General features: G+C 70.2%; 156 protein-coding genes. 89 read left to right on the top strand and 67 right to left on the bottom strand.

The genetic code is table 11. The annotated features are described in order from the left end of the window. Nucleotides 1–475: 475 nt before the first annotated feature. From glmS to BpN12_RS32265, 5 genes are all read right to left on the bottom strand, one after another. Complete coding sequence (gene glmS / locus BpN12_RS32285) at nucleotides 476–2293, bottom strand: glutamine--fructose-6-phosphate transaminase (isomerizing) (protein ID WP_246796147.1); 1818 nt, start codon at nucleotides 2291–2293, stop codon at nucleotides 476–478. Between the two features lie 76 nt (nucleotides 2294–2369). Further along, entirely contained in the window at nucleotides 2370–3731 is a 1362-nt protein-coding gene (glmU, locus tag BpN12_RS32280) for a bifunctional UDP-N-acetylglucosamine diphosphorylase/glucosamine-1-phosphate N-acetyltransferase GlmU (RefSeq protein WP_246796146.1), read from the bottom strand. A gap of 131 nt (nucleotides 3732–3862) precedes the next feature. Next, nucleotides 3863–4867, bottom strand: coding sequence for a tRNA 2-thiocytidine(32) synthetase TtcA (gene ttcA, locus BpN12_RS32275; protein ID WP_246796145.1), 1005 nt, complete (start codon nucleotides 4865–4867; stop codon nucleotides 3863–3865). After that, nucleotides 4864–5268 carry a dihydroneopterin aldolase gene (locus BpN12_RS32270; protein WP_042626779.1) on the bottom strand — a complete coding sequence of 135 codons (405 nt, stop codon included), beginning with the start codon at nucleotides 5266–5268 and terminating at the stop codon, nucleotides 4864–4866. The genes ttcA and BpN12_RS32270 overlap by 4 nt, the downstream gene beginning before the upstream one ends. A 43-nt stretch (nucleotides 5269–5311) precedes the next feature. Beyond that, nucleotides 5312–6106 (bottom strand): SDR family oxidoreductase, encoded by a 795-nt coding sequence (locus tag BpN12_RS32265; protein ID WP_246796144.1) that lies wholly within the window; start codon nucleotides 6104–6106, stop codon nucleotides 5312–5314. 13 nt (nucleotides 6107–6119) lie between these two features. Between BpN12_RS32265 and BpN12_RS32260 the strand changes: the two genes are divergently transcribed. Beyond that, entirely contained in the window at nucleotides 6120–7352 is a 1233-nt protein-coding gene (locus BpN12_RS32260; protein WP_246796143.1) for a class I SAM-dependent methyltransferase, read from the top strand. A 16-nt stretch (nucleotides 7353–7368) separates the two neighbouring features. Then, the gene (locus BpN12_RS32255) at nucleotides 7369–7563 is read left to right on the top strand and encodes a DUF2905 domain-containing protein (RefSeq protein WP_042626179.1); all 195 of its coding nucleotides are present in this window, start codon (nucleotides 7369–7371) and stop codon (nucleotides 7561–7563) included. 72 nt (nucleotides 7564–7635) lie between these two features. Here BpN12_RS32255 and BpN12_RS32250 read toward each other — a convergent pair whose 3' ends face one another. From BpN12_RS32250 to BpN12_RS32225, 6 genes are all read right to left on the bottom strand, one after another. Next, nucleotides 7636–7857 (bottom strand): hypothetical protein, encoded by a 222-nt coding sequence (locus tag BpN12_RS32250; protein ID WP_246796142.1) that lies wholly within the window; start codon nucleotides 7855–7857, stop codon nucleotides 7636–7638. A gap of 298 nt (nucleotides 7858–8155) precedes the next feature. Continuing rightward, the gene (locus tag BpN12_RS32245) at nucleotides 8156–9064 is read right to left on the bottom strand and encodes a carbohydrate kinase family protein (protein WP_246796141.1); all 909 of its coding nucleotides are present in this window, start codon (nucleotides 9062–9064) and stop codon (nucleotides 8156–8158) included. Further along, nucleotides 9064–10341, bottom strand: a complete 1278-nt coding sequence (locus tag BpN12_RS32240; RefSeq protein WP_246796140.1) for an AGE family epimerase/isomerase — start codon at nucleotides 10339–10341, stop codon at nucleotides 9064–9066. The genes BpN12_RS32245 and BpN12_RS32240 overlap by 1 nt, the downstream gene beginning before the upstream one ends. Beyond that, nucleotides 10338–11357 (bottom strand): LacI family DNA-binding transcriptional regulator, encoded by a 1020-nt coding sequence (locus BpN12_RS32235; RefSeq protein WP_246796139.1) that lies wholly within the window; start codon nucleotides 11355–11357, stop codon nucleotides 10338–10340. The genes BpN12_RS32240 and BpN12_RS32235 overlap by 4 nt, the downstream gene beginning before the upstream one ends. 335 nt (nucleotides 11358–11692) lie before the next feature. Continuing rightward, complete coding sequence (locus BpN12_RS32230; protein ID WP_246796138.1) at nucleotides 11693–13552, bottom strand: EAL domain-containing protein; 1860 nt, start codon at nucleotides 13550–13552, stop codon at nucleotides 11693–11695. A 234-nt stretch (nucleotides 13553–13786) separates the two neighbouring features. Then, nucleotides 13787–14812: a bile acid:sodium symporter family protein gene (locus BpN12_RS32225; protein WP_246796137.1), complete on the bottom strand. Its 1026-nt coding sequence runs from the start codon at nucleotides 14810–14812 to the stop codon at nucleotides 13787–13789. Nucleotides 14813–15204: 392 nt separating this feature from the next. Between BpN12_RS32225 and BpN12_RS32220 the strand changes: the two genes are divergently transcribed. From BpN12_RS32220 to BpN12_RS32210, 3 genes are all read left to right on the top strand, one after another. After that, on the top strand, nucleotides 15205–15738 hold the full coding sequence (locus tag BpN12_RS32220; protein ID WP_246796136.1) for a hypothetical protein: 534 nt from the start codon (nucleotides 15205–15207) through the stop codon (nucleotides 15736–15738). 416 nt (nucleotides 15739–16154) lie between these two features. Then, complete coding sequence (locus BpN12_RS32215; RefSeq protein WP_246796135.1) at nucleotides 16155–17225, top strand: porin; 1071 nt, start codon at nucleotides 16155–16157, stop codon at nucleotides 17223–17225. 173 nt (nucleotides 17226–17398) lie between these two features. After that, nucleotides 17399–18367, top strand: a complete 969-nt coding sequence (locus tag BpN12_RS32210) for a LysR family transcriptional regulator (protein WP_042626170.1) — start codon at nucleotides 17399–17401, stop codon at nucleotides 18365–18367. 162 nt (nucleotides 18368–18529) lie between these two features. Here BpN12_RS32210 and BpN12_RS32205 read toward each other — a convergent pair whose 3' ends face one another. Then, entirely contained in the window at nucleotides 18530–19489 is a 960-nt protein-coding gene (locus BpN12_RS32205) for an NAD(P)H-dependent flavin oxidoreductase (RefSeq protein WP_055139333.1), read from the bottom strand. A 290-nt stretch (nucleotides 19490–19779) separates the two neighbouring features. Here BpN12_RS32205 and BpN12_RS32200 point away from each other — a divergent pair, with 290 nt between their 5' ends. Then, on the top strand, nucleotides 19780–20676 hold the full coding sequence (locus BpN12_RS32200; protein ID WP_246796134.1) for an alpha/beta fold hydrolase: 897 nt from the start codon (nucleotides 19780–19782) through the stop codon (nucleotides 20674–20676). Between the two features lie 359 nt (nucleotides 20677–21035). On the opposite strand, the gene BpN12_RS32195 is transcribed toward BpN12_RS32200, so the two are convergent. The 4 genes from BpN12_RS32195 to BpN12_RS32180 all read right to left on the bottom strand — a co-directional run bounded on the left by BpN12_RS32195 (nucleotide 21036) and on the right by BpN12_RS32180 (nucleotide 23892). Continuing rightward, nucleotides 21036–21311, bottom strand: coding sequence for a DUF1289 domain-containing protein (locus tag BpN12_RS32195; RefSeq protein WP_246796133.1), 276 nt, complete (start codon nucleotides 21309–21311; stop codon nucleotides 21036–21038). Then, nucleotides 21308–21817, bottom strand: coding sequence for a YbaK/EbsC family protein (locus tag BpN12_RS32190; RefSeq protein ID WP_246796132.1), 510 nt, complete (start codon nucleotides 21815–21817; stop codon nucleotides 21308–21310). Before BpN12_RS32190 ends, BpN12_RS32195 begins: the two co-directional genes overlap by 4 nt. A gap of 45 nt (nucleotides 21818–21862) precedes the next feature. Beyond that, nucleotides 21863–22789 (bottom strand): hydroxymethylglutaryl-CoA lyase, encoded by a 927-nt coding sequence (locus BpN12_RS32185; RefSeq protein WP_246796131.1) that lies wholly within the window; start codon nucleotides 22787–22789, stop codon nucleotides 21863–21865. Between the two features lie 146 nt (nucleotides 22790–22935). Beyond that, nucleotides 22936–23892 carry a 2-hydroxyacid dehydrogenase gene (locus BpN12_RS32180; protein ID WP_246796130.1) on the bottom strand — a complete coding sequence of 319 codons (957 nt, stop codon included), beginning with the start codon at nucleotides 23890–23892 and terminating at the stop codon, nucleotides 22936–22938. Between the two features lie 197 nt (nucleotides 23893–24089). Here BpN12_RS32180 and BpN12_RS32175 point away from each other — a divergent pair, with 197 nt between their 5' ends. Then, nucleotides 24090–24722, top strand: coding sequence for an RBBP9/YdeN family alpha/beta hydrolase (locus BpN12_RS32175; protein WP_246796129.1), 633 nt, complete (start codon nucleotides 24090–24092; stop codon nucleotides 24720–24722). A 123-nt stretch (nucleotides 24723–24845) separates the two neighbouring features. Here BpN12_RS32175 and BpN12_RS32170 read toward each other — a convergent pair whose 3' ends face one another. Continuing rightward, nucleotides 24846–25265 (bottom strand): hypothetical protein, encoded by a 420-nt coding sequence (locus tag BpN12_RS32170; RefSeq protein ID WP_246796128.1) that lies wholly within the window; start codon nucleotides 25263–25265, stop codon nucleotides 24846–24848. Between the two features lie 347 nt (nucleotides 25266–25612). Next, a complete protein-coding gene (locus tag BpN12_RS32165) occupies nucleotides 25613–26938 on the bottom strand; it encodes an MFS transporter (protein ID WP_246796127.1) in 1326 nt (441 codons plus the stop codon). 97 nt (nucleotides 26939–27035) lie between these two features. Here BpN12_RS32165 and BpN12_RS32160 point away from each other — a divergent pair, with 97 nt between their 5' ends. Then, the gene (locus tag BpN12_RS32160; RefSeq protein WP_246796126.1) at nucleotides 27036–27986 is read left to right on the top strand and encodes a LysR substrate-binding domain-containing protein; all 951 of its coding nucleotides are present in this window, start codon (nucleotides 27036–27038) and stop codon (nucleotides 27984–27986) included. A 280-nt stretch (nucleotides 27987–28266) separates the two neighbouring features. Here BpN12_RS32160 and dapA read toward each other — a convergent pair whose 3' ends face one another. The 3 genes from dapA to BpN12_RS32145 form a co-directional block, all read right to left on the bottom strand. Further along, nucleotides 28267–29154: a 4-hydroxy-tetrahydrodipicolinate synthase gene (dapA, locus tag BpN12_RS32155; protein ID WP_246796125.1), complete on the bottom strand. Its 888-nt coding sequence runs from the start codon at nucleotides 29152–29154 to the stop codon at nucleotides 28267–28269. Between the two features lie 129 nt (nucleotides 29155–29283). Next, a complete protein-coding gene (locus BpN12_RS32150) occupies nucleotides 29284–29436 on the bottom strand; it encodes a hypothetical protein (RefSeq protein ID WP_246796124.1) in 153 nt (50 codons plus the stop codon). 67 nt (nucleotides 29437–29503) lie between these two features. Then, entirely contained in the window at nucleotides 29504–30736 is a 1233-nt protein-coding gene (locus BpN12_RS32145; RefSeq protein ID WP_246796123.1) for a beta-1,3-glucanase family protein, read from the bottom strand. Between the two features lie 600 nt (nucleotides 30737–31336). On the opposite strand from BpN12_RS32145, the gene BpN12_RS32140 reads away from it, so the two are divergent. Next, on the top strand, nucleotides 31337–32356 hold the full coding sequence (locus tag BpN12_RS32140) for a sulfate ABC transporter substrate-binding protein (RefSeq protein ID WP_246796122.1): 1020 nt from the start codon (nucleotides 31337–31339) through the stop codon (nucleotides 32354–32356). A 395-nt stretch (nucleotides 32357–32751) separates the two neighbouring features. Beyond that, the gene (locus BpN12_RS32135; protein WP_246796121.1) at nucleotides 32752–36327 is read left to right on the top strand and encodes an indolepyruvate ferredoxin oxidoreductase family protein; all 3576 of its coding nucleotides are present in this window, start codon (nucleotides 32752–32754) and stop codon (nucleotides 36325–36327) included. Nucleotides 36328–36629: 302 nt separating this feature from the next. On the opposite strand, the gene BpN12_RS32130 is transcribed toward BpN12_RS32135, so the two are convergent. After that, a complete protein-coding gene (locus BpN12_RS32130) occupies nucleotides 36630–38303 on the bottom strand; it encodes a Na+/H+ antiporter (RefSeq protein ID WP_246796120.1) in 1674 nt (557 codons plus the stop codon). Between the two features lie 274 nt (nucleotides 38304–38577). On the opposite strand from BpN12_RS32130, the gene BpN12_RS32125 reads away from it, so the two are divergent. Next, on the top strand, nucleotides 38578–39870 hold the full coding sequence (locus BpN12_RS32125; RefSeq protein ID WP_425306338.1) for a sensor domain-containing phosphodiesterase: 1293 nt from the start codon (nucleotides 38578–38580) through the stop codon (nucleotides 39868–39870). A 324-nt stretch (nucleotides 39871–40194) separates the two neighbouring features. On the opposite strand, the gene BpN12_RS32120 is transcribed toward BpN12_RS32125, so the two are convergent. Then, a complete protein-coding gene (locus BpN12_RS32120; protein WP_246796119.1) occupies nucleotides 40195–40455 on the bottom strand; it encodes a hypothetical protein in 261 nt (86 codons plus the stop codon). A gap of 264 nt (nucleotides 40456–40719) precedes the next feature. On the opposite strand from BpN12_RS32120, the gene BpN12_RS32115 reads away from it, so the two are divergent. Next, a complete protein-coding gene (locus tag BpN12_RS32115; RefSeq protein ID WP_246796118.1) occupies nucleotides 40720–41427 on the top strand; it encodes a copper homeostasis protein CutC in 708 nt (235 codons plus the stop codon). A gap of 93 nt (nucleotides 41428–41520) precedes the next feature. Here the strand turns inward: BpN12_RS32115 and bioB are convergent, their stop codons facing one another. The 9 genes from bioB to can form a co-directional block, all read right to left on the bottom strand. After that, nucleotides 41521–42600 carry a biotin synthase BioB gene (bioB, locus tag BpN12_RS32110; protein ID WP_246796117.1) on the bottom strand — a complete coding sequence of 360 codons (1080 nt, stop codon included), beginning with the start codon at nucleotides 42598–42600 and terminating at the stop codon, nucleotides 41521–41523. A gap of 35 nt (nucleotides 42601–42635) precedes the next feature. Then, entirely contained in the window at nucleotides 42636–43382 is a 747-nt protein-coding gene (bioD, locus tag BpN12_RS32105; protein WP_246796116.1) for a dethiobiotin synthase, read from the bottom strand. After that, on the bottom strand, nucleotides 43379–44581 hold the full coding sequence (gene bioF, locus BpN12_RS32100) for an 8-amino-7-oxononanoate synthase (RefSeq protein WP_246796115.1): 1203 nt from the start codon (nucleotides 44579–44581) through the stop codon (nucleotides 43379–43381). The genes bioD and bioF overlap by 4 nt, the downstream gene beginning before the upstream one ends. Continuing rightward, nucleotides 44578–45921, bottom strand: coding sequence for an adenosylmethionine--8-amino-7-oxononanoate transaminase (bioA, locus tag BpN12_RS32095; protein ID WP_246796114.1), 1344 nt, complete (start codon nucleotides 45919–45921; stop codon nucleotides 44578–44580). The genes bioF and bioA overlap by 4 nt, the downstream gene beginning before the upstream one ends. Nucleotides 45922–46500: 579 nt before the next feature. Further along, nucleotides 46501–47799, bottom strand: a complete 1299-nt coding sequence (locus tag BpN12_RS32090) for a dienelactone hydrolase family protein (protein ID WP_246796113.1) — start codon at nucleotides 47797–47799, stop codon at nucleotides 46501–46503. Between the two features lie 106 nt (nucleotides 47800–47905). Continuing rightward, entirely contained in the window at nucleotides 47906–48367 is a 462-nt protein-coding gene (locus BpN12_RS32085; protein ID WP_246796112.1) for a YchJ family protein, read from the bottom strand. Nucleotides 48368–48372: 5 nt separating this feature from the next. Next, the gene (locus tag BpN12_RS32080; protein ID WP_042626146.1) at nucleotides 48373–49050 is read right to left on the bottom strand and encodes an SDR family oxidoreductase; all 678 of its coding nucleotides are present in this window, start codon (nucleotides 49048–49050) and stop codon (nucleotides 48373–48375) included. Nucleotides 49051–49075: 25 nt separating this feature from the next. Then, entirely contained in the window at nucleotides 49076–50269 is a 1194-nt protein-coding gene (locus BpN12_RS32075) for an acetyl-CoA C-acetyltransferase (RefSeq protein WP_246796111.1), read from the bottom strand. Continuing rightward, on the bottom strand, nucleotides 50256–51026 hold the full coding sequence (gene can, locus BpN12_RS32070; protein WP_246796110.1) for a carbonate dehydratase: 771 nt from the start codon (nucleotides 51024–51026) through the stop codon (nucleotides 50256–50258). Before can ends, BpN12_RS32075 begins: the two co-directional genes overlap by 14 nt. An 865-nt stretch (nucleotides 51027–51891) precedes the next feature. On the opposite strand from can, the gene BpN12_RS32065 reads away from it, so the two are divergent. Further along, the gene (locus BpN12_RS32065; RefSeq protein WP_246796109.1) at nucleotides 51892–52989 is read left to right on the top strand and encodes an MBL fold metallo-hydrolase; all 1098 of its coding nucleotides are present in this window, start codon (nucleotides 51892–51894) and stop codon (nucleotides 52987–52989) included. Between the two features lie 47 nt (nucleotides 52990–53036). Here BpN12_RS32065 and BpN12_RS32060 read toward each other — a convergent pair whose 3' ends face one another. The 5 genes from BpN12_RS32060 to argS all read right to left on the bottom strand — a co-directional run bounded on the left by BpN12_RS32060 (nucleotide 53037) and on the right by argS (nucleotide 59013). Then, the gene (locus tag BpN12_RS32060) at nucleotides 53037–54626 is read right to left on the bottom strand and encodes an ABC transporter substrate-binding protein (RefSeq protein ID WP_246796108.1); all 1590 of its coding nucleotides are present in this window, start codon (nucleotides 54624–54626) and stop codon (nucleotides 53037–53039) included. A gap of 223 nt (nucleotides 54627–54849) precedes the next feature. Continuing rightward, nucleotides 54850–55632 carry an SDR family oxidoreductase gene (locus BpN12_RS32055; protein ID WP_070108004.1) on the bottom strand — a complete coding sequence of 261 codons (783 nt, stop codon included), beginning with the start codon at nucleotides 55630–55632 and terminating at the stop codon, nucleotides 54850–54852. Between the two features lie 28 nt (nucleotides 55633–55660). Next, nucleotides 55661–56299 carry a thiol:disulfide interchange protein DsbA/DsbL gene (locus BpN12_RS32050; protein ID WP_246796107.1) on the bottom strand — a complete coding sequence of 213 codons (639 nt, stop codon included), beginning with the start codon at nucleotides 56297–56299 and terminating at the stop codon, nucleotides 55661–55663. A 47-nt stretch (nucleotides 56300–56346) separates the two neighbouring features. Then, nucleotides 56347–57138: an SPOR domain-containing protein gene (locus tag BpN12_RS32045; RefSeq protein WP_246796106.1), complete on the bottom strand. Its 792-nt coding sequence runs from the start codon at nucleotides 57136–57138 to the stop codon at nucleotides 56347–56349. Between the two features lie 90 nt (nucleotides 57139–57228). Further along, nucleotides 57229–59013, bottom strand: a complete 1785-nt coding sequence (gene argS, locus BpN12_RS32040) for an arginine--tRNA ligase (protein ID WP_246796105.1) — start codon at nucleotides 59011–59013, stop codon at nucleotides 57229–57231. Between the two features lie 199 nt (nucleotides 59014–59212). On the opposite strand from argS, the gene BpN12_RS32035 reads away from it, so the two are divergent. Next, nucleotides 59213–59536, top strand: a complete 324-nt coding sequence (locus tag BpN12_RS32035) for a DUF1840 domain-containing protein (protein ID WP_246796104.1) — start codon at nucleotides 59213–59215, stop codon at nucleotides 59534–59536. Nucleotides 59537–59706: 170 nt separating this feature from the next. Here the strand turns inward: BpN12_RS32035 and metH are convergent, their stop codons facing one another. From metH to BpN12_RS32010, 5 genes are all read right to left on the bottom strand, one after another. After that, the gene (gene metH / locus BpN12_RS32030) at nucleotides 59707–62424 is read right to left on the bottom strand and encodes a methionine synthase (protein WP_246796103.1); all 2718 of its coding nucleotides are present in this window, start codon (nucleotides 62422–62424) and stop codon (nucleotides 59707–59709) included. An 85-nt stretch (nucleotides 62425–62509) separates the two neighbouring features. Then, complete coding sequence (locus tag BpN12_RS32025; RefSeq protein WP_246796102.1) at nucleotides 62510–63574, bottom strand: homocysteine S-methyltransferase family protein; 1065 nt, start codon at nucleotides 63572–63574, stop codon at nucleotides 62510–62512. Nucleotides 63575–63777: 203 nt separating this feature from the next. Further along, the gene (locus tag BpN12_RS32020; protein ID WP_042626134.1) at nucleotides 63778–64035 is read right to left on the bottom strand and encodes a BTH_I0359 family protein; all 258 of its coding nucleotides are present in this window, start codon (nucleotides 64033–64035) and stop codon (nucleotides 63778–63780) included. A gap of 246 nt (nucleotides 64036–64281) precedes the next feature. Beyond that, complete coding sequence (locus BpN12_RS32015) at nucleotides 64282–65571, bottom strand: DUF3108 domain-containing protein (protein ID WP_246796101.1); 1290 nt, start codon at nucleotides 65569–65571, stop codon at nucleotides 64282–64284. A gap of 205 nt (nucleotides 65572–65776) precedes the next feature. Further along, the gene (locus BpN12_RS32010; RefSeq protein ID WP_246796100.1) at nucleotides 65777–66610 is read right to left on the bottom strand and encodes an IclR family transcriptional regulator; all 834 of its coding nucleotides are present in this window, start codon (nucleotides 66608–66610) and stop codon (nucleotides 65777–65779) included. Between the two features lie 211 nt (nucleotides 66611–66821). Between BpN12_RS32010 and BpN12_RS32005 the strand changes: the two genes are divergently transcribed. From BpN12_RS32005 to rfaE2, 6 genes are all read left to right on the top strand, one after another. After that, nucleotides 66822–67814, top strand: coding sequence for a fumarylacetoacetate hydrolase family protein (locus tag BpN12_RS32005; protein WP_246796099.1), 993 nt, complete (start codon nucleotides 66822–66824; stop codon nucleotides 67812–67814). Nucleotides 67815–67873: 59 nt separating this feature from the next. Beyond that, nucleotides 67874–68725: an enoyl-CoA hydratase/isomerase family protein gene (locus tag BpN12_RS32000; protein ID WP_246796098.1), complete on the top strand. Its 852-nt coding sequence runs from the start codon at nucleotides 67874–67876 to the stop codon at nucleotides 68723–68725. A gap of 175 nt (nucleotides 68726–68900) precedes the next feature. Beyond that, the gene (locus BpN12_RS31995) at nucleotides 68901–69791 is read left to right on the top strand and encodes a PhaM family polyhydroxyalkanoate granule multifunctional regulatory protein (RefSeq protein ID WP_246796097.1); all 891 of its coding nucleotides are present in this window, start codon (nucleotides 68901–68903) and stop codon (nucleotides 69789–69791) included. A 30-nt stretch (nucleotides 69792–69821) separates the two neighbouring features. Beyond that, on the top strand, nucleotides 69822–71237 hold the full coding sequence (locus BpN12_RS31990) for a patatin-like phospholipase family protein (protein WP_246796096.1): 1416 nt from the start codon (nucleotides 69822–69824) through the stop codon (nucleotides 71235–71237). Between the two features lie 445 nt (nucleotides 71238–71682). Further along, nucleotides 71683–72549: a ferritin family protein gene (locus BpN12_RS31985; RefSeq protein WP_246798060.1), complete on the top strand. Its 867-nt coding sequence runs from the start codon at nucleotides 71683–71685 to the stop codon at nucleotides 72547–72549. 232 nt (nucleotides 72550–72781) lie between these two features. Beyond that, the gene (rfaE2, locus tag BpN12_RS31980; RefSeq protein ID WP_246796095.1) at nucleotides 72782–73267 is read left to right on the top strand and encodes a D-glycero-beta-D-manno-heptose 1-phosphate adenylyltransferase; all 486 of its coding nucleotides are present in this window, start codon (nucleotides 72782–72784) and stop codon (nucleotides 73265–73267) included. A 16-nt stretch (nucleotides 73268–73283) separates the two neighbouring features. Here the strand turns inward: rfaE2 and BpN12_RS31975 are convergent, their stop codons facing one another. The 3 genes from BpN12_RS31975 to BpN12_RS31965 form a co-directional block, all read right to left on the bottom strand. Beyond that, nucleotides 73284–73889, bottom strand: a complete 606-nt coding sequence (locus tag BpN12_RS31975) for a hypothetical protein (protein ID WP_246796094.1) — start codon at nucleotides 73887–73889, stop codon at nucleotides 73284–73286. Nucleotides 73890–73961: 72 nt separating this feature from the next. Then, nucleotides 73962–74840, bottom strand: a complete 879-nt coding sequence (locus BpN12_RS31970; protein WP_246796093.1) for a type III pantothenate kinase — start codon at nucleotides 74838–74840, stop codon at nucleotides 73962–73964. Next, entirely contained in the window at nucleotides 74837–75742 is a 906-nt protein-coding gene (locus BpN12_RS31965) for a biotin--[acetyl-CoA-carboxylase] ligase (RefSeq protein ID WP_246796092.1), read from the bottom strand. Before BpN12_RS31965 ends, BpN12_RS31970 begins: the two co-directional genes overlap by 4 nt. 602 nt (nucleotides 75743–76344) lie before the next feature. Between BpN12_RS31965 and BpN12_RS31960 the strand changes: the two genes are divergently transcribed. The 10 genes from BpN12_RS31960 (at nucleotide 76345) to BpN12_RS31915 (ending at nucleotide 85969) form a co-directional block, all read left to right on the top strand. After that, nucleotides 76345–77517, top strand: coding sequence for an MlaE family ABC transporter permease (locus BpN12_RS31960; RefSeq protein ID WP_246796091.1), 1173 nt, complete (start codon nucleotides 76345–76347; stop codon nucleotides 77515–77517). Further along, nucleotides 77517–78443, top strand: a complete 927-nt coding sequence (locus tag BpN12_RS31955; protein ID WP_425306385.1) for an ABC transporter ATP-binding protein — start codon at nucleotides 77517–77519, stop codon at nucleotides 78441–78443. Before BpN12_RS31960 ends, BpN12_RS31955 begins: the two co-directional genes overlap by 1 nt. A gap of 16 nt (nucleotides 78444–78459) precedes the next feature. Beyond that, a complete protein-coding gene (locus BpN12_RS31950; protein ID WP_246796090.1) occupies nucleotides 78460–79410 on the top strand; it encodes an MlaD family protein in 951 nt (316 codons plus the stop codon). Nucleotides 79411–79618: 208 nt separating this feature from the next. Further along, nucleotides 79619–80248 (top strand): ABC-type transport auxiliary lipoprotein family protein, encoded by a 630-nt coding sequence (locus BpN12_RS31945; RefSeq protein WP_246796089.1) that lies wholly within the window; start codon nucleotides 79619–79621, stop codon nucleotides 80246–80248. Nucleotides 80249–80285: 37 nt separating this feature from the next. Next, nucleotides 80286–81503 (top strand): VanZ family protein, encoded by a 1218-nt coding sequence (locus BpN12_RS31940; RefSeq protein ID WP_246796088.1) that lies wholly within the window; start codon nucleotides 80286–80288, stop codon nucleotides 81501–81503. A 213-nt stretch (nucleotides 81504–81716) separates the two neighbouring features. After that, complete coding sequence (locus BpN12_RS31935; protein ID WP_246796087.1) at nucleotides 81717–82040, top strand: (2Fe-2S) ferredoxin domain-containing protein; 324 nt, start codon at nucleotides 81717–81719, stop codon at nucleotides 82038–82040. A 143-nt stretch (nucleotides 82041–82183) separates the two neighbouring features. Further along, on the top strand, nucleotides 82184–82816 hold the full coding sequence (locus tag BpN12_RS31930; RefSeq protein WP_246796086.1) for an alpha/beta hydrolase: 633 nt from the start codon (nucleotides 82184–82186) through the stop codon (nucleotides 82814–82816). 469 nt (nucleotides 82817–83285) lie between these two features. Beyond that, complete coding sequence (locus tag BpN12_RS31925; protein ID WP_246796085.1) at nucleotides 83286–84587, top strand: D-alanyl-D-alanine carboxypeptidase family protein; 1302 nt, start codon at nucleotides 83286–83288, stop codon at nucleotides 84585–84587. A 125-nt stretch (nucleotides 84588–84712) separates the two neighbouring features. Continuing rightward, the gene (locus BpN12_RS31920; RefSeq protein WP_246796084.1) at nucleotides 84713–85624 is read left to right on the top strand and encodes a D-amino acid aminotransferase; all 912 of its coding nucleotides are present in this window, start codon (nucleotides 84713–84715) and stop codon (nucleotides 85622–85624) included. A 36-nt stretch (nucleotides 85625–85660) separates the two neighbouring features. Further along, nucleotides 85661–85969, top strand: coding sequence for an HP0495 family protein (locus BpN12_RS31915; RefSeq protein ID WP_042626118.1), 309 nt, complete (start codon nucleotides 85661–85663; stop codon nucleotides 85967–85969). A gap of 136 nt (nucleotides 85970–86105) precedes the next feature. Here BpN12_RS31915 and BpN12_RS31910 read toward each other — a convergent pair whose 3' ends face one another. Continuing rightward, a complete protein-coding gene (locus BpN12_RS31910; RefSeq protein WP_246796083.1) occupies nucleotides 86106–87107 on the bottom strand; it encodes a transcriptional regulator GcvA in 1002 nt (333 codons plus the stop codon). Between the two features lie 101 nt (nucleotides 87108–87208). Here BpN12_RS31910 and BpN12_RS31905 point away from each other — a divergent pair, with 101 nt between their 5' ends. From BpN12_RS31905 to BpN12_RS31880, 6 genes are all read left to right on the top strand, one after another. Continuing rightward, nucleotides 87209–87532, top strand: a complete 324-nt coding sequence (locus tag BpN12_RS31905; RefSeq protein WP_246796082.1) for a DUF2917 domain-containing protein — start codon at nucleotides 87209–87211, stop codon at nucleotides 87530–87532. 170 nt (nucleotides 87533–87702) lie between these two features. Further along, nucleotides 87703–88455, top strand: coding sequence for a lipoyl(octanoyl) transferase LipB (lipB, locus tag BpN12_RS31900; RefSeq protein WP_246796081.1), 753 nt, complete (start codon nucleotides 87703–87705; stop codon nucleotides 88453–88455). Next, on the top strand, nucleotides 88448–89434 hold the full coding sequence (gene lipA / locus BpN12_RS31895) for a lipoyl synthase (protein WP_246796080.1): 987 nt from the start codon (nucleotides 88448–88450) through the stop codon (nucleotides 89432–89434). The genes lipB and lipA overlap by 8 nt, the downstream gene beginning before the upstream one ends. A gap of 283 nt (nucleotides 89435–89717) precedes the next feature. Further along, the gene (gene tauA, locus BpN12_RS31890) at nucleotides 89718–90749 is read left to right on the top strand and encodes a taurine ABC transporter substrate-binding protein (protein WP_246796079.1); all 1032 of its coding nucleotides are present in this window, start codon (nucleotides 89718–89720) and stop codon (nucleotides 90747–90749) included. A gap of 28 nt (nucleotides 90750–90777) precedes the next feature. After that, nucleotides 90778–91572, top strand: a complete 795-nt coding sequence (locus BpN12_RS31885) for a taurine ABC transporter ATP-binding protein (RefSeq protein ID WP_246796078.1) — start codon at nucleotides 90778–90780, stop codon at nucleotides 91570–91572. Further along, the gene (locus BpN12_RS31880) at nucleotides 91569–92612 is read left to right on the top strand and encodes an ABC transporter permease subunit (protein WP_246796077.1); all 1044 of its coding nucleotides are present in this window, start codon (nucleotides 91569–91571) and stop codon (nucleotides 92610–92612) included. Before BpN12_RS31885 ends, BpN12_RS31880 begins: the two co-directional genes overlap by 4 nt. 112 nt (nucleotides 92613–92724) lie before the next feature. Here BpN12_RS31880 and BpN12_RS31875 read toward each other — a convergent pair whose 3' ends face one another. Both BpN12_RS31875 and BpN12_RS31870 read right to left on the bottom strand, forming a co-directional pair. Further along, complete coding sequence (locus tag BpN12_RS31875; RefSeq protein WP_246796076.1) at nucleotides 92725–94635, bottom strand: gamma-glutamyltransferase family protein; 1911 nt, start codon at nucleotides 94633–94635, stop codon at nucleotides 92725–92727. A 127-nt stretch (nucleotides 94636–94762) separates the two neighbouring features. After that, a complete protein-coding gene (locus BpN12_RS31870; RefSeq protein WP_246796075.1) occupies nucleotides 94763–95680 on the bottom strand; it encodes a LysR family transcriptional regulator in 918 nt (305 codons plus the stop codon). 181 nt (nucleotides 95681–95861) lie between these two features. Here BpN12_RS31870 and BpN12_RS31865 point away from each other — a divergent pair, with 181 nt between their 5' ends. From BpN12_RS31865 to BpN12_RS31840, 6 genes are all read left to right on the top strand, one after another. Continuing rightward, nucleotides 95862–97991, top strand: a complete 2130-nt coding sequence (locus tag BpN12_RS31865) for a 3-hydroxyacyl-CoA dehydrogenase NAD-binding domain-containing protein (protein ID WP_246796074.1) — start codon at nucleotides 95862–95864, stop codon at nucleotides 97989–97991. 56 nt (nucleotides 97992–98047) lie between these two features. Then, nucleotides 98048–99265, top strand: a complete 1218-nt coding sequence (locus tag BpN12_RS31860) for an acyl-CoA dehydrogenase family protein (protein ID WP_246796073.1) — start codon at nucleotides 98048–98050, stop codon at nucleotides 99263–99265. A gap of 15 nt (nucleotides 99266–99280) precedes the next feature. Further along, the gene (locus tag BpN12_RS31855) at nucleotides 99281–100486 is read left to right on the top strand and encodes an acyl-CoA dehydrogenase family protein (RefSeq protein ID WP_246796072.1); all 1206 of its coding nucleotides are present in this window, start codon (nucleotides 99281–99283) and stop codon (nucleotides 100484–100486) included. Nucleotides 100487–100943: 457 nt separating this feature from the next. After that, nucleotides 100944–102230: a dicarboxylate/amino acid:cation symporter gene (locus tag BpN12_RS31850; RefSeq protein ID WP_246796071.1), complete on the top strand. Its 1287-nt coding sequence runs from the start codon at nucleotides 100944–100946 to the stop codon at nucleotides 102228–102230. Nucleotides 102231–102249: 19 nt separating this feature from the next. Further along, the gene (locus tag BpN12_RS31845; RefSeq protein WP_425306384.1) at nucleotides 102250–104271 is read left to right on the top strand and encodes a sensor histidine kinase; all 2022 of its coding nucleotides are present in this window, start codon (nucleotides 102250–102252) and stop codon (nucleotides 104269–104271) included. 46 nt (nucleotides 104272–104317) lie between these two features. Next, nucleotides 104318–105685 carry a sigma-54-dependent transcriptional regulator gene (locus BpN12_RS31840; protein WP_246796070.1) on the top strand — a complete coding sequence of 456 codons (1368 nt, stop codon included), beginning with the start codon at nucleotides 104318–104320 and terminating at the stop codon, nucleotides 105683–105685. A 94-nt stretch (nucleotides 105686–105779) separates the two neighbouring features. On the opposite strand, the gene BpN12_RS31835 is transcribed toward BpN12_RS31840, so the two are convergent. Then, nucleotides 105780–106310: a TlpA disulfide reductase family protein gene (locus BpN12_RS31835; protein ID WP_246796069.1), complete on the bottom strand. Its 531-nt coding sequence runs from the start codon at nucleotides 106308–106310 to the stop codon at nucleotides 105780–105782. A 370-nt stretch (nucleotides 106311–106680) separates the two neighbouring features. On the opposite strand from BpN12_RS31835, the gene BpN12_RS31830 reads away from it, so the two are divergent. Then, complete coding sequence (locus tag BpN12_RS31830; RefSeq protein ID WP_246796068.1) at nucleotides 106681–107310, top strand: hypothetical protein; 630 nt, start codon at nucleotides 106681–106683, stop codon at nucleotides 107308–107310. Nucleotides 107311–107743: 433 nt separating this feature from the next. Here the strand turns inward: BpN12_RS31830 and BpN12_RS31825 are convergent, their stop codons facing one another. After that, a complete protein-coding gene (locus tag BpN12_RS31825) occupies nucleotides 107744–109414 on the bottom strand; it encodes a YifB family Mg chelatase-like AAA ATPase (protein WP_246796067.1) in 1671 nt (556 codons plus the stop codon). Nucleotides 109415–109666: 252 nt separating this feature from the next. Next, a complete protein-coding gene (locus BpN12_RS31820) occupies nucleotides 109667–109924 on the bottom strand; it encodes an accessory factor UbiK family protein (protein ID WP_042626102.1) in 258 nt (85 codons plus the stop codon). A 347-nt stretch (nucleotides 109925–110271) separates the two neighbouring features. Here BpN12_RS31820 and BpN12_RS31815 point away from each other — a divergent pair, with 347 nt between their 5' ends. The 7 genes from BpN12_RS31815 to ptsP (BpN12_RS31785) all read left to right on the top strand — a co-directional run bounded on the left by BpN12_RS31815 (nucleotide 110272) and on the right by ptsP (BpN12_RS31785) (nucleotide 117829). Continuing rightward, the gene (locus BpN12_RS31815; protein WP_006398175.1) at nucleotides 110272–110610 is read left to right on the top strand and encodes a P-II family nitrogen regulator; all 339 of its coding nucleotides are present in this window, start codon (nucleotides 110272–110274) and stop codon (nucleotides 110608–110610) included. A 39-nt stretch (nucleotides 110611–110649) separates the two neighbouring features. Next, nucleotides 110650–112158 carry an ammonium transporter gene (locus BpN12_RS31810; RefSeq protein WP_246796066.1) on the top strand — a complete coding sequence of 503 codons (1509 nt, stop codon included), beginning with the start codon at nucleotides 110650–110652 and terminating at the stop codon, nucleotides 112156–112158. 246 nt (nucleotides 112159–112404) lie between these two features. Continuing rightward, nucleotides 112405–113694, top strand: coding sequence for a glutamate--cysteine ligase (gene gshA / locus BpN12_RS31805; RefSeq protein WP_042626100.1), 1290 nt, complete (start codon nucleotides 112405–112407; stop codon nucleotides 113692–113694). 97 nt (nucleotides 113695–113791) lie between these two features. Further along, the gene (gene gshB, locus BpN12_RS31800) at nucleotides 113792–114748 is read left to right on the top strand and encodes a glutathione synthase (protein WP_246796065.1); all 957 of its coding nucleotides are present in this window, start codon (nucleotides 113792–113794) and stop codon (nucleotides 114746–114748) included. 262 nt (nucleotides 114749–115010) lie between these two features. Continuing rightward, complete coding sequence (locus tag BpN12_RS31795; protein ID WP_042626098.1) at nucleotides 115011–115481, top strand: PTS sugar transporter subunit IIA; 471 nt, start codon at nucleotides 115011–115013, stop codon at nucleotides 115479–115481. An 84-nt stretch (nucleotides 115482–115565) separates the two neighbouring features. Further along, nucleotides 115566–115835 carry an HPr family phosphocarrier protein gene (locus BpN12_RS31790; protein ID WP_042626097.1) on the top strand — a complete coding sequence of 90 codons (270 nt, stop codon included), beginning with the start codon at nucleotides 115566–115568 and terminating at the stop codon, nucleotides 115833–115835. 221 nt (nucleotides 115836–116056) lie between these two features. After that, on the top strand, nucleotides 116057–117829 hold the full coding sequence (ptsP, locus tag BpN12_RS31785) for a phosphoenolpyruvate--protein phosphotransferase (RefSeq protein WP_246796064.1): 1773 nt from the start codon (nucleotides 116057–116059) through the stop codon (nucleotides 117827–117829). Nucleotides 117830–117940: 111 nt separating this feature from the next. On the opposite strand, the gene BpN12_RS31780 is transcribed toward ptsP (BpN12_RS31785), so the two are convergent. The 3 genes from BpN12_RS31780 to gpmA form a co-directional block, all read right to left on the bottom strand. Then, entirely contained in the window at nucleotides 117941–118693 is a 753-nt protein-coding gene (locus BpN12_RS31780; RefSeq protein ID WP_246796063.1) for a HesA/MoeB/ThiF family protein, read from the bottom strand. 153 nt (nucleotides 118694–118846) lie between these two features. Then, nucleotides 118847–120403, bottom strand: a complete 1557-nt coding sequence (locus BpN12_RS31775; protein WP_246796062.1) for a S41 family peptidase — start codon at nucleotides 120401–120403, stop codon at nucleotides 118847–118849. A gap of 537 nt (nucleotides 120404–120940) precedes the next feature. Continuing rightward, complete coding sequence (gene gpmA, locus BpN12_RS31770) at nucleotides 120941–121687, bottom strand: 2,3-diphosphoglycerate-dependent phosphoglycerate mutase (RefSeq protein WP_246796061.1); 747 nt, start codon at nucleotides 121685–121687, stop codon at nucleotides 120941–120943. A gap of 136 nt (nucleotides 121688–121823) precedes the next feature. Between gpmA and BpN12_RS31765 the strand changes: the two genes are divergently transcribed. The 5 genes from BpN12_RS31765 (at nucleotide 121824) to BpN12_RS31745 (ending at nucleotide 125007) form a co-directional block, all read left to right on the top strand. Then, entirely contained in the window at nucleotides 121824–122246 is a 423-nt protein-coding gene (locus BpN12_RS31765) for a rhodanese-like domain-containing protein (protein ID WP_042626093.1), read from the top strand. Next, nucleotides 122243–122503 carry a glutaredoxin 3 gene (grxC, locus tag BpN12_RS31760; protein ID WP_042626092.1) on the top strand — a complete coding sequence of 87 codons (261 nt, stop codon included), beginning with the start codon at nucleotides 122243–122245 and terminating at the stop codon, nucleotides 122501–122503. The genes BpN12_RS31765 and grxC overlap by 4 nt, the downstream gene beginning before the upstream one ends. Before the next feature lie 119 nt (nucleotides 122504–122622). After that, nucleotides 122623–123108: a protein-export chaperone SecB gene (secB, locus tag BpN12_RS31755; RefSeq protein WP_042626091.1), complete on the top strand. Its 486-nt coding sequence runs from the start codon at nucleotides 122623–122625 to the stop codon at nucleotides 123106–123108. Nucleotides 123109–123134: 26 nt separating this feature from the next. After that, complete coding sequence (locus BpN12_RS31750) at nucleotides 123135–124133, top strand: NAD(P)H-dependent glycerol-3-phosphate dehydrogenase (RefSeq protein WP_246796060.1); 999 nt, start codon at nucleotides 123135–123137, stop codon at nucleotides 124131–124133. A 352-nt stretch (nucleotides 124134–124485) separates the two neighbouring features. Beyond that, a complete protein-coding gene (locus BpN12_RS31745) occupies nucleotides 124486–125007 on the top strand; it encodes an O-acetyl-ADP-ribose deacetylase (protein ID WP_246796059.1) in 522 nt (173 codons plus the stop codon). 86 nt (nucleotides 125008–125093) lie between these two features. Here BpN12_RS31745 and trmL read toward each other — a convergent pair whose 3' ends face one another. Together trmL and BpN12_RS31735 are read right to left on the bottom strand one after the other, a co-directional pair. After that, nucleotides 125094–125564: a tRNA (uridine(34)/cytosine(34)/5-carboxymethylaminomethyluridine(34)-2'-O)-methyltransferase TrmL gene (trmL, locus tag BpN12_RS31740; protein WP_246796058.1), complete on the bottom strand. Its 471-nt coding sequence runs from the start codon at nucleotides 125562–125564 to the stop codon at nucleotides 125094–125096. 149 nt (nucleotides 125565–125713) lie between these two features. Continuing rightward, nucleotides 125714–126529, bottom strand: coding sequence for a ComF family protein (locus BpN12_RS31735; RefSeq protein ID WP_246796057.1), 816 nt, complete (start codon nucleotides 126527–126529; stop codon nucleotides 125714–125716). An 81-nt stretch (nucleotides 126530–126610) separates the two neighbouring features. Between BpN12_RS31735 and BpN12_RS31730 the strand changes: the two genes are divergently transcribed. The 8 genes from BpN12_RS31730 to BpN12_RS31695 all read left to right on the top strand — a co-directional run bounded on the left by BpN12_RS31730 (nucleotide 126611) and on the right by BpN12_RS31695 (nucleotide 133663). Continuing rightward, nucleotides 126611–127573 carry a methyltransferase domain-containing protein gene (locus BpN12_RS31730; RefSeq protein ID WP_246796056.1) on the top strand — a complete coding sequence of 321 codons (963 nt, stop codon included), beginning with the start codon at nucleotides 126611–126613 and terminating at the stop codon, nucleotides 127571–127573. 235 nt (nucleotides 127574–127808) lie between these two features. Next, nucleotides 127809–128285 (top strand): DUF2244 domain-containing protein, encoded by a 477-nt coding sequence (locus BpN12_RS31725; RefSeq protein WP_246796055.1) that lies wholly within the window; start codon nucleotides 127809–127811, stop codon nucleotides 128283–128285. Nucleotides 128286–128328: 43 nt separating this feature from the next. Further along, the gene (gene coxB, locus BpN12_RS31720; RefSeq protein WP_246796054.1) at nucleotides 128329–129966 is read left to right on the top strand and encodes a cytochrome c oxidase subunit II; all 1638 of its coding nucleotides are present in this window, start codon (nucleotides 128329–128331) and stop codon (nucleotides 129964–129966) included. A 54-nt stretch (nucleotides 129967–130020) separates the two neighbouring features. Beyond that, nucleotides 130021–131628 (top strand): cytochrome c oxidase subunit I, encoded by a 1608-nt coding sequence (gene ctaD / locus BpN12_RS31715; protein ID WP_198251048.1) that lies wholly within the window; start codon nucleotides 130021–130023, stop codon nucleotides 131626–131628. A 56-nt stretch (nucleotides 131629–131684) separates the two neighbouring features. Next, nucleotides 131685–131825: a cytochrome oxidase small assembly protein gene (locus tag BpN12_RS31710; RefSeq protein ID WP_042626082.1), complete on the top strand. Its 141-nt coding sequence runs from the start codon at nucleotides 131685–131687 to the stop codon at nucleotides 131823–131825. A 37-nt stretch (nucleotides 131826–131862) separates the two neighbouring features. After that, nucleotides 131863–132444 (top strand): cytochrome c oxidase assembly protein, encoded by a 582-nt coding sequence (locus tag BpN12_RS31705; protein WP_246796053.1) that lies wholly within the window; start codon nucleotides 131863–131865, stop codon nucleotides 132442–132444. 36 nt (nucleotides 132445–132480) lie between these two features. After that, nucleotides 132481–132669 carry a DUF2970 domain-containing protein gene (locus BpN12_RS31700; protein ID WP_246796052.1) on the top strand — a complete coding sequence of 63 codons (189 nt, stop codon included), beginning with the start codon at nucleotides 132481–132483 and terminating at the stop codon, nucleotides 132667–132669. Nucleotides 132670–132802: 133 nt separating this feature from the next. After that, nucleotides 132803–133663 carry a cytochrome c oxidase subunit 3 gene (locus tag BpN12_RS31695; protein ID WP_246796051.1) on the top strand — a complete coding sequence of 287 codons (861 nt, stop codon included), beginning with the start codon at nucleotides 132803–132805 and terminating at the stop codon, nucleotides 133661–133663. A gap of 84 nt (nucleotides 133664–133747) precedes the next feature. Here the strand turns inward: BpN12_RS31695 and BpN12_RS31690 are convergent, their stop codons facing one another. Further along, nucleotides 133748–133957: a twin transmembrane helix small protein gene (locus BpN12_RS31690; protein WP_013699452.1), complete on the bottom strand. Its 210-nt coding sequence runs from the start codon at nucleotides 133955–133957 to the stop codon at nucleotides 133748–133750. Nucleotides 133958–134044: 87 nt separating this feature from the next. On the opposite strand from BpN12_RS31690, the gene BpN12_RS31685 reads away from it, so the two are divergent. The 10 genes from BpN12_RS31685 to BpN12_RS31640 all read left to right on the top strand — a co-directional run bounded on the left by BpN12_RS31685 (nucleotide 134045) and on the right by BpN12_RS31640 (nucleotide 145865). Continuing rightward, a complete protein-coding gene (locus BpN12_RS31685) occupies nucleotides 134045–134758 on the top strand; it encodes an SURF1 family protein (RefSeq protein WP_246796050.1) in 714 nt (237 codons plus the stop codon). 49 nt (nucleotides 134759–134807) lie between these two features. Continuing rightward, complete coding sequence (locus BpN12_RS31680) at nucleotides 134808–135527, top strand: SCO family protein (protein WP_246796049.1); 720 nt, start codon at nucleotides 134808–134810, stop codon at nucleotides 135525–135527. A gap of 31 nt (nucleotides 135528–135558) precedes the next feature. Next, nucleotides 135559–136668 (top strand): COX15/CtaA family protein, encoded by a 1110-nt coding sequence (locus BpN12_RS31675; protein ID WP_246796048.1) that lies wholly within the window; start codon nucleotides 135559–135561, stop codon nucleotides 136666–136668. 14 nt (nucleotides 136669–136682) lie between these two features. Next, on the top strand, nucleotides 136683–137585 hold the full coding sequence (gene cyoE / locus BpN12_RS31670) for a heme o synthase (RefSeq protein ID WP_246796047.1): 903 nt from the start codon (nucleotides 136683–136685) through the stop codon (nucleotides 137583–137585). 10 nt (nucleotides 137586–137595) lie between these two features. Further along, a complete protein-coding gene (locus BpN12_RS31665; RefSeq protein ID WP_246796046.1) occupies nucleotides 137596–138207 on the top strand; it encodes an SCO family protein in 612 nt (203 codons plus the stop codon). A gap of 255 nt (nucleotides 138208–138462) precedes the next feature. Beyond that, nucleotides 138463–139281, top strand: coding sequence for a MetQ/NlpA family ABC transporter substrate-binding protein (locus BpN12_RS31660; protein WP_246796045.1), 819 nt, complete (start codon nucleotides 138463–138465; stop codon nucleotides 139279–139281). Nucleotides 139282–139429: 148 nt separating this feature from the next. Beyond that, nucleotides 139430–140140, top strand: a complete 711-nt coding sequence (gene imuA, locus BpN12_RS31655) for a translesion DNA synthesis-associated protein ImuA (RefSeq protein ID WP_246796044.1) — start codon at nucleotides 139430–139432, stop codon at nucleotides 140138–140140. After that, the gene (locus tag BpN12_RS31650; RefSeq protein WP_246796043.1) at nucleotides 140076–141554 is read left to right on the top strand and encodes a Y-family DNA polymerase; all 1479 of its coding nucleotides are present in this window, start codon (nucleotides 140076–140078) and stop codon (nucleotides 141552–141554) included. Before imuA ends, BpN12_RS31650 begins: the two co-directional genes overlap by 65 nt. Nucleotides 141555–141558: 4 nt before the next feature. Then, on the top strand, nucleotides 141559–144816 hold the full coding sequence (locus tag BpN12_RS31645) for an error-prone DNA polymerase (RefSeq protein ID WP_246796042.1): 3258 nt from the start codon (nucleotides 141559–141561) through the stop codon (nucleotides 144814–144816). Nucleotides 144817–144929: 113 nt separating this feature from the next. After that, nucleotides 144930–145865 (top strand): J domain-containing protein, encoded by a 936-nt coding sequence (locus BpN12_RS31640; RefSeq protein ID WP_246796041.1) that lies wholly within the window; start codon nucleotides 144930–144932, stop codon nucleotides 145863–145865. A gap of 52 nt (nucleotides 145866–145917) precedes the next feature. Here the strand turns inward: BpN12_RS31640 and BpN12_RS31635 are convergent, their stop codons facing one another. Further along, complete coding sequence (locus BpN12_RS31635) at nucleotides 145918–149661, bottom strand: type III effector protein (RefSeq protein ID WP_246796040.1); 3744 nt, start codon at nucleotides 149659–149661, stop codon at nucleotides 145918–145920. A gap of 518 nt (nucleotides 149662–150179) precedes the next feature. Between BpN12_RS31635 and BpN12_RS31630 the strand changes: the two genes are divergently transcribed. From BpN12_RS31630 to nagE, 10 genes are all read left to right on the top strand, one after another. After that, a complete protein-coding gene (locus tag BpN12_RS31630; protein WP_246796039.1) occupies nucleotides 150180–150911 on the top strand; it encodes a GntR family transcriptional regulator in 732 nt (243 codons plus the stop codon). Nucleotides 150912–150997: 86 nt separating this feature from the next. Continuing rightward, nucleotides 150998–152317: an NAD(P)/FAD-dependent oxidoreductase gene (locus tag BpN12_RS31625; RefSeq protein WP_246796038.1), complete on the top strand. Its 1320-nt coding sequence runs from the start codon at nucleotides 150998–151000 to the stop codon at nucleotides 152315–152317. Between the two features lie 192 nt (nucleotides 152318–152509). After that, nucleotides 152510–153841, top strand: a complete 1332-nt coding sequence (locus tag BpN12_RS31620; RefSeq protein WP_246796037.1) for an MFS transporter — start codon at nucleotides 152510–152512, stop codon at nucleotides 153839–153841. Nucleotides 153842–153916: 75 nt separating this feature from the next. Further along, the gene (locus tag BpN12_RS31615) at nucleotides 153917–154825 is read left to right on the top strand and encodes a dihydrodipicolinate synthase family protein (protein ID WP_246796036.1); all 909 of its coding nucleotides are present in this window, start codon (nucleotides 153917–153919) and stop codon (nucleotides 154823–154825) included. Further along, nucleotides 154825–156327 (top strand): aldehyde dehydrogenase, encoded by a 1503-nt coding sequence (locus BpN12_RS31610; RefSeq protein ID WP_246796035.1) that lies wholly within the window; start codon nucleotides 154825–154827, stop codon nucleotides 156325–156327. The genes BpN12_RS31615 and BpN12_RS31610 overlap by 1 nt, the downstream gene beginning before the upstream one ends. A gap of 118 nt (nucleotides 156328–156445) precedes the next feature. Beyond that, complete coding sequence (gene yddG, locus BpN12_RS31605) at nucleotides 156446–157414, top strand: aromatic amino acid DMT transporter YddG (RefSeq protein WP_246796034.1); 969 nt, start codon at nucleotides 156446–156448, stop codon at nucleotides 157412–157414. 598 nt (nucleotides 157415–158012) lie between these two features. Then, a complete protein-coding gene (gene nagA, locus BpN12_RS31600) occupies nucleotides 158013–159116 on the top strand; it encodes an N-acetylglucosamine-6-phosphate deacetylase (protein ID WP_246798057.1) in 1104 nt (367 codons plus the stop codon). Further along, nucleotides 159109–160116, top strand: a complete 1008-nt coding sequence (locus BpN12_RS31595) for an SIS domain-containing protein (RefSeq protein WP_246798056.1) — start codon at nucleotides 159109–159111, stop codon at nucleotides 160114–160116. The genes nagA and BpN12_RS31595 overlap by 8 nt, the downstream gene beginning before the upstream one ends. Nucleotides 160117–160131: 15 nt before the next feature. Then, nucleotides 160132–162720 carry a phosphoenolpyruvate--protein phosphotransferase gene (ptsP, locus tag BpN12_RS31590; protein WP_246796033.1) on the top strand — a complete coding sequence of 863 codons (2589 nt, stop codon included), beginning with the start codon at nucleotides 160132–160134 and terminating at the stop codon, nucleotides 162718–162720. 88 nt (nucleotides 162721–162808) lie between these two features. Further along, on the top strand, nucleotides 162809–164599 hold the full coding sequence (gene nagE / locus BpN12_RS31585) for an N-acetylglucosamine-specific PTS transporter subunit IIBC (protein ID WP_246796032.1): 1791 nt from the start codon (nucleotides 162809–162811) through the stop codon (nucleotides 164597–164599). 106 nt (nucleotides 164600–164705) lie between these two features. Here the strand turns inward: nagE and cydX are convergent, their stop codons facing one another. The 5 genes from cydX to rpoH form a co-directional block, all read right to left on the bottom strand. After that, nucleotides 164706–164834 carry a cytochrome bd-I oxidase subunit CydX gene (gene cydX, locus BpN12_RS31580; protein ID WP_246796031.1) on the bottom strand — a complete coding sequence of 43 codons (129 nt, stop codon included), beginning with the start codon at nucleotides 164832–164834 and terminating at the stop codon, nucleotides 164706–164708. 63 nt (nucleotides 164835–164897) lie between these two features. Continuing rightward, complete coding sequence (gene cydB, locus BpN12_RS31575) at nucleotides 164898–166034, bottom strand: cytochrome d ubiquinol oxidase subunit II (protein ID WP_246796030.1); 1137 nt, start codon at nucleotides 166032–166034, stop codon at nucleotides 164898–164900. 37 nt (nucleotides 166035–166071) lie between these two features. Then, complete coding sequence (locus tag BpN12_RS31570) at nucleotides 166072–167646, bottom strand: cytochrome ubiquinol oxidase subunit I (RefSeq protein WP_246796029.1); 1575 nt, start codon at nucleotides 167644–167646, stop codon at nucleotides 166072–166074. After that, on the bottom strand, nucleotides 167633–167905 hold the full coding sequence (gene cydP, locus BpN12_RS31565; protein WP_246796028.1) for a cytochrome oxidase putative small subunit CydP: 273 nt from the start codon (nucleotides 167903–167905) through the stop codon (nucleotides 167633–167635). The genes BpN12_RS31570 and cydP overlap by 14 nt, the downstream gene beginning before the upstream one ends. Before the next feature lie 448 nt (nucleotides 167906–168353). Further along, nucleotides 168354–169289, bottom strand: a complete 936-nt coding sequence (rpoH, locus tag BpN12_RS31560; RefSeq protein ID WP_042626060.1) for an RNA polymerase sigma factor RpoH — start codon at nucleotides 169287–169289, stop codon at nucleotides 168354–168356. Between the two features lie 365 nt (nucleotides 169290–169654). Here rpoH and BpN12_RS31555 point away from each other — a divergent pair, with 365 nt between their 5' ends. Together BpN12_RS31555 and BpN12_RS31550 are read left to right on the top strand one after the other, a co-directional pair. Further along, nucleotides 169655–170224, top strand: a complete 570-nt coding sequence (locus tag BpN12_RS31555; RefSeq protein WP_246796027.1) for an acyloxyacyl hydrolase — start codon at nucleotides 169655–169657, stop codon at nucleotides 170222–170224. A gap of 39 nt (nucleotides 170225–170263) precedes the next feature. Then, entirely contained in the window at nucleotides 170264–170650 is a 387-nt protein-coding gene (locus BpN12_RS31550; protein WP_246796026.1) for a nuclear transport factor 2 family protein, read from the top strand. A gap of 182 nt (nucleotides 170651–170832) precedes the next feature. Here BpN12_RS31550 and leuA read toward each other — a convergent pair whose 3' ends face one another. Further along, the gene (gene leuA / locus BpN12_RS31545) at nucleotides 170833–172482 is read right to left on the bottom strand and encodes a 2-isopropylmalate synthase (protein ID WP_246796025.1); all 1650 of its coding nucleotides are present in this window, start codon (nucleotides 172480–172482) and stop codon (nucleotides 170833–170835) included. Between the two features lie 421 nt (nucleotides 172483–172903). Continuing rightward, entirely contained in the window at nucleotides 172904–173881 is a 978-nt protein-coding gene (gene ybiB, locus BpN12_RS31540; RefSeq protein WP_246798055.1) for a DNA-binding protein YbiB, read from the bottom strand. A gap of 212 nt (nucleotides 173882–174093) precedes the next feature. Between ybiB and maiA the strand changes: the two genes are divergently transcribed. Next, a complete protein-coding gene (maiA, locus tag BpN12_RS31535; protein ID WP_246796024.1) occupies nucleotides 174094–174738 on the top strand; it encodes a maleylacetoacetate isomerase in 645 nt (214 codons plus the stop codon). Between the two features lie 79 nt (nucleotides 174739–174817). On the opposite strand, the gene ftsY is transcribed toward maiA, so the two are convergent. After that, nucleotides 174818–176017: a signal recognition particle-docking protein FtsY gene (ftsY, locus tag BpN12_RS31530; RefSeq protein WP_246796023.1), complete on the bottom strand. Its 1200-nt coding sequence runs from the start codon at nucleotides 176015–176017 to the stop codon at nucleotides 174818–174820. Nucleotides 176018–176205: 188 nt separating this feature from the next. On the opposite strand from ftsY, the gene rsmD reads away from it, so the two are divergent. Together rsmD and coaD are read left to right on the top strand one after the other, a co-directional pair. Next, a complete protein-coding gene (rsmD, locus tag BpN12_RS31525; RefSeq protein ID WP_246796022.1) occupies nucleotides 176206–176820 on the top strand; it encodes a 16S rRNA (guanine(966)-N(2))-methyltransferase RsmD in 615 nt (204 codons plus the stop codon). Between the two features lie 110 nt (nucleotides 176821–176930). Beyond that, entirely contained in the window at nucleotides 176931–177431 is a 501-nt protein-coding gene (coaD, locus tag BpN12_RS31520) for a pantetheine-phosphate adenylyltransferase (RefSeq protein ID WP_042626052.1), read from the top strand. A 180-nt stretch (nucleotides 177432–177611) separates the two neighbouring features. Here coaD and BpN12_RS31515 read toward each other — a convergent pair whose 3' ends face one another. Further along, nucleotides 177612–178934 carry a TIGR00366 family protein gene (locus BpN12_RS31515; RefSeq protein WP_042626051.1) on the bottom strand — a complete coding sequence of 441 codons (1323 nt, stop codon included), beginning with the start codon at nucleotides 178932–178934 and terminating at the stop codon, nucleotides 177612–177614. A gap of 519 nt (nucleotides 178935–179453) precedes the next feature. Between BpN12_RS31515 and BpN12_RS31510 the strand changes: the two genes are divergently transcribed. Continuing rightward, nucleotides 179454–179697 (top strand): hypothetical protein (locus BpN12_RS31510; RefSeq protein WP_246796021.1); only part of this gene is annotated, 244 nt, incomplete at its 3' end.

Below are 179697 nucleotides of genomic sequence, written 5' to 3'. Positions count from 1 at the left end.
GGTGTGATGGTGCTGTCCCAAGGATGGGCAGGTCGCCTCAAATGGAGGCAGGAGCAACGCGCCGAGGAGGCCGTCTTGTAGGAGCGTAGACGTCGGTGTGGGCGGTTGAAGTGATTAGACCGGCAGGACGCGATGCAGCGAGGACAGGAAGGCGTCGGCCGGGCTACTGGGCGGAGGGCGGTTGCTGGGCGGAAACGGTGCTGCGCGGGGGAAGGCAGGGAATACGGCGGTAGGATGCTGGGAGCGAGAGACCATGGCCGAGGCCCCGGTCTGCCCGTTCCAGAGATCCATTCGCGTACACCTTTTCCGGGATTTTTCCTTCAAAAGCGGGCGATTTCAGGTTTCGAATTAGAAGTGTTTACCTTGCAAATTCAATCGATTAGAAGCGTGTAACGACTTCTCCAGCGGCAAATGCAGAACTGTGTAACGACTTCTAATCCGAATTTCCAAGGCGGGGGGACGTCGCTCCCTCAACTCACTCCACCGTCACCGACTTCGCCAGATTCCGCGGCTTGTCCACATCCGTCCCCCGCGCACAGGCCGTGTGATACGCCAGCAACTGCAGCGGCACCACGTGCAGAATCGGCGACAGCGCGCCGTAATGCTCCGGCATCCGGATCACATGCAGCCCGTCGTCGTTGACGATATGCGTGTCCGCATCGGCAAACACATACAGTTCGCCGCCGCGCGCGCGCACTTCCTGCATGTTCGACTTCAGCTTCTCCAGCAGCGTGTCGTTCGGCGCCACCGTCACCACCGGCATCGCCTCCGTCACCAGCGCGAGCGGCCCGTGCTTCAGCTCGCCCGCCGGATACGCTTCCGCGTGGATGTACGAAATCTCCTTCAGCTTCAGCGCGCCTTCCAGCGCGATCGGGTAATGCAGCCCGCGACCGAGGAACAGCGCGTTTTCCTTGCGCGAGAACTCCTCCGACCACGCGATGATCTGCGGCTCCAGCGCCAGCACGCTGTTCAGCGCGGCCGGCAGGTGGCGCAGCTGGCGGATGTAGTCGGCCTCGCGGGTCGCGTCCACGTGCCCGCGCACCTTGCCGAGCGTGGCGGCGAGCAGGAACAGCGCGACCAGCTGGGTGGTGAACGCCTTGGTCGACGCCACGCCGATCTCGGTGCCGGCGCGCGTCAGGAACTGCAGCCCGGTCTGGCGCACCATCGCGCTGGTCGCCACGTTGCAGACGGCCAGCGTGCGCTGGTGGCCCAGCGACTGCGCGTGCTTGAGCGCGGCGAGCGTGTCGGCGGTCTCGCCCGACTGCGAGATCACCACCACCAGCGCGCGCGGGTTCGGCACCGAGTCGCGGTAGCGGTACTCGCTCGCGATCTCCACCTGGGTGGGGATCTTCGCGATCGATTCGAGCCAGTACTTGGCGGTCATGCCCGAGTAGTAGCTGGTGCCGCAGGCGAGGATCAGCAGGCTGTCGATGTCGGCGAACGTCTCGGCCGCGCCCTCGCCGAACAGCGAGGCGTCGAAGCCTTCGACGGGCGGGATCGTGTCGGCGATCGCGCGCGGCTGCTCGAAGATTTCCTTCTGCATGAAGTGGCGATACGGGCCCAGTTCGACGGCGCCGCCGTAGGCGCTCACGGTGCGTACCTCGCGCTCCGCGCGCGAGCCGCTGCGGTCGACGATCTTCACGCCGTCGAGCGACAGTTCGCAGACGTCGCCTTCCTCGAGGAACGTGAAGCGGTCGGTGCTGCCGGCCAGCGCGAGCGCGTCGGAGGCGAGGAAGTTCTCGCCGTCGCCGAAGCCGACCACGAGCGGCGAACCCTGCCGCGCGCCCACCACGGTGTTGGGCTGGTCCTTGTGGATCACGGCGATCGCGTAGGCGCCGTGCAGCTGTGCCACGGCCTCGCGCACGGCGGCGAACAGGTCGCCGCGATAGAGGCTGTGGACGAGGTGGGCGATGACCTCGGTGTCGGTCTGCGACACGAACTCGTAGCCCTTCGCGCGCAGCCCTTCGCGCAGCGTCTCGTAGTTCTCGATGATGCCATTGTGGACGAGCGCCACCGTATCGCGCGAGAAGATCGGATGCGCGTTGTGAGTGACGGGCGCGCCGTGCGTGGCCCAGCGCGTATGCGAGATGCCGGTCATGCCCTCGAGCCCGGTCTCGCGCACCTGCGCGTCGAGATCGGCCACGCGCGAGACGCTGCGCGCGCGCTTGGGCGCGCCGCCTTCGAGCACGGCCACGCCGCACGAGTCGTACCCGCGGTACTCCAGGCGGCGCAGACCTTCGATCAGCACCGGAACGATATTACGTTGCGCAACTGCGCCGACAATGCCGCACATGGCGATCGATCCTCCGAAATGAGGAAGGCGCCACTCAGGTGCGCCTTCCGAAACTGGTTTGAGCCGCCGGAACCGTTCAGCCCTTCTTCTTGGTCGGCCGCACGTAGCCGGCCTTCTCGGTCTGCTTCTTGTCGTTGAGCACGAGCTGGCCGCTCGCCACGTCCTTCCACACCGTGGTGCCGGCGGCGATCGTCACGCCGCTGCCCACCCGCACCGGCGCGACGAGCTGCGTGTCGGAGCCGACGAACACGTCGTCCTCGATCACGGTGCGGGACTTGTTCGCGCCGTCGTAGTTGCAGGTGATGGTGCCGGCGCCGATGTTCACGCGCGCGCCGATGTCGGCGTCGCCGATGTAGCTGAGGTGGTTGGCCTTCGAGCCGTGGCCGAGCACGGCGTTCTTCACCTCGACGAAGTTGCCGACGTGCGATTCGTCGGCCAGCGCCGCGCCGGGGCGCAGCCGCGCATACGGCCCGACCACGGCCTGCGCGCCGACCTGCGCGCCTTCGAGGTGCGAGAACGCGTCGATGCGCGTGCCGGCGCCGATCCTGGTGCCGCGGATCACGCAGTTCGCGCCGATCGTCACGCCGTCGGCCAGCTCCACGGCGCCCTCGAACACGCAGTTCACGTCGATCGACACGTCGCGTCCGCAGACGAGCGAGCCGCGGATGTCGATGCGGGCCGGGTCGGCGAGCGTCACGCCATCGACGAGCAGTTGATCGGCGAGATTGCGCTGGTGGATCCGTTCGAGTTCGGCGAGCTGCGCCTTGCTGTTCACGCCGAGCGTTTCCCATTCCTCGTCGGGCTGGGTCGTGACGACCTCGAAGCCGGCCTCGATGGCCTGCTCGACCACGTCAGTCAGGTAGTACTCGCCCTGCGCGTTGTCGTTGCCGAGCGCGCCGAGCCACATCGCGAGCTGGGCGGTGGGCGTGACGACGATGCCGGTGTTGATCTCGGCGATGCGCAGCTGCTCGGGCGAGGCGTCCTTCTGCTCGACGATGCGCGTGACGCCGCCGGCGGCGTCGCGCACGATGCGCCCGTAGCCGGTCGGATCGTCCAGCGTGACGGTCAGGATGCCGTAGCGCGCGTCGGTGGCGGCCTCGACGAGCCGCTTCAGCGTGCTGGCGCGCGTGAGCGGTACGTCGCCGTACAGCACCAGCGTGGGCTGGGCCGGATCGAGCAGGGGCAGTGCCTGCCGCACCGCGTGGCCGGTGCCGAGCTGCTGCTCCTGCCGCGCGAACTGCACGTCGGGCGCGGCCACCGCGGCCTGCACGGCCTCGGCGCCATGGCCGACCACCACCACGAGGCGCGACGGCGCGAGCGTGCGAGCGGTATCGAGAACGTGGGAGAGCAGCGGCTTGCCGGCCAGCGGATGAAGCACCTTCGGCAGCGCCGATCGCATGCGCTTGCCGGTGCCTGCCGCCAAAATCACGATATTCATGGCGCCAGCTTGGGAAGAGTTCGAGGTGCCGAATTCTAGCATGCAGGGTACGCGCCGATGGCGCCGGGCGGCGCCGATTTTCCGGCCGAAACGCCCGCCGGGCGGGCGTTTCGGGTAATCGTGAGGGATTGTTACAGATCGTCGAACTGGACGATCGAGATCGGCTTGGCGCCGCCGCCGGGGACGCCGGCGGCGTCCGGCGCATCGGTGCCGCACGGTTCCTCGTCGAACGCGATGTCGCCGGCCGGGTCGGCGTGGCCGGTGGCGCGCAGCCCGGCGAACGGGAACAGCCCGGTGTCCATCAGGTGCGAGGGCACGACGTTGGCGAGCGCGCTGAACATGTTGTCGACGCGGCCCGGGAAGCGCTTGTCCCAGTCGCGGATCAGCGCCTTCATCTCGGCGCGCTTCAGGTTCGGCTGGCTGCCGCACAGGTTGCACGGGATGATCGGGAATTCGCGCAGCTCGGCGTACTTCTCGAGATCGACTTCCTTCACGTAGGCGAGCGGGCGGATCACGATGTTCTTGCCGTCATCGGACTGCAGCTTGGGCGGCATGCCCTTGAGCTTGCCGCCGTAGAACAGGTTCAGCAGCAGCGTCTGCAGGATGTCGTCGCGATGGTGGCCGAGCGCGATCTTGGTGGCGCCGAGTTCGCCCGCCACGCGGTAGAGGATGCCGCGGCGCAGCCGCGAGCACAGCGAGCAGGTGGTCTTGCCCTCGGGCACCAGCCGCTTGACGATGCTGTAGGTGTCCTGGTTCTCGATGTGGAACGGCACGCCGATCTGCGTCAGGTACTCGGGCAGGACGTGCTCGGGGAAGCCGGGCTGCTTCTGGTCGAGGTTGACGGCGACGATCTCGAAATCGATCGGCGCGCGCTCGCGCAGGCGCAGCAGGATTTCCAGCATCGCGTAGCTGTCCTTGCCGCCCGACAGGCAGACCATCACCTTGTCGCCGTCCTCGATCATGTTGTAGTCGCCGATCGCCTGGCCGACCTGGCGCGCGAGCCGCTTGAACAGCTTGTTGTTCTCGTAGGCTTCCTTCTGCTCGCGGCGCGTGAGCGCGCGACGGCCGAGTTCGGCGACGTTGGCCTCGACGGCCGGCGCGGCCTCGGCGTGTTCGGGGGTATGGGGGGCGGTCATGCGCGCTCCTCGTCCTTGATGCGGAAGACTTCGACGCCCACTGCGTCGCAATCGGGGTAGGCGTCCGGTTTCTCGGTGGAGACGCGCACCGCGCGCACGGCAGGGTGCGCGAGCAGGCGCGCGGCGATCGAGTCGACCAGCGTTTCCTGCAGGTGGATATGGCCGCTCGCCACGCAATGGGCGACGGCCTGTTTCATCAGATCGTAGTCGATCACCTCGCGCAGCTTGTCGGCCACCGGGGTGGTCAGCGCCAGCGGCACGAACACGTCGATGTTGACGACCACGCGCTGTTCGCCGCGCTTCTCGTGCTCGAACGCGCCGATACGCATGGAGACCTCGTGGTCGCGCAGATAGAGTCTGCGGCAGTCGGCGAGCCTGGGGTGCAGGAGGGCGGAAAACATGGTCATTCCAATCAGGTTGCAGGTTGGCGTGCTGGCACGCGAGTCAGGGTTGGCCGGCCAGCGCCGACGTGGCCCGGCTGTCGCCGGCCGGCGGCGCGAGATGCTCGCCGCCGTCCACGGTCAGCGTCGCGCCGGTCACGCCCGGGGCCTCGGCCAGATAGCAGGCGGCCTCGGCGAATTCGTCGGCGTGCGGCGCGCGCCCGCGCACCAGGCCCGCCACGCGCACCTTCGGCGCCAGCGCCAGCGCCTGCGCGGTGGTGGCGCGATGCAGCGCGGCCTGCGCCAGCGCCTGCGAGAGCCGCTCCGGCGCCGGATGGTACAGCGCGTCGTCGAGCACGTGTATCAGGACCGCCCGCAGCCGTTCGTTCTCGCGCGCGGCCTCCGGCGTGGCGGCCGCGAGCGCGCGGCCGAGCACGACCGGGGCCGCGACCAGCCGCGCGAACGCGGCGGCCAGCGACGCGTGGCCGGCGCTCAGCGCGTCGTCGGCCGGGGCCGGATCGCCGTGGCAGACCACGCAGCCGGGCCGGCCGAGCGCGGCCGTGCAGGCCGGCACCAGCGCCATGGCGCCCGCTTCCGTGGCGAGGTCGGCCACCAGCACCGCCGCGCGGCGGCCGAGCATGGCCAGTTCGGCGGCCAGCGCCTCGGCGCCGGGCCGGGCCGCCTCGGCGTCCACCGCCAGCGCGACGTCCCAGCCGCGCCGCGCGAACGCGCGCGCCAGCGCGGCGCCGGTCCCGGCCGGGCCGGCGGCGGGCGCGGCGCCCGTGATCAGCACGATGCGCACGCCGGAGAGCACGGCGCCGGCGGGCGCGGCGGTGGGCGTTGCGGCGGATTCGGTCATTTACAATGCCGGGATGAACCCGAAAGCTCACGAACCCGCTAGTTTACCCGTTCCCGGCCCGGACGCGCTCGCGCAGTCCGAAACGCTGGCCGCGTCGCTGCGTGCCGAGATCGCGGCGACGGGCGGATGGATGCCGTTCTCGCGCTTCATGGAGCGCGCGCTGTACGCGCCGGGCCTCGGCTATTACAGCGGCGGCGCGCGCAAGTTCGGCCGGCGCGGCGACGACGGCAGCGATTTCGTGACGGCGCCGGAGCTCTCGCCGCTGTTCGCCCACACGCTCGCGCGGCCGGTGGCCGAGGCGCTCGGCGCGAGCGGCACGCGGCGCGTGATGGAGTTCGGCGCCGGCACCGGGCGGCTCGCGGCGGGGCTGCTGGCCGCGCTCGACGCGCTCGGCGCCGCGCCCGAGCGCTACCAGATCGTCGAGCTGTCGGGCGAGCTGCGCGAGCGCCAGCGCGCGACGCTCGCGGCCGAGTTGCCGGACGCGCTCGCGGCGCGCGTGCAGTGGCTCGACGTGCTGCCCGAGCGCTTCGAGGGCGTGGTGATCGGCAACGAGGTGCTCGACGCGATGCCGGTGCGGCTGGTGCTGCGCGCCGACGAGCCGGGCGAGGGGGCCGCCGGCGCCCCAGCCGCCGGCTGGCGCGAGCGCGGCGTGGCCGTCGATGCCGCCACGCGCGCGTTCGTGTTCGAGGACCGGCCGCTCGCGGCGGGCGCGCCGGACGTGATCGACACGCTCGATGCGCTCGACCTGCCGGGCGGCTACCTGACCGAGACCCACGAGGCCGCGCGCGCATTCACGCACACCGTCTGCACGATGCTCGCGCGCGGCGCGGCGTTCTTCATCGACTACGGTTTCCCGGCCGGCGAGTACTACCACCCGCAGCGCGCCGAGGGCACGCTGATGTGCCATTACCGGCACCGCGCGCATGGCGATCCGTTCGTCTGGCCGGGGCTGCAGGACATCACGGCGCACGTCGAGTTCTCGGGGATCCACGCGGCCGGCGTGGCGGCCGGCGCCGAACTGCTCGGCTACACCTCGCAGGGCCGCTTCCTGCTGAACGCCGGCATCACCGAGGTGCTGGCCGAAATCGATCCGTCCGACGCCGCGCGCTTCCTGCCGGCCGCGAACGCGGTGCAGAAGCTGATCTCCGAATCGGAGATGGGCGAGCTGTTCAAGGTGATCGCGTTCGGCCGCGGCATCGACGGGCTCGACGCCTTCGCGCGCGGCGAACGCTCGCACGCGCTCTGAACCCCGGGGAGATCCGATGTTTCGCTGGCTGCTGGTGTCCTTCGTCGCGGTGATGGTGCTGGCGCGCACCTGGCCGTGGCTGTCGAAGTTCGGCGTGGGCCGGCTGCCCGGCGACGTGACGCTGCGGATCGGCTCGCGCGCCTATCCGTTCCCGTTCATGTCGACGCTGGTGGTGATGGCGATCGTGTCGGTGATCGCGCGGCTCTGGTGACGCCGGGGGTGACGGGGCGATAACGACGGCGGCCCGCCGCGCGGGCGGCGGACCGGCTTCGGATGGAAGGGATCAGTGCGAGAGTTCGCCGACGATGCGCCGGACCAGCGCCTCCGCGTCGTCGAGCGCCTCGTGTTCGTCGGCGCGGACGTATTGCGTCTCGTACTCGGTGTTGTCCGGCGTGTCGCCGTCCGAGCGGGACAGGATGACGTAGCCGCGGAAGCGGCCCCCGTTTGCCGCGCGCGTATAGGCTCTCGCCGTATAGCCGCGGGCTGTCATGCGGATACCGTCCATGAGGATCTCCCGTTGAGGGGGGAGATTTCATCCTAGCATCGCGCGGGGGACGGCGCCGGAAAGGCTGCAGGACGTGCGCCGGCGGGGCCGTCCGGGGCGGCGGGCGGCCGGGCGCCTTCGGTTGTGCCGGGCCCCGTGGCCCGCCTGTCTTCGCACGTCGCTTCGTGCTCCGTTTCGCCTCTTCCCGCGCGTTTCGGGTCTGCGTTCCACCGGTCGCCGAAGCCCGCCGTTTCCGGCGCTTCCCCGTGCCGCCCGGGCGTCGCGCCGGCTACCGCTCGGCGGCTGCTTTAACGACCGCTCAGCGCGCCAGCAGCGCGTCGACCTCGTCGAGCGTCGGCGCGTGCGCGCCCGTATGCCGGCAGGCCGCCGCGCCGGCCGCGAGCGCGAACGCCAGATGCTCGCCCCAGCCGCGCTGCGGCGCCGTCATCAGGCTCACCAGCAGGCCGCCGATCGAGGCGTCGCCGGCACCGACCGTGTCGGCCACCTCGACGCGCGGCGGCTGCGCTTCGAGCGTCTGGCCGTCGGCGTAGAGCGTGGCCGCCTGCGCGCCGCGCGTGACCAGCACGGCGGCCGCCGGATTCAGCGCGCGCAGCGTGGCGATCGCCTCGGCCTCGTCGCCATCGAACAGGTGGCGCAGGTCCTCGTCGGACACCTTCACGAGGTCGGCCAGCTTCACCATCGTCTCGAGCGTCGGCCGGTAGGCGGCCGTCATCAGGTTCCGGTAATTCGGGTCGAAGCTGATCTTCACGCCCTGCGCACGCAGCGTGCCCGCGAGCGCGATCAGCGTGCTCGCGAGCGGCTCGCGCACGAGGCTGATGCAGCCGAAATGCGCCCATTCGAGCGGTGCTTCCCAGCCGGCCGGCAGCGCGGCCGGATCGAACGCGAGGTCGGCGCTGTTCTCGCCGATGAAGAAATAGGCGGGCGGCTGCGTCTCGTGGACCACCGCGAGCAGCGGCGGCAGGTCGAAGCGCTGCAGGAAGCGCAGGTCGAGGCCGGCCGCCTCGCTCTCGCGCCACAGCACGTCGGAGAAGCAGTCGCGGCCGAGCGCGCCCACCGCGGCGCTCGATACGCCGAGCCGCGCCACCGCGCGCGCCACGTTCCAGCCGGCGCCGCCCGGCACCGAGGTCCATTGCGTGGCGTCGTGGCGAACCATGTCGGTCAGGATGTCGCCGGCCGAGACGAAGCGCGGAAATGACGTGCCGCTCATCATGCGTTCTCCTTGCGATGCGGGACGGCGTTGCCGTTCGCGCCCGGCAGCGCGTTCAGCACTTCGTAGCAGGCGCCCATGGTGTGATAGTCGGTCTTGCCGGCCGGGCTCTTCTCGTCGCTGTACTTACGATTGTCGCAGGTGAGGATGCGGTACCAGGCGCCGTAGCGGTGATCGACGAAATGCTGCCAGCTGTAGCGCCAGATCTCGTCGTAGCAGTCCCAGAAGCGCTCGCTGCCGGTGCGCGCGCCGAGCAGCGCGGCGGCGGCGAAGGTCTCGGCCTGCACCCAGAAATACTTGTCGTGGTCGCACACGGTGTAGTCGGGGCCGAAGCCGTAGACGAGCCCGCCGTGCTCGCTGTCCCAGGCGTGCGCGAACGCGGCGTCGAACAGCTCGATCGCGCGCGGCAGCAGCCAGTCGAGCGGGCGATGCCGCTCGAGGATCAGCAGCAGCTTGGCCCACTCGGTCTGGTGGCCGGGCTGGAAGCCCCACGGGCGGAAGATGTTGGTGCTGTCTTCCTTGTTGTAGTCCCAGTCGATCGACCAGTCGGCGTGGTAGTGCTCCCAGACGAGGTTCTGCGAGAGCGCGGCCTGGCGCTGCGTGATGTTCGCGGCGACCAGTTCGGCGCGGTCGAGATAGCGCGTCTCGCCGGTGGCCTCGTAGGCGGCCAGCAGCGCTTCCGTCGTATGCATGTTGGCGTTCTGGCCGCGATAGCCGGACACCTGCCAGTCGGCCGTGGCGTCGTCCTTGTAGAGCCCGCCCTCGGCGTCCCAGAAGTGCCGTTCCATCAGCGCGAAGGTGTGGCCCACCAGCTCGCGGCCTTCCTCGATGCCGGCCATCACCGCGTGCGCGGCGGCCAGCAGCACGAACGCGAGCCCGTAGCAGTGGCGCGTGGCGTCGCGCGTGGCGGCCTTGCGGCCGTCGCGCCATTCGAGTTCCCAGTCGTAGCCTTCGTGCGCCGGATCCCAGTGCGCCTCGCGCAGGAAGCGCAGGCCGTGGCGTGCGTAGTCCTGGTGCTGGCGGTCGCCGAACTGCCGGTACGCCATCGCGTAGTTGAAGACGTAGCGGCAGCTGCTGACGAGGTGGCGCGTGGTGCGGTCGTAGATCGAGCCGTCGTCGCGGAAGAAGTGGAAGAAGCCGCCGGTCGGATCGAATACCGTCGGCGCGTAGAAGCGCAGCGTGTGCTGGACGTGCGACATCAGGAAGGCCGCGTCGCGGAAGTCGGCGACGTGCGGCGCCGGCGTGTCCGGCGCGGTCGGCGAAGCTGGGTTCGTCATGAGGCGATTACCGGGGTGAGGGGGCGCGGCGCATGGGCCGCGACGGAACTGCTCGCGCGCTCGATCAGCCGCACGGGCAGGCGAATTTCGGTTTCCTCGGGCGCGTCGGCGAGCAGCAGCTCCACGCCGCGGCGGCCGAGCGCTTCCTTGTCGACGGCGAGCGTGGTGAGCGGCGGGCTCGCGTGCGCGGCGCCGAGGATGTCGTCGAAGCCGACGAACGCGATGTCCTCGGGCACGCGCAGCCCGCGCGCGAGGCAGACGCGCATCGCGGCCAGCGCGGCCGCGTCGTTGAACGCGAACACGGCGTCGGGGCGCGGGCCGCCGCCGTCGAGGATCCGTTCCATGGCGCGCGCGGCACCGGTGTCGGGATCGAGCCCGGCGTCGATCGTCACTTCCAGCGACGGATCGAACAGCAGGCCCGCCTCGAAGAACGCGCGGCGAAAGCCGAGCGCGCGCTGCGAGATGCTGTGGTGCGCGAGCGAGCCGCCGATGAAGGCGATCCGCTGGCGGCCGGTGGCGAACAGGTGCCGCATCGCCTGCGAGGCGCCGGCGCCGTTGTCGATGTTCACCGAGCGCAGGCCCGGCGCCCACATGTCGATCAGCACGAGCGGGCGGCCGGTGGCGGCGAGCGCGTCGATCGTCTCCGGCTCCATGAAGCCGGCCACCGCGATCGCGTCGGGCGCGTGCGGACGCATCTGGCGCAGCACGTCGTCGGTCGGGCCGACCGTCAGCAGCGCCGGCACGATGCCGCGCTCGCGGCAGGCTTCCTCCACGCCGTGCAGCACGTGCGAGAAGAACGGCGTGGCGGCGAAGTTGTTGTGCTGGCGGTGCAGCAGGAACGTGAGCCGGCGGATCCGCGGGCGCAGCTGCGCGGGGTCGTAGCCGAGCTCGGCGGCCACCGCGACGATGCGCTCGCGGGTGGCCTCGGACAGGCCCGGCTGGTTCTTCAGCGCGCGCGAAACGGTGCCGATCGAAACGTTCGCCGCCTGCGCGACATCGCGAATGGTGGTGCCCATGCTTGCCGACCCGATGTTTAGAATGCTGGCGATTGTATAGTAAAAAATCGCGACAAAATGACCGGCGAGACGGCGCGGAAAGTCGGGAAATACCCGGATTCACGGGGTTTTCCCGAGGCGACGGCGAGGCGGATCCGTATCGTCCGTTTGCTAAACAAGAACGAAAAGAAGGGGAGTTTGAGCGCCGGCGGTCGGGGCGGCCGGGCGCGATCGCGCCTGAATGGTGCGGGGGGCGGCGAGGCTGGGAAGGCTGGGAAGGCGGGGAGGCCGGCGCGGGGCCGGCCCGCTCGCCGCGTGGTCAGGGCGCCGCGGCGCGTCCGGCGCTCAGGCTTCGCTCAAGCGTCACGCGCCGCGCCGTCCGGGCCGCCGTCGGCGTCGGGCGCGTTCGGCTGCTCGCCGTGGGCGCGCAGCCAGGCGCGGCCCTCGTCCACGTCGATCAGGTACAGGTGGCCCGGCCGCTGTTTCGCGCGCCGCTTGGCGAGCGCGGCCACCGAGGCGATCTCGTCGCTGCGGTAGCGGCGCGTGCCGGGCACGCTCACGCAGCCGATCGCCATCGTCACGAAGCCGAAGAACGCCGGATTGCCGCGCCGGTCCTCGCCGCGGATGCCGCCCGCGAGCCGGTCCGCATGCGCGTAGAAGCGCTGCGCGCCCTCGTCGAAGCGGTGGATCGCGCGTTGCGCGCGCGCTTGCCAGTCGTCGCTCTGGAACAGCACGAGGAAATCGTCGCCGCCAACGTGGCCGAGGAAGTCGCGGGTCGGGTCGCACGCGTCGGCGAGCACCGAGGCCGCGAACTTCAGCACCTCGTCGCCCTGCCAGTAGCCGTACTGGTCGTTGAACGGCTTGAACTGGTTCAGGTCGACGTAGCAGGCATGGAACGCCGCGTCGTTGCCCACCAGCCGCGCGATGTGCGAGCTGATCGGGATGTTGCCGGGCAGGAACGTGAGCGGATTCGCGTAGCGCGCGGCTTCCACCCGCACCTCGGTGACGGCGCGCACCAGGCTCTCGCCGGTGCCGAGCCCCGCGTAGCGGCCGTGGTCGGTGATGATGAAGCCTTCGGTCAGGTAGCGCTGGTCGTGGCTCGCGAGCAGCGAGGTCAGCTGCTCGACGGTGGTGGCGTTGTCGACGATCAGCGGCGCGGTGTTGGCCAGCTGCAGGCACGGCCGCTTGCCGAACACCTCGCGGTGGTACGGCAGCGCGTAGCGGTCCATGAAGCTGCGCCGGTTGATCAGCGCGATCGGCCGGTCGCCTTCCACCACCGCCACCGCGTGCAGGTCCGGGCGCCGCTGGAACAGTTCGAGCACCTGGTTGTTGGTGGCGTGGCTCGGCAGCGCCGGCGCCGGCACGCGCATCTTCTCGGCCATCGTCGCGTTCGGTCGCGTCAGCGCGCTGGTGCGCGCGAGGCCCGGGAACACGGCGATGTGCGGCGCGATCAGCGCGTCCTGGGCCGAGGCCGCCGCGCGCAGCGCCGGCACCGGCGCGGGCCGGCCCAGGAAGAAGCCCTGCCCGCAGTCGATGCCGAGGTCGCGCACCACGATCAGGTCCGCCGCGCATTCGATGCCCTCGGCGATCAGCCGGCCGCCGGTGGCCACCGCGAATTGCTGCATCGCCTTGACCGCCTCGAACTTGCGCGGGTCGCTGGCGATGCCGTCGATGAAGAAGCGGTCGATCTTGACGATGTCGGGGCGCAGCCGTACCCACGAGCTCATGCTGGCGTTGGCGGTGCCGTAGTCGTCTAGCGCGAACGAGATGCCCGAGCCGCGCAGTTCGGCCAGCGCCGACGGCAGGCCGGGCAGGTCGCTGGCCGGATGCTGCTCGGTGAGTTCGATCACGATGCGCCCGGCCGGCATCGCGCCGAGCACGCGCTCGCGCTGCCGCGCGAGCTGCACGATCGCATGCGCGCTGAAGTTGACGAACAGCTGGCCGTCGGCGCCCGATTTCGCGAACGTCTCGACGCAGGCGGCCGCCGCGGCGAGTTCGAGTTCGAGCGAGCAGCCTTCGCGGGCCGCCTGCGCGAACAGGGCCGCCGGCATTTCGACGGCCGAACCGCGCGGCCCGCGCACGAGGCCTTCGTAGCCGACGATGGCGCCGCCGGCGATCTCGACGATCGGCTGGAATTGCGCGCTCAGCGCGCCCGCGGCGAGCAGGTCGGCGACGCGGGTCGTTTCGGCGACGGCGATAGCGGCGGGCGGGGGCATGACGGGCGAGCAGACGACGGGACACACTATTTAACAATCGGCGTGGGCCCGGCCGCAGTGAATTTTTTGTGACGTGAACCGCTCGCATCCGGCCCTGCTACAGGCGAGTGCGCCGATCAAGCTGCGACGGCCGCCAGAGTCATGGTCACATTATTGTTAGTTATATTTTGACTATGAATTTGTCTGGGGATTGACAAACAACGGGGGCGCGATCCAGCCCCCGTTTCCCGCGGTTCAGCGCTCGCCGGCGTTCAGTTTCGACTTCGCGGGTGCGGCGGGATGGTCGTCGAGGCTCAAGTCACGCGCGCCCCAGCGCTGCGCGAGCGCCGCGCAGACCATCAGCTGGATCTGGTGGAACAGCATCAGCGGCAGCACGATCGCACCCACCGTATGCGCGGCGAAGATCACTTTCGCCATCGGGATGCCGGCCGCGAGGCTCTTCTTCGAGCCGCAGAAGATGATGGTGATGCGGTCGGCGCGGCCGAAGCCGAGCCGCTTGCTGACGAGGGCCGTCACGCCGAGCGCGATCGCCAGCAGCACCACGCACACCAGCACCAAGCCGCCCAGCGCGAGCGGCGGGATCTGGTGCCAGAGCCCCTGGTTCACCGCCTCGCTGAACGCCACGTAGACCACCAGCAGGATCGAGCCCTGATCGACGAACTTCAGCACGCCGCGGTTGCGCTCGATCCAGCCGCCGATCAGCGGCCGCAGCGCCTGGCCGGCCAGGAACGGCACCAGCAGCTGCATCACGATGCTGCCCACCGTGCTCCAGGCCGAGGCGCCGGTGCCCGAGTGGGTGGTGATGATGGCGCCGACCAGCGCCGGCGTGATGAAGATGCCGAGCAGGCTCGAGGCCGAGGCCGAACAGACGGCGGCCGGCACGTTGCCCTTGGCGATCGAGGTGAACGCGATCGACGACTGCACGGTGGACGGCAGCGTGCAGAGGAACAGCACGCCCGCGTAGAGCGTGGGCGTGACGAGCGGCGTGAGCAGCGGCTTGAGCGCGAGCCCGAGCAGCGGGAACAGCGCGAAGGTGCTGAGCAGCACCACCAGGTGCAGCCGCCAGTGCGTCGCGCCGGCGATCACCGCCTCGCGCGAGAGCTTCGCGCCGTGCAGGAAGAACAGCAGGCCGATGGCGATGTCGGTCGCCCAGTTGAACCCTTGGGCAACTTCGCCGCGGCATGGCACGAAGCTCGCGAACACGACGGTGCTGACCAGCGCCAGGGTGAAATTGTCGGGGAGGAAACGGGGACGGGCCATCGGAGGTCTCGAGATTGCGCGGGAGTGAACGCGGAAAAGCAGGGCGGACCGGCCCGGCTGCCAGGACGCGCCTGGCGCGTATTGTCACGGTTGCTCATTCAATAGGCAAATTCATTTCAGGAATCGATTGATGAAAGATTTGTATGAACGAGCGAATTCGCCGGTATTTTCGAACGGGAACCGACCCCGCGAAGTCCACGCCTAAACGCGCGAAAATCCGCTAAAAATTAGCGTGAAAACCCGTGAAAACCGTGGAGTAACACGGTGTTACATCGATGCCGGCGGTCTAACACTTTTCGGCTCGACATCAAATCCACCCGCCCATAAATTACTGCTGAAAGGCTGGCGTCCGAATCCGGGGCGCAATGCCAACAGGACGCGGTAATCAAACTATGAGAGTGGATCGGGCAAAACGGACTATCGGGAAGTGGCTGACGGCGGCGGCGATGGCCTTCGCCGCCTCGCTCGCGTTCGCCCATCCGCCGCACGGCGGCGGGATGCGCGGGGGCGGCGGCTACGGCACGGCGCACCGCGATCTCGCCCACGGCTGGCACGGCGAGGCCGGCGGCTCGCGCGCCCGGCCGTCCGGCGTGAACGCCGGCGGCGCGCGCTGGGGGCTGCGCCCGAACCAGGCCGCGCTGCCGTCCTCGATGCCCGCCTACCGCGGCGGCGGCCCGGCCGGCTCCGCCTACGGCGCGGCTTACGGCCGTTACCCGGGGGCCAGCCCGTACCGCTCGGTCAGCGCCTCGTCGTCCTCGCTGCCGCGTTCCTCCGGCTCCGCCGACGGCGCGATGCGCTCCGGTTCGATCCGCGCCGACGTGGCCCGCTACAACGAGGAGCGCGGCGGCCGGCCGCCGGCGCCACGCGGCCAGGACAATGGCGGCTCGCGCGGCACGTTCTTCTCGTCGTTCTACCGCAACAACTGACCTGACCGGCCGCGCGCAGCCGCGGCGCCGGTCGCCGGTCCCGATGCCGGCTCCGCGCCGGCGTGCTTTCGGCTCCCGACCGCCGCCAGGGTGCCCTTGCGTCGAGCCGCGCAATTGACGCGGATTCGCCACAGTCCCCGCCGTTTTCCCCGTTTTTTCCCTCTCCGCGCTTTCCCGCCGTGCATCGCTCGCGCTATCTTTCGCGCCTCGCCGGCGGCGCCGGCCCGTTGCCGCGCCGGCCGGCACCGCCGCCTTCGCCGGATCCGCGCGGATTGCCCGCCGCGCTATACCAACCATAAGTGTTTCCAATTTTGACCAGCTTATCGGCCCGTGAAGATGGCCGGGCCTCATCCATGCGCACGTCGTCACACCAAACCAAAGCGCATCGATTCCATTCGATTTGATTCGGAGATCTCATGAAGTCACTTGCTCGCCGGACCGCGTCCGGTGCCTTCGCCTGCCTCGCGTGGACGGCACTTGCGGCGGCGCCCGCCCATGCGCAATCGAGCATCCAGCTCTACGGCCAGGTCGACGCCTGGGTCGGCGCGCAGAAATTCCCGGGCGGCGAGCGCGCCTGGGGCGTGCAGGGCGGCGGCATGTCGACCTCGTACTGGGGCCTGCGCGGCACCGAGGATCTCGGCGGCGGCTACCGCGCGATCTTCACGATCGAGGATTTCTTCAGGCCGCAGAACGGCCGCTACGGCCGCTTCGACGGCGACACGTTCTTCGCGCGCAATGCCTATGTCGGCCTCGAAACCCCCTACGGCACGGTGCGCGCGGGGCGCCTCACCACCCACCTGTTCGTCTCGACGATCCTGTTCAACCCGCTGATCGACTCCTACGAATTCTCGCCGATGGTCTATCACGTGTTCCTCGGGCTCGGCACGTTCCCGACCTACACGACCGACCAGGGCGTGGTGGGCGATTCGGGCTGGAACAACGCGGTGTCGTATACGACCCCCGACTTCAACGGCTTCAACGCGAGCGCGATGTATGCGCTCGGCAATCAGTCGGGCAGCAACGGCGCGAAGAAATGGAGCGGCCAGCTGCAGTATTTCCACGGCCCGCTGGCGATGACGGCCGTCTATCAGTACGTGAACTTCAACGACGCGCCCGGCGATCTCGGCGCGCTCGTGGCCGGTATGAAGAGCCAGAGCGTCGCCCAGCTCGGCATCAGCTACGACCTGAAGTTCGCCAGGCTGTACGGCCAGTACATGTATACGAAGAACGACCTGCAGGGCGGCAGCTGGCACGTGAACACGGCGCAGGGCGGCGTGTCGGTGCCGCTCGGCGCGGGCAGCGCGCTGGCCTCGTATGCGTATTCGCGCGACACGGGCGGGCTCGACCAGACCCGTCAGACCTGGGCGGTCGGCTACGACTATCCGCTGTCGAAGCGCACCGACGTCTACGCCGCCTATCTGCTCGACCACCTGTCGAACCAGTCCACCGGCGATACGCTCGGTGCCGGGATGCGGGTGCGTTTCTGAACTTTGCGACGGGCAGGCCGTGCGGCCGGCGGGCCGGCCGGCGCAATTTCCGCCGGGAAACCGGTGCGGGGCCGCATCCATAAAACGACGTTTTGCGTTTGTTGACGTTCTCGCGAGCCAGCCTTTGTTACAGTTCTTTTCAATGTGCAATTTCTGGAACGCGAGCGTTTTCGATGGATACCCTCGTCAGCATGAATGTATTTCGCTATGTCGTTGAAGTCGGCAGCTTCGTCGGCGCGGCGGAACGCATGCAGATGTCGGCGGCGATGGCGAGCAAGCACGTGATGCATCTCGAGCAGCAGCTCGGCGCGCGGCTGCTGCACCGGACGACACGCCGCGTCGCGCCGACCGAGGCGGGACGCGAATACTACGAACGGCTGGTGCAGGCGTTGACCGAACTCGACGAGGCGGGCCAGGCGGTGGGCGCGGCCAGCATCGTGCCGCAGGGGCGCCTGCGCGTGACCTCGCTGTCCGCGTTCGGATTGCGCCACGTGATGAGCGCGGTGACCGACTACGCGGCGCGCTATGCCGACGTGACCGTCGAGATCACGCTGTCCGACCGCGTGGTGGAACTGATCGACGAGGGCTACGACGTGGCCGTGCGCGCGGCGCCGTTCGGCCTGAAATCGTCGTCGCTGGTGGCGCGGCAGATCGCGACCGCGCACATCCTGCTGGTCGCGTCGCCCGCCTACCTCGAGGAACACGGCGTGCCCGCCACGCTCGCCGATCTCGAGCAGCACAACTATCTGCGCCGCGACACCGGGCCGACCTCGATCGATTCGGCCGCGTTCGAATCGGCCGCGGCCTCGCGCGTGACGCTGTCGGGCAACCTGATCGTCAACCACCTCGAGGCGCTGCGCGTGGCCGTGCTCAATGGCAGCGGCATCGCGATGCTCGGCACCGAAGTGGTGGGCGACGACCTCGAGGCCGGCCGCCTCGTGCCGCTGCTGCTCGATGCGATGCCGCCGCGCGAGCTGCCGATCTACGCGGTCTACGCGAGCCGCCGGCACGTGTCCGCGAAGGTGCGCTCGTTCGTCGATTTCCTCGCCGACCGCTTCGCCGGCCAGTCGCTGTGCCCGTCGATCGACGAGCATCTGAAGGAAGCCGCCGCGCCGAAGGCGAGGCGGGCCGTCGCGCGCTGAACGCGACGGCGGCGTGCCGAAACAGCGCCGCCGCACGCATGATGGGGGGACCGGTAGCGCTCATGCGCTGCATGAGGTGACGTGACCCGGCCCGGCCGGCACCGTGTTCAGCGGGCGCCCGGACGGACCCTCGGGCGTCCCGCGCTCCGGCCGTTCGCGCGCTCAGCCGCGGATGCCGAGCCGCGCCTTCGCGTCCGCGTATTCGCGCGAGAGCCGCTCCACCAGCTCGGCCACGCTCGGCACGTCGTCCATCAGCCCCACGCCCTGGCCCGCGCCCCAGATGTCCTTCCACGCCTTCGCCTTGTCGTTGGCGAAATTCATCTTCGACTTGTCGGCTTCGGGCAGCGCGTCCGGATCGAGCCCGGCGTTCACGATGCTCTCGCGGATGTAGTTGCCGTGGACGCCGGTGAACAGGTTCGTATAGACGATGTCGGCCGATTTCGCGTTGACGATCGCCTGCTTGTAGCCGTCCACCGCGTGCGCCTCGCGCGTGGCGATGAAGCGCGTGCCCATGTAGGCGAGGTCGGCGCCCATCGCCTGCGCGGCGAGGATCGAGCCGCCGTTGGCGATCGAGCCCGACAGCACGAGCGGGCCGTCGAACATCCGGCGGATCTCGCCCACCAGCGCGAACGGCGAGGTGGTGCCGGCATGGCCGCCCGCGCCGGCCGCCACCAGGATCAGCCCGTCCACGCCGGCTTCGAGCGCCTTCTGCGCGTGGCGCAGGCTGATCACGTCGTGCAGCACGATGCCGCCGTAGCCATGCACCGCCTGCACGATCTCCGGGGCCGGCGCGCGCAGGCTGGTGATGAAGATCGGCACCTTGTGCTCGACGCACACGCGCACGTCGTGTTCGAGCCGCACGTTCGACTGATGGACGATCTGGTTGACCGCCACCGGCCCGATCACCGCATCGGGATGGCGCTCGCGATGCGCGGCGAGTTCGTCCTCGATGCGCGTGAGCCATTCGTCGAGCAGCTCGGCCGGCCGCGCGTTGAGCGCGGGAAACGAGCCGACGATGCCGGCCTTGCACTGCGCGAGCACCAGCTCGGGATAGCTGACGATGAACATCGGCGAGGCGATGACGGGCAGCGACAGGCGCTGGAGGACAGCGGGCAGGGCCATGGTGAGGTCTCCGGGGGCGGCGCCGCTCGCGTGGGTTGCGGGCGGCCACATGAGTGTAGCGGCGCGGCGCATCGCGTGCGTCGCGGGCCGCGCCGGCGGCACTGCTGGGCGACGCGCGGCGGCGGTCGTTGGATATTAATACGAACGGTCGTGCGATTGTAGGGCGATGCGGGCGGCGGCGGTGTCGAATGAGTGCTCGGGTTCTACGATTTGCGGGGCGCGGCGGCTTTGCATCGCGAACCCGGCTCCTACAATGGCGGCTACAACAATCGACCAGGGGAGACATCGCCATGTCGTTTGACGAGTTCGCAGCGTTTACTGTAACGGTGCAGGACGTCGACATCTTCGGCGTCAAGGGGGGCGCCGGCCCGCCGCTGCTGCTGCTGCACGGCCATCCGCAGACCCACATGATCTGGCATCGCCTCGCCGCCGTGCTGGCCCGGCGCTTCACCGTGATCGCCACCGACCTGCGCGGCTACGGCGCCTCGGGCAAGCCGCGCGGCGACGCCGCGCATTTCACCTATTCGAAACGGACGATGGCGGCCGACCAGCTCGCCGTGATGCGCCACTTCGGCTACGAGCGCTTTCCGGTCTGCGCGCACGATCGCGGCGCGCGCGTCGCGCACCGGATGGCGCTCGATCATCCCGACGCGGTCGAGCGCATGATGCTGCTCGACATCGCGCCCACGCTCGCGATGTACGAGAAGACCGACCGCGCGTTCGCGACCGCCTATTTCCACTGGTTCTTCCTGATCCAGCCGGCGCCGCTGCCGGAGACGCTGATCGGCGCGAACCCCGACGCCTATGTCGAGCGCGTGATGGGCGGCCGTTCGGCCGGGCTCGCGCCGTTCTCGCCGGCCGCGCTCGACGCGTATCGCCATGCGCTGAAGCAGCCGGGCGCGGTGCATGCGATGTGCGAGGACTATCGTGCCTCGGCCAGCATCGATCTCGAGCACGATCGCGCCGACCTCGAGCGCGGCACCCGCATCGGCTGCCCGCTGCGCGTGCTGTGGGGCGCCGACGGCGTGGTGGCGCGCTGCTTCTCGCCGCTCGACGAATGGCGCGCGGTGGCGCGCGACGTGAGCGGGCGCGCGCTCGACTGCGGCCATTACATTCCCGAGGAGGCGCCAGACGCGCTGCTCGCGGAGATGCTGGCGTTCTTCGAGGCGCGCGAGCCGGGGGGCTGACGTGCGGCTGCGCGGCGCGTCATGGCGGCGTCGTGCGGCCGCGCCCATGCCGCGTCGCGGCATCGCCGCCGGCGCCTCGCGCGTGGCCGCAAACGCCTGCAAAACAGGCGGGAACACGGCGTCGCACCATCGCCATCGAGGGGGGATTTCGATCTGTAGGGAAACTCCCGATGCGATGCAAAATGGGCGCTCGTATGATCGCCTTAACGTTGATCACGTCAACGGGATTCCACTCTGAGCGCCGTTCGCCACTCCTTGGACGAACGGCTTTTTTTTGTTCGCGCGGCCGCGCTGAGCGGCGCGTGGCCGGCCCGGGTTCGCACCGTTTTCATGGCGCGTTGCCGACCGGGTGTGTCGCGTCAGGCGCCGCCGGCCGGTGCCGCCGCATCGTCGAACCAGCGCGCCTCGAGCCGCGCGAGGATCGCGAGCCGGCCCGCGTCGTCGAGCTTGCGCCACGAGGCGATCTCGTCGCGCGTGCGGCGGCAGCCGATGCACCAGCCCGCCTCGCGGTCCATCTTGCAGACGTTGGTGCACGGCGAGGCGACGGTGCTGACGGGCGCTTCGACAACGACCTCGGCCACCTCGGCGGTCGAAGCGTTGATGTCGTTCACCGCGTCCCGCATGCCGCCGCTCATGCCGTCTCCCGCAGCGCGACGTCGACCACCGGCGCACCGGTCAGCTCGACGAGTTCCTGCGGCGACAGGTTGAACACCGCGTGCGGATGGCCTGCCGCGGCCCACAGGCTGTCGAGCGCGAGCAGGTCCGCGTCGATCAGCGTGACGGGCTCGACGCGATGCCCGATCGGGCAGACGCCGCCGATCGCGTAGCCGGTGTTCTCGCGCACGAACTTCGCGTCGGCGCGGCCGATCTCGCCGACCTGCGCGGCCACCTTGCGTTCGTCCACGCGGTTCGCGCCGCTCGCGATCACCAGCACGGGGGCGCCGTCCGCGGCGCGCCGGAACAGGATCGACTTGGCGATCTGCGCCACCGCGCAGCCGAGGCCGGCGGCGGCCTCGGCCGAGGTGCGGCCGGTTTCGTCGAGCAGCACCACGCCGTGTTCGTGGCCGCGCTCGCGCAGCAGTTGCGCGACGCGGCGCGCGGAGTCGGGAAGGGCTTCGAGAGGTGTCGGAGTCGTGGTCATGAAGGCGTCAACGAAATAGGAATACGGGGTAGTTCAGGCTCGGCCTCAGGCGCAGGCGGCCTGCGCGTCGCGCCGCTTGGCGAGCAGCGCGCGGCCGGCGCGCGAGGCGTTCTCGCGGCCGATCGCGCGCGAGATGAAATCGCCGGCCTCGACCACCTCGATCAGGTCGATGCCGGTCTCGATGCCGAGCCCCTGCATCAGGTACAGCACGTCCTCGGTCGCGACGTTGCCGGTCGCGCCCTTCGCATACGGGCAGCCGCCAAGGCCCGCCACCGACGCGTGGAAGATCGTGATGCCTTCGAGCAGCGCGGCGTGGATGTTGGCGAGCGCCTGGCCGTAGGTGTCGTGGAAGTGGCCCGACAGCCGCTCGCGCGGGAACACCTTCGAGACGGCTGCGAGCAGCGTGCGCGTCTGCGCGGCGGTGCCCACGCCGATCGTGTCGGCGATGTCGATCTCGTCGCAGCCGAGCGCGGCGAAGCGTTCGACCACGTCGATCACGGCGGCCACCGGCACCTCGCCCTGGTACGGGCAGCCGAGCGCGCACGAGAGGCTGCCGCGCAGCCGCACGCCGGCGTCCTTCGCGGCCTGCGCGACCGGCTCGAAGCGCGCGATGCTCTCGGCGATGCCGCAGTTGATGTTCTTCTGCGAGAACGCCTCGCTGGCCGCGCCGAAGATCACGACCTCGTCGGCGCGCGCGGCGAGCGCGTTCTCCAGGCCTTTCAGGTTCGGCGTCAGCGCCGAATAGATCGCGCCGGGGCGGCGCGCGATGCCGGCCATCACCTCGGCGCCGTCGGCCATCTGCGGCACCCATTTCGGCGAGACGAACGAGGCCACTTCGAGGTTCGGGAAGCCGGCGTGCGAGAGCCGGTCGACGAGCGCGATCTTCACCTCGGTGGGCACGAAGGTCTTCTCGTTCTGCAGGCCGTCGCGCGGCCCGACTTCAACGATTTTCACGGCTGCGGGGAACGTCATGCTCAGTCTCCATCGTTCGGTGACGCGCGGGGCGCATCGTGCTGCGGTTGTCGTGGGCAACGGGGCCGGCGGCGCGGGTCGGTTGCGTGGTTCGGCTGCGTGATTCGATTACGTGATTCGATTATCTGGTTCGCGCGTGCTCGCGCTCAGTAACCGCGCGCGAGATCGACGATGCCGCCGACGGGCTCGCCGCGCTCGAACGCGCGAATCTTCGCGGCGATCTGCGCGACTGCGCCGCCGCGTTCGGTTTCGGCCGAGACGTGCGGCGTGAGCGTGATGCGCGGATGTTGCCAGAACGGATGATCGGCGGGCGGCGGCTCCTCGCGCAACACGTCGAGCAGCGCCGCGCCGAGCTGCCCGGCGGCGAGCGCGTCGAGCAGGTCCGCCTCGACCAGGTGCGCGCCGCGCGCGACGTTGACCAGCAGCGCGCCGGGCGCGAGCCGCGCGAACAGCGGCGCGTTCAGCACGCCCTCGGTGTCGGGCGTACTCGGCAGCAGGTTCACGAGCACCTGCAGGCCGCCGCTGAACGCGTCGAACCCCGGGTCGCCCGCGCGCGGCGTGCCGGCCGAGCAGGCGATGCCGTCCAGCGATTTCGCGCCGCGGCTGAAACCGCGCACGCTGAAGCCGAGGCCCGCGAGCGCGCGCGCGACCTGCGTGCCGAGCACGCCGAGGCCCAGCACGCCCACCACGAAGCGCTCGCGCGGCGTGACCGGCAGCGGCGCCCAGCGGCGTTCGCGCTGCTGCGCCGCGTAATCGTCGAAGCGCCGCAGATGGCGCAGCACGCCGAACACGACGTACTCCACCATCTGCGCGCCCATGCCGGTGTCCTCGAGCCGCACCAGCGGCACGCCGGGCGGCAGCATGCCGGGGTGGTCGCGTTCGAGCGCGAGCAGCGCGTCGACGCCCGCGCCGAGGTTGAAGATCGCCTTCAGGCCGTCGCGCGGCGCGAGCATCGCGGCGGGCGGCTGCCAGACCAGCGCGTAGTCGGCGCGCGCGTCGTCGCCGGGTTGCCAGGCGCGCAGCGTCGCGCCCGGCAGCGCGGCTTCGATCTCGCGTTGCCAGTCGGACAGTTCGCCGTCGGCGTAATGGAGCAGGATCTGCATCGTGGTCGGGGCGGGGCGGGCGCGGCGCCGGCTCGTGGCTGGGTCGTGGCCGGGTTGCGCCGAAACGGCCATTCTACGGTGTCGGGCGATCTGGCGCCGCCAGTCCGAAATTGCTAAGCACGATAAATTGGTTCGCCGGGCCCGCCGCGCGGCCGACAATCGGCATCGACTCCACCGGCCAAGCGAAGGAGGCAAGGATGTCCATCTGCAGCAAATCGTCGGCGTGGCCGCCGCGTGTCGTGACCGTGCCCGGCCTGCATGGCAGCGAGGGCGCCCACTGGCAGACCTGGCTCGAACGCCAGTTCGCGCATACGCTGCGCGTGGAGCAGGACGACTGGGAGGCGCCGCATCTGGCGTGCTGGTCGGGCGCCGTGCGCGAGACGCTCGCGCGCGAGCGCGGGCCGTTCGTGCTGGCCGCGCACAGCTTCGGCTGCCTCGCCGCCGCGCACGCGCTGCAGCGCGGCGATCTGGCCGCCGAGGTGGTCGGCGTGCTGTTCGTGGCGCCGGCCAGCCCGGTGAAATTCGCGTTCGCGGGCGCGTTCGAGGCGCGCCGGCTGCCGGTGCCGTCGATCCTGATCGGCAGCGAGACCGATCCGTGGATGGCGCTTGCCGACGCGCGCGAGATGGCGCGCCTGTTCGGCAGCGCGTTCGTCAACCTCGGCGACGCGGGCCACGTCAATACCTCGGCCGGCTTCGGGCCGTGGCCGCGCGCCAAATACTTCATCGATACGCTCGTGCATTGCGCGGCGCCGCAGCGGTTTCGCGAGGCGCAGCGCGACGAGGCCGCCGCGCCGGCCGCGGGCGAGCGCGGCTTCGCGTTCGCGGTCTGAGCGCCTGGCTGATGGCGATGGGGCAACGGCGCGGCGCGCGGCCGGCCGGATCGTCGTGACCGGCGCGCGGTGCCTCGCGATGAGCGGTCCCTGAGCCTTCCCTGAACTGCCTCGAGTCGCGTTTCAGCCGCGCGTGCGCGCGGAACCGCCCGTCGAGCCTGGCAACTGGCTCGGCGGTGCGCCCGTCGCGCCGTTGTCGTCCGGCGCGCCGGCCGGGGCGCCGTTCGGCCCGAGCGGGACCGCCGTGCCCGGATCGCCGGGGCCGCCCGGCGGAGGCGGCGGCGTGGTGCCCGAAGCGTCTTCGCCGGTGGGCGGGTAGTGGACCTCGGGCGGCGCGAGCGGCGGCTGGCCGGACGCCGCCACCGGCGCGCCCGCGACGGCGGACGCCGCCGAGGCGCCGCCGTTGAACGCGCTGGCGCTGCCGTCGCCGCTCACCGGCACCGCCGACGCCGCGCCGGACGCCGCCGCGGGATGTGAGTCGTCGCTGCACGCGCCGAGCAGCAGTACGATCGACAGCAAGGGGGCGGCGGCCAGTCGGATCATCGAAGGTTCTCCTGCGCGGGGCGGTGTCGGCTCGGGCCGACAGTATCGCCCGGCGCCGCGTCGCGCGTATGAACGCGGCGGGGCCGGGTGGCGGTCGCTGATGAAGCGCGGCGGTGTGTTCGGGCTGGCTGGCGCGGTCGCGGCGAGGCGCGGGTGCGATCGGCCGCTTCGGACGAGGGTTCGCGGACACGGCGCGTGACGCGGCTTGTCTGCCATGATTCGCCGGCCCGATTGGCGACCGGGATCGGCGACCGGGATCGGCGGCCGGGACCCGGACGGTTGCCCCGACCCGCGCCATGCTACCTCGCGCCGGGAATCTCACCGTCACCGCATTCGCCGCCGTCGCCTCAAGCTCCGCGCCCCGCGCGTTGCCGCAGCGGCGCCGCGAGCTCGCGCGGCGGGCGCGGAAAGCACGGATACGCGAGCAGCGCGACGGCCGCCGCGATGAACCAGACCAGGCCCCACGAGCCGCGCGCGAGCAGCGCGGGAATCGCCAGCGGGGTGACGAAGAAGCCGGTGTAGACCATCGTGTTCGCCATCCCGAGCGCGGTGCCGGCGCGTGCGGCGCCGGCGAGCGTGGCCAGTTCCGTATAGCCCACGCCGTGCCAGGCCGACACGCCGATGCCGGCCGCCACCAGCAGCACGGCCACGACCGCGAAGCTCGTGCCCGACGGCCGCGACGCGGCGGCCAGCGTCGCCAGCGCGAGCAGCACGAACAGCCCGGCCGCGAGGCGCGTCACGCCGCGCACGTAGGCGCGCCGGTTGCCGAGCCGGTCCGTCGCGCGGCCGCTCCAGACGCGCAGGATCATCGCGCCGAGCTGGATCGTCACCATCACGACGCCGATCGGTACCGCGCCGAAGCCGGCGAAATCGTGCAGGAACACGGTCGCGAAGGCCAGGATCGCCGACTGCGGCACGCACAGCAGGCCGATGCCGAGCACGAAGCGGCCGATCACCGGGTCGCGCAGCGGTCCGCCCGCGCCGGCCGTGCCAACCGTGCCGCCCGCGCCGGCCGACCCCGTCGTCGCCACCGCGTCGTCCCCGGGTTCGTGCAGCCAGCGCCAGGTCAGGGCCGCCGCGACGGCGCCGGCCGCCGCGAGCGCGCCGTACACGGCCGCGAAGCCGGCCGTCGAGGCGAGCGGCGGCAGCAGCGCGGCGCCGAGCCCGCCGCCGAGCGGCACGGCGGTCTGCCGGATGCTCATGGCGAGGCCGCGTTCGTGATCGCCGAACCAGCGCATCACGGCGCGGCCGCTCGCGCCGTTCACGCTGCCGCCGGTCAGGCCGACCAGCGCCATCGCCGCGGCCAGCGGCGCGAGCGGCGGGATCGACGCGCCGCGCGGCACCACCAGCAGCGCCATCGCGACGAGCAGCGCCGTCATCGCGGCGAGGCCGGTCAGCAGCACCCGGCGGTCGCCCCAGCGGTCGGCCGCGATGCCCCAGGGCAGTTCGAACAGCGCCGCGCCGAGGCCGAGTGCGCCGAGCACCAGGCCGAGCGCGCCGTTGTCGAGCCGGTACGCGCCGCGCAGCCAGATCGCGGTGGTCGGGATGCCGGTCGCGGCGGCCGAGAACGCCACGTTGGCGAGCACGCCGACCGACAGCACGCGCCAGCGGTGCGCCGCGCCGCGCGCGGCCGGTGCCGCGTCCGGCGCGGCGGGAAAGGGACGGGGGGACATGAAGCAACGCTCCGCGAATGATTGACGCCGCCAGTGTCGCGTCGTAGATTCATCCCGAAAATCAGAAAGTTTTGTGTTGATCGTTCGATAAAGCAGGATGGTTTCCATGTCTCACACGAACTTCGACGTCGCCGCGCTGCGCAGCCTCGTGGCCGGCATCGATCTCGGCAGCTTCGCGAAGGCGGCCGATCGCGTCGCGCGCTCGTCGTCGGCGGTCAGCGCGCAGATCCGCAAGCTCGAGGAGCAGGCCGGCGCGCCGCTGTTCCGCAAGGCCGGGCGCGGGCTCGCGCTGACCGACGCCGGCGAGGCGATGCTGCGCTACGCGCGGCGGCTCATCGAACTGAACGACGAGGCGGCCGCCGCGGTGCGCGGCGCCGCGCTCGACGGCTGGGTGCGGATCGGCCTGCAGGAGGATTTCGGCGAGGCGCTGCTGCCCGACCTGCTCGGGCGCTTCGCGCGCGCGCATTCGAAGGTGCGCGTCGAGGCGCGCGTGGCGCGCAACGCCGAGCTGCTGGAGCGGCTCGCGGCCGGGCAGATCGATCTCGCGCTGGTATGGGGCGATCCGGCCGCGTCCACCGCCGCGGCGCGCGCCGGCATCGACACCGAGATCATCGCTCAGGTGCCGATGGGCTGGGTGGGCGCCGCCGAGCCGGCCGCGATGGCGGGCGCCGCGGCGTGGCGCGAGAGCGGCGAGCCGTTCCCGCTGGTCGCGTTCGACCAGCCCTGCACGTTCTTCACGGCCGCGACCGGCGCGCTCGATCGCGCCGGCGTGCGCTGGCGGATCGTGTTCACGAGCCCGAGCCTGGCCGGGCTGTGGGCCGCCGCCGCGGCCGGGCTCGGCATCACCGTGCGCTCACCCTACGGCCTGCCCGCCTCGGTGCGGCTGCTCGATCCGCGCGCGCACGGCCTGCCGGTGCTGCCGTCGCTGCCGCTGGTGCTGCTCGCGCGCCGCGCGGCCGGCACGCCCGCCGTCGAGGAACTGATGCGAATCGTCCGGCAGTCGGTGGGCGGCGCGGCCGAGGTGCCGCTGAGTTCGCTGGCTGCCTGAGCACCCGAGGGCCTGCGGGTGGCGGAACGGCGAGGCGCGGGCGATGGCGCGCGGCGATCGCGTTCGGCGCGCGAGCGGACCGGTGCCGCGAGGCGATCGGCCGTGCCGGGCGGCAGGCTTCGCGTTACCCGCTACGCGATGCCGGCGCGACGCGAGACGTTATCGCGCGATGGCGGCATCGACGCGCCGGCGCGACGCGAAGGCCTGACACCTCGCCGGCCCGGCTCGGCGGCACGCCGCGTGCATGGCGCCGGGCAACCGGCACGCGCCGCCACCTCTCTCAGAGCGCCTCGACCGCCTCGTCCGTGAACCGGTCGAGCACGAACCGCAGGCGTTCGCGCAGCGCCTCGCCGGCCGGCACGAACGGCAGGCGCAGGCCGTCCTCGCACCAGCCGGCCGCCGCGAGCGCGGCCTTCACGGGCGCCGGGTTCGGCTCCTCGAACAGCAGCCGCACGAGCGGCTGCAGCGCCACCGCGATGCGCCGCGCGCCGGCCAGGTCGCCGCGCAGCAGCCGTTCGCGCGCGCGCACGTGCAGGGCCGGCAGCAGATGCGCCGAACTCGCGATCGCGCCGTGCGCGCCCGCGCAGAGCGCCGCGAAATTCTGGTTGTCGTCGCCCGAGAACACGCGCAGCGGCGTTTCGTGGACGAGCCGCAGCATCCGGTCGATCGAGCCGCCGCACTCCTTGATGCCGGCGATCCGCGTGTCGGTGGCGAGCGCCTTCAGCGTGTCGAGTTCGACGTTGACGCCGGTGCGGTACGGGATGTTGTAGACCAGCACCGGCAGGTCCGCCGCCTGCACGATCGCCTCGAAGTGGCGGCGGATGCCGTCCTGCGAGGGCCGCACGTAGACGGGCGGCGTGGCCAGCAGGCCGGCGGGCGCGAGCGCGGCCAGCGCACGCGCGCGTGCCGCGGCGGCCTGCGTCGCGCTCTGCGTGAGGCCGAGCACCACCGGCATGCCCGGCGCCGCCGCGCGCAGCGTGCCGAACACGGCGGCCTGCTCGTCGGCGTCGAGCAGCGCGCCTTCGCCCGTCGTCGCGCAGGCGACGAAGCCGCCGATGCCGGCCGCCGCGTAGTGCCGCGCGAGACGCGCGAGCGCGTCGTGATCGACGGCCTCGCCCGCGAACGGCGTGATGACCGGAAGCCAGATACCGGAAAAATCGATGGACATGCAAACCTCGGCAGGGAACGTGGATGAAGGGACGTTCCGCCGGCGCATGCCGGACCGGGTTGGCGAGCGGGTCGAGCGACCCGCGGAGATTCCCGTCCGGCTGTTCGCCTGACGGGACGCGACTCCCCGTCAGTCGAGAAGTCGTTTTTTCAGTTTCAGACCGGCCCCGCGCACGGCGGCGCCCGCGGCCGTGCTGGCGGCAGCGGCGGCGACGGACGTGTACGAATGCGGAAACGGCGCGCGCGGCGACATGATCGGTACCGGGTCGAAACGAGCCTGCATCTTAGCATCGGCGCCGGCCGGCCGGGGAGCGGGCTCCCCGGCCGGCCGCATGGCGCTCGGTCCGGACTTACCAGCCCACCGTGATCGTCGCGATGGTCGGATTGGTGCCCACCAGCGACGAGCTGAATCCGCTCACGTCATCGTAGGAGAATCCGTAGGTGAGGTTGTTGATCGCGTGCGCATGCCAGAACTTCGAATACGAATTGGTCGGCTGCGACGCGTAGAACGAGCTCGCGCTGCTCCAGAGCGCGGGATTTTCGGCCACGTGCCGGTTCAGCGCCGCGCAGAGCTGCGCCTGGATCTGCAGCTGCTTGGCGGTGGGCACGCCCGGCGCCGCGTTGGTCGCGTCGTTGAGCGGGCCGTTGCCGAGCAGCACTTCCGAGGTGGTCGGCATGCGGTTGATGTAGTACGTGCCCTGGCCGTCGGTGAACTGGAACTGGCCGTTCACGACGTGGCCCGTGAAGGTGCCCTGCGCGTCGGTGAAGGTGAGCGTCTGGGTGCTGTAGAGATTCCAGATCGACTGGATGTAGCTGTCGAGATAGGTCGCGTTGGCGCCGCCCGGCTTGAAGCTGCCGTGCGCGGGCGCGACGATCCGGTACGGCGCCTGCGCGAGGCCCTGGAACTGCGTCGGCACCTGCTGCTGGTATGCCTGGAACAGCGCCGCGCGCGTTTCGGTTTCCCCGACCGTCTGGTCGTAGCCGCCCTGGCCCTGCAGGCGCAGCTTGACCGGGAAGCCGAACTGGTCGACGCGCGTGGTGTTGCCGAAGAAGTTCGCGGCGTTCGTGTCGAACTCGATGAAGTCGAACGTCACGTCGATGTTCGGATCGGTCGGGTTCTCGATGTTCGGGCCGGTGTAGCCGGTGACGGGATTGCCCACCGCCTGCATGTACAGCGTGCTGCCCACCGTCAGGTAGAGCCGCGCCGAGGTGATCGCCGGGATCGTGACCGACTTGCATTGCGACAGCGCGTTCGAGTAGTTCGCGTAGCCGACGCCGTTCTTGGTCTGCTGCGAATCGTCGGCGGCGCTCATCGGCACCAGCGTGCCCGAGCAGTTGACGTGGACGAAGCGGTTGTTGTTCGCCGGGTCCATGCCCACCAGCGTCCAGTACACCTGACTGTCGGCATAGGTGCCGTTGGTGCCGTTGACGAGGTTGAGGGTGGTGCCCGAGGCCGGGAACGCCGCCGCTGCCGCCGGCGCGTTCGACGCCGCATGAGCGCCGGCATGCATGCCGATCAGGATTGCCGAAGCCAGAACTTTTACCGATATGGCGGCCAGCGATTGGGATTGCCTTTGTTTCATTTCTTTTTCTCCAAGTTTTATTTGGCCGCAGCGGGAATCGATTGAAATGTCCCGCCGTGGCCAGGCCCTTGCGTTACCGCTGTTCCATGAAAACGTGGCGGCGGAACGAGCGGTGCGCCCCTGCACCGGATCGACGAGGCGGCCTGGTGCGATGCCCTCCGCGGCTCGCTCGCCGCCGCCCGGAAAGGCAGGCGGGGCAAGCCTTCGGCCCCGTGATGCGGGCCCCGGGGATGCGCCGGTTCGCGATGAGGCCAAGGCCGGTCGTCGATGCGTAACGACCTGAACAATTGATAACCGAAATAAAACCAATCGATTAATCGGCTTATCAATCGATTAAGCTCGAATCGATATGAGCATGGCGGGAAACCCGTTGTCAAACGTTTGGCGGAATCGAAATGAAAAGGCCGCCGCGATTTCAATTAGTGAGAAAAAATGCCGTCGCGAACGGGGATCACCGGCCGGATGGGCACGGCCCGCGCGGCGCGGCAAATGACTTTTGGTTGTGATCTCAACACGATTGAATCGTAGGGGCGCCGCGCCGCGCTCGCTACAATCGCCGCTTACCAATACCTGACACTCAGGGACCACACAGGGGATTCGATGAACCAGACGCAACGGATCGGCCGCTGGCTGATCGCGGGCGCGGCGGCGGCGCTCGTCGCGGCGGCGCCGGCCGTACACGCGGAAACCGCGCTGCTCAACGTGTCGTACGACGTGACGCGCGAGCTTTACAAGGACATCGACGCGGGCTTCGTGGCGGCGTGGAAGCAGCAGAGCGGCGAGACCGTCTCGGTGCGCCAGTCGCACGGCGCGTCGAGCGCGCAGGCGCTGTCGGTGCTGCAGGGCCTGCAGGCCGACGTGGTGACGATGAACCAGCCGAACGACATCGACCTGCTCGCCGAGCGCGGCCAGCTGCTGCCGAAGGACTGGCGCAAGCGGCTGCCCGACAACAGCTCGCCGTATGCCACCACCATGGTGTTCCTGGTGCGCCACGGCAACCCGAAGCAGATCCACGACTGGAGCGATCTCGCCAAACCCGGCGTGCAGGTGGTGATCGCGAACCCGAAGACCTCGGGCAACGGCCGCTACGCGTATCTGGCCGCGTGGGGCTACCAGAAGCTGAAGGGCGCGAGCGACCAGCAGGCGCTCGACTTCGAGAAGGCGATCTTCCGCAACGTGCCGGTGCTCGACGCGGGCGGGCGCGGCGCGACCACCACCTTCACGCAGCGCGGCATCGGCGACGTGCTGGTGACGTTCGAGAACGAGGTGGCGCTGATGGACGCCGGCGGCGCGGGCGAGCAGTTCGACGCCGTGTACCCGTCCACCAGCATCCTGGCTGAGCCGCCGGTGGCGCTGGTCGACAAGGTGGTCGACAAGAAGGGCACGCGCAAGGTCGCGCAGGCCTACCTCGATTACCTGTATTCCCCGGCGGGGCAGGAGATCATCGCGAAGCATCATCTGCGGCCGCGCGATGCGGCGGTGCTGAAGCAGCACGCGGCGGAGTTCAAGCCGCTGAAGACGTTCAGCGTCGAGCAGGTGTTCGGCAGCTGGGACAACGTGCAGAAGACGCATTTCGCGGACGGCGGCACGTTCGACAAGATCATCGTCGACCGGAAATAGCCGCGCCGGGTTCGGGGCGGAACAGGGAAACGGGAGCGCCGCGGCGCTCCCGTTTTTTTGTGCGAATGGAATTCGCCGGGACGTGAACGCGGGGCAAGCGGCGAGTCCGGATGGCGAGGCGCCGGCACCGCATCGGCTTCGATGACAAAATGAGCGCGCGTTCCCCGCCCCGGCGCACCGCCGAAGCCCAACCGGCTCCGCGCGCAAAATCCTCCTCATCCCGCCCGCAAAACATCGGAAATCTTCTCCGATCCCGGGCTTCGCGGCGGGAACAGAAAAATTCCACTCCGCCATCGGGCGAAAAATAGCGACAAACAGCCGCAAAGTCCCGCGGCTCGCGATTTCGATTCGAACCCCCGAGCCCCCAAGCCCCGATACGCCCCGGAGACACGCCCATGACTGCCCGCCTGCCGATCGACGGCTCCCCCCCGCTCGCCGACTACCGCCTCACCGACAACCTCACCGCCACGCGCGGCCGCGTGTTCCTGACCGGCACCCAGGCGTTGGTGCGCCTGCTGCTGATGCAGCGCGCGCTCGACGCGGCGCGCGGCGTCGATTCGGCCGGCTTCGTCAGCGGCTATCGCGGCTCGCCGCTCGGCATGGTCGACCAGCAGATGTGGAAGGCGAAGAAACTGCTCGACGCGAGCCGCGTGCGCTTCCTGCCCGCGATCAACGAGGAGTTGGGCGGCACGGCGGTGCTCGGCACGCAGCGCGTGGAGGCGGACCCCGAGCGCACCGTCGAGGGCGTGTTCGCGATGTGGTACGGCAAGGGGCCGGGCGTCGATCGTGCGGCCGACGCGCTCAAGCACGGCAACGCCTACGGCGCGTCGGAGCACGGCGGCGTGCTGGTGGTGGCCGGCGACGATCACGGCTGCGTGTCGTCGTCGATGCCGCACCAGAGCGACTTCTCGATGATCGGCTGGCAGATGCCGATCGTGAATCCGTCGAACATCGCCGACATGCTCGAATTCGGCCTGTACGGCTGGGCGCTGTCGCGCTTCTCGGGCGCCTGGGTCGGCTTCAAGGCGATCTCGGAGACGGTGGAGTCGGGCTCGACCGTCGACCTCGACGCGCTCGCCACCGACTGGCCCGCGCCGGAAGGCTTCGTCGCGCCGGCGGGCGGCCTGCACAACCGTTGGCCCGATTTGCCGAGCCTGACCATCGAGGCACGGCTCGCGGCCAAGCTCGACGCGGTGCGCCACTTCGCGCGCGCCAACAGCATCGATCGCTGGATCGCGCGCAGCGAGCACGCGAGCCTCGGCATCGTGACCTGCGGCAAGGCGCACCTCGACCTGATGGAAGCGCTGCGCCGGCTCGACCTGACGGTGGCCGATCTCGATGCGGCCGGCGTGCGCATCTACAAGGTCGGGCTGTCGTTCCCGCTCGAGACCACGCGCCTCGACACGTTCGTCGAAGGCCTGGACGAGGTGCTCGTGATCGAGGAGAAGGGGCCGGTGATCGAGCAGCAGATCAAGGATCATCTCTACAACCGCACCGAGGGCGCGCGGCCGCGCGTGTTCGGCAAGCACGACGAGCACGGCGCGCCGCTGCTGTCGGCGCTCGGCGAGCTGCGCCCGTCGCGCGTGCTGCCGGTGTTCGCGGCCTGGCTCGCGCGGCACCGCCCGGCGCTGGACCGGCGCGAGCGCGTGGTCGAGCTGATCGCGCCGGAGATCCTCTCCAACGCGGCCGACGCGGTGAAGCGCACGCCGTATTTCTGCTCGGGCTGCCCGCACAACACCTCGACCAGGGTGCCCGAGGGCTCGGTCGCGCAGGCCGGGATCGGCTGCCACTTCATGGCCTCGTGGATGGAGCGCGACACCACCGGCCTGATCCAGATGGGCGGCGAGGGCGTGGACTGGGCCGCGCACGCGATGTTCACCAACACGCGCCACGTGTTCCAGAACCTCGGCGACGGCACCTACTTCCATTCGGGGATCCTCGCGATCCGCCAGGCGGTGGCCGCGCGCGCGACGCTGACCTACAAGATCCTCTACAACGACGCGGTGGCGATGACGGGCGGCCAGCCGGTGGACGGCAGCCTGTCGGTGCCGCAGATCGCGCGGCAGGTGGAGGCCGAGGGCGTGTCGCGCTTCGTGGTGGTGTCCGACGAGCCGCAGAAGTACGACGGCCATCGCGATCAGTTCCCGAAGGGCACCACCTTCCATCATCGCGACGAGCTCGACGCCGTGCAGCGCGAACTGCGCGACACCGACGGCGTGACGGTGCTGATCTACGACCAGACCTGCGCGGCCGAGAAGCGGCGCCGCCGCAAGAAGGGCGAGTATCCCGACCCGCCGAAGCGCGCGTTCATCAACGAGGCCGTCTGCGAGGGCTGCGGCGATTGCGGCGTGCAGTCGAACTGCCTGTCGGTGGAGCCGGTCGAGACCGAACTGGGCCGCAAGCGCCGCATCGACCAGTCGTCGTGCAACAAGGACTACTCGTGCGTGAACGGCTTCTGCCCGAGCTTCGTGACGGTGGAGGGCGCGGCGCTGAAGAAGGCGGCCGGCTTCGCGTTCGACGAAGCCGCGCTGGCCGCGCGCGTGGCGGCGCTGCCGGCGCCGGCCGCGCGGCTCGAGGCGGCGCCCTACGACCTGCTGGTGACGGGCGTGGGCGGCACCGGCGTGGTCACGGTGGGCGCGCTGATCAGCATGGCCGCGCACCTGGAAGGCCACAGCGCGTCGGTGCTCGACTTCATGGGCTTTGCGCAGAAGGGCGGCGCGGTGCTTTCGTATGTGCGGATCGCCGCGCGCGACGAGTGGCTGAACCAGGTGCGCATCGACACGCAGCAGGCCGACGTGCTGCTCGCCTGCGACATGGTGGTGGGCGCGAGCGCCGACGCGCTGCAGACGGTGCGCCATGCCCGCACGCGCGTGGTGGTCAACACGCACCGGATTCCGAACGCGTCGTTCGTGCGCGATCCCGACGCGAGCCTGCATGCCGACGCGCTGCTCGACAAGATGCGCCACGCGGCCGGCGACGCGTTCGTGACCGATTGCGACGCGCAGGCGCTGGCCGCGAAGTTCCTCGGCGACACCATCGGCGCGAACATCCTGATGCTCGGCTTCGCGTGGCAGCAGGGGCTGGTGCCGGTCTCGCACGCGGCGCTGATGCGCGCGATCGAGCTGAACGGCGTGGCGGTGCCGGCCAACCGGCTCGCGTTCGCGATCGGGCGCATGGCGGCCGGCGACCCGGCGGCGCTCGAGGCGCTCTGGCGCGCCCAGCAGGCGGCGCCGGTCGCGGCCGGCACGGCGCCGCGCTCGCTCGACGCGCTGGTGGAAGATCGCGCCGCGCGCCTCGCCGCCTACGGCGGGCCGCGCTACGTCGCGCGCTACCGCGCGCTGGTGGACGCGGCGCGCGCCACCGGCGACACGCGCGTGGCCGAGGCGGTGGCCACCACGTTCCACCGGCTGCTCGCGGTGAAGGACGAATACGAGGTCGCGCGGCTGTACAGCGACGGCACGTTCCGCGCGGCGCTGGCCGCGCAGTTCGACGGCGTGGCCGGGCGCGACTATCGCGTGAGCTTCCACCTGGCGCCGCCCGCCACCGCGAAGGCGCACGACGGCGGGCGGCCGAAGAAGCAGCGCTTCGGCGGCTGGATGTGGCCGGTGTTCGGCGTGCTGGCGCGGCTGCGCCCGCTGCGCGGCACGCCGCTCGATCCGTTCGGCCGCACCGAGGAGCGCCGCATGGAACGCGCGCTCGCCGACGACTACGAGGCCACCATGACGCGCGCGTTCGCGGTGATCGACGCGCACAACGCGGACCTGGTGGCCGCGCTCGCGGCGCTGCCGGCGCGCGTGCGCGGCTACGGCCCGGTGAAGCTCGCGAGCGTGGCCGCGATGAAGCGCGCCGAGCAGCCGCTTGCGCTGCGCGCCGGCGTGAGCGCGGCGACCAGCACGGCGGTGACGCGGGCGATCGAGTCGATCAAGGGCGCCGGCGCGCTGCGCGGGATTCCGGTGGTGGTGGCGAAGTAAGCAAGGGGAGCGGGGGCGGCGGGCGGGGGCTCGCCGCGTGGGTGGTGGGCAGGGGCGCGTGTTGTTCGGGTGGCCCGTCTCGTCTTGTGTGGACGAGGCGGGCCGCTTGCGTCGCCCACCTGCCTTGCGTCACTCACGGGTGCCGGAAGCCATCTCCCGTGACGCGAGGCGCATGTCGTTCGCGAGACGCGGGCGGCCCGTCCCATGCGAACGAGGCGGGCCTCACGTCATCCTCGTGCCCCGGGGCGCCATCTCCCGCTCACGCGCCCGTCTCAGCCGCCGCCTCCTGTCCCCCCAGACACTCAAACCAGCCCCTTCTTGCGCGTCGACAGCGCCGTCTCCGACAGATCGACCTCGCGCATCAGCTTGGATAGCGTCTCGTCGTTGATCCGCTGTTCGGTGCGCAGCCGGTACAGCGCCGCGCGTTCGGCGCGCACCGCCGCGATCTTCATCTGCAGCTCCATGCGCTCGGCCTGCTTCGCCTCGGCGCGCAGCGTCACGGCATCCTCGCCCTCGTCGAGCGCCACCAGGCGCCGCCGGTACAGGTCCATCACGCGCGCGGTGATGTCGGCGCAGCGCGCGGCGTCGGCTTCGTCGAGGTCGGCGGTCAGCGTGTCGTGGGTCGCGTCGATCGCGCGGATCGCGGCCTGCGCGGCGGCCGCGCGCGCGGCGCGTTCCTCGTGCGCATGCGGATGCGGCACGCTGCGCAGCCCGCGCAGCAGCAGCGGCAGCCCGGCCACGGCCACCAGCAGCGAGCCGAGGATCACGCCCGAGGCGATGAAGATCGCGGTGTCGCGGCCGGCCAGCGGCGCGCCGTTACCGAGCGCGACCGGCAGCGACAGCACGCCGGCCAGCGTGACCGCGCCGCGCACGCCGCCCACCGTCATCAGCGAGATGGTGCGAAAGCCCGGCATGGTGCCGGGCATGCCGCGCCGTGCCACGCGGCGGCTCGCGATCGAGCGCAGCAGCCAGATCCAGGCGAAGCGGATCGCGTAGAGCGCGACCAGCATCGCGACCACGTAGCCGATCATCGCGAGCATCCGCGCGTTGCTCTCGTGGTGCGCCGACAGCAGCGCGCGGCCGATGATCTGCGGCATCTGCAGGCCCAGCATGATGAACACCATGCCGTTGAACACGAACTCGATCATCGACCAGGTGCTCTCGGCGCGCACGCGCGCGGCCACCGTGCTGCTGCGCGAGAAACTCGTGTAGTTCATCATCATCCCGGCCGCCACCGCCGACAGGATGCCCGACAGCCCGAAGTGCTCGGCGATCAGGTAGGACGCGAACGGGATCAGCAGCGTCATCACGATGCCGGGCGCCGGGTCGCCCTCCTGCGCGGCGTTCAGGAAGCGCGTGGAAAGCGCGCTGAACAGCCAGGCCAGCAGCGCGCCCACCGCGAGCCCGCCCGAGGCGACGATCACGAACGTGATCGAGGCGTCGCGCAGCGAGAACAGCCCCGTGAGCGCGGCGGCGATCGCGAACTTCAGCGCGACCAGGCCCGACGCGTCGTTCATCAGCGCCTCGCCTTCCAGGATGTGCATCAGCTGCGGCGGAATCCGGCCGCGTCCGGCGATGCCCGACAGCGCCACCGCGTCGGTGGGCGAGAGCACCGCGGCGAGCGCGAACGCCACCGGCAGCGGCAGCTCCGGAATCAGCCAGTGCGCGAAATAGCCGACCGCCACCACGGTGATGAACACCAGCCCGAACGCGAGCATCAGGATCGCGCGCCGCTGCAGGTAGAGCTCGCGCTTCGGAATCCGCCAGCCGTCGGCGAACAGCAGCGGCGGGATGAACAGCAGCATGAAGATCTCGGGATCGAACGTGACGTGCAGGTTCAGGCGCGGCCAGGCCAGCGCGGCGCCGAACGCGATCTGCATCAGCGGCAGCGGCGGGCGCCGCGGCAGCAGCCGGATCGCGATGCCGGACAGCGCCACGGCGAGCAGCAGGATCAGGACGGTGAAGACGATTTCCATCGAGGGTGCAGGGTATTCGAAAGCGGGGACCGGCCGAGTGTAGCGCGCGCGGGCGAACCGTGGCGTGCCGTCGCGCACCGGTTTGGTGCGGGCGAGCCCCGCCAGCAGGCATGCGGCGCGGTTCGCACGGCGCGGGCCGGGGTGGCGGTGAGCACGGAGCTTGCTTATTACTGACCAACAACATGTCGCGGCATAACACGAGGGTGCGAAAGATGGGTTCATCGATATCGCGTCGAACGCCGGTCGCGGCGCCGACTGTCAGGAGGGTCGCCCAATGGTGATGACGATTCAGCAGGAGCGCCCGGTGCCGGTGTCGGGATCGGCATACCGCTTCGAGCGCGAGGTCACGTCCGGTTTCGAGCGCGTCGCGACGCGCCATCGCGACCTGTCGCTGTCGAGCATGTTCCAGCCGATCTTCAGCCTGTCGCACCAGCGCGCGGTCGGCTACGAGGGGCTGCTGCGCGCGCACGATGCGCTCGACCGGGTGGTCGCGCCGGTGGACGTGTTCGGCGAGGCGGCGCGGCACGGCGACGTGATGCAGGTGGACCGGCTCGCGCAGGCGCTGCATCTCGAGAACTTCTCGCTGCTCGGCGCCGAGCGCGAGTGGCTGTTCCTGAACGTCCATCCGGGCGTGCTGACCGATCCGTTCCAGGGCGCCGCGCTGCTCGCGAACCTGAAGCGGCTCGGCATCTCGCCGCGGCGCGTGGTGCTGGAGGTGCTGGAGCAGCGCGCCGACGACATCGACCGGCTCGCCGAGGCCGTCAAGGCGTTTCGCGCGCACGGTTTCCTGATCGCGCTCGACGATTTCGGCGCCGGCCATTCGAACATCGAGCGGATCTGGCAGCTGAACCCCGACATCGTCAAGCTCGACCGCATCATGCTGTCCCACGCGCAGCACCGCAGCGGCCAGACCGCGATCCTGCACGGGCTCGTCACGCTGCTGCACGAGGCCGGCAAGCTGGTGCTGATCGAGGGCATCGAGACCGAGCACGACGCGCAGGTCGCGCTCGCCTGCGAGGCCGATTTCGTGCAGGGCTACTTTTTCGGCCGGCCGGCGCCGGGGCTGACCGACGGCGCCACCGCGTCGGCCTGCATCGGCGAGCTGACCGAGCGCTACCGCACCCAGACCGAGGCGCGCGAGCGGCGCGACGCGCAGCGCATCGCGCCGTACCTGCGCGCGTTCGAGCGCGCGGCCGAGCGGCTCTCGGCCGGCGAGTCGCTCGACGAGGTGTGCTGGAATTTCCTCTCGCTCGACGACGCGGCGCGCTGCTTCCTGCTCGACGCGCAGGGGCGGCAGGCCGGCAGCAACGTGGTGCGGCGCGCCGATCGCGCGCTGCACGAGATGCGCTTCGCGCCGCTGTCGGACGCGCAGGGCGCGAACTGGCTGCGCCGGCCGTACTTCCGCGCGGCGATCGCCGAGCCGCAGCGCGTGCATGTGACGAAGCCGTATCTGTCGATCAACGAGGCGCTGCCGTGCGTGACGCTGTCGATTGCGATCCGGATCGCCGATTCGCTGTGCGTGCTGTGCGGGGATATCGACTGGCCGGAGACGGAACGGGTGGGGTAGGCGGGGGGCGGGCCGCGCGGCTGCCGGCGAGCGTGCGCTGCGTTACCCGGCGTGCTTCTGCCGCGATCGGGCGGCATCACGCCGGCCTGACGTAGGCCGGCACGTCGACGCCGGTTTGCAGGAGTGCATCCGCCGGTTCCGGCAATCACGTGCGGCCATCGTCCGATGGCATCGATAACGGGCTCGCGGTTTCACCAGCGGCAGATTCCGCCGCGGAACGGAGCCGGTGCCGGGGCGCCCGAGCACCGTCTGGATTGACGGAGCCGGCCGATGCCGAAGCACCGGGCAAGCATGACGTGTGAATCGGGCGGGCCTCGATCACGATTACCGCGCGGCACGCCACAGCGCGGCGCCGCCCGCCACCACCGCCAGCGCGACCACGAAGCTGACAGCCAGCAGCACGCCGACTGCCACGTCCGCGCAGCGCGCCGCGCCGAGCGCGGCGAACAGGCGGCACAGCGGCGCCAGCAGCGCGCGGCCCGGGCCGCTGACGAGCCAGCGGGGAATCGCGTCGAGGCTGACGATGACGAGAAATACCGGTATGACGAGCGTGATCGCAAGGACCGTGACGAACAGGTTTTTCACTTTCGCACCTCGCTTGGCGCCGTGGCCGGCGCGGGTTCCCGTCACGCATTGTCGGCCGCGCCGTGCCCGCTTTCCCGGCGGCATATCGACTCCGGTTCGCATCGCGCGGCACGGCCGCGTCCGGCCCGCGCGACCGGCCTGCACGGGGCGCTCCGCAACGGGTCCGCACGGCTGCCCACGCCTCTCCCGCACCCCTCTCACGCCGATCGCCGCGCCTCGGTTACGATGTCCGCTCCACCGTCCAACCGAACCCGGAGCCTTCGCATGTCCACCGCGCCGATCCTGCTCGAAGTCATCGCCACGACGCTCTCCGACGCGCAGGCCGCCGCGCGTGCCGGGGCGGACCGCATCGAACTCGCCACCGGCCTGTCCGAGGGCGGCCTCACGCCGAGCATCGGCCTGATCGAGGCGGTCACGGCGGCGCTGCCGATTCCCGTCAACGTGATCGTGCGCTCGCACGGCCGCGGCTTCGTCTACACGCCCGAGGAGATGGCGATCCTCGAACGCGACACGCGCGCGGCGGTGGCGGCGGGCGCGGCCGGCATCGTGTTCGGCGCGCTGAACGGCCATGGCGACGTGGACACCGCCGCGCTGGCCCGCATCGCCGACGCGGCGGGCGGCAAGCCGATCACGTTCCATCGCGCGTTCGACGTCTCGCGCGACCTGAACGCGGCGTTCGACCTCCTGCTGAACACGCCGGCGGTCAGGACGGTGCTGACCTCGGGCGGCCATCCGTCGGCGCTCGACGGCCGCGAGACGATCGCGCGCCTGGTGCGCCGCGCGCAGGGCAGTGCGTGCCAGGTGCTGGCCGGCGCGGGCCTGAAAGTGGAGTCGATCGGTGATTTCGTGCGCGCGACCGGCGTGCGGGCCGTGCATCTCGGCTCGGGCGTGCGCGAGCGCGGCGAGGTGTGGGGGCCGGTGGAAGGCCGGCTGGTCGCGAAGGTGCGCGCGACGCTCGACGCGGTGCGCTGAACTGCGCTGCGCCCCAAAAACAAAATCGGCGCGCCGCTTATCGCGACACGCCGATTTCGGTACCGGTCGATCAGTCGATCGACCTCAACCACGTCAGTTCGCCACCGGCCCCGGCGCGTGCGCGCACGTCACCGCGTCGGCCGCGGTGTCCACCGGCATCTGCTGCGCCGCCTCGGCGCGCATGCCGAGCCGCGCGAGCAGGTCGCGGTCCTTCTGCGCCTGCGGGTTGCTCGTCGTCAGCAGCTGGTCGCCGTAGAACATCGAGTTCGCGCCGGCCAGGAAGCACAGCGTCTGCATCGCGTCGTCGAGCTGCTCGCGCCCGGCCGACAGCCGCACCATCGCCTTCGGCATCGTGATGCGCGCCACGGCGATGGTGCGCACGAATTCGAGCGGATCGAGCGGCGCGGTGTTCTCGAGCGGCGTGCCCTTGATCGCGACGAGGTTGTTGATCGGCACCGATTCCGGATACGGGTTCATGTTCGCGAGCTGCGTGATGAGCCCGGCGCGCTCGCGGCGCGATTCGCCCATGCCGATGATGCCGCCGCAGCAGACGTTGATGCCGGCGTCGCGCACGCGGTCGAGCGTGTCGAGGCGGTCCTGGTAGGTGCGCGTCGAGATCACCTGGCCGTAGAACTCGGGCGAGGTGTCGAGGTTGTGGTTGTAGTAGTCGAGGCCGGCGTCGGACAGCGCCTGCGCCTGGCCGTCGTCGAGCATGCCGAGCGTCATGCAGGTCTCGAGGCCCATCTCCTTCACGCCGCGGACCATCTCGGCGAGCGGCTCGATATGGCGCTCCTTCGGGCTGCGCCACGCGGCGCCCATGCAGAAGCGCGTCGCGCCGTTGGCCTTGGCGGCGCGCGCGGCGTCGAGCACGGCGCTCACGTCCATCAGCTTGCCGGCCTTCAGCTCGGTCTCGTGATGCGAGGACTGCGAGCAGTAGCCGCAATCCTCCTCGCAGCCGCCGGTCTTGATCGACAGCAGCGTGGAGAGCTGGATCGCGTTGGCGTCGAAGTGCTCGCGATGCACCTGCTGGGCGCGGAACAGCAGGTCGTTGAACGGCAGTTCGTAGAGCTTGACGACGTCGGCGACGCGCCAGCGCGGCGCGCTCGGCATGCCGACGGGCACCGCTTCGGGCGTCTTCGTCGCGTCCGTGGTCACGGTCTGGGCTTGGGTCATGGTGGGATCCTCGGTAAGGAGCGGGGAACGGGGGATCACGGCCGTGCGGCGGCGAGCGCCGCGACGAGCCGTTCGATGTCGAGCGAGCCCGCGGCCAGTTCGGGCGCGGGCGGTGTCAGGTGCGCGATCTCGCCAAGCAGCGGCGCGGCGTGCTCGCGCGCGAGCCATTGGGTGAGCGTGGCGATGTTCTCGTCGGCGTAGAGCATGGCCGGGTCGACGCGGTTGGCCACCCAGCCCGCGATGGTCAGGCCGCGCGCGGCGATCGCGTCGGCGGTGAGCAGCGCGTGGTTGATGCAGCCGAGCCGCACGCCCACCACCAGCACCACGGGCAGCTTCAGCGCGACGGCCAGGTCGGCGGTGTCGAGCGTGTCGCCGAGCGGCACGCGAAAGCCGCCGACGCCCTCCACCACCACCACGTCGGCGCCTTCGCAGGCCGTCGCGTGCGCGGCCACGATGGTGTCGATGTCGAGCGTCACGCCTTCGTGCGCGGCCACGATGTGCGGCGCGGCCGGCGCCTTCAGCATGAACGGCGTGCGGATCGCGGGCGGCAGCGCGACGCTTGCGGCCGCGTCGAGCTGGTCGGCGTCGTCGTTGTGCAGCACGCCGTCGCGTTCCTCGGCGCCGGCCGCGACCGGCTTCATCGCGGCGGCGCGCAGGCCGTGCCGCGCGAAGCCGTGCAGCAGCGCGGCCGATACGAAGGTCTTGCCGATCTCGGTGTCGGTGCCGGTCACGAAGCACGACAGCGCGCCAGCGCCGGTGCGGGTCTGCGTCGGCGTGCTCATGCGGCGGCCTCCGCGGCGCCGGCGGCGGCGAGCGCCGTGTCGAGCCGCGCCAGGTCGTCGAACGAATGCGCGGCGGACAGCGAGATGCGCAGCCGCGAGGTGCCGGCCGGCACGGTGGGCGGCCGGATCGCGGGCACCCACAGGCCGTGCGCGTCGAGCGCGCGCATCGCGGCGAGCGTGGCGTCGTTCTCGCCTATCACGAGCGGCTGCACGGCGGTGGCCGAGTCGATCGGCTGCCAGCGCGTGCCGCGCAGGATCGCGCGCGTGCGCTCGATCAGCGCGGCCAGGTGGGCGCGCCGCGCGTCGCCCTCGGCGCCGCCGATCACGGCGAGGCTGGCCGACACGGCGTGCGCGACCGAGGGCGGCGCGGCGGTGGTGAAGATGTAGCTGCGCGCGCGCTGGATCATCCACTCGATCACGGTCTCGTGCGCGATCACGAACGCGCCGGCCACGCCGGCGGCCTTGCCGAGCGTGCCCACGTAGATCAGCTGGTCGGAGCGCAGCGCGTATTCGGCCAGCGCGCCGCGCCCCTGCGGGCCGAGCACGCCGAAGCCGTGCGCGTCGTCCACCACCAGCCAGGCGCCGTGCGCCTCGGCCAGCGTGACGAGCCGCGCCAGCGGCGCAATGGTGCCGTCCATGCTGAACACGGTGTCGGAGACGATCAGCTTGATCTCGGCGTCGGAGGCGGCCAGCTGCACCGACAGCGCGTCCATGTCGCCGTGCGGATAGACGTGGATCTCGGCGCGCGAGAGCCGCGCGCCGTCGATCAGCGAGGCGTGGTTCAGCGAGTCGGAGAAGATCGCGGCGCCGCGCCCCACCAGCGCGGTCAGCGCGGCGAGGTTCGCCATGTAGCCGGTGCTGAAGTAGAGCGCGCGCGGCGCGGCGCTGAAGCCGCCGGCGAATTCGGCGAGCGTGTCCTCGAGCGCGGCGTGCGCGCGCGAATGGCCGCCCAGCAGGTGCGAGCCGCCGCTGCCGGAGCCGTAGCGCCGCGCGCCCTCGGCGAACGCCTCGACGAGCGAGGGATGCGCGGCCAGGCCCAGGTAATCGTTGCTCGCGAAACTGACGATCTCGCGGCCGTCCACCGTCATGTGCGCGCTGCACGCGGTGTCGGCGGTGCGGCGCACGCGGCGCAGCCCCTGCGCGTCGATCTCGGCCAGGCCGCGTTCGAGCGCGGCGAGCAGGTTCGGTGTCGGGCTCATGCGCGCGCCTCGGCCAGCGTGGCGTCGAGCGTCTCGCGCGTGCGCGCGGCGAGCCAGTCGATCTCGTCGTCGCCGAGCACGTAGGGCGGCATCAGGTAGACGGTGGTGCCGATCGGGCGCAGCAGCAGCTCGCGGCGCAGGCCCTGCTCGAAGAAGCGCCGCGAGAAGCCGCGCGCGGCCTCGGGCTCGAGCGCGACGTCGAACGCGAAGATCGTGCCGCGCTCGCGCAGGTGGCGCACCTCGTCGCGCGCGCCGAGCGGCGCGAGCGCCTCGCGCAGCCGCGCCGACTTGCGCGCGTTGGCGGCCAGCACATCGTCGGCCGCGAACAGGTCGAGCGTGGCGAGCGCGGCGCGGCAGGCGAGCGGGTTGCCGGTGTACGAGTGCGAGTGCAGGAAGCCGCGCGTGGTGTCGTCGTCGTAGAACGCTTCGTAGATCGCGTCGCGCGACAGCACCAGCGAGAGCGGCAGGTAGCCGCCGCTGATGCCCTTCGACAGGCACAGGAAGTCGGGCCACACGCCGGCCTGCTCGCAGGCGAAGAAGGTGCCGGTGCGCCCGCAGCCCACGGCGATCTCGTCGGCGATCAGGTGGACCTGGTAGCGGTCGCACAGCGCGCGCAGCCCGCTCAGGTACGACGGGTCGTGCATCGCCATGCCGGCCGCGCACTGCACGAGCGGCTCGACGATCAGCGCGGCGATCGCGCCGGCGCGTTCGGCGAACAGCCGCTCGACGTCGGCCAGCGCGCGCGCGGCGACCTCGGCCGCGCTCTCGCCGGGCGCGGCCTGGCGCGCGTCGGGCGAGGCCACCACGTGGGCCTGGCGGATCAGCGGATCGTAGGCGTCCTTGAACAGCGCCACGTCGGTCACGCCGAGCGCGCCGACCGTCTCGCCGTGATAGCCGTTCGCCACGCAGGCGAACTCGCGCTTGTCGGCGCGGCCGCCGTTGCGCCAGGCGTGGAAGCTCATCTTCAGCGCGATCTCGACGGCGGAGGCGCCGTCCGAGGCGAAGAACGCATGGCCGAGCGTATGCCCGGTCAGCGCGGCGAGGCGCTCGGCCAGCTCGATCGCGCTCTCGTGCGTGCAGCCGGCCAGCATCGCGTGCTCGAGCGTGTCGAGCTGCGTCTTCAGCGCCGCGTTGATGCGCGGGTTCGCATGGCCGAACAGGTTGACCCACCACGAGCTGATCGCGTCGAGGTAGCGCGCGCCCGAGTGGTCGTAGAGCCACGGGCCGGCGCCGCGCGCCACGGGCACGAGCGGCATGCGCTCGTGGTGCTTCATCTGCGTACAGGGATGCCAGACTGCGCGCAGGCTGCGCGCAACCCAGTCGTCGGGTTGTGTGCTCAAAAACGGCTCCGGAACGGGACGCGGCGCGGCGGGGTCCGGGCGGACGAAAAAAGGGCGGCGGCAGCGGCTGCCGCGCGCGGGCGCGCGCCTGCGTGCAAAACCAAAACGGGGCAGAGAGTAGCGCGATTCGCGCCCCGGCGCAGCATTGGTTACAAACGTGCCGAGCCTTGTCCGGCATGGCGTTCGGCGAGGTTTCGGGGTGCTGGCGACGGTTCGGGCGCGATGTGTCGAATAGGCCGCAGATGACGACACCGATCGGTCGACACCCGACGGACGGAAAGCACGGGCGCGGACGGCACGAGCGCGGGCCGAATGATGGGGCGGGATCGTGAAGGCAGGACGACGGTGGACGCGGATTTCGCGGTGGCGATGATGGGGCGCGATGGGCGGATGCCGGCGGTGCGCCGCGCGTGACGGCCGACGCGGCGCGTGTCGATGCGAAGCGCACGACGCGAAAAATCGTCGGCGGGCGTCGCGTACCCGCCGCAGCGGCGCGCGGATCAATCAGACGGGGGAGAACGCAGAGAAAAAAAATCGTCGGCGGGCCGTTGCCAGCACCACGGGCAGGGCTGCTGGCCGTCAGCGGCTCGCCAGCGCGTGCGCGTCGGCCGGCGTGGCCGCGGCGGTCGCCTCGGTGCCGTCGCCGCGCCAGACCACGTGATCGTCCACGGCGTAGAGCCGGCAGGCGCCGGCGCCCTGCTTGCGGCAGTTCTCGAGCGCGAGCGCCATCGGATCGTCGCCGCCCTCGGCCCACGACCACGCGCCCTCGGCCGACACGGCGAACGCGCGGCTCGGATGCTGGTTCAGGAAGTGGCGGTAGCCGTCGCGGCCGGCCGCGTCGAGGTAGGGCACCGCGTTGACGGCGTCGATCGAGGCGTAGCCGGAGGCCGACGGCGTGTGCGGGCAGGCCACCGCGTAGAGCACGGTGGTGGGCAGGCGCAGTTCGGCCAGGAACGCGTTGACGGACGGCCACCAGATCGGCACGCCGTCGCGATCGACGATCAGCCGGTGCGCATCGTCCTTGTAGACGCCGTAGTCGACGAACAGCGTGCTCGCGCCGTGCGAGACGTAGGCCTCGCGCAGCTGCTCGACGAGCGCCGGGGACCAGACCGAATCGTTGTCGCCGTACATCCACAGCGACGGCACGCGGGTTTCCTCGCCGTAGCTGTTGAACGCGCCCACCAGCGTCTTCTGCCAGCCTTCGCAGAGATCCTGGCGCAGCCCGCCCGAGAAGTTGATGATGCCGCGCACGCCCTTGGCGGCCACCGTGCCGTAGGCGAGCGAGACGAGCCCGCCGTGCGAGGTGCCGGCCACCACGATCCGGCTCGCGTCCACGTAGGGCAGCTTCGACATCCAGGCCACCGTCGAGCTGACGTCGCGCGCCTGCGCCATGCCGTTGCGTTCGACGTCGCAGCCTTCCTGCACGTAGCTGCCGCCCGAGCCCGCGAAGCCCTCGCGGTTCGGCGCCACCACGGCATAGCCGCGCCGCACGAATTCGCGCGCGAACGCGAGCGGCCGGCTGCGCGGCTGGTCGTGCAGGTCGCCGGGGTTCTTGCCGTGGTTGAAGACGACGAGCGGGAACGGCCCGGGGCCGTTCGGCTTGTAGACGGTGGCTTCGAGCGTCACGCCGGGATCGCCCTCGACGGGAATCCGGATGATCTGCTCGTTCATGTCGGCCGTGATCTGCGGCAGGCCGGGCTCGTTGTAGTCGAAACGTTCGGCGGCCAGCGGGCCGGCCTCGGCCGGTGCGGCCGCCTGCGTCGCGGCGCCGGGCGCGAGCGTTTCGACCCCGCCCGCGGGCGTCGACAGGGTGCCGGCCTGGGCGGCCGACAGCACGCATGCCGCCATCCAACCTGCAAACACCTTGCTCAACACCATGTCGTGGCCCGGAACCCGTAACGTTTGAAACCGGGTCCATCCTAGCCCGACAAAATCGGCTTGTGCAATGCGGGAATAACCCGGCCTCCGCCGCGTCGGCGTCGACTCAGCGTTCGCTGAGTTCTCCGTCGATATAGCGCCAGATTCCGTGTTCGTCGCGCGAGAAGCGGCTCGTCTCGTGCAGCCGGTGCGCGCGCGAGCCCTCCTTGTAGCGCGCCACGAACTCGACGAGCGCGTGCGCGGCGTCCTGCTCGACGTGGCGCTTGATGTCGAGGCCGAGCCAGCGCGGGCCGCCGTCGGCGTCGAGATCGGCCGGGCAGGTGGCGGGATCCCAGGTGGCGCGCAGGTAGCGCGTGTCGCCGAGCACGTAGGCGGTGTAGCGCGAGCGCATCAGTTCCCAGGCGCTCGCGGCCGGCGTGCCGCCGTCCACCAGGCGCCCGCAGCAGGCCGCGTAGCGCGGCGCGCGTTCGGGCCGCCGGCCCGGCTGCGCGCCGCCGCACGGACACAGCTCGGGGCGCGCGGCCGAAGTGGTGGAGGCGGCGGAGGCGGCGGAAGAACGATCGGTCATCCTGATTACCATGCGAGTTCGGTGCCGTCGTACTGGAAGAAGCGGCCGTTGGCGGCGCCCGGCCCGGCGGCGGCGCGCGCGATCACGCGGCGCATGCCGGTCACGCTGGTCTCGGCGTCGAGCCCGGCTTCGGCGCCGCCCATGTCGGTGCGCACCCAGCCCGGGTGCAGCGACAGGCAGGCCGCGTCGCGCGTCTGCAGTGAGCCCACGCGGATCACGTTGTTGAGCGCGGCCTTGCTCGCGCGATAGAGCCAGCCGGTGGTGCCGGTCAGGCTCGCGGTGCTGCCCATCAGGCTCGACAGCACGGCCAGCACGCCGTGCGCGTCCTCGACCAGCGGCAGCAGGATCGGCAGCAGCTGCATCGGGGCCAGCACGTTGGTGTGCATCACCGCGTCGAAGTCGGCCGCGTCGATCAGCTCGACGCCCTGCGTGCGCGGGCCGTACACGCCCGACACCAGCACCGCGGCGTCGAGCCGTTCGCCGTCGAGCTTCCAGCCGAAGCCGGCGAGCTGGTTCGCATCGGTCACGTCGAGCGCATGCGCGGTCGCGCCGAGCGCGCGCAGCGCCTCGAGCGAGGCCGCGTCGCGCGCCGTCGCGATCACGTTCCATCCGTCACGCCGGTACTGGCGGACAAACTCCCTTCCGAGGCCGCGCGATGCGCCGACGATCAGGACGGTTTTCATCAAGGATTCTCCGGGTTGAAGGCGATCAGATCAGTTCGACGGCCATCGCCGTGGCCTCGCCGCCGCCGATGCAGAGGCTCGCCACGCCGCGCTTGCCGCCGCGCGCGCGCAGCGCGCCGATCAGCGTGGCGACGATGCGCGCGCCCGAGGCGCCGATCGGGTGGCCGAGCGCGCAGGCGCCGCCGTTCACGTTGACGCGTTCGTGCGCGAGGCCGTGCTCCTTCATGGCGGCCATCGCCACCACCGCGAACGCCTCGTTGATCTCGAACAGGTCGATGTCGGACGGCCGCCAGCCGGTGCGCTCGAACAGGCGCCGCAGCGCGCCCACCGGCGCCGTGGTGAAGCGCGACGGGGCCTGCGCGAACGTGCTGTGGGCCACCACGCGCGCGAGCGGCGTGGCGCCGAGCCGCTCGGCCGTCGACGCGCGCATCATCACCAGCGCGGCCGCGCCGTCGGAGATCGACGAGGCGTTGGCGGCCGTCACGGTGCCGTTCGGGCCGAACGCCGGCTTCAGCGTGGGGATCTTCTCGGGCTTCGCGCTGAACGGCTGCTCGTCGCGTGCCACCACGGTCTCGCCCTTGCGGGTCGTGACGGTGACCGGCACCATTTCCCACGCGAACGAATCGTCCTCGTTGGCGCGTTTGGCGCGCGCCAGCGACTCGATCGCGTAGGCGTCCTGCGCTTCGCGCGTGAAGCCGTATTCGGCCGCGCATTCCTCGGCGAAGGTGCCCATCAGCCGGCCGCGCTCGTAGGCGTCCTCGAGCCCGTCGAAGTACATGTGGTCGAGTACCTCGCCATGGCCCATGCGCATCCCGCCGCGCGCCTTCGGCAGCAGGTACGGCGCGTTGGTCATGCTCTCCATGCCGCCCGCCACGATCACCGAGGCCGAGCCCGCCAGCAGCATGTCGTGCGCGAACATCGCCGCGCGCATGCCCGAGCCGCACATCTTGTTGACGGTGGTGCAGCCGGTGGCGAGCGGCAGCTTCGCGCCGAGCGCGGCCTGGCGCGCGGGCGCCTGGCCCAGCCCGGCGGGCAGCACGCAGCCCATCACCACTTCCTCGACCTGCTCGGGCGCGAGGCCCGCGCGTTCGAGCGCCGCGGCGATCGCGGCGGTGCCGAGCTGCGGCGCGGTGAGCGGCGCGAAGCCGCCCTGGAAACTCGCAATCGGCGTGCGTGCCGCCGCGGCGATTACGACCGGATCACGTTCAGCAGTTGTCATGTTTCGTCTCCTTCAGAGTATTCGCGACCTGTTCGGCGACGTCGGCGAGCTTCGCCGCATCGGCCGCGACCATATCGTTGTCCGCCGACAGTGCGCGCCCCGCCGACAAAGCGTCGACGCAGCGGCGATGAACGGGTTGCAGCGCCTCGGGCGACGAGACTGTCATGCCGAGGTTGCGCATCCTGCCGTCGTGTACGCCGTACACGAGGCCGTGTACCGACAGTGCCTGGCCGCGCGCCCAGGCGTCGCCGACGATCGTCGTGCGACACAGGTTGACCACCTGCTCGATCGCGTTCAGCTCGATCAGGCGGCGGTAGCGCGCCTCGCCGAGCGGCCACTCGTCGAGCAGCGCCGCGTGCTTGTCGCGCACGTCCTGCACGTGGTGCAGCCAGTTGTCGGCCAGCCCGACGCGGCGGTTGTTCAGCGCCGCGTTCACGCCCGAGCAGCCGTAGTGGCCCACCACCATGATGTGCTTGACCTTCAGGATGTCGACGGCGAACTGCACCACCGACAGGCAGTTCAGGTCGCTGTGGACCACCACGTTGGCGATGTTGCGATGGACGAACACCTCGCCGGGCTGCAGCCCGACGATCTGGTTGGCCGGCACGCGCGAATCGGAGCAGCCGATCCACAGGTATTCCGGCGCCTGCTGGTCCTTCAGGCGCTCGAAGAAGTGCGGATCTTCGGCGAGTTTGCGGTTGACCCAGGTCTCGTTGTTCTCGAACAGGTCGGAGAGCGGGTGGGCGTTGGTGGTCATCGCGAGGATCCGTGGGAGGGGGAGGCGTCGCCGGGCTCGGGCCGCGCGCGGGGCGGCCGGGGCCGCGCCGTACCCGGCGAAGCGCTCGGCACGGCGCGTGCGAAACCGCGGCGACGCATCATAGGGGAAAAAGTCGGGCAGCTCGCCGCGCCGAGGCCGGTCCAGGCCGTCCTGCCGGCGCGCCGGCTCGAGGCCGTCCGGATGCCGGGCGACGAGCACCGCGCGCACGCGCTGGGCGCCGGGCAGGAACGGCCCGCGGGTGGCTGGGAGGAGGTCGCGCGGGCCGATCGAATCCCGCGGCGCGCTTGCGAATCGCGTCGCCGTATTCCCGCGCGTCGTGCCGGCACGGCGGGCCGCAAGTCGAACGCCTCGCCGAACGGGCCGAACCCGGTGTCGATCGCCTGCCGGCCGGCCGCCTCGAACCGTGCCTTCGCCTCGATGGCCGCGTCGCGAGCGATCCGGCAATGGCGACCGAACCCGTCGGGCATCGTCCGGGCGACGTCGAAACCGGTCTGCGAGGGTAGCAGCGTGGGAAAGCGAGGCATGGTCCGTCCGGGCTTGTGGCTGGGGCGAGCCGCCATTTTACCGCCACCCCCGGCGGTTGCCGCGGCCCGGGCGCCGGACGGCGCGGCGCGCGGGCGGCCGAATCGCCGGGATTGGCCGACGAATCGCGCAATTGTCGGCAAGCGGCGCGGTTCGCGGGCGATCGCGCAGCGAACTTTTTTTGTTGGGGTGGCGGAGGAGCGGGGCGCCGGAAGGCGCTCGACGTGGCCGGCCCCGGAACGACCGCGCGCCGCACGCGCTAGAATCGGGCGACGATCCCCACGCCGTCCCCGCCGGCGCACGACACGAGACACGAGACGACATGAACGCACTGGAACACCAACTCGACTATCCGTTCGCCGACACGCTGCCCGAGCCGGGCGAGTTCCTGGAGGTGGCGCCCGGCGTGCGGTGGCTGCGCATGCCGCTGCCGTTCTCGCTCGACCACATCAACCTCTGGCTGCTGCGCGACGAACTCGACGGGCAGGCGGGCTGGACCGTGGTGGACTGCGGGATCGCCTCGGACGAGATCCGCCGTCACTGGGAGCACATTTTCGACACGCACCTGGAGGGCCTGCCGGTGCTGCGCGTGATCGTCACGCACTGCCATCCCGACCACTTCGGGCTCGCCAACTGGATCTGCGAGGGCGGCGCGCGCGCGCGCTGGCAGGTGCGGCTGTGGATGACGCTCGGCGAATACCTGTTCGGCAACGTGATGGCCTCGGGCAACGGCTCGAACGCGGGCGGCCACGCGGCGGCCGAGCATTTCGCGCGGCACGGCCTGGCCGACGAGGCGAAGCTCGACAAGCTGCGCAACCGCACCCACTACTACGCGGACCTGGTGCCGGCCGTGCCGCCGCGCTACCGCCGGCTGCGCGAGGGCGACACGCTCGCGATCGGCGCGCGCCGCTGGCAGGTGGTGACGGGCTTCGGCCACTCGCCCGAGCATTGCGCGCTGCACTGCGCCGACGAGCAGCTGCTGATCTCGGGCGACATGGTGCTGCCGCGGATCTCGACCAACGTCTCGGTGTTCGATCTCGAACCGGAAGGCAACCCGCTCCAGCTCTACCTCGATTCGCTCGCGCGCTACGAGCCGATGGCGGCCGACACGCTGGTGCTGCCGTCGCACGGCAAGCCGTTTCGCGGCGTGCGCACGCGCATCGCGCAGCTGCGCGAGCATCATGCCGCGCGCCTCGACGAGGTCCGCGCGCTGTGCGCCGAGCGGCCGACGAGCGCCGCCGACGTGGTGCCGGTGATGTTCCGCCGGCGCGAGCTGGACGTGCATCAGCTGACGTTCGCGCTCGGCGAGGCGATCGCGCATCTGCATCTGCTGTGGCTGGCGGGCGAGCTGGCGCGCGAGACGGGCGCGGATGGCGTGTTCCGGTTCCGGCCGGCGCAGGGAGCCGCGAGCGCGGGCTGATGAACGCGCGCGCGCCGGCCGGCACCGGCAGGCGCGCGCCGCAACCGTTACTGCACCGACACCTCGGCGAAGTTCTGGCGGCCGAACGGGCTGACGTGATATCCGCTCACGTTCGGCCGCGTGATGGCCGACGCGGTCGGGTAGCCGAGCGGAATCCACAGCGCCTGGTCGTGGATGATCTTCTGCGCGGCTTCATAGGCCTTGGTGCGCCTGGCCTGATCGGCGGTTTCCTTGCCGTTGGCGATCAGCTTGTCGAGCTGCGCGTCGCAGAAGCGCGCGAAGTTGATGCCCGACTTCACGGCGTTGCAGCTGAACAGCGGCGTCAGGTAGTTGTCCGGATCGCCGTTGTCGCCGGCCCAGCCCATGAACAGCATGTCGTGCTGGCCGAGCTTGGCCTGCTTGATCAGCTCGCCCCATTCGATCACCTTCACCTCGGCCTTCACGCCGATCTTCGCGAAGTCGGCCTGCAGCAGCTCGGCGCCGGCCTTCGGGTTCGGGTTCAGCACGCTGCCCGTCGGGCGCACCCAGATGGTGGTCGAGAAGCCGTTCGGGAAGCCGGCCGCGGCCAGCAGCTGTTTGGCCTTCGCCGGGTCATACGGATACGGCGACACCGACTTCGCATAGCTCCAGGTGTTGGGCGGATACGGGTTGGTGGCCGGCGTCGCGGTGTTGTCGAACACCACCTTCAGGTAGGTCGCGCGATCGAACGCGAGGTTGAGCGCCTCGCGCACCTTCGGATTGTCGAGCGGCTTGTGCTCGGTGTTCAGCGCGACGAACGCGGTCATGAAGGCCGGCGTCTCCACCACCTTCAGCGCCTTGTCGGCCTTCGCGGCGGCCACGTCCTGCGGCTTCGGCGACAGCGCGATCTGGCATTCGCCGGCCTTCACCTTCTGCGCGCGCACCGACGCGTCGGGCGTGATCGCGTAGATCAGCCGGTCCACCTTCGGCCTGCTGCCCCAGTAGGTCGGGTTCGCGTCGTAGCGGATCAGCGCGTCCTTGGTGTAGCTCTTCAGCACGAACGGCCCGGTGCCGATCGGCTTCGCGTTGAGGTCGGCCTGCTTGCCGGCCTTCAGCAGCTGGTCCGCGTATTCGGCCGAGTAGATCGAGGCGAAGCCCATCGTCAGGATCGGCACGAAGGTCGCGTTCGGCTCGTTCAACTCGAACTTCACCGTCTGCGGGTCCACCTTGGTGACCGACTTGACGAGCTTGACGAGCCCCATCGACTGCGCGTGCGGGAAGCCGCTCGGGCCGGCCACCTTGTGCCACGGGTTGTCGCTGTCGAGCATGCGCGCGAAGCTGAACACCACGTCGTCGGCGTCGAGCGCGCGCGTCGGCTTGAAGTAGTCGGTGCTCTGGAACGCGACGTTCGGGCGGAGATGGAACGTGACGGTGCGCCCGTCTGCGCTGACGTCCCACTTGTCGGCCAGCGCCGGCACCACCTTCTTCGTCGCCTCGTCGTAGGACACGAGCGTGTTGAAGATCACGTCGGCCGACGCGTTGGTGGTGACGAGCGAGTTGTACTGCACGACGTCGAAGCCGTCCGGGCTCGCTTCGGTACACACCGTCAGCGGCTTGGCGGTGGCGAGGAGAGGGGCGGCGGCGACGAGCGCGGCGGCGGCGAGCATCGTGAAACGCATGGAATCTCCCGGGTGGGCAGGGCGGTTGTCGAGGTGCGGCGGCGGGTTCGCCGGGCACCGGTCGACTAGCATACCGTCAAAAAACGCGCGGCGTGAACGCGCGTGAGCGCGCCGGCGGCGATCGCGGCGGGGCCGGCGCCGGTGCGGAGACGCCGGGCGCGGAGGCGGCGGGATCGGAGCGAAAGCGGCGCGAAGGTGACACGAACGCGGCGCGCGGCGGCGCTCAGTCGGGCTTCGTGCCGGGCGCGCGCGGCTTGCGCGGCGCCTTCTCGAACACGCGGTCGTAGAGCCAGCGCGGCGCGACGTGCAGCAGCTTCGCGACGATCCCCATCTGCCACGGGATCACGCGAAACGCGTCCTGCGCCGCGATCGCGCGCACGGCCCGCTCGGCGAAGCGGTCGGCGTCCATCAGGAACGGCATCGGATACGGGTTGTGCTCGGTCATCGGCGTGCGGATGTAGCCGGGCGCGATCGTGACCACGCCGACGCCGGCTGGCCGCAGTTCGACGCGCAGCGCTTCCAGGTACTTCAGCGCGGCCGATTTCGAGGCGCTGTAGGCGCCCGAGCCGGGCAGCCCGCGCACCCCGGCCACGCTCGCCACGCCGACCAGCGTGCCGTGCCGCGCGGCGCGCATCGCGGCCACGAACGGCTCGAAGGTGGCGACCATGCCGAACCAGTTCGCTTCCATGATCTCGCGGAACGCGTCGAGGTCGCCCTCGCCGGTGATCGCGCCGCGGCTCACGCCGGCGTTCGCGATCACCACGTCGGGCCAGCCGTGCGCGGCCACGAACGCGTCGGCGGCGCGCTGCAGCGCGGCCGCGTCGCGCACGTCGGCGGGATGGATCGAGACGGTGAGGGAGGGATGTTGCCGCGCGAACGCGGCGAGCGGCTCGGCGCGGCGCGCGACCAGCCCGAGCGTCGCGCCCTGCCGGGCGTAGGCCTCGGCGAGCGCGAGCCCGAGGCCGCTCGAGGCGCCGGTGATGAAGACCTTGAGGGGAGCGGTCATGCCGGCGTCCGCGAGCGGGAGCGGGGGATCAGAGCTTCTTGTCCTTGACCTGCTTGACCAGGTAGTCGAGCACGGCCGGCGTGTTCTCGACGCTGTTCGTGTAGGACGGGCCGGTCTTGTACTTGCCCTGGATCACCACGGTCGGCACGCCGTCGATGTTGTAGCTCTTGAGCAGCTCGCCGGCCTGCTTCACCTGGCCCTGCACGCTGAACGAGTTGTAGGTGGCGAGGTACTTCTGCTTGTCGACGCCCTGCGTGGCGAGGAAGTCGGCCTGCGCCTGCGGCGTCAGCAGGTAGTTCTTTTCCTTGTGGATCGCGTTGAACACGGCCGGCGTGTCCTTCTCGGCCACGCCCAGCGCGTTCAGCGCGTAGTACATCGACGAATGCGGCAGGAAGTCGTCGCGGAACGCCACCGGCACGCGCTTGAACACGATGTTGTCGCCCTGCTTCTTGACCCACGCCTCGAGCGTCGGCTCGAACTCGTAGCAGTGCGGGCAGCCGTACCAGAAGAACTCGATGACCTCGACCTTGCCGGCCGGCGCCGACACCGGCTGCGGCGCCTTCATCACCTCGTAGTCCTTGCCGGCCACGGGCGCCGACGGCGACGCGTGGGCCGCGCCCGCAATGAGGCCGATGGAGAGGAACAGCGTGCTGAGCAGTTTTTTCATGTTGGTTTTTCGAACGGTTGCAGGAGCCGGTCACGGCCGGCCGGTTCTCATTGCTTCGTGAAGCGGATCACGGCGGTATCGACACCGGCATCGGACAGCCGCTGGCGCGCGGAGTTCATATCCTCGAACTTGTTGAACGGTCCGATCCGCACGCGATAGTAGGTGACGCCGTTCAGGTCGCGCTTGGACACCTTCGACTCGAAGCCCTGGAAGCCGAGCCGCGCACGCTGCTGCTCGGCGTCGCCCTCGGTGTTGTAGGCGCCGACCTGCAGGAAGTAGCCGCTGTTCGCGTCGGCGGCCGTGGGGCCCGAGCCGGACTTGGCCGGCGGGTTCGCGGCGGTGGCGGTCGAGCCGGCCTTCGGCGGCTGCTGCGCGGCCTTCGGCTGCGAGGTCGCGTTGTCGGCGGCGGCCTGCGGCTTCTTCGCCGGCGGCGTGTTGTCGGCCGGCTTCGGCGCGACGGCCACGCCGTTGCTGTCGGCCGGGTTCGCGCCCGGCACCTCGACGATTTGCGGCTCGGGCAGCAGCGGCGGCTGCGTCTGGTTCGCGGCCTGGCCTGGCGCGGTGTTCGGCGGGGCCGGCTGGGCGGCCTGCGGCGGCACCGGCTGGCCCGGCGTCTTGCCCTGCAGCGCGCGGTTCGGATCGAACTGCTGCGGCTGGCTCGCGCCGTTGGCGTTGTCGGCGGGCGGGGCGACCTTCGAGACGAACGGCGACGGCGCGCGCGTGATGTACAGCGCGACCACCACGGCGATCGCGAGGCCGACGATCAGGCCCAGCACGATGCCAAGAAAGGTTCCTCCGGCTTGTTTCGAGGGTTTCGACGTGCGGCGCGGTTGTGCCATTGCTTGAGTCACCTGCTAAAAGAGTCGTGAAACGGGAAACGTGGAGCGGCCGCGCGAGGGGCGCGGCCGTCGGATGCCCGGCCCGGCGGCTTACATCTTGCTCGGCGACGATACGCCGAGCACCGCGAGGCCGTTCGCGAGCACCTGGCGCGTCGCGGCCAGCAGCGCGATGCGCGCGGTGCGCTGCGCCTCGTCGTCGACGAGAACGCGCTCCGCATTGTAGAACGAGTGAAACTCGCCCGCGAGTTCGCGCAGGTAGAACGCGACCGCGTGCGGCGCGAGTTCGCCGGCCGCGTGCGTCAGCATGTCCGGATACTCGGCCAGCTTCTGCAGCAGCGACATCGCGGCGCGGCTGTCGAGCGGCGCGAGATCGGCGCCGGCCAGCATCGCCTCGTCGGCGCCGTGGCGCGACTTCCACTCGTTCATCACCGAGCAGATGCGGGCATGCGCGTACTGGACGTAGTAGACCGGATTCTCGTCGTTCTGCTTCAGCGCGAGATCGATATCGAACACGAATTCCGTGTCGGCCTTGCGAGAAATCAGGAAGAAACGCACGGCATCGCGCCCGCGCGTGATGATGGCCTCGTCGAGCTGGTCGGGCGAGACTTCCGAGTCCGGCGTGGCGCCGCCCGACCATTCGATCAGGTCGCGCACCGTCACGTAGCTGCCGGCGCGCTTCGAGAGCTTCACTTCCTGGCCGTCGCGCATCACGGTGACCATCTTGTGCAGCACGTAGTCGGGGTAGCCCTGCGGGATGCCGATATGCAGGCCCTGCAGGCCGGCGCGCACGCGCGCGATGGTGCCGTGGTGGTCCGAGCCCTGGATGTTGATGACCTTGGTGAAGCCGCGCTGCCATTTGGCGACGTGATAGGCGACGTCGGGCACGAAGTAGGTGTAGGTGCCGTCGGACTTGCGCATCACGCGGTCCTTGTCGTCGCCCTCGTCGGTGGTGCGCAGCCACAGCGCGCCGTCCTGCTCGTAGGTCATGCCGGCCGCGATCAGCGCCTGTACGGTCTGCTCGACGCGGCCTTCCTCGTACAGCGACGACTCGAGGTAGTACTGGTCGAACCTGACGCCGAACGCCTTCAGGTCGATGTCCTGCTCGCGGCGCAGGTAGGTGACCGCGAACTTGCGGATCGCCTCGAGATCCTCCACGTCGCCCTTGCCCGTCACCGGCTCGCCGTTGCTCGCGGCCACCGTGGCGCCGGCCAGGTACTCGCGCGCGATCTCGGCGATGTACTCGCCGTTGTAGGCGGCCTCGGGCCACGCGGCATCGCCCGGCTTGAGGCCGCGCGCGCGCGCCTGGGTGGACAGCGCGAGGTTGCCGATCTGCACGCCGGCGTCGTTGTAGTAGAACTCGCGATGCACGGCGTAGCCCTGGCTCGCCAGCACGTTGGCGAGCACGTCGCCGAGCGCGGCCTGGCGGCCGTGGCCGACGTGCAGCGGGCCGGTGGGATTGGCCGAGACGAACTCGAGCAGCACGCGGCGGCCCGCGTCGCGCTCCGAGCGGCCGAATGCGTCGCGTTCGGCGAACACCGCGCCGATCACGGCCTGCTTGGCGGCCGCCGACAGGCGCAGGTTGATGAAGCCGGGGCCGGCGATCTCGGCGGCCTCGACGAGGCCGGCCGCGGCCGGCTGCGCCGTGATGGCCGCGACGATCTTCTCGGCGAGCTGGCGCGGGTTGGTGCCGAGCGGCTTGGCCAGCTGCATCGCGACGTTGCAGGCCACGTCGCCGTGCGCGGCGGCCTTGGGGCGCTCGAGCGCGATGGCGGGCGCCACGAACGCGGCGTCGGCCTCGCCTTTCAGGGCCTGGACGACCTGCTTCACGCTGTCGGCGAGCAGGGTTTCGAGAATGTGTTTTTGGGCAGGCAGCATGCGGTCGGAAAGGGTCGATGTCGGCGGCCCTCGCGGACCGGCCCGACGGCGCGCCGGACGGCGCGCGTTTCAGGGATCGCTGAATTTTAACAGGTGCTAATATGCCGCTCAGACGCAAGGCGTCGGCGCGCGCCCAACGGACCCGCGCCAGCCGGCCCCGGTGCCGGCACGCACAACAAGCTGAAAGGAAATGGCGATCATGATTACGTTCAAGAGCAAGGCGGCACAGGACCTCGACGTCCTGAAGGATTTCGCGGTGTACGTGCTGGGCATCGTCGGCAAACAGCTGGGCGAGCGCGGCGTCATCACCCATGACGAACTGGATGGCGCGATCGCGAAGCTCGAAGCGGTCACCGACCAGGCGCGGCGCGCGAGCGCCGAGCACGGTGGCCACTTCCACGAGGACGAAAACGACCACGCCCATCATGAAGTCGCGCCGAGCGTGGCGCAGCGCGTCGCGCCGTTCCTCGGCATGCTGCGCGCGGCCAAGGCGCAGAACGCCGACGTCCACTGGGGCTTCTGAGCCCCGCCGGGGCCGGCAAGAGGCGCCCGGCGCGGCGCGGCCACGGGCCGGTCGCCCATCGAAAAGCCCGCTTCCTGGAAGCGGGCTTTTTTGTGCGCGTCGCGCGAAGCAGGCGGGCCGCGGCGGCCCGCCGATTGCTCCGATGATTTCGGCCGTGGCCCCGTTTGCGCCTACAGCAGCGGCGCGAGCGCGCGGCGCGCGTCGGCATCCGACAGCGACATGCGCGCGGCGAAGTCGGCCACCTGATCGTCGGCGATCTTGCCGACCGAGAAGTAGGTGCTGTCCGGATGCGCGAGATAGAAGCCCGACACGCTCGCGGCCGGCAGCATCGCCAGCGACTCGGTCACGCTCATGCCGATCTCCCCGGCGCGCAGCGTGTCGAACATCGCGCGCTTGACGAGGTGGTCGGGGCAGGCCGGATAGCCGGGCGCCGGGCGGATGCCGGTGTACTTCTCGGCGATCAGCGCGTCGTTGTCGAGCGTCTCGCCCGCCGCGTAGCCCCACAGCTCGCGCCGCACGCGCGCGTGCAGGGCCTCGGCGAAGGCCTCGGCGAAGCGGTCCGCGAGCGCCTTCAGCATGATCGCGCTGTAGTCGTCGTGATCGGCCTCGAATTGCTTTTCCTTGAGGTCCACGCCGAGCCCGGCCGTGACCGCGAACAGGCCGATGTAGTCGGCCACGCCCGAATCCTTCGGCGCGATGAAGTCGGCCAGCGACCGGTTCGGCCGCATCACGCCGTCCACCACCGGGCGCTCGCTCTGCTGGCGCAGGTTGCTCCAGCGCATCAGCACCTCGCTGCGCGTGTCGTCGGTGTAGATCTCGATGTCGTCGTCGTTCACCGTGTTGGCCGGCAGCAGCGAGATCACGCCGTTGGCGGTCAGCCAGCGGCCCTGGATCAGCCGCGACAGCATCGACTTGCCGTCCGAGAACACGCGCCGCGCGGATTCACCGACGATCTCGTCGTTGAGGATCGCCGGGTACGGGCCGGCCAGGTCCCAGGTCTGGAAGAACGGGCCCCAGTCGATGTACTGCGCGAGTTCGGCCAGATCGTAGTTCTTGAACACGCGGCGGCCGATGAACTTCGGCTTGACGGGCGTGTAGCCGGCCCAGTCGATCTTCGTCTTGTTGGCGCGCGCGGCGGCCAGCGTGACCATCGGCTGCTTCTTCTTGTTCGCGTGCTGGTCGCGGATCCGGTCGTACTCGCCCTTCAGCTCGTCGAGGTAGCGCGTCGCGCCCTCGTCCGACAGCAGGCTGGAGGCCACCGACACCGAGCGCGAGGCGTCCGGCACGTACACCACCGGGCCTTCGTAGTGCGGCGCGATCTTCACGGCCGTATGCACGCGCGAGGTGGTGGCGCCGCCGATCAGCAGCGGGATCTTCTTCACGCGGAAGTAGTCGTCGCGCTGCATCTCGGCGGCCACGTAGGCCATCTCCTCGAGGCTCGGCGTGATGAGGCCCGACAGGCCGATGATGTCGGCGCCCTCGACCTTCGCCTTGGCGAGGATCTCGTTGCACGGCACCATCACGCCCATGTTGACCACTTCGAAGTTGTTGCACTGAAGGACCACCGACACGATGTTCTTGCCGATGTCGTGGACGTCGCCCTTCACGGTCGCGATCACGATCTTGCCCTTCGCGCGCACGTCGCCGCCGGCCTCGGCCAGGCGGCGCTTCTCTTCCTCGATGAACGGGATCAGGTGGGCGACCGCCTGCTTCATCACGCGCGCCGACTTCACCACCTGCGGCAGGAACATCTTGCCCTGGCCGAACAGGTCGCCGACCACGTTCATGCCGTCCATCAGCGGGCCTTCGATCACGTTGATCGGCCGCCCGCCCGCCGTGTCGATCGCCGCGCGCGCCTCTTCGGTGTCCTCGACGATGAAGTTGGTGATGCCGTGGACCAGCGCGTGCGCGAGGCGCTTCTCGACCGGCTGGTTGCGCCACTCGAGGTTCTCCTCCTTCTTCGCGGCGCCGGTCTTGAACTTGTCGGCCACTTCGAGCAGGCGGTCGGTGGCGTCGTCGCGGCGGTTCAGGATCACGTCCTCGACGCGCTCGCGCAGCTCCGCGTCGAGATCGGCGTAGACGCCGAGCTGGCCCGCGTTGACGATCCCCATGTCCATGCCGGCCTGGATCGCGTGGTAGAGGAACACGGTGTGGATCGCCTCGCGCACCGGGTCGTTGCCGCGGAACGAGAACGACACGTTCGACACGCCGCCGCTGATCTTCGCGTGCGGCAGGTTCTGCTTGATCCAGCGCGTCGCCTCGATGAAGTCGACCGCGTAGTTGTTGTGCTCCTCGATGCCGGTGGCCACCGCGAAGATGTTCGGATCGAAGATGATGTCCTCGGGCGGGAACCCGCATTGGTCCACCAGCATCCGGTACGAGCGCGTGCAGATCTCGGTCTTGCGCTGGAACGTGTCGGCCTGGCCGGTCTCGTCGAACGCCATCACCACGGCCGCCGCGCCGTAGCGGCGGATCAGCCGCGCGTGGTGGCGGAACTGCTCCTCGCCTTCCTTCAGCGAGATCGAGTTGACGATCGCCTTGCCCTGCACGCACTTGAGGCCCGCCTCGATCACCTCCCACTTCGACGAGTCGATCATGATCGGCACGCGCGCGATGTCGGGCTCGGAGGCGATCAGGTTCAGGAAGCGCACCATCGCCGCTTTCGAATCGAGCATCGCCTCGTCCATGTTGATGTCGATCACCTGCGCGCCGTTCTCGACCTGCTGGCGCGCGACCGCCAGCGCCTCGTCGAACTGGCCGTTCAGGATCATGCGCGCGAACGCCTTCGATCCGGTCACGTTGGTGCGTTCGCCGACGTTGATGAAGAGTGTGCCTTGAGTGACGTTGAACGGCTCGAGGCCGGCAAGGCGCATGGTGTGATCGGTCATGACGGGGCGTTTCGTAGGCGTATCGGTGGGGGCGCTCGGAGTAGCGGGCCGGCGCCCGTGCAGGGCGGCCGGCCGGCGCGGCGGCTCAGGCGGCTTCGCTGTAGTGCGACGGCCAGCGGCGCGGCTTCACGTCGGCGAGTGCCTTGGCGATCTCCGCGATGTGCTCGGGGGTGGTGCCGCAGCAGCCGCCCGCGAGGTTCACGAGGCCGGCCTGCGCGAACTCCCTGAGCAGTCCCGAGGTGACGTCGGGCGTTTCGTCGAAGCCGGTCTCGGCCATCGGGTTCGGCAGGCCCGCGTTCGGGTAGCACGACACGTAGGTATCGCAGAGCTTGGCCAGCTCGGCGATGTACGGGCGCATCAGCGCCGCGCCGAGCGCGCAGTTCAGGCCGAACGTGAGCGGGCGCGCGTGGCGCAGCGAATTCCAGAACGCCTCGACCGTCTGGCCCGAGAGGATCCGGCCCGACGCGTCGGTCACGGTGCCCGAGATCATGATCGGCAGGCGTTCGCCGGTGTCCTCGAACAGCTGGTCGAGCGCGAACAGCGCGGCCTTCGCGTTCAGCGTGTCGAAGATCGTCTCGACCAGGAACAGGTCCACGCCGCCGTCGAGCAGCGCCTTCGCCTGTTCGTAATACGAATCGCGCAGTTCGTCGTAGGTGACGTTGCGCGCGCCCGGATCGTTGACGTCGGGCGAGATGCTGGCTGTTTTCGGCGTCGGTCCGATTGCGCCGGCCACGAAGCGCGGCTTGTCGGGCGTCGAGTATTGCCGCGCCGACTCGCGCGCGAGCTTCGCCGATTCGAGGTTCATCTCGACCACGAGGTGCTCCATCTCGTAGTCGGCCTGGGCGATGGTGGTCGCGCCGAAGGTGTTGGTCTCGACGATGTCGGCGCCGGCCGCGAAGTACTGGTCGTGGATCTCGCGGATCGTGTCGGGCTGGGTCAGCGACAGCAGTTCGTTGTTGCCCTTGATGTCACGCCCGAAGTCGGCGAAGCGCGCGCCGCGATAGGCGGCCTCGTCGAACTTGTAGCGCTGGATCATGGTGCCCATCGCGCCGTCGAGGATCAGGATCCGGCGCTCGAGCAGCGCGGGCAGGTCGGCGCCGCGCGTGTAGGACGCGGCGAGGGCGGAGCGGGCGGACGGGGATGACGACATGGCGGGACCAACGGCAATGGCGGAAAAGCCACATTGTAGCGGTTGCGGGACGGCCACGCCGGGCCGGGCCGCCAACGAAAACCCCCGCGCGGCGGACCGGGCGGGGGCGGGAACGCGGCTTGCGCGCGGCGGGGCGGGAAGTGCGGCCGCCCGGCCGGCCAGCCAGGGCGCGCGCCGCGCGAGCGGCGGCGCGCGCGCCGCTTCTAGTGCAGCACCACCGGCTGTGTCATCAGGCTGTCGAACTGACCGAGGAATTCGTCGACCTCGTCGAGCGACGGCTCGTCCTCGATCAGCTGCTTCACATGTTCACGAAAGCGTGCGGCCAGTTCCCCGTCGATGAAGATCTCGCGCTGGGAGTTCTTGTCCACGATTTCATAGCCACCGGAATTCATCGCATGATGGCCGAGCTGCGGCGCAAATTCGACGACGCAGTAGTTGGGGCTGTTGTAGATCATTTGCATGGCGGCACTCCTCTTTGCTGTGGCTGTCAGGCCGAATGCTCCGAAGGTGGGGCGGACCTGGCCGGTTTCAAGGGGTTGGCGCTGCACGCCCGCGCGGCAAGGGCGTTTCGGTTAGAGACCGATCTCGTTGAAACGGTTCCGATTTTCCTCCACTGCACGGGTCAGGTTGTCAAACATTGTCAACACTGTGACGCAAGTTTACCTGCGAACCTCGGGCCCTGACGCGACGGGGCCGATCGGTCGAAATTACCGCGCGCCCGAGGCCGCTCGTGGCGGCGACGCGACGGTGCCGGAGGCCGGTGGCGGCACGGCGGCGGGCGCCGGGGCGGCGGCAGTTGAAGCCGCTGGAGCCGCTGGAACCGCTGGAACCGCTGGAACCGCTGGAACCGCTGGAACCGACGAAGCCTCGCGCGTTACCCCTTCATCGTAGCCGAGCTGAGCGGTGGCTGCTGATCGTCCTTGCCAGAGCAATTCGATCTCCGAACCGTTGGGCTCGGTCTGCACCAGCCGCACCGGCAGCCAGTCGAGCGACGGCGCGAGCCAGATGTCGATGCGGCGCGTGTCGCCGGCGCGACGCGGCAGGCGGCGGAAGTGGCGGGCCTGCAGCGGGCCGGCGTCGGTGCGGATCGATTCGTCGCCGATCGTGACGATCGGCCAGGTCTCGCCGCTGTCGTTGTCGACCACCAGGAACTCGCGCGCCACGCCGGGCCGATAGCTGTCGGGCGCGCCATGCACGAGCCCCGACAGCTGCATCAGCAGGCTGAAGCGATCCTGCGCGCCGTCGGGCAGCGCGATCGAATTCGGCGTCTTCGTGAACACGATCTGCTGCGTGTCGCGGTTGAAGATCGCGATGTCGGCGGGACGCCGGCCGCGCTGCTCGGTGTAGCGGTCGGGGGCGATCCCGAAGCCGTCGATGCGGCCGAGGCTCTCGTAGGTGTACGGCCCGACGAACGGCACCGGGATGTCGATCGCGAGCCGGTAGCGGCGGCCGTCGGTAACCCAGTGGATGGTGGCGGTGCCGTTCAGGTTGCCGTTGAAGTACGCGCCGTAGCGCAGGTCGCCCGAGGGCGGCGGCACGAACTTCACGCCCGGCGCGGGCGCGGAGGCCGGCACGGCGGGGGCCGCGGTGGCATGCGACGCGGCCGTGGCGCCGGTGCCTGCACTGGTTCCGGCGGACGGGGTGGCGGACGGAGCGGCGGGACTCGTCGTGACGGGCGACGGCTGCGTCGTGGTCAGCACCGGCGCGTGCTCGGGCGGCGCCGTGGATGGCCGCGGCGCGGGCGCGGCTGCGGGGCGAGGCGGCGGACGCGGCGGGCGCGGTGCCGGCGCCGGCGCGCGTTCGATCGGCTGCGGCTTGAGCAGCTCGACCTGCACCGGCGTGTCGTCTTGCGGCGACGGGTTCGCGGGCGCGCGATAGCCGGCGAACCACAGCGCCACGAGGCCGTGCAGCAGCAGCACGACCGCGAGCGTCAGCGCGATGCGCAGCAGGCGGCGCGGCGAGGTGCGTGACGAGTCGGAGGGCGGGGACGGCGGCATCGGGTCAGGGTGTCGTGAAGGCGCTAACGTGGCTCGCGGTGACGGTTCGGGCGAGCAAGCTTCGTTCCGGGTTCGGCATGGCGCCGCGCCTGCCACCAGTCGTGTCGGGCGGGCGCGATATGGCGGGACGGCACGGACAGATCCGACAGCGGCGCGCCGCGATCGTTCGCGACGCGTGACATAGCGCGTGACGCGGCTCGGCCCGTCACGCCTCGCGCGCCGGACTGTAGCCGATTTGATAGGACAGTTTCGCGGCGCACTCGCGCAGCGCGAGATCGACCTCGCCGCCCCAGGCGATGTCGAACACGCCTTCGTGGCCGAGCGCGACGAGGCCGAGCGAGAGTTCGCCGAGCGAATCGAACACGGGCATGCAGAACGCATGGATGGTGGGCAGCAGCATGCCCTCGACGCGCGCGGCGCCGTGCTCGCGCACCTCGGCCAGGCGCGCCTCGAGCGCCTCGCGCGTGCGCGGGCCATGGTGATGCGGCGCGCGGCGCAGGTCGGCGAACTCGCGTTCGAGCAGCGCCTCGGTCTTGCCGCGCGGCAGGTAGGCGGCGAACAGCAGGCCGGTGGCCGAGCCGAGCAGGGGCATCACGTCGCCGAGCTTCAGCGACGCGCGGGCCGGATGGCTCGATTCCATCCAGTGGACGATGGTCGGCCCGTGGTTGCCCCACACGGCGATGCCGACGGTCTGGTCGAGCTGGTCGCGCAGCGCGCTCAGCGCGATCCGCGCGAGCTTCACGCCGTCCACGCGAGCGAGCCGCGCGAGCCCCATCTGCAGCGCGAAGCCGCCGAGTTCGTAGCGGCCCGAGACGGGATCCTGCGCGACCACGCCGAGCCGCTGGAAGCTGACCAGATAACGGTGCGCCTTGGCGGGGCTCATCTGCGCGCGATGCGCGAGGTCGCGCAGCATCATCGCGCGCGGTTCCTGGGTCAGCACGTCGAGCAGCCGGAAGCCGACCTCGATCGACTGGATGCCGGAGCGCACTTTTTCCTCGGCGCCGTCGTCGGCGAGCTCGTCGGGTTCGGTGTCGGACATGGGCGGGGCGCGTGAGGCGAAAAGGAATGGAAAGCGGAACGGGAGGCGGAAACGAAAAACGGCAACGGAGAAGCGCGGCCCGGCGGGGCGTCGCGGCCGGCCGGCACGGCGGGCGCGCCTCGCGCCACCGCGGGCGGTGCGCGGCCTTCGCCGTGCGGTTCACCATCGTAGAATAGTTTCCTTCCCTCGTCACTACACGGTATCCAGCTCCATGAAACTTGCATCGCTGAAGGACGGCACGCGCGACGGCCAACTGATCGTCGTGTCGCGCGACCTGCAGACGGCGGCGATCGCCGACACGGTCGCGCCGACGCTGCAGCGCGCGCTCGACGACTGGACGTTCCACGCCCCGCAGCTTCGCGAGCTCTACGACGCGCTCAACCACGGCCGCGCGCGCCGCGCGTTCGCGTTCGAGGCGGCCGACTGCATGGCGCCGCTGCCACGCGCGTTCCAGTGGGCCGACGCCTCGGCCTACCTGAACCACGTCGAGCTGGTGCGCCGCGCGCGCGGCGCGGAGCTGCCGCCCGAGCTGGCAACCGATCCGCTGATGTACCAGGGCGGCAGCGACGATTTCCTCGGGCCGCGCGAGGACATCGTCTGCGCCTCCGAGGCATGGGGGATCGACTTCGAGGCCGAGGTGGCGGTGGTGACCGGCGACGTGCCGATGGGTACCGCGCCCGACGACGCGCTGAAGGCCGTGCGGCTCGTGATGCTGGCCAACGACGTGTCGCTGCGCAACCTGATTCCGGCCGAGCTCGCGAAGGGCTTCGGCTTCTTCCAGAGCAAGCCGGCCACGGCGTTCTCGCCGCTGGCCGTCACCACCGACGAGCTGGGCGAGAGCTGGCGCGACGGGCGCCTCTCGCGGCCGATGCTGGTTCACTGGAACGGCAAGCGGGTCGGCCAGCCCGATGCCGGCACCGACATGACGTTTCATTTCGGACAGCTGATCGCACACGCGGCGAAGACTCGCAACCTGCGGGCCGGCACGATCGTCGGCTCGGGCACGGTGTCGAACCGCGACGCCACGCGCGGCTACTGCTGCATCGCCGAGAAGCGCTGCCTCGAAACCATCGAGCACGGCGCGCCCGCCACCGAGTTCATGCGCTACGGCGACCGCGTGAAGATCGAGATGCTCGACGCGGCCGGCAAGTCGATCTTCGGCGCGATCGAGCAGGCCGTCGCGCCGCTCGACGAGGCGGCCTGAGCGCGGGCGACACCGTCACGACACAAAGCCACCATGACGACATCGACCAGGAGCGGGACATGAGCCAACCCGATGCTTACGCCGGCTACCAGGCGCTGCGGCTGCGGCGCCTGCCGCACGGCATCCTCGAGATCGTGATGAGCGGCGAAGGCGCCAACCGCAGCGGCCTCGCCACCGCCGACGCGCGCATGCACCGCGAGCTTGCCGAAATCTGGCGCGACCTCGACCGCGATTCCGAGGTGCGCGTCGCGCTGATCCGCGGCGAGGGCAAGGGCTTCTCGGCGGGCGGCGATCTCGCGCTCGTCGAGCAGATGGCCGACGACTTCGCGGTGCGCACGCGCGTCTGGCACGAGGCGCGCGACCTCGTCTACAACCTGATCAACTGCAGCAAGCCGATCGTCTCGGCGATGCACGGGCCGGCGGTGGGTGCGGGGCTGGTGGCCGGGCTGCTGGCCGACGTGTCGATCGCCGCCAACGACGCGCGCATCATCGACGGCCACACGCGGCTCGGCGTGGCTGCCGGCGACCACGCGGCGATCGTCTGGCCGCTGTTGTGCGGGATGGCGAAGGCCAAGTACCACCTGCTGCTCTGCGAGCCGGTGAGCGGCGCGGAGGCCGAGCGGATCGGGCTCGTGTCGCTGGCCGTCGACGCGGCCGAGCTGCTGCCGAAGGCGCTGGCGGTGGCCGAGCGGCTCGCGCACGGCTCGCAGAGCGCGATTCGCTGGACCAAGTACGCGCTCAACAACTGGCTGCGCATGGCCGGGCCGACCTTCGACGCGTCGCTCGCGCTCGAATTCATGGGGTTCTCCGGGCCGGACGTGCGCGAGGGCATCGACTCGCTGCGCGAGCGTCGCGCGCCTGATTTCGGCGGCGCGGCCTCGGCGGCGGACAGTGAGGCCGGCAAGCCGTGACGCCGAGGTCGGCCCGCGTTCGCGCGACGTCGCGCGATCCCGGCCCGCCGGCGGCGCGAGATCGGGCACCGGATCATCAAACACGCCGTTCGCGCGTCGCGCCCGCGCGCTATGATCGGATCATGCGCCGTCGCCCGACGCCCGCCCAATCGAACCCGTCACGAAGGATTGCCGCATGACCGATACTCCCGGCTCCAACCCGTTCCCCGGCTTCGCAGGCTTCAAGCCGTCCGACATGCTCGACCGGATGTGGGACATGATGCGGCTCTCGCCGTTCGGCGCCGGCATCGGCGCGGCGCCGGGCCAGGGGCTGCCGCCGTCGCTGTCGGCGATGTCCGACATGATGGCGCCGCTCGCGAGCGTCGAGGAACTCGACAAGCGGATCACCGACCTGCGCGCCGTCGAGCAATGGCTGAAGCTCAATCTCGGCATGCTGCAATCGGCGATCCAGGCGCTCGAGGTGCAGCGCGCCACGCTCGCCACGCTGCGTGCGTTCGGCGCGCTCGCGCAGGAGTCGATGGCTGCCGCCGAGGCGGCCGTCGCATCGGGCGCCGAGGCCAAGGGCGCCGCGGCGTCGGCCGCGCCGGCCTCACCGGCCTCACCGTTCGCGTCGCCGTTCGGCATGCCGCCGTTCGGCGCGGCCGCATCGGCGTCCCCCGATCCTGGCAACGCGGCCGGTAGCGCGCCCGGCAACGCGGCCAAGGCGGCCGCCGCTTCCGGAACCGCAAGCCCGGGCGCGACGCCCGGCGCCGGCGTGCCGCCGACGGGCGCCGAGGCGTTCGATCCGGCCGGCTGGTGGAACCTGCTGCAATCGCAGTTCAGCCAGCTCGCCAATTTCGCGATGACGCAGCCCGGCGCGGCCGGCCCGGGCGCGGCGCCGGGAGCCGGCGCCAGCGAGCCGAAGCCGGCACCGGCACCGGCCGCCGCGCCGCCGCGCGCGCACAAGCCGGCCACGCGCCGCGCGGCGCCGCCGAAGCCGCGCACGCCGCGTGCCCAGGCTTCCGGCGAGGCACCGAACGACACGCCGCCGCCGGCCGCGAAGGCGTCGCGCAAGCGCAGCCCGTGATGCGCGCCATCCCCATCCACTGAGGCCCTGATGCGGCTCGCGCTCGTTCTGATGGGAGGCGGCGCGCGCGCCGCGTATCAGGCCGGCGTGCTGCAGGCGCTGGCCGAGATCGCGCGCGAGGTGGCGCCGGCGCGCCGCGAGCTGCCGTTCGCGATCGTCTGCGGTTCGTCGGCGGGCGCGATCAACGCGGCCGCGATCGCGAGCCACGCCGACGATTTCCCGCGCGGCGCGGCGCGCCTGCTGTCGTTCTGGGAGCACCTGCGCGCCGAGATGGTCTACCGCACCGACTGGCTCGGCGTGGCCGGCGCGGGCGCGCGCTGGCTCGCCGCGATGAGCGTCGGCTGGGCGGCGCGGCGCGCGCCGCGCGGGCTGCTCGACAACGCGCCGCTCGCCGACCTGCTGCGGCGCGAACTCGATTTCCACCGCATCGGCCAGATGCTCGGCGCGCGCCGGTTGCATGCGCTGTCGATCACCGCGCTCAGCTACACGAGCGGGCGCCACCTGACGTTTTATGCCGGCAGCGAGCCGATCCACGCGTGGCGGCGCGCGCAGCGCACGGCGCGGATGGTCGATCTGTCGGCCGCGCACCTGCTCGCCTCGTCGGCGATTCCGTTCGTGTTCCCGGCCGTGCCGCTCGTGATCGACGGGCGCATCGAGTATTTCGGCGACGGCTCGATCCGCCAGATCGCGCCGCTCTCGCCGGCGATCCATTTCGGCGGCGACCGGATCGTCGTGATCGGCGCGGCGGCCGCGCGCCCCGAGGTGCCGGCCGCCAACGGCCATGCGGTCGGCTATCCTTCGCTCGCGCAGATCGGCCAGCAGGTGCTCGCGAGCGTGTTCCTCGATTCGATCGGCACCGACATCGAGCGCATCGAGCACGTCAACCGCGTGGTCGAGCATCTGCCGCGCCAGGTCGAGCCCGAGAGCGGCTGGCGGCACGTCGACGTGCTCGCGATCGCGCCGTCCGAGCGCATCGAGCTGATCGCCGCGAAGCACCTGCGGCGGCTGCCGCTGACGGTGCGCGGGCTGCTCGGCGCGATCGGCGGCAACCAGCCGGCCGGCGCGTCGTTTGCCAGCTACCTGTTGTTCGAGGCCGAGTTCACGCGCGAGCTGATCGCGCTCGGCCATGCCGACGCGCTGCGGCAGCGCGAGACGCTGGCCGCGTGGATCGCGTCGGCGGGCCCGGGCGGCGGGCCGGCGGCGGTGGCGCACGGGCTGCCGGCCGGGCTTGCGCCCGCTGTCGTCGATTCGCCCGGTGCAGCGTTGCCGGCTATCGCGCCGGTCATTGCCGAGCTGTCTGCAGTGGAACCGCCCGCTGCCGCCCCCCCTGCCGCCGAGCCGACCGCCGCTGCGTCGTCGCCGCCCGCACCGAGCGGTTCCGGTGCCGGCACGCCCTCCGTTTCCCCACCGATCGGTTCGCTATCCGAACGGAACGACAGGCGCTGAGCAGGACCGGCTCCGGACCGTCCGCCGCCCGGCGACGGCTGTGTTTTGTGCGCGACGCTTCGTCGCACTTCGCCCGGCTCATGTCGTGGATCAGTCACATGTGCGTGCTATCATCGCCGACGCCGAAATCATCCAGGACGGGTGCTGGCGACGCGATACGTCCCCGACGCTCGCGCGCACGGCCCCGACAACGACAGCCGGCCTCGAGCCGGCCTATCTCTCAAAAGGCACGCGCGAGGCTCGGCCAGATCGAGCGTTGCGTGTACCCGCCCCACAAGCGGTTGCGCGTTCGCAGAAAAAGCGTCGATGCCCAGGTGCATCCGGCGCGTGGTTTAGCGCGTAAAATTACCGGTTCGTCAGGTCGGCGCCCGCATTGTGGGCGCTTGACGCAACAGTCACGTTTAGCAGTCGCAATGCGCAGAACAGGGGTGGGACCATGAACACCATGCTTTATCCGGAACTCTACAAATCGCTCGAAGCCGTCCGTTGGGACATGGAGAAGGACATCCCTTGGGACAAGTTCGACGCGTCGTTGCTGACGGATGAACAGGCGAAGACGATCAAGATGAACGCGATCACCGAGTGGTCGGCGTTGCCCGCGACGGAGATGTTCCTGCGCGACAATCACCACGACAGCGATTTCTCGGCGTTCATGAGCGTCTGGTTCTTCGAGGAGCAGAAGCATTCGCTGGTGCTGATGGAATACCTGCGCCGCTTCAAGCCGGAAATGATGCCGACCGAGGAAGAGCTGCACGCGGTGCGCTTCGAGTTCGATCCGGCGCCGCCGCTCGAGACGCTGATGCTGCACTTCTGCGGCGAAATCCGTTTGAATCACTGGTATCGCCGTGCCGCCGAATGGCATACCGAGCCCGTCATCAAGCACATCTACGAAACGATCTCGCGCGACGAGGCACGCCATGGCGGCGCCTACCTGCGCTACATGAAGAAGGCGCTCACGAACTGCGGCGACGCGGCGCGTTCGGCGTTCGCGAAGATCGGCGTGCTGATGGCCTCGGCGCGTCGCACCGAGAAGCCGCTGCACCCGACCAACCTGCACGTGAACCAGGCGCTGTTCCCGCGCGACACCGTGCAGTCGCGCCTGCCCGATCCCGAGTGGCTCGAGCGCTGGCTCGACGAGCAGATCCGCTTCGACGGCGAGTGGGAGAAGAAGGTCGTCGACCGCATCCTGCACAACTTGTCGATCCTGTTCGAGCGCACCTTCGCGACGGCCCAGGAACTGAACCGCTACCGCAAGGAAGTGACGGTGCGGCTGCAGGCGCCAGAAGGCGGCGCGGCCGCCCAGCCCGCCTGACGCGGCGCACCGCCGTGAAATCAGCCCGCCGATGCTCAGCGGGCTTTTTTTATGGCGCGGCGCCGGAGCGTGAGCGTTTTTTTGCCGCCGCGTCGCCGCACTTCTTGCTTCGATTTCGCGGTTTTGTCGCCAAACCGGCCGTCGCCGGTTGCTGCCTGCCGCCGCCGGCCCGTCCGGCGAACCGCTCACCCTGTCGCGTCCCGCGCCGACCTTTCGCCCGGAGTCCATGCCGATGCCCGCCGCCTTCGAACGTAAATTCATCAGCCGCGACGCGCTTGCCGCGCTGCGCCCGACGCTGCCGTCGCCCGTCGTGTTCACGAACGGCGTGTTCGACATCCTGCATCGCGGCCACGTCACCTATCTCGCCGACGCGCGCGCGCTCGGCGCCTGCCTGATCGTCGCCGTCAACAGCGACGCCTCGGTGCGCAGGCTCGGCAAGGGCGACGACCGGCCGATCAATCGCCAGGAAGACCGCATGGCGCTGCTCGCGGCGCTGGAATGCGTCGACTGGGTGGTCGGTTTCGAGGAGCAGACGCCGGTGGCGCTGATCGAGGCGGTGCGCCCCGACATCCTCGTCAAGGGCGGCGACTACGACATGGATGCGCTGCCCGAGTCGGCGCTCGTGCGCGGCTGGGGCGGCAAGGCGCTGGCGATTCCGTTCGAGTTCGAGCGCTCGACCACGGCGCTCTTGAAGAAGGTGCGCGCGCACCAGGGCTGAGCCCCGGCGCGCGGCGTCAGGCGCGCGTCGTCTTGTGGTGCGGCGCGGCCGTGTGCGGCCTGGTCTTGGCGCGTGCCCTGGCGGCCGCGCGGCGCTGCTTGCCCTCGACCAGCGCCACCGGCGCGAGGGTCGCGGCGGCGGCGACCACGGGCGCGGCGCTGTCGAGCTTCGCAGCATGGGCGGCCGCCGGCGTCGAGCCTGCCGACGATGCGGCGGGAGCCGACGTGGCGGGGGACGCGGATGCCGGCGTCGCGGCGCCGGGCGCCGCGGCCGACGCGCCCGATGTCGGTGCCGTGGCCGCCGCCGAAGCCCCCGAAGCCCCAGCGGCTCCTGAAGCCCCCGCGGCCTCCGAAGCCGGGCCCGCGCCCGAAGCCGCGTCCGGCGCCGACGCGCCGAGCGGCTGCACGTCGATCGCCGGCGAAGTGATCGGCCCGCCCACCACCGGCGTCTCGGCCGCCTGCGCCGTCGCGCTCACGCGCAGCGCCTCCGGACGCACCTGCTGGGCGAGATGCGCGGGCTCCCTCGCGCCGGCCGCGGGCGGCGGCCCGAACAGCCCCTCGATCGCGGCCAGTGCGATGAGGTTGGCCACCAGCAAGATCGCGATCAACCAACGTAGCATCATCGTCGAAGCTCTCCCTCGATAATCAGTCCGGCCGGGCCGACGGCATGCCGGCGTGCGGCCTCGATTGTGACCTCATTGGCCGGCGCCGTCGCGCGTCGCATCGCTCGCGATCCGCGCCAGCCCCGACAGCACCAGCGAATCATGCCGCGTGTAGGGCACCGTCAGCGCGTGCGCCACGGCGTCGGCGGCGCCGCCCGACAGCAGCAGCCGTACCGCGCGGCCCTCCGTCGTCAGGTCGCGCCAGGCGCGCTCGATCAGGCCCACCTGCGCCTGCAGGCAGCCGGCCGACAGCGAATGGGCCGTGTCGAGCGCGAACGGCACGCGTCCCGACGCGTCGTCGAGTTCGCCGACGAGTTGCAGCGCCGTGTCGGTCGTGAGCGTCGGCAGCTGCGCCGTGTGCGTGCCGAGCGCGCGCATCATCATGGCCCAGCCCGGCGCGATCAGGCCGCCGCTGAAGCGGCCGTCGGCGGCGAGCGATTCGAGCGTGGTGGCGGTGCCGAACGTCGCGATCAGCAGCGCCTCGCCCGGATATGCGGCGCGCGCGCCGATCAGCCCGCACCAGCGGTCGCTGCCGAGCTGCGCGGGCGTGGTGTAGCCGTTGGTCACGCCGCATTGTTCGGCGCGCGCCGTGACGAGCGTGCGCGGCAGCCCCGGCCAGCGCGCGTCGATCAGCGCATCGATGCGCGCGCCCACCTCGGCGCCCGCCACGTTCGAGATCCAGGCGTGATGCGGCGCGGCGCGGCCGGGCCAGGCGGGAATCGCGATTTCGGGATCGGCCCCGGCGCTGCCGGCGAGGCCGCCGGGTGTCGGGCTGGAAGCGCCGCCCGGCGCCGGCGCCGCCGTTCGGCCGGACGCCGTGCTCTCGACGAGCGTGCCGTCGGCGCCGGCGAGCGCCCACTTGATCCGGCTGTTGCCCGCGTCCACCAGCAGCGCGAGAGGCGCCGCCGTCATGGCGCGGCTCCGGTCTCGCGCAGCGAGACATCGCCGGCCGCGATCGTGCGCCGGCCGTCGGCCGTGTCGAGCAGCAGCTGGCCGCTGTCGTCGATGCCCGCCGCGACGCCGCGCGCCACTTCCCGGCCCTGTTCGAGCAGCACGACTTCGCGGCCCGCATGCGCGTGCAGCGCGGCCCAGCGCGGCCGGAACGGCGCGAGGCCGTCGGCGGCGAAGCGTTCGAGCGCGGTGGCGAGCGGGTCGAGCACGGCGGCGAGCGTATCGGTGAGGTTCGCGCTCGCGCAGGCCGACGACAGCGCGGCGGGCGGCAGCGCGCCCGCCAGCGCCGCGTTGCGCTCGCGCAGCGCGGCGACTTCGGCGGCCACCGCCTCGGCGCCGCGCACGTTGATGCCGAAGCCGATCACGATTGCGGTCGCGTCGGCGGTGTTCCAGACCGTCTCGACCAGAATCCCGCCGAGCTTGCCCACCGGCAGGTCGCCGTCGGCGAGCAGCAGGTCGTTCGGCCATTTGAGGCGCACCCGCTGGCCGCGCGCGAGCGGCAGCGTGGCGAGCCCCTCGGCGAGCGCGACGCCCACCGCGAGGCTCAGGCCGGCGAGCGCGTCCACCGGGCGCGGCAGCACGCAGCCGACCGAGCACAGCAGCGCGTTGCCGGGCAGCGCGAACCACGGGCGGCCCTGGCGGCCGCGGCCGGCGGTCTGCTCGTAGGCGACGCGCACGATCGGCCGGGGCAGCGCGCTGCGCGTGCGCGGCAGCGTCTTCAGATGGGCGGCGAGGTCGGCGTTGGTCGAGCCGGTCGCCTCGACGATGTCGAGCGGCCACGGCTCGGGGGCGTTGGCGGGCAGCGAGTGGGCGCGCGTCGGATCGATCCGCGCGTCGTCGGGCAGGGGCGGGGAGACGTTCATGGCGGCTATTGTACGAGAGCCGGCGCGGCGGGGCCGGAACGTTTGCGCGCCGGCGCCGGGGCGAGCGAACGATCGGGGCGACCGCGGTTGCCGGGGCCGCGATATCGCGCGATGCGCTGTCGTCGCCGGTTTCCTGTGGGGGCGTGGCGCGTCAGGCGGGTGGACGATACGGCCGTCATCGTCACCGTCACCGTCACCGTCACCGTCACCGTCGCGGGTCCGGGGCATGCTTGCTCGTGAAACGTGCCGCTGCCGCGTCGGGAGCGCGATACGGCACGATGCCGGCACACCGCCGCGAGTCCGAACGCGCACGCCGGCATGAGCGCCGCGCCCCCGCCGACGGGAAGATGACCCGAGGATGGCCCGCCCGTTTGCCGTTGATCCGCCGCGTGCCGGCGGCCAGGTCGGCCGACAGTCAATATCGAAAGCCGAAATATCGAAAGCCGAAATATCGAAAGCCGACGCGACTGGCCCCGGTACAAGCCCGCCAACTATCGGGCGCATGCCCCCGGCTGCGGGTTTTCTCGTGCTCCACGTCCGGCGCGCAGCCAGATGGGGTTCGATACAATGTCCTTTATCAAATTTCTCGCAAGAATCGCCCCTTGGATTTCCAGACACCTCCCGGCCTGTCGGTCGATCGCGTCGATGGCGGCAAGATCGTGCGCCTGTCCGGGCAATGGACGGCGCTCGCGCTGGCGCGCAATCGCGGCCTCGTGGTCCGGCGCGCCGAGAAGCTCGCGCGCGGCCAGGCGGCGCGCGGCCGCCGCTCGCGCGAGCCGGCCGCGGCTGACGGCCCGGCGGGGCGCTGGGACCTCTCGGCGATCGAGCGGCTCGACCACGTGGGCGGCCAGGCGCTCTGGCGCGCCTGGGGCCACCGGCTGCCGGACGGCGTCGCGCTGACCGACAACCAGCGCATCGTGTTCGAGCGCATCGAGCGGCTCGACGAGGCGCGCGAGGCGCCCGAGCCGGTGGTGCGCCATGACCCGGTCACGCGGCTCGGCCTCGCGATGTTCCAGTTCGGCGAGCACCTGTTCGGCGGCGTCGCCATGTTCGGCCGCGTGATCCTCGATCTCGGCGCGGTCGTGCGGCGCCCGAAGACGATGCCATGGACCGAGATCTCCGCGAACGTCTACAACGCCGGCGCCAAGGCGCTGCCGATCACGGCGCTGGTGGCGTTCCTGATCGGCATCGTGCTGAGCTACCTGTCGGCGCAGCAGCTGCAGCAGTTCGGCGCGAACCGCTACATCGTCAACATCCTCGGGCTGTCGGTGATCCGCGAACTCGGCCCGGTGCTCTCGGCGATCCTGGTGGCGGGGCGCTCGGGTTCGGCGATCACGGCGCAGATCGGCGTGATGCGCGTGACCGAGGAACTCGACGCGATGCGCGTGATGGGCATCCCGCACGGGCTGCGCATCGTGCTGCCGCGCGTGCTCGCGCTCGGCGTGGCGATGCCGCTGCTGGTGATGTGGACCAACGTCGTCGCGCTGTCGGGCGGGGCGCTCGCGGCGAAGTTCGCGCTCGGCATCGATTTCAACTTCTTCGTGCGCTCGCTGCCGGGCGTGGTACCGATCGCAAACCTCTGGATCGGACTCGGCAAGGGCGTGGTGTTCGGCATGCTGATCGCGCTGGTGGGCTGCCACTTCGGTTTCCGCATCAAGGCGAATTCGCAGAGCCTCGGCGAGGGCACCACCACCTCGGTGGTGTCGTCGATCACGGTGGTGATCCTCGCCGACGCGGTGTTCGCGATCCTGTTCCAGAACGTGGGGCTCGGATGATGGACCATCGACACACGCCAAACACGCCAAACACGCCGACGCCCGGCGCCGACACGGCCGCCGCCGCGATGCGCGCGGCCACCGGAGGCGCGGGCGAGGCCGGCTACGTGATCGAGGTGCGCGACATGACCAAGCGCTACGGGCGCAACGTGGTCCACGAGCATCTCGACTTCGACGTGCGGCAGGGCGAGATCATCTCGATCGTGGGCGGCTCGGGCTCGGGCAAGACCACGCTGGTGCGCCAGATCCTCGGCCTGGAGCGGCCGACCTCGGGCACCGTGCGCGTGTTCGGCGAGGACATCGCCACGCTCGACGGCGACGCCGCGCGCGTGATGCGCAGCCGCTCGGGGATGCTGTTCCAGCACGGCGCGCTGTTCTCGTCGCTGACGGTGTTCGACAACATCGCGCAGCCGCTGCGCGAGCTGGGCCGCGTGCCGGCCGACCTGCTGCACGAGATCGTGATGCTGAAGCTGGAGATGGTCGGGCTGCCGTGCAAGCATGCCTCGAAGATGCCGTCGGCGCTCTCGGGCGGGATGGTCAAGCGCGTCGGCATCGCGCGTGCGATCGCGCTGGAGCCCGAGCTGCTGTTCCTCGACGAGCCGACGGCGGGGCTCGACCCGCGCGCCTCCGACGAGTTCGTCGACCTGATCGCCACGCTGCACCGCACGCTCGGCCTGACCGTGGTGATGATCACGCACGATCTCGATACGATGGTGGCGCTCTCCACGCGGGTGGCGGTGATCGCCGACCGCAAGGTGCTGGTGGCCGCGCCCGTCGAGGAGGCGGCCAGCGTCGATCATCCGTTCATCAAGGAATACTTCCTCGGGCTGCGCGGCCGCCGCGCGCTGCAGGCGCTGCCGCCGGAGCGGCGCGCGAAGCTGCCGAAGGCGGCACTCGAACCGGCGCTGTCCAGCGTCGAGCTGTAACACCAGGAAATCGCGAATGGAAAACAAGTCACATGCGTTCTGGGCCGGCCTCTTCGCCATCGGCCTGCTGCTCGCGATCATCGCGACCGTGTTCTGGTTCAACGTCGACCGCACGGTGCGGATCCCCTACGACCTGGTCGCGCGCACCAATGTGACCGGCCTCTATCCGGACGCGGCCGTGCGCTATCGCGGGCTCGACGTCGGCAAGGTCGCCTCGATCCATTTCGACCACGCGCATCCGGGCGAGATCTCGATCCGCATCCTGGTCGATCGCGACGCGCCGATCACGCGCTCGACGTTCGGCACGCTCGGCTTCCAGGGCGTGACGGGCATCGCGTTTGTGCAGCTCGACGACACCGGCCACGATCTTGCGCCGCTGCCCACCTCGGACAGGACGGTCGCGCAGATCCCGCTGCATCCGAGCCTGTTCGACCAGCTCCAGCAGCGCGGCGACGTGCTGCTCAAGCAGTTCGAGGTGGCCGCCAGGAGCGTCAACGCGATGCTCTCGCCGGAGATGCGCGAGCAGCTGCGCGCCACCGAGGCGAGCGTGCAGCAGGCCGCCGACGGCGTCACCGCGCTGACCAGATCGCTCGAGCCCGTCACCGCGCAGCTGCCCGAGACCACCCGCCGCCTGAATCAGGCGCTCGCCTCGGCCGACTCGCTGGTCGGGCCGCACGGGCCGGTGGCCACGAACCTGGACCGCGCCGGCAAGGCGGCCGAGCAGGCGGGAACTGCGCTCGCCTCGATGGATCAGACGCTGTCCGAACTGAACGCGAGCATCCGTTACGAAACGCTGCCGCGCGTGAATTCGCTGAGTTCGAACCTCGGCGACACCTCGCGCACGGTGCGCGACGTGGCCGGCGAGATCAGCCGCAACCCGCGCAGCCTGCTGTTCGGCACCAGCGCCGGCCTGCCGGGGCCGGGCGAGGCGGGCTTCGCCTGGCCGCAGGCCGCGCCCGGGCACTGAGCTTGCGCGGCGCCGCGCGGGCCGGGGGTGACCTCCGTTCGGGCCGCGATGCGCGAACGCGTGACCGCGCCGGCATGACAGGACGAGGCACGCGGGCGCCGCAACCGGGCGGCCGCGGCACCGGGCAGCCGGCGCGGCGCGCGGCGGCGCCCGTTTCACGAGGCTTCGGCCACCCGCTTACGAGATCACGACCATGCAGGAATCCGCGATGTCACGCTTCACCGTTGTTTCCGCCCGCCGCGCGGCGCTCGCCGGCGCCGCGTTCGCGCTGGCGCTGCTCGCCGGCTGCGCGAGCGATGCGGCCCGGATGTCCGACATCCGCTACGACCTCGGCCCGATCGACAGCGGGGGCTTTGCCGCCGCGCCGGCCTCGGGCACCGTGCTCAAGGTGCTCGACATGCGTGCGCCCGACGCGTTCGACACCGACAAGTTCGTCTACCGGCTCGCCTACGCCGACGCGCAGCGCATCGCCACCTACCGCGACAGCCGCTGGACCGCGCCGCCCGCGCAGTTGCTCACGCAGCGGCTGCGCACGGCGCTGGCCTCGCGCGGCACGGTGCTCGACGGTGGCGACGCGGTGCGCGCCACCGTGCTGCACGTCGAGCTGAACGAGTTCGAGCAGGTGTTCGACGGCCAGAGCCAGAGCCACGGCGAGGTGGCGGTGCGCGCCACGCTCACGCGCGAGGGCGCCGTGCTCGGCCAGCGCAGCTTCGTGTCGCGCGCGCCGGCCAGCACGCCCGACGCGGCGGGCGGCGCGGGCGCGCTGGCCGCCGCCAGCAACGAACTCGTGGCGCAGCTGGTGGCGTGGCTCGCGGTGCAGGCCAGCGCCTCGCCATGACGCGCGCGGCGCCGGCCACGCCCTGTCCGGAGCCGCGATGACGGCCGGCGCGCCGCCGCCCGCCGCGCTCCATGCCTCGTCGCTCGGGCGGCGGCTGTTCGCGGCCTATGCCGCGCTGATCGTCTATGCCTCGCTGTACCCGTTCTCCGGCTGGCGCTCGCTCGGCGTCGGCCCGCTCGACTATCTGCTCGCGCCGATGCCGCGCTACTGGACCGGCTTCGACGTCGTCACCAACGTGCTCGGCTACCTGCCGCTCGGCGCGCTCGCGGCGGGCGCGCTGCATCCGCGCGTGCGCGGGCCGGCCGCCGTGCTCGCCGCGACGCTGTTCGGCACGCTGGTGTCGGGCGCGATGGAGGCGCTGCAGACCTACCTGCCCACCCGCGTCGCCTCCAATCTCGACCTCGGCGCCAACGCGCTCGGCACCCTGCTCGGCGCGCTGCTGGCGGCACCCGTCGTGCCGGCGCTGATCGAGCGCGGCATGCTGCGGCGGTGGCGCGACGCGTGGTTCGAGCGCGACGCGGCCACGCCGCTGCTGCTGTCGGCGCTGTGGCCGTTCGCGGTGCTGTTCCCGTCGCCGTTCCTGTTCGGCATCGGCAGCTGGCCGAGCGAGCTGTGGGATCGCGCCGACGTGTCGATGCGCGACGCGCTGCTGGCCTGGGCGCCGGCCGGCTGGCGCGTGGCGGGCTGGTCCGACGCGTTCGACGCGCTCGACGCGCGCCTGTCGGCCACCGCCTGGGAGGCGCTGCTCGCCGCGCTGGGCCTGTTCGCGGCGCTCGCGCTCGCGTCGCTGACGATGCGCCGCGATGCGCCGCGCCAGCGGCTCGTGATCGGCTTCGTCGCCGTGGTGCTGGTGCTGAAGCTGGCCGCCACCTTCGTGCAGTCGCGCAGCGGGCTCGCGTTCGACTGGGCCACGCCGGGCGGTTGCGCGGGCATCGCGCTCGGCCTCGAGGCCGGGCTCGCCGCGCTGCGGCTGCGCGCGGTCTGGCGCGCCACCGCCGCCGCCGCCGCGCTCGCCGTTTCGCTGGTGCTCGTCAACGTGCTGCCCGTGAATCCGTTCTTCGACTATGCGCTGTCGGGCTGGAGCCAGGGCCGCTACCTGCACTTCAACGGCATCGCGCGCTGGCTCGCCTGGATCTGGCCATACGCGGCGCTGATCTGGCTCGCGTGGCACGCCGAGCGCGGCTGGCTCGGCCGCCGCGCGCGCGGCCGGGGGCCGGGCAGCGGGGCGGACCGCACGGGGCGCGGGCGCCGTTGAGCGGAGGCTTCGGGCGCCCACGCACGCCGGCATGTCGGCCGGGCTCGCCGCCGCTCGCCTCCCGCCGCAGATTCATGACGAAACGACCGGCACCCGTCACGAAAAGACGCCCGCGCGCGGCCTCTGCACCCGTCGCCACCGCTCGCTATAATCGATCACCCACCTCACCCATTCAGCCGGCGGCGCCTCGCGCACGCGGGCGGCTCCCACACCATGAACGGCAACGCCTACTACCAGCACCACGTCTTCTTCTGTCTGAACCAGCGCGACCCGAGCGCGGATCGTCAAAGCTGCGCGAATTGCGGTGCGCAGTCGATGCAGGAATACGCGAAAAAGCGCGTGAAGGAACTGGGCCTGGCGGGCGCCGGCAAGGTTCGCATCAACAAGGCCGGCTGCCTCGACCGCTGCGAGGAGGGGCCGGTGATGGTGGTGTATCCCGAGGGCACCTGGTACACCTACGTCGACAAGCAGGACATCGACGAGATCGTCGAATCGCATCTGCGCGACGGCAAGGTGGTCGAGCGCCTGATGATCTGAGCGGCGCCCGCGCGTTCCGAGCGCCCGCACATCCCGTCCCGCGGTCCCGCGCGCCGTGCCCGGCGTCGTTCGGGCCGCCGTTTTTCCCGTGGTTTCCCCGCCGATTCACCCGATTCACCGTTACCTCGCAGCGAAGCGCCGCCATGAATGCCCAAACCGAGAAATTCCTGATCGACGGCCCGGTCGGCCGTATCGAGATCGCCGTCGACCAGCCGCCCGAGGGCACCGCCACGCGCGGCGTCGCGCTGGTGGCGCATCCGCATCCGCTGTTCGGCGGCAGCATGGACAACAAGGTCGCGCAGACGCTCGCGCGCACCTTCACGCAGCTCGGCTACACGGTCTATCGCTCGAACTTCCGCGGTGTCGGCGCGACCGAGGGCACCCATGACAACGGCCACGGCGAGGCCGACGACCTGCTCGCCGTGATCGCCCACCTGCGCGCGCAGCCGGGCCAGGCCGACGCGCCGCTGGTGCTGGCCGGCTTCTCGTTCGGCACGTTCGTGCTGTCGCATGTCGCGAAGCGCCTGCGCGAACAGGGCGCGGTGATCGAGCGGATGGTGTTCGTCGGCACCGCCGCGAGCCGCTGGGAAGTGGCCGAGGTGCCCGAAGACACCATCGTGATCCACGGCGAGACCGACGACACGGTGCCGATCGCCTCGGTCTACGACTGGGCGCGGCCGCAGGAACTGCCGGTGGTGGTGATCCCGGGCGCCGAGCATTTCTTCCACCGCAAGCTGCACATCCTGCGGCGCGTGATCACCGACGCCTGGCGCTGAAACCGGGCCGCGAGGCGGCCGCCGTGCCGGGCGTCGATCCGGCATCGACCTTGCATGGACCCGGCATCGGAGCGGCATTGGACCGAGATCCACCCGGCATCAGACCGGGATGAATGCCGGTATCGAACCGGCGATCGAGCCGCCTCGCGCGACGATTTCCGGGCCGGATCGCACGCGCCGCGGCCTGTCCGTTCCACGCGACGAAAACGCCGCTTGCGGGCTTGGGCCGCCCGCGCGCCCGTATAATGGCCGGGCTTGCCTGCGTCGCGCGCCCGGTCCGGTGCGGTTGGCGGGTTCGGCGGCGGTGCGCGAAACCCGCGCGTCGCGCGAACCGACGCCGCTGCCGCCTGTCCAATCCCGCGCGTCGCGCCCGGCTCCGCCAAGGTGCCGCGGCCGGACCGCTCGCCGTCCCGGTTCCCCGATCTCGCGCCCCGTGCGCAGCACTTTCTGCCATCTGCCTGAATCGATCATGCGTTTGTCCTCCGTAGGCCTCAAGTCCCTCGCTTCTTCCACCGCTTTCGCCGCCGTTGCGCGCAACCTCGCGCTCGGCGTCGTCATGCCCGCCGCGCTCGTGACGACGGTCGCCGTCGCGCAGGCGAAGCCCGCCGCCAAGGCGAAGGCCGCCGCGGCGGCCACCGAGGCGCCGACCGGCGCGCCGGCCACCTACCTGCCGGGCGCGGTACCGCCGCCCGGCGTCAACGCGCGCTCGTGGGTGCTGGTCGACGCGAGCAGCAACCAGGTGCTCGCCTCCGGCAACGCGGACGAGCGCGTCGAGCCCGCCTCGCTGACCAAGCTGATGACGGCCTACCTGGTGTTCGAGGCGCTCTCGACCAAGAAGATCTCGATGGAGCAGGTCGTGACGCCGAGCGAGGCGGTGCGCCGCGTCGGCACCGACGAGTCGCGCATGTTCATCGAGGCGAACAAGCCGGTGTCGGTCCACGACCTCGTCTACGGGATGATCATCCAGTCGGGCAACGACGCCGCGATCGCGCTGGCCGAGCTGGTCGGCGGCAGCGAATCGCAGTTCGTCAACATGATGAACGCCGAGGCGCAGAAGCTCGGCATGAAGGGCACCCACTTCGCCGACGTGAACGGCATGCCCGACCCGCAGCACTACACCACGGCGGGCGATCTGGCCGTGCTGTCGGCGCGCCTGATCCGCGATTTCCCCGACTACTACAACATCTTCTCGGTGAAGGAATTCACCTACAACAACATCCGCCAGCCGAACCGCAACCGGCTGCTGTGGATCGACCCGACTGTCGATGGCCTGAAGACCGGCCACACGCAGGCCGCCGGCTACTGCCTGATCGCCTCGGCCAAGCGTCCGCTGCCGGGCTCCGACGCCTCGCGCCGCCTCGTGTCGGTGATGATGGGCGAGACGAAGGAAAGCGACCGCGTGCAGGACAGCCTGAAGATGCTGAACTACGGCTACAGCGCGTTCGACACGGTGCGCCTCTACAAGGGCGGCCAGGCGGTGGACACGCCGCGCGTCTACAAGGGCCGCGCGAACTCGGTGCAGGTCGGCGTGCAGAAGGACCAGTTCGTGACGCTGCCCAAGGGCGTGGGCGACAAGATCAAGCCGCAGGTCACGCTGAACACGCCGCTCATCGCGCCGCTCGCCGAAGGCCAGCAGGTCGGCACGGTGCAGTTCGTGGCGGACGGCAAGACGGTCGCGCAGTTCCCGGTCGTCGCGCTGCAGGCGGTGCCGGAAGCGGGCTTCTTCGGCCGCCTCTGGGATTCGATCCTGCTGATGTTCAGCAAGAAGTAAGCAGACGCCGGCCCGGCGCGGGTCCGGCGCGCGCGTCGCGCCGGGCTCCGCTGACCTGCCGCAACCCGCGCCGTGCCGCGACGTGGTCGACTCGGACGCATCGCCACTGAGATTTTTTGATCGCCATGAGCCAAGCTGATTTCGATCCGGTCGTCTATCTGAGCATCTCGGCCGAGGAGCAACGGGTGCCGCTGTCGCAGGCGCGCGTGCCGGTCCTCGATCGCGGTTTCATCTTCGGCGACGGCATCTACGAGGTCGTGCCGGTGTACGCGCACGACGGCCGCCGCACGCCGTTCCGGCTGCCGCAGCATCTGGCGCCGCTCGAGCGCAGCCTCAAGAAGCTCGGCATCCCGAACCCGCGCGACGACGCGGGCTGGACCGCGCTGATCGACGAGCTGCTCGCCACCAACGCGGCCGGCTTCGACGAGGGCGAGCACGCCAAGGTCTACCTGCAGATCACGCGCGGCGTCGCGAAGCGCGGCCATGCGTTTCCGGCCGACATCGTGCCCACCGTGTTCATGATGGTCAGCCCGATGGAGCTGCCCGGCAACGAGATGCGGACCACCGGCGTGCGCTGCGTGACGGCGGAAGACCGCCGCTGGCTGCACGCCGACATCAAGTCGACCTCGCTGCTCGGCAGCGTGCTGATGGCCCAGCATGCGGCCGAACGCAAGGCGTTCGAGACGATCCAGCTGCGCGACGGCAACCTCACCGAGGGCTCGTCGACCAACATCTGGGTCGTGAAGAACGGCGAACTGCTCGCTCCGCCGCGCAGCAACCGGATCCTCGAAGGGATCCGCTACGCGCTCGTCGAGGAGCTCGCCGAGGAATGCGGGATTCCGTTCGTGGCGCGCGAGATCAACGAAGCCGAACTGCGCGCGGCCGACGAGATCCTGCTGACGTCGGCCACGCGCGAAATCCTGCCCGTCACCTCGCTCGACGATCTGCCGGTGCAGGACGGCCGCCCCGGCCCCGTGTTCATCGCGCTCTACGAGGCCTACCAGCGCGCCAAGGTGCGCGAGCTGGCGCTCGCCTGAACGCCCGTTTTCATCGATTCCTTCTGGAGAAGCCAAATGACCGAACCGACCAAGACAGTCGAACTGACTGGTGCGATCGATACCAGGAAGGACACGCTGCTCGAATTTCCCTGCGACTTCCCGATCAAGATCATGGGCAAGGCCCATCCCGAGTTCAAGGACACGATCTTCAAGGTGGTGGCCGTTCACGACAACGAGATCGATCTGGAGAAGATCGAGGAGCGTTCGTCGAGCGGCGGCAACTACACGGGCCTGACGATCACGGTGCGCGCCACGAGCCAGCAGCAGCTCGACGACATCTACCGCTCGCTGACCGGCCATCCGATGGTCAAGGTCGTGCTGTAATTCGCGCCGGCCGCGCGCGTCGCCAGGTCTTGTCCGGCGGCGCGGGCGGCGTGGCCGGCGGCGGCCGCACGTGCGCCGCCGCGTTTTCCTCCGTCCGCGCCGGACATCCCTTCCCGTCGTTCTCTCGTTGCCCGGGTCAGGGCACCTCGCCCGTTTCCGTGACGTCGGCCACCTTGCCGGTTTCCCTCGCCGCTTTGCGCGCGGCGGCCGAGCTGGCCGCCGGCCGCGCCATCACGCGCGCCCAGCTTTGCTCGAAGCGCGCCAGTTCCTCCAGCAGCCAGCTGCGAAACGCCTGTACGCGCGGCAGCTGGATCCGCGAGCGCGGACAGACGAAATAGCAGTGCCACGGGCTCGGCCCGAGGATGTCGAACAGGCGCACGATGCGGCCCGCCTCGAGTTCGGCCGCCGCCAGCGAGCGGCGCACCAGCGCGATGCCCTGGCCGTCGATGGCGGCCTGCACCAGCTGCGACGAATCCTGGAACAGCAGCCCGCGCTTGGGCTCGGTCAGCGTGGCGAGGCCGGCCGCGTCGAACCACGGGCGCCACAGTTCGTCGTCGGAGCGCAGCAGCGGATAGCGCGCCAGGTCGGCCGGCTCCCTCGGCAGCACGCCGCCGTTCAGCGTCGGCGCGCAGGCCGGCAGGAACACCTCGTCGAATAGCTTTTCCACGTGCAGCCCCGGATAGTGGCCGTTGCCGAAGCGGATCGCCACGTCGACGTCGTCGCGCGAGAAATCGGTCAGCGAATCGGTGGACTTCAGTTCGAGGTCGATGCCGGGATGCCGGTCGATGAACGAGCCGATCCGCGGCGTGATCCAGCGCGCGGCGAACGACTGCAGCGAGGACACGATCAGCCGGTTCGGCCGGTCCGACGCGCAGACTTCGATCGTCGCGTCCACCAGCATCGCCAGCGCGGCGCGCACCTGCCGCGCGTAGCGCTCGCCGGCCTCGGTGAGCCCGAGCCGGCGGCCGTTGCGGGTGAAGAGCGGCACGCCGAGCTCCTCCTCGAGCGCGCGGACCTGATGGCTGACCGCGCCGTGCGTGACGAACAGTTCGTCGGCCGCGCGCGAGAAGCTCCCGTGGCGGGCGGCGGCCTCGAACGCGCGCAGCGCGTTCAGCGGGGGAAGTTTGCGAGGATCCACTTGCTAATTTTTCTCACAAGAACGTGAAAACGTCTCGTTTTGCGCAAGCCGTTGATGTGTCTACGATTGTAGTCATTCCACCGTGCTTACCGGAGCGCATCATGAGAGAAATTTCTTCAAGCGTCACGTTCGAGATCCAGGCCGGTGAGATCGTACCGATGAAAGTGGTGCGCAGCACGCGTCTGGCGGTGCAGGGCGCGACCGTCTGGGCCACGCGCAGCCACGACGTGGACGACTATTTCCTCGTGTCCGGTGCCTCGCTGCGGCTGCGCCGCGGCGAGCGGCTGTGGCTCGGCGTCGAGGGGCCGGGCAGCGCCTGCGTGTCGTTCAGCGTCGCGGCCACCCCGCGCGAGGCCGCGCAGACGCTGTTCGCGCGGCTCGCCGGCTGGCTCGCGCGCTTCCACGACGGCTGGCGCACGGTGTGAGCGGCGCGGGCGCCACGCACATCGGCCGCCATTGACGTCATGGATGGCGGCATTGGCGTTGCTCCCTGGCCGCTGCTCCCCGTTGCCGCCGTTGTCCCGCCGTCGTCCCGCCGTTGTCGTTGCGCACAGCGGGCCGGCGGCGCGTGTCGGTTTTCGGTAAACTAGCGCCCATGTCAGCGCCGCCGGTTTCCATCCCGTCCCCTATATCCACCGAGTCCGGCAGCGCGGTTGCCCCCGAGGCCGCCGCGCTGCCGCCGATCGTCGTGCGGTGGCTCGGCTCCGCGCCTTACGAGCCGACCTTCGACGCGATGCGCGCGTTCACCGACGCGCGCACGCCCGACACGCCCGACGAGATCTGGCTCGTCGAGCATCCGCCCGTCTTCACGCTCGGCCAGGCCGGCAACCCTTCGCACCTGCTCGTCGCCGACAGCGGCGTGCCGCTCGTGAAGGTCGATCGCGGCGGGCAGATCACCTATCACGGCCCGGGCCAGATCGTCGCCTACCTGCTGGTGGACCTGCGGCGCCGCAAGCTGATGGTGCGCGGCACGGTCGAGCGCATCGAGCAGGCCGTGATCGAAACCCTCGCGGCGTATAATCTCGCGTCGGTCCGCAAGGCGGGCGCGCCCGGCATCTACGTGGAATCGGGGCCGCATGCCGGCGCGAAGATCGCCGCCCTCGGGCTCAAGATCCGCAACGGCTGCAGCTATCATGGCCTGAGCCTCAACGTGCAGATGGACCTCCGCCCGTTTCTCGCGATCAATCCGTGCGGCTACGCGGGACTCGAAACGGTCGACATGGCGACCGTCGGCGTGATCGCCGACTGGCGCGACGTCGCCGGCACACTCGTGCGCCGTCTGACCGCCAACCTCGACGGCGCCATCGCCGCCGCTTTGCCGCAGGCACTGGAACATTCGAATGACTGACGTAACCGCAACCCCCGCATCGGCCGATCCGGTCGCCGCCTACGATCCGACCTCGAAGCAGAAGGCCCAGGCAAAGACGGCCCGGATTCCGATCAAGATCGTGCCGATCGAGAAGCTGAAGAAGCCCGAGTGGATCCGCGTGAAGGCGGCCACCGGCAGCTCGCGCTTCAACGAGATCAAGACGATCCTGCGCGAGCACAACCTGCACACCGTCTGCGAGGAAGCGAGCTGCCCGAACATCGGCGAATGTTTCGGCAAGGGCACCGCGACCTTCATGATCATGGGCGATAAATGCACGCGTCGCTGCCCGTTCTGCGACGTCGGCCACGGCCGCCCCGATCCGCTCGATCCGCAGGAGCCGGCCAACCTCGCGCGCACCATCGGCGCGCTGCGCCTGAAGTACGTGGTGATCACGAGCGTGGACCGCGACGACCTGCGCGACGGCGGTGCCGGCCACTTCGTCGAGTGCATCCGCCAGGTGCGCGAGCAGTCGCCCGAGACCCGCATCGAGATCCTCACGCCGGACTTCCGCGGCCGTCTCGACCGCGCGATCGGCATCCTGAACGCCGCGCCGCCCGACGTGATGAACCACAACCTCGAAACGGTGCCGCGCCTCTACAAGGAAGCGCGCCCCGGTTCGGACTACGCGCATTCGCTGAAGCTGCTGAAGGATTTCAAGGCGCTGCATCCGGAAGTCGCGACCAAGTCGGGGCTGATGGTCGGCCTCGGCGAGACGCCCGAGGAAATCCTGCAGGTGATGCGCGACCTGCGCGAGCACGACGTCGACATGCTGACGATCGGCCAGTACCTGCAGCCGTCCGAGCACCATCTGCCGGTGCGCGAGTACGTGCATCCGGACGTGTTCAGGATGTACGAGGAAGAAGCCTACAAGATGGGCTTCACGCACGCGGCCGTGGGCGCGATGGTGCGTTCGAGCTACCACGCCGATCTGCAGGCGCATGGGGCGGGCGTGGTCTGAGTTACCGCCGCCGGCGCGAAAGCGTCATCGGAAAGCACGACACGAAAGCCCGCCCTCCGGCGGGCTTTTGCTTTGGGGGCGGGGATGAGGCGGGCTGCCTGCCGTGCTGCCGCCGCGCCCGCGCCGCGATCCCGTCGCCGCCATCCACCCGAACGCGAAAAGCATAGCGGCGGCAGCGTCAATTGCATCGCAGGAATCGTTAGAACCGCGTGCGGGCCAAGTCTCTATAGTCGGGCGCTTTCGTGCCTTTTCGTGCCACCCGCTTCCCGACTCGAGGATCGTCATGCCGCGTTTCAGCCCCGTCCGTGCCGCCGTCGCGCTCGCCACCGCGTTCGCCACCCTTGCCACCGCGCTGCCGCTCACCGCGCGCGCGGCCGACAAGGACGTGGTGATCGCCTACCAGGACATGGTCGTGCCGTGGCGCTACGCGCAGGCCACCGGCGAAGTCGAGAAGGCGACCGGCTACCACGTCACGTTCCGCAAGCTCGGCAGCGGTGCCGACGTGATCCGCGCGCTCGCCTCCGGCTCGGTGCAGCTGGGCGAGGCGGGTTCGAGCCCGATCGCGGCCGGCCTCTCGCAGGGCGTGGACATCTCGCTGTTCTGGATTCTCGACAACATCAACGACGCCGAGGCGCTGGTCGCGCGCAACGGCTCGGGCGTGACCAGCGTGGCCGGCCTGAAGGGCCACAAGATCGGCGTGCCGTTCGTCTCCACCTCGCATTTCCACACGCTGGTGGCGCTGCAGCAGGCGGGCGTGAACCCGAACGACGTGAAGATCGTCAACCTGCGCCCGCCCGAGGTCGCGGCGGCCTGGGCGCGCGGCGACATCGACGCGACCTACATCTGGGACCCGGTGCTCGCGAAGGTCAAGCAGAGCGGCACGGTGCTGACCACCTCGGGGCAGGTCGCGAAGGCGAGCGGCAAGGCGACCTTCGACGGCTTCGTGGTCACGCGCGAGTTCGCGAAGGACCACGCCGATTTCGTCACGCGCTTCGTGAAGGTGCTGGCCGCGGCCGACGCCGACTATCGCGCGCATCCGGCCGCCTGGGGCAAGGGCTCGGCGCAGGCCGCGGCGGTCGCGAAGGAATCGGGCGCGAATCCCGACGACGTGCCGGCGAGCCTCGCGCTCTATGCGTTCCCGCCGCTTGCCGAGCAGGCGTCGGCTACCTGGCTCGGCGGTGGCGCGCAAGCGGGCGCGGCGAAGTCGCTGGCCGCCACGGCGGTGTTCCTGAAGACGCAGGGCACGATCCAGACGGTGCTGCCCGATTACTCGGTCGGCGTCGATCCGCGCTTCGTGCAGGCGGCCGCGCATTGAGCGGCCGCGACCGACGCCGAGGCGCGCGATGAGCCTGCTCGAGATCCGGCAGCTGTCGGTGGACTATCCCGGCGAGCGCGGGCGCGACGGCACGCGGGCGCTCGCCGGCGTCGACCTGTCGATCGAGGCGGGCGAATTCGTGGTGGCGGTGGGCGCGTCCGGCTGCGGCAAGACCACCTTGCTGAACTGCATCGCCGGTTTCGTCGAGCCGGGCGCCGGCGAGGTGCGCATCGACGGCGCGCCGGTGAGCGGGCCGGGTGCCGATCGCGGCGTGGTGTTCCAGAAATACGCGCTGCTGCCGTGGCTCGACGTGCTTGACAACGTCGCGCTCGGGCTGCGTTTCCAGCGTGTGCCGAAGGCCGAGCGCCATGCGCGCGCGCGCCGGATGCTCGCGCTGGTCGGGCTCGAACGGCACGCCCATGCGCGCGTCTACGAACTTTCGGGCGGCATGCAGCAGCGCGTGGGTATCGCGCGCGCGCTCGCCGGCGAGCCGCGCGTGCTGCTGATGGACGAGCCGATGGGCGCGCTCGACGCGCTCACGCGCGAGTCGATGCAGGCGCTCGTGCTCGATCTGTGGGCGCGCACCGGCAAGACGGTGTTCTTCATCACGCACGACGTGGAGGAGGCGCTGTTTCTCGGCACGCGCGTGGTGGTGATGACGCCGGGGCCGGGGCGCATCGCCGAATCGCATGCGCTGCCGTTCGCACGGCGCTACGTGGACACGCGCGATGCGCGCGCCGTGAAGTCCGCGCCCGATTTCATCGCATGGCGCGAGCGGCTGATCGGCCTGCTGCATCGGCGTGACGCGACGGAGGCGGCATGAGCGGGCGCGACGAAGGGCGGGGCGGCACGGCGTTCGATGTTGCGGAGGCGGGTGCGATGGGGCGTGAGGTCGAGTCGTTCGGGACGGATCGGGCGAGCGCCGAGGCCGGTTTGCGTGAGCATGCCGCCGATTTGTCGCGAGCCAATCCGGCCCGCGCGGGCACCGGCGAGGCGACGCAGGCCGCTGCTGTCGCGTCCGGTTCGCATGGCACGCCGCCGTCCCGCCGGACGACCACGCGCCGTCGCCCGCATCACGGCTCGCGGCGCCCCGGCGACGGCCCGACGGCCGCGCTCAGCGGCGCGTCGGTGGCCGGGCTCGCGCTGCTCTGGTGGGCCGCGACGCACTTCGGCTGGGTGCCGCCGCTGTTCCTGCCGGCACCGGCGGCGGTCTGGCGCGCGTTCGTCGATGCGTGGCACGGCAACCTGCAGGGCGGCGTGCCGCTTGCCGAGCATCTGGGCTGGAGCGCGCTGCGCGTGTTCGGCGCGTTCGCGCTGGCCGCGCTGATCGGCATCCCGGTCGGCATCCTGATGGGCGTGAGCCGCGTCGCGCGCGGGCTGCTCGATCCGCCGCTCGAGTTCTACCGGCCGCTGCCGCCGCTCGCCTATCTGCCGCTGGTGGTGATCTGGTTCGGCATCGACGAGACCGCCAAGATCGTGGTGATCTTTCTCGCCTGTTTCGCGCCGATCGCGATGGCCGCGCGTGCCGGCGCGCGCAGCGCGACGCGCGAGCAGATCGCCGCGGCCTGGTCGCTCGGCGGCAGCGCCGAGCAGGTGGTGCGCCATGTGGTGCTGCCGGCCGCGCTGCCCGAGATCCTGACCGGGCTGCGGATCGCCATCGGCTTCGGCTGGACCACGCTGGTGGCCGCCGAGATGGTGGCCGCCACGGCCGGGCTCGGGCAGATGGTGCTCAACGCGTCGAGCTTCCTGCGCACCGACGTGGTGGTGATGGGGATCGTGCTGATCGGCCTGATCGCCTGGGGCTTCGATCTGGCGATGCGTGCGCTGGAGCGGCGGCTCGTGCCGTGGAAGGGACGCGGATAGGGCAGGTGCCAAGCGCCAAGCGGCCGGCTGGCGCCGCCGCGTTCCACCGGAGCCGCGCCATCCGCCGCGCCGCATCCACACCGCATCCCGCCCCGGCCCAAAGCCCGCCCTGTCAATCCCCGACCGCCACCCCTTCGCGCCGAGGATCGGCGCCGCCGAGCCACAGCGACTGCCCGTCCACGCTGATCCGCTGCAGCCCGGCCAGCCCCGACGCCACCTCGACCATCCGCACGTCATGCCCGCGCCGCCGCAGCGCGTCGGCGAGCGCGTCGGACACGCGTCCGCGTTCCAGCTCGGTCGGGCCGTTGCGCGAGCCGACGTAGGGCAGCGCGATCGCCTGCTGGATCGTCAGCCCCTGGTCGCCGACGCCGACCAGCGTCTTCGCGGCGTCCACGCCGTCGGCCGCGCCCAGCACCAGCGCCACGCGCCGCGTGCCGCGCTCGAACACGAGTTCGGGCGCGAGCGACGAACGCGGACGCTTGCCGCCCTCGACGCGGTTCGCGAGCGGCTGGCCGCGATTGGGCGGCAGATGCGAGAAGGCGTCGAGGCCGTCGTTGAGCAGGAAGCCGCGCACCATCAGCTTCGCGCCGAACGGGCGCCCGAGCCCCGAACTCATCGACACGGCCGCACCGTAGCGATCGACGATCGACAGCTGGCTCGCGGCCGGCTCGGTCGCGGCCGGGTCGTCGCCGAACGCGCCCGCGAGCGACGCGCCGTCCGGCAGGCCCGCGCTCGCGCGGCCGGTGTCGGTCTCGCCGATCCGCTGCGCGCGCTGCGCGAGATAGGCGGGCGCGACCAGCCGCTGCCAGTCGGCGCCCGGCCCGCCCGGCGCCGCGATGAAGTCGGGGTCGGCGACGTAGCGTGCGCGGTCGGCGTAGGCCAGCCGCCCCGCCTCGCTGAACAGGTGCGCGGCGAGCGGCGTGGGCTCGAGGCCCGACGCCGTGCGCACCGGCTGCTGCGTGGCCGGCTTGCGCCAGTCGGGCCGCGCCTCGAGGATGCCGAGCAGCTGCGCGACGACGAGCCCGCCCGAGGACGGCGGCGGCATCCCGCAGACGGTCCAGTTGCGATAGTCGGTGCAGAGCGGCGTGCGCGGCCGGGCGCGGTAGCGCGCGAGATCCTGCAGCGTCAGCCGCCCGGGGTTGGCCGCCGGCTTGCCGACCCGCGCGACGATCTCGCGCGCGATCGGGCCTTCGTAGAACGCGTGCGCGCCACCGCCCGCGATCTGTCGCAGGGTGGCCGCGAGCGCGGGGTTGCGCAGCAGCGTGCCGGCCGCCTTCGGCTGGCCGTCGCGGTCGTAGTAGAGCGCGCGCGCGGCGGGGTCGTCGCGCAGCGCCGGCTCGCGCGCGAGCAGCGCGGCCAGGCGCGGGCTGATCGGCACGCCCTGCTCGGCGAGCCGGATCGCCGGCTGGAACAGCCGCTTCCACGGCAACCGGCCGTGCTCGCGATAGGCCGTCTCCAGCATGCGCAGCGTGCCCGGCACGCCGACCGCGCGCGCGCCGGATTCGCCGGACGTGCCGTCGGCGCCGGCGAACAGGCGCCCGTTCGCGGCGGCCGGCGCCGTTTCGAGGCCGTCGAGCGCCTCGGTGGTCTTGCCGTCGCTGAACAGCAGGAATGCGCCGCCGCCGAGGCCGGACGACTGCGGTTCGACGAGCGTGAGCACCATCTGGGCCGCGATCGCCGCGTCGACGGCGCTGCCGCCCGCCTTCAGGATCTCGGCGCCGGCCTGCGCGGCGAACGGGTTGGCGGCGACGATCATCTCGCGCCGCGCGGTCCAGCCCGGCTTGTCGGTCCAGCGGGTGGCGGCCTCGGCGCGCGCCGCGTCGGCGTCGTCCGTGCCGCCGGCAGCCGAGGCGGCGGCCGGCCCCGACGCGCTCGCTGCGCCCGGCGCATGCGATGCCGACGGCGTGGTCGAGGTCGAGCAGGCGCTCAGCGCGACCAGCAGGACGGCGGCGGCAGTGGCGGCCAGGGCGGTGGCGGCGGCGTTGGCGGGCAAGGTCGGGCGCGGGCGAATCCGGTCGATCATCGATTACCTCGGAAGGAGCGTCGGAAAAAAAGTGGGCGCGGGCGGCGCGCCATTGTCGCCGCTCGCACGGGGTGGCGTCATCCGTCGAATCCCTCGACGGCCGCGAGCGGGGCGCCAAGCATCAGCGTCATCCGCCAGGTCGATCGACCGCGCGCCCCGACTTGCGCGCCTCGTCGAGGATGAACTCGATGAAGGTGGCCATCGCGCGCGTATGGTGGCGGTTCGGCATGTAGAGCAGCGCCATGCGCGTGCCGAAGATGCTGAGCCGGTACGCGTCGAGCGTGGTGACCACGGCGCCGCGGCGCCAGTCGTCGTGGATCACGTAGTCGGGCACGATGCCCACGCCGAGCCCGGCCAGCACGGCCTGGCGCAGGAACGGGAAGTTCTCGGAGATCAGCGTGGGGGCGAGCAGCACTTCGTGGCGCTCGCTGTCGAGATAGGCGGCGATCCGCAACTGCCGCCCGACCACGGTGGCGGTGATCACGGGCGCGTCGGCCAGTGCGTCGAGCGTGGCCGGCATGCCGTGGCGCGCGGCGAACTCGGGCGACGCGCAGGCCACGTAGCGCACCGCGCCCATGTCGCGCGCGACGAGGTTCGGCGGCGCCTCGGCCAGCACGCGCACGGCGATGTCGACTTCGTCGCGCAGCAGATCCTCGACGCGGTTTTCGAACACCACGTCGAGCACGATGCCGGGATGGCGCCGCTTGAACGCGATCAGCCAGTCCGACATCACGATCTGCCCATAGCCGCTCGGCACCGACAGCCGCACGCGCCCCTGCAGCTCCTGGCCCAGCGTGGCCACCGTCTCGCGCGCGGCCAGCAGCTCGTGCTGGATGCGCCGGCCGTGCTCGACGAGCCGCAGCGCCACCTCGGTCGGCTCGATGCGCCGCGTGGTGCGCCGCACCAGTTGCAGGCCGACCGACTTCTCCAGCTGGTTGAGCCGGTAGCTCACGTTGGCGCGGCTCATCTTGAGCCGGCGCGCGGCGTTGCTGAGGTTGCCGGCGTCGAGGATCTCGACGAGCAGCGTCAACGCGTTCAGGTCCATCCCGGTGTCCACCCGCCGATTGTCAAGGAAACTTTGACAGCTTGTAAAACGATCCTGGAATTGTCAATCGGGCTGGATCAATCGAGAATCGACGGCATTGCAATGCGCACCGCCGATTGCTCCGCTGCCCGCTGCCGTAGCCGGCCGCCACGCGCGCCGCCATTCCCTCCGAGGAGACCCGATGTCCACGCCGCTTCCGCCCGCCTCCGGCACCGTCACGCGCGAGCGCCGTGACGAGGTGCTCGTCGTCACCGTCGACCATCCGCCCGTCAACGCGCTGTCCGCCGAGGTGCGGCGCGGCCTCGCCGAGGCGTTCGACGCGGCCGCCGCCGATGCCGCCGTGGCGGCGGTGCTGATCGTCGGCGCGGGCCGCAACTTCATCGCCGGCGCCGACATCCGCGAGTTCGGCAAGCCGCCGCAGCCGCCCGCGCTGCCCGACGTGTGCCGCCGCATCGAGGACAGCGCGAAGCCGGTGGTGGTGGCGCTGCACGGCGCGACGCTGGGCGGCGGGCTCGAGGTGGCGCTGGCCGCGCATTACCGGATCGCGCTGCCGGGCGCCACGCTCGGCCTGCCCGAGGTGCTGCTCGGGCTGCTGCCCGGCGCCGGCGGCACCCAGCGCGCGCCGCGCCTGATCGGCGCGGCCGCGGCGCTCGACCTGATGCTGAGCGGGCGGCACGTGGGCGCCGGGGCCGCGCTCGGGCTCGGCCTCGTCGATCGCGTGGCCGCCAGCGACGACACGCTGGCCGAAGGGCTCGCCTACACGCACGAGTTGCTGGCCGCCGCGGCGCCGGTGCGCCGCACCCGCGACGCGCAGGGCCTGGCCGACCGCGCCGCGGCCGAGGCGGCCATCGAAGCCGCGCGCGCCGAGCTGGCGCGGCGCGCGCGCGGGCTGTTCTCGCCGCAGCGCATCGTCGAGGCGGTGCAGGCCGCGCTGACGCTGCCGTTCGACGCCGGCCTGCAGCGCGAGCGCGAGCTGTTCATGGCCTGCCTCGACAGCCCGCAGCGCGCGGGCCTGGTCCACGCGTTCTTCGCCGAGCGCGAGGCCGCCAAGGCGCCGGGCGTCGAGGGCGCGGCGGCGCGGCCGGTCGAGCGCGTCGGCGTGGTGGGCGGCGGCACGATGGGCGCCGGCATCGCGGTGGCGGTGCTCGACGCCGGGCTGCCGGTGACGATGATCGAGCGCGACGCGACCTCGCTCGAACGCGGCCGCGCCCACGTCGCGAAGGTCTACGACGCGCTGGTCGCGAAAGGGCGGCTCAGCGCCGAGGCACGCGACGCGCGGCTCGCGCGCCTGGCCGGCAGCACCGCCTACGACGCGCTCGCCGACGCCGATCTCGTGATCGAGGCGGTGTTCGAGGAGATGGCCGTCAAGCAGGCCGTGTTCGCCGAACTCGCGCGCGTGACGAAGCCGGGCGCGGTGCTTGCCACCAACACCTCGTATCTCGACATCGACGCGCTGGCCGCCACCACCGGCGCGCGCGCGGGCGACGTGATCGGCCTGCACTTCTTTTCGCCTGCGCATCGGATGAAGCTGCTCGAGATCGTCGTGCCGGCGCGCGTGAATGCCGAGGTGGTGGCCACCGCGTTCGGCTTCGCGAAGCGGCTGCGCAAGGTGGCGGTGCGCGCGGGCGTCTGCGACGGTTTCATCGGCAACCGGCTCTTGGCCGTCTACCGCACGGCCGCCGACACCCTTATGGAAGATGGCGCGTCGCCGTATGAGATCGACGCGGCGATCCGCGGCTTCGGCTTCCCGATGGGACCATACCAGGTGATCGATCTGGCGGGCGGCGACATCGGCTGGGCCACGCGCAAGCGCCGCGCGGCCACCCGCGATCCGGCGCTGCGCTACGTGGCGATCGCCGACCGGCTCTGCGAGCGCGGCTGGTTCGGGCAGAAGACGCAGCGCGGCTTCTACCGCTATCCGGACGGCGCGCGCGGCGGCCAGCCCGACCCGGAAGTGGAGGCGATCGTCGCGGCCGAGCGCGCGGCCAAGGGCATCGTGCCGCGCGCGTTCGACGCCGACGAGATCGTGCGCCGCTACCTGGCCGCGATGATCAACGAGGCGGCCAACGTGCTGCACGAGAAGATCGCGCTGCGCCCGCTCGACGTGGACGTGGTGCTGGTCCACGGCTACGGCTTTCCGCGCCATCATGGCGGCCCGCTCCATTATGCCGACACGCTCGGCCTCGCCGAGGTGCTGGCCGAGATCCGCCGCTATGCCGCCGAGGATCCGGTGTTCTGGCGTCCCTCGCCGCTGCTGGTCGAGCTGGCCGAACGCGGCGAGACCTTCGCGAGCCTCAATCGCGCCGGCTGAGCGCCGCCGCCCGCGATGCGATCCCGAACCCTTCGATCCCGACCGGAGCCGATACGATGAACCTCGATTTCTCCCCCGCCGAAGAAGCGTTCCGCGACGAGGTGCGGCGCTTCCTCGCCGACGCGCTGCCGCCGGCGCTGTCGCGCAAGGTCAAGGGCGGCCTGCGCCTCACGCGCGATGACATGGCGCGCTGGCACGCGATCCTCCACGCGCGCGGCTGGCTCGCCAGCCACTGGCCGCGCGAATACGGCGGGCCGGGCTGGAGCGTCGCGCAGAAATTCCTGTTCGACAACGAATGCGCGATCGCCGGCGCGCCGCGCATCGTGCCGTTCGGCGTCAACATGCTCGGCCCGGTGCTGATCAAATACGGCAGCGAGGCGCAGAAGCGCCGCTGGCTGCCGCGCATCCTCGACGGCAGCGACTGGTGGTGCCAGGGCTACTCGGAGCCGGGCGCGGGCTCCGATCTCGCCTCGCTGCGCACGAGCGCGGTGCGCGACGGCGATCACTACGTGGTGAACGGCCAGAAGGCGTGGACCACGCTCGGCCACTACGCGAACATGATCTTCTGCCTGGTGCGCACCGCCACCGACGTGCGCAAGCAGGAGGGCATCAGCTTCCTGCTGATCGACATGGCCACGCCCGGCGTCGAGGTCCGGCCGATCGTGCTGCTCGACGGCGAGCACGAGGTGAACGAGGTGTTCTTCACCGACGTGCGGGTGCCGGCGGAGAACCTCGTCGGCGAGGAGAACCGCGGCTGGACCTACGCGAAATACCTGCTGACCTACGAGCGCACCAACATCGCCGGGATCGGCTTCTCGGTGGCCGCGCTCGACCGGCTGCGCGCGGTGGCCGCGAAGGTGCGCCGCCAAGGCCGGCCGCTCGCCGACGATCCGCTGTTCGCCGCGCGGCTCGCGCGCGTCGAGATCGAGCTGGAGAACATGAAGACCACCAACCTGCGCGTGCTCGCGGCCGTGGCGGGCGGCGGCGCGCCCGGCGCCGAGAGTTCGATGCTGAAGATCCGCGGCACCGAGATCCGCCAGGAGATCTCGTCGCTGATGCGGCGCGCGATGGGGCCTTACGCGGCGCCGTTCGTCGACGCGGCGCTCGATGCCGACGACGGTGTCGATGAGGGAATCCATCAAAGCGCCGCACTCGGCCCCGACGGCGCGGCCAGTGCCGCCGCGCAGTATTTCAACAACCGCAAGCTGTCGATCTTCGGCGGCTCGAACGAGATTCAGAAGAACATCGTCGCGAAGACGATCATCGGACTGTAACGGAACGGAGGCCGCATGGATTTCACGCACAGCGAGGATCGCCGGATGCTCGCCGATTCGCTGAACCGCTTCGTCGACGAGCAGTACGGCTTCGCGGTGCGCGAGCGCATCGTCGCCGGCGAGGCCGGCTACAGCGACGATCTCTGGCAACGCTTCGCCGGGCTCGGCGTGATCGGCGCGCTGTTCCCGGAGGCCGACGGCGGCTTCGGCGGCGCCGGCTTCGACATCGCGGTGGTGTTCGAATGCCTCGGGCGCGGCCTGGTGGTCGAGCCGTTCCTCGGCGCGCTGATGGCCGGCCGCGCGCTCGCGCTCGGCGCGGGCCGCGGGCAGGGCGATGAGGAAGGCGGCGCCGGCGCCGCGCATCGCGAGCGGCTCGCGGCGCTGCTCGACGGCCGCGCGGTGGCCGCGTTCGCGCATACCGAGCCGGGTACGCATTACGAGCCGCATCGCGTGGCGACGCGCGCGGTGCCGACCGCGCAGGGCTGGCGGCTCGACGGCGAGAAGGGCGTGGTGGCGCACGGCGGCAGCGCGACGTTCTTCGTCGTCTCGGCGCGGCTCGCGGATGCCGACGGCACGGCCGCCGGCGGCGACGACGGCGCCGATGACGGCGCCGATGACGACGACCCCGCCGGCCTCGCGCTGTTCGTGGTGCCGCGCGAGGCGCCCGGCGTGTCGGTGCGCGCCTATCCGACCATCGACGGCGGCCGCGCGGCCGAGGTGCGTTTCGAGCGCGTCGCGCTCGATGCCGGCGCGCGGCTCGCGGGCGACGGCGCCGCGCTGCTCGAACGCGTGACCGGCTTCGGGCTGCTGGCGCTCGGCGCCGAGGCGATCGGCGCGATGGACGTGGTGCGCGCGCAGACCATCGACTATCTGCGCACGCGCCGCCAGTTCGGCCAGCCGATCGGCGGCTTCCAGGCGCTGCAGCACCGCATGGCGGACCTGCTGCTCGAGATCGAGCAGGCGCGCTCGGCGGTGATCAACGCGGCGGCCGCGCTCGAACTGCCGCGCGTGGCACGCGAGCGCGCGCTGTCGGCCGCGAAGTACACGATCGGCCGCACCGGCGCGCGCGTGGCCGAGGAGGCGATCCAGCTGCACGGCGGGATCGGCATGACCTGGGAGCTGCCACTCGCGCACTACGCGAAGCGGCTCGTGATGATCGACCATGCGCTCGGCGACGAGGATCATCATCTGGCGCGCTACATCGCGCTCGGCAGGCCCTGAGCGGCAGGCGCGAGGCGACCGGCGCCAGTCCCTCGCTTCCTGCTTCGGCGCCATGCCGAGGCGGCGCCCGCGCCCGATTCGGTAGATTTTACCGGTCGATGCGTTCCAATCCGTCCGGAATACCGGACGTGACCGAATCCTGATTTCCGGAAAGCCGGATTCTCCGCGCCGGGCGAATCCTGGAAAAAATAAAGAAATCAAAGTGTTACGAGCTGACGCCGGGCTGGCATCGAGCTTGCATATCTCTGTCGCAAGGCCGACCCTCCGGCCGGACAACGACAGCAGCAAGGAGACAACCGATGACGCCCCACCCGTATCCTTCCCCCCGGATGGTCTGAGGCCGTCGCTTGTTGCGGCACGGCAGCCGCGCGGGCGAATGGCGCTCCCCCTGACATTCGCCCGCGTGCGTGACGCCGACACTCCGACTCCCTTCACCCTTCTGGAATCTGGACCCATCGTGAAGAAGAAACCGTTCTACAAAGTGCTCTACGTGCAGGTGATCTTCGCCATCATCGTCGGCGTGATCCTCGGCCATTACTACCCGTCGCTCGCCGTCGACATGAAACCGCTCGGCGACGGCTTCATCAAGCTGATCAAGATGGTGATCGGCCCGATCATCTTCTGCACGGTCGTGACCGGCATCGCCGGCATGCAGGACATGAAGAAGGTCGGCCGCGTCGGCGGCAAGGCGCTGCTCTACTTCGAGATCGTCTCGACGTTCGCGCTGATCCTCGGCCTCGCGGCCACCCACCTGCTGCGTCCGGGCTCGGGCTTCAACATCGACCCGGCCACGCTGAACGGCAAGGAAGTGGCGTCGTATGCGGCGAAGGCGCATGGCCAGTCGACGGTCGACTTCCTGATGCACATCATCCCGAACACGATGTTCGACGCGTTCGGCCAGGGCGAGATCCTGCAGATCCTGCTGATCGCGCTGCTGTTCGGCAGCGTGCTCGCGCATCTCGGCGATCGCGGCAAGGTCGTGACCGACTTCATCGAAGGCATCAGCCGCGTGCTGTTCGGCATCGTCCACATCATCACCAAGCTCGCCCCGATCGGCGCGTTCGGCGCGATGGCGTTCACCATCGGCAAGTACGGCGTGGGCTCGCTGGTGCCGCTGCTGAAGCTGATCGGCACGTTCTACCTGACCTCGGTGGTGTTCGTGGTGGTGGTGCTCGGCGCGGTGGCGCGCTACACCGGCTTCTCGATCCTGCGCTTCGTGGCCTACATCAAGGAAGAGATGCTGATCGTGCTCGGCACGAGCTCGTCGGAAGCGGCGCTGCCGCAGCTGATGGAGAAGCTCGAGAAGGCGGGCTGCGCGCGTTCGGTGGTGGGCCTCGTGGTGCCCACCGGCTACTCGTTCAACCTCGACGGCACCAACATCTACATGACGATGGCGGTGCTGTTCATCGCGCAGGCCACCAACATCGAGCTGACCTGGATGCAGCAGCTCACGCTGCTGGCGGTCGCGATGCTGACCTCGAAGGGCGCGAGCGGCGTGACGGGCGCGGGCTTCATCACGCTGGCCGCGACGCTGGCCGTGGTGCCGACCATCCCGCTCACCGGCATGGTGCTGATCCTCGGCATCGACCGCTTCATGAGCGAGTGCCGCGCGCTGACCAACATCGTCGGCAACGGCGTGGCGACGATCGTCGTCTCGGCGTGGGAGAAGGAGCTCGACCGCAACAAGCTGCGCGCCGCGCTGAACGGCGAAACCACGGTTGACGGCAGCCCCGCGAAGGTCTGACGTGAAACCCCTTGCAGCGGTGCGCGAGACGCCGCCGCTGCCCGGCGGGGCCGGAACCGGCGGCGCGACGGCGCCACGCGGGGCCGGCCCCGCCGCATTTGGGGCGGACGGCTATGCCACAATAGGCGATTCCCAATTTCCGGAAATCGCGAACGTGAAGCGCCGCCTGCTCGTCCTGCTGGTGCTCGTCGCGCTGCTCGCGGCGGCCTGCGCGCTGACCTGGACGATCACCTGGCAGCGCGGCGTGGACGACCTGCGCCGCAACGCGGCGGTGCGCGTGGACCGCACCACCAGCGCGCTGAAAAGCACGCTGGATCGCTACGAATCGCTGCCCTACCTGCTCGGCGGCCATCCGTTCGTGCAGGACGTGCTCGCCAATCCGGACTCGCCCGGCGACGTCGAGCGCGCCAACCGCTATCTCGACGACCTCACGCGCCACGCGCACGCCACCACCACCTATCTGATCGCCGCCGACGGGCACTGCGTGGCCGCCAGCAACTGGCGCGAGCCCGACAGCTTCGTCGGCATGGAGTACCGGTTCCGGCCGTACTTCATCGATGCGATGCGCGGCGGCACGGGCCGTTTCTTCGGGATCGGCACGGTCTCGCACGATCCCGGCTACTACATCTCGCAGCCGGTGCGGCGCGAGGGGCGCATCGTCGGCGTGGCGGTGGTCAAGCTCAACCTCGAATGGTTCCAGGGCGCCGACGCGTCCGAGCCGCTGGTGGTGGCCGACGATCACGGCGTGATCTTCCTGTCGTCGGTGCCGGCCTGGAAGTACCACACGCTCAAGCCGCTCACCGGCAGCGTCGCCGACTCGATCTTCACCACGCGCCAGTACGCGCAGCAGCCCGTCACGCCGGTGCCGATCCGCGTCGAGAAGGTGCTCGGCCCCGATGCCGAGATCGTGCGGCTCGGCGCCGGGATGCGCCCGCCGCGCTACCTGGCCAGCACGCGCCGGCTCGGCGAGCCCGACTGGCGGCTCGTCACGCTCGCGCCGGTCGAGCCGGTGGACACCGACGCGCGCAACGCCACCGTGGTGACCGGCTTCGGCTTCGTCTCGCTGTGCCTGTTCGCGTTCTACTGGCGCATGCGCCGCGCGCGCGTCAACGAGATGATCCGCAGCCGCACGCTGCTGCAGAACGCCTATGCCGAGCTGAACCAGCGCGTGGCCGAACGCACCGCCGATCTCTCGCAGGCCAACGAGCAACTGCAGAAGGAAGTGGGCGACCGGATCCGCGCCGAGCTGGAGCTGCGCACCGCCCACGACGAGCTCGTGCAGGCCAGCAAGCTCGCCGCGCTCGGCCAGATGGCGGCCGGCATCACGCACGAGCTGAACCAGCCGCTCGCCGCGCTGCGCAGCTTCTCCGACAACACGCGCGTGCTGCTCGACCGCGGCGAGCAGGCCGCCGCGCGCGACAACCTCGAGGCGATCGCGTCGCTGACCGAGCGGATGGGCAAGATCACCAACCAGCTTAAGCTGTTCGTCGGCCGCGCGCGGCCGCGCAACGAGCGCGCGCTGGTCTCGCGCGCGCTGCGCAACGTCGCGTCGCTGCTGCGTGAGCGGCTGCAGGGCGTGGCGCTCGGCGTCACGCTCAGCGACGCGCTGGATCCGCGGGACGGCACGCAGCGGTTCGATCCCGCGCTCGAATATCCGGACCTGGTGGCGATCTGCGAGGACCTGCGCCTCGAACAGGTGCTGATCAACCTGCTCGGCAACGCGCTCGACGCGGTCGGCGGGGTGACCGCGCCGCGCATCGACGTGACCATCGAGGCCGCGCCCGCGACGATCGCCATCACGGTGGCCGACAACGGCCCCGGCGTGCCGCCCGAACTGCTGCCGCGCCTGTTCGAGCCGTTCTTCACCACCAAGGAGATGGGGCGCGGGCTCGGCCTCGGTCTCGCGATCTCGTCGTCGATCGCCAGCGATGCGGGTGGCTCGATCATTGCGCGAAACGCACTGGATCATGGCGCGGTATTCGTCTTGACGCTGCGCCGCGCGTACACGCATCATCCGCAGACGATGTCCGCCGGCCATTGACGGGTCTCGCGGGCCGCGACATCGACAGAAATCCGGGTGACAGAAGATGGCGAACCGCCTGCAGGTGATTTATATCGAAGACGACGAACTGGTGCGACGCGCGGCCGTGCAAAGCCTGCAGCTCGCCGGGTTCGAGGTGGCCGGCTTCGGCTCGGCCGAAGCGGCCGAGAAGGCGATCCTGGGCGAGCGCGTCGGTGCGGTGGTGTCCGACATCCGGCTGCCGGGCGCGAGCGGCCTCGAACTGCTCGCGCAGTGCCGCGAGCGCGCGCCGGAGGTGCCGGTGATCCTCGTCACCGGCCATGGCGACATCACCATGGCGGTGCAGGCGATGCGCGACGGCGCCTACGACTTCATCGAGAAGCCGTTCGCCTCCGAGCGGTTGATCGAGACGGTGCGCCGCGCGATCGAGCGGCGCGAGCTGGTGCTCGAAAACCTTGCGCTGCGCCGCGAGCTGGCCGTGCAGGGCGTGGTCGCGCCGCGCATCATCGGCCGCAGCCCCGCGATCGAGCAGGTGCGAAGGCTGATCGCCAACGTCGCGCCGACCGACGCGTCGGTGCTGATCAACGGCGACACCGGCGCCGGCAAGGAGCTGATCGCGCGCAGCCTGCACGAGATGTCGCCGCGCCGCGACAAGCCGTTCATCGCCGTGAACTGCGGGGCGCTGCCCGAGCCGATGTTCGAATCGGAGATGTTCGGCTACGAGCCGGGCGCGTTCACGGGCGCCGCCAGGCGCCGCGTCGGCAAGCTCGAGTACGCCTCGGGCGGCACGCTATTTCTCGACGAGATCGAGAGCATGCCGCTCGCGCTGCAGGTGAAGCTGCTGCGCGTGCTGCAGGACGGCGTGCTGGAGCGGCTCGGCTCGAACCAGCCGATCCGCGTGAACTGCCGCGTGGTGGCCGCCGCCAAGGGCGACATGATCGAGCACGTGGCGGCCGGCACGTTCCGGCGCGACCTGCTGTACCGCCTCAACGTCGTGACGATCGCGCTGCCGCCGCTGGCCGAGCGGCGCGAGGACATCGTGCCGCTGTTCGAACACTTCATGCTCGACGCGGCCGTGCGCTACGGGCGCCCCGCGCCGCATCTCACTGACCGGCAGCGCGAGAGCCTGATCCAGCGCGACTGGCCCGGCAACGTGCGCGAGCTGCGCAACGCCGCCGACCGCTTCGTGCTCGGCGTGGTGGAGGGGCTCGCCGAGGCCGGCGCCGGTGCCGCCGAGGCGCGCGACGAGGCGGGGGGCGAGCAGTCGCTGAAGGAGCGCGTCGAGCAGTTCGAGCGCGCCGTGATCGCCGATACGCTGACGCAGACGGGCGGCGCGGTCGCGGCCACCGCCGACCGGCTGCACGTGGGCAAGGCCACGCTCTACGAGAAGATCAAGCGCTACGGGCTCTCGACCAAGGGCGAGCACGAACGCTGAGGCGAACTGCGGGGACGGGACGGGAAACGACAAGGCCGGCGGCGCCGTGAGGCGCGGCCGGCCTTTTTCGATGCGCTGCGTTCCGGTACGGCGCTTACGCGTTCGTGCCGAGCGCCTTCTGCAGCAACTGGTCGAGTTCCGCGAACTGCGGCTCGCCGACGTAGCGCTTGAGGATCTTGCCGTCGCGGTCGACCAGGAAGGTGGTCGGCGTGAGCTGGACGTTGCCGAACTGCTTGGCCACCGAGCCGTCGTCGAGCGCGACCTTGAACGGCAGCTGGCGCGTCTGCGTATAGTTGGCGACGTACATCGGCGGATCGTAGTTCATCGCCACCGCGACGAATTCGAGACCCTTGCCCTTGAAGCGGTTGTAGGTGTCGACCATCTGCGGCATTTCCTTCATGCAGGTCTCGCAGCTGGTCGCCCAGAAATTGACGAGGTAGACCTTGCCCTTCAGGTCGGACGCGGTCGAGACCTTCTGGCCCGAGAGCAGCGTGAAGGTGGCGTCGGGCACGCTCGACTTGCCGTTCAGCGCGAAATAACCGGCCACGGCGATGGCGGCGGCCACCACGGCGATCGCGACGTAGCGCAGCGGGCTGGTGCGGGAGGAAGAGGGGGAAGGGTTCATCGTCGGTACCTCGGCGGGCAGGCGAAAACCCGCGCGGCGTTGCGCGGGCGGCGATCATTGTACCGTCAAACCGTGTGACGTATCGGGCGTGGCGGGCACGAATACCGGCCATTCGGGAACCGCCGGGGCGCGGTGGGCGGCAGCGGGGGCCGTGATTCGCCGCGGGTTCTCCGTGCATGCTTCGTGTGTTTGGCCGTGTGCTTTGCCGCGGTGTTGGCTTATGCCGGCCATTTCGCCGCGCGGCGCGCCGCGGCGACGATAATGACGGGTGCCGCGCCCGCGCGGCGGTTTCCCATGTGTTTCCGCTGGTTGCCCGCCGCGTTCGCTGCGTTCGCTGCGCGCCGCCACGGCCGTCGCTGGTTGATCCGACATGTCCATCCCCGATTTCCACATGCTTGCCGAGAGGCTGCGATTCCCGCGCGACGGCGGCTCACGCCGTGGCTGCGCCTCGGCCTTGCGGCGGCGCGCCCGCGGCTGCCTGTTGCTGGTGATGGCGGCGGCGGCCGTCGCCGGCTGCTCGCCCGCGCTCGACTGGCGCACGCTGCACAGCGAGGCCGGCTACACGATCGACCTGCCGGCCCGGCCCACCATCGACGCGCGCACGGTCGAGATCGGCGGCGCGCCGCTGACGATGCGGATGCAGGCCGCGCACGTGGCCGGCGCCGTGTTCGCGGTCGGCACGGTGATGCTGCCGGAGGCAAGCGAGGCCGGCCGGCGCGCCGTGCTCGACGCGCTGCGCGCCGCGCTGTCGCGCAATCTGCGCGCGCAGCCGGCGGTGCGCGAGGTCGCGGTGCCGCTCGCGGCGGGCGGCAGCACGCCCGGCATCGAACTGACGATCCGCGGCGAGCCGCCCGGCGCTTCCGGCGCGGCGGCCGGCAAGACGGTGGTGGCACGGCTCGTCGCGCGCGGCGCGCATGTCTATCAGGCGGTGGCGATCGCCGATGCCCCGCTGCCGGCCGAGGCGCTCGACCAGTTCTTCGGTTCATTGAAGCTCGACTGAGCCCCGGTTGCCGCGAGTCGTTGGATCGTCGTCTGCTAGGCGGCTGATCGTCGCACCCGATTGTTGAGGATGTGCAGGCGCGGTCGAGGAAAGCCCTGCTAATCGGCGGATTTCTCTGGACTTTTTTCCGTCCACCGTGGATGTGGATAACTTTGTTGACAAGCCTGCCGCGCCGGCGGTAACGCCTGTCCCGGGTGCTTTCAAATCGATTTCATCGTTGTCGTGGCATAAAAAAACGGGTGTCAATTCAACGGCTTGCGAAATCCGCGCGGGTGTCCGGCGAAGGGATAGGAGACTCTCGATCGATTTCGGTAAATGTGTATAAGTCAAGTCTTGACAGCGGGAAATTTCGACCGAGACAAAGTTTGCCGCGTGTAGCCGCACGACGATTTCGTTCCTCTTCCGTCCTCGGGCGGCCCGCGTTTACCCCGGTTTACACCAGCTCCACCGCGCGCCGGTAGCGGATCGCCTCGCCGATCTGCGTCGAGTCGGGCTGCTCGTCGCCGGCCAGGTCGGCGATCGTCCGCGCCACCTTCAGCACCCGGTAATAGGCGCGCGCCGACCAGCGAAAGCGCTCGCCGGCCTCGCGCAGCAGCCGTTCGCCGTCCTGACCCGGGCGGCAGACCTCGTCGGTCTCGCGCCCGCTCAGGCGCTGGTTGGTCTTGCGCTGGCGCGCCTGCTGGCGGTCGCGCGCGGCGGCCACGCGGGCCGCCACCACCGCGCTGGACTCGGCCGGCGTGCTGGCGCGCTCGGCCAGCTCGGCCGGCGAGAGCGCCGGCAGCGCGACCTGCAGGTCGATCCGGTCGAGCAGCGGCCCCGACAGCTTGCGCAGGTAGCGCGCGGCCACCTCGGGCGAGCAGCGGCAGCGGCCGCCGGGGTCGCCGCGCCAGCCGCACGGGCATGGATTCATCGCCGCGACCAGCTGGCACGCGGCCGGAAAGTCGGCCTGCAAGCCGGCGCGCGAGATCGTGATGCGGCCGGTTTCGAGCGGCTCGCGCAGCATCTCCAGCACATGGCGGTCGAATTCGGGCAGTTCGTCGAGGAACAGCACGCCCAGGTGCGCGAGCGTGATCTCGCCGGGCTGCGGCGGGTTGCGCCCGCCGACCAGCGCCGCCGCGCTCGACGAGTGGTGCGGTGTGCGGAACGGACGCTTGCGCCACTGCGCCGGCGCGAAGCCGACGCGGCTCGCCGACAGCAGCGCGGCCGAGGTCAGCGCCTCGTCGTCGTTCATCGGCGGCAGCAGGCCCGGCAGCCGCGCGGCCAGCATCGACTTGCCGGCGCCGGGCGGCCCGATCATCAGCAGATGGTGGCCGCCCGCCGCGGCGATTTCGAGCGCGCGCCGCGCGCCGTGCTGGCCGACCACCTCGGCGAGATCGGGCGGGGCCGCGCCCGTCGCCGGTTCGGGCGGCGGCGCGGCAACCGGGGCGAGCCGCGCGTCGACGGCGCCGGCCAGGTGCGCGCACAGCGCGGGCAGGTCCGGCGCGCCGAACACGGTGACGCCGGGCACCAGCGCCGCCTCGGCCGCGCTGTCGAGCGGCAGGTAGAGTTCGGGGCCATCGGGGCGCGGCGGCGCGAGCCGCTCGCGGGACCGACGGGCAGGGGCGGCGATCGATCCTTCGGTGCCCGTGACTTCAGATGAATGGCCGCCGCGAGGTACCGCCGCGGGTGGCGCGGCCCCCGGGCCCCGCCGCACGCCGTCGGCGAGTTCCCCGCGCGCGGTGCCGCAGGCCATCGCGAACGCGCCGCGCATCGGCCGCAGCGCGCCCGTCAGCGACAGCTCGCCGGCGAATTCGCGGCCGTCGAGCACGTCGGGCGGCAGTTGCCCGTTGGCGGCGAGGATGCCGAGCGCGATCGGCAGGTCGAAGCGCCCCGATTCCTTCGGCAGGTCGGCCGGGGCGAGATTGACGGTGATGCGGCGCACCGGGAATTCGAAGCCGCAGTTCTGCAGCGCGGCGCGCACGCGCTCGCGGCTCTCGCGAACCTCGGTGTCGGGCAGGCCGACGATCGAGAACGACGGCAGGCCGTTCGCGAGATGGACTTCGACGGTGACTTCCGGCGCATGGCCGGCGGCGGGCGCGCGACTGCGCACGACGGCAAGCGACATGGTGGCACTCCTGGGTGCCGAACGGGCGGTGGAGCCGCCCGCTCGGGGATCCGTTGAGGTGCGCGCTTGCCGGCGTGGCGCGTAGCGGGTGGAACAGCGAGTCTGAGACTGCGGGTGAAACGACGGACGGGGCCGCGAGCGAGGGCGGGCGAGAGCGATCGGGGGCGACCGAGACGGGACGGGTCCCGCCGGGCGGAACGCCCGTCGGCCGTCGCCCGGCCGCGTTACGTTACATCGGCTGCTGCGGCGGCGTCAGTTGCCGGTGGCGCGCTCGACGAGCTTGCGCTCGAGGTCGGCCACGCGGCGCTCGAGCTCCTCCAGGCGCGCACGGGTGCGGGCGAGTACCTGGGTCTGCGTGTCGAAATCCTCGCGCGTCACGAGGTCGAGCTTCGAGAAGCCCTGCGTCAGCATGGCCTTCACGTTGCGCTCGACGTCCTTGGCCGGCGAATTCTTGAGCAGGTCGCTGACGCGCGACTGCAGATCGTTGAATACGTCGCTGGGTTGCTTCATGGTGATCCCCTTCTCTGCACAAAAAATGTGCAATTCACGTTGCGTTCGTGCCCGCGATGCGCGCATGAGCGAATCTGGTGCGCGCACCCGGCCCGTTTTCGGGCATCGCGCGCTCCGTGGCGGCGCGCCGGATGTCCCGAACGTCCGAGCACTCTAACAACCTTCGATTGCGCGCGCCACCGAAGTGCCGCGACGTTGGCCGTTCGGCCGGCTTCGGCACGCTCTCGCGAGGCTTTCTCGAGGGGGAAGACCTCAACATGGCACGCGAGTTGCTGAGTGTGTTGCGCTAGCCATGCAACGCGGTTGGTCGGACCACCGATCGGACAACCAGAAAGCGAGAGGACTTCATGAAACTGATTACCGCAATCATCAAGCCGTTCAAGCTCGATGAGACGCGCGAAGCGCTTTCGGCGCTCGGCGTCTCGGGCATCACGGTCACGGAGGTGAAGGGCTTCGGCCGCCAGAAGGGCCATACCGAGCTCTATCGCGGCGCCGAATACGTGGTGGACTTCCTGCCGAAGATGAAGATCGAGGCTGCCGTGTCCGACGATCTCGTCGACCAGGCGGTCGAGGCAATCGAGCGGGCGGCCCGCACGGGGAAGATCGGCGACGGCAAGATCTTCGTCACGCCGATCGAACAGGTTATCCGGATTCGCACCGGGGAGACGGGCGCCGACGCCCTGTAAGACAGAACGCAGAACGACAAGCGACAAGAGGAAACCAACATGCGTAAACTTTTGATGTCCCTGCTGATGGCTGGTTCGCTGCTCGCGACCGGCATCGGCGCCGCGCTGGCCGACGACGCGTCGTCCGCGCCCGCTGCAGCCTCGGCCGCCGTCGCCTCCGACGCGTCGGCCAGCGCCCCCGCCGACGCCAGCGCGGCGGCTCCGGCCGCCTCGGCCCCGGCTGCCGCCGCTCCCGCTTCGGACGCGAGCGCCGCCGCCGCACCGGCCTCGGGCGCTTCGGCCGCCGCCGCACCGGCCGCGCCGACCGCACCGTTCTCGGTCGATTCGTCGAAGATCAACTCGGGCGACACGGCCTGGATGCTGACCTCGGTCGCCCTCGTGCTGTTCATGACGATCCCGGGCCTCGCGCTGTTCTACGGCGGCATGGTCCGCAAGAAGAACGTGCTGGCCACGGTGATGCAGAGCTTCGCGATCACGGCGCTGATCACGGTGCTCTGGACCGTGGTGGGCTACAGCCTCGCGTTCACGCCGGGCAACGGCTTCGTCGGCGGCTTCTCGCGCGTGCTGCTGTCGGGCATGGCCTACGTGAAGGGCGACACCGCCACCACGCTGACCGTCAGCCACCTCGCCACGACCATTCCGGAATCGGTCTACTGCGTGTTCCAGATGACCTTCGCGATCATCACGCCGGCCCTGATCTGCGGCGCGTTCGCCGATCGCATGAAGTTCTCGGCGATGCTGGTGTTCATGACGCTCTGGTCGCTGATCGTCTATGTGCCGATCGCGCACATGGTCTGGGAACCGACCGGCTGGCTGGCCGCCGACGGCGTGCTCGACTTCGCGGGCGGCACGGTGGTCCACATCAACGCCGGTATCGCCGGCCTGATGGCGGCACTGGTGCTCGGCAAGCGGGTCGGCTACGGCCGCGAGTCGATGGCGCCGCACAACCTGGTGCTGACGCTGATCGGTGCCTCGATGCTGTGGGTGGGCTGGTTCGGCTTCAACGCGGGTTCGGCGGTGGCGGCTGACGGCCGTGCCGGCTTCGCGATGCTGACCACGCAGATCGCGACGGCCTGCGCCGCGCTCGGCTGGATGTTTGCCGAGTGGATCGCGAAGGGCAAGCCCTCGGTGCTCGGCATCGTCTCGGGCGCGGTGGCCGGCCTGGTGGCGATCACCCCGGCGGCCGGCTTCGTCGGCGTGGGCGGTGCGCTCGTGATCGGCATCGCGGCGGGCGTGGTCTGCTTCTGGTCGGCCACCTGGCTCAAGATCAAGCTCGGCTACGACGATTCGCTCGACGCGTTCGGCGTCCACGGCGTGGGCGGCATCCTCGGCGCGCTGCTGACCGGCGTGTTCGCGGTCAAGGATATCGGCGGCTTCGACGGCAGCCTGCTGGTGCAGGCCAAGGGCGTGCTGATCACGCTGCTGTACAGCGGCATCGTGACCTTCATCATCCTGAAGGTGATCGACATGGTGATGGGCCTGCGCGTCTCGGAAGAGGAAGAGCGCGAGGGGCTGGACGTGATCCTGCACGGCGAACACGTCGAATGACCGGATGAAACCCTGCGGGGCGGCGCCATCCGGCCGCCGCCCCGCCCCAGAATGAGCGCAGCGACTTCTGCCCGCCTTCCCGGCGGGTTCTTTTTATTCGCGAACCGGATACGAACGGGATAACCCTTTCGGCAATCGGGTCAATAGCGAGAAAAGATCCGGACAATCCTTGCTATCGCGGGAACAATCCCCAAATCGGCAGGGTATTTGCTCTACAATCTTTTTTCTCCTGTTCGCGAGTGATTCATGGTTCCCCACCTCGTTACGGCGTTAAACGGCCCGCTGCTCGAGCTGGAGCGGAAGATCCTCGACGCGACGCCGGCGATTGAACGCTGGTTCCGCCTCGAGTGGCAGGAACACACGCCGCCGTTCTACTGTTCGGTCGATCTGCGCAACGCCGGCTTCAAGCTCGCGCCTGTCGACGCCAATCTGTTTCCCGGCAGCTTCAACAATCTGCCGGCCGAAGTGCTGCCGCTCGCCGTCCAGGCGGCGATGGCCGCGATCGAAAAAATCTGCCCGGATGCCAAGGGGCTGCTCGTGATTCCGGAGCTGCCCACGCGCAACGCGTTCTATCTCGAGAACGTCGCGCGGCTCGCGACGATCATGCGCCAGGCCGGCCTGAACGTGCGCTTCGGCTCGCTCGATCCGAGCGTGACCGACGTCACGCCGATCACGCTCGCCGACGGCACCAAGATCGTGCTGGAGCCGCTCGAGCGCTCGCAGCGCCGGCTTGGCCTGAAGAACTTCGATCCCTGCTCGATCCTGCTCAACAACGACCTGTCGGGCGGGATTCCGGACGTGCTCGAAAATCTGCACGAGCAGTACCTGCTGCCGCCGCTGCACGCGGGCTGGGCGGTGCGCCGCAAGTCCACCCATTTCGCCTGCTACGACGACGTGGCGAAGAAGTTCGCGAAGATGGTGGGCGTCGATCCGTGGATGGTGAATCCGTACTTCGCGCACGTCGGCGGCATCGACTGGCAGGCCGGCAACGGCGGCGAGGCGCTGGCCGACGCGATCGACGCGGTGCTCAAGAAGATCGCGCGCAAGTACCGCGAGTACGGCATCAGCGAGAAGCCCTACGTGGTCGTGAAGGCCGACGCGGGCACCGCCGGGCGCGGCGTGATGACGATCCACGACGCCTCCGAGATCGGCGGGCTGACCAAGCTCGAACGCGCGCAGATGTCCGAGACCAAGGCGGGGCTGCCCGTCAGCGACGTGATCGTGCAGGAAGGCGTCTACACGTTCGAGCGGATCGGCGACGACGTGGCCGAGCCGGTCGTCTACATGATCGACCGCTACGTGGTGGGCGGCTTCTATCGCACCCACGCGGCGCGCGAGCGCGACCAGAACCTCAACGCGCCCGGCATGCACTACGTGCCGCTCGGCTTCGAGCACACGGCGCTGCCCGACGCGCGCGCGCTGCCCGGCGCGGCGCCGCCGAACCGCTTCTACATGTACGGCGTGGTCGGCCGGCTGGGGCTGCTCGCCTCGTCGATCGAGCTCGAGAAGACCGACCCCGAGGCGATCCAGGTCTGAGCGGCCGCGCGCCGCGCCGGCCAGCCTCGCCGCCGCTCCGACACACCGCACCCGACACACCGCACCCGTCATTCAGCACGCTTCATTCAGGACCCGCATGGACATTCTCTTTATCGCCGACCCGCTCGATCGCTTCAGGATCTACAAGGATTCGACCTACGCGATGATGGCCGAAGCCGCGCGGCGCGGCCATGCGGTGTACGCCTGCGAGCCGCAGCAGCTTGCCTGGAGCGGCAGCTCGGTCGAGGCCGACGTGCGGCGCGTGACGATCGTCGGCGACCTCGACGACCTGCATCGCGACACCTGGTTCGAGGCCGCGGCGCCCGAGGCGCGCGCGCTGACCGCGTTCGGCGCGGTGCTGATGCGCAAGGATCCGCCGTTCGACATGGAGTACGTGACCTCGACCTGGCTGCTGGAGATGGCCGAGCGCGCGGGCGCGAAGATCGTCAACCGCCCGCAGTCGATCCGCGACCACTCGGAGAAGCTCGCGATCGCCGAATTCCCGCAGTTCGTCGCGCCCACGCTCGTCACGCGCGACGTGGCGCGACTGCGCGCGTTCCATGCCGAGCACGGCGACGTGATCGTCAAGCCGCTCGACGGCATGGGCGGGATGGGGGTGTTCCGTGTCAAGGCCGACGGCATGAACCTCGGCTCGATCGTCGAGATGCTCGGCGAGGACGGCCGGCGCACGCTGATGGTCCAGAAGTTCATCCCCGAGATCAAGGCCGGCGACAAGCGCATCCTGCTGATCGGCGGCGAGCCGGTGCCGTATTCGCTCGCGCGGATCCCGCAGGGCAACGAGGTGCGCGGCAACCTGGCCGCCGGCGGCATCGGCGTGGCGCAGCCGCTCACCGAGCGCGACCGCGAGATCGCCGCCGCGCTCGGGCCGGTGCTGGCCGCGCGCGGGCTGCTGCTGGTCGGGCTCGACGCGATCGGCGACTGGCTCACCGAGGTGAACGTGACGAGCCCGACCTGTTTTCGCGAGATCATGGAGCAGACCGGCTTCGACGTCGCGGCGATGTTCATCGACGCGCTCGAACGCGCGGTCGGCTGACGCGCGCGCACGGCATCGGCGAAAAACAACGGGACCCGCGTAAACCGGCGGAAAGCGGAACAAACGGAATCCAGGCGGCACCAACGACCTGAAAGGAGACAACCGGCGGCGGCGCGCAGGCCCCCCGCCGCCGGCTCGGCGTCGCGGTTCGATTCACGATGTGGATTGACCCCGAAACCGGCCTGCTACAATGCCCGTTCGCCCGGTAGGTATATTCCGGGCATCCGGTCCGGCGTTCGGGCCACATTGTTGCAAGGTTGACATGGCTGGCATCCTGATCATCGCTCACGCCCCGCTCGCCACCGCCCTGCGGGACTGCATCTCCCACATCTACGGCGGGATTCCCGCGCGCATCGGCTGCATCGACGTGCTCGCGGACAGCGACCCCTCGCAGGTGATGGGTTTCGCGCACGCGGAGATCGCGCGACTGCGCGAGGAAAACGGCGTTCTCGTCCTGACGGACATGTATGGCGCGACCCCGGCGAACATCGCCGGCCAGCTCGCCAAGCTCGACGGCGTGCGCGTGCTGGCCGGCGTGAACCTGCCGATGCTGGTGCGCTCGGTCTGCTACCGCACCACGCCGATCGACACGCTGGTGGAGAAGGCGCTGGGCGGCTCGACCAAGGGCATCCACGAGATCGCCGCCGGCACGCCGCCGCCGCGCGTGGGCCTCGGTTGCGGCGAGTGCGCGCCGATCCCGCCGGAGCCGAAGCCGCAGACCGAACCGCATTGACCGGACGGGCCGCCCGGCGCGTTCGTTCGCTTCCTGTCCCCCGGCGGCGCGCGCCGCCGGCAGCTTTAATCTGAACGGAACACCATGCTTCAACAAGAAACGACCATCGTCAATAAATTGGGACTGCATGCTCGCGCCTCGGCCAAGCTGACTCAGCTGGCGGGCAATTTCCAGTCGGAAGTCTGGATGACGCGCAATGGCCGCCGGATCAACGCGAAGAGCATCATGGGCGTGATGATGCTGGCGGCCGGCATCGGCAGCACGGTGACGATCGAGACCGAAGGCGCCGACGAGAAGGAAGCGATGGATGCGCTGCTCAAGCTGATCGCCGACAAGTTCGGCGAAGGCCAGTAAGCCGCGTACCGGCGGCTCCCCTGCCGCCTCGCCAGCCAATGCCGCGTCCCGACGCGGCATTTCTTTTGGGCATTGGCTTTTATTCAGACAACAGATCATTGCAGGGCCGATGCTGCGGCGCATGCAGTCATGCGGGTGTCGCGGAATTTATAATCACGAGTCGGGGTCATATGCGCATCGCGGCGGTGGGCTGCGGCTGACCTGACTCACAGGAGGTGCGCGTGCCGTTCACGCTGCAGGGAATTCCCGTTTCGAGAGGTATCGCGATCGGTCGTGCGTATCTGATCGCGCCGGCGGCGCTCGACGTCGCGCATTACCTCGTCGAGGCGCAGCAGCTCGACGCGGAGATCGACCGGCTGCGCGCCGCGCTGCTTGCCGTGCGCGGCGAACTCGACGCGCTGCGCGCCGACCTGACCGACGATACGCCGAGCGAGGTCGCCGCGTTCATCGACGTGCATTCGATGATCCTCAACGACGCGATGCTGGTGCAGGAAACCATCGACCTGATCCGCGACCGCCGCTACAACGCCGAATGGGCGCTGACCGAGCAGCTCGACGTGATCGCCAGCCACTTCGACGACATCGAGGACGAGTACCTGCGCGAACGCAAGGCCGACATCGAGCAGGTGGTCGAGCGCGTGCTGAAGGCGCTGGCCGGCGCGCCGTCGCCGGCCCAGGCGCTCGGCCGCGCGGCCAGCGGCAAGGACGACATGATCGTGGTCGCGCACGACATCGCGCCGGCCGACATGATGCAGTTCAAGAACCAGGCGTTCCATGCGTTCGTGACCGACCTGGGCGGGCGCACCTCGCACACGGCGATCGTCGCGCGCAGCCTCGGCATTCCGGCCGCGGTCGGCGTGCAGCACGCGAGCGCGCTGATTCGCCAGAACGACGTGATCATCGTCGACGGCGACCAGGGCATCGTGATCGTCGATCCGGCGCCGATCGTGCTCGAGGAATACTCGTACCGGCAGTCGGAGAAGGCACTCGAGCAGCGCAAGCTGCAACGGCTCAAGTTCTCGCCGACGCAGACGCTCTGCAGTACCAAGATCGACCTGCTCGCCAACATCGAGCTGCCCGACGACGCGAAGACGGCCGTGGAGGCAGGCGCGGTCGGCGTGGGTCTGTTCCGCACCGAGTTCCTGTTCATGAACGACGAGAACGCGCTCGCCGAGGAAGAGGAGCAGTTCCGCGCATACCGCCGCGCGGTCGAGCTGATGAACGGCATGCCGGTGACGATCCGCACCATCGACGTGGGCGCCGACAAGCCGATCGACGCGCTCGACGGCGGCTACGAGACCGCGCCGAACCCGGCGCTCGGCCTGCGCGCGATCCGCTGGAGCCTGTCCGAGCCGCAGATGTTCCTGACCCAGCTGCGCGCGATCCTGCGCGCCTCGGCGGTCGGGCCGGTGAAGATCCTCGTGCCGATGCTCGCGCACGCGCAGGAGATCGACCAGACGCTCGACCTGATCCGCGAGGCCAAGCGCCAGCTCGACGACGCCGGGCTCGCCTACGATCCGAACGTGCGGGTCGGCGCGATGATCGAGATTCCGGCCGCCGCGATCGCGCTGCCGCTGTTCCTCAAGCGCGTCGATTTCCTCTCGATCGGCACCAACGACCTGATCCAGTACACGCTCGCGATCGACCGCGCCGACAACGCCGTCGCGCATCTGTACGACCCGCTGCATCCGGCCGTGCTGCACCTGATCGCCTACACGCTGCGCGAGGCGAAGCGCGCGGGCGTGCCGGTATCGGTGTGCGGGGAGATGGCCGGCGATCCGGCGATGACGCGCCTGCTGCTCGGCATGGGGCTCACCGAGTTCTCGATGCATCCGAGCCAGTTGCTGGTGGTCAAGCAGGAGATCCTGCGCGCGCATCTGAAGGCGCTCGAGAAGCCGACCGCCGACGTGCTGGCCTCGTTCGAGCCCGAGGACGTGCAACTCGCGCTGAAGCAGCTCGCGGAGGCCGAGCCGAAGGCCGACCTGGCGGCCTGAGGCTTGCCGCGCCGGGGAACAGATCCAGCCTCGGCATCACGACATCGACGCGGCGGGCTTCGGCCCGCCGCGGTTTTTTATGCGGTGGTTTTCAGGCCATGAGCGCCGCGCTTAGTGCGTGCCGCCGCAGACCGGGCAATCGGGCTGCCGCGCGATGCGCATCGTGTTCCATTCCATGTGCAGCGAATCGAGCATCATCAGCCGCCCCACCAGCGTCTCGCCGATGCCGCCGATCACGCGCAGCGCCTCGGCGGCCTGCATCGCGCCGATGATGCCGACGGTCGGCGCGAACACGCCCATCGTCGAGCAGGCCACTTCCTCGAACGGCTGGTCCTCGGGAAACACACAGGCATAGCAGGGCGAGGCCGCGTCGCGGAAATCGAAGGTGCTGATCTGGCCGTCGAAGCGCAGCGCGGCGCCCGACACGAGCGGCACGCGGTGCGTGGCGCAGGCGCGGTTGATGGCGTGGCGCGTGGCGAAGTTGTCGGTGCAGTCGAGCACGACCGTGGCGAGCGGCACGGCCACGTCGAGCCAGGCGGCCTCGACGCGCTCGGCCACGGCATGCACGACGATCTCGGGGTTGAGCCGCGCGAGCGCCTCGCGTCCCGACTCGACCTTGCGCCGCCCGACCGATTCGGTCGCATGCAGGATCTGGCGCTGCAGGTTGGTGAGGTCCACCGTGTCGGCATCGACCAGCGTGATCGCGCCGACGCCCGCGGCGGCCAGGTACATCGCGGCCGGCGAGCCGAGGCCGCCGGCGCCGACGATCAGCGCGTGCGCGTCGAGGAAGCGCTGCTGCGCCTCGATGCCGATTTCGTCGACGAGGATATGGCGGGAGTAGCGGAGCAGTTGTTCGTCGTTCATCGCGGGGAGCGGGTGGGAAGTGCCGTGCCGCTATTCTAGGCGCGTTCGCGCGGCGTCCGCGTGCGCGGCATCAGGCCGGACGTCGCGCCCAAAAGCAAAACGGGCCACCGCGGCGAATCGCGGTGGCCCGTGCCGATCACGGCGCGCCCGGGCTTAGTGGGCGGCCGAGGCGGGCTTGGCGGCCGACGCCTTGGCCGGCGCGCTCGCCTTCGGGGCCGAGGCTGCCGACGCCGGCGCGGCGCCGAGCGGCTTGGTCACGCTTTCGGCCAGCAGCGACTTCGACTCCTGCACCGGCTTGCCTTCCAGCTTGGCCAGCGCCTGCTGCAGCATGAAGTCGTCGGCACTGCCGAACTCCACCGGCTTGCGGTTGCGATCCTTCTCGCGCTGCTCCGGCGTCTTCTTGTCGTTCTGCTCCTCGAGGATGCGCAGCTGGTCGAGGCGGCGCTGCTCGCGCGCTTCCAGTTCCTTCTTCTCGTTCGGATCCTGCGTGTTCGCGAGGTGGTTCGTGTAGTCCACTTCGCGCGTCACGAGCACGTCGTCCGGATCGCCGTCGGAGAACTGGTCGACCGGGATGTCCGGCACGATGCCCTTGTTCTGGATCGAGCGGCCGCTCGGCGTGTAGTAGTAGGCCGTGGTCAGGCGCAGCGCGGTGTCGGCCGTGAGCGGGCGCACCGTCTGCACCGAGCCCTTGCCGAACGTGGTCTTGCCCATGATCTGCGCGCGGTGCGAATCCTGCAGCGCGCCGGCGACGATTTCGGAAGCCGACGCCGAGTAGGCGTTGGTCAGCACGATCATCGGCACGGTCTTGAAGATCGTCGGCAGGTTCTTGAGCGGATCGGAGTCGAAGGTTGGCAGGCGATAGTTGTCGTAGTCGTCGCGATAGACTTGCTTCGAATCGGGGATCTGGCCGTTGGTCGACACCACCACCGCGTTCGGCGGCAGGAACGCGCCGGCCACGCCGACCGCGCTCTGCAGCAGGCCGCCGCCGTTGTTGCGCAGGTCGACCACGAGGCCCTTCAGGTTCGGCTGCTGGCGCGCGATGTCCTGCAGGCGGGCCGCGAGGTCGGGCGTGGTGCGCTCCTGGAAGCTCGTGATCCGGATGTAGGCGTAGCCCGGGTCGAGCATCTTCATCTTCACGCTCTGCACCTTGATGATCGCGCGCGTGACGGTGACCGGGAAGGTGCGGTCGTCGCTCTTGCGGAAGATCGTCAGCGTGACCTTGGTGCCCGGGTCGCCGCGCATCTGCTTGACGGCCTTGTCGAGCGTCATGCCGCGCACCGGCTTGTCGTTGATGCGCGTGATCAGGTCGCCCGGACGGATGCCGGCGCGGAACGCGGGCGTGTCCTCGATCGGCGAGATCACCTTCACGAGGCCGTCTTCCTGCGAGATCTCGATGCCGAGGCCGGCGAAGCGGCCCTTCGTCTGCTCCTGCAGTTCCTCGTAATCGGTCTTGTCGAGATACGACGAGTGCGGGTCGAGGCTCGATACCATGCCCTTGATCGCGGCCGTCAGCAGCTTCTTGTCGTCGACCGGCTCGACGTATTCGCGCTTGATCTGGCCGAACACTTCGGCGAACAGGCGCAGCTGGTCGAGCGGTAGCGGCGTCGTGATCGTTGCCTGCTGGGCCGACGCCGAGATTTGCAGCGTCGCGAATACGCCGGTTGCAAGGCCAGCGGCGACGAGGCCGATATTCTTCAATTTCATTCGCATAGGATCGTGTGCGTCGGAAAGCGCGTGTGGCGATGGCGTGAAGGTGGGAGGACGGTCAAGTATATCTCCGATCTTCCCGATGCTTCGCCGTTGCGGGGCGAAGCGATGATGAAGCGGATTCGACAGCGCCGCGTCGCGCGGGTTCGCGCCGGCACGCGCTGGGTTCGCGTGAATCGCGCGAAGCGACGGAAAACAGCGGAAAACGCGGGAAAACACGCAGGCCGGCTGACGCGAAGCTGACGCGCCGCTGACGCTGCCGTCCGGCCGGCCCGCGCGAGCGGCTCCCGGCCATCGCGCCGGCGGTACGCAAGCGCCGCGCGAGGCATGCGGAGCAGGCCGGACAGCCGACTGTACGAACCCTGCGAGGGCGCCGGCACGCATCGGGCAGGGCGAGGCCATGCACGGCACCGGTCGCGTGGTCCGGTGGAGCCAGGGGAGGCGGGATGAGCAAAAGTCGTTCGCGCAGGAAGGTGCGGGCGCCGCACGAACTGCATCGCGGCGCCCGCCCGGCGGCCGGGTCGTGCGGCCCGGGCTCGCTTACTTTGCCTTGCCCTGCTGCGCGACGGCGGCCTGCGCCTTCGCGATCGCTTCCTGGTCGCCGAGGTAGTAATGGCGGATCGGCTTCAGGTCTTCGTCGAGTTCGTAGACGAGCGGCACGCCGTTCGGGATGTTGAGGCCGACGATGTCGGCGTCCGAGATGCCGTCGAGGTACTTGATCAGCGCGCGCAGCGAGTTGCCGTGCGCGGCGATCAGCACCTGCCGGCCGCTCTTGACGGCCGGTGCGATCGACTCGTTCCAGAGCGGCAGCACGCGCGCGACCGTGTCCTTCAGGCATTCGGTCAGCGGCAGCTGCTCGCGCGGCACCTTCGCGTAGCGCGGGTCGCCGTAGGGCGCGCGCTCGTCGTTCGCTTCCAGCGCCGGCGGCGGCGTGTCGTAGCTGCGGCGCCAGACCAGCACCTGCTCGTCGCCGAACTTGGCGGCCGTCTCGGCCTTGTTGAGGCCCGACAGCGCGCCGTAGTGGCGCTCGTTGAGGCGCCACGAGTGGACCACCGGCAGGTACATCTGGTCCATCTGGTCCTGCACGTGCCAGAGCGTGCGGATCGCGCGCTTGAGCACCGACGTGTACGCGACGTCGAACGCGTAGCCGGCTTCCTTCAGCAGGACGCCGGCCTGGCGCGCTTCGGCATTGCCCTGCTCGGTCAGGTCGACGTCGACCCAGCCGGTGAAGCGGTTTTCCTTATTCCAGGTCGATTCGCCGTGGCGGATGAGAACGAGCTTGTACATGGTTGCTTGCGGTCGGTAGTGAGGAAGCGAAGCGGCGGGCGACGCCTTCCGGAAGCGGCGGCGCCATCGCGACAGGCGGATATTTTATAATGGCGCGATTGTCCTTTTCGATTTCTCTTTTTGCGGCGGATTCTCCGTGACGTTCTTTACCGATTACACGAACCTTGCGCTCATCGCGATCCTGCTCGTCTCGGGCGGCATGCTGGTCTTCCCGACGCTGCGTCGCGGCGGCGGCGGCCTGTCGACCGGCGAGGCGACCCAACTGATCAACCGGCGCAACGCGATCGTGATCGATCTGCGCCCGGCCGCCGAATACGGCGCGGGCCACCTGCCGGCGGCGCGCTCGGTCGAATTCTCCGAGCTCGCCGGCAAGCTCGGCCAGGTCGCGAAGAACAAGAGCGCCCCGGTGCTGCTGGTCTGCCAGAACGGACAACAGTCGAACAAGGCGGCCAAGGTCGTGCGCGAAGCCGGCTACGGCGAGGTTCATGTGCTGCAGGGCGGCCTGGCCGCCTGGCAGAAGGCCGGCATGCCGGTCGTCAAACAAGGAGTGGCGAAGTGAACAAAGTGGTCATGTACAGCACGCAGGTCTGCCCGTATTGCATGATGGCCGAGCGCCTGCTCAAGCAGCGCGGCGTCGAGCAGATCGAGAAGGTGCTGATCGACAAGGATCCGTCGCGGCGCGCCGAGATGATGGAACGCACCGGCCGCCGGACCGTGCCGCAGGTCTACATCGGCGAGACACACGTGGGCGGCTACGATGACCTGTCGAAGCTGGATCGCGAAGGTGGCCTGCTGCCGCTTCTGGAAGCGGCCTGATTCCGGCAGAATGACCGCCTTCCCGAGCGCCGGGAGGGCTACGCGCCTCGCTTGCACGACACAACAACCGGGTGGCCGGAGGAAGCCGGTCGCCGTCATACCATTTTTAGGGAGCCAACATGTCCGACGTCGAAAACCAGCCGTTCTTCAACATCCAGCGCATCTACCTGAAGGATCTCTCGCTCGAGCAGCCGAATTCGCCGGCGATCTTCCTCGAACAGGACATGCCGTCGGTTGAGGTGGAAGTCGACGTGAAGGCCGAACGTCTGGCCGAAAGCGTGTATGAAGTGGTCGTCTCGGGTACCGTGACGGCGAAGGTCAAGGACAAGGTCGCGTTCCTGATCGAGGCCAAGCAGGCCGGCATCTTCGATATCCGCAACATCCCGGACGAGCAGCTCGATCCGCTGGTCGGCATCGCCTGCCCGACGATCCTGTTCCCGTACCTGCGTTCGAACATCGCCGACGCGATCACGCGCGCGGGCTTCCCGCCGATCCACCTGGCCGAGATCAACTTCCAGGCGCTCTACGAGCAACGCCTCGCGCAGATCCAGCAGCAACAGGCCGGCGCCGCCAACGGCGCACCGAACGGCACGACGCTGAACTGAGCGCGTCCCGCGAACCGGTGCTGGGTATGAAAGTCGCTGTTCTCGGCGCCGGTGCATGGGGCACCGCGCTCGCCGCGCATCTGGCCGCGCGGCACGATACGCTGCTCTGGGCGCGCGATCGCGCGCTCCTCTCCGGGCTCGATGCCCGTCACGAAAACACCCGTTACCTGCCCGGCGTGCCGCTGCCGGCCGCGCTGCGCTGCGAGCCGGATCTGTCGGCCGCGCTCGCGCACGCGGCGGCCGACGACGCGCTGTGCGTGATCGGCGCACCGGTGGCCGGGCTGCGCGCGCTCTGCGCGGCGATGCTCGAGGCGGGCTGCGTGCCCGCGCATCTGCTGTGGATCTGCAAGGGCTTCGAGGCCGAGACGGAGCAGATGCCGCATCAGGTGATCGCCGAGGCGCTGCCCGGCCACGCGAGCCACGGCGTGCTGTCCGGGCCGAGCTTCGCGCGCGAGGTGGCGCAGGGGCTGCCGGTGGCGCTGACCGTCGCGAGCGCGTCGACGGCCTGCCGCGATCTTACGCTGGCCGCGTTCCACCACGGCGCGATGCGGATCTATACCGGCGACGACGTGGTCGGCGTCGAGGTGGGCGGTGCGGTCAAGAACGTGCTCGCGATCGCGACCGGCATCGGCGACGGGCTCGGCCTCGGCCTCAATTCGCGCGCGGCGCTGATCACGCGCGGGCTGGCCGAGATGTCGCGGCTCGGCGTGGCGCTGGGCGGACGCGCGGAGACGTTCACGGGGCTCGCCGGCTTGGGCGACCTGATCCTGACCGCCACCGGCGACCTGTCGCGCAACCGCAAGGTCGGGCTGCAACTGGCCGAGGGCCGTTCGCTCGACGAGATCCTCGGCGCGCTCGGGCATGTGGCCGAGGGCGCGCGCTGCGCGCGCGCGGTGCTGGCCATCGCCCGCGCGCAAGGCATCGACATGCCGATCACCGAGGCCGTCTGCGGCGTGCTGTTCGACGGCGTCGCGCCGCGCGAGGCCGTCAACGGGCTGCTGCGCCGCGACGCCAAGGCGGAGTGAGCGCTCGCTGACGGTTGGTGCCGCTCGAGGGCAGGGAGCCGCTGCGTGCTCGTCGGCGGCGCGTGGTCCTCGCTGCGGTGTTTTCCCGGCCGTGTCGCGCGTGTCGACCGGGCACGGGCGATGCCGGCCGAGCGCTGCGCTGATTACGCGGGTGCCCGCGAATTCCTCTCTTGTTTCCCTTGAATAACCGGCTTCGTCGTTCAATCTGACGATAATCCGCCGTCTCTCGCCTCGATACCCCGCTTCGCCCGCCGCACCGCGCGCCGTTCTCGGCCGCGACGACATGGCTGGCGCCGCGCCGGCATCGCGTCTACGCTTGGCGCTATCGCGATTGCCGGTGGAGGAGGCCAGCATGCTCACGATCGGTTCGACCCGTGTCGAGGCGCGCGTCGTCGACATCACGACGCTCGCGCTCGACGCGATTGTCAACGCGGCGAACGAATCGCTGCTCGGCGGCGGCGGCGTGGACGGCGCGATCCACCGCGCGGCGGGGCCGGACCTGCTGGCCGAGTGCCGCACGCTCGGCGGCTGCGCGACCGGCGACGCGAAGCTCACGCACGGCTACCTGCTGCCGGCGCGGCACGTGATCCACACGGTCGGGCCGGTCTGGCACGGCGGCATGTCGGGCGAGGCCGAGCAACTGGCGTCGTGCTACCGGCGCTCGCTCGAAGTGGCGGCGGCGGCCGGCTGCGCGTCGGTGGCGTTCCCGGCGATCAGCTGCGGCGTCTATCGCTTCCCGCCCGAGGCGGCCACCACGATCGCCGTCAGCACCGTCGTGTCGATGCTGCCCGGCGCCGGCTTCACGCGCATCGTGTTCGCCTGCTTCGCCGACGACCTGCTCGAACACTATCGGCGCGAACTGGCGCGACTCTGAGGCGGCGGATCCGCATCTCGCCCCGAGGCATCACCGCCGCGTGGCGCCGGTCGCCGCTCATTGCGTTCGGCCGCCCGGCCTTCGTCTCATTCGCCCCCTTCGAAACCGGCCTGGCGCCAGGCCTCGAACACCACCACGGCCACCGTGTTCGAGAGGTTGAGGCTGCGGTTGTCGGGCCGCATCGGCAGCCGCACGCGCTGCTCGTTCGGGAAGCGCGCGAGCATCGCCTCGCTGAGGCCGCGCGTCTCGGCGCCGAACACGAACCAGTCGCCCGGCGTGAACGCGCGGTCGTGGAAGCGCCCCGAGCCGCGCGTCGTGAACGCGAACATCCGTGCCGGGTCCGGCTGCTCGGCGGCGAGGAACGCGTCCCAGTCGCGATGCACCTGCATCCGCGCGTATTCGTGATAGTCGAGCCCGGCGCGGCGCAGCTTCGCGTCCTCGAGCGGGAAGCCGAGCGGCTCGATCAGGTGCAGCCGCGCGCCGGTATTGGCGCAGAGGCGGATCACGTTGCCGGTGTTCGGCGGGATTTCGGGTTCGACGAGTACGACGTTGAACATGTTCGTTTCCGGTTCATGAATGCGTGAAACATGGCGCGGAGCTGCCGGGCGTTGCCGCGGCCGGGCTCCTGCTGCCTTCGATGTTGCCTTGATCCTGCCCTCGCTGCGGGCGCCGCCGCGACCGCGATCGCAGTTTCCACCCGTGCGTTTCAATCGCGCGCGGTGCGCAGCGCGACGTAGTTCGTCACGCGCCGCGCGCCCGCCTGCTTGAGCAGCACGGCGAGCGCCGCGAGCGTCGCGCCCGAGGTCATCACGTCGTCGACGAGTCCCACGTGCAGCCCGGACACGTCGCGCGTCACGACGAACGCGTGCGCCATGTTCGCGCGCCGCGCCGCCGCGTCGAGTTGCGTTTGCGGCGCGGTATGGACCGTGCGCACCAGCAGCGCCGGCTCGGCGCGCACCTCGAGCGCGCGTGCGAGCGGCCGTGCGATCGCCCAGGCCTGGTTGTAGCCGCGCTCGACCAGCCGCCGCCGCGCGAGCGGCACCGGCGCGATCAGGTCGGGCCGCGCGTCGGCCTGCGTGGCGCCGTGCACTGCGGGCCGGTCGTGTACCGCGCGCGCGAGCCGTTCGGCGAACAGCCCGCCCAGCGCGAGCCGCGCACGGAACTTCAGGTCCAGCACGAGGCTCGCGAGCGGCGGGCGGTAATCGGCCAGCGCGAACGTCGCGTCGAACGGCGGCGGCGCGTGGCGGCACGCGCCGCAGCGATAGCTGCCGCGGCGTGCATGCCGCGAACGAAATGCGGACAGCGGCAGCGCGCATTGCACGCAGCGCAGCCGCGTTTCGTTCCAGTACGCTTCGTCGCATGCGCTGCACAACACGTTGCGTGGCGAATTGCCGCACGAGTTGCCGCACAGCGCGCAGAGACCGGGCAGTGCCAGCGCCGCGAAGTGCGCGAGCCGGCCGCGCCATCCCGCTGTGCAGCATGCGATTCGTCTGTTGCGACGCAATACGCCGGCGATCGACATCGGTTCCTCCGCGAGTGCCGCCCGCGCTGAAGTCCGCGAGGCGAGCGAGTATACTTCGCGCACTTCGCCAGTTTGCCCGACATGTCTTCCGTTCCCGCACCTTCTGGCCGTCCGGCCAACGATCCCCGACATCTGCGGCGGATCTTCGATCGCCGTGCCGCCGCGTTCGACGCGGTCGCTTTCCTGCCGCGTGAAATCGCGCAGCGCATGGGCGAGCGTCTCGACTACATCAAGGTCAATCCGGCGGGCGTGCTCGACGCCGGCTGCGGCATCGGCGACGACCTGCCCGCGCTGCGCACGCGCTTTCCCGAAGCGCCCGTGTACGGCGTCGACGTGTCGGCGGCGATGCTCGCGCGCGCCGCGTCGCGCGACGCGGCCGACACCAGCTGGCGCCGCTTCCTGCCCTCGGCGCTGTCGAAGGCGCTGGGCCAGCGCGGCCCGCGCCTCGCGCAGGCCGACTTCGCGGCCCTGCCGTTCGCGGGCGGCGCGTTCGACTTCGTCTGGTCGAATCTCGCGCTGCACTGGCATTCGCGCCCGGACCGGGTGTTTCCCGAATGGCAGCGCGTGCTGCGCGCAAACGGGCTGCTGATGTTCAGCACGTTCGGCCCCGACACGCTGCGCGAATTGCGTGCCGCCTATGCCGATGCTGAGGCCGTTACCGATTGCGCGCCGCGCCCACACGTGATCGACTTCGTGGACATGCACGATCTGGGCGACATGCTCGTCGAGAGTGGCTTCGAGATTCCGGTCATGGACCAGGAGCGGCTGACCGTCACCTACCAGTCGCCGGAATCGCTGCTCGCGGACGTGCGGCGCTGGGGCGCCTATCCGTTCGCGCGCGATGGCGGCGAGCGCCTGTCGGCCCGCACGCGGCGCGCGCTGAGCGAAGCGCTCGAGGCGCGCCGTCGTGACGACGGCACGATCGCGCTGACGTTCGAAGTGATCTACGGCCACGCGTGGAAGGCGGTGCCGCGTACCACCGCCGACGGCCACGGCATCGTGCGCATCGAGGACATCGGCAGAGGTCGTCCCAAGAATCTCTGAGTCGGTAAAGAGGGGTTTCGTTATGCTTGAAATTAGCAGTCGAAAACGTCTCGGAAAAACCTTATAGAATGGCTGAAACGCTTGTCCCGCTTGGGTTTGCGGGCGGCGGACGCTTGCTTGTAGATGCGTATGTTCGCGCCTATAATGCGTCAGTTTGCCGTCCTGCACGCGTCCCACAATACAGGTCGGCAGGCCCGGTTCGGGCCAGCTTCGATGCCGATTGCGAGAGGCAGCGATGGATGGAACGATGGGTTTCACGGACACCGAAACAGTCCTGATGGACTGGCTCATCAAACGCAACTGTTCGGTGTCGCCGCGCCAGTTCGTTGCGTGCTACGCATCGCTGGCCGCTTTCTCGCTTGCGATCGCCGCGCTGCTGTCGTGGCGCGGTGCCTGGCTCGTGCTGCCGTTCACCGGTGTCGAGTTACTGGCAGTCGGCGTTGCATTCACGATGTATGCACGCCACGCAGTCGATTACGAACGTATCAGGCTGTTTCCTCATCGGCTCCTGATCGAGCAGATGAGTGCGGAACGGCTGACGTGCTTCGAGTTCAATCCGCGCTGGGTGCGGGTCGAGCCCGGCGCGTCGCCGCGCGATCCGGTGCGGGTCGTGTGCCGGGGGCGGAGCGTCGTGGTCGGGCAGCATCTCGCGCAGTACCGGCGCGCCCAGTTCGCTCATGAACTGCGCGTGTCGCTGATGCGCTGCGGCTGATCGAGGCGGCCGCGGCGTACCGCCGGCGGCGGGGAGGGTAGGAATGACAATTTTGGGTAAGGAAGCCATGAAAACAATCAAGCGCGCCCTCACTGGTTTGCTGGCCGTCAGCGGACTCATCGCGTCCGGTGCCGCATTCGCCGTCGGCGACAGTCCAGGCGGCCCACGCGTCAACGAAATCAACCTCCAGCCGCCCGTCACGAAGATCGCGCAGGAACTGTACGACCTGCACACGATGATGCTGATCCTCTGCACGGTGATCTTCGTCGGCGTGTTCGGCGTGATGTTCTATTCTGTTTTCGCCCATCGCAAATCGCGCGGCCACAAGGCCGCGAATTTCCACGAAAGCACCACCGTCGAAATTATCTGGACGATTGTGCCGTTCGTGATCGTGGTGTTGATGGCGCTGCCGGCCACCAAGGCGGTGGTCGCGATGAAGGACACCACCAATGCCGACGTCACGATCAAGGTCACCGGCTATCAGTGGAAGTGGGGCTACGACTACGTGAAGGGGCCGGGCGAGGGCATCAGCTTCGTCTCCACGCTCACTACGCCGCGCAGCGAGGTGAACGGCCAGCAGCCGATCAATGAAACCTACCTGCAGGAAGTCGACCACCCGCTGGTGGTGCCCGTCGATAAAAAGATCCGCATCATCACCACCGCCAACGACGTGGTCCACTCGTGGTACGTGCCCGCGTTCGGCGTGAAACAGGATGCGATTCCGGGCTTCGTGCGCGACACCTGGTTCAAGGCCGAGAAGGTCGGCACCTATCGCGGCTTCTGCACCGAGCTGTGCGGCAAGGAGCATGCGTACATGCCGGTGGTGGTGCAGGTGCTGTCGGCCGACGACTACGACAAGTGGGTCAAGGACGAAAAGGCCAGGGCCGCTTCCGCCACGCTCGATCCGAACAAGGTGTGGACCAGCGCCGAGCTGATCGCGCACGGCGAGGACGTCTACAAGGCCAACTGCGCGGTCTGCCACCAGCCGAACGGCAAGGGCCTCGGCGCGTTCCCGGCGCTCGACGGCAGCAAGGTCGCCAACGGCCCGATCGCGCAGCACGTGAGCCTGGTGCTGAGCGGCAAGGGCGCGATGCCGAGCTGGGCCTCGCTGTCGGACGTCGATCTGGCCTCGGTCATCACCTACGAGCGCAACACGTGGGGCAACCACATGGGCGACGCGCTGCAGCCGAAGCAGGTGGCCGACGCGCGCAACGGCAAGCTGCCCGAAGGCGGCGCGACGCAGGCGGCGGCCCCGGCGGCCGAGGCCTCGGCGCCAGCGACGGCGGCATCGGGCGGCGACGCGTCGGGCACCGCGGCGGCCGCGGCCTCCGCGCCGGCTGCGGCTCAATCCGCCGCTCAGTCCGCCGCGCTGCCGGCCGCCGTCTATTTCGATACCGGCAAGAGCGAACTGCCGGCCGACGCGAAGGCCGCGCTCGATGCCGCCGCGCAATACGCGAGCGCGCATCCGGACGCGAAGCTGGCGCTGTCGGGTTACACGGACACCACGGGCTCGGCCGATGCCAACGCCGAACTCGCGAAGCGTCGCGCGCAGGCTGTGCGCGACGCGCTGAAGGCGGCCGGCGTCGCCGAGGACCGGATCGTGTTGAAGAAGCCGCAGACGATCACGGGCGGAGCGGATGCCAAAGAGGCGCGCCGTGTCGAAATCGGCCCGGCTGCCTGACGTGTCGTTCGTCGTCTAGGTCGACGTCATCGGAACAAGAATCAGGAGACATCCATGTCTAGCATAGGACACGACGTAACCGCGGGACACGCGCACGACGATCATGCGCACGAGCTACCGCACGGCTGGCGCCGCTGGCTGTTCGCGACCAATCACAAGGATATCGGCACGCTGTACCTGCTGTTCTCGTTCGTGATGTTCCTGTCGGGCGGCGTGATGGCGCTCGGCATTCGCGCCGAGCTGTTCGAGCCGGGCCTGCAGATCATGCGCCCCGAGTTCTTCAACCAGCTCACCACGATGCACGGCCTGATCATGGTGTTCGGCGCGATCATGCCGGCCTTCGTCGGCTTCGCGAACTGGATGGTGCCGCTGCAGATCGGCGCCTCGGACATGGCGTTCGCGCGCATGAACAACTTCAGCTTCTGGCTGCTGCCGGTGGCGGCGGTGCTGCTGGTCGGCTCGTTCTTCGCGCCGGGCGGCGCGACCGCGGCGGGCTGGACGCTGTACGCGCCGCTCTCCACGCAGATGGGGCCGGGCATGGACTTCGCGATCTTCGCGGTCCACCTGATGGGTGCCTCGTCGATCATGGGCGGCATCAACATCGTCGTGACGATCCTGAACATGCGCGCGCCGGGCATGACGCTGATGAAGATGCCGATGTTCGCGTGGACCTGGCTGATCACCGCCTACCTGCTGATCGCGGTGATGCCGGTGCTGGCGGGCGCGATCACGATGGTGCTGTTCGACCGCCACTTCGGCACCTCGTTCTTCAACGCGGCCGGCGGCGGCGACCCGGTGATGTACCAGCACATCTTCTGGTTCTTCGGCCACCCCGAGGTCTACATCATGATCCTGCCGGCGTTCGGGATCGTCTCGCAGGTGATCCCGGCGTTCTCGCGCAAGCCGCTGTTCGGCTACAGCTCGATGGTGTACGCCACCGCGTCGATCGCGATCCTCTCGTTCATGGTCTGGGCGCACCACATGTTCGCCACCGGCATGCCGGTCACGGGCCAGCTGTTCTTCATGTACGCGACCATGCTGATCGCGGTGCCGACCGGCGTGAAGGTGTTCAACTGGGTCGCCACCATGTGGCGCGGCTCGCTCAGCTTCGAGACGCCGATGCTGTTCGCGATCGGCTTCCTGTTCGTGTTCACGTTCGGTGGGCTGACCGGGCTGATGCTGGCGATGGCGCCGCTCGACATCCAGTACCACGGCACCTACTTCGTGGTGGCGCACTTCCACTACGTGCTGGTGGCGGGCTCGCTGTTCGGGCTGTTCTCGGGCTGGTACTACTGGTCGCCGAAATGGACCGGCTGGATGTACAACGAGATGCGCGGCAAGATCCACTTCTGGGCGTCGATGATCTTCTTCAACGTCACGTTCTTCCCGATGCACTTCGTCGGCCTGGCCGGCATGCCGCGCCGCTATGCGGACTACCCGGCGCAGTTCACCGACTTCAACCAGGTCGCGACGATCGGCGCGTTCGGCTTCGGCCTCGCGCAGGTCTACTTCCTGTTCGCGGTGGCGCTGCCGGCCTATCGCGGCGGCGGCAGCCTCGAGAAGGCGCCGGACAAGCCCTGGGACGGCGCGATCGGCCTCGAATGGACGGTCCCGAGCCCGGCGCCGTTCCATACCTTCGAGCATCCGCCGACCGTCGACTGATCCACCGCGCGCTGGCCGCCCGGCCCGGGCGGCGGCGCACCAACCCGCCCGAGCCGATGAACCGCAACCGTTCGCAAGCACGCACGCCCGCGCAGATCCGCGCGGGCAACCGGCGGCTGGGCCTCGTGCTGCTGGCCGTGGTCGCCGCCTTTTTCATCGCCGCCGTCGTCAGGCAATGGATCGCTTCCACTTCATGACGCCGGCATGAGCGCATAACGGAGAGGATTCCTCACCATGTCGGAACCGGTCGTCGACGGTGATTCGAGCTTCAATCGCACGATGCTGCTGAAGCTCGTGGTGGTCGCGGCACTGATGTTCGGCTTCGGTTTCGCGCTGGTGCCGATCTACCGCGCGATCTGCCAGGTGACGGGCCTCAACAACCTCGTGCAGCGCGACGTCAGCGCGCGCGAGGCACGCAACACGCAGGTGGACCTGAGCCGCACGATCTCGGTGGAGCTCGACGCGAACGCGCGCGGCCCGCTCGGCTTCCGGCCCGAGCAGCGCAGCCTCGACGTGCATCCTGGCGAGGTGATGACGGTGGTCTACGAGGTCACCAACGCGCAGGACCGGCAGGTGGTCGCGCAGGCGATCCCGAGCTACGCGCCGAAGCAGGCCACCGAGTATTTCAAGAAGATCGAATGTTTCTGTTTCGCGCAGCAGACGCTGAAGCCGAACGAGTCGCGCCGCATGCCGGTGGTGTTCGTGGTGGACCAGGCGCTGCCGAAGGACGTGAAGACGATCACGCTGTCCTACACGTTCTTCGAGCTGAACCCGCCCGCCCAGGCGGCGGCCCAGGCCGCGAAGCAGGGCGCGTGAGCGGGCGGCAACCGAGGCAGCGCCGGGGAGGCGACGATGACGCAAGGCTCGTTTGGCAAGACGCTCAAGGCCGTGTTCTGGTCGTTCTTCGGCGTGCGCCGGCGCAGCGACCTCGAGGCCGACGCGCAGTCGCTGAATCCGCTGCACGTGCTGATCGTCGCGCTGCTCGCGGCGGCGGCGTTCATCGGCCTGCTGCTGCTGGTCGTGCATGCGGTGGTCGGCTAGCGCGGGCGGCAGGCGGAGCCGGCGGGGGGCGGCGCGCGCGAGGGGCGCGGCCGCGGTTTTGGCGCGAGGCGGCGCGCTCGCGAAGCTTTCCGGATCGTTCCGGAATCAACTGGACTGAAGTGGAGAATCAAGCATGAGCGGCCAACACGAAAGCCCTTACTATTTCATCCCGCAGCCGTCGCGGCACCCGATCAGCGCGGCGCTCGGCCTGCTCGTCATGCTCGGCTCGGTGGCGCTGTGGATCAACGGTCACGCCTGGGCGCCGATCACCGTCACGCTCGGCCTGCTGTGGGTGCTGTTCGTGCTCTATCACTGGTTCGGCGACGCGATCTCCGAGTCGGAGGGCGGCATGTACGGCCAGCGCGTCGACAAGTCGTACCGCTGGAGCATGAGCTGGTTCATCTTTTCCGAGGTGATGTTCTTCGGCGCGTTCTTCGGTGCGCTGTTCTACGCGCGCGAGATCGCGCTGCACCAGCTCGGCAGCCTCGACTACCGGCTGATCTGGCCGGACTTCAGCGCGGTCTGGCCGAACGAGGGGCCGGCCGCGCTGGCGGGCCACTTCCGCACCATGGGGCCGTGGCCGGTGCCGACCATCAACACCGCGCTGCTGCTGAGCTCGGGCGCCACGCTGACGGTCTCGCACCATGCGCTGCGCGAGGATCACCGGCGCAAGGCGATCGCCTGGCTCGCGGCCACCATCGTGCTCGGCGTGAGCTTCCTGTTCCTGCAGGGCTTCGAGTATTTCCATGCGTACAACGAACTGAACCTGACGCTCGCTTCGGGCGTGTACGGCTCGACGTTCTTCCTGCTGACGGGCTTCCACGGCTTCCACGTGTTCCTCGGCGGCACGATGCTGACCGTGGTGCTGGTGCGGATGCTGCGCGGGCACTTCAAGCCCGATCACCATTTCGCGTTCGAGGGCGCGGCCTGGTACTGGCACTTCGTGGACGTGGTGTGGCTGGGCCTGTACGTGGTGGTGTACTGGCTGTCGTAGGACACGCGCCGGGCCGCGCGCGAGGTATGCGCGGCGCGGAGGAGGCCGGCGGCGCAGGCCGCAGCCTCAGCGGCCTCAGCGGCCTCAGCGGCCGAGCGGGATGCCGGTCGAGTGGATCCAGCCCATCCAGTTCGCGAACAGGATGAACAGGAACAGCGAGATCGACAGGCCGACGCGCGTCGCGAGCGACCAGACCATGCGCTTCGTCTGGCCCCGATCGTGCATCATGAAATAGAGGGCCGAGGCGAGGCTCGCGAGGATCAGCGCAAACGCAATGGGAACGAGGATGTGCATGGCACTTACCGTGGAATGGCGATTCGTCGCAGACGTGTCGATTATCCCACTTCGATCGCGCCGATGTGACACGTCGGAGACCGTGCGATGAAGCTGCGCTGGCTGCCCGCGCTGCTGATCCTCGCGGTGATCGCCGTGACGCTGCGGCTCGGCTTCTGGCAGCGCGATCGCGCCCATCGCAAGGAGGCGCTCGAGGCACAGGTACTGCGCTACGAGCATGCGACCCCGTTCGTGGCCGGCTCGGCGCCGGTGGCGCTCGACACGGTCGAGTTCCATCGCGTGCGTGCGACCGGCCGCCTCATTCCCGGTGCCGTCGTTTATCTCGATAATCGCGCCTACCGTGATCAGCCCGGCTTTTACGTGGTGATGCCGATGCGGCTCGCCAACGGCGGCTACGTGCTCGTCAACCGTGGCTGGCTGCCGCGCAACAGCGCCGACCGCACGGCGATCGCGCCGTTTGCGACGCCGTCCGGCAACGTGACGATCGAGGGCATCGCGCGCGCCGACGCCTCGCGCGCGTTCGAGCTGGGGCGGGATGGAGCGGCCGGGCACCAGCGGATTCGCCAGAATCTCGAGGTCGCCGCCTATGCGCGGGAAACGGGGCTGCCGCTGCAGCCCTACGTGATCCAGCAGACCAGCGACAGCGACGACGGTCTGGTGCGCGACTGGCCGCAGCCGACCCAGGACGTCGGGCGCAACTACGGCTACATGGTGCAGTGGTGGGCGATGGCCGCGGCGGCGGCCGGTTTCGGGCTCTACGCGGCGCGGCGCGCGGCGCGCAAGCCTTCGGGCGCGACCTGAGCGCGCCACGGGCGGCGCCCGGCGCCGCGTTCGGATTCGTATCCAGAGGATGAAGAGGAACTTCGTGTCGACCCAGCCTTCCCGTCCGACGCCGGCCCGACCGGGACCCGACCGCCAGCCCGGCCAGCCCGGCGATGGCACCGCGGGCCATGACCCCGATTTAGGGCGCGGCACATCGTCGCAGCGAGGCTCGTGGCGACGCGGGCGCTGGGTGGTGCTCGCGCTGTGCCTGATCTGCGCGGCGCCGCTCCTCGCTTCCTACTTCACCTACTACGTGGTCAAGCCCCGTGGCGGTTCGACCAATTACGGCACGCTGATCGAGCCACAGCGGCCGATCCCCGCCGCGCTCACGGCGACCGACGAAAACGGCCGGACCGTGGCGCTGGCCTCGCTGCGCGGGATCTGGCTGCTCGTGATGGAAAACGGCAGTTTGTGCGATGATGCGTGCGCCCGGAAACTGTACTTCATGCGGCAGGTCCGCGCGACGCAGGGCGGCGAGCGGCAGCGCATCACGATGGTCTGGCTGCGCCGCGACGCGGCGAGCGTCGATGCGAAAATCCTGGCCGCCTATCCGGACACCCGGCGCTTCGTCGCCGATCCGGCCGCGCTCGACGCATGGCTGCCGGCCGAGGCCGGCACGCAGGCGACGGATCACATCTATCTGGTGGACCCCAACGGCAACCTGATGATGCGTTTCCCGAAGGACCCCGACCCCAGCCGGATCAAGAACGACGTGACGAAGCTGCTCAAGTGGTCGAGCATCGGCTGACCGGCCGGTACCCGCAATCGAGAATTCCCGGATGTACTTACTGCAACTGGGCCTGATCGGCCTCACCATCGCGCTGTTGCCCCTCTCCTACGTGTGGGTGAAGGCCGACGACGACAAATTCCGCAAGCTCGTCTGGATGACGACGTTCTTCACGCTCGATCTCGTGATGTTCGGCGGCTTCACGCGGCTCACCGACTCCGGGCTCGGCTGCCCGGACTGGCCCGGCTGCTACGGCACCTCGTCGCCGTTCATCGCGCACGCGGCGATCTCGGCCGCGCACCTGGCGATGCCCACCGGCCCGGTCAGCATGAGCAAGGCCTGGATCGAGATGATCCACCGCTATTTCGCGATGGCGATCGGCGTGCTGATCATCGCGCAGATGACCATCGCCTGGGTCGCGAAGGCGCGCCGCCGGCCGCTGTCGGTGTCGCCGTGGTGGCCCACCGGCCTGCTGCTGCTGATCGTCGTGCAGGGCGTGTTCGGCGCCTGGACGGTCACCATGAAGCTGCAGCCGGTGATCGTCACCACCCACCTGCTGCTCGGCCTCACGCTGCTCGGCGCGCTCGGCTGGCTGGCCGCGCGCATGACGCCGCTGCCGGCCCACGATCCCGAGGCGGGGCGCCACCGCGTGGCCGCGCTCACGGCGCTGGTGCTGCTGGTGGTGCAGATCGCGCTGGGCGGCTGGGTCAGCACCAATTACGCGGTGCTCGCCTGCACCGATTTCCCGACCTGCAACGGCCAGTGGCTGCCGCCGATGGATTTCACGCACGGCTTCCATCTGTGGCGCGCGCTCGGCATGTCGGGCGACGGCGAGGCGATCACGCAGGACGCGCTGGTGGCGATCCACTGGACCCACCGCACGTTCGCCGTGGTGGTGGTCGCCTATCTGGTCGCGTTCGCGCTGCGCATGCGTCGCTTCGAATCGCTGCGGCGGCCCGCCAACGGCGTGCTGCTGGTGGTCGCGATCCAGTTCGTGACGGGGCTGTCGAACATCGTGCTGCAGTGGCCGCTGCCCGTCGCCGTCGCGCACAACGGCGGGGCTGCGATCCTGCTGCTGTTGCTCGTCATGTTAAACTTTCGAATCCTTTCAAGTCGTCCCGGCCGCGTCGCGCTCCCCGCGCGCGATATCGCGCCCGCCTGACGCTCCCCACGCTCATGGAATCCTCGCTTTCCCAGTCCCCCGGCAGCCGCCTGTCGCAATATTTCGCGCTGACCAAGCCGCGCGTCACGCAACTCGCGGTGTTCTGCGCCGTGATCGGGATGTTCCTCGCCACGCCCGGCATGGTGCCGCTGCGTCCGCTGATCGGCGGCACGATCGGCATCTGGCTGCTGGCCGGCGCCGCGTTCGCGATCAACTGCCTCGTCGAGCAGAAGATCGACGCGAAGATGCGCCGTACCGCGTGGCGGCCGTCCGCGCGCGGCGAAATCACCACGCCGCAGATCCTGGCCTTCTCGACGGTGCTCGGCGGCGCCGGCGCCTGGACGCTCTACACCTTCACGAATCCGCTGACGATGTGGCTGACGATCGCCACCTTCGTCGGCTACGCGGTCGTCTACACGCTGCTGCTCAAGCCCGCCACGCCGCAGAACATCGTGATCGGCGGCGCCTCCGGCGCGATGCCGCCGGCGCTCGGCTGGGCCGCCGTGACGGGCACCGTGCCCGGCGACGCATGGATCCTGGTGCTGATCATCTTCGTCTGGACCCCGCCGCACTTCTGGGTGCTCGCGCTCTACCGGATCAAGGACTACGAGAACTCGGGCCTGCCGATGCTGCCCGTCACGCACGGCGAGAAGTTCACGCGGCTGCACATCCTGCTCTACACGTTCATCCTGTTCGTCGTGACGATGATGCCGTTCATCTCGGGCATGAGCGGCGTGCTCTACCTGGCGAGCGCGGTGCTGCTCGGCGCGGTGTTCATCGCCTACGCGTGGAAGGTCTACGTCGACTATTCCGATGCGCTCGCGCGCCGCGCGTTCCGCTACTCGATCGTCTATCTGTCGCTGCTGTTCATGGCGCTGCTCGTCGATCACTACGTGCGCCCGCTGCTCGGCTTCTGAGCGCGCCGCGATGATGCCGCGCCCCTTTCCGCCCACGCGGCGGCGCTGGCTCGCCGCCTGCGCCGCGGCCGGCGCGCTGCTGCTCGCCGGCTGCAGCCGCCAGCCGGCCTTCGAGAATCTCGACATCACCGGCAACACGCAGTTCGGCCAGGATTTCTCGCTGCCCGACACGGCGGGCCACACGCGCACGCTGGCCGACTACAAAGGCCGCGCCGTGGTGCTGGTGTTCGGCTACACGCATTGCCCCGACGTCTGCCCGACCACGCTGGCCGAACTCGCGCAGGCGAGGCAGCAACTCGGCGCCGAGGGCAAGCGCGTGCAGGTGCTGCTCGTCAGCGTCGACCCCGAACGCGATACGGCGCCGCTGCTCGCGCAGTACGTGGCCGCGTTCGATCCGTCGTTCGTCGCGCTGCGCCCGGCCAGCGACGCGCAGCTGAAGCAGGTGGCGAAGGATTTCCGGATCTATTACGCGAAATCGCCGGGCAAGACGCCCGACGGCTACACGATGGACCACACGGCCGCGAGCTACGTGTTCGACCCGGCCGGCAAGCTGCGCCTGTTCGTGCGCGACGGGCAGGGGCCGGCGCCGTGGGTCCACGACCTGAAGCTGCTGCTGGGCTGAGCGCGGCACCTTCGGCCCGGCGTCCTCCCGCGCTGCCGAGACGATCGACACACCGGCCATGGACCTTCGGAGTCCTGCCGGTTCCCGCCGGGCACCGTCATTGCCAGCGCGCGGCATACCCATATGAGCGGGATGTATTTCACTCGGCGCCGATCCTGTGACACCATTCGCACTCTTTGACGGGCGGGGTGGCCACGAGCCGCGTCGTCCTTTTATCAAGTCGGTACCGCAACAACACGGAAGCGAGAACAACAGATGAAGCGTCGCAATCTCCTGAAAGCAGTGTCCGCCGTCGTCGCCGCCAGCGCGGCCCTCGGCATGTCGTTCGGCGCCCACGCGCAGGACAAGGTGATCAAGGTCGGCACGGTGGCCGGCCCGGATGCGCAGGTGTGGCAGGTGGTGCAGAAGGTTGCGAAGGAGAAGCAAGGCCTGAACGTGAAGGTCATCGAGTTCAACGACTACGTGCAGCCGAACGCGGCGCTCGATTCGGGCGACCTCGACGCGAACAGCTTCCAGCACCAGCCCTACCTCGACAGCCAGATCAAGCAGCGCGGCTACAAGCTCGTCAGCGCGGGTCTGACCTACATCTCGCCGATCGGCGTGTATTCGAAGAAATACAAGTCGCTGAAGGACCTGCCGGCGGGCGCGAAGCTCGCGGTGCCGAACGATCCGTCGAACGAGAACCGCGCGCTGCTGCTGCTGCAGGCGCAGGGCGTGATCAAGCTGAAGGCCGGCGCGGCCACGGGCGGCAACAACGCGACGGTGCTCGACATCGCCGACAACCCGAAGAAGCTGAAGATCTCGGAGCTGGACGCGGCGCAGCTGCCGCGCGTGCTCGGCGACGTGGACGCGGCCGTGATCAACACCAACTACGCGCTGGCCGCGAACCTGCAGCCGACCCAGGACGCGATCGCGCTCGAATCGCTGACGAGCCCCTACGCGAACCTGATCGCCGTGCGCGCGCAGGACAGGAACCAGCCGTGGGTGAAGAAGCTCGTCGCGGCCTATCAGTCGCCGGAAGTGAAGGACTTCATCAACAAGCAGTTCAAGGGTTCGATGGTGCCGTCGTTCTGAGCACGCGACCCGCGTTGTATCGGTAGTCGATCGAAAGGCCCCACGGGGCCTTTCGTCGTTTTCGACCCCGACAAAAAGTCGGCGCTAAATCTGTCCCGGCCGGGCGGCTTCCCTTATACTGTATAAACGTACAGTAATCGGCTGCCTCATGCCCACCGCTTCCGTCTCCCTCGAATCGCTGCATCCGTCGCTCTGGCGGGGCTCCCAGCTCGCCCGCGGCGGCCCGCGCACGGTCGGCACCGGCTATCCGGCGCTGTCGGCCGAGCTGCCGGGCGGCGGCTGGCCGGTAGGCGGCCTCGTCGAGCTGCTGGTGCCGCACGCGGGCTGCGGCGAGATGCGGCTGCTTGCGCCGGGGCTGGCCGGCAGCGTCGCCGAGCGGCGCCCGCTCGCGCTGGTGGCGCCGCCGCATCCGCCGCACGCGGCCGCGCTGGCCGAATTCGGCGTGCCGCTCGATGCCTTGCTGTGGTTGCGCACGGCGAACCGGCGCGATGCCCTGTGGACAGCCGAGCAAACGCTGAAGACCGGTTGCTGTGGCGCGCTGCTGTTCTGGCAGACCGAGGCCGCGCCGGCCGACGTGCTGCGGCGCCTGCATCTGGCGGCCGCGCGCGCCGGCGACACGCTGTTCGTGATGCTGCGCCCGCTCGCGGCGGCGCGCCAGCCGTCGCCGGCGGTGCTGCGGCTCGCGCTGCGGCCGCTGCCGGGCGGCGTGTCGGTCGAGATCGTCAAGCGCCGCGGGCCGGCCTGCGCGGCGCCGCTCGAACTCGCGTTGCCGTCGCCGATCGTGGAGGGTCGTTATGCGCGTCTTGCTCGGCATCCATCTGCCGCGCCTGCCGCTCGACGTGTGCGCGTGCTCGCCTGAGCCCGCGTCGGCCGCGGGCAGCGCCGTGCTCGAACAGGGCGTGGTGCTGGTGGCCGACGCGGCGGCCCGCGCGCGCGGCGTGCGGCCCGGCATGAAGCGCGGCGGCGTGCTGACGCTCGCGCCCGACACGCATCTGGTCGAGCGCGATCTCGCGCGCGAGGCCGATGCGCTGCGCGCGGTCGCGCTGGCGCTGCTGCGCTTCTCGCCGTCGGTCGCGCTCGACGAGGAGGCGACGCTGATCGTCGACGTCGGCGCGAGCCTGCGGCTGTTCGGCGGACTGCCCGCGCTGTGCCGGCAGGTGGGCGCGGCGCTGGCGGCGCTCGGTTACGCGGCCCGCATCGGCGCCGCGCCCACCGGCCGCGGCGCCTGGCTGCTGGCGCGTGGCCGGCCGGGCCGCGACCGGCGCCGGCGCGTGGCGCGCGAGGCCAGCCTGCGGCGCGTGCTCGATGCGCTGCCCTGCGTGCTGATGCCGGCCGCGCGGCCCTACGCGGGCTGGCTCGACGGGCTCGGCTGCGCGACGCTCGCCGACCTGCGTCGGCTGCCGCGCGCGGGGCTGCAGCGCCGCTGCGGGCCGGCGCTGCTCGAGGCGCTCGATCGCGCCTACGGCGAGCTGCCGGAGCCGTTCGCGTGGCTGCCGATTCCCCCCGAATTCGACGCGCGCCTCGAATTGCCGGAGCGCGTCGAGCACGCCGAGGCGGTGCTGTTCGTCGCGCGCCGGCTGGTGGCGCAACTGGGCGGCTGGCTGGCCGCGCGGCAGCTCTCGCTCGCCGCGCTGCGCTTCGATCTCGAACACGAGCGCGGCCGCTGCGCGGTGCCGCCCACCTCGGTCGAGCTCGCGTTCGCCGAGCCCACGCGCGACGAGCTGCATTGCCTGCGCGTGCTCGGCGAGCGGCTCGCGCGCGCCGAACTGCCGGCCGCCGTGCTGGCGGTGCGGCTCGTCGCGACGCGCGTCGAGGCGGTCGCGCCGCCGCCCGTCGACCTGTTCCCCGAGCCGGGCCGCACGCGCGAGGCGCGCGCGCGGCTGGTCGAGCTGCTGAGCGCGCGCCTCGGCGCCGACAACGTGCTGTGCGCGGCGCCCGGCGCCGACCATCGCCCCGAGGCCGCCAATCGCTGGCTGCCCTCGCATGCGCCGGCGGGCCGCCCGCCCGAGGCGCCGGCCGCGGCGCCGCGCCCCGCCTGGCTGCTGGCCGAGCCGATCGCGCTCGCGATGCGCGAGAACCGGCCTTGCCATCGCACGCCGCTGCGGCTGATGTCGACGGCCGAGCGTGTCGAGGGCGGCTGGTTCGACGGGCAGGTCGTGCTGCGCGATTACTACGTCGCGCAGGACGACGACGGCGCCTGCTACTGGATCTACATGGACCGCGACCGGCGCGACGGCGAGCCGCGCTGGTTCCTGCACGGCCTGTTCGGGTGACGCGATGGTGATGCCGTCGGTCCTGCCCGCCTATGCGGAGCTGTTCTGCCGTTCGAATTTCTCGTTTCTGTGCGGCGCGTCGTCGGCCGACGCACTCGTCGCGCGCGCGCACGAGCTCGGCTATCGCGGCATCGCGGTCACCGACGAATGCTCGCTCGCCGGCGCGCCGCGCATGCACGTGGCCGTGAAGGCGAAGAACGCCGAACTCGAGGCTGCCTGGGAGGCCGCCGGCGCGCTGCCGGCCGACCAGCCCGAGCCGTTCCGGCTCGCCGTCGGCGCGTATTTCGCGCTGACGCCCGACCTCGTCGCGCCGGGCGGCGACCCCGGCCCCGGCGCGTTCGGGCTCGTGCTGCTGGCGCGCAATCGCGAGGGCTACGGCAACCTGTCCGAGCTGATCTCGTGGCGGCGCATGGCGGCGCCGAAGGGCACCTACACGCTCACGCCGCGCATGCTGGCCGCGCCGCCGCCCGAGCTCGCGCACCTGCGCGGCATGCCCGACTGCTTCGCGATCCTGGTGCCGGCCTATCCGGTGCGCGCCGACGTGCTCGACGCGCAGCTCGCGTGGTGCGCGGCGCAGTTCGGCGAGCGCGCGCGGCTCGGCCTCGTGCAGCTGGGGCGCTCGCTCGACGGCGTGTATCGCGAGACGATCGAGGCGGCCGGCGCGCGGCGCGCGATGCCGCTCGTCGCGCTCGGCGACGTGACGATGCACGTGCGCTCGTGCAAGCCGCTGCAGGACCTGATGACGGCGATCCGGATCGGCCGGCCGGTCGGCGAATGCGGCTACGCGCTGGCCGCGAACGCCGAGCAGCACCTGCGCGGGCTCGGGCGCATCGCGCGGCTGTTTCCGGAGGAGGCGATCGCCGAGACCTGCCGGATGCTCGACGCCTGCCGCTTCGACATGAAGGAGCTGAAGTACGAATATCCGCGCGAGATCGTGCCGGCGGGCATGACGCCGACCGAGTACCTGGCGCAGGAAACCCGGCTCGGTGCGCTGAAGCGTTTTCCGGAGAAGACGCATCCCGACGGCGTCCCGGCCGACGTGCAGGCGCGGATCGACTACGAGCTCGCGCTGATCGCCGAGATGGAATACGAGCCGTTCTTCCTGACCGTCTACGACATCGTCAAGTTCGCGCGTGAGCAGGACATCCTGTGCCAGGGGCGCGGCTCGGCCGCGAATTCGGTGGTCTGCTACTGCCTCGGCGTGACGTCCGTCGACCCGCAGCGCAGCACCATGCTGTTCGAGCGCTTCATCTCGAAGGAGCGAAACGAGCCGCCCGACATCGACGTCGATTTCGAGCACGAGCGGCGCGAGGAAGTGATCCAGTATATCTACGAGAAGTACGGCAAGGATCGCACCGCGCTCGCGGCGGCGGTCTCCACCTACCGGCCGCGCGGCGCGCTGCGCGAGACCGGCAAGGCGCTCGGCGTCGATCCGATGCTGGTCGAGCGCGTCGCCAAGGGGCATCGCTGGTTCGACGGCAGCGCCGACCTGCTCGCGCGCTTCGCCTCGGTCGGGCTCGATCCCGAGGTGCCGCTGATCCGCGCCTGGGCCGAACTCGCGTCGCGGCTGCTCGGCTTTCCGCGCCACCTGTCGCAGCATTCGGGCGGCTTCGTGATCAGTCGCGACAAGCTCACGCGGCTCGTGCCGATCGAGAACGCGGCGATGGAGGGGCGCCGCGTGATCCAGTGGGACAAGGACGATCTCGAGGCGCTCGGGCTCATGAAGGTGGACGTGCTCGCGCTCGGCATGCTGACGGCGCTGCACCGCGCGTTCGATTTCGTCGAGGCGTGGCGCGGCACGCGCATGCGGGTCGCCGACATCAAGGAAGGCGACGAGGCGACCTACGCGATGATCTCGCGCGCCGACACGGTGGGCGTGTTCCAGATCGAGTCGCGCGCGCAGATGTCGATGCTGCCGCGCCTGAAGCCGGAAAACTACTACGACCTCGTGATCGAGGTGGCGCTCGTGCGGCCGGGGCCGATCCAGGGCGGTGCCGTGCATCCGTACCTGCGGCGCCGGCAGGGGCTCGAACCCGTCGAGTATCCGAAAGAGGACCTGAAGCCGGCGCTCGAACGCACGAAAGGCGTGCCGATCTTCCAGGAGCAGGTGATGCAGATCGCGATCATCGCGGCCGGCTTCACGCCCGGCGAGGCCGACGAGCTGCGGCGCGCGATGGCGGCCTGGAAGCGCAAGGGCGATCTCGGCAAGTATCGCGAGCGGATCGTCGCGGGCATGCGCGCGCGCGATTATCCGGAGAGCTTCGCGGACCAGATCTTCGAGCAGATCAAGGGCTTCGGTGAATACGGCTTTCCGGAGAGCCACGCGGCGAGCTTCGCGATCCTCGTCTACGCGAGCAGTTGGCTCAAGTGCCACGAGCCGGCGATCTTCCTCGCCGCGCTGCTGAACAGCCAGCCGATGGGTTTCTATCCGCCCGCGCAGCTGGTGCAGGACGCGAAGCGGCATGGCGTGACGGTGCGGCCGATCGACGTGACGGCGAGCGGCTGGGACGCCTCGCTCGAGGCGCTGCCCGGCGAGCCGCCGCCCGCGGGCCGGCCGGCCGTGCGGCTCGGCATGGCGCTGGTGGCCGGGCTGGGCCGCGAGGCCGCGCTGCGCATCGAGGCGGCGCGCGCCGCGCGACCGTTCGAGAGCGTCGACGACCTGGCGCGCCGCGCGCGGCTGGAGCGGCGCGAGCTGGAGGCGCTGGCGGCCGCCAACGCGTTCGCGACGCTCGCCGGCAACCGGCGCGACGCGCTCTGGCAGGCCGTGGCGGCAACGCCGTCGCGCGACCTGCTGGCCGCCGCGCCGATCCACGAAGCGGCGAAGCCCGCGCTCGGCGCGCCGTCCGAGGCCGACGACATCCTCGCCGACTATCGCACCATCGGCCTGACGCTGAACCGGCATCCGGTGGCGCTGCTGCGCGACGCGCTGCGCGCGCGCCGGCTGTCCTCGGCCGAGGAACTGGGCGCGCACCGCAACAAGCGGCTCGCGCGCGCCTGCGGGATCGTCACCGCGCGGCAGATGCCGAGTACCGCGAAGGGCACGCTGTTCGTCACGCTGGAGGACGAGACCGGCTGCGTGAACGTGATCGTGCGGCGCGAGCTGATCGAGCGGCAGCGCCGCGAGATCCTCGACGCGCGGCTGCTCGCCGTGTACGGCGTGTGGCAGAGCGAGAACGAGGTCCGGCACCTGATCGCGCAGTATCTGGAGGACCTGACGCCGCTGCTGGGCGGGCTGCGCACCTCGAGCCGCGAGTTTCACTGAGATTGATTGAGGCACGGCGGCTTGATCGGTTCGACGGCGCGGCCGATCGCCTGCGGTAAGATGGGCGCCGCTACGGGTGGCGAACCACCCGGGCCGTCGTGTCGGGGAAATGGATGAAAGTCCACAGTCATTATGACAATCTGAAGGTATCGCGCGATGCGCCTCCCGAGGTGATTCGCGCCGCCTATAAAAGTCTCGCGCAGAAGTACCATCCCGATCGCAATCGCGACCCGCGGGCCGCGCAGATCTTCAAGCTCATCCATGCCGCCTATGACGTGCTCAGCGATCCGGCCGCGCGCGCCGATCACGACGACTGGCTGGCGAGAAAGGAGCGCGAGGCGGCGCCTGCCGCGCGTCGCGACGCATCCACGGCGCGCGCGCCCGACCCCGCTGCGGCGGCGCGTCCGCAGCGCCCGCCGCCGGCGCGAACCGGCCCGGGCCGGCGCAGGCTGGGACGCGTGCCGCTGCGTGTCTGGCTGCTGATCGGCGTGATCGCCTGGCTCGGCATCAGCGAGCTGACGAAGCACGTGCATGCGCCGGACAAGGTGGAAAGCGCCGCGCCGCCGCCGGTCGAGACCCCCGCCGGGTCGTACACGCCGCCGTCGCCGGGCGCGATTCCGCTGACGAAGGACGGCCCGCGCTACGTCCGTCCCGCGTTCGCGCCCAACGGGCTGGCGTGGCCGGAGCGGGCTGCCTATCTGAGCGGCTATCCGGTGTCGGCGAACGACGGTCATTCGGACATCACGATCGACAACACCGGCAATCCGTTCGACCTGTACGGCAAGCTGATCCGCGTCGACGAGACGGCGGGGCCGGCGGTGGTTCGCCAGTTCTTCATTCCGGCCGGCCGGTCGTTCCAGCTTCAGACGCTCACGCCCGGCCGCTACGATCTGCACTACCGGCAGCTGGACGACGGCGGCACCTTCGGGACCGAGCGCATCGGACTGCGGGAATACGCCACCGACGGCGATCTCCACTATCGGAGCGTGAGCGTCACGGTGCCGGGCGGCGGCATGAGCCCGCGGCCGATCGCGGACGACATGTTCTAACGCTTCACGTCGAATCCACGGCGATCGCCGGCCTACCGCATTCCCGCGAGATCTACGCCTCGCGCATCACCGCCTGGAAGCCGATGTTGCGCGACTCGGCATGGAACATCGCGCTGGCGTTGACCTCGCGGGTCCGGCCGACGATCGCCGCGAACGCGTCCAGCAGCGGCCGTCCTTCGCCGCACAGGTAAGCCGTCCGTTCGCGGATCGACTTCGCGCCTTCGAGGCGCGCCCGCGCCGCCGCGAGGTCGATGCCGTCCAGGCTGACGTCCTCGGCGAGCGCGCCGGCCGCGGCGGGCGGCGCGCCCGCGGCCGTCGAGCCCGGCGCGTGGCGCTGCACCTGCCGCGCCGTTTCGGCCACGCGCCGGAACGGCGCCGACGCGTAGTAGCGGAAGAACTCGTTGGTCTTCGGCGCGTCTTCCAGCGGCGTGCCGTCCCGCGCCGCGCGGGCCTTCGCGTCGAGGAACTCGGCATAGCGCTGCACCGTGTCGACGATCGTCGAGGCGGTGGCGAAGTAGCCGTTGCGCACGCGCGGATGCGCGTCGAAGCGCGCCGCGAGCCCGGCCGGCGTGGCCGCGTCCGGATGGTCGAGCAGCGCGGCGAGCTTCGGATGCTGCAGCATCAGGTAGCTGAGGTCCGAGCCCATGATCTCGCCTTCGAAGCCCTGCGCCGAGTCGGTGTGCGAGATACCCGGCGTGAACATGCCGACATGGGTCGGCACCGTCACCGAGAGGTTGAGGCCGGCGTTCTGGTTGTTGAGCACGCGCACGTATTGCAGATGCGTCGAGCCCATGCCGAGCCCCGGCGGCTGCCGGAACTTCATCACGATCGCGCTGCCTTCCGAGGCGTCGAACACGAGCCCCTGCATCTGCCGCGCGATTTCGGCGCTGTCGATCTTGGGCTGGTCGGTGGCGAGCGCCTCGTTGAGCCGGCCGACCGCGCCGCGCACCGCCGCCTGCAGCGCGGCGCCGGCGAGCGGCTTGCCGCCGTTCGCGGTGAGCGTGATCTGCCAGAACCTGCCGACCCGGCTCGGGTTGATCTGGTGGTCGGCGTAGAGGAATTTCGCCTCGGCCGAGAGCGTCAGGCCGCCCGTGTCGCTGGCGATGCTGACCGGCCCGAGCGACTTCTGCCAATGGCCGAGCAGCGCGCCGAGCGCGTTGATCTCCGCGCCGCCCGAGGCCGTGGCGCGCACCAGCACGTCCCAGCGCTGCCACAGCGCCTGCTCCTTGAGCGGGCCGTTCTTCTGCACGTCGTGCTTCTTCATCGGCAGATAGAGGCGGTCGAGCAGCTCGCGCGCCTCCGCATAGCCGCGGTCGGCCTGCTGCGCGGCTTGCGCGTGGGCCACGTCGCCGTGCGAGAGGCGCTCCTTGGTGATGCCGAGGTGCGTGCCCACCGCGCCGAGCGCGAGGCTGATGCTGGCCTGGCTGGCCGCCACGAACCGCTCGGGGCGGGCCAGCGCGTCGGCGCGCGAGTAGCCGCCGTGCCAGACTTCCGCGTTGATCCGCTCGAACGCCTCGCCGCGCAGCGCGTCCAGCTGTTCGCGCGCCGGCCGCGGCAGCGCGCGGTCGCTGCGCGCGAGCAGCGTGGCGGCATCCTCGATGAAGTTCAGGTAGAGATGCCGGAGCCCGTCCGCCTCGGCCGCGGCGCGCTCGAGCTGCGCCACGGAGGGCTCGGCGATCGCGTTGCGGAACTGCGCGGGGATCGACGCCTCGTCGCCGTAGAGTTCGCGCACGGGCGCCGCCATGGCCGGCATCGCCTCGTTGCCGGCCGCGCCCTGCAGGCGTTGGCGCATCAGGTCGTAGAGCCGCAGCGCGGGCGGCGTGGCGGCGCCGCAGCGGGCGTCGAGTCGCTGGTGTAGCGCGAGGGTCGCCCGGAAGTCCTTGTGATGCGCCGGATCGAGGATCTGGTGCGGGGCGTTGGTCGTCTCGGTGAAGAACTGCAGCAGGTCGCCGCGCGCGAGCAGGTCGAACGTGCCGTCCGCGCCGAGGTTCGCGCTGCCGTCCGTGGCGCGGCCGAGGCTGCCGTCGACGGCCAGCGTCGCCTCGCGGAACGCCACGCGGCGGTCCGCGTAGGCCACCGAGTCCGGCACGTCGCGGCGCGGCGCGGGCGGCAGCGGCTGCCGGTCGGCGATGCGCCGGCGCAGCACGTCGCCGGTGGCGGGGTAGGCCTGCGCGACGATCGCATCGAACACCGGCGCGCCGCCGTGCGCGCGCTGCTGCTCGTCGAGCGCCATCGCGAGCAGCGCGGTCTTCACGCCGTTGAAGCCCTTGGCGAGCTTCCGGTCGGTCAGGAAGTACGGCCGCTCCGGCGCCGGCACGTAGTTGCGGTTGAGGCCCTGCGAGACCTTGTCCTTGAAGTGTTCCCAGCCGTGGACGAGCTTGCGCGTCTTCGGGCCGGACGAGGTGATCCACGAACGGTTCGCGTCCATGTTGGCCACCAGCTTCACGAGTTCGCGCAGGTCGTCGTGCTCGAAGTAGGTGCCGCCGGCCGAGTACGCGGCCTGGCCGTTCAGGCGCGCGGCCCAGTTCGCGATCTTGCTGCCGATGCCGCCCTGCAGCGCGACGCTGTACGAGGTCCAGAAATCGATGTCGCGGTCGTCGTCGGAGAAGAAGGTCCGGCCGGCCGACGCGCTGCCGCTGACGTTGCCCACGCCGACCGAGTATTCGAGGCTCGCGCCGGTGCTGGTCGCGACGTTCGGTCCGGACACGCCCTGGCTGATGCCGGGCGCGACGCGTTCGAGCCGCGCGACCTCGCGCTCGGCGTAGTGCGCCATCAGGTCGGGAGCCGCGGCGCTCAGATGGATGCGCTTGAGCTCCGTCAGCAGGCCGGCGAGCAGGAAGTACGACATGGCCCGCTCGCGCGCCGGCACGCCGCCGGCGGAGTTGCCGCGGTTCGCGTGATCGCGGTCGAGGTAGCGCGCCAGCACGCGCGCGGCGCGCGACGCGCGGGCGAAGCCGTCGCGGATCGCGAGGCCGCGCTGGTCCGGGCGCAGGCCCGGGTCCGCGGCGATCGTGCCGATCCCGGCGAGCTCGTCGGCGAGCCGCTCGCGCAGGCGCGTGCCGGCGGCGGACGCGGGGATCTCGGGCAGCGCCGCGGCCAGCGCGGCGACGGTCTGCTGCAGGTGCGCGACGTCGAGGCCCAGTTCCGTATCGATCACGGCGCCGTCGGGCAGTGCGACGGCGGCGGGCGCGGGCGCCTCGATCGCCGCGGGCGCGTCGAGCCGGATGCGCGCATCGGTGGGCGCGGCGTCGCTTCCGGTATCGGGCGTGCCGTGCCGCTGCGCGGCCTCGCGTTGCAGCGCGCGCACCTCACGCTTCGACAGCGCCGCCGGATCGGCGAGCCGGCGCGCCAGTTCCGCGTCGCCGAGCGCGGCGGCCCCGGCGATCTGCGTGCGCGCCGTGTGCCGGTCGAGCGCCGTGCGCATCGCGTTCGGCAGGCGCGAGGTGCGCAGCGGCCGCGGCTGTTGCGGCGGCGTATCGGTGGAGATATCGGCGGGGGCGTTGGCCGGCGCGTGGGCCGCGGCCTGCCGCTGCGTCGCTTCGCGATGCAGCGCGCGCACGCCGCGCCCGTTCAGGTTCGGATTGCGGGCCGCCAGTGCCAGCTCGCCGTCGCTGAGGTTGCTCGTGCTCGCGGCCTGCTTGCGGGCGGTCACCTTATCGACGAGATTGCGCAGCCCGTCCGGCAGTGCGCTGCTGTCGCGCGCGCGTCGCTCGAGCGCCTGGAGCGGCTCCGCGGTCGGGCGCTCCTCCTGCGGCTCGGTGCGCGTGTACCCGGGGACGATGCTCGTTGGCTTCATGCAGGCTCCAGCAGGATGCGGACGGCCGGCGGCATCCGTTTGCCGGCTCCGTCACGATGCTCGATGCCGGCGCGGCTTGCGAGGGCCGCCGGAACTGGGCAAACGGGGGATGCCGCGCGGAAGGCCGTCAGCGGCCGGGGGTGACCGGTGGTTCGGACCCGGGGCGCACGCGCCCCTGTTATCGCGCATGGTATGTATTTGCCACCGTGCCGAGGCAATCCGGGGCGAAGCGGCGAATAAGGGGGCGAAGCATGGGGCGGCCCGGGAGGCGTGCGCATGACGGCGGCAACACGGCGACTGTCGGCGCGTCCGGGCAAGGCATGACGACCGGGGCGCCTAGCCATGCCGCCGCGCCGGCGGTCGGCGCTTTCCCGCGCCCGTATAAGCTAACGGCTTTGCCGCGCCACGCGCGCCTGCGCGCGCCGCCGTCCTGCTCGCTCAGTCAAGGTGTAAACCCTTATTTTTGCTGAGTCTATTATCAACCTACACTGTGTCTACAGTTTGTAGACAATGGAAACATGTCCAAACAGAAGCTTCAGCCGGCCGCCGTGGATGCCGATTCGGGTCCGGCGTCGGATCGCAAGAACGTGATGTCGGCGACGCTGCGTCGGCGCATCGTGAGCATGGAGCTCGCGCCGGGCGCCGTGGTCGACGAGCTGGCGCTGAGCGAGGAGTTCGGGCTCTCGCGTCCGCCGGTGCGCGAGCTGATGCGCCAGATGGCGGCGGAGGGCTACCTGGAACTGGAGCCGAACCGTCCGGCGCGCGTGTCGCCGATGAGCCACCAGTCGCTGCGTAGTTTCTTCCTCGCGGCGCCGCTCATCTACGTGGCGACCACGCAGCTGGCGGCCGACAACGCCACGCCCGAGGACGTGGCGCGGCTGCGGGAGGTCCAGGCGCGGTTTCGCGCGGCGATCGAGGCGAACGATCTGCAGGCGCGCGTGTTGCACAACGAGGCGTTCCATTGCGAGATCGGCCAGATCGCCCGCAACGCTTACCTGATGCCGAGCCTGCGGCGCGTGCTGATCGATCACGCGCGGCTCGGCAAGGTGTTCTACCGGTCGCCGGCCACCAGCGACATGCAGCAGGACCTGGAGCGGGCGGTAGAGCAGCACGACGAGATCATCGAGGCGATCGCGCGACGCGATCCGCAGCGGGCGGGCGAGCTGGTGCGCAGCCACATGGAGCTGTCGCGCCGGCGCATGACCGAATACGTGGTGCCCGAGGGGCTGGACATTCCGATCCAGTTCTGACGGCCGGCGGCACCTGACACGCCGCTGCCGCGCGCGCCGACGAGGCGTGAGCGACAGCGGCTTTATTGGAAACATCGAGATTAGGAATGCTAAAGGTCAATTCACTGCCGGCCGACGACAAGGCATGCGGCTGGTATCACACGAGCCGGCCGCGCACGCCGACCGCGCCGCACGCCGGTGAATCGACGGCGCGCTGGGCGGTGGTGGGGGCCGGCTTCACGGGCCTGGCCGCGGCGCGCCGGCTCGCGCTGAACTTCCCCGACGACGAGATCCTGCTCGTCGAGGCGCAGGAAGTGGGCTTCGGCACCTCGGGGCGCAACGCCGGCTTCGCGATCGACCTGCCGCACGACATCGGCGCCGACGACTATATCGGCGACATCGCCACGGCCAAGTCGACCATGAAGCTGAACCTGCTCGGCCAGACGATCCTGCGCGAACTCGTCGACGAGCACGGCATCGACTGCAGCATGCGCATGTCGGGCAAGTACCAGGCCGCCGTCGAGGCGCGCGGCGTGGCCGTGCTCGAAGCCTACCGGCGCGGCCTCGACAGGCTTGGCCAGCCCTACCAGATGATCGACGGGCGCGAGCTGCCCGCCCACATCGGCACCGCGTTCTACCGGCAGGCGCTGTTCACGCCGGGCACCGTGCTCGTGCAGCCGTCGGCGCTCGTCAAGGGGCTGGCCGACAGCCTGCCGCCCAACGTCACGCTCTGCGAGGGCACGGCCATCACCGGCGTCGAATACGGCGAGCGGATCGTGCTCGCGCATCGCAACGGCCGCATCGTCGCCGACAAGCTGGTGCTCGCGAACAACGCGTTCGGCGCGCGCTTCGGCTTCCTGCAGCAGACCATGCTGCCGGTGTTCCTCTACGCGAGCCTGACCCGGCCGCTGACCGAGGCCGAGCAGGCGGCGCTGGGCGGCCAGCCGTTCTGGGGCGTGATTCCGGCCGATCCGTTCGGCAGCACGCTGCGGCGCACGCACGACAACCGCATCCTGGTGCGCAACAGCTTCAGCTTCAACCCGAACGGGCTGCCGAAGGAGAAGTGCCTGCCGCGCTGCGCCGAGCGCCACCGGCTGTCGTTCGCGCGGCGCTTCCCGATGCTGCCCGAGGTGGGATTCGACTACACGTGGAGCGGTTCGCTCGCGTTATCTCAAAACCACAAGGGCTTCTTCGGGCAGCTCGCGCCGAACGTCTACGGCGCGCTGTGCTGCAACGGCCTCGGCATCACGCGCGGCACCGTGACGGGCACGCTGCTGGCCGACTGGCTCGCAGGCAAGCGCAGCGAGCAGATCGATTTCCTGCTGGCCACCTCCGGCCCGAGCCGCAACCCGCCCGAGCCGCTGCTCTCGCTCGGCGTCAACGCGACGTTGTGGTGGGGGCAGCGCAAGGCCGGCTTCGAGAGCTGAGCGCAACACGGCAAGCAGGACCGGCAGGACAGCCAAGCGAGACGAACCCGGCGAACTCCGCGAGCCGGCGCGAACGGGATGCATCCAACGATCGATCGACCAGACGGCATGAACACGATCAGTACAACGAATCGAGATACTCGACAGACGCAGCGTGATTCATTCGCCGATCCACATGGAAGGAGACAGACAATGCCGCATCAACCCCCGTCCATCGAGGACGTGCCGCTCAACGGCTTTCACCAGCTGCTCACGATCCGTTCGGGCGGCGGCTGGCTCATGGACGGCTACGTGCTCAGCATCATCGGCGTCGCGCTCGTGCAGTTCTCCGACGCGCTCGCGCTCACCAGCTTCTGGCAGGGCATGGTGGCCGCCTCGGCGCTGATCGGCATCTTCTTCGGCGGCTTCGCGGGCGGCTGGCTCAGCGATCGCCTCGGGCGCCGCAAGCCCTACTTCTTCGGTCCGGCGATCTTCTTCGTCTGCTCGCTCGCGCAGTTCTGGGTGCAGTCGGGCGAGGCGCTGTTCGTGCTGCGCTTCCTGATCGGCGTGGGGGTGGGCATCGAGTATCCGGTGGCCGGTTCGCTGCTGGTCGAATTCATGCCGCGCAAGTATCGCGGCCCGCGCCTCGCCGCGCTGACGATCATCTGGTTCTTCGGCGCCGCGCTCGCCTACATCGTCGGCAATCTGATCCTGAGCCGCGGCGGCGCCGACGCGTGGCGCTGGGTGCTGGCGAGTCCGGCCGCGATCGGCCTGGTGCTGTTCCTGATCCGCATCGGCACGCCCGAGTCGCCGCGCTGGCTGCTCGGCAAGGGCCGCGTCGACGAGGCCGAGCGCGTGATCCGGCAGGTCAACGGCCCGTCGTTCTCGGTGGCGAACCTGCCGGAGGAACCGGCGCAACGCAAGCTCCTGCTGCGCTCGCTGCTGCATGCCGGCTACGGCAAACGCATGCTGTTCGTCACGGTGTTCTGGAGCTGCTCGGTGATCCCGGTGTTCGCGGTGTATTCGTTCGCGCCGCGCGTGCTGCAGGCGCTGCACCTGACGGGGCAGTGGGAGTCGCTCGGCTCGGTGGCGATCACGCTGCTGTTCGTGGTCGGCTGCGTGATCGCCACGCGCGTCATCAACGCGCTCGGGCGCCGCGCCATGGTGATCCACAGCTTCCTCTGGTCGGGCCTCGCGCTGCTGGCGCTCGGCGCCAGCTCGAACGGCCCGGCGCCGCTGATCCTGATCCTGTTCGGCGCCTACGCGGTGCTGATCGGCGGCGCGCAGGTGCTGCAGCTCGTCTATCCGAACGAGATCTTCCCGACCGACATCCGCGCCTTCGCGGTCGGCATGGGGGCCTCGCTGTCGCGGATCGGCGCGGCGATCGGCACCTGGGCCGTGCCGATCGCGCTGCATACGATCGGCATCGGCAACACCATGTACGTGGCCGCGGCCGTCTCGTTCGTGGGCCTCGCGGCATCGCTGGCGCTCGCGCCGGAGACGCGCTCGCTGAGCCTGCAGGAGGCCGCCTCGCTGAACCACTGACTTTTCCCGCCGGCGCGCCCGCCCGCACGGCCGCGGCGCGCCGTTCGTCAACACGCTCTTTTGCGGAAGCACATCATGAACTTCGAAGGTATCTACACGCCGGCCATCACGCCGCTGAACGACGCGGGACAGGTCGACCACGCGGCGTTCGCCGACGTGCTCGAATCGCTGATCGCGGCCAGCGTCCACGGCATCATCATCGGCGGTTCGACCGGCGAATACTATGCGCAGACCGCGCAGGAACGCTTCGAGCTGGGCGCCCGCGCGAGGCAGGTGATCGGCTCGCGCGTGCCGCTCGTGATCGGTACCGGCGCGGTGCGCACCGAGGATTCGGTCGACTACGCGAAGGCGGCCCGCGAGATCGGCGCCGACGCGATCCTGGTCGGCTCGCCGCCCTACGCGCTGCCGACGCAGCACGAGAACGCCGTGCACGCGCTGGCCATCGACCGCGCGGCCGGCCTGCCCGCGATGCTCTACAACTATCCGGCGCGCATGGGCGTGTCGATGGACCGCGAATTCTTCCGCACCGTCACGGCGGCCTCGAAGAACTTCGTCGCCATCAAGGAAAGCTCGGGGCAGACGGCGCAGCTGCACATGCTCGCGCGCGAGTTTCCGCAGATCGCCGTGTCGTGCGGCTGGGACGACCAGGCGCTCGAATTCTTCGCCTGGGGCGCGCGCAGCTGGGTGTGCGCGGGCTCGAACTTCCTGCCGCGCGAGCACGTCGCGCTGTACCAGGCCTGCGCGGTCGAGAAGGATTTCGACAAGGGCCGCCGCATCATGTCGGCGATGCTGCCGCTGATGGATTTCCTCGAATCGGGCAAGTTCGTGCAGTCGATCAAGTATGGCTGCGAGCTGGCCGGGCTGCGCACCGGCGCCGTGCGCGCGCCGCTCGGCGCGCTCGATGACGCGGAGAAGCAGGCGCTGCGCGAGGTGATCGCCGCGGTCAAGCAGGAAGTGGCCGTGGCCACCGGGGAGCCGCGCTGATGGCCGAACTGCTCAGCGCATCGGGCTACGCGGCGCTGGCCGCGAAGCTGCGCGTCCCGACCCTTGCGTTCGTCGACGGCGCGTTTCGCGCGGCGGCGTCGGGCGCGACGTTTTCCACCGTCAATCCGGCCACCGGCGAGCCGCTCGCCGAGCTTGCCGCCTGCAACGCCGACGACGTCGAGCTGGCCGTCGCGGCGGCGCGACGCGCGTTCGAGGACGGCCGCTGGCGGCGGCTCGCGCCGGCGGCCCGCAAGGCGATCCTGCTGAAGTTCGCCGACCTGCTCGAGCAGCACGCGCACGAGCTGGCCACCATGGAGAGCCTCGACAGCGGCAAGCCGATCCGCGAATGCCAGAACACCGACGTGCCGGAGACGATCCACACGATCCGCTGGCACGCCGAGTCGATCGACAAGATCTACGACCACACCGCGCCGGCCGGTTCGGCCGCGCTGGCGCTGGTGGTGCGCGAGCCGATCGGCGTGGTCGGCCTGGTGCTGCCGTGGAATTTCCCGCTGCTGATGCTGGCCTGGAAGATCGGCCCGTCGCTGGCGGCCGGCTGCTCGGTGATCGTCAAGCCCGCGATGGAAACCACGCTGACCGCGCTGCGCGTGGCCGAGCTGGCCCACGAGGCGGGCGTGCCGGCCGGCGTGTTCAACGTGCTGCCGGGCGGCGGCGCCGAGGTGGGCGAGCCGCTGGGCCGGCATCCGGACGTGGACATGATCAGCTTCACGGGCTCGACGGCCACCGGCCGGCGCTTCCTCAAGTATTCGGCGGAGTCGAACCTGAAGCGCGTGGTGCTCGAATGCGGCGGCAAGAACCCCGCCGTGGTGCTGCCCGACGCGCCCGATCTCGACGCGGTCGCGCAGCACGTCGTCAATGGCGCGTTCTGGAACATGGGCGAGAACTGCTCGGCCTCGTCGCGGCTGATCGTCCATGCCGACATCAAGGACGCGCTGCTGGAACGCATCGGCGTCCAGCTGCGCGACTGGAAGATGGGCGACCCGCTCGATCCCGAGTACCGCATCGGCGCGCTCGTCAGCCGGACCCACTTCGAGAAGGTGCGTTCGTACCTGACCCAGGCGCAGGCGGAAGGGCTGCCGGTCCGCTTCGGCGGCGACACCGCCGGCGAGATCTTCGTCGCGCCGACGGTGGTGGACGGCGTCGGTCCGGCGAGCCGCCTGTTCCGCGAGGAAATCTTCGGCCCGCTGCTGGCGGTCACCACCTTCACGACCATCGCCGAGGCCGTCGCGCTCGCCAACGACTCGGTCTACGGGCTCGCCGCGTCGGTCTACACCGGCAGCCTGAACCACGCGATCCGGCTGTCGCGCGAGATCCGGGCCGGCGTGGTGACGGTCAACTGCTTCGGCGAGGGCGATATCACGACGCCGTTCGGCGGCTACAAGGAATCGGGTTTCGGCGGGCGCGACAAGTCCGTCTGGGCGCACGACCAGTACACCGAGATCAAGACCATCTGGATCGACGTGCCGCAGATGCTTGCCTGACCACCGCGATATCGCGTAACGTCGCCGGCCGCGCCCCGCACAGGGGCCGGCCGGCGTTCGACGTTTGTCGCGCCCGCGGGCGCGGAGGAAACCGAATGAACAGAAGCAGGTGGAAAGCATGAAAAGCAGAAACCAGGCCACGCTCGCCGGACTCGGCGCGGTCCTGTTGTGGGCCTCGGTGGTGGCCCTCGTCCGCGGCCTCAGCGAGCGCCTCGGCGCGACCGGCGGCGCGGCCATGATGTACAGCGCCGCGTCGCTGCTGTTGCTGTGCGTGGTCGGCTTCCCGCGGCTGCGCACGCTGCCGCGCGCGTACCTGATCTGGGGCGGCCTGCTGTTCGTGGTCTACGAACTGTGCCTGTCGCTGTCGATCGGCTACGCGGACAACGGCCGGCAGGCGATCGAGGTCGGCATGGTCAATTACCTGTGGCCGACCTTCACGATGGCGGCCGCGATCCTGTTCAACGGGCAGCGCGCGAGCCTGCTCGTGGTGCCCGGCTTCGTGCTCTCGATGCTCGGCATCGGCTGGGTGCTCGGCGGCGAGCACGGCTTCGACGTGGCCGGGATGATCGGCAACGTGCGGCTCAATCCGCTCAGCTACGGGCTGGCGTTCCTCGGCGCGCTGGTCTGGGCCGGCTACTGCACCGTGACGGCGCGCATCGCCAACGGCAAGAACGCCGTCACGCCGTTCTTCATGGCGGTATCGGCCGCGCTCTGGATCAAGTACGGCCTCGACGGGGGCGGCGCGATGCACTTCGACCTGCCTGCGTTCGTCTACCTGCTGCTGGCGGCCGCCGCGATGGGCTTCGGCTACGCGGCCTGGAACGTCGGGATCATGCACGGCAACCTCACGATCGTGGTGGGCGCCTCGTATTTCACGCCGGTGCTCGCCGCGGCGCTGGCCGCCGCGCTGCTGCACGCGCCGCTGTCGCTGCAGTTCTGGGAAGGCGCGCTGATGGTGTGCGGCGGCTCGATTCTCTGCTGGCTCGCCACGCGCGGCCGCCAATCCGGCCCGCGCGCCGTCGCGCCGGACGCCGCTTCGGCCGGCCGCGCCGTCCGGGGCTCGCGCCACGGCCGCCAGGGCTGCTGACGGCACTCCGGCTCGCGGCGCGGCCGGTGCCTGCCGATCGCGCCGCGCGCACCCGGCCGGGTCGAACGCCGGCCAAACCCGTCTCTTGCCGGCGGCGCGCCGCGGCGCGTCCCCCTCCCACGCATACCAGTTTCCTCAACTGGTCTTATACAGGTCTTGTCACTTCACCAGAACGGTGCCACCTGACACCACTCCCGCCCTTGTCCCGAAATTCCATGTCGGGGTAAATACCGAGTCGAAAAAGCCTGATAAACAAGGCGCTGTCTGCACTAAAACGCCGATGCGGCGCGGCATTCCGGCGATCGACCGGGATCCGTCCAGTTAAATTGACTGGTATTAGTTTGGTTATATAATCAGCTCGCTTCGGCCGGGGTCGGCCCGTCGCGGCCCACCGGCCGACGACGCCACCACCGCCCCGCCTGGACGACGGGCACACGCCTTGCCGCGCGCCCGCGCGGGAGTTCCGCAGGGAACCCGCCGCGCCGCCGCGCTGTCCCGTCCATCAGCCGCCGTCATCGAGGCATCGGTGCCATGTCCATCGGCGCCCGCCGGCCGGCTTCCTCTCGCAACCCGCATGACCCGGATACAAGTGAACGAGATGCTGACCGGAAACCTACTGACCGCCGAAGGCTGGCGCTACGGCACGATCGAGTTCGGCAACGGCCGGATCACCGCGCTGTCGGGGCACGCCGTCGATCCGTCGAAGAACGACGCGCCGTACATCGTGCCGGGCTTCATCGACCTGCACGTCCACGGCGGCGGCGGCGCCGACGTGATGGAGGGTGGCGACGCGATCGAGACGATCGGCCGGACCCATGCCCGCTACGGCACCACCAGCCTGCTCGCCACTACCATGACGGCGCCGCGCGACGAACTGATGAAGGTGGTCGCGCAGCTCGGCGAGCGCGCGCGCAATCGCACCTCGGGCTGCGCGCGCGTGCTCGGCGTGCATCTCGAAGGCCCCTACATCAACCCCGGCAAGCTCGGCGCGCAGCCCGACGCGGCCGTGTCGGCCGCGCTCGACGAGGTGCTGCGCTACCTGGCGATCGCGCCGATCCGCGTGGTCACGCTCGCGCCCGAGATCGCCGGCCACATCGAGATCATCTCGGAGATGGCCGCGCGCGGCGTGCGCGTGCAGCTCGGCCATTCGCTCGCCACCTACGAGGACGGCGTCGCCGCGCTCAAGCACGGCGCCTGCGGCTTCACCCACCTGTTCAACGCGATGTCGCCGCTGCACCACCGCAACCCCGGCCTGGTCGGCGCCGCGCTCGCGCACGCCGAGTACGCGGAGATCATCCCCGACCTGCTGCACGTCCACCCGGGCGCGATCCGCGCCGCGCTGCGCGCGATCCCGCGCCTGTACGTGGTGACCGACAGCACCTCGGCCACCGGCATGCCCGACGGCGAATACCGGCTCGGCAGCCAGCATGTCACCAAGTGCCTGGGCGGCGTGCGGCTGGCCGACGGCACGCTGGCCGGCAGCACGCTGACGATGGACCAGGCGTTCCGCAACCTGGTGTCGATCGGGCTGCCGATCGCCGACGTGTCGAACCGGATGTCGCGCTACGCGGCCGACTATCTCGGCCTCGAGGACCGCGGCCGCCTTGCGCGCGGCGCCTGGGCCGACATCGCCGTGTTCGATCGCGACCTGAACCTGAGCGCGACCTACGTCGAAGGAGAATCGATTGTCGAATATGCTTGAAGAGGCGCGCGAAGCGTCCCGCGTGGTCGCCGCGCAACTGGCCGACACCTCGCGCGTCGAGGCGCTCGCCGAGCGCCTGCTGGCCGCGCCGCCGCAGGTGGCGCTGACGGTCGCACGCGGCAGCTCGGACCACGCCGCCAGCTACTTCGCGAGCCTGACGATGAGCCGGCTCGGCGTGCCGGTGGCCTCGCTGCCGATGTCGGTGGCGACGCTGCAGCAGGCGCCGCTGCGCGTGCGCGGCCAGCTCGCGATCGGCTTCTCGCAGTCGGGCAAGAGCCCCGACCTCGTCAACACCCTCACCGCGCTGCGCGACGCCGGCGCGCTGACGGTGGCGGCCGTCAACGTGCTGCCGTCGCCGCTCGCCGACGCCTGCGAATACGCGCTGCCGGTCGAGGCCGGCCCCGAGCTGTCGGTGGCCGCCACCAAGAGCTATATCGCGATGCTGTCGCTGTCGGCGCAGATCGTGGCGCTCTGGCAGCGCGATGCGGCGCTGATGACGGGCCTGCGCGCGCTGCCCGAGACGCTCGCGGGCGCGGGCCTGCTCGACTGGACCGCGGCGATCGACGAGCTGCGCGAGGTCGAGCGCATGATCGTGATCGGCCGCGGGCTCGGCCTCGCGATCGCGCACGAGGCCGCGCTGAAGCTGAAGGAGACCTCCGGCATCCAGGCCGAGGCGTTCTCGAGCGCCGAGGTGCGGCACGGCCCGATGGAGCTGATCGACCGCGACTACCCGCTGCTCGTGTTCGCGCCGCCCGGTCCCGAGCAGGCCGGCCTGCTGCAGCTCGCGGCCGACATGCGCCAGCGCGGCGCGCGGGTGCTGCTGGCCGCGCCCGAAGGCACGCCCGGCGCGTTGCTGCCGCTCGCGCGCGCCGCCCACACGGCGCTCGATCCGATCGCCGCGATCCTGTCGTTCTACGTGATGGCCGCGCATCTGGCGGCCGCGCGCGGGCGCGATCCCGACGCGCCGCGCCACCTGAACAAAGTCACCGAAACACACTGAGCCGCGAGACAGACGATGAGACGTGCCGAGGAGTCCCAGTTGAAGAACGCATCCCCTGACCAGTTCGTCCTGCTCGCGCCGCTGACGGGGCCGGTCGTACCGCTTGCCGAGGTGCCCGATCCGGTGTTCTCGGGCGGCATGTTCGGCGACGGGATCGGCATCGATCCGCTCGAGGGCCGGCTCGTCGCGCCGTGCGCCGGCATCGTCACGCATCTCGCGCGCACCGGCCACGCGGTCACCATCACCACCGCCGAGGGCGCCGAGGTGCTGCTGCACATCGGCATCGACACGGTCGAGCTGAGCGGCCGCGGTTTCACGCCGAAGGTCGAGGCCGGCGTGCGCGTCGAGCCCGGCGACGTGCTGGTCGAGTTCGACACCGACCTCGTCGCGCAGGCCGCGCCGAGCCTCGTGTCGGTGGTGGCGATCGCCAATTCGGACGCGTTCGAGATCGTCGAGCGCGCCGGCAGCGGGCTCGTGCGCGCGGGCGTCTCGCCGCTGCTCACGCTGCGCGCGACCTCGTCCGAGGTGGCCGCCGCCGCGCGCGACGTCGCCGACGCGATGGAGGCGCGCCGCCAGATCACGCTCGCGCACGCGGGCGGCCTGCATGCGCGGCCGGCCGCGCGGGCGCGCGAAGCGGCGCGCGGGCTCGACGCGCGCGTCCACATCCATTTCGGCGAACGGCGCGCGGCGATCGAGAGCGTGGTCGGGCTGCTCGCGCTCGGCGCCGGCGAAGGCGCCGTGATCGAGCTGGTCGGCGTGGGGCCACAGGCGGCCCAGGCCGTCGACGCGATCGCCGAGGAACTGCTGCGCGCCGCCCACGGCGAAGTCGAGACGCGCGCCGCGCATGCGTTCCAGGCGCCGCCCACGGTGCCCCGGACGCCGCACGCGAGCGGCACCGCGCTCGATCCGAACACGCTGGCCGGCGTCTGCGCCGCGCCCGGCATCGCGGTCGGCAAGCTGGTGCGCTGGGACGAGGCCGAGCTGACCCCGCCCGAACTCGCGAGCGGCACGCCGGCGGCCGAGAGCCGCCGGCTCGACAACGCGCTCGCGGCCGTCGACGCGGAACTCGAGCACACGGTGCGCAGCGCCTCGCAGCGCGGCGCGGTGGGCGAGGCCGGGATCTTCGCCGTGCATCGCGTGCTGCTCGAGGATCCGGCGCTGATCGACGCGGCGCGCGACCTGATCAGCCTCGGCAAGAGCGCCGGCCACGCGTGGCGCGAGACCATCCGCGCGCAGATCGCGGTGCTCGGCAAGCTCGACGATCCGCTGCTCGCCGAGCGCGCGGCCGACCTGCGCGATATCGACAAGCGCGTGCTGCGCGCGCTTGGCCTGACCGCCGGCACCGCGCGCGAGCTGCCCGAGGAGGCGGTGCTGGCCGCCGAGGAATTCACGCCGTCCGACCTCTCGTCGCTCGATCGCCAGCGCGTGACCGCGCTCGTGATGGCGCGCGGCGGTGCCACCTCGCACGCGTCGATCATCGCGCGCCAGCTCGGCATCCCGGCGCTGGTGGCGGTCGGCGACGCGCTGTTCGCGATTCCCGAGCAGACCCAGGTGGTGGTCGACGCCACCGCCGGCCGGCTCGAACACGCGCCGACCGCGCTCGACGTCGAACGCGCGCGGCTCGAACGCCAGCGCCTGGCCGGCGTGCGCGAGGCGAACCGGCGCCAGTCGGGCGAGGCGGCCGTGACGGCCGACGCGCGCCGCATCGAGGTAGCCGCCAACATCGCGACGCTCGACGACGCGAAGACGGCGGTCGAGAACGGCGCCGACGCGGTCGGCCTGCTGCGCACCGAGCTGCTGTTCATCCACCGCCAGGCGGCGCCGACCACCGACGAGCACCGCGACAGCTACCAGTCGATCGTCGACGCGCTGCAGGGGCGCACCGCGATCATCCGCACGCTCGATGTGGGCGCGGACAAGGAAGTCGATTACCTGACGCTGCCGCCCGAGCCGAACCCGGCGCTCGGCCTGCGCGGCATCCGCCTCGCGCAGCTGCGCCCGGACCTGCTCGACGATCAGCTGCGCGGCCTGCTCGCCGTGCAGCCGCTCGGCGCGGTGCGGATCCTGCTGCCGATGGTGACCGACGTCGGCGAGCTGGTGCGGATTCGCGAGCGTATCGACGGCTTCGCGCGCGAGGCCGGGCGCAGCGAGCCGATCGAGGTCGGCGTGATGATCGAGGTGCCGTCCGCCGCGCTGCTCGCCGACCAGCTCGCGCAGCATGCCGATTTCCTCTCGATCGGCACCAACGACCTGACCCAGTACACGCTCGCGATGGACCGCTGCCAGGCCGATCTCGCGGCGCTCGCCGACGGGCTGCATCCGGCCGTGCTGCGCCTGATCGAGGTGGCCGTGCGCGGCGCCGAGAAGCACGGCAAATGGGTCGGCGTATGCGGCGCGCTCGGCGGCGATCCGCTCGCCGTGCCGATCCTGATCGGCCTCGGCATCACCGAGCTGTCGGTCGATCCGGTGTCGGTGCCGGGCATCAAGGCGCGCGTGCGCGGCCTCGACTACGCGCTGTGCCGGCAGCGCGCGCAGGATCTGTTGTCGCTCGAATCCGCGCAGGCGGTGCGGGCGGCCAGTCGTGAAATCTGGCCGCAGCAGTGAGCGGTAGCGGAACCGGATTCGCGTCGTGTAGTTCCCCACGCAATATCAACACATCAACAACGAAAGACGAGACGATTTGGAGGTCTGAATGGACGGGAATCCGTTTCTGAGAATACAGAGCCTGGGACGGGCGCTGATGTTGCCGATCGCGGTATTGCCCGTGGCGGGCATATTGCTGCGGCTGGGCCAGTCCGATGTGCTCAACATCAAGATGATCGCCGACGCGGGCGGCGCGGTGTTCGACAACCTGCCGCTGCTGTTCGCGATCGGCGTGGCCGTCGGTTTCGCGAAGGACAACAACGGCGTCGCGGCGCTCGCGGGCGCGATCGGCTACCTGATCGAAACCGCGATCATGAAGGACATCGACCCGAAGCTGAACATGGGCGTGCTGTCCGGGATCATCGCCGGCATCGTGGCGGGGCTGCTCTACAACCGCTACAAGGACATCAAGCTGCCGGACTACCTGGCGTTCTTCGGCGGCAAGCGCTTCGTGCCGATCGTGACAGGCCTCGTCTGCGTGGTGCTCGGGATCGTGTTCGGCTACATCTGGGGGCCGATCCAGAACGTGATCGACGCGGCCGGCCACTGGCTGACCACGGCCGGCGCGATCGGCGCGTTCGTGTACGGGTTCCTGAACCGGCTGCTGCTCGTCACCGGGCTGCACCACATCATCAACTCGCTCGCCTGGTTCGTGTTCGGCAGCTTCACGCCGCCCGGCGGCGGCGCGGCGGTGACGGGCGACCTGCACCGCTTCTTCGCGGGCGACCCGACCGCCGGCGGCTTCATGGCGGGCTTCTTCCCGATCATGATGTTCGGCCTGCCGGCCGCGTGTCTGGCGATGTTCCACGAGGCGCCGAAGGAGCGCCGCGCGGTGGTGGGCGGCCTGCTGTTCTCGATGGCGCTGACCTCGTTCCTGACCGGCGTGACCGAGCCGATCGAATTCAGCTTCATGTTCCTCGCGCCGGTGCTGTACGTGATCCACGCGGTGCTGACGGGGCTCTCGCTCGCGATCTGCCAGCTGCTCGGCGTGAAGCTCGGCTTCACGTTCTCGGCCGGCGCGATCGACTACGTGCTGAACTACGGGCTCTCGACGAAGGGCTGGATCGCGATCCCGCTCGGCCTCGCCTACGCGGTCGCCTACTACGGGCTGTTCCGCTTCTTTATCCGCAAGTTCAACATGGCCACGCCGGGCCGCGAGCCGGCCGGTGACGCGCCGCTGGCCGAGGGCAGCCTCGGCGGCTCGACGGGCGTGGGCGGCGGTTTCGCCGCGGCGCAGGTCGCGGGCGGGGCGGCGGCGCCGCGCGCGGTGCGCTACATCGCGGCGCTCGGCGGTGCGGCGAACCTGACGGTGGTCGATGCCTGCACGACGCGGCTGCGTCTGTCGGTGGTCGATCCGGAGCAGGTGTCCGAGGCGAACCTGAAGGCGATCGGCGCGCGCGGCGTGCTCAAGCGCGGCAGCAGCAGCGTGCAGGTGATCATCGGGCCGGAGGCGGACCTGATCGCCGACGAGATCCGCAGCGCGATCGGCAGCGGCGCGGCCACGGCGGCGGCGGCTCCGACCGCTGCATCGGCGGCGGCGGCAGCGGCGGTGCCGGCCGGCGAGTCTGGTCCGCTCGATCCCGATCCGATGCGCTGGCTCGCCGTGTTCGGCGGCGCGACCAACGTGGTGTCGCTCGACGCGGTCGCGACCACGCGGCTGCGCGTGGTGGTGCGCGATCCGTCGGCCGTCGATCGCGACCGGCTTGCGAGCGTGGACGTGGCCTGGGTGTCGACCGACACGTTCCACATCGTCTGCGGCAGCTCGGCCGCGCGCTACGCGCAGCAGATGTCGACGCGCCTGCCGCCGGCCGGCGGCGGCGCGGCCGTGCAGCCCGCGTGAGCGTTGCGCGGCCTTGCCGCGCGGCCAGCAGAAACGGCGCCCTCGGGCGCCGTTTTTTCATGGCGGAGCGGCGGCCCACGCAGGGGCGCGCCGCCGTGGCCGGCGATCAGCGATCGCGGCCGGATTGGCGCGCGTCGAGCGCTTCATGCGCCTCGTGCGATTCGAGCCACATCGCGTTGATGACGCCGAACGACAGCGCGACGCCGATGCCGAGAATCCAGGTGAAGTACCACATGTGTCGGGCTCCGGAAGAACGGGGTTCAGGTGACGGCCGGGCGGCGGGCGCCCGGCGCGCCGGTCAGTACAGCGTATGGCGGTTGTCGCTGAGCACCTGCGAGGTGACCTTGCCGCGCATCACGCGGTAGACCCAGCTCGTGTAGATCAGGATCAGCGGCAGGAACACGATCACGGCGCCGAGCATGACCTCGAGCGTCAGGTGGCTCGAGGTCGAGTCCCAGACGGTCAGGCTGCTGCGCGGATCGAGCGAGGACGGCATGATGAACGGGAACATCGAGAAGCCGGCCGTCAGGATCACGCCGACGATCATCAGCCCGGTCGCGATGAAGGCCGTCTTCTCGAACCGCGAGGTGGCCAGCAGCGCGGCCAGCAGGCCGCCCGCGAACGCGATTACCGGCGCGGCGATCATCCACGGATAGGTGCCGTAGTTCGCGAGCCAGAGCCCGTGGCCGGCCGCCACCTGCTTCATCAGCGGGTTCGCGACCGTGTCGAGCGGGGCGGCCTGCGTGATGTGATAGCCGCCGATCCACGAGGCGATCAGCGCGCCGGCGACCGCGAACAGCACCACCGCGGCCAGCGCGCTCAGACGCAGGGCGCGGCCCGCGCGCCGCGCGATCACGCCGTCGGTCTTCATGCGGATGAACGCGGCGCCGTGCGCGAGCAGCATCGTTAGCGAGACCAGCCCGCAGAGCAGCGCGAACGGGTTCAGCAGGGCCCAGAAGCTGCCCGTGTAGGTCACGCGCAGGTCGCTGTCGAACACGAACGGCACGCCTTCCAGCAGGTTGCCGAACGCCACGCCGAACACCAGCGCCGGCACGAAGCCGCCGATGAAGAGGCCCCAGTCCCAGCCGCTGCGCCAGCGCGGATCGGTGCGCTTGCTGCGGAAGTCGAAGCCGACCGGCCGGAAGAACAGCGCGAACAGCACCAGCAGCATCGCGAAGTAGAAGCCCGAGAACGAGGCCGCGTACACCAGCGGCCAGGCCGCGAACATCGCGCCGCCGGCCGTGATCAGCCAGACCTGGTTGCCTTCCCAGGTCGCGCCGACCGTGTTGACGATGATGCGGCGTTCGTCGTCGTTCTTGCCGAGGAACGGCAGCAGCGCGGTGGCGCCCATGTCGAAGCCGTCGGTGAGCGCGAAGCCGATCAGCAGCGTGCCGACCAGCACCCACCAGATCACCTTCAGAGTAGCGTAGTCCATAACGATTCCTTGTCAGGGTTCGGTGAAGCAGCGCGCGTCAGGCGGCCGAGCCGGCGGCCTGCTGCTCGTGGTGATAACGCCCGGTGTGCAGCGACGACGGCCCGAGCCGCGCGTACTTGAACATCAGCGTGATCTCGATCACGAACAGTGCGGTGTAGAACGCGACGAAGCCGGCGATGCTCAGGTACAGGTCGCTCGACACGAGGCTCGACGCGGACAGATGGGTCGGCAGGATGCCGGCGATGGTCCACGGCTGGCGGCCGACTTCCGCGACCACCCAGCCGAACTCGGCTGCGAGCCACGGCAGCGGGATCGCCCAGACGGCCCAGCGCAGGAACCAGCGGCGCTTCGGCTGCAGCAGGTCGCGCCGCAGCGAGAACCAGAACGCGAGCACGAAGGTGGCGAGCAGCAGGAAGCCGAACAGCACCATCAGGCGGAACGAGAAGAACACGGGCGCCACCGGCGGGATCGTCTTCTTCGCGGCGTCGGCGATCTGCTGCGGCGTGGCATCGGTCACGTTCGCGGTGAACTGCTTGAGCATCAGCCCGTAGCCGAGGTAGGCCTTGTGCGCGTCGAACTGCGCGCGGGTGGCCTCGCTGGTGTCGCCGGACTTGAGCTTCTGCAGCGCCTGGTAGGCGACCATGCCGCTGCGGATGTGATTCTCGCTGCGCTTGATCAGGTCGTTGAGGCCCACCACCGGTTCGTCGATCGAGCGCGTCGCGATCAGGCCGAGCGCATACGGGATCCGGATCGCGTAGTCGGTACGCTGCGTTTCCTGGTTCGGGATGCCGAACACGGTGAACGCGGCCGGCGCCGGTGCCGTATCCCATTCCGATTCGATCGCGGCGAGCTTCACCTGCTGCACTTCGCCGGTGGTATAGCCGGACTCGTCGCCGAGCACGATCACGCAGAGCGCCGAGGCGAGGCCGAAGCCGGCCGCCACCGCGAACGAGCGCAGCGCGAACGCGGTGTCGCGGCGACGCAGCAGGTACCACGACGAGATGCCGAGCACGAACATCGAGGCCGTCACGTAGCCGGCCGAGACCGTATGCACGAACTTGACCTGCGCGACCGGGTTGAACAGCACGTCGGACAGGCTCGCCAGCTCCATGCGCATGGTCTGGTAGTTGAACTGCGCGCCGACCGGGTTGTTCATCCAGCCGTTCGCCACCAGGATCCAGAGCGCCGACAGGTTCGAGCCGAGCGCGACCAGGAACGTGACGATCAGGTGCTTGACCTTCGAGAGCCGGTTCCAGCCGAAGAAGAACAACCCGACGAAGGTCGATTCGAGGAAGAACGCCATCAACCCTTCGACGGCGAGCGGCACGCCGAAGATGTCGCCGACGTAGTGCGAGTAGTAGGACCAGTTGGTGCCGAACTGGAATTCGAGCGTGATGCCGGTGGTCACGCCCATCGCGAAATTGATGCCGAACAGCTTGCCCCAGAACTGCGTCATGTCCTTGTAGACCTGCTTGCCGGTCATCACGTAGACGGCTTCCATGATGACGAGCAGCCAGGACATGCCGAGCGTGAGTGGAACGAACAGGAAATGGTAAAGCGCGGTGACGCCGAACTGCAGGCGTGATAGATCGACGACTTCACTGCTGATCATGGTGGTCCCCGGTGGAAGTGTGGGTGGCGGTCGTCCCGAGCAGTTGCGCGGCGACCGCGGCGGCTGGCAGCGACATGTGCTCCGCTTGTGGATGATTGAAGAACGCGTATTTGAGCGTCATCAACAGGACCAGCTTGATGGCCAGCACGACCGAGATATCGCGAATCAGCGTGGGGCCTTTCGTCCAGGAGATGAAGCGCGCGCGCAAGGACGGCGGTCCGTCGCGAGGCGCGGATTTGCGGGTGAGGATCAGCGGCATGATCGTGTGGGTGACGCTCGAAAGTGAGGAAGACGAACCGGCGAAAAATCGCCGATTTACGTCAACTGCAGCACTGCAATTTTAAAATTGTGCGCTGCGATAATTGACCGCCCCGATGCGGCAGACGGTCGCAAAACTGCCTCTAGGGTTTGATGTGACTCAAACGTCGATTGAGTGGCGCGCTGCGCACCCGATTTGCGGCAAATCGCGGGAACAGGTGCTGATCCTATTTATAGTTCGCGATCCTGAGCTTGTCAGCGTCGAGTGCAACAGTGCGACGATCGGCAACACGCGCCGGGGGGGACGCCGGACGATCGGCGAGAAAGGTAGGGAAGGGGAGAGCGGCGCGGAGGCGCGCCATCAAGAGAAAGGCCCGCGGTGCTGCCACCGCGGGCCTTGAACTTCGGAGCTTGAAGCCGGATGCTGCCGCCGGTATCGGCGGCGCGTATCAGGCGTAGGCGGCCAGCGCCGCGCGCATCTTCTTCATCGCACTCGCCTCGATCTGGCGGATGCGTTCGGCCGACACGCCGAACTCGGCCGCGAGGTCGTGCAGTGTCGAGCCGCCCGAGCCGTCGTCGTCGACGTTCAGCCAGCGCGCCTCGATGATGCGGCGGCTGCGCGCGTCGAGCGATTCGAGTGCTTCCGAGATGCCTTCGGTCTGCAGACGGTCGCGCTGGCGCGAGGCGATCACCGAGGTCGGCTCGTTGTGCGAGTCGGCCAGGTAGGCGATCGGCGCGAACGATTCCTCGCCGTCCTCCACCTGCCCTTCGAGCGCGATGTCGCCGCCCGACAGACGCGTTTCCATTTCGGCCACGTCCTCGCGCTTGACGTTCAGCTCCTGCGCGAGACCGTCGATCTCCTCGGGCGTCATCGCCTGCATGCCTTTCTTGTGGCTGCGCAGGTTGAAGAACAGCTTGCGCTGCGCCTTCGTGGTGGCGACCTTCACCATGCGCCAGTTGCGCAGGATGTATTCGTGGATCTCGGCCTTGATCCAGTGGATCGCATACGAGACGAGCCGCACGTTCTGGTCCGGATCGAAGCGCTTGACGGCCTTCATCAGGCCGATGTTGCCTTCCTGGATCAGGTCGCCATGCGGCAGGCCGTAGCCGAGATAGTTGCGTGCGATCGACACCACCAGGCGCAGGTGCGAGAGCACCAGCCGGCGGGCCGATTCGAGATTCTGCTGATCACGGAATTCCGTCGCATACTGACGCTCTTCCTCGGGCGTCAGCATCGGGATCCGGTTCACGGCCTGGATATAGGCGTCGATGTTGCCCAGCTGGCCGGGCAGCATCGAATTCGAGGCAAGCGCCAGCGCGCCTGCCGGGGAGGCCTTCGCCGGCATCGAGCCGAGGGTATTCGGAAGGGTCAGAGCGTTGCTCACATAAACTCCTTTGGAATCAGGGACGAGCCCCGTAACAAGGCGATTCCACCGGGCTATCTTAGCACTCTCGCCAAACGAGTGCTAAACACTTAGAGGGGAGAGGGCCATTCGAGTTCCTGAAAAACTATTAATGAATATATTTCGATAGATTTCTTCGTGTCATCAGGGTCAACTCGTATTCAAATCGACGTGTTTTGGTGAGATTTGCAGGAGACGCTTTCGATTCTTGTCGTTTGCGAAGCAAACCATTTCGTTCAACGATGCCGATCGGAAAAGTCCTTTACCATAATATGCAGTTCGATTTTTGAGCCAGCCGCGGCGACCCGCGGCGGCGCTCCATTCAACCCCGGAATCTGGAGTGAAGGATGCACAACAAGAAGAATCTCAGGACGGGACGGTGGCTGGCCGGCATGGCGCTGGCGTTGACACTGTCGGGCGGATGCAATGCCGCATTTGCCGATCGCTGGGGTGTGCAGGTGGCGGGCGGTATCGCCGACCACGACATGAAGAAGGCAGACCTCGGCATCGTCTGGGATCCGGGCTGGTCGTGGTGGCAGATCGGCGATTGGCATTTCACGTTCGTCGCCGAAGGCCATGCTGCGTATTGGCACTACGGCGGAGACCACGCAGTCAATTCGAACATCGGCGAATTCGGGGTCACGCCGGTGTTCCGCTTCATCAAGCGCACCGGCTACGTGCGGCCGTTCTTCGAGGCCGGCGTCGGCGTGCGCCTGCTCACGCACCCGCACATCGCCACCGACTACACGATGTCGACGGCGTTCCAGTTCGCCGACATGGTCGGGGTGGGCGCGCAGTTCGGCAGCCGCCAGCAGTATCTGGCCGGCTTCCGGTTCCAGCACGAGTCGAACGCCAGTATCAAAGATCCGAATCCTGGTATAAATTTCAGCCAGATCTATCTGCAGTACAACTTCTGAGCGGCACGCGCGACAGGCGCGGGGCCTGGGAGTACGGCGATGGTGGCGAAGATGATCGATGCGATTCGCGCGCTCGAACGTGACCGGTTCCGCGCGATGGTCGAAGGCGACGGCGAGGCGCTCGATGCACTGCTGTCCGACAGCGCTTATTACGTGCATACGAACGGCAAGCGCGAATCGAAACAGCAGCTCATCGACGCGATCGTCGCCGGCCGCCGCCGCTACCGCCAGATCGAGGTGCAGACCCAGGACGTGATGCCGATCGGCGGCGAGGCGTTCGTCGTGACGGGGCGCGTGATCGTCGAGCTGGAGGCCAACAACGGCGGCATCGTGTTCCCGGTGGCCTATACCGCGCTGCAGGCGCAGGAGCAGGGCCGCTGGCGCCTGCTGGTGTGGCACGCGACGCGCTGCGCCACCGAAACCTAGGCTTCGCGGGTCGCGAGGCCGTTGCCGGATGCGGGTGGCATCCTTGTCGGTTCCTTTCGGGGCGGCCTGTCGGGCCGCCTTTTTTGCGCCCGTGCGCCGCGGATCTCGCGGGACGGGGCGGTGGCGCGGCGCATGCGGTCGGGCTGGACGGTGGGGCGCGCCGCGCGCCCGGCCCGTAAGTCTCAGGCCGCGGCGCGGTGATCCGAGCAATGCCAGCCGGAGCGGTTGAGCGCGCTCGCGACCGCGTCGACGGCGGCCACGGCCGGTTCCTCGTGAATTCCCACGCCGTAGCGCAACGCCGCGCCGCCGAGCCGCGCGCCGACGAACACCGCGCTGCGGCCGTCGCGGCCGCGCAGCGCCTCGACCGATACCACTTCGACCGTGGCGCCGGCCGCGCCGGAGAATGCCGCCGCCACGTGGGCGGCGATCGCCTCCGGCGTGTCGCCCGCGAGCGGGCCGCCGGCCGGGATCTCGCGCCGTTCCCAGGTCATCGTGCTGCCGACGCGCGCGGCCGGCCCGGTGGTCTCCAGATACTCGCGGCGGAACAGCGCGCAGACCGCCTCGCCCGTCACCTCCTCGCCCGAGTGGTCGGCCACCGCCTGCACCGCGTGGCTGAACTCGATCTGCACGCGGCGCGGCGGCGCGAAGCCCATGCCGCGTTCGAGCAGATAGGTGGCGCCGCCCTTGCCGGACTGGCTGTTGACGCGGATCACCGCGTCGTAGCCGCGGCCGAGGTCGGCCGGATCGATCGGCAGGTACGGCACTTCCCAGGGCGCGTCGGCGCGCTGCCGCGCGAGACCCTTGCGGATCGCGTCCTGATGCGAGCCCGAAAACGCCGTGAAGACGAGGTCGCCCGCATACGGATGGCGCGGATGCACGGGCAACTGGTTGCAGCGCTCGACCACGGCGCGCACCGCGTCGATGTCCGAGAAGTCGAGGCCCGGGTCGATGCCCTGGGTGTAGAGATTGAGCGCGAGCGTGACGAGATCGACGTTGCCGGTGCGCTCGCCGTTGCCGAACAGGCAGCCCTCGACGCGGTCCGCGCCGGCCAGCAGCGCGAGCTCGGTGGCGGCCACCGCGGTGCCGCGATCGTTGTGCGGATGCACGGACAGCACGATGCTGTCGCGATAGCCGAGGTTGCGGTCCATCCACTCGACCTGGTCGGCGAACACGTTCGGCGTCGCGGCCTCGACCGTGGCCGGCAGGTTGACGATCATCTTGTGGTCGCGCGTCGGGCGCCAGGTCTGGGCGACCGCGTCGCAGACCTCGCGCGCGAAGCTCAGCTCGGTCATGCTGAAGGTCTCGGGCGAATACTGATAGGTCCAGTGCGTGTCCGGCCGCGCCTGCGCGTGCGCCTTGATGATCCGCGTGCCGTCCACCGCCAGCGCCTTCACCTGCTCCTTCGAGAGGCCGAACACGATCTTGCGGAACGACGGCGCGATCGCGTTGTAGAGGTGGACGATCGCGCGCGGTACGCCGTCGAGCGCCTCGAAGGTGCGCGCGATCAGGTCCTCGCGCGACTGCATCAGCACCTCGATCGTCACGTCCTCGGGAATCCGCCGCTCGTCGATCAGCTTGCGCACGAAGTCGAAATCGGTCTGCGAGGCCGACGGGAAGCCGACCTCGATCTCCTTGAAGCCGATCGCGACGAGCATCTCGAAGAACTCGAGCTTCTGCTCGATGCTCATCGGCTCGATCAGCGACTGGTTGCCGTCGCGCAGATCGGTGGACATCCAGATCGGCGCCTGCGCGAGGGTGCGGGACGGCCACTTGCGGCCGTTGAGGCGAACGGGTTCGAACGGGCGGTACTTGTCGGCGGGGTTGCGCTGCATGGTGGCCTCGGGGCGTTGCGGTCGCGAGCGAAGACGGGGCGGCAGCCGGATCGGCGGTTGCCTGCGCACGGGCCGCGCGAATTCGCGGACGGCATGCGGTGGGTCTTCGCGATCGCCCGACGGATGGACGGACGACGGCTGACGACTACGGGTTACGAAAAACGAGAAGGAACTGCGGGAACGGCTCAGGGGGGACCGTGCCGGAAGCACGGCGCGACGACAGCGTTACGCTAGTCGTAGCGATAGCGACCGCGCTAGGCGGCCGGAGGTAATTCGGAAGGAGTTCGGGAGGGAACGCATGGCGACAACTTTAATGCGGGTGGTTCCGCGTTGTCAAATGCCGGGACGAGATCGCCCGCGTCTCGTGCGCGGTTCGCGTCGGCGAGCCCGGGATGGCCGCGCTGGTCGCGGCCCGCCTGGTTCAACCCGCGACGCGCACGATCCGCAGGATCATCTCGACCTGGCGCGCGAGCGCGTCGGGCACCGGAACGGCGCCGTCGAGCACGGCGCGGGTCCAGGCCGCGGTGGTGGCCGCGTCCTTTGACTCGGGCAGCGCGACGGGCGGCGCGTCGGGCGACGAGCGCTCCGGTTCGAGCAGCGTCTCGCAGCGCCCGTCGTGCAGCCAGTCCACCTGCACCTGCCGGCGCGTGTCGGCCACCGCCTCGCCTTCGGTGCCGCGCGCGAGCAGCGCGCCGCCGGCCGCCGCGTCCGGATGCTCGCTGAACAGCCGGGCGAGGCTGTCGCGATAGGGCGGATGCGTGTAGTTCACGAGCCGCAGCCCGAGCGGCTCGAACGGCTGCAGCAGCTTCACCAGCGTATGCGTGGAGTTGCGCACGCCCAGCACGCCGCGCAGCGCCAGCAGGCGCGCGAGCTTCGGCGCGAGCACTTCGAGCGGCGTGAAGGCGACGCGTCGTTCGGCCAGCGCGCGTTCGGCGGCCGCATGCGAGGCGGCCGCCGGTATCGCGAGTTCGGTGAAGATCTCGGCGCTGGTCACGCGCCCCGGATCGGTCGCGACCCCATGCACGAGTACCGGTACGCCTTCGCGGGCCAGCAGCAGCGCGAGCAGCGGCACCAGGTTCGGCTGCTTGCGCGCGCCGTTGTAGCTCGGGATCGACACCGGCCGCGCGGCGCCGGCCGGCACGCGCAGCGGCGCGAACGACGCCTGCGCGGCGGCCAGCATCGCCGCCAGTTCGTCGGCCGTCTCGCCCTTGAGCCGGTATGCGATCAACACGGCGCCGAGCTCCACGTCCGACACGCGGCCGTCGAGCATCGCCTGGTATAGCTGGAAGGTGTCCTCGGGCGACAGCGCGCGGGCGCCGTGCGGGCCGCGGCCGATCTCCTTGATGAGGCGGGCACAGGGAAAGGGGGCGGTCGGGGCGGAGGTGGCGGCGTCGGTCATCGAGGCGTGGAAGCTTGGGCGCGGCGCCGGTCCGGCGCGGTTGCCCTGGGTATGCGGGAAGCCCACTGAGTACCGCATTTGCGGCATTCTTGCAAGCGCGCCGGCGCCGTGCCGCCGGCGCGTCGGCGTGGCCGAAGCCGGCACCCGAGTCGGCACCGCAGTCGGCACCGCAGTCGGCACAATACGGAACCGCGTCCGCAGGAGAGCAAGCGATGGAGCTGTATGGTTATTTCCGCAGTTCGGCGTCGTACCGCGTGCGTATCGCGCTGCACCTGAAAGGCCTGCCGTTCGACTATCGCGCCGTCCACATGCTGCGCGGCGGCGGCGAGCAGTTGCGCGACGATTATCGCGCGCTGCATCCCGACGCGCTGGTGCCGACGCTGGTCGACGGCGACACCACGCTGCAGCAGTCGCTCGCGATCATCGAATATCTCGACGAGATCGCGCCCGAGCCGCCGCTGCTGCCGCGCGCGCCGGCCGAACGCGCCTGCGTGCGCGCGATCGCGCTGCAGATCGCCTGCGAGATCCATCCGCTCGACAACCTGCGCGTGCTGCGCTACCTGAAGCGCACGCTCGGCCTGGCCGACGAGGCGAAAAACGCCTGGTACCGGCACTGGATCACGGAGGGTTTCGCGACGCTCGAAACGCGGCTCGCGAACGATCCGCGCACCGGCCGGTTCGCGTATGGCGACACGCCGACGCTCGCCGACTGCTGCCTGATCCCGCAGCTCTACAACGCGCGGCGCTTCGGGGTGGACCTGGCGCCGTATCCGACGCTCGAGCGGATTCACGCTCACGCGATGACGTTCGATGCGTTTCGCGCGGCGGCACCGGAGGCACAGCCGGACGCCGAATAGCGGGCGCAACAAACAAAACAGGACGCCGCAGCGTCCTGTTTGTGGGGCCGGCCGTGAAGCGCGGGCTGGGCGCGCGGCCTCAGCCGAGCAGCGCGTCGGCGAATTCCTCGGCGCTGAACGGCTGCAGGTCCTCGACCTTTTCGCCGACGCCGATGAAGTAGACGGGCACCGGCCGCTGCCGCGCGATCGCGGCGAGAATGCCGCCCTTCGCGGTGCCGTCGAGCTTGGTGACGATGAGCCCGGTCAGGCCCAGCGCGTCGTCGAACGCCTTGACCTGCGCGAGCGCGTTCTGCCCGGTGTTCGCGTCGATCACGAGCAGGACCTCGTGCGGTGCGTCGCTCTGCGCCTTGCCGATCACGCGCTTGACCTTGCGCAGTTCCTCCATCAGGTGCAGTTGCGTGGGCAGCCTGCCCGCGGTGTCGGCCATCACCACGTCGATCTTGCGCGCGCGCGCGGCGCCGACCGCGTCGAAGATCACGGCGGCCGGATCGCCGCTTTCCTGCTGCACCACCGTCACGTTGTTGCGCTCGCCCCAGATCGCGAGCTGCTCGCGCGCGGCGGCGCGGAACGTGTCGCCGGCCGCCAGCAGCACCGACTGGTCGAAGCGCTGCAGGTGCTTGGCAAGCTTGCCGATGCTGGTGGTCTTGCCGGCGCCGTTGACGCCCGCGATCATCATCACGAGCGGCTGGGCGCGGCCCAGCATCAGCGATTTCTCGAGCGGCTGGAGCAGGTCGATGAGCAGCGCGCGCAGCGCGGCCTTCACCTGCAGCGGATCGCTCAGGCGTTCGGCGCGCACCTTCTCGCGCAGCGTGCCGAGCAGGTATTCGGTCGCGTCGATGCCGGCGTCGGACATCAGCAGCGCGGCCTCGAGTTCCTCGTAGAGTTCGTCGTCGATCCTGGTGTTGACGAACACGCTGGTGAGGCTCGTGCTCGTCTTGGAGAGACCCGAGCGCAGCCGCGCGATCCAGGATTTCTTCGCGGCCGGTTCGGGCGCGGGCGGCGGCACGATCTCGACGGCGGTGGCGGGTGAGGCTTCGGGGGCGGCAGGGGCCGGCGCCGGCGCGGCGGCCGGTTCCGGGGCGGGCTCGACAACCGGCTCGGCGGCGGGTTCGATGGCAGGCTCGGCGGTGCGTGCCGGCGCCGGCGTTGGCCGGCTGGCCGCGGCATCCTCGGCCAGGTCCGGCGCGTGAGTCGCGCTGCCTTGCTCGTCGGCCGCCGGCGCGTCCTGCGACGCGTCGTCGGCCTTCGAGCCGATCAATCGTTTGAAGAAGCTGAACATGGTCTGCTGGCTTGGGGGAAGAGGGATCGGCAGCGCGGCGGCCGTGGCCGGCGCCCGAGACGGGAGATTTTATCAGGCGCGCCGCGCGGGCAGCGGCGAAGCGCTGCGCCGGCTTGTGGTAACGTGCGCCTGTTCGCGGCCCGGGCCGCGCCGACCCACCCGTTTCGTCCCGTTCGACCCGATTCCGTATGTCCCGTTCGCCCTCCGCCCGCCCGTCGGCCGGCGCCAGCCGCGGCAAGCCGCACTCGATCCGCATCATCGGCGGCCAGTGGAAGCGCACGCCGCTGCCGGTGCTCGACCTCGACGGGCTGCGCCCGACGCCCGATCGCGTGCGCGAGACGCTGTTCAACTGGCTCGGCCAGGATCTCGGCGGCCGGCGCTGCCTCGACCTGTTCGCCGGCACCGGCGCGCTCGGCTTCGAGGCGGCCTCGCGCGGCGCGGCGAGCGTCGTGATGGTGGAGCGCAACGCGCGTGCCGCGGAGCAGCTGCGCGTGATTCGCGACAAGCTCTCGGCGCGCGCCGTCGAGGTGGCCGAGGCCGATGCGCTGCGGCTCGCGGCCGGCCTCGCGCCGGGCTCGTTCGACGTGGTGTTCCTCGATCCGCCGTTTGCCGACGCCGAGCTGCTCGAGCGCGCGCTCGCGCTGGCCGTGAGGCTCGTCGCGCCGGGCGGCCAGCTGTACGTGGAGTCGGGCGACGCGCTCGACCCCGCCGCCCGCGAGGTGCTGGCGGGCTGGACCGTGACGCGCGAGGGCAAGGCCGGCGCGGTCCGCTATCATTTGCTGCAACGCGAAAATGATGAATAATGCGCGTTCCAAACGAGGCGCCGCGCGCGACGCGCGACGCGCGCCCATCGTGGTGGCGGCCGTGATCCGTATCGCCGCTGCCCCAATCGCATGATCACAGGAGGAGCGACATGGTAGTCGCCGTGTACCCGGGTACGTTCGATCCGCTCACGCGCGGGCACGAGGATCTCGTGCGGCGCGCATCGAGCATTTTTGACACGCTCGTCGTCGGCGTGGCCGACAGCCGGGCGAAGAAGCCGTTCTTCTCGCTCGAGGAGCGCCTGAAGATCGCGAACGAGGTGCTCGGCCATTACCCGAACGTGAAGGTGATGGGCTTCACCGGGCTCCTGAAGGATTTCGTGCGCGCCAACAACGCGCGCGTGATCGTGCGCGGGCTGCGCGCCGTGTCCGATTTCGAGTACGAGTTCCAGATGGCCGGCATGAACCGCTATCTGCTGCCCGACGTCGAGACCATGTTCATGACGCCGTCCGATCAATACCAGTTCATCTCGGGCACGATCGTGCGCGAGATCGCGCAACTGGGCGGCGACGTCAGCAAGTTCGTGTTCCCGTCGGTCGAGAAGTGGCTGACGGAAAAAGTGGCCGCGATGGGCCAGACGCCGGCCGCCTGACACCTTCCCGCCGTCCACGCTTGCGCGCCTTCGCGCCGGCAATCGCCCGGCGCGCGGCCCGGGCAGCTCGAGGCGGGGCCGGCATCACGCCGGCCGGCCCGCCATCTTCCTTTTTCGAACCGGTGCCCGCGCGGCGTTCGCGCGGGCCCGGCCTCCCGTGACGGGAGGCCGTCTGCTCGCTCAGAACAGGTACAGCCCGGCGACGAACACCACGCCCGAGAACAGCAGCGCCGTCACGCAGTAGCCCATGATGTCGCGCACGCCGAGCCCGGCGATCGCGAGCGCGGGCAGCGCCCAGAACGGCTGGGCCATGTTGGTCCAGGCCTCGCCGTAGGCGATCGCCATCGCGGACTTGCCGAGATCGGCGCCGAGCGCCTGCGCGGCAGGCATCACGAACGGCCCCTGCACGACCCAGTGACCGCCGCCCGAGGGCACCGCGAAGTTGATCACGGCCGAGCTCAGGAACGCGAGCAGCGGAAACGTGTGGACGTTGGCGATGTCGACGAACCAGTTGGTGATCACGCCGGCCAGGCCCGAATGATCCATCAGCGCCTGGATGCCGGCGTAGAACGGGAACTGGATCATGATCGAGCCCGCGCCGCGCGCGGCCGCGCCGATCGCGCGCGCATAGGCCATCGGCGTGCGGTGCAGCACCAGGCCTGCGGCGAGGAACACCAGGTTGACGGTGTCGATGTCGAGCGTGAAGCCCTTGGTGCGCGTGCGGATCACGAGGAACACCAGGCACAGCAGCGCGACCAGCAGCGACAGCAGGCGGCTTTCCTCCATGCGCTCGGCCCAGGTCGCGCCGGGCGCGAGCTTGCGCTCGAAGCTGGGCGGATCCTCGAGCAGCTTCGGATCGACCGTCACCACCTCGTCGGGCTTCGGCATCATCAGCCGCGCGAGGAACGGCAGCATCACGATCAGGCCGATCGTGACGAACGCGTTGTAGCCGGTGAACAGCGTCTGCGAGACCGGGATCAGGCCGATCACCTTCTCCATCGGGTTGCCCTTGGTCGCGGCGACCAGCGGCACCGAGCCGGACAGGCCGCCGTGCCAGGTCAGGAAGCCCATGTAGGCCGAGGCGACGAGCAGGCGGTAGTCGGAGCCCGGCACGCGCCGCGCGACCTCGCGCGCGAGCATCGCGCCGAGCACGAGGCCGAAACCCCAGTTGATCGCGCAGGCCACGCCGGCCACGAACGCGACCAGCATCACGCCCTGCGCCGGCGTCTTCGGCGCGCTCGCGAGCGCGACCAGCAGGCGCTTGACCGGGCCGGAGCTGGCGAGCGCGTGGCCGGTCACGAGGATCAGCGCCATCTGCATCGTGAACGCGAGCAGGTTCCAGAAGCCGCTGCCCCACAGCAGCACGAGTTCGGCGGGTGCCTTCGGCGTGAGCGAGAACGCGAGCACGAAGGTGATGACGGTCAGAAAGATCGCGAAGATCAGCGGGTCGGGCAGCACCCGATGCACGATCTGGGTGAAGAAGCGGGAAATGCGGGAAATCACGGGTCTCCTCCTGTTTATGAGTTCGGTCGTTGTGGTTGATATGATTCGCTGCCCGGTGCCGGGCGGGCGATGGGAGCCGGGTCTTCCATCGGAAATCGGCCCCGCGGCGGGAATGGTAACGAAATACGCGGCGCGGCGTGCTGCTTCGTCGGATTCACCGGTCATGCCGAGGGGTTTTCGTATCGGTTTCGTGCCGGCGCAAGCGCGGCGGAGCCGCGTATGCCGGCGGATCGTCGGGAGCCGTCACGGTAGCGCGCATGGATGTCGACGCCGTGTAGCTATGGGGTGGTGCTCGATTTGACATAGCGAGCGAAGAAACGAAAAAACGCCGGAGAGCCAAGTAGGAAAAGGCTCTCCGGCGTTTCGTTGGGCTAGATCAGGCGAAAAAAATTTCGCGCAAAAGAGAGCAAAAACAAGCAAGTTTCGCGCGATTTTTGGCATTGAAGCGAGCACGGAATGCACAGGGGGCTTTCGGCCGCACCTTGGGTCTATCTTCGCCGCGTTTGCGGCCGGCCTATCGTGGCCACGCACCACCTGTACCGGCCAAAGCTCATCACGGACGGTGTCGCGCCCGCGTCTCGCCGCACGATTGAGGTACTGGGGCAGAAATTGTTCGATCAGCTCGGCAAGCGCGTCGTGCTGGACACTTTTTTCTTCGGTTTGGTCTACCTTCATCTTGTTCCCGTAGCAAATTACCGCGTCGTCGGAACGGCCTTGTCCAGACGACTGGCGGCGGCCCGAAAGTCGGCCGTTGGCTACGCTA

Origin of the sequence: Burkholderia perseverans (assembly GCF_022870505.1) — a bacterium.
In the GTDB taxonomy this organism is placed as follows: Bacteria; Pseudomonadota; Gammaproteobacteria; order Burkholderiales; family Burkholderiaceae; genus Burkholderia; species Burkholderia plantarii.
Note: the sequence above shows the minus strand (reverse complement) of the source record. Positions and strands in the feature narration are given on the sequence as shown.

What these genes read in the sequence shown, in the direction of transcription:
- glmS (WP_246796147.1), bottom strand. Translation starts at nt 2,293, where the DNA reads ATGTGCGGCATTGTCGGCGCAGTTGCGCAACGTAATATCGTTCCGGTG.
- glmU (WP_246796146.1), bottom strand. Translation starts at nt 3,731, where the DNA reads ATGAATATCGTGATTTTGGCGGCAGGCACCGGCAAGCGCATGCGATCG.
- ttcA (WP_246796145.1), bottom strand. Translation starts at nt 4,867, where the DNA reads ATGACCGCCCCCCATACCCCCGAACACGCCGAGGCCGCGCCGGCCGTC.
- BpN12_RS32270 (WP_042626779.1), bottom strand. Translation starts at nt 5,268, where the DNA reads ATGTTTTCCGCCCTCCTGCACCCCAGGCTCGCCGACTGCCGCAGACTC.
- BpN12_RS32265 (WP_246796144.1), bottom strand. Translation starts at nt 6,106, where the DNA reads ATGACCGAATCCGCCGCAACGCCCACCGCCGCGCCCGCCGGCGCCGTG.
- BpN12_RS32260 (WP_246796143.1), top strand. Translation starts at nt 6,120, where the DNA reads ATGAACCCGAAAGCTCACGAACCCGCTAGTTTACCCGTTCCCGGCCCG.
- BpN12_RS32255 (WP_042626179.1), top strand. Translation starts at nt 7,369, where the DNA reads ATGTTTCGCTGGCTGCTGGTGTCCTTCGTCGCGGTGATGGTGCTGGCG.
- BpN12_RS32250 (WP_246796142.1), bottom strand. Translation starts at nt 7,857, where the DNA reads ATGGACGGTATCCGCATGACAGCCCGCGGCTATACGGCGAGAGCCTAT.
- BpN12_RS32245 (WP_246796141.1), bottom strand. Translation starts at nt 9,064, where the DNA reads ATGAGCGGCACGTCATTTCCGCGCTTCGTCTCGGCCGGCGACATCCTG.
- BpN12_RS32240 (WP_246796140.1), bottom strand. Translation starts at nt 10,341, where the DNA reads ATGACGAACCCAGCTTCGCCGACCGCGCCGGACACGCCGGCGCCGCAC.
- BpN12_RS32235 (WP_246796139.1), bottom strand. Translation starts at nt 11,357, where the DNA reads ATGGGCACCACCATTCGCGATGTCGCGCAGGCGGCGAACGTTTCGATC.
- BpN12_RS32230 (WP_246796138.1), bottom strand. Translation starts at nt 13,552, where the DNA reads ATGCCCCCGCCCGCCGCTATCGCCGTCGCCGAAACGACCCGCGTCGCC.
- BpN12_RS32225 (WP_246796137.1), bottom strand. Translation starts at nt 14,812, where the DNA reads ATGGCCCGTCCCCGTTTCCTCCCCGACAATTTCACCCTGGCGCTGGTC.
- BpN12_RS32220 (WP_246796136.1), top strand. Translation starts at nt 15,205, where the DNA reads ATGAGAGTGGATCGGGCAAAACGGACTATCGGGAAGTGGCTGACGGCG.
- BpN12_RS32215 (WP_246796135.1), top strand. Translation starts at nt 16,155, where the DNA reads ATGAAGTCACTTGCTCGCCGGACCGCGTCCGGTGCCTTCGCCTGCCTC.
- BpN12_RS32210 (WP_042626170.1), top strand. Translation starts at nt 17,399, where the DNA reads ATGGATACCCTCGTCAGCATGAATGTATTTCGCTATGTCGTTGAAGTC.
- BpN12_RS32205 (WP_055139333.1), bottom strand. Translation starts at nt 19,489, where the DNA reads ATGGCCCTGCCCGCTGTCCTCCAGCGCCTGTCGCTGCCCGTCATCGCC.
- BpN12_RS32200 (WP_246796134.1), top strand. Translation starts at nt 19,780, where the DNA reads ATGTCGTTTGACGAGTTCGCAGCGTTTACTGTAACGGTGCAGGACGTC.
- BpN12_RS32195 (WP_246796133.1), bottom strand. Translation starts at nt 21,311, where the DNA reads ATGAGCGGCGGCATGCGGGACGCGGTGAACGACATCAACGCTTCGACC.
- BpN12_RS32190 (WP_246796132.1), bottom strand. Translation starts at nt 21,817, where the DNA reads ATGACCACGACTCCGACACCTCTCGAAGCCCTTCCCGACTCCGCGCGC.
- BpN12_RS32185 (WP_246796131.1), bottom strand. Translation starts at nt 22,789, where the DNA reads ATGACGTTCCCCGCAGCCGTGAAAATCGTTGAAGTCGGGCCGCGCGAC.
- BpN12_RS32180 (WP_246796130.1), bottom strand. Translation starts at nt 23,892, where the DNA reads ATGCAGATCCTGCTCCATTACGCCGACGGCGAACTGTCCGACTGGCAA.
- BpN12_RS32175 (WP_246796129.1), top strand. Translation starts at nt 24,090, where the DNA reads ATGTCCATCTGCAGCAAATCGTCGGCGTGGCCGCCGCGTGTCGTGACC.
- BpN12_RS32170 (WP_246796128.1), bottom strand. Translation starts at nt 25,265, where the DNA reads ATGATCCGACTGGCCGCCGCCCCCTTGCTGTCGATCGTACTGCTGCTC.
- BpN12_RS32165 (WP_246796127.1), bottom strand. Translation starts at nt 26,938, where the DNA reads ATGTCCCCCCGTCCCTTTCCCGCCGCGCCGGACGCGGCACCGGCCGCG.
- BpN12_RS32160 (WP_246796126.1), top strand. Translation starts at nt 27,036, where the DNA reads ATGGTTTCCATGTCTCACACGAACTTCGACGTCGCCGCGCTGCGCAGC.
- dapA (WP_246796125.1), bottom strand. Translation starts at nt 29,154, where the DNA reads ATGTCCATCGATTTTTCCGGTATCTGGCTTCCGGTCATCACGCCGTTC.
- BpN12_RS32150 (WP_246796124.1), bottom strand. Translation starts at nt 29,436, where the DNA reads ATGCAGGCTCGTTTCGACCCGGTACCGATCATGTCGCCGCGCGCGCCG.
- BpN12_RS32145 (WP_246796123.1), bottom strand. Translation starts at nt 30,736, where the DNA reads ATGAAACAAAGGCAATCCCAATCGCTGGCCGCCATATCGGTAAAAGTT.
- BpN12_RS32140 (WP_246796122.1), top strand. Translation starts at nt 31,337, where the DNA reads ATGAACCAGACGCAACGGATCGGCCGCTGGCTGATCGCGGGCGCGGCG.
- BpN12_RS32135 (WP_246796121.1), top strand. Translation starts at nt 32,752, where the DNA reads ATGACTGCCCGCCTGCCGATCGACGGCTCCCCCCCGCTCGCCGACTAC.
- BpN12_RS32130 (WP_246796120.1), bottom strand. Translation starts at nt 38,303, where the DNA reads ATGGAAATCGTCTTCACCGTCCTGATCCTGCTGCTCGCCGTGGCGCTG.
- BpN12_RS32125 (WP_425306338.1), top strand. Translation starts at nt 38,578, where the DNA reads ATGGTGATGACGATTCAGCAGGAGCGCCCGGTGCCGGTGTCGGGATCG.
- BpN12_RS32115 (WP_246796118.1), top strand. Translation starts at nt 40,720, where the DNA reads ATGTCCACCGCGCCGATCCTGCTCGAAGTCATCGCCACGACGCTCTCC.
- bioB (WP_246796117.1), bottom strand. Translation starts at nt 42,600, where the DNA reads ATGACCCAAGCCCAGACCGTGACCACGGACGCGACGAAGACGCCCGAA.
- bioD (WP_246796116.1), bottom strand. Translation starts at nt 43,382, where the DNA reads ATGAGCACGCCGACGCAGACCCGCACCGGCGCTGGCGCGCTGTCGTGC.
- bioF (WP_246796115.1), bottom strand. Translation starts at nt 44,581, where the DNA reads ATGAGCCCGACACCGAACCTGCTCGCCGCGCTCGAACGCGGCCTGGCC.
- BpN12_RS32090 (WP_246796113.1), bottom strand. Translation starts at nt 47,799, where the DNA reads ATGGTGTTGAGCAAGGTGTTTGCAGGTTGGATGGCGGCATGCGTGCTG.
- BpN12_RS32085 (WP_246796112.1), bottom strand. Translation starts at nt 48,367, where the DNA reads ATGACCGATCGTTCTTCCGCCGCCTCCGCCGCCTCCACCACTTCGGCC.
- BpN12_RS32080 (WP_042626146.1), bottom strand. Translation starts at nt 49,050, where the DNA reads ATGAAAACCGTCCTGATCGTCGGCGCATCGCGCGGCCTCGGAAGGGAG.
- BpN12_RS32075 (WP_246796111.1), bottom strand. Translation starts at nt 50,269, where the DNA reads ATGACAACTGCTGAACGTGATCCGGTCGTAATCGCCGCGGCGGCACGC.
- can (WP_246796110.1), bottom strand. Translation starts at nt 51,026, where the DNA reads ATGACCACCAACGCCCACCCGCTCTCCGACCTGTTCGAGAACAACGAG.
- BpN12_RS32065 (WP_246796109.1), top strand. Translation starts at nt 51,892, where the DNA reads ATGAACGCACTGGAACACCAACTCGACTATCCGTTCGCCGACACGCTG.
- BpN12_RS32060 (WP_246796108.1), bottom strand. Translation starts at nt 54,626, where the DNA reads ATGCGTTTCACGATGCTCGCCGCCGCCGCGCTCGTCGCCGCCGCCCCT.
- BpN12_RS32055 (WP_070108004.1), bottom strand. Translation starts at nt 55,632, where the DNA reads ATGACCGCTCCCCTCAAGGTCTTCATCACCGGCGCCTCGAGCGGCCTC.
- BpN12_RS32050 (WP_246796107.1), bottom strand. Translation starts at nt 56,299, where the DNA reads ATGAAAAAACTGCTCAGCACGCTGTTCCTCTCCATCGGCCTCATTGCG.
- BpN12_RS32045 (WP_246796106.1), bottom strand. Translation starts at nt 57,138, where the DNA reads ATGGCACAACCGCGCCGCACGTCGAAACCCTCGAAACAAGCCGGAGGA.
- argS (WP_246796105.1), bottom strand. Translation starts at nt 59,013, where the DNA reads ATGCTGCCTGCCCAAAAACACATTCTCGAAACCCTGCTCGCCGACAGC.
- BpN12_RS32035 (WP_246796104.1), top strand. Translation starts at nt 59,213, where the DNA reads ATGATTACGTTCAAGAGCAAGGCGGCACAGGACCTCGACGTCCTGAAG.
- metH (WP_246796103.1), bottom strand. Translation starts at nt 62,424, where the DNA reads ATGACCGATCACACCATGCGCCTTGCCGGCCTCGAGCCGTTCAACGTC.
- BpN12_RS32025 (WP_246796102.1), bottom strand. Translation starts at nt 63,574, where the DNA reads ATGTCGTCATCCCCGTCCGCCCGCTCCGCCCTCGCCGCGTCCTACACG.
- BpN12_RS32020 (WP_042626134.1), bottom strand. Translation starts at nt 64,035, where the DNA reads ATGCAAATGATCTACAACAGCCCCAACTACTGCGTCGTCGAATTTGCG.
- BpN12_RS32015 (WP_246796101.1), bottom strand. Translation starts at nt 65,571, where the DNA reads ATGCCGCCGTCCCCGCCCTCCGACTCGTCACGCACCTCGCCGCGCCGC.
- BpN12_RS32010 (WP_246796100.1), bottom strand. Translation starts at nt 66,610, where the DNA reads ATGTCCGACACCGAACCCGACGAGCTCGCCGACGACGGCGCCGAGGAA.
- BpN12_RS32005 (WP_246796099.1), top strand. Translation starts at nt 66,822, where the DNA reads ATGAAACTTGCATCGCTGAAGGACGGCACGCGCGACGGCCAACTGATC.
- BpN12_RS32000 (WP_246796098.1), top strand. Translation starts at nt 67,874, where the DNA reads ATGAGCCAACCCGATGCTTACGCCGGCTACCAGGCGCTGCGGCTGCGG.
- BpN12_RS31995 (WP_246796097.1), top strand. Translation starts at nt 68,901, where the DNA reads ATGACCGATACTCCCGGCTCCAACCCGTTCCCCGGCTTCGCAGGCTTC.
- BpN12_RS31990 (WP_246796096.1), top strand. Translation starts at nt 69,822, where the DNA reads ATGCGGCTCGCGCTCGTTCTGATGGGAGGCGGCGCGCGCGCCGCGTAT.
- BpN12_RS31985 (WP_246798060.1), top strand. Translation starts at nt 71,683, where the DNA reads ATGCTTTATCCGGAACTCTACAAATCGCTCGAAGCCGTCCGTTGGGAC.
- rfaE2 (WP_246796095.1), top strand. Translation starts at nt 72,782, where the DNA reads ATGCCCGCCGCCTTCGAACGTAAATTCATCAGCCGCGACGCGCTTGCC.
- BpN12_RS31975 (WP_246796094.1), bottom strand. Translation starts at nt 73,889, where the DNA reads ATGATGCTACGTTGGTTGATCGCGATCTTGCTGGTGGCCAACCTCATC.
- BpN12_RS31970 (WP_246796093.1), bottom strand. Translation starts at nt 74,840, where the DNA reads ATGACGGCGGCGCCTCTCGCGCTGCTGGTGGACGCGGGCAACAGCCGG.
- BpN12_RS31965 (WP_246796092.1), bottom strand. Translation starts at nt 75,742, where the DNA reads ATGAACGTCTCCCCGCCCCTGCCCGACGACGCGCGGATCGATCCGACG.
- BpN12_RS31955 (WP_425306385.1), top strand. Translation starts at nt 77,517, where the DNA reads ATGGACCATCGACACACGCCAAACACGCCAAACACGCCGACGCCCGGC.
- BpN12_RS31950 (WP_246796090.1), top strand. Translation starts at nt 78,460, where the DNA reads ATGGAAAACAAGTCACATGCGTTCTGGGCCGGCCTCTTCGCCATCGGC.
- BpN12_RS31945 (WP_246796089.1), top strand. Translation starts at nt 79,619, where the DNA reads ATGTCACGCTTCACCGTTGTTTCCGCCCGCCGCGCGGCGCTCGCCGGC.
- BpN12_RS31940 (WP_246796088.1), top strand. Translation starts at nt 80,286, where the DNA reads ATGACGGCCGGCGCGCCGCCGCCCGCCGCGCTCCATGCCTCGTCGCTC.
- BpN12_RS31935 (WP_246796087.1), top strand. Translation starts at nt 81,717, where the DNA reads ATGAACGGCAACGCCTACTACCAGCACCACGTCTTCTTCTGTCTGAAC.
- BpN12_RS31930 (WP_246796086.1), top strand. Translation starts at nt 82,184, where the DNA reads ATGAATGCCCAAACCGAGAAATTCCTGATCGACGGCCCGGTCGGCCGT.
- BpN12_RS31925 (WP_246796085.1), top strand. Translation starts at nt 83,286, where the DNA reads ATGCGTTTGTCCTCCGTAGGCCTCAAGTCCCTCGCTTCTTCCACCGCT.
- BpN12_RS31920 (WP_246796084.1), top strand. Translation starts at nt 84,713, where the DNA reads ATGAGCCAAGCTGATTTCGATCCGGTCGTCTATCTGAGCATCTCGGCC.
- BpN12_RS31915 (WP_042626118.1), top strand. Translation starts at nt 85,661, where the DNA reads ATGACCGAACCGACCAAGACAGTCGAACTGACTGGTGCGATCGATACC.
- BpN12_RS31905 (WP_246796082.1), top strand. Translation starts at nt 87,209, where the DNA reads ATGAGAGAAATTTCTTCAAGCGTCACGTTCGAGATCCAGGCCGGTGAG.
- lipB (WP_246796081.1), top strand. Translation starts at nt 87,703, where the DNA reads ATGTCAGCGCCGCCGGTTTCCATCCCGTCCCCTATATCCACCGAGTCC.
- lipA (WP_246796080.1), top strand. Translation starts at nt 88,448, where the DNA reads ATGACTGACGTAACCGCAACCCCCGCATCGGCCGATCCGGTCGCCGCC.
- tauA (WP_246796079.1), top strand. Translation starts at nt 89,718, where the DNA reads ATGCCGCGTTTCAGCCCCGTCCGTGCCGCCGTCGCGCTCGCCACCGCG.
- BpN12_RS31885 (WP_246796078.1), top strand. Translation starts at nt 90,778, where the DNA reads ATGAGCCTGCTCGAGATCCGGCAGCTGTCGGTGGACTATCCCGGCGAG.
- BpN12_RS31880 (WP_246796077.1), top strand. Translation starts at nt 91,569, where the DNA reads ATGAGCGGGCGCGACGAAGGGCGGGGCGGCACGGCGTTCGATGTTGCG.
- BpN12_RS31875 (WP_246796076.1), bottom strand. Translation starts at nt 94,635, where the DNA reads ATGATCGACCGGATTCGCCCGCGCCCGACCTTGCCCGCCAACGCCGCC.
- BpN12_RS31870 (WP_246796075.1), bottom strand. Translation starts at nt 95,680, where the DNA reads ATGGACCTGAACGCGTTGACGCTGCTCGTCGAGATCCTCGACGCCGGC.
- BpN12_RS31865 (WP_246796074.1), top strand. Translation starts at nt 95,862, where the DNA reads ATGTCCACGCCGCTTCCGCCCGCCTCCGGCACCGTCACGCGCGAGCGC.
- BpN12_RS31860 (WP_246796073.1), top strand. Translation starts at nt 98,048, where the DNA reads ATGAACCTCGATTTCTCCCCCGCCGAAGAAGCGTTCCGCGACGAGGTG.
- BpN12_RS31855 (WP_246796072.1), top strand. Translation starts at nt 99,281, where the DNA reads ATGGATTTCACGCACAGCGAGGATCGCCGGATGCTCGCCGATTCGCTG.
- BpN12_RS31840 (WP_246796070.1), top strand. Translation starts at nt 104,318, where the DNA reads ATGGCGAACCGCCTGCAGGTGATTTATATCGAAGACGACGAACTGGTG.
- BpN12_RS31835 (WP_246796069.1), bottom strand. Translation starts at nt 106,310, where the DNA reads ATGAACCCTTCCCCCTCTTCCTCCCGCACCAGCCCGCTGCGCTACGTC.
- BpN12_RS31830 (WP_246796068.1), top strand. Translation starts at nt 106,681, where the DNA reads ATGTCCATCCCCGATTTCCACATGCTTGCCGAGAGGCTGCGATTCCCG.
- BpN12_RS31825 (WP_246796067.1), bottom strand. Translation starts at nt 109,414, where the DNA reads ATGTCGCTTGCCGTCGTGCGCAGTCGCGCGCCCGCCGCCGGCCATGCG.
- BpN12_RS31820 (WP_042626102.1), bottom strand. Translation starts at nt 109,924, where the DNA reads ATGAAGCAACCCAGCGACGTATTCAACGATCTGCAGTCGCGCGTCAGC.
- BpN12_RS31815 (WP_006398175.1), top strand. Translation starts at nt 110,272, where the DNA reads ATGAAACTGATTACCGCAATCATCAAGCCGTTCAAGCTCGATGAGACG.
- BpN12_RS31810 (WP_246796066.1), top strand. Translation starts at nt 110,650, where the DNA reads ATGCGTAAACTTTTGATGTCCCTGCTGATGGCTGGTTCGCTGCTCGCG.
- gshA (WP_042626100.1), top strand. Translation starts at nt 112,405, where the DNA reads ATGGTTCCCCACCTCGTTACGGCGTTAAACGGCCCGCTGCTCGAGCTG.
- gshB (WP_246796065.1), top strand. Translation starts at nt 113,792, where the DNA reads ATGGACATTCTCTTTATCGCCGACCCGCTCGATCGCTTCAGGATCTAC.
- BpN12_RS31795 (WP_042626098.1), top strand. Translation starts at nt 115,011, where the DNA reads ATGGCTGGCATCCTGATCATCGCTCACGCCCCGCTCGCCACCGCCCTG.
- BpN12_RS31790 (WP_042626097.1), top strand. Translation starts at nt 115,566, where the DNA reads ATGCTTCAACAAGAAACGACCATCGTCAATAAATTGGGACTGCATGCT.
- BpN12_RS31780 (WP_246796063.1), bottom strand. Translation starts at nt 118,693, where the DNA reads ATGAACGACGAACAACTGCTCCGCTACTCCCGCCATATCCTCGTCGAC.
- BpN12_RS31775 (WP_246796062.1), bottom strand. Translation starts at nt 120,403, where the DNA reads ATGCGAATGAAATTGAAGAATATCGGCCTCGTCGCCGCTGGCCTTGCA.
- gpmA (WP_246796061.1), bottom strand. Translation starts at nt 121,687, where the DNA reads ATGTACAAGCTCGTTCTCATCCGCCACGGCGAATCGACCTGGAATAAG.
- secB (WP_042626091.1), top strand. Translation starts at nt 122,623, where the DNA reads ATGTCCGACGTCGAAAACCAGCCGTTCTTCAACATCCAGCGCATCTAC.
- BpN12_RS31750 (WP_246796060.1), top strand. Translation starts at nt 123,135, where the DNA reads ATGAAAGTCGCTGTTCTCGGCGCCGGTGCATGGGGCACCGCGCTCGCC.
- BpN12_RS31745 (WP_246796059.1), top strand. Translation starts at nt 124,486, where the DNA reads ATGCTCACGATCGGTTCGACCCGTGTCGAGGCGCGCGTCGTCGACATC.
- trmL (WP_246796058.1), bottom strand. Translation starts at nt 125,564, where the DNA reads ATGTTCAACGTCGTACTCGTCGAACCCGAAATCCCGCCGAACACCGGC.
- BpN12_RS31735 (WP_246796057.1), bottom strand. Translation starts at nt 126,529, where the DNA reads ATGTCGATCGCCGGCGTATTGCGTCGCAACAGACGAATCGCATGCTGC.
- BpN12_RS31730 (WP_246796056.1), top strand. Translation starts at nt 126,611, where the DNA reads ATGTCTTCCGTTCCCGCACCTTCTGGCCGTCCGGCCAACGATCCCCGA.
- BpN12_RS31725 (WP_246796055.1), top strand. Translation starts at nt 127,809, where the DNA reads ATGGATGGAACGATGGGTTTCACGGACACCGAAACAGTCCTGATGGAC.
- coxB (WP_246796054.1), top strand. Translation starts at nt 128,329, where the DNA reads ATGACAATTTTGGGTAAGGAAGCCATGAAAACAATCAAGCGCGCCCTC.
- ctaD (WP_198251048.1), top strand. Translation starts at nt 130,021, where the DNA reads ATGTCTAGCATAGGACACGACGTAACCGCGGGACACGCGCACGACGAT.
- BpN12_RS31710 (WP_042626082.1), top strand. Translation starts at nt 131,685, where the DNA reads ATGAACCGCAACCGTTCGCAAGCACGCACGCCCGCGCAGATCCGCGCG.
- BpN12_RS31705 (WP_246796053.1), top strand. Translation starts at nt 131,863, where the DNA reads ATGTCGGAACCGGTCGTCGACGGTGATTCGAGCTTCAATCGCACGATG.
- BpN12_RS31700 (WP_246796052.1), top strand. Translation starts at nt 132,481, where the DNA reads ATGACGCAAGGCTCGTTTGGCAAGACGCTCAAGGCCGTGTTCTGGTCG.
- BpN12_RS31695 (WP_246796051.1), top strand. Translation starts at nt 132,803, where the DNA reads ATGAGCGGCCAACACGAAAGCCCTTACTATTTCATCCCGCAGCCGTCG.
- BpN12_RS31690 (WP_013699452.1), bottom strand. Translation starts at nt 133,957, where the DNA reads ATGCACATCCTCGTTCCCATTGCGTTTGCGCTGATCCTCGCGAGCCTC.
- BpN12_RS31685 (WP_246796050.1), top strand. Translation starts at nt 134,045, where the DNA reads ATGAAGCTGCGCTGGCTGCCCGCGCTGCTGATCCTCGCGGTGATCGCC.
- BpN12_RS31680 (WP_246796049.1), top strand. Translation starts at nt 134,808, where the DNA reads ATGAAGAGGAACTTCGTGTCGACCCAGCCTTCCCGTCCGACGCCGGCC.
- BpN12_RS31675 (WP_246796048.1), top strand. Translation starts at nt 135,559, where the DNA reads ATGTACTTACTGCAACTGGGCCTGATCGGCCTCACCATCGCGCTGTTG.
- cyoE (WP_246796047.1), top strand. Translation starts at nt 136,683, where the DNA reads ATGGAATCCTCGCTTTCCCAGTCCCCCGGCAGCCGCCTGTCGCAATAT.
- BpN12_RS31665 (WP_246796046.1), top strand. Translation starts at nt 137,596, where the DNA reads ATGATGCCGCGCCCCTTTCCGCCCACGCGGCGGCGCTGGCTCGCCGCC.
- BpN12_RS31660 (WP_246796045.1), top strand. Translation starts at nt 138,463, where the DNA reads ATGAAGCGTCGCAATCTCCTGAAAGCAGTGTCCGCCGTCGTCGCCGCC.
- imuA (WP_246796044.1), top strand. Translation starts at nt 139,430, where the DNA reads ATGCCCACCGCTTCCGTCTCCCTCGAATCGCTGCATCCGTCGCTCTGG.
- BpN12_RS31650 (WP_246796043.1), top strand. Translation starts at nt 140,076, where the DNA reads ATGCGCGTCTTGCTCGGCATCCATCTGCCGCGCCTGCCGCTCGACGTG.
- BpN12_RS31645 (WP_246796042.1), top strand. Translation starts at nt 141,559, where the DNA reads ATGGTGATGCCGTCGGTCCTGCCCGCCTATGCGGAGCTGTTCTGCCGT.
- BpN12_RS31640 (WP_246796041.1), top strand. Translation starts at nt 144,930, where the DNA reads ATGAAAGTCCACAGTCATTATGACAATCTGAAGGTATCGCGCGATGCG.
- BpN12_RS31635 (WP_246796040.1), bottom strand. Translation starts at nt 149,661, where the DNA reads ATGAAGCCAACGAGCATCGTCCCCGGGTACACGCGCACCGAGCCGCAG.
- BpN12_RS31630 (WP_246796039.1), top strand. Translation starts at nt 150,180, where the DNA reads ATGTCCAAACAGAAGCTTCAGCCGGCCGCCGTGGATGCCGATTCGGGT.
- BpN12_RS31625 (WP_246796038.1), top strand. Translation starts at nt 150,998, where the DNA reads ATGCTAAAGGTCAATTCACTGCCGGCCGACGACAAGGCATGCGGCTGG.
- BpN12_RS31620 (WP_246796037.1), top strand. Translation starts at nt 152,510, where the DNA reads ATGCCGCATCAACCCCCGTCCATCGAGGACGTGCCGCTCAACGGCTTT.
- BpN12_RS31615 (WP_246796036.1), top strand. Translation starts at nt 153,917, where the DNA reads ATGAACTTCGAAGGTATCTACACGCCGGCCATCACGCCGCTGAACGAC.
- BpN12_RS31610 (WP_246796035.1), top strand. Translation starts at nt 154,825, where the DNA reads ATGGCCGAACTGCTCAGCGCATCGGGCTACGCGGCGCTGGCCGCGAAG.
- yddG (WP_246796034.1), top strand. Translation starts at nt 156,446, where the DNA reads ATGAAAAGCAGAAACCAGGCCACGCTCGCCGGACTCGGCGCGGTCCTG.
- nagA (WP_246798057.1), top strand. Translation starts at nt 158,013, where the DNA reads ATGCTGACCGGAAACCTACTGACCGCCGAAGGCTGGCGCTACGGCACG.
- BpN12_RS31595 (WP_246798056.1), top strand. Translation starts at nt 159,109, where the DNA reads ATGCTTGAAGAGGCGCGCGAAGCGTCCCGCGTGGTCGCCGCGCAACTG.
- ptsP (WP_246796033.1), top strand. Translation starts at nt 160,132, where the DNA reads ATGAGACGTGCCGAGGAGTCCCAGTTGAAGAACGCATCCCCTGACCAG.
- nagE (WP_246796032.1), top strand. Translation starts at nt 162,809, where the DNA reads ATGGACGGGAATCCGTTTCTGAGAATACAGAGCCTGGGACGGGCGCTG.
- cydX (WP_246796031.1), bottom strand. Translation starts at nt 164,834, where the DNA reads ATGTGGTACTTCACCTGGATTCTCGGCATCGGCGTCGCGCTGTCGTTC.
- cydB (WP_246796030.1), bottom strand. Translation starts at nt 166,034, where the DNA reads ATGGACTACGCTACTCTGAAGGTGATCTGGTGGGTGCTGGTCGGCACG.
- BpN12_RS31570 (WP_246796029.1), bottom strand. Translation starts at nt 167,646, where the DNA reads ATGATCAGCAGTGAAGTCGTCGATCTATCACGCCTGCAGTTCGGCGTC.
- cydP (WP_246796028.1), bottom strand. Translation starts at nt 167,905, where the DNA reads ATGCCGCTGATCCTCACCCGCAAATCCGCGCCTCGCGACGGACCGCCG.
- BpN12_RS31555 (WP_246796027.1), top strand. Translation starts at nt 169,655, where the DNA reads ATGCACAACAAGAAGAATCTCAGGACGGGACGGTGGCTGGCCGGCATG.
- BpN12_RS31550 (WP_246796026.1), top strand. Translation starts at nt 170,264, where the DNA reads ATGGTGGCGAAGATGATCGATGCGATTCGCGCGCTCGAACGTGACCGG.
- leuA (WP_246796025.1), bottom strand. Translation starts at nt 172,482, where the DNA reads ATGCAGCGCAACCCCGCCGACAAGTACCGCCCGTTCGAACCCGTTCGC.
- ybiB (WP_246798055.1), bottom strand. Translation starts at nt 173,881, where the DNA reads ATGACCGACGCCGCCACCTCCGCCCCGACCGCCCCCTTTCCCTGTGCC.
- maiA (WP_246796024.1), top strand. Translation starts at nt 174,094, where the DNA reads ATGGAGCTGTATGGTTATTTCCGCAGTTCGGCGTCGTACCGCGTGCGT.
- ftsY (WP_246796023.1), bottom strand. Translation starts at nt 176,017, where the DNA reads ATGTTCAGCTTCTTCAAACGATTGATCGGCTCGAAGGCCGACGACGCG.
- rsmD (WP_246796022.1), top strand. Translation starts at nt 176,206, where the DNA reads ATGTCCCGTTCGCCCTCCGCCCGCCCGTCGGCCGGCGCCAGCCGCGGC.
- coaD (WP_042626052.1), top strand. Translation starts at nt 176,931, where the DNA reads ATGGTAGTCGCCGTGTACCCGGGTACGTTCGATCCGCTCACGCGCGGG.